Origin of the sequence: Pseudomonas sp. S04 (assembly GCF_009834545.1) — a bacterium.
Classification (GTDB): domain Bacteria; phylum Pseudomonadota; class Gammaproteobacteria; order Pseudomonadales; family Pseudomonadaceae; genus Aquipseudomonas.
Map to the genome: position 1 here is coordinate 2,045,399 of NZ_CP019427.1, position 227,870 is coordinate 2,273,268.

Below are 227,870 nucleotides of genomic sequence, written 5' to 3' on the forward strand. Positions count from 1 at the left end.
CGCCGCCTCAATCGCGGCACGTGCCTGCGGGCTGTTCTTCCAGCAGGTGGAGCCGACCACTGCCGACGCCTGGACCACGATTTCGCGGGCATTGGCCTGGCTCAGTTGCAGCAAGGTGGTGAACCCCAGTTGTTCAAGGCGCTGGACCACTGTCGGGCCGACCCCCTTGACGCTTAACAGTGTTTGTTTTTCTTCCGTTGAAAATCCCATAGGGGCTCCTTTTTTGGTGAGCGTTACTGTAGCGCAATGCTCGTTGACGATGGCGTGTGCTTCTGGGATAAACCTGCTGCCCCTGAAAGGACTGCTGCTGCAGTCTGTTGCTGTTCGGCGTAGAGGGCGACCGCGCGCACCAGGTTGCCCGGTTGCAATTGCAGGCGGCGGGCGGTCGACCGATCCACCAGCAGGTTACTGCCATCACGCTGTGCGCGGGCGACGGTGATGCGGCAGTTTTCCAGGCGGCGGTTGTGGATCAGCCACACCGGCGCCTGGTCATCAGGTGAACCGATCAACAGGCTCAGCGGCTGGCTATCGCGCACCGCGCGGATAGTCCCGACCGGGGCTTCGATCACCGGTCCCGCATCAAAGATGTCGACATAACCCTGATGGACGAACCCCTCGGCATCCAGGATCCTGCGGGCCGGCTCGGCGTTTTCATGGGGCTTGCCGATGACGTCCCGGGCCTGTTCGGTGAGCAGGCAGGTGTACAGCGGCTGACGCGGGATCAACTCGGCGATCAACGTTTTGTTGCCCAGCCCCGACAGATGATCGGCATGCCGGAAATCTTGTCGAAAAAAGTGTCGACCCAGGCTGTCCCAGAACGGTGAACACCCTTGCGCGTCGGCGCTGCCACGTAACTCGGCAATCAGTTTGTCGCCGAACAACTGCGGGTACTCGGCGACAAACAGCAGGCGTGCGAGCGACAGCAGTCGGCCGTTGTGGCCCAGGCGATGCGCCGGGTGCAGGAACAACGAGCAGACCTCCGATTGGCCAGTCATGTCATTGTTGAGAAACAGCGTCGGTAACTGTTGTTCGATGCCCAGGCTGGCGGACCGATTGACTGTCAGCCCGACGCGGTAGTTGTACCAGGGCTCGCGCAGGCCTACGGCGCCGCCCAGCGCGCTGACCCCGAGCACTTGCTGGTCGTCGTCCTCGAGCACGAACAGGTAGTCGGCGTCCGCCCGTTCAACCTGACTGGCAAAGGTCCGTTGGGCCCAGCGGATCCGGTGGGCCAGGCGCTCTTCATTGGCCGGCAGGCTGGTGAACCCCGGGCCTGCGCATTGTGCCAAGGCCAGCACGGCCGGCAGGTCGCCGCTGTGTACCGGGCGCACGATCATCGGCCGGTTCCCTGGCCACTCAACACCGGCCTCATAGGGCGACCAATCGCAGCGGGCTGCCGTCAGTCAGATGCAAGGCCGCCAGGGTGGCGGGGTCGAGGGTCACCGGCTCGTCGGCGCTCCAGTCCAGTTCGACCACCATCGCGCGAAAGTCATCCACGGCGTCATTGCAGATCAGGTAGGTGGTCTGGCCCGCGTGCGCGGTGCCTCGGCGGGCGGTCGCCGTGCGGCTGTGGGCAATCGAGCGGATGCTGGGGGTGCGTGCAAACAGCGTCGGGCCGGCGTCGAACAGGTCGACGTAGCTGTTGGTTTCGAAGCCTTCGCGCTCGAGGATGTCGAAGGCTTCCTGGCCCGCGGGATGGACCCGGCCAATGCATGCCTGGGCGTCTGGCGTGAGCATCGGTACATAAATCGGATAATGGGGCATCAGCTCGGCGAGAAAACTGCGGTCCTGCAGCCCACAGAGGCGTTCGGCCTCGACGTAGGACAGGTTGAAAAAGTGCTTGCCCAGGGCATTCCAGAAGGGTGACTCGCCCGCCGCGTCGCTGTAGCCGACGATCTCGGTAATCACCGCTTCGGCAAACCGTTGGGGATGCGCGGCAATGAACATCAGCCGGGCTCGCGAGAGTAGTTCGCAGAAAGCCGTGTGCTGCAGTTCTGCGTCGATGTGCAGGCCGCGCAGCAGGGTGTGGGGGCTGAGGTCCTGGCACAACGACAGCGCCGGTACGCCATGGTGTACGTTCAGTTCCCGGGACGCGCTGATGAAGGGGCGGTTGCGCAGGCTGTAGAACGGTTGCTGGTAGCCGGCGGTGGCGACGATTTCCGCGCAGCCGAGCAAACGCTGGTGCTCCAGGTCGTGCAGGACAAAGCAGTAGTTCTCCCGGCCATTGCTCTGTACCGGGCTGGCAAACGAGCGCTGGGAGTCGCGGATTTTCTGCAGCAGGCAGTGGCTGTCGTCCGGCAAGGACGTGACCCCTACCAGGCTCTCTCGCGCCAGTTGCTGTAACTGGGGCAGATCGGATGGCTCGACTGGGCGTAGGACCAGCATGGATAAACTCCTGTATCAGAACGACCGGGCCACGCTGGCCAGGCTTGACGATCACTGTCGGGTTCCACGCGTTGCAAGTGCGCTGGGTCAACCTCCGTCGACCGCGGGCCATACTAGTTGATCATCCCCAGGTGACGCAGCATTATGCTAGCCGTTCGGCGAGTTTTTCCTGTCACAGCCTGCGAGTGAACCTGCGTGTCGGTAACCCGTTTGACCTTGATTTGCCACGCCCGCACCGTCGCCCAGAAGCGGGCGCGATTGCCTCTGGACGAACCATTGGAAATGGACTGGCAGGCGGCCCGCGGCAGTCGCGCCGGCGCCTTCAAGCGGCCCCCGCTATTACTCGGCGGTGGCGAGACGCGCGTGCGGCAGACCGCTGCGTTGTTCGGCAATGACCTGCGCCATGTGCCGGCGTTGGATGACTGTGATTTCGGTCGTTGGCGCGGCTTGTCCATCGACCACCTGCAACAAAACGAGCCACTGGCGCTGCAGGCCTGGCTCGACGATCCGCATTCGGCACCCCATGGCGGTGAGTCAGTCGCGCAACTGATCCAGCGGGTTGGGTGCTGGCTCGACAGCCTGGGCAGTCACCCCGGGCATTACCTGGCCGTGACTCACCCGTGGGTGATTCGTGCAGCCATGATCCATGTGTTGCAGTGCTCGCCCAGCGCCTTCCAGATGATTGATGTCGAACCCTTGTCCGCCACCGAACTGCGCTTCAACGGCCGCTGGCGCCTGCGCCTGATGGACAGTGGCGCGCCCGTCGAGGAACCCCTGACATGAAGCAGCTCCTGGTGATCGGCATTGGTGCCGGCGACCCTGACTACATCACGATGCAAGCGGTCAAGGCATTGAACCGGGTCGATGTGTTTTTCCTGATGGACAAGGGCCCGAGCAAGGACAGCCTGATCGACCTGCGGCGGGAAATCTGTGCCCGCTATATCAGTCAGCCGGGTTACCGTTTCGTCGAGGCCCACAGTCCACAACGCAGGCCTGATGCTCTCGACTACAGCGCCAGTGTGCAGGCGCTCAATCGCGACAAGCAGCAGACCTTCGAGCGGCTGATCAACGAGCAAATGGCCGACGATGAATGCGCGGCGTTTCTGGTGTGGGGGGATCCGGGTTTGTACGACAGCACCCTGCGTATCCTGCAGGCAATTCTCGACGCTGGTCGCTGCACCTTTGACTACGAGGTGATCCCCGGTATCAGCAGCGTCCAGGCCCTGGCGGCGCGGCACAAAGTGGCGTTGAACCGCATCGGCGGCGCCGTCGAGATCACCACCGGGCGGCGCCTGGCAGCGGGGCAGGTGAGTGCGGCCGACAGTCTGGTGGTGATGCTGGACGCGCAAGATGCCTACCAGCAGGTGGTGGATCAGGAGCAGCAAATCTACTGGGGCGCCTACCTGGGCACCGCGGATGAAATCCTCATCGCCGGTAAACTCAAGGACGTCGCCGACCAGATCGAGCAGGTCAGGCAGGCGGCGCGACTAGCCAACGGCTGGATCATGGACACCTACCTGATCCGCCAGCCCGACTAGCTGCCGTACACCGGCCAGGGCGTCAGTAGACCCAGACCTCGACCCGGCGATTCTTGATCCGGCCTTCGTCGTCACTGTTGGCGGCCACCGGCATCTGCGCACCAAAACCGCGAATGTCGCGCAGCACCACGCCGTTCTTCACCAGTTCACGGCGTACCGCCATGGCCCGCAGTTTCGAGAGCAGGGCGGCGCGTTCCGGATCGGTCTTGGCGTCACCGAATCCCACCAGGCTCACCTGTCTGTCGAGCTTACCGTGCTGCTTGAGGTAGTCGAGTACCCGGGACAGGTCCTGGCGTGCCTTGTTGTCGAGGCTGGCGCTGCCTTCCTCGAAACGAAAGTTGACCGTCAGCCGTTGCGCCTTGGCGGCAAGCGCCTGATAACCCTCGGGCATCTGCCGGCTGGCCGTGACATCCATGGCGTGCACGGTCTGCGCGACAAACCCGTTGGCAGCCACCAGCGCCTGGCCCTGGCGGCTTTGGGCAAAACCTATCAGTGCCGTGGCCCAGGGATTGCGCGCGGTCGGTGGCACATAGAAGTACAGCCGCCGCGACAGTGGATAGTCCTCGGTGGCGATCAGGCTGGTGAGTGGCAGCATGGGCTGCGAGGCACCGTCGACGATCGCCACCGCCTTGGCCTGGCGCACGTAGGGCAGGCCGATGAAACCAATGCCCTGGCGGTCCTGGCTGACGGCGTCGGACAACTGTTCACTGGATTCGAAGCGGCTTGCCGAGCGGGCAAGGGTTTTACCGCGGCCACTGAGTACCAGGTCCTTGAAGGTATCGTAGGTGCCCGACTGATCATCGCGCGCGTAGAGATGAATCGGTCCGCCGACGCCGCCGAGTTCTTCCCAGGTGCGAACCTCGCCGCTGAAAATCCGCGCCAGTTGCTCGGTGTTCAACTGGTTCAACGGGTTGTGCGGGTGCAGGATAATGGCCAGGCCGTCGATGGCGATCACTTGTTCGGCCGTAGGGCTTTTCAAGTCGCCAAGGCCTTCCAGTGCCACCAGTTCGCTGTCCTTGATCGGGCGCGAAGAGGCTGCCAGATCGGCGCTGGTGGTGTGCAGGGCGAGGAAACCGGTGCTGGAGCCGTGGGCGGCGATGTCGATAATCACCCGTTGCCCTTGGGCCGTCTGGCCCACCAGCCGCTGTTCGTTGGGGTTGTCCTGGGGTTCGCTGTGCACCTTGAGCAAACCTTGTTCTTCCATCAACCCCTTGGCCAGTGCCGGCCCCAGAGCCGCCCCAATGGTGTTGGAACCCTGGATACGCAACACCACGCCGTTACCGGGCAGCGGCAATGCGGTGGCGAAGGCCGACGGGGACAACAGGCTGCATAACAGCAGCGGCAACAGGGCACGCAACATGGAGCCGGCACCTTTGGCGGGCAAGGGAGGTGCCGGGACATTAAGACATTCAGGTTACGCAGATGTGACAGGGAGCGGCCTAGCTCAGCTCCAGCCAGATCGGCGCATGGTCCGAAGGTTTTTCCATGCCGCGCAGGTCGTAGTCGACACCGGCGGCCTTGATCCGTGGCAGCAAACCTTGGGACGCCATGATCAAGTCGATGCGCAGGCCACGCTTGGGCTCGTCTTCAAAGCCGCGACTGCGGTAGTCGAACCAGCTGAAGCGGTCGGCAACGTCCGGGTTGAGGTGGCGGAAGCTGTCCACCAGGCCCCAGTTTTTCAGGCGGGCCATCCACTCGCGTTCCTCAGGCAGGAAGCTGCACTTGCCGGTCTTCAGCCAGCGCTTCATGTTGTCCGGGCCGATGCCGATGTCGCAGTCCTCTGGGGAGATGTTGACATCGCCCATCACCACCAGCGCCTGGTTGTTGCTGAACTGAGTTTCCAACAGGTTTTGCAGGTCACTGTAGAACCGCGCCTTGGCCGGGAACTTGGTGGGGTGGTCGCGGCTTTCACCCTGTGGGAAATAGCCGTTCATGATGGTCACCGGCGTCCCGTTGGCGTCGGCGAAGGTGCCCCAGATGAAGCGGCGCTGGGCGTCTTCTTCATCGCTGGCAAACCCCTTGTGGATCGCCAAGGGTTCCTGGCGCGAAAGCATGGCGACGCCGTAGTGACCTTTCTGCCCGTGGTAATACACGTGGTAGCCCAGCGCCTGGACTTCGGCGAGCGGGAACTGGTCGTCGTGGACCTTGGTTTCCTGCAGGCCGATGACGTCTGGCTGGTGCTTCTCGATCAGTGCCGCCAATTGATGGGGGCGGGCGCGCAGGCCGTTGATGTTGAACGAGACGATCTTCATGGTCGGCAGTCCTGGCAAAACTGCGATGCTAGCTGACATGTAGGATCGGAGCCAGCGTGGCAGTAGTTCCTATGCGCTGCTAATGTCTGTGGGCGTGGGAACGATCACAGCAGTGCCGGGCTCGTACTTACAAGAGCGGGGTCATTTGCGCCGCGCCAAGGGGAGATAAACCTCATGCCTGAAACATCGACCGCCATCGCGGACATCCATCGGCTCGACAGCGGCTACTCGCGTGAAGCGCGCTCATTGCTGTACCAGGCCTATCGCCACGAACCCACCTTCAAGTTTCTGTTTGAGGCCGAGCGCCCCGGCTATGAGCAGCGGGTACGGGCGACGGTGCGCGAACTGGTCAAGCAGCATTTTCTCCAGGATCTGCCCGCCATCGGCCTGCTGGTCAATGACCGCTTGATCGGCATCGCGCTGATCGCGCCGCCGCAGCGGCGCCTGGGCATTACCGAAAGCTGGGCCTGGCGCCTGCGCATGGTGCTCAGCACGGGTTTTCGCTGCACCCGGCGCTATCTGGACTATCACGCGGCCGTGGCTGCCTGCGTGCCATCGGACTCGGTGCACGTGCTGCCGTTGCTGGGGATTCATCCGCAATTCCAGGGTCAGCATTTCGGCGAGCAACTCCTGCAAGCCGTGCACAATTGGTGCGCGGTAGACGAGCATTCCCAGGGGGTGGTGCTCGACACCGGGAATCCGCGTTATCTGGAGTTCTATAAGCGTCAGGGGTATGAGGAGATTGGCGAGGTGGCGGTAGGGCCTGTACTTGAGCACGTGTTTTTCCACGCCAATCCGCAGGTGTTACATAGCGCAACAGCCTAAGGTCGAACTTTTGTTCAGAATGTTCGCTCTATCACGCTCCCAAGCTCGTGATAGCATCCGCGCCTATGAAGTTTCCAGGAAGATTTACCAGTGGCGTGCTCATGCTGATCAGCAGCGCAGCGGCCCTGGCGCAAAGTGAATTGGACGTCAGGATCAAACCGTCCAATGACGAGCTGAAGGCCAACATCGAAGGCTATATCGGCGATCTCGGCGAACGCGATGAAGAAGCCCTGTTGCGCTTCAGTCGCGGTGCCGAGGAGCAGGCGCGCAAGGCCGCCCAGGCCTTGGGTTACTACCAGCCGCAAATCGAAAGCGAAGTCAAAGACGGCAAGTCACCCCGACTGGTGTTGAATATCGACCCCGGCGAGCCGGTACGCCTGCGCTACGTGACTATCCAGATTCTGGGACCAGCCGCGACCCTCAAGTCCTTTCGTGTGCCCCAGAGCGACGTGCTCAAGCCCGGCGCCGTGCTCAATCACGGCCACTATGAAGACGCCAAGCGGCTGATCCAGAACCAGGCCTCGCGCTTCGGCTTTTTCAGTGGTCGCTTTACCAGCCAGAAGCTTTCCGTCGACCCTCGGGCCGGTGTTGCCGACATCGACCTGGTCTATGACAGCGGCCCGCGTTATGCGCTGGGCAAGGTCAGCTTTGCCGGCGATACGCCCTTCGACGAGGACCTGCTGCAACGCATGGTGCCGTTCAAAAGTGGCGCGCCTTATGATTCCGAGTTGATCGCCGAGCTCAACCAGGCCCTGCAATCGTCGGGCTATTTCGAGTCCGTGCGGGTGGATGCCGCGCCGACCACTGCCGCCAACGATGTAATTCCCGTGGCCGTCACCCTCGACACCCGTAAACCCCGGACCATGGGCCTGGGCCTGGGTTATTCGACGGACGTCGGGCCGCGAGCCAAGGCCAACTGGACACGCCACTGGGTCAATCCCGAAGGCCACAGCTATGGCTGGGAGGCCGAGCTCTCGGCGCCACGGCAGAACGTCGGCCTGTGGTACGACGTGCCGCTGGACCCGCCGTTGACCGACAAGTTGCGGTTTGCCGGGGGCTATCAAAATGAAGAACTGGCCAACACCGACAGCTTGAGCAAACTGCTGACCCTGGGGCCGGAATGGCACAGCAAGTTGCCCAGCGGCTGGCAACGGGTGATCTCGTTGAAATGGCAGCACGAGGAGTATCGCCTGGGCGATGACTCGGGGATCAGTAACCTGTTGATGCCGGGCGTGAGTTATTCCTACCTGCGCAGTGACAACCGGATCGATCCGCACAACGGTTATCGCCTGCAATTTGACAGCAAGGTGGCCAAGGAAGGGCTGGGCTCGGACAACAACCTGTTATACGGCACCGCCCTGGCCAAGGGCCTGACCACGGTGCTGGACAACCACCGATTCCTCGCGCGTGCACAGATCGGGGGTTCGGCCACCAATGGCTACAAATCGATTCCGCCATCGCTGCGCTTCTTTGCCGGTGGTGACCAGAGCGTGCGCGGTTATGACTACCAGAGCCTGTCGCCGGAAAACTCCGACGGCGACCGCGTAGGCGGACGCTACATGGTCTCCGGCAGCCTGGAGTACCAATACTCGGTTGCCGAAAAATGGCGAGTCGCAACCTTCGTCGACCAAGGCAACTCGTTCAACGACTTCGAACTGCCGAGTCTCAAGACTGGGGTCGGCATGGGTGTGCGCTGGGTTTCGCCAGTCGGCCCGATCCGTCTCGACCTGGCCCATGCGCTGGATGACCCCGGCGGTATTCGTCTGCATTTTTCCATGGGGCCTGAGCTGTGAAGCGTGGTTTGAAAATAGCGTTGCTGGCCGTGCTGTCACTGGTGGTCCTGGTGCTGCTGGCGGTGGTGAGCCTGTTGGGAACCCAAGCCGGCAGCCGCTGGGCACTGAGTCAGGTGCCGGGTTTGAGCGTGGAGAATTTCCAGGGCCGCCTGGCCGGCCAGTGGAGTGCCGATCATGTGCTGTGGCAGCAGGGCCAGGACCGGGTTGAGCTGATCAAGCCACTGCTGGCCTGGTCGCCGTTGTGCCTGACGCGCATGACCCTGTGCATCGAGCAATTGCACGCCGAGCAGGTGGTCCTGCAGTTTGCGCCGAGTACCGAGCCAAGCAGCGGGCCGATCAGCTTGCCGGAGTTGAAACTGCCGCTGGCGATCGAGCTGGGCGAGGTGCGAATCGGCAGCCTGCTGCTGGACGGCAGCGAGCAACTCAAGGACCTGCAACTGGTAGCGTACTGGACGGCGCAAGGGTTGCAGATCGACGCGTTGCGTCTGCAGCGCGATGACCTGCACCTGGAACTGACCGGGCTGCTGCAACCGACCGGCAACTGGCCGCTGAGTGCCAGCGGCAATCTGACTATGCCGATGCCCGGCAACACGCCCTTGGCACTGACGCTGAAGGTCAATGGCAACCTGCTGCAAACCCTCAACCTCGAGGCCGACAGCAGCGGTTACCTGCAAGGCCGTCTGACCGGCGAGCTGCAGCCGCTGGCCGACAACCTGCCGGCCAAGGTGCGCATTACCGCCGATGGTTTCAAGGCCAGTGCCGACCTGCCGGACACCCTGCAACTCAATCAGCTTGAGCTCAGCGGTAGCGGTGACCTGAAAAACGGCTATCAACTGCTGGGCAAGGCCAGCTTGCCGGCCGAGGACGGACCGGTGGCCCTGCTACTGCAAGGCAAGGTCGACGCCAAGGGTGCACAGATCGCCGGGCTGGATCTCAACGCCAACGATCAGCAAAGCCTCAAGCTGACCGGCCAGATCGATTGGTCCGAGGGCCTGGTCGCCGAGGCGAAGATCGACTGGCTGGATTTCCCCTGGCACCGTTTGTATCCGCTGATCGACGAGCCTGAGGTGGCGCTGCGCAGCTTCAACGGTGAGGTGGCGTACCGCGACGGTAACTACCTGGGCAACTTCAAGGCAGCGTTGGACGGTCCGGCCGGGGCCTTCAGCCTGAGCAGCCCGTTCAGTGGCGACCTGACGCAAATCTTCCTGCCGCAACTGCAATTGGTCGCAGGGCAGGGCAAGGCCGCAGGACATTTGAACCTGAAGTTTGCCGACGGCATCGCCTGGGACACCGCGCTTGACCTGTCGGCGCTCAACCCGGCGTACTGGCTGGCGGAGCTGCCGGGCACCCTGGCCGGGCCTTTGCGCAGCAAGGGCGAGATGCGCAATGAACAACTGAGCCTGAGTGCCGACCTTGACCTCAAGGGCAAGCTGCGTGGCCAGCCGGCGGTGTTGCAAGCCAAGGCCGACGGCGCGGGCGAGCGCTGGAACCTCAGTGCCTTGCAGATCCGCCTGGGCGAGAACCGCATCGATGGCAGCGCCAGCCTGCAGCAAACACTCAGCGGCCAACTCGATATCAAGGCCCCGCGTTTGGGCCAGCTGTGGCCGCAGTTGCGCGGTCAACTCAATGGCCGGCTCGACGTCGCAGGCACAGTGCAGGCGCCCCAGGGCAAGCTCGCCCTGCAGGGTGTGCAGTTGGCCCTGGACGACAATCGCCTGAAAAGCCTCAACCTCGACGCCACTCTCGACAGCGCACAACGGGCGCAGATCGACCTCAAGGGCAGCGGCATAACGGTCGGCGATAACCAGTTGGGCACCCTGACGGCCACTGGCACGGGCACCCTCAAGCAGCAGAAGCTGCAACTGGACCTGCAAGGCCCATTGCTGAAATTGGCGCTGGGCCTGGACGGCAACCTGGACCAAGGCAACTGGCGTGGACGCCTGGCCAGCGGCGACATTCAGGCCGGCGGCCAGGACTGGCAACTGCAGGGGCCGGCGAAAATCGAACGCCTGGCCGATGGCAAGCTGACCTTCGGCGCCCACTGCTGGACGTCTGGCCCCGCCAGTTTGTGTGGCGAGGATCAGCGCCTGATGCCCGAGCCGAAACTGCGCTATCACCTCAAGCAATTCCCCATCGACAGCCTGGCGCAATGGCTGCCCAAGGATTTCGCCTGGCAGGGCAAGCTCAACGCCGACGTGCAACTGGACCTGCCGGCCAGCGGGCCGAAAGGCCAGGTGCTGGTGGACGCGAGCGGCGGCACTTTGCGCATGAAGGAAAAGGACCAGTGGCTGGATTTCCCTTACCAGACACTGAAACTCACCAGCACCCTGAACCCCAAGCGTATCGACACCCAACTGAATTTTGTCGGCGGCAAGCTGGGTGAGCTGATGGTGCAGGCGCAGATCAACCCGCTGCCTAAAAACAAACCCCTGAGCGGCTCGTTCCGCCTCAGTGGGCTGGACCTCTCGGTGGCGCGGCCGTTTGTGCCAATGGTCGAGAAACTGGCCGGCCGCCTGAACGGCAGCGGCACCTTGTCCGGTGGGCTATTGGCGCCCAAGGTCAACGGTAACCTGACCTTGAGCGAGGGTGAGATTTCCGGGCCACAACTGCCGACGCGGTTCGAGGCCCTGCAGTTGCAGGCGCAGATTGCCGGCGAAAGCGTGCAGCTCAACGGTGGCTGGAAAAGCGGCAAGAGCGGGCAGGGCAGCCTCACGGGCCAGGTGGACTGGGGGCAGGCCCTGGTGGTCGACCTCAGCCTGCGGGGCAGCCAACTGCCGGTGAGCGTCGAACCCTACGCGGCCCTGGAAGTGGCGCCGGACCTGAAGATCTCGATCAAGGACGACAAGCTGGCGATCACCGGCAAGGTGCTGGTGCCCAAGGGCGAGATCACAGTGCGCGAGTTGCCACCATCGACGGTCAAGGTCTCCGATGACACGGTGATCGTCGGGCACCAGACCGAAGAGGGCAAGGCACCTATGGCCATGGCCATGGATGTCGAAGTGATAGTCGGCGAAGACCGGCTCAGCTTTGCCGGTTTTGGCCTGACCGCCAACCTCAAGGGGCACGTGCATATCGGCGACAACCTCGACACCCGGGGCGAATTGTGGCTCAACGACGGGCGTTACCGCGCCTACGGCCAGCGCCTGACTGTACGCCGTGCACGGCTGCTGTTCGCCGGGCCCATTGACCAGCCGTACCTGGACATCGAAGCGATTCGCCAGACCGACGACATCATTGCCGGTATCCGCCTGAGCGGCAGCGCCGAGCAGCCGACTACGCAGATTTTCTCGGAGCCGGCGATGAGCCAGGAGCAAGCATTGTCCTACCTGGTGCTCGGCCGTCCGCTGAGCACCAACGGTGAAGACAACAACATGCTTGCGCAAGCGGCGCTGGGCCTGGGGTTGATGGGCAGCTCGGACCTCACCGGGAGCTTGGCGAAGAACCTTGGCATCGATGATTTCCAGCTCGACACCGAGGGCAGCGGCACCGCCACCAGTGTGGTCGCCAGTGGTGACATTACCGAGAAGCTCAGCCTGCGTTATGGCGTTGGTGTGTTTGAGCCGGCCAACACCATTGCCTTGCGCTACAAGCTGAGCAAAAAGGTCTATCTGGAAGCCGCCAGCGGGATCGCCAGTTCGTTGGACATCTTCTATAAGCGGGATTTCTGAGGGCTCGGCCTTGTTGAGCTGAAAGGAGCTGTTATCGTTTGGTCTTGGTCTTGTGGGTATATCCGTTGCTGCGGTAATGGCGGCTTAAGGTTTCGCCCTTACGGCGAGGCACTTTTGTCAAACGACACAAAAGTACCCAAAAAGTCTTGCCCCAGCGTTCGGCCCCTCGCTAAGGCTCGGGGTCCCTTCGCTACGGTATCCATCCGGGGGCATCGCCTACGGTTTGCTTCGCTGCACCTCCTCTCGATGCATGCGGCTTCGCCGCACGGCGCTACGCGCCTCCCCCCTGATGGACACCTTCGCTCAGCCTGCCGAAGGGGCGGGTGGATCAAGATCAAAAGCCAGAGCACGGCGACCTGACAGTCGGCCTGAGTGGTAAGAGCGGACGAGGCGGCCTACCGGCCGGCCTGTTTGCCCTGGTGTCGCGTTCCCTTGTGGGAGCGGGCTTGCCCGCGATGACGATCTCCGCCAAACCACAGATCTCGGCAATCCCCCAATCCCCGCCGCCCTTCAACGCACCGATTTCCCTTATTTAAACCTTTACTCATCCTGCCGACGGTGCAGGTGGATCAAGCGTCAAAGTCGGCCTGGTTTTTTCTGGTGTCGTATTCCCTGTGGGAGAGCCGGGCGGCGCTTCGCTTGTTCGCGATAGCGGTCCGGCGACTGCCTATTTTATAAATTGCAAAGCTTGCTAACTATTTCCTTTGACATTCACTGCCTAGGCAGTAATATCTCGACACATATTCACTGCCTAGGCAGCCAATAGGTCGTCAGATGAAACATTTTTCCCCGGAAAACTTTCGCAATTGCCACCTCGGTCTCCTGCTGGGGCGCGCCGCCTTGCTCAAGGATCGGATCATCGACACCCACATGGAACCCCACGGCATTACCGCCGCGCAGTTCAAGGTGTTGATCATCATGGCCCAGTACGGCGTCGACACCCCGGCCGAGTTGTGCCGCCATCTGTCCCTGGATAGCGGTTCGATGACCCGCATGCTCGACCGTCTGGAGCACAAAGGCCTGCTGGTCCGCCAACGCTGTGCAGATGACCGGCGCCTGGTGCGCCTGGGCCTGACCGAGGAAGGCCAGGTGCTGGCCGACAAGTTGCCGGGCATTGGCGTCAACGCGATGAACCAGTTGGCCGGCGCCCTCGACTCCGAGGAGTTGCAGACCCTGGAAGCCATCCTCAAGAAAATTTTGCTGGCCGCCGGTGATCCCATCACCGTGCTGCGGGTAGGTGACCAATGAGCGATAAAACCCTGGGTTCCCGACTGGCCCTGGTGCTGATGGCCATGAGCCTGGCCGGGTGTGCCAACTACAGCGGCCTGACCACCGAAGGTGTGAGCCTTGATGCAAAAGCCCTGCAGGCCGGGCAATCCCTCAACGGTGTGACGCTGTCGGCGGCGGCCTGGCCGAAAAACGACTGGTGGCAGAGCCTGGGCGATCCGCAATTGGACGGGTTGATCCGCGAAGCCCTGCGTGACAGCCCGGATATGCAGATCGCCAGCGCCCGGGCCCATCAGGCCAGTGCCGCTGCCGGTGCGGCGAATGCTGCGCGCATGCCGACCCTGGATGCCAGCACCGGTATCCGCCGCGAGCGGTTGGCCCAGTATCAGGACCCGACCTTGCAGGGTGACTCCTACGACACCATGCGCAGCCTCGGCGCGACCTTCAATTACACCTTCGATCTGTGGGGCGGCCAGCGTGACGCCTGGGAGGCTGCGTTGGGCCAGGCCCGGGCCGCCGAGGTCGATCGCCAGGCGGCACAGTTGACCCTGGCCGCCGACGTTGCCCGCGCCTACAGCGACCTGGGCCAGGCCCATATCGTCCACGACCTGGCCACTGAAGACCTCAAGCGCACCCGGCAATTGCTGACCCTGAGCCAGCGGCGCCTCAGCGCCGGCATCGACAGCCAGTATCAGTACCAGCAGAACCAGAGCCTGGAGGCGAGCTCCGAGGCTTCGCTGATCGATGCCGAGAAAAACCTGCAGAGCGCCAAAATCGCCCTCGCAGTGTTGCTCGGCAAAGGCCCGGATCGGGGTAACGAAATCACCCGGCCGCACATTCTGCAAGCCAGCGCCGTGGCCTTGCCCTCGGTGTTGCCAGCCGAACTGCTGGGCCGCCGCCCGGACCTGGTCGCGGCGCGCTGGCGAGTCGAGGCGGCGAGCGAGAGTATTGATGCCGGCAAGACCACTTTCTACCCCAACCTCAACCTGAGCGCCGCGGCCGGGGTCGAGTCGTTGCTGGGCAACGCGATGTTTGGTTCGACCAGCCGCTTCTTCAACGTCGCCCCGACGATTTCCCTGCCGATTTTCGACGGTGGTCGCCTGCGCGCCGACCTCGATGCCAAGGATGCCGACTACGACCTGGCGGTGGCGCAGTACAACAAAAGCCTGGTCAAGGCGCTGGGGGAAGTCAGCGACAGCCTGTCCCAGTTGCGTGACGTCGGTCGGCAGATCGTCGCCCAGCAACACGCCACCGACATTGCCCAGGACTCCTACAACACCGTGCTGGAGCGCTATGGCTCCGGCGTCGGCAACTACCTGGACGTGCTCAGCATCGAGCAGCAACTGCTCGGCGCCGAGCGTCAGTTGGCGAACCTCAATGCCGAACAGATCGATCTGTCGATCCAACTGATGCAGGCCCTGGGTGGCGGCTTTCATGGCGACAGCCTGGCTGCGGCCGGCCCATCCCCGGCGCCTGCCACGCGCAATCAATAATTCAAGGTACTAGTCATGGCCAACGTGCAGAACACCCCGACTCCTGAAACCGCCCAAGACACGGGCAATCCCGGTAAACGCAAGTTCATGCTGCTGGTGCTGACACTGCTGGTGGTCCTGGGCTGCCTCGGCGTCTGGGGCTGGCATCACCTCTACGGGCGCTGGAACGAAAGCACCGATGACGCCTATGTGAACGGCAACGTGGTGGCAATTACCCCGCTGGTCACCGGCACCGTGGTCAGCATCGGCGCGGACGAGGGCGACCTGGTCCAGGAAGGCCAGGTGCTCGTCAACTTCGACCCCAACGACGCCGAAGTCGGCCTGCAAAGTGCCCAGGCCAACCTGGCGCGCACGGTGCGCCAGGTACGTGGCCTGTACAGCAATGTCGATGGCATGAAAGCCCAGGTCAATGCGCAGAAGGCGGAAGTGCAGAAGGCCCAGGAAAACTACAGCCGACGCAAAAGTCTCGCCGCCGGCGGGGCGATTTCCCAGGAAGAACTGTCCCATGCCCGGGATGACCTGACCTCGGCGCAAAACGCCCTGGCCAATGCCCAGCAACAATTCCAGACCAGCAGCGCGTTGGTGGACGACACCGTGGTGTCCTCCCATCCGGACGTGCAGGCGGCTGCCGCGCAATTGCGCCAGGCCTACCTGACGAAGGCCCGCAGCACCCTGATCGCCCCGGTCACCGGCTACGTGGCCAAGCGCACCGTGCAACTGGGGCAACGGGTGCAGCCGGGCACGGCCTTGATGGCGGTGATCCCCCTCGACCAGTTGTGGATCGACGCCAATTTCAAGGAAACCCAGCTGCGCGACATGCGCATCGGCCAAGCGGTGGACATCGAAGCCGACCTCTATGGCAGCGATGTGAAGTACAGCGGCACCATCGACAGCCTCGGTGCAGGCACCGGCAGTGCGTTTGCCTTGTTGCCGGCGCAGAACGCCACCGGTAACTGGATCAAGATCGTGCAGCGAGTGCCGGTACGCATCCACATCAACGCCGAGCAACTAGCCAAGCATCCGTTGCGCGTCGGCCTGTCGACCCTGGTCAAGGTCGACCTGCGCGACCAGAGCGGCCCGGTGCTGGCGCAGCAACCGCCGCAAAAGGCTTCGTTCAGTACTTCCATCTATGAGCGCCAGTTGGCCGACGCCGACGCGCTGATCAGTCGCCTGATCCACGACAACAGTTCAGTGGCGAGTAAAACTGCTCAACGCTGATTTCGCCAATCCGACCGCTGCGCCGCCTCCAGGGCGCAGCGCCTGCCTCGATTCAAAGGATTCGCGATGAGCAATAACGCGTCTTTCACCCCGCCCAGCCTGCTGCTCGCGACCATCGGCCTGTCGCTGGCGACCTTCATGCAGGTGCTCGACACCACCATCGCCAACGTGGCGTTGCCGACGATTTCCGGCAACTTGGGCGTGAGCTCGGAGCAGGGCACCTGGGTGATTACCTCGTTTGCCGTGAGCAACGCGATTGCCTTGCCGCTGACCGGCTGGCTGAGCCGGCGCTTTGGCGAGGTCAAGTTGTTCCTGTGGGCGACCATCCTGTTCGTGCTGGCCTCGTTCCTGTGCGGTATTTCCACCTCGATGCCGGAGTTGATCGGCTTTCGTGTGCTGCAAGGGCTGGTGGCCGGTCCTCTGTACCCGATGACCCAGACCTTGCTGATCGCAGTCTATCCGCCGGCCAGGCGCGGCATGGCCCTGGCGTTGCTGGCGATGGTCACGGTGGTGGCGCCGATTGCCGGGCCGATCCTCGGGGGCTGGATCACCGACAGCTACAGCTGGCCGTGGATCTTTTTCATCAACGTGCCCATCGGGATCTTCGCAGTGATGGTGGTCCGCCAGCAGCTCAAGGCCCGTCCTGTGGTCACCAGTCACCAGCCGATGGACTACGTGGGGTTGATCAGCCTGATCGTCGGCGTGGGGGCATTGCAGATCATCCTCGACAAGGGCAATGACCTGGACTGGTTCGAGTCGAATTTCATCCTGATTGGCGCGGCCATTTCGGTGATTGCCCTGGCGGTGTTCGTGATCTGGGAAATGACTGACAAGCACCCGGTGGTCAATCTGCGGCTGTTTGCCCATCGCAACTTTCGCATTGGCACCATTGTGCTGGTCTTGGGCTACGCCGGGTTCTTCGGCATCAACTTGATCCTGCCGCAGTGGCTGCAGACCCAAATGGGCTATACCGCGACCTGGGCCGGCCTGGCGGTGGCACCGATCGGTATCCTGCCGGTGCTGATGTCGCCATTTGTCGGCAAGTACGCGCACAAGTTCGACCTGCGCCTGTTGGCCGGACTGGCGTTCCTGGCGATTGGCCTGAGCTGCTTCATGCGCGCCGGGTTCACCAATGAGGTGGACTTCCAGCACGTAGCGCTGGTGCAGCTGTTCATGGGCATTGGCGTGGCGCTGTTCTTCATGCCGACCCTGAGTATCCTGATGTCGGACCTGCCACCCCAGCAGATCGCCGACGGCGCCGGACTGGCGACCTTCCTGCGGACCCTGGGCGGCAGCTTCGCGGCCTCTCTGACCACCTGGATCTGGATCCGCCGGGCCGACCAGCATCACGCCTACCTGAGTGAACACCTGAGCACCTTCGACCCGGCCACCCGCGAGGCCCTCAATACCCTGGGGGGCGCCGGCACCCCGGCTTACGCCCAGCTCGACCAGGTCCTGACCAGCCAGGCCTACATGCTGTCCACCGTGGACTACTTCACGCTGCTGGGCTGGGGGTTTGTCGGTTTGATCCTGCTGGTATGGCTGGCCAAACCGCCGTTTTCAGCGAAGGCCGGACCCGAAGCGAGTGGGCATTGAACGGCGTCTGGCAAAGTGCAGCGCCGGGCGCAGCACTTTGCCAGGGGGAGGGGATCAGTAGTGGTAGCGGCACATCACGATCTGTAACTCGTCGCCCTCCATGGCGTATACGAGACGGTGTTCGGCCGTGATCCTGCGGGACCAGAATCCGCTCAGGTTATGCTTGAGCGGTTCGGGTTTGCCTGGTCCGCTAAAGGGCTCTCGCTGAGTCGCCTTGATCAACAGGTTGATCCGCTTCAGCCCGGCTTTGTCGTTCTGCTGAAACCAGAGGTAGTCCTCCCAGGCTTGAGGGGTGAACACAATCGTCATTCTTCAATGAGCTGCCTGGTCTTGGCTTTGCCCGCTCGCAAACTGTTGATCGATTTGATCAGGCGTTCGGCATTGGCCGGGGTGCGCAGCAGATAGGCGGTTTCTTCCAGGGCGTTATATTCGGCCAGCGACATCATCACCACGGGCTCACCTTTCTGTCGTGTTACCAGTAGGGGCGCGCGATCCTCGTTGACTCTGTCCATGGTTTCTGCCAGGTGAGCCCTGGCGTTTGTGTAGTTGATGGTTTCCATCCTGTGATCCTCACGTGATGGAAAAACCGTACAGAAATGCGTACATGTTGGCAAGGGAATACCTATAGAGGGTTGGAAAGAATTCAGGGCTTGGTTAAGTGACCTCAATTAAGCGCTTTCTGCTCTTTCACCGTCTCCAGGATGCGTCCTTGAAAAATGTCGGCTCGATCTGATTAAAGCCGGATAAAACTCGAAAACATCCTCAGGCCCGGCGCACTTCGTTGGTGCTGCCGGGTGGTTTTCCTACAGATGATCTATAGCTCAGTCGATCAGGCGCTTCTGGAAGAAGTAGCGCTTGCTCCCCGGCGGATAGTCGACAATCCGTCCGACTTCGGTGAAGCCCAGTTTGCTGTAGAACCCAGGCGCCTGGAATTCGAAGGTGTCGAGGTACATGCCGATGCAGCCTTTGTCCCGGGCCAGTTGCTCGGCCATGTGCATCAGCCGGGCGCCTATGCCCTGGCCACGTAGCTGTTCCTGCACGGACAGCAGGTCGATGAACAGCCATTGGTAGAACATTTTCCCGTAGAGCCCACCGAGGATCGCTTCGCTGTGTTCATCGCGCACCAGCAAGGCGATTTCCTGATAGTGGCCGTCACCGGCATGGGCAATGTTGTGGGCGCGCAGCGGGTCGAGAATGGCCTGGCGTTCTGCGGGTTGCGGGTCTTGGGTTACTTCGATGCGCACGGGCATGGTCGACGTCCTTGTGTCGGGGAAGGGGGATGCAGGCGCAGCCTAGCGTGTGGAACGGGTTGTAGGAAAGTCGCTGGGGCGTTTACGTTCAAAAAAAAAGCCCGCATGGGGGGATGCGGGCTGAATGTTCCTTGGATGTGCGTGCTGACTATAAGGGGCCAACTGGGCGGGCAGGGTGAAGAAATTTTCATCTGCCCGACCGTTCGTCCGCTGGCCAGCACCTTGGCGGGCTGGCCCTCTCAAAGCGGTATGGCTCGTGCGTCGGCCTCTCGACCGTTCACCCGCTGGTGTCCACGACGAGAAGCGGCGGGTGTAAGTTGAGTGCGGGCTTATCGACTTCAATGGAGGTGGCTATGAGTATGCCCATGCTAAATAAAATGCACATGAACGGTTATGAACTGGTGAGCGTCAACAGCGGCCCCTGGCGGGTCTGCACGCAGCGCGACCGGATCGGCACCTTTGCCACCCGGGAAGAGGCGCTGGCATTTGCCGCCTCACTGCCGGGCTACAAACCCCGCACGGCACCGACTGCCAACCGCTAGGCACGCGCTGGCTCGCGATGGACCTCAAGCAACCCGCAGGCGTGTTCAATCCCCCGCGGCGTGCTGCAGTCCATCGCGAACCGGTGCGCTGTTGCACCATCATGATTTGCGCCGGTCAGGGCCGGTCGGGTTGCCGGTGTCGAGCAGTCGGCGCTCTATCAGCACGTTCTGCAGGGCCTGACGGTCGGTGGGAGCCAGTTGATGCTGGCGTTCCTTGAGCTCCAGCAGAATCGGGTTGGACCAGGTGCGATAGGTCCGCTCGGCCTGTTGAATCGGGTTCATCTTCGTCTCCCAGACAAGATGGTGCACGAGTAGGGCTGCAGGGCATACCGCGCACAGGCTAGTCGAGAAACCCGCTACTCGCCAGGCGCGGGCGGGTCAGCCATTACCCTTTTCATCGCCGCCCCTGAGGACCTTGCCGATGGGTGTGATCAACCCCGGATGATGGTTACGCACGTTGCCCACGGCACTGTCGACCTTGAACCATTCAAAGGCCTCGGCAGGCTCCGCTTCGTGCAGCACCATCTGCTCGGCACGTTCCTTGGGCATCCCCAGGTTGAGCCATTCCCGGGCCAGTTCCGGCGACAGCACCAGCGGGCGCCGGTCATGCAGGTCGACCAGGCCGCCCACGCTGTCGGCGGTGATGATCACAAAGCCGTCATCGGCTCGCGGCTCGCGCCCACCCGCCGGGTATTGGCCAATGGCAGCGCAAAGGATCGGCGCCCGGTCGCGGCGCCGGATCAGGTACGGCTGTTTGTTCGGACCGCCTTCGTAGACCCACTCGAACCAGTTGTCGATGGGGGTGATGGCGCGATGCGGCCAGATCGCCCGGAAGAACGCGCCGTGGGCCACTTTTTCTACCCGGGCGTTGATTGGCAAGGCGTGGTCGGTGGACCAATGGGGTCGCCATCCCCAACGCACGCGATCGGCGTGCAGGGTTTCTCCCTCGAGATGAATCAGGGCGACCTGGGTGGTCGGCGCGACGTTGTACTGCGCCAGTGCATCGTCGCCCAGGGTGTTGACCAGGGCGTTGGGCATGCCGAGGGCTGCGACAAAGTCGTGAATGCCGCGGTACTGTGAAAGTCTTCCGCACATTGGAAAGCCCTCCGCTGGAGCTTTGAGCTTAGTCCAAGGGCGAGCGCAGGGTTTTGGCCTGGGTTACAGATCTCCAACAATCAATCTGTTTATCCCGCCCCCGGCGCCTTTCTACAATGGCGCACGATCTTCAGGAGATGGGCAGATGAGTGTGCGCACGCGAATGGCCACGGTGGAGGATGTCGAAAGCCTGTTCGAGATTCGCACTTCAGTGGCGCAGAACCACTTGAGCCGGGAGCAGATGGACGCGCTGGGTATAACCGCGCAAGTGTTGAATTCGGCGATCAAGGAGGGGCCTTGTGTGTGGATCGCAGAGGTCGATGAACGGCCGGTGGCGTTTTCCATGATTGACCGGGACGAAGGCGAGGTGTTTGCCATGTTTGTCCGCCCGGCCTATGAAAATAGAGGCCTGGGGCGCCTGTTGATGGCCGCCGCCGAAGCCGAACTGTTCCGGGCCCATGAGCGCATTTTCCTGGTGACCGATGGCCGTCAGGAAATCCGCGCCAATGGCTTTTATCAGCGCCTGGGCTGGACGGTGGTGGCCAGGGTGGATGCCCGGGATGTGCGTTATGAAAAACGCCGGCCACTGGCCTGACACCGGCGGGCTCATGCGGAGCGGCGCAAATGACTGGCGGTGTTGTCCAGGGCCAGGTTGACCTGGAGCCACTCAAAATCTGCACAGGGCAGGCAATGGTGCCTGGCGATTTCTTCGGCGCGCTGGGGCGAGAGCATCGGGTCAAGCCATTCGTTGGCATGGTCCGCTGCCAGCACCAGTGGCCTGCGGTGGTGAATGCGGGTTATGCGCGTGTCACCAGCGGTGGTCAGGATCACAAAGCCGCCCCCCTGGTGCGGTGCATCTCCACGATGGATGTGGGCCAGTGCGGCAAAGAACATCGGCTGACGACTTCGCAGGCGCATGAAATACAGGTGCGGGGTATGCGGCGCTTGCGCATCATCCACCCACTCGTACCAGCCATCGCTGGGCACTACGGCCCGGCCATTGGGCCAGAGCAACCTGAAATCGGTCTGCGTCGAAACGGTTTCCACCGGCATCTGCACTGAATCAGGTTGCTTGCCGCGTGCCCCAAAAGGCGCCCAACCCCAACGCACGGCATCAATATGAAGCCCGTCCTCGCAACCGTGCAGGACCTGCGCGCACTTGGCTGGCGCGACGTTGAATGGCCGCAGCGACTGGTTCTGGTAGCCGGTAGGCACCGCGCCTTTGGGGTTTAACGCTGCGATGAAGGCCGCCATGCCCTCGTGCTGAACAAAATGACCACACATAGTTCACCTGCCCGTCGGATGCTAGCTGCCCGAAGTAGACCCGCTGTTTTCCCGATCTTGCCCGGGTCGTGGGTCATAACGATTACAGTCACTGCAAATCCAGGGCCAATCTTCACCAGCGGGGTAAGTTAGGTGCAACGCACCTCTGTAGGAGCGCGGCTTGCCCGCGATGGCGGACGAAGGTTCGCCATCGCGGGCAAGCCTTGCTCCTACAAGCCCCGTCCTATTTAGACCCAGCGCCGATCTGCCAGACATACGGCGGTTCAGTGCCGTTGATTTCCCAGTCGCCGATGATCCGTTCCTTGTAGATCAGCGGGTTGTGCGAGGCGGCGGTGCGCGCGTTGCGCCAGTGTCGATCGAAGGCCTTGGTGGTGCTGGTGGCCGAGGCGCTGAGGGCGTTGAACAGGTCGCTGGTGGCGCGCAGCACCAGGTCGGCGATGACCACCTGGGCCTGGGCCGACTCCAGTTCGGCGGCGATGTTGGCGGCGCGTTCAGCGACCGGGTCCTGGGCGAAGCGGCTTTCGTACGCCAACTGCAAGGCCGTCGCCGCGCGCAGGGTGGTGGCGTGGGCGGCGTAGACCTGCGCCGAAGCCTTGCCCAGCACTTGCTGCACCTGGACATCCTGGCTGACGTGGCTGGCGTTGCCGGTGCTGAAGACGCGTTTGCGGGTGCGCACTTCTTCGCTGATGTCGAGCACGGCGGCGCGCCCGGCACCGGTCTGGACCGCCAGCAGCACCAGTTGATAAAAGGCCGTCTGGTATTTGAAGCGGGTGGCGAAGTCCAACAGATTCTCGGGCTCCACCACGGCGTTGACGAACACTGAGGTGCCGCTGCCGGTGGTGCGCTGGCCAAAACCGTCCCAATCGTCGCTCTGGCTGATGCCCGGCTGTTGCACACGCACGGCGGCGATCACGTCGGCACCGTTGTCATCGCGCTGGGCGTAGAGGTCGATCCAGTCGGCAAAGATGCTGCCGGTGCTGTAGTACTTGGTGCCGCTGACCACCCACTGCTCACCCAGGCGCGAGACGCGGGTGCCGACCTCGCCGATCTTCACGCTGCCGACTTCGGTCCAGGCGTTGCCGACCAGCTCACCCTGGACAAAACGTTCGAACCAGAGGTCCTGCGGCGTGTCGGCCTGGGCGTTGAGGCGGTCCTCGACAAACGCGAAGTGCCCGCGCAACGCCTGGGGCAGGTTGGAGTCGGCGGCGGCCAGCTCGATCAGCAGTTCGAACAATTGCGGCAGGGTCGCCCCCGCGCCACCGTACTGCACGGGTACGCGCACGGCACCAAAGCCGGCTTCCTTGAGCCACTGCACAGGCTCAAAGGGCAGGCTGCGACTGTGCTCGCGCTGCAGGGCGCCGGCAGCGATGCGCGCGAAGATCGGCCGGAAGCGCTCGGCCAGGGCCTGGTAGTCGGCGCCACTGGCAAGGGGCAGGTGCTGCTGCTGGATGGTCATGGGGCAGTTCCTTAATCGAAGGCAAGAGAAGCAACAACGCAGTGCAGCTGTTGCGTCCTGCTGCCAGTGCACAGGTCGTGCCTGGCGTGGCAAACCCCGCGATAACAGGGGATTCGGCGGGATTCCCGCTGCTCACGGCTGTCGCCTGGCGGGCAACTTGCTGAAGTGCTGACCGCCCGGCAACAACGACCAGGGCGCATCGCGGCGCAGGGCTTCGCACGCCAGTGTTGTGCGCGCAACAGTTGATCAACAGCCTGTGCGCTGGGCGACACTTGGCTTTCGCAGAAAATACACATAACTATTTGATTAATAATGGTTAATTCAGGTGGCACGGTTGCTGCTCTAGTCCTGTTGCAGGTGCCACGGTGGCCTCTGCCAGCAGGAGTACATGCAATGAGCCAGGACAACATCAAGTTTGCCTACTGGGTGCCCAATGTCAGCGGCGGGCTGGTGGTCAGCAAGATCGAACAGCGCACCAGCTGGGATATCGACTACAACCGCAAGCTGGCGCAAATTGCCGAACAGGCCGGCTTCGAATACGCCTTGTCGCAGATCCGCTTCACCGCCGGTTATGGCGCGGAAAACCAGCACGAATCGGTGACCATCAGTCACGCGCTGTTGGCCGCTACCGAAAAGCTCAAGGTCATCGCCGCGATCCTGCCGGGTCCCTGGAGTCCGGTGTTGGCGGCCAAACAGTTGGCGACCATCGACCAGTTCACCAATGGCCGGGTGGCGGTCAATATTGTCTCGGGCTGGTTCAAGGGCGAGTTCCGCGCGATCGGCGAGCCGTGGCTGGACCATGATGAGCGCTATCGTCGTTCCGAAGAGTTCATCCGGGCGCTGAAGGGCATCTGGACCGAGGACAACTTCAGTTTTCACGGTGATTTCTACCGCTTCCACAACTACACGCTCAAACCCAAGCCGTTGCAGCAACCGCACCCGGAAATTTTCCAGGGGGGCAGCTCGCGCGCGGCGCGGGACATGGCTTCGCGTGTCTCCGACTGGTACTTCACCAACGGCAACACGGTGGAAGGGATCAAGGCCCAGGTCGACGATATCCGCGCGAAGGCGGCGATAAATGGCCACTCGGTGAAAATCGGCGTGAATGCCTTTGTCATCGCCCGTGAAACCGAAGCGCAGGCGCGCGCGGTATTGCAGGAAATCATCGCCAAGGCCGACCCGGAAGCGGTCAACGGTTTTGGTGGCGAGGCGAAAAATGCCGGTGCCTCCAGCCCCGAAGGCGAGGGTAACTGGGCCAAGTCGACCTTCGAAGACTTGGTGCAGTACAACGATGGCTTCAAGACCAATCTGATCGGTACGCCACAGCAGATTGCCGAGCGGATCGTCGCCCTCAAGGCCGTGGGCGTGGACCTGGTACTCAGTGGTTTCCTGCACTTTCACGAAGAGGTGGAGTACTTCGGTCGCAAGGTGTTGCCGCTGGTGCGTGAGCTGGAGCGCGAGGCGCTCGCGACCCAGTCCGCGGCATTGGCGTAAAGGGCACCAGGGTCGACATTGTTTTGCCTGAATGAGCGCAGTGGCCTGGCTCAGATCGACAGGTTGGCGACTTTCACCGCCTGGCCATCCTGGGTCGGGCGGCGCTTGTTGACCACCAATTCACCGACCTTGATCAGCATGGCTCGGGTGATGTTGCGACTCAGCCCCAGCAGGCTCGCGGTGTGCACCTGGTTGTAGTGGCTGAACTGATAGGCCGCGCGCAGCAACGCGTGCTCGACCCGTTCGTGAAGGGCGCCGCTTTCTTCCTCGAACAGGCGCTGGAAGGCTTGCTGCAACAAAGCGTCGGCGCTGTCGTCGGTGGCGCTGCTGCTGGCGTCCTGGCGCTCGATACGCAAGTTGGACAGGTGCAGGTCGTGGACGCGGATCAGGTGATTGCGGCAGATCAGCAGGGTGTGGTGAATGACGTTTTCCAGCTCGCGGATATTGCCCGGCCAGGAGTAGCCCACCAGCTTCTGCTCGGCCTCGCTGTCCAGCGCCACTTCGCCGTAGCCCAGGCGGCGGCTGTATTCGGCGATGAAGTGACGGATCAGCGGCAGAATATCCCCGGGCCGCTCGCGCAGTGGACTCAGCTCCAGGCTGACCACGTTCAGCCGGTAGTACAGGTCCTCGCGAAAGTGTCCGGCGTTGATGGCTTTTTCCAGCTGCACGTTGGTTGCTGCCAGCACCCGCACATCGATCGGGATGCTTTTACGCGAACCCAGGCGCACCACTTCACGCTCCTGCAGCACCCGCAGCAACTTGACCTGGATCGGCATCGGCAAATCGCCGATCTCGTCGAGGAACAGGGTGCCGCCGTTGGCCTCCTCGAACCAGCCGGCCTTGGCGCTGAGGGCACCGGTGAAGGCGCCTTTTTCATGACCGAACAGTTCGGCTTCCACCAGGCTTTCGGAGAACGCGCCGCAGTTGACCGCGATAAACGGCTTGTTGCGCCGGGCGCTGAGGTTGTGCAGGTGACGGGCCACCAGTTCCTTGCCGGTCCCGGTTTCGCCGATGATCAACACGCTGGCATCACTGGGGGCGACTTGTTGCAGGTGCGCCAGCAGTGCCTGTGATTTGGGGTCTTCGAACACTTGCGCGGTGGCGCGTATCGAGGTGGCCAGGGCAGGAGAGGGCGGCAGCGTGAGTAGTTGCATGGTCGGGCCTATGAGTAAAAGGTCGGAGTGGGCAGGGCCGTGTTGAGCGCCCAGTCACCCAGTTCGTGGAGCTTGTAGTCCACGGGGTCGTGCAGGGTCTGGGTGCGCAGGTTGCGCCAATGCCGGTCCAGGCGCAGCGCGGCGTGGGTGGCACGGGCGCCGGTGACTTCGAACAGGCGGCTAGCCAGGTCCAGGCCAGTGCGGGTGGCGGCGACCTTGGCCGTAGCGATGGCCAGCGCCAGTTGGCCACGCTCCTCGGCGTCGAGCCGTTGTTCTTTGCTCCAGGCCTGGTCGAGCAAGGCGTTGGCGCGCTCGGTGAGCAGGCGCACGCTCTGGAGCCCGACCCAGAACTCGCCGTAATGGCGCAGCACATAGGGGTCCTGGTTGGCCTGCTCGACGCTGGCCTTGAACCAGGGGCGGGTTTCCTTGAGGGTGTAGTTGCGCGCCTCTTCGAAGGCACCTTCGGCGATGCCGAGGAAGATATTGGTGAAGGTCAGTTGGGCAATCAGCGGGCGCAGGCAGGCAAAGGGTGTGCTCAGCGGCCCGGGATCGAGCAGCAGTTCGTTTTCTTCCACGCGCACCCGTTCAAAGGTGGCGCTGCCGCTGTCGGTCTGGCGTTGGCCGATGTTGTCCCAGTCACCATGCAAGGTGATACCGGTGCGATGACTGGGGATGGCGGCGATCAACAGCTTGCCCTGGGTGGACTCATGCAGCGCCGAGGCAATCAGCATTTCCGAATCGGCGGAGCCGGAGCAGAAACTCTTGCGCCCGGAGAACTCGCGGTAGCCAGCAAACTGTTTGGATAGGGTGCGGGTGTCCAGCGGGTTCAGGGCATTGCCCCAGAACCAGTTGTTGCGCGCGGTCTGCTCGAACCACGGCTGCCATTGTTCGGGCCGCGAAAACAGGCGCACCGTGGCCAGCATCAGGTGTTGGAAGCCGAATACATGGGCGATCGAACTGTCGACCCTGGCGAACTCGCGGACCACCTCCAGGGTGTCGCTCCAACTGGCGCCCAGGCCGCCGTACTGCGGGTCGATTTTCATCGCCAGCAGGCCGCTGCGGCGCAACGCATCGCGCTCGGCCTTCGGTGTGCCACCCACTTGGTCGCGTTCGGCGGCGGTGCGGGAAAACTCGGCCGCGAGGGTGCGGGCGATCTGCAGCGGGGTTTGCAGTCGAGATCGATTGATGGCGGTCACGAGCGGCTCCTCAGGCTGTCTTGCGCAGGTCGGCGGCATGGGCGCTGAACAGCGGCGCAGCCCGTTCCACGGCCAGGCGGATGCGGGTGTTCAGCGCTTCACTGGTGATCTGGTAGTCACTGAAATCAGCCTGCGAGGCATACACGCCCAAGGGCAGGGTCACGGACTGGAAGAAGCTGAACAGCGGGCGTAACTGGTGATCGATTACCAGCGCATGCCGATCGCTGCCACCCGTGGCCGCGAGCAATACCGGGGTGTCGATCAGTGCATCGTGGCCAATCAGGTCGAACAGGTGCTTGAACTGGCCCGGGTACGAACCACGGTAGACCGGCGCCGCCACCACCAGCAGGTCCGCCGATTCGATGGCTTGCAACTCGAACTCGACGGTTTCCGGCAGCTCCTGACGGGACAGGGCGCTGCCCAGCGGACGGACAATGTCGCCCAGTTCGATGATGCGGCTGTCGATGGGCAGGTAGCGAGCCAGCTCCGCAACAATGGCCTGGACCAGCACCAGGGTGCGCGAAGGGCGAAAGGTACCACCGGAAACGGCGACGACTTTTAGTGGGGTGCTCATGGGCTGTGTTCCTGTGCGAGTAGGGGATGTACAGCCGTCAGAGCAAGAGTCGTTCCATGGTTTGAATAATCATATAAATCAAACGCTTATGGTGTTTTTACAGGGCAACTGCTGTTGCTTGGGCAGCGAACTGTTGGGCGACTGTTGCCCTGGCAACAGCGGGGATCGCTGTTGCTGGGACAACATTGCGCAGCTCGTGGGGGGAATGTAGATGATCTAAAAAACACTCAATAAATACTTTTTAGTTATTAGCTTAAAGCCCGCATTGGCCCTTTTCGGACCGCGATTGATCGAGTACGGGCTTAGCTTGGGGTATCTCAATGAAGCACTCTGCGACTCTCGCCAATCCTTATTCGATCCAGGGCTCGGTTCAGCGCGTCCAATGCATCCAGAAGGGCTTTCGCCTCAGCCTCCCTGCCATCGCCCCAAAGACGTTCGGCCATTTTGTTCAGGGCCTGGATAGATCGCTCAATGTCAGCAGCGGTTGTTGTCACTTTGCTTTCCGGTGGTTTGTTTGGCATTCAGGAACCCTTGCAGGGCATCGCGTTGCAGCAGATCGCGTCGGACTGTCCAGCTCAATACGTCAGCCAAAAAGGGCACGCTGCCATTGCTGCTCACCGATGATGGCGATAGGGGAGCCGGCCTCTCTGAGTTCGACCGCTTTGATTATCTTTGTCCCATAGGTGCTATGGCGCCACTGGTCATTGCCAATACTGCCAACCACCAGGTAATGAATTTTCTTGCTGACCCCGCCGCCAATGATGCCGCCACGCTCCTCCATCAGGACCTGACAGTCTTTACGCGGTCCATAGGCCATGATTCCGGTGAAAACAAACACACTGCCGTCCCAGGTGATAGCGGGTTCAGGGTGATTGAAGGGGAGGTCATTGGGCGGGGTGAAGGTGTGATCGCCAGCCTTGGGTTTTTCGCTGCTCAGGCCAGAAAACCCTTGCAGCAGACCGATTAGCTCAAGGGATTCGTCTGCATCCAGCACCCCGTCCAGGAGCATATTGGCGAGGCGTGAATAAAGCAGGTTGATGACCGGATCATCAAGGTGGGCCAGATTCGTCTCCAGCCAATCCCTGAGGAACAGCCCTTCGGCGGTCGATACGACGCCGTCGGCGGCGAGGCCTGCTGCCAAGCCAACGAGTGCATCCGCTGAACGCCTGTCGATCCGCGAGCGATGGAAGTACTTGCTTCGCTCGAATTCGCCGTGAATGTCGGTCATCTGAATTCCTTGTCGTGATGTGGTGCAGCGAGAGCTTTAAGTATCCACCGGGCCAGATGGCTGCATCAACCCGGCCGGATTTGTTTCTAATAGCATGTTACGCGCTTCAGTTTGTTGTCATGAATCAGGGCGATTGGGATGGGTGTTCGATTGGCAGGACGCCAGGGAGATGACCGGGAATCAACAATGATTTCTGGCTGTTCCATCAGGGAAAATCAGCGCAGGGGTGACAGGAAAGCCAAACCCAAGAAACGACAAAGCCCTGAATAATCAGGGCTTTGTCGTATAAATGTGGCGGAAGCGTAGAGATTCGAACTCTAGGATAGTTGCCCATCGACGGTTTTCAAGACCGTTGCCTTAAACCACTCGGCCACGCTTCCAAACTGCTTTGCGGGCGCCATAATACCCGAATGAAACACACTGTCAAACTCTCTGCATAGCTAGTTACAGAGCGTCTGTTATGATCTTTGCGACTGAACGTTTCAAACCTACAGGAGTGTCGCCATGCGCGAACAGGATTACGCAGTTAATAACAGCGTGCAGGCTGAGCAGCTAGAGGTTAGCCGCGTCCTGCGCAACACGTACGGCTTGCTCGCCCTTACCCTGGCCTTCAGCGGTGTGATGGCGTTCGTGGCGCAGCAGATGCGGGTCGGTTATCCGAACATCTTTGTGGTGCTGATCGGCTTCTATGGCCTGTTCTTCCTCACCAACAAACTTCGTGATTCGGCCTGGGGCCTGGTGTCGGCTTTTGCCCTGACCGGTTTCATGGGCTTTCTGCTCGGCCCGATCCTTAACCGTTACCTGGGCATGCAGGGCGGCGCTGAAGTAGTCAGCTCGGCCTTCGCCATGACTGCTCTGGTGTTCGGCGGCCTGTCGGCCTATGTGCTTATTACCCGCAAGGACATGAGCTTCCTCGGTGGTTTCATCACAGCAGGTTTCTTCGTCCTGCTGGGCGCGGTGCTGGCGAGCATGTTCTTCCAGATCAGCGGCCTGCAACTGGCGATCAGCGCTGGCTTCGTGCTGTTCTCCTCGGTCTGCATCCTGTTCCAGACCAGCGCCATCATCCATGGCGGCGAGCGTAACTACATCATGGCGACCATCAGCCTGTATGTATCGATCTACAACCTGTTCGTCAGCTTGTTGCAGCTGTTCGGCATCATGAGCCGCGATGACTGATCGACGCTCCTGATACTAAAAAACCCGCTTCGGCGGGTTTTTTTTGCCTGGCATTCGGCCGGGCTTCACTCGGTGACGATGATGCTGCCGTCGGCCTGCTGCCGGTAGATGGTGTATGGCAGCAGGGCGGTGTCCAGCACGCCGGAAATCAGCGCATCGATCAACACTATGATGGTGCCGTTGTCGTGTTTTTGCGCGTCGATGCCTTCCTTCAGCGGTGCGTAGAGAGTGCAGAAGTCATAAGTCACCCCGCTGTAGATTCGGGGTACGGCGCCGCAGTAACTTTTCTGTTCCTTGAGGCTGGCTGCCGCCGCTTCGTCGCTGCGCACCACCGTCTGTACCGTTCCGCAGCCTGACAGCAGCATCGTTGCCAGGAGCACGCCGTGAATTTTCATGCCGCCAATCCTTCGCCGGAAAAATTGCACTCTACGCCGTTGTGCGTCGGACCACACTCACGCCATCGGCGGCAGGCGGCGTTTGACCGGGGTTTTCTTGACGATCGCGGTGTTGGTCTCGGCGTAGCTGTTGAGGCGGTCGAGCAGGGTGTCGAGCTGTTCCATCGAGCGCACGTGCAGGCGCGCGATGAAGCAGTCGTCGCCGGTGACCTTGTCACATTCGGTGAACTCGGGGATGGCCTGGATCTGTCGTTCGACATGCTGCAACTGGCCGGGCAGTGGGCGGATGCGCACGATGGCTTGCAACTGGTAGCCAAAACTCTTGGGGTCGATTTCGACGGTGTAGCCGGTGAGTACGCCGCGCTCTTCGAGGCGGCGCAGGCGCTCGGCGACGCTGGGTGAGGACAGGCCGCTGATCTGCGCCAGGGCCTTGAGCGAGCGCCGGGAGTCCTGCATCAGGGCGCTGATCAGCAGTTGATCAATGTCGTCAGTCATCTGAAGCCTCTTAGGCAATAACTCAAAATTGCCTTGATAAAAAAGGTGAATCCGCAGTTTAGCCTGCATTTGGCCATGGAGGCGGCAGATACCTCAGCGCCATACTTTGCGCTCACAACGAGGAACCTGATCATGGACAACACCCTTCGCCGCGGCTCGCTGGAAATGACCGCCGCCATGCTGATTTCCGGAACCATCGGCTGGTTCGTGCTGGTCAGCGGCCAGCCTGTACTGGATGTGGTGTTCTGGCGCTGCGTGTTCGGCGCCGCGACCCTGTTGCTGATTTGCGCGATGTTCGGTTTTTTGCGTCCGGGCCTGCTGAGTCGCACCACCTTCCTGTTGGCCGTACTCAGCGGGGTGGCGATTGTCGGTAACTGGGTGCTGCTGTTTGCTTCCTACTCGCGGGCTTCGATTGCCATCGGCACGGCGGTGTACAACGTGCAGCCGTTCATGCTGGTGGGGCTGGCGGCGTTGTTCCTCGGCGAGAAGATCAGCATACAAAAGCTGTCCTGGCTGGGGCTGTCGTTTCTCGGGATGCTGGCGATCGTCAGTGCCCATGGCGAGCAGGGCGCGGGCGGCGATCAGTACCTGCTGGGGATTGCCCTGGCGTTGGGCGCGGCGCTGCTGTACGCCTTTGCTGCGCTGATCATCAAGCGCCTGACCGGCACGCCGCCGCACTTGATTGCGCTGATCCAGGTCTGCACCGGCGTGCTGTTGCTGGCGCCCTGGGCCAATTGGTCGGCGTTGCCACAACACTCGACGGCCTGGGCCAGCCTGCTGACCCTGGGCATTGTCCACACCGGGGTGATGTACGTGCTGTTGTACGGCGCAATTCAGAAACTGCCGACCGCGTTGACCGGAGCGCTGTCGTTCATCTACCCGATCGCTGCCATTCTGGTCGACTGGCTGGCTTTTGGTCATCGCCTGGAGCTGCTGCAATGGATCGGAGTGGCGGCGATTCTGCTGGCGGCTGCCGGCATGCAACAAGGTTGGGGCAGCGCCACTCGCAAAGCCGTGACCTCCTGAGCGCTTCTCAGATCTTCCAGTGGGGTGCCGACTTGACCAGGCGCTGGCGCATCTCGTTGAGGTTGTTTGCCAGTTGCCGGGTCAACAACCGGTAGCCGTCCAGAGCGCTGTACACCGGCGCCTCCATCGCGTTTTGCAGCAGCGGCTCACTGCTGTTGCGTTCAAGGCGCTCGGTGGCGCCCGATTGCAGGGCGCGCGCCATGCCGATCAGCAGGCGGCGAATCTCGCGATGCTCGGCTTTGAGCGCCAGTTGCATCTGCGCCATGGCGTGTTCATCGCGGGTGTCGGGGCGGGTGTTGGCGAGGATTTCCAGGGTGCTGATGCACAGCCGCAAGTTGCGTTGCAGGGCGTCCAGTTCGGTCATGGAGATGCGTACTTCCTTGGACACCGAGGGCATCAGCGAGCGCAGTTGCACCATCACGCCGTTCAAGCGCCCGAGGAGTTTGAGGTAGTGGTCGTCGGTTACCGACTGCCCGCTGATGATCCGGCTGTAGATGCTTGCGCAGTCACGCAGTGCCCCAGCCAGTTTGTAACGCCAGGAGTACACCGCATACAGCGGCAGGGCGAAGGAAAATGCCAGGGCCAGGACGATGCCGATGAGGATATCCACGGTACGCCACAGTCCATCGGTGACATGGTTGTCGCCGTGGCCGGCGACGATGAACACGGTGATCGCCGACAGCAGCGCGGTATAACCGCCCTTGCCAATGGCGTGGTAGGAGAAGAAGCCGCAGACCACCGACATGCCGAAGTAGGTCAGCCACGGCAGGCCAAGCCAGGCCTGCTGTAGCACCAGCAGCAACCCCACGGCGGCCCCGATCAATGTGCCATAGGCGCGCTCGGCGGCTTTTTTACCGATGTTGCCGTGGTGTTGCAGGCCACCGATCACCACCAGCATGGTGACGGACGCCCATTCGCCATGGGGCAGGTTGATCCCCGTGGTCAGCAGGATGGTCGCCAGCAGACCCAGCGAGACCCGGATGGCGTGGATCACCCGGGCGTTGCGGTAGCGCCGGTACGGGTCCAGCAAGGGCCGTAGCAGGCGCCGCAACAAGGGTGGCAGGCGCAGTGAGCGAAAGGCGGTCATCGGGTTGCCGGGGTGTCCTTGAGTCGTGTGCTAGAAAATGTAGTCGGTCGTCAGGAAGCTCGACTCCCGGCCGCGGATGATGTCGCTGATCAAGGTTTTGTTGCTCTCCTGGAACTTGGTCGCCACCAGGGTACGAATCGAGAACGTACGCAAGGCGTCGTGTACCGACAGCGTGCCTTCAGCCGAATTCTTCCTTCCGTTGAACGGGAAGGTGTCCGGGCCACGCTGGCACTGGGCGTTGATGTTAATGCGGCCGACCTGATTGGCAAAGGTGTCCACCAGGCGTCCCACTTCGGCGGCGTTGGTGCCGAATACGCTCAGCTGTTGACCGAAGTCTGACTCCAAGACGTAGTCGATCACCGTATCCAGATCACGATAAGGCACGATAGGTACCACCGGGCCGAACTGCTCTTCCTGATAGACGCGCATGTCGGTGGTCACCGGGTACAGCACCGCCGGGTAGAAGAACGAACCACGGGCCTGGCCGCCGTTGGCGTTGATCACCTTGGCGCCTTTGCGTACGGCGTCATCCACCAGGCCGCGCAGGTAGTCGACCTTGCCCGACTCCGGCAGTGGCGTCAGTGCCACGCCGTTTTCCCAGGGCATGCCGGGCTTGAGGGTGGCGAGCTTGTGGTTGAATTTCTCGATGAAGCGGTCGACCACCTCTTCATGCACAAACAGGATTTTCAACGCGGTGCAGCGCTGGCCGTTGAACGACAGCGAGCCGGTGACGGCTTCGTTGACCGCGTTGTCCAGATCAACCTCGGGCAGCACGATGCCAGGGTTCTTGGCATCCAGCCCCAGGGCGGCACGCAAGCGGTGGGGCTTGGGGTGCAGCTTCTTCAGGTCGCTGGCGGCCTTGTTGGTGCCGATAAAGGCAAAGATGTCGATCTTGCCGCTGGCCATCAGCGCGCTGACGGTCTCGCGGCCACTGCCGTAGATCACGTTGATCACTCCGGCCGGGAAGCTGTCGCGGAAGGCTTCCAGCAGCGGGCGAATCAGCAGCACTCCCAGTTTGGCGGGCTTGAACACCACGGTATTGCCCATGATCAACGCCGGGATCAGGGTGGTGAAGGTCTCGTTGAGCGGGTAGTTGTAAGGCCCCATGCACAGGGCGACGCCCAGCGGTACGCGGCGGATCTGGCCGAGGGTGTCCTGCTCCAGTTCAAAGCGGCTGGAGCGACGGTCCAGCTCCTTGAGGGCGTTGATGGTGTCGACGATGTAGTCGCAGGTGCGGTCGAACTCTTTTTCCGAGTCCTTGAGGTTCTTGCCGATTTCCCACATCAACAGCTTGACCACGGCCGCGCGCTGTTCGCGCATGCGCCCCAGGAACGCCTCCACATGCTGGATCCGCTCGGCCACGCGCATCGTCGGCCAACTGCCCTGGCCCCGGTCGTAGGCGCGCACGGCGGCGTCGAGGGCGGTGAGGGCGGTTTCGGCATCGAGCAGCGGGGTGCTGCCGAGAATGACTTGTTCGTCGACCCCGTCGACGTCCAGGTACACCGGGCTGCGAACCACCGCCAGTGGGCCGTTCCACGTGCGCAGGGTGCCCTCCACCAGGTACTCGCGTTGCTCGATCGGTTCACCAGGGCGGTACGGCTCGGGGATGTCGGCGAGAGCAGGAAACAGTGTGCCGAGAATGTTTTGTGTGCTCATGAAACTACCCCGTACTGGATGTGGGCACGCTGGCTGAGGACCTGGGGTCGGCAGACGGCGTGCAGGCAAAATATCGCTCTATGGGTTATACGCCTAGCAAGCTGCTGGTGATCAATCCACTTCGTGCGCACTCGAACGCAGGCTTCGCCAGCTGTTACAAGGTCGGCTACCTTCCCGCTAAAGTGCATTCTAGAGCGGTTTTGCTGTAAACGTCTGGCCCAAGAGTAGTCGATTTGGCGCGCCGCGGGTGTAACAAACCGTCACGCCTTGGTCGGGGGCAGCTCGACGCGCATGGCCTCGAAAGCCCCCTTGTTGACCCCCAATGCCCTCAACCTCAGACAGCGACTGCCTTAGTGTTCAGTGGCCGGTCTTTACAACAAAAAATGCGCCAGACCGCGGCGCAGAACAAGTGAGGAAACTTATGTGGGCACTGATTCGAGCCGAGTGGCGGTTTTCCTGGCGTGGGGCGGCGCTGGTGCTGGTGCTCGGGGTGCTGGGTGGCTGCGGCGAGGAGCCAAAGAGCGCACCTGATCGCGTGGCCGCAGCCGCGAGCATGCCCGTCGATGCCGGGTTGGCGCGCACCTACGACACCAGTTGCAAGTTGTGCCACGCCAACCCGGCCTCGGGCGCGCCGCTGACCGGCGACCAGGTAGCGTGGCAGCCGCGCCTGCAACAAGGCGTGGACAGCCTGCTGGATCACACCATCAACGGCCACAACGGCATGCCCCCGATGGGCATGTGCATGCAATGCAGCGAAGCCGATTTCCTGGCGCTGATCAGCTTCATGTCCGGCCAACACCTCCAATAAAAAGCACAAGGTGGGATTGATGACGATGGACCTCACACGACGCCAGCTTCTGCAGCGGGCCAGCCTGGTCGGCGCCCTGACGGCCTTGAGCAGCAACCCGGTGCTGGCACAGCTGGTGCGCGCGCCACGCCTGATTCCCTGGCGCAACTGGTCGGGTGCCCAGAGCTGCCTGCCCGAGGCTCGCCTGGCGCCGAAGGATCTGGATGAACTGGTGCAGGTGATCGGCCGCGCCCCGGGCAAGATTCGCCCGGTGGGTTCGGCGCACTCGTTCAGCGCCCTGGTGCCCACCGATGGCACCTTGTTGTCGCTGAGCAACTTCAGCGGCCTGCTCAGTCATGATCCACAGACCCTGCAGGCCGAATTTGGCGCCGGCACGCCGATGTCGCGCATGGGCCTGGCCTTGAAGGAAGTCGGCCAGGGCCTGAGCAACATGGCCGATATCGACTACCAGACCCTGGCAGGTGCGATCTCCACCTCGACCCATGGCACCGGCAAGCAGTTTCCCTCCTATTCCGCCTACGTCGCCGGTTTGCAACTGGTCACGGCCACGGGGGAGGTGCTTGACTGCGACAGCAGCCACAACCCGCAGGTATTCAACGCGGCGCGGGTGTCGCTGGGGGCATTGGGGGTGGTCAGCAAGATCCGCATGCAAAATCGCCCCGCCTACCGCCTGCGCGAACACCAGTGGATCGCCAAGACCGAAGAGCTGCTGGAGGACGTGGAAAAACACACCCGTGACAACCAGCACTGGGAAATGCTGGTGGTCACCCATTCGGACTACGCCTTGTCGATGGCCCTCAACGAAACCACCGATCCTGTGACCCCGCCGATCAGTGCCGAGGAGGAGGGGGGCAATGAATTCGTCAACCTCATCGAGAAGTTCGACAAGTACGTCAGTGATTTCCCTGATGCCCGTCGTACCTTGCTCAATAGTCTGCGGCACATTGCCAACTTTGATGATCGGGTCGGTGACTCCTTCGACATCTATGCCAATGTGCGCACGGTACGTTTCAACGAAATGGAGTACTCGGTGCCGGCCGAACATGGCCCGGCCTGCCTGCGCGAGATCATCAAGCTGATCACGGACAAGGACCTGCGCACCTGGTTTCCCATCGAGTACCGCTACGTCAAAGCGGATGACATCCCCCTGAGCATGTTCGAGGGGCGCGACAGTTGTTCGATCTCGGTGCATCAGCATTACCAGATGGACCATCACAACTTCTTCGCGGCCATCGAGCCGATTTTCTGGAAGTACGCCGGCCGCCCGCATTGGGGCAAGTTGCACAGTTTGAACGCGCGTAACCTGCAAGCGCTGTACCCGCGCTGGCAGGAGTTTCGTGAGGTTCGCGATGCGCTAGACCCTGGCGGCAAGTTCCTCAACGCGCATTTGTCATCGATCCTGGGAGTCAGTGGATGAGCATCGATCGACGCAATTTCCTCACTGGGGCCGCAGGGCTTGGTGTGTTGCTGTTGGGCGTGGGTGCGTTGCTGCGCCCCGGCGACCGGGGCAGCGCCTATTCCGAGTACTTCAGGGCCCTGAATCAGCAGTTGAAGGAGCACGGCCCGATGCGCCCGGTGCTGCTGATCGATCTGGATCGCCTGGACCACAACATCGATGTGGTGATGCAGTCGGTCAAGCGCGGTGGCAAGCACCTGCGCCTCGTGGAGAAATCCCTGCCGTCACCGGGGCTGTTGGCCTACATCTGCAAGCGCGCGGGAACCCAGCGACTGATGTCGTTTCATCAGCCGTTTCTCAATCATGATGCACTGGTTTTCCCCGAGTCCGACATCCTCTTGGGCAAGCCGCTGCCGGTGCGTTCGGCCGAGCTGTTCTATCAAGCCCACAAAGGCGCGTTCGATCCGGCGCGGCAGTTGCAATGGTTGCTCGATACTCCGGAGCATCTGCAACAGTACCTGGCATTGGCCCGGGGATTGGGTACCCAATTGCGGGTGAACATCGAGCTGGATGTCGGCCTGCATCGCGGCGGCGTGGCAGACACGGCCACCCTGGGGCAGATGCTGGGGCTGATCCGTGCCAACGCGCAGCACCTGCAGTTTGCCGGGTTCATGGGCTACGACCCCTTTGTCGGCATGGGGGTGCCGGGCATCCTCGGCAGTGCCGATGAGCTGTTTGCCAAGGTCATGACTCAGTACAACGGCTACGTCGACTTCACTCGGCAACAGTTTGCCGACCTCTGGCGCCCGGACCTGACGCTCAATACCGCGGGCAGTCCCAGCTATCGCATGCATCAGCAGGAGTCGCTGAGCAGCGAGGTGTCGGTGGGTACGGCCATGCTCAAGCCAACCCATTACGATTTGCCCTCGCTGGTCGAGCACCTGCCGGCCACCTGGATCGCGACCCCGGTATTGAAACGCACGGGGGCGGTGCAGATTCCTGCGCTCGACGGCAAGTCCAGGCTGTTGTCGTGGTGGGACATCAACCAGCGTGAGACCTACTTCATCTATGGCGGTAACTGGATGGCCGAGTTCGAATCGCCGGCCGGGTTGCAGAGCAACGGGCTGTACGGGCGCAGTTCAAATCAGGAAATGGTCAATGGCTCGCAGGCGGTGGGCCTGGCAGTAGATGACCAGGTGTTCCTGCGACCAACCCAGACCGAGTCGGTGTTGCTGCAGTTTGGCGATTTGCTGGCGGTGCGTGGCGGCAAGATCGTCGAGACCTGGCCGGTATATTCCTGAACGCCTGGGCGCAGCTGTAATGCTGCGCCCGTAGAGCGGGATCAGAAGTCGAATTTATCGCGCAGGCCGTAGTACCACGCACCCAGTGCGGCGAACGGGGTGCGCAGCAACTGGCCGCCGGGGAAGGGGTAGTGCGGCAGGTCGGCGAAGGCATCGAACCGCTCGGCCTGGCCACGCAAGGCCTCGGCCAGCACTTTGCCGGCCAGGTGGGTGTAGGTGACGCCGTGGCCGCTGCATCCCTGGGAATAGTAGATGTTGTCGCCCAGGCGCCCGACCTGAGGTAGGCGCGACAAGGTCAGGAGGAAATTACCGGTCCAGGCGTAGTCGATCTTTACGTCCTTGAGTTGGGGGAAGGCCTTGAGCATTTTCGGCCGGATGATCGCCTCGATATTCGCCGGATCCCGCGCGCCATAGACCACGCCGCCGCCGAAAATCAGGCGCTTGTCCCCCGAGAGGCGGTAGTAGTCGAGCAGGTAGTTGCAGTCTTCGACGCAGTAGTCCTGGGGCAGCAGGCTGTTGGCCAGGGCTTCGCCCAAGGGTTCGGTGGTGATCACTTGGGTGCCGCAGGGCATCGATTTGGCGGCGAGTTCCGGGACCAGGTTGCCCAGGTAGGCATTGCCGGCAACGATGATGAACTTGGCTCGCACCTTGCCCGTCGGCGTGTGCACTACCGGGTTGGCACCGCGCTCGATACGCACCGCCGGCGATTGCTCATAAATCGAGCCGCCCAGGGATTCGACGGCAGCGGCTTCGCCCAGCGCCAGGTTGAGCGGGTGGATGTGGCCGCCGCTCATGTCGAGCATGCCGCCCACATACTGCTCGCAGGCCACGACTTCGCGGATGCGGGTCTTGTCGAGCAGTTCGAGCTGGCTGTGGCCGTAGCGCTCCCACAAACGTTTCTGCGCCTCCAGGTGACCCATCTGTTTGCCGGTGATGGCGGCAAACACACCGCCATCCTTGAGGTCGCACTGGATCTGGTACCTGGCGACACGGTCACGAATGATCCGCCCACCTTCAAAAGCCATTTGCCCCAGCAATTGCGCCTGCTTGGGGCCGACACTGCGTTCGATCACATCGATGTCGCGACTATAGCTGTTGACGATCTGTCCGCCATTGCGACCCGAGGCGCCAAAACCGACCTTGGCAGCCTCCAGCACCGTCACCCGAAACCCGCTCTCCAGCAGGAACAGCGCGCTGGACAACCCGGTGTAGCCCGCGCCAATCACGCAGACGTCGGTTTCTACCTCATCTTGCAGCGCAGGGCGCGCCGGCACAGGGTTGGCAGACGCAGCGTAATAGGATTGCGGATAAGGAGTGTTCGCCATCCCGAAGCCTCTGTTTAATATATTTTACGAATGCAGCGATCCTACCTGAGTTAAAAATCCACTGCCAGCGGGCGCAAACCCCGGTTTGCCGCAGCAAAATTAAATATTTTGCATATTCATAGGGTTAGGTGAAAAAAAGGTGTTGACACCCCTGCGCAATTCCGTAGAATGCCGCCTCACAGCAGGCACGTAGCTCAGTTGGTTAGAGCACCACCTTGACATGGTGGGGGTCGTTGGTTCGAGTCCAATCGCGCCTACCAAACAAAATCCGCTCTGCTGGGCGGTCTAGAAGGGCTCACCGAAAGGTGGGCCCTTTTTTGTTGGCTGCGATTTGCAAACCTTTTGCAAAACTCCCACCTCAGAACGCCAATTTTGCCAGCAGCGCACTCATCATACTGGCCAGCCTTTTTGACCGATCACCGACCAGTTAATCGGGCAGCACAGCAACGCCGAGCCGGAGTCAGCAGGCTACGAACACCGTTTGCTCTAAATGCGCTGATGCGCCAGGTCAGTAGTGGCTGAAGCCGCGAAGGCTGCAGTGGCAACGCAAACCACGGTACCCACACCAATACCGGTTGTCGCGGGCAGACTTGCCACTGCTGTGCAAACGTCTGCTCTGACTACGAATGAGCGGACCACGCTGCCGAATTGTTCGGCGCAGCTACAATCGCTGATTATGACCATTAAGCGCTCCCCGAACACCACCGCGTTTAACTCTGACCTGATTTGAGTGGGCCTTGCCGATGTCCATCCGCAGCCACTTGAAGGTTGGACAGCGGCGTAGTTGACGGCAATTGGTCGTTTGCCGAGCCTGTCGTCATGCTGCCGACCGAGGCAGAGTTTAAGGCCCAGGTCTTGATTCAGCGTGATGAGCGTATGGCGGCGGTCAATGATGTGACGATTGGAATGTCTGACGCCTTCGTGGGTGGATTACTTGATGAGGATGGCACGAAAAAGTTCAAGGCCTATGCGGCTTATAAATTGGCCTTGAACAAGATCGACAGACAGGCGAGCTTTCCTGAAGAAGTAATCTGGCCGGAATACCCAGCTACTTGACGCTTTCCAGGTTTTCCTCCTGAGCTGAGTAGCGCGCTTCCGAGGATGTTGCTGCGTACTTTTTCTTCAGGGTGAAAAATGGTTTCTCGATAATGCCGTAAGTCAGCATAGAGAAGACCACGATCGCAGGAACCGTTAGAAAGGCGGTCTGAACAAGGACATCAGCCAGCCCGCCGGGCGTCTGTCCAATACGAATGAAGTGAGTGTTGGTGAATGGAATAATTATGTAGTGCATGCAATACATCGAGAAGCTGAGTTGCCCCAAGCGGGCCAGACTGACATCGATAGACTCAGGGATGCTAAGTCGCGCATGCGAATAGCTGACGATTAGAGTCGCCCACATCACTGCTTCGATGGATGGCCAGAATGCCATTATCCAAGACTGATCAATTCCAATTAGGCCTTGCTGCCCGCAAAAAATACTCATCACGACTGCGGCGCCTGCTATCGCAGCAATCAGCCACGCAGTTGATATCTTGCTATCAGCCAAATATCGCTTGGTCAAAAAGGCAGCAACCATGCCTATTGCGAACTGATCAATGCGGCCGAGCAATGTTATGTAGGCCACATTAGTTACCGAGCCCATCTTCATCCATATGAGGTACTTGAAAAATATGGTAAGCGCGAGAAGTCCTAGAATATACCTCGGCCCAAATCTATCTAAGAACAAAACAAGAAATGGGAAAATTAAGTAGAACTGAAACTCTACGGCGATTGTCCATAGGTGCCCGAATAATGGAAGCTTTACGTCCTGTAGTGTATTGACAAAAGGAAAAAACAAGCTGAGAGCTTGCGTGAACGAGTAGTCAAGTCTCCACCCGCATAGCATTATCAAGACACATAAAATGTATAGCGGATAAATTCTCAGAATTCTATTTTTTATGAAGTCAAGGTAGTTTATTTTTTTTCCTGAGGCGATTTTAGTGAGTAGGTAGCCGCTGAGAACCATAAACAGCCCCACGCCCATGTGTCCTTGCTCGACCAATCCTAGAAGGGGATTATAGGTGCTGTGGCCGAGGCCGAAGTTGTCGGTAAAGCAATGATAGAAAATCACCATCGCTGCCGCCAAAAATCGCAGGTGATCAAGCCGCGAGTCATATTTAAGATTTTTCGATCCGACGGGCCGATCCACTACTATCGAGAGAGCGCCTTCAGCACGAAGAATATGGTGGGTGATGAGTATCGTAAAACTCAGAGTTATAAGAAATGCAGCAGCAACGAAAGGCGCGAAAATGCCTTTGGATTTAAGCAGTAGCTCATTGCTGGGAATTAATAGTTTGGCTTCAGACTGACTGTATAGATTGACTATATTTTGGGTGGCTCCACTCGTTATAGCGATATGCCCAGACCAATCTGTCTTTACAAGCTCTAGGCCTTGGCTTTCAGGTGGAACTTTTAAGGTAAGCGGACCATATGGAGGAATATAGGAAACTAGCCTGTTGCCACGGGCCTCCCATCCAGCGGGTACTGTGTCATCCATATAAGGAGGTCTTTCAATCCAGACCTCCGCGCCTTTTGAATCGGCAGATTTTATTCCTGTTGCTTGCAATGTGACCGTTGAAGCTTGGCTTCCGAACAGAGCCACGACCACAAACGGTAGTAACTTTGAAGTAAGCAGGTATGCAATAGGTAGCGATATGAAGAGTGCCCACAAGCTGCGTTCTCCGACAGGAATATTTTTTTGCACGATAGGTGTCCAGTCCGCTGAGGTTTCTCGGCGTATATAGTAGCACTGGACCACTAGGTTTTTGCTTGGCGATAGGTAATACCCATCACTGCGCAGCAGTTGCTGCAAATCCCCCCAGCGCCGGCCCAGTTGCCGGATTTTTGTGCCTGGAAAAAGTATGACTGTTACCGATAGAGGCCGCGATAACCTCGCGCACACGCTGTGGGGGAGACTCGCGGCGAATCGTTGCCGGCCAGATCGCCGTTGTTTGGACGACCCGCAGCCGCGTTAACGGCGGCAAGGCCAAGTCGTGTTAGGGGAGGGCTATGCCGGTGTATGCCTGAAGGTCTGGCAGTTCAGTTGCTCTAACAAGAACGACCCGAACTACACCTATCTGAGCGATGCGAAGCCGATTGCGCTCCGCGAGGTTGCCGAGGTGCACATAGTCGCTGATCAGGTGATGGCTGGCAAAGTGCCCGATCTGACTGGCGGTAGGCGCTCTCCTACGCGACCACCATGCCGAAGGCTCCTGTGTGGGCGGCGAAGACCAAGCGGACATAGAAGCTCGGTCGGCACGTTTTTTTCAAGGATGTGCGGTGATTCCTTTGGTGTGGCGCATAGGTAGAGCACTTCTGTTGGCCACGCTACTGATGACCGGGAGTGGGACGGCTACCGGGGGCTGGCACGCGAACAGTTACAGCATGCAGTTGACAGAACTGGCAAGACTGCACAAAGGGTGACCTGGCTTCCATCAGTAACCAAACCCACCAAGAGGCTTTGGCCAATGCACAAAAAGACCAGGCTCGCCTGCGCTATCGCCTTACCAATTCTGTTTTCGGCTGTCAGCCCTCACCGATACCTCGGATTCAGCCAGTGGCTGTTAAGTGCCAGTCGGCACCGGATCCGTCGGCATGGTTCATGGAGTACCGTGTGTCGGACTTGATCCAGTGCATGCTCAAAGAGTTATTAGAATTGCCGACGCCGGCAACCAGCTACTGATAGTGCATGGCCGCATGCCAGGCTTACGTAAGAGGTGTCTCGCTGATGGTAGAAAGGGCTAATGAACGGTCTCTCGTCGGTGAGTTCGCGAATTCGGAGGTTGAGTTGGCCATCAGCTCCCATTTGCTTTTCGTATCTCTATATCAGTGGAACTACGGTTTGAACCCGCAGCTCTGACTTTGCTCTGGTCAACTCGGCTCGTAATTGGTCCCGCTGCTTGGATACGACAGCATCTATTTGCACCAGATCGAAGATGCCTTCGTGAGCGTTGCGCAGTTGCAGGGTCAGTTCCTGAGCCTCGGTCTTGGTCACGCGCAGGAAGTGCCGACGGGTCTCTAGCTCAGTCGGGCAACCAAGCCAGTCACTGGTGTTTTCTATGTCGAGGGGGCACGATCATACCTTTGTCCCGTCCTGAATAAGGTTTACACCTATTTCAGGACTAGACACTGGGCAAGAACTTTTCCATCGTGATGTTCCATGCCGCGCGTGACGGCAGAGTGTGGGGCGGAATTAGAGTTGCTTCCATTTGAAAGAGAGCTCTGTGGCGGGACAAACTATTGTCGATATACGCGCCGCAATTATTGCTGATCAAGCAGCCTTGAGGGTGTTGCAGAACACTGTGCGGAAGCTTTGTCCGTAAATGTAAATGAGGCGTGTTTGCGGTTATCTAAGTCAGAGGCTTACAGCCTAAAAATCTCAGTAGAGCGCCGCGCCTGTTATGATAATACCGTTCGAGTTGCTGGTTTTGTAGATTCTAACCAGTCCCTTATCGCTGGCGCCGCCCGAATAGCATATTTCTATTTCTCTATTTAGTTCCGGCTCGAAAATTTCAATCCCGCGACAGCCTCTCCTGCCGCCTGAAGATTTTTTGTATTCTGCAGTGTAAGTGCTTCGATTTCCATCGGGAAGATAGATTAAAAGCGAAAGCGGAATATTCAATATCAGTAAATATGCTATGAAGAGTGTTAGTGGAAGGGATGTAATTACTTTTATGGTTCTTATAAGTTCTCCAGTGAGTAGATTTGCTTTGAATAAGAAAATCCCCAGTGAAGTTATAGATGCTAATATTAATGAAGATATAATGTAAAGATTTTGAAGGCTTGTTTTGAAAAATATCACATTGTAAATGTGGCTTTTCCATGTGAAAAATAATGAAATAGTGAGCATGCCCCCAAAAATCAGTGGTGCTAAATAAAAATACGAATTCTTGTTCATTTTTCTCTGGGCTCTATCTTGAATGCCAAATTTATAACGGTTACCGATGCCGGCGGTAGTGGAGTGATCGCGCTCGCGAGGAAAAGTAAGACGAGGGGGCTAGTCACTCTGACTGGTAAAGCGCGCAGCACATCACAACCATCCCGATGTCAGCCTTGTCAGTACGGAAGGGTATTTCGCCCAGTACCTGAAATCCGCAACTTTCATAAAAACGCTGGGCATGGCTGTTGGACTTCAGCACATCTAGCCATAGGGCGCTTTCCTTGCGGGTTTTTGCTGACTGCTGAATGAACTGCAGAAGCTGTTTGCCGTAGCCTTTGCCCGCCTGAGACTTGAGGAAGTAAATCTTCTGCAGTTCAGCACCAATTTCGCCAGACACAGGGATCGATCTGGACCAGTTGACCTTTGAAAAACCTATGGCTCGACCTTCCTCGTCGAATACCAGGAGCCAGTTGTGGTGGGTGGGTGCTTCGATGGATTTCTCAAGTTCGCAGATTGAGAAGTCCTCGTTGAGGAAGTGCTGCATTCCTGCGGCGGTCCACAGGTCAGAAAAGTGCTCGCGGTACGTCTCGATACCGAGGTTGCGAAGTACGTGGATGTCTTCCCTGGTGGCTTCTCGAATGGTGATCACTGCCTGCTTCCTGCATTGGGTTGATACTGATCAATACCGGGAGAGGCAGACGAATACAAGAGCCAGCGACTTCAGTACTAATCCTTTCTACCCAAGCCCATTCTCTTTGGTCTTGAGCGACCACTTCACATTGGACGCCCGTCTTGGTGGCTGCAATTCTGCGCTTCAGCCCGCAGAGGCTGCCCTCAAGGAAAAGGAGTCCGCCATGCTCGGTCACTACGCGCAATACAGTCAGCACTACATCACCACCTTGATGATCGTCACCACGCTGTTTTTTGCCCTGCCGATCTTTATCGCGCCCATTGCCTGGGCTCGGGCGATGCGTTGGACGATTCCCGAACACCGGCACCTGGCGATCTATTTTGGCCGCTGCCTGGGGGCGTTTATCCTGGTGGTGGAAGTGGCGATGTTGCGTTCTGCAACTACCGGCACCAGTTTCAGCTATGCGTTTGACATGCTGTTTGTGGTGTTCACGCTGATGTTTGTGGTGCATGTGTATGGTGCGGTGAAGCGTATCCAGCCCATTACCGAAACCCTGGAGATTGGTTTCTGGATGATCCTGTTAGTGCTCAATACGCTGTTTTATCCGGCAACGTCGATCACCCTGTAGGGCTCAAGCCTGGGCTGTTACGGTTCCCTTCGCGTCGCGCAATACTCGACAATCAGTCCCGAAATCGCGGCCACTATCGGTTGATCCGCTTCAGGCGCGGCAAACAGCCGGAACTGCGCATCAGGCAAGTCCGGCAAGCCATGCTCGGCCCCCAGCGCCACCAACCCCTGGCCCAATTGACTGGCCGCCATCGGTGCCAGCGCAAAACCTGCCAACACCGCAGCTCGCAATCCGGCAGTGCTGGTGCAGGACATTGCCGTACGTTGGGGGATGCCCGCCTGGGCCAAGCGTGTCAGCGCCACCTCGCGATAAGGGCACGGCTCTGGGAAGAGCGCCAGGGGCAGGGGGCTGGGTAGCGAGGTCACAGGCTGCGCCGGACCTGCCCACACCAGGGGTTCTTGCCACAGCAGTTGGCCCGGCTCGTCGGTTTCGCAGACCGAGCCGATCACCAGTTCCAGATGGCCTTGCTTCATCTGGTTAAGCAAGGTGCCGGGGATGCCCACCTGGATGTCGATTTCCAGGCCCGGGTACTGCGCGGCGAAAGCTTGCAGCGTGCGCAACAGTCGCGCCTCGACAAAATCCTCGGACAGCCCGATTCGCAGTCGCCCGTGAAAGGGTGTGCGAGTCAGCTCCGCCCAGGCGTCCCGGTTCAGCGCGAGGATCGTGCGGGCATAGCCGATCAGGCGTTCGCCGTCGGGCGTCAATTGCTGGGAGCGGGTGGTGCGTTTGAGCAGCGGTTTGCCGATCTGCTCTTCCAGGCGTCGCAAATGACCGCTGACCGCGGACTGGGTCAGGCTTAGTTTGTCGGCGGCGCGGCTGAAGCCGGCTTCATCGACCACAGTGACAAAAGTCTTGAGTAGCAGGATGTCGAACATAGTTGTATTCGTGATCAATTGAGCAATTAATTACGATTTATATTTCAAGTGGCGCTATGTTGCAATGCCCTCCAGATTCCCATCCTTGAGGTCATCCATGGCTAGGCTTGTACATATTGAGTGTTCGCCCCGTAAACAGCGTTCGGCATCCCTGCAGGTTGCCCGCAGTTTCATCGCGCGTTATCAGGAGCATCACCCGGACACCGAAATCGTCACCCTCGACCTGTGGGCCATGGCACTCCCGGAGTTTGACCAGCATGCCATGGACGCCAAGTACGCCGGGCTCGCGGGCACAGCCTTGACGCCCGCGCAGCAAGTCGCCTGGAGCACCTTGAGGGCGTTGGCCGAGCCGCTGCATCGTGCAGACCTGCTGGTGCTGTCCGTGCCGTTGTGGAATTTCAGTATCCCTTACAAGCTCAAGCACTTCATCGACCTGGTGTCGCAGAAAGACCTGTTGTTCGGGTTCGACCCCGAGCGTGGCCTGTATGGCTTGCTGCATAACAAGAAGGCCGTGGTGGTCTACGCCCGCGGCCTGGATTTTTCGTCGCAGTCGAGCACGCCGGCACAGTACTTCGACTTCCAGGAGCCTTACGTGGCGGCTTGGCTGCAATTTATCGGGATCAGTGATTCCCACGCAGTGATTATCGAGAAAACCATCTTGGGCGAGGCGCAGGATTTACCGGCTCGCGAGGCTGCGACTGAGCAGGTCAGGCGTTTGGCGGACAGCCTTTGTCACAGTTAAGGGGCACTGACGTCAGGTGGGGTAGGCGTTCGGCGTTGAGTCGCTGGCATGCGGCCTCGGCCTCCAGGCGGCTGGGGTAGGTGTGTTGCAAGCGCAGCTTGTCCCGGTTGTCGTAGAGGTTAAATCCTGTGGGGGATGCCTTGCAGTAGGAGCGTTTGCCTGTGCGCAAGGAATGGGTCTGGGCAGGAATCGCCGGCACTACAACAAATCTTGGAACCATGCTCGCCTCCTCTGACCCGCGTGAACGTGAGTCTAAGCAATAGCGGCAACTTGCCACTAGATCAAGGTCGTGGGCTGAAATTCCGATGGGCAACCGTTTTTACCGAAGGTTTACCTGTTCGCTGCTGGAAGGCAGCGGCTCGTATTCGTGATGATGCAGATGGCGGTACCAGCCACAGGCGGCCATGCCGAGCGTGATGACAACCAGGGTGGAAAATGCGGTGGCAGCGTAGATGATCACAAGTGTTGCAAATCCTTGCAGGGGTGGTCCGGCAAGCGTAGTTCCATTACGCCATCTCAGAATGTAGGACAAGTCGTTTTGTTCGGAGGATTTTATTTTTGGTGTTGATTTTAATCGGGCTGCGATTAGCGCCTGGCAAGCGAAGTCCGACGCGATGAACTACTACTGACGCAGCTGTTTTTTCCGTCCTGAAAGGGGAGTCAAACCCATGGCTGTTCACTGGTTGCTTGCGGCGGTTCATCTGTTGGCCTATGGCCTCGCGTTGTGGGCGGTGCTGGCCCGTGCCACGGCTTTTCGACGAGTGACGGCCGATGGCGGCGGGGCCCGCAGCGTGTTGCTGGCCGACAACTTCTGGGGCGTTTCGGCGATCGTCCTGTTGCTGACGGGAGGGCTGCGGGCCTTTGGCGGCTATGAAAAGGGCACGGACTACTATCTGCATCAGCCGTTGTTCCATCTGAAAATGAGTTTGTTCATCATCATTTTGCTGCTGGAAATTGCGCCCATGCTGGCGTTGATCAAATGGCGGATCGCATTGGGCCGGCAGGCTCCGATCGATGTCGGGCGCACAGCGCTGTTTGCCCGTATCTGTCATGTCGAGGCGTTGTTGATTGTGCTGATGGTGGTAGCGGCCACGGGCATGGCGCGCGCAGTGACGTTCGGCTGACGGCTTGGGCGGGCGTCGGTTTCGACGGGAGAAAAGAGAATCGGCTGACAGCGTCGTCTGGGGAGATCCCGTTAGTATCGACGTTGTTGGTGAGGCGCAGAATCTTTAGCCAGCCATTACTCTAAAAAGCAGGCTGGCTACTGATTGCTGTTCAGGCTCAGGTTTGCGGTTTTTCCGGGGCAGTCAGGCCTGCCTGGATGCGCTGGTAGATTTCTTCTCGATGCACCGCAACGTCTTTCGGGGCATTGATGCCGATTCTGACCTGCTGGCCGCTAACGCCCAGAATGGTGATGGTAATGTCGTCACCGATGTTTATGCTTTCACCGACTTTGCGGGTGAGTATCAGCATGATCTTCTCCTTGATAGCTTTGTAGGGCACCTGACACACGTGCAGATGTCGGTAATACGTATAGATTAGTGCGAAGTGTCACGGTTTGGGTGCTTCTTTCTGACGCGTAGACGCTGCATTAATTCCCGGGGTGCGACTATACAGAGGCTGCAATCATCATTCTCGTTGTTTTATCCCCTGTTTGCTTGGGTTGAGAGGCTTTTTTGAGTGATAAGATCTGCGCCTTTGGTATTCAGGGGGAAAAGCTGTGCGCAAATTGATGTGGGTGATCGCGGTGTTGGCGCTGGCCGGGTGCGGTGAGCAGGCCGGGCAAGGGCCGAAGAAGCCCCAGGCGGCGGTTGTGGCCAGTCCGGCAGAGGTCGCTGTACCGCAGTGGGATGTGTTGGTGCAAGGTTCGACTCCGCAGGCTGTCAGCGATCTGACCGGGTGGTTGATCGAGCATAGCTTTGTTTCCTACGTCGTCACGCAAGACGGCAAACAACGTGTGCTGGTAGGGCCATTCAATTCCAAGGCTGAGGCTGAGTCACGCCAGGCCCAGGTGGCCGCCGCCCTGGTCAAGGCGAAGAAACAGAACATCGAGACCCTGGTCATCGAGCACAACAGCCTCAAGTAATGCCTGCCTAAAGGGTGAGCGACGTTATCCGTCTATAGGGGATAACGACTCATCACCCTCAGGGAGGTCCCCATGGCCCGCGCTGCCCCTTACACAGTGTTCGACGCCGTCCTGCAACGAAAGCAGGAGCTGAGCCCGCATCTGATGCGCGTGACGCTGGCCGGCCCCATGGTGACCGGCATGGCCACCTGGGCGCCGGACCAGCGGGTAAAGCTGTTTTTCCCGGCTGCCGATGGCAGCCTTGCCAGGCTGGCCCATGATGCGGACTGGCACACCGGCTACCGTTCCCTGCCTCTGGCGCAACGCCCGGCGATGCGCACCTACACCATTCGCCACCTGCGTCCTGCGCAGGGTGAGGTGGATATCGACTTTGTCCTGCATGGCGAAACAGGTCCGGCTTCACGCTGGGCACTGCATGCCCAGCCGGGCGCGAACCTACAGATCGTGGCACCTGACCGGCGTTTCAGCGCCGAGCAAACCGGTGGTTTTGAATGGAAGCCGCCCATGGAGCTGGGACAACTGCTGCTGATGGCCGATGCCACCGCACTGCCAGCGGCACTGGGCATCCTTGAAGAGTTGGCCGGGCAACACGCGCCGCCCGCGACTCAGGCGTTTTTCGAAGTGCAGACCGCCGCTGACCGGTTGCCGGTGCCCCAGTGGCCGGGGCTCGAGGTGCAATGGCTGATTCGTGATGAGCGTGCGTCTGGCGCTGCGGGCATGCTGATGGTTGAGGCCGTGCAGAGCGCCCAACTACCGGATTTCAATTCAGCAGTTGGCGACTCTGGGGCATTGCCCGACATCGATATCGACCAGGAGATTCTCTGGGAAACCGGTTCCGCCCAGGGTGCTGCTTTTTATGCCTGGATCGCTGGGGAGAGTGCTGCTGTGATGAGTGTGCGCAAGTACCTGGTCGGTGAGCGGCAGATTCCTCGGCAAATGCTCAACCTCATGGGGTACTGGCGTTACAACAAGGCTGGAAGCTAGCTCGTCAGGGGCCCGGGGCGCTATACCCCGGGCCTTGTCTTAACTGCAGAGCTTCATGTCTACCGGGCCGACAAACTCGTTGGCGCGACCCATGACGCAAGCCACCTTCTGGTTACGCTGGCGCTCCCAGACTTGCACCGGGTAGGTCTTGTTCCAGGCCTCGTACAATTGTCGATCCTGCTTGGACAGGCGCAAGCCGTACTGCTTGCTCATGTAGAAGTAGGTGCGGGCGATCATGCCGCGGATGGAGGGGCGCGGCATGACCTTCTTGGCCTTGAAGTCGACCTGGGTCAGGCACGAACCATATTGCCCGCTTTTTACCGGCAGCCAGCCGAAACTGAAATTGCTGCGGTCGCCGTTGACCTCGCCGATGCTGGGCACCAGGTTGTGCAAGTCGGCCTCGGCGCGCTGGTAGGTCGGATCATGGCGGGTACAGTTCTGCCGCCCACCTTCCTGCCAGCACTGACGCAGATGGCCGATCTGCCAGGCCGGCACTATGTGTTCCCATTCAATACGTGCCGCGCGGTTGGCGTTTTTCCGTGGCACGTAGCCACAGGCCGCGAGGTCGACCCGATTGCCGGTGTACTTACAGCCGCAGTAGAACTCGGTGGACTGCGGCGCGTAGAGCGTCCAGGCGATCTTTTTCGCTTCGTTAAACGTACGTGGCGCCTGCGCGTGTGCGCTGGCCGCCACCAGGAGTAGCAGCAAAGCAAAACAACGAACCATCATCGACTCAATCTTCCTTCGGCACTACCCAGAAAATCTGCACGCCACCGTCGTCGCGGTGGGCGAGGGTGACGTTGTCGTTCTCGGCGATTTCCTCAAGCAGGCGTTCCCACTCATCAACCGGCTCATCGGGGAGACGGAAGATCAGTGCAGCCTTGGCTTTTTGTGCGTTCGGCGAATTGATGATTTTTTGAATGCGTAGACCCATGCGTTCGTAAGAACCAGGTGGGTTGCTGTTTGCTTGGGAAGTGGCCACGGGATAGTCCTTATTAAGCTGTACGTGCATACAGTATTTAACTGTAAGCATTTTCGCAACTGCTTAAAATTCAAGAAGATCTCTCAGACCACAGGTTTTGCGTTTTAGTGTGCGTCGGCAGTTTTTTTTTGCAGTGCTGGCGCCAGGGTTGGCGCTGACTCGCCCGGGCGGGCGAGTCAGGAGGGCAAGCGTGCAACCCGGGCGGGTCGCACGCACTCAATCAGTATTCCCAGAACATCCGTTGCAGCTCTTTGCTGTCGGATGTCTTGGTCAGGGCAACCATGGCCAGGATCCGGGCTTTTTGCGGGTTCAGGTCATGCGCCACGACCCAGTCGTATTTGTCGTCTGGCTGCTCTGCGTTGCGCAGGACAAAACCGCCGGCATTGACGTGGGAAGAACGAATGATCTGCACGCCATCCTTGCGCAGGGCTTGCAGGGACGGCACGACGCGCGAAGATACCGAGCCATTGCCGGTGCCGGCGTGGATGATCGCCTTGGCGCCGGATTGAGCCAGGGCCTTGTACGCGGTGTCGCTGACGTTGCCGTAGGAGTAGGCGATCTCTACGTCAGGCAGGCTCTTGATGGTCTTGATATCGAATTCCGAATCCATGGTGTGGCGCTTGGCCGGCAGGCGGAACCAGTAGGATTTGCCTTCGACGACCATGCCCAGCGGGCCCCATGGGCTCTTGAACGCTTCAGTCTTGATGTTGACCATTTTGCTGACATCACGACCCGACTGGATCTCGTCGTTCATGGTCACCAGCACGCCCTTGCCGCGTGCGTCCTTGCTGCCGGCTACCGCGACGGCGTTGTACAGGTTGAGCATGCCGTCTGCCGACATGGCAGTGCCTGGGCGCATCGAGCCGACCACGACGATTGGCTTGTCGGTTTTTTCCACCAGGTTGAGGAAGTAGGCGGTTTCTTCCAGGGTGTCGGTGCCGTGGGTGATGACGATGCCGTCGACGTCCTTGCTGTCAGCCAGCTCGGCCACGCGGCGGCCCAGTTGCAGCAGGTTTTCATTGGTGATGCTCTCGGAGGCGATTTGCATCACTTGCTCACCACGAACATTGGCCACTTGGCTCAGCTCGGGTACGCCGGCGATCAGTTGCTCGATCCCGACTTTGGCGGCCTGGTAGGTCGCGCTGTTGGCGGCACTGGCGCCAGCGCCGGCAATGGTGCCGCCGGTAGCGAGGATCACCACATTCGCCAGTTTTTGCTGGTTGGCGACTTCTTTTGCCTGCAGGGCTGTCGGCAGAAGCAGCAGGAGGGCCAAGGCGCCCGGAACAAGGGTGTTGAAGGCAGATTTCATTATTTTCTCTCTAATAGTGATGACGGTGCTGATGCAGGTTCATCTAGATTCCCCCAGGCCGATCTGTATGCCGGGGGTAGGGGGTTAGAGCAGGATTTGTACCAGCCGTGAAGAAGACTCAATAAACTTATAAGTAATTGATTTATAACGATTAAATATAGATTATTGAGGGCAATGTAACGAGGCGTGTCCGGAATTCCGACGAAATCTGCGAACGGCGTTCGGTTGTCCGAAAAGTCCTACTGAGTTTGGGTAATCTTCCTACGTCACTGGCAATGAAGGGCTCTCAAGAAAACGCTGCGCCGGCCGATGTTCCTTGAAGGATCATTTTTCCAAGGAGCTCAGATGACCATTGCAATCGGTTCAACCCCTGGCCTGACGGTTCGTGTCAGCGACAAACCCCTGGTGATTGTCCAGACGTCCGACAAGGCACTGGCAAACGCCTCGGGCGAAGTGCTGCCGGTCGAGGAGGAGGGCACTGGCAAACCAGTGGTCAGCTCCAGGCAACAGGCCGAGCCAAGTCCGTCCTCCGCAGAGTCCGGTGGCAATGTCCTGGTGCAAGCCCTGCAAAAGCGCATGAAGGAATTGCAGGCGTTGTTGCAAAAGCAACAGGAGCAGTTGGCTGCTGCCCAGGCTGCGTCCAACCAGGCGCCTGAAGCCAAGGCGACGATGGTCGCGGGCATTCAAGGGCAGATTGCCTCAACCAGCGCAGCCCTGATGCAAACCGCGGCGGCCCTGGCCAAGGAGCTGGGCAAAGGTTCGTCCGGCGGATTGGTCAACACCACCGCTTGAGTGTCCAGGCCTTGGCCAGTCGTTGACAAATAGCGGCAGGGTTCGCATAGTTCGGTCTACGCAAACGTTTGCGCAGCGGTGCCTGTGAAGAACAGCAATGGCTGTGGTGCTGCGGGCGATGCACGCGTTGCTCACAATAATCATAAGATCGGAGTGAACCCATGAAGCTGCCATTCGCTGGACGTCTTCTTGCTGTCGCTATGCTGGCTGCCGCCGCCACCGCTGTGCCCCTCTCTTCGGCTTTCGCCGACACCCCTGAAAAACCCAAGGTCGCCCTGGTCATGAAATCCCTGGCCAACGAGTTCTTCCTGACCATGGAAGATGGTGCCAAGGCCTACCAGAAACAACACCCTGGCGATTTTGATCTGGTCTCCAACGGAATCAAGGACGAAACCGACACCGCTAACCAGATTCGTATTGTCGAGCAGATGATCGTTTCCAAGGTCAATGCGCTGGTGATTGCGCCCGCCGACTCCAAGGCGATGGTGCCGGTGATCAAGAAGGCCGTCGACGCCGGTATCACCGTGATCAACATTGATAACCAGCTCGACCCGGATGTGCTCAAGAGCAAGAACATCAGCGTGCCTTTTGTCGGTCCGGACAACCGCAAGGGCGCACGCCTGGTTGGGGAATACCTGGCCAAGCAACTCAAGGCCGGTGACGAAGTCGGCATCATCGAAGGGGTTTCCACCACCACCAACGCCCAGGCACGGACCGCGGGCTTCAAGGATGCGATGGAGGCGGCGCAGATCAAGGTGGTGTCTCTGCAATCCGGTGATTGGGAGATCAACAAGGGCAATCAGGTTGCCTCCTCGATGCTCAGCGAATACCCACAGATCAAGGCCCTGCTGGCCGGTAACGACAGCATGGCGGTAGGCGCCGTTTCCGCAGTGCGAGCAGCCGGCAAGGCGGGCAAGGTGCAAGTGGTGGGTTATGACAACATCAATGCCATCAAACCGATGCTCAAGGACGGTCGTGTCCTGGCCACCGCCGACCAGTTCGCAGCGAAACAGGCGGTGTTTGGCATCGAAACCGCGCTGAAGATCCTCAAGGGCGAAAAGGTCGACAGTGGCCCACAAGGCGTGATCGAAACGCCGGTTGAACTGGTCACCCAATAACCCGTCTGGCATCACAATGGCGCTCGCCCGTGCGGGCGAGCGCATGGAGAGTTTGTTATGTCAGTGAGTGCCTCGAGCGCGGTCCTTGCGGTCAGCGGTATCGGCAAGACGTATGCGCACCCGGTGTTGGCCGGCATTGACCTGACGCTGATGCGCGGCGAAGTGCTGGCGCTGACCGGTGAGAACGGTGCCGGCAAAAGCACGCTGTCGAAGATTATCGGCGGCCTGGTCACCCCGACTACCGGGCATATGCAGTTCCAGGGCCAGGAGTATAGCCCGGGCAGTCGTGCCCAGGCCGAAGCCTTGGGGATCCGCATGGTTATGCAGGAACTCAACCTGCTACCGACCTTGTCGGTGGCGGAAAACCTGTTTCTCGACAACCTGCCCAGCTACGGCGGCTGGATCAGTCGCAAGCGCCTGCGCAGTGCGGCGATCGAGGCCATGGCGCAGGTCGGCCTCGATGCAATCGACCCGGACACGCTGGTGGGGGAGTTGGGCATTGGTCATCAGCAAATGGTCGAAATTGCCCGCAACCTGATCGGCGACTGCCATGTGCTGATTCTCGACGAGCCGACAGCCATGCTGACGGCCCGTGAAGTCGAGATGCTGTTTGAACAGATCAGTCGCCTGCAAGCCCGGGGCGTGGCGATCATTTATATCTCCCATCGGCTCGAAGAGCTGGCACGGGTGGCCCAGCGCATTGCGGTGTTGCGCGACGGCCAACTGGTCTGCGTCGAGCTGATGGCCAACTACAACAGCGAGCAACTGGTCAACCTGATGGTCGGTCGCGAGCTGGGTGAGCACATTGACCTGGGGCCTCGGCAGATGGGTGCCGCGGCGCTCACCGTCAATGGCTTGAGTCGGGCGGACAAGGTGCTGGATGTGTCTTTCACGGTGCGCGCCGGGGAAATCTTCGGGATCTCCGGCTTGATCGGAGCCGGGCGTACCGAGCTGCTGCGCCTGATTTTCGGCGCCGACGCGGCGGACAGCGGTACGGTGGCCCTGGGCTCTCCTGCGCAGGTGGTGAGCATCCGCTCGCCGGCCGATGCGGTGGGCCACGGGATCGCGCTGATCACCGAGGACCGCAAGGGCGAGGGCCTGCTGCTGACGCAGTCGATCAGTGCCAACATCGCCTTGGGCAACATGCCGGAGATTTCCAGGGGCGGGATCGTCAACCCGGGCGCAGAGACCGCGCTGGCGCAACGGCAGATCGATGCCATGCGCATTCGCAGTTCCAGCCCGACCCAACTGGTGGGCGAGCTGTCCGGCGGTAACCAGCAGAAGGTGGTGATCGGCCGCTGGCTCGAGCGCGAGTGTACGGTGTTGATGTTCGATGAGCCGACTCGCGGTATCGACGTCGGGGCCAAGTTTGATATCTACGCCTTGCTCGGCGACCTGACGCGTCAAGGCAAGGCGCTGGTGGTGGTTTCCAGCGACCTGCGAGAACTGATGCTGATTTGTGACCGTATCGGCGTGTTGTCGGCGGGGCGGCTGGTCGAGACCTTCGAGCGCGACAGCTGGAGCCAGGATGATTTGCTTGCCGCCGCTTTTGCCGGCTACCAAAAACGTGATGCGTTGCTCAACGAAGCAGCGCCTAGGGATCTTCCATGAAAACTGCAGTGTCCGCTGGCAAACGTAGTGGCAACTTTTACGGCCTGGGTACCTATCTGGGCCTGGCAGGTGCCTTGCTGGCGATGATTGCGCTGTTCTCGGCATTGAGCAGTCATTTCCTGTCGTACGACACCTTCAGCACCCTGGCCAACCAGATTCCCGACTTGATGGTGTTGGCGGTCGGCATGACGTTCGTGCTGATCATCGGCGGGATCGACCTGTCGGTGGGCTCGGTGCTGGCCCTGGCGGCATCCACGGTCAGCGTGGCGATCCTCGGCTGGGGCTGGAGTGTCCTGCCGGCAGCGCTGCTGGGCATGGCCGCTGCGGCACTGGCCGGGACCATTACCGGCTCGATCACCGTGGCCTGGCGCATTCCCTCGTTCATCGTGTCGCTGGGGGTGCTGGAAATGGCCCGCGGCGTGGCCTACCAGATGACCGGCTCGCGTACTGCCTACATCGGCGATGCCTTCGCCTGGCTGTCCAATCCAATAGCCTTTGGTATCTCGCCGTCGTTCATCATCGCCCTGCTGATCATCTTCATCGCCCAGGCGGTGCTGACACGTACCGTGTTTGGGCGCTACCTGATTGGCATCGGCACCAACGAAGAGGCGGTGCGCCTGGCGGGGATCAATCCCAAGCCGTACAAGATTCTGGTGTTCAGCCTGATGGGGTTGCTGGCTGGAGTCGCGGCGCTGTTCCAGATCTCGCGCCTGGAGGCGGCTGACCCGAATGCCGGTTCCGGCCTGGAGCTGCAAGTCATCGCGGCCGTGGTGATCGGCGGGACCAGCCTGATGGGCGGGCGCGGTTCGGTGATCAGTACCTTCTTCGGCGTGCTGATCATTTCCGTACTGGCAGCAGGGCTCGCGCAGATTGGCGCCACTGAACCGACCAAGCGCATCATTACCGGTGCCGTGATCGTGATCGCGGTGGTGCTCGACACCTATCGCAGCCAACGCGCCCGGCGCCGGAGCTAAGCATGGCAACGATCAAGGATGTAGCGGCGCTCGCGGGGATTTCCTACACCACGGTGTCGCATGTACTGAACAAGACCCGTCCGGTGAGCGAGGAGGTCAGGCTGAAAGTCGAGGCGGCGATCCAGCGCCTGGACTACGTGCCCAGCGCCGTGGCTCGCTCGCTTAAGGCCAAGACCACCGCGACCATCGGCCTGTTGGTGCCCAACAGCCTCAACCCGTACTTCGCGGAATTGGCCCGGGGCATCGAGGACTACTGCGAGCGTAATGGCTACTGCGTGATTCTGTGCAATTCCGACGATAACCCGGACAAGCAGCGCAGCTACCTGCGGGTGCTTCTGGAAAAGCGCATCGACGGCCTGATCGTCGCCTCCGCCGGTGGTGACAGCGGGCTGGCCCAGGGCCTGGCGGGCGTGCGTACGCCGATGGTAATTGTCGACCGCGGGTTGGAAGGGCTGGATGCGGACCTGGTGCGCATCGATCACGAGTACGGAGCCTACCTGGCAACCCAGCACCTGCTGCAATTGGGCCATCGTGACATCGCCAGCATCGGCGGTCCGGCGCACACCAGCGTGGCCCAGATGCGCCTGGCCGGTTTCTGCCGGGCGCTGAAAGAGGCGGGGGTGCAGGTGCCGACCGAGCGCATGCTCGAAAGCGACTTCACCAGCACCGGCGGTTACAACGCGGCGGCTACGTTGCTGGCGAGCAACCCCCCGACGGCGATATTCGCCGGCAACGACATGATGGGCATCGGCGTGCTGCGCGCGGCTGCTGAACGCAACATCCGGGTGCCGAGCGAGCTGTCGGTGATCGGTTTTGACGACATTCAAATGAGCCGCTACGTCTACCCGGCGCTGACCACGGTCGGCCAGTCGATCCTGCAACTGGGAGAAATGGCGGCGCAAGTGCTGTTGCGCCGGATCGCGGCCCCCCAATTGGCGACCGATCAGCAGATCGTGACGCCCAGCATTGTCCTGCGAGAGTCGACTGCGCCGTTGTCCGGCGTCTTCGACTCTTTGCGCTGAAGCGACTTGATGAGTATCGATACATGCCAGCGAAAGTAGTGGTTGTAGGTAGTTTGAACATGGACCTGGTGACCCGTGCGCCGCGCTTGCCCCGTGGCGGCGAAACCTTGATCGGGCAGTCGTTCGCCACGGTCTCGGGCGGCAAGGGCGCCAACCAGGCGGTGGCCGCGGCACGCCTGGGCGCGCAGGTGGCGATGGTCGGCTGTGTTGGCAGCGATGCCTATGGCAGGGAGCTGAGCGAGGCTTTGCTGGCCGAGCAGATTGATTGCCAGGCGCTCAGCACTGTCGAGGGTAGCAGTGGCGTGGCGCTGATTGTGGTCGACGACCTCAGTCAGAACGCAATCGTGATAGTAGCCGGTGCCAATAGCGCGTTGACGCCGCCCGTGGTCGATCAGTTTGACGCGGTCCTGCAGGCGGCCGATGTGCTGATCTGTCAGCTGGAAGTGCCGTATGACACGGTGGGGCACGTGCTGCGCCGTGGTCGTGAACTGGGCAAGACGGTGATCCTCAATCCGGCACCTGCCAGCGGTGCGCTGCCGGCGGAGTGGTACGCGAGCATCGACTACCTGATTCCCAACGAGAGCGAAGCCGCGGCGCTTAGCGGGCTGCCCGTGGATTCTCTGCAGACGGCCAAGGCTGCGGCGACCCAGTTGATCGCCATGGGGGCCGGCAAGGTCATCATCACCCTCGGCGCCGAGGGTTCGTTGTTTGCCAATGGCCAGGGTTTTCAGCACTTCCCGGCACCGCGGGTAAAGGCGCTCGACACCACGGCAGCTGGCGACACGTTTGTTGGTGGTTTTGCCGCGGCATTGGCCAGCGGCAAAAGCGAAGCCGAGGCCATTGGTTTTGGTCAGGTGGCGGCTGCGCTGTCGGTGACCCGTGCCGGCGCGCAACCTTCGATTCCTCGCCTGTCCGACGTTCAAGGATTTGTCGCGCCATGAAAAAGACCCCACTGCTCAACGTCGCCCTGTCGCGGCTGATCGCCTCGCTGGGACATGGCGACATGCTGGTGATCGGCGATGCCGGTCTGCCGGTGCCGCCCGGTGTCGAATTGATCGACCTGGCCCTGACCCAGGGCATTCCTGATTTTGTCAGCACCTTGAAGGTGGTGCTCAGCGAGATGCAGGTCGAAAGCCACGTGCTGGCCGAAGAAATCCTGCTCAAGCAGCCGCTGGCACTGCCGGTGCTCGAGGCGTTGACGGCCGAGGGAGCGATCGGCGAGCGGCGCTTGCTCAGTCACGAAGAATTCAAGCAACTCAGCCGCCGGGCACGGGCGATTGTGCGCACCGGCGAATGCCAGCCGTACAGCAACATCGTGCTGGTGGCCGGGGTGACGTTCTGAACCTGATCCGTTTCATTCACGCACAAGGAGTGCGCCATGCACCGCTATGCTCAACAGATTCATCATGTGCTCAGGAGCCTGCTGCTTTTGTCCCTGCTTACCGCTATAGCTTCTCACGCGGCACCCCGGATTGACCTGATCATCGACACCGACCCGGGTGCCGACGATGTGGTGGCGCTGCTGTTTGCCCTGGCATCGCCCGAGGAGCTGAACATTCGCGCCCTGACCACCGTTGCCGGTAACGTGCGCCTGGACAAGACCTCGCGCAACGCGCGGCTGGCCCGGGAGTGGGCAGGGCGCGAAGAGGTGCCGGTGTATGCCGGCGCGCCGAAGCCGCTGCTGCGCACGCCGATCTATGCCGAGGACATTCATGGCAAGGAAGGCTTGTCGGGGGTGGCGGTGCATGAGCCCAAGGCCGGGCTGACCGAAGGCCATGCGGTCAACTACCTGATCGACACCCTGCGTGCCGCCAAGCCCCACAGCATTACCATCGCCATGCTGGGGCCGCAGACCAACCTGGCACTGGCACTGATCCAGGCTCCGGACATCACGCAGGGCATCAAGGAAGTGGTGGTGATGGGGGGTGCCCACTTCAATGGCGGCAACATCACCCCGGTGGCCGAGTTCAACCTGTTCGCCGACCCGCAGGCGGCCGAGGTGGTGCAAAAGAGCGGCGTGAAGCTGACCTACCTGCCGCTGGACGTGACCCACAAGATCCTCACCAGCGAGGCGCGCCTGCGGCAGATTGCCGCGCTGAACAATAAGGCCAGCAAGCTGGTGGGCGATATTCTCAATGAATACGTCAAGGGCGACATGGAGCATTACGGCATGACAGGCGGCCCGGTGCATGACGCTACCGTGATCGCCTACCTGCTCAAGCCTGAGCTGTTCAGTGGGCGCGCCGTGAATGTCGTGGTCGACAGCCGCGAAGGCCCGACCTTCGGCCAGACCATCGTCGACTGGTATGACGGCCTCAAGGCGCCAAAAAATGCCTTCTGGGTGGAAAGCGGCGATGCCCAGGGCTTCTTCGACCTGCTGACCGAGCGCCTGGCGCGCCTGAAATAAGGCTTGTCCCCGTGGGTGCCAGCCTGCGGGGGTTACTCGCGCTCCAAGGCGCTACTGCCCTTGTGCTCGGAAGGGTACTTCTCGAAAATCTGGGCGATGAAGGTGTGGGCCGCGTCGGCCCCCAGTTCCTTGACCAGTAGATCGATACTGATGATTGCAAGCTCTTCCGGACTGCCAGGGCTATAGGAGCTATGACCCTGTGGCCATTTGGCTTTGATGTCGGCGTCGATACTTACGGTGGTCATGATGGCGCTCGTGAAGTCGGAAAAGTCTGAGAGAGGAGTTAACCATTTTGCCGCGCATTTGGCACTCCGACTTAGGCATCAAAGGAGGGCTATGCGACACTTGGTCTTTGATCACTGTCCAAGGACCCTGCTGTGCAGATTGATTTGAACACCCCGGGCGGCTTGAGCCTGGAGGCGGTACGCCAGTTGCTCGCGGCTGCCAGCGACGATGAGCACACCCAATTGCGGGTGACCAAGGGCGGTATCGCCTACATTTCCTCGGGCGTTGTCGGCGGCAGCGAGATCGACGGCCTGCTGTTTCGCCTGGAGACCTGGGCCAAGGGCTCGGGTTACGTCGGACGAATCGCCGCCAGCGATGAAGTGTGGGTCATGCAGATCTTCAACGCGCTGAAGGAGAACTGGCCCAATCCGCCCTACGACTACATCGACGTCTATTGAGACCTGTTCATATTCAGTGACGATTGTGCGCTGAACAGCGCGCGATGGCTCGGGCAAACTTGCGCGCTCGACGCGTTTGAGGGCAAGGTGATGGCCGCAACCATGAACCAAACGTCTCAATGGTGGTCGGTTGTCGCACGAATTCAGCTTAATTATTGTAAGGAGGCTTCATGCCTTGGAAGCTCGCGTCATTGGGTACTGTGCTGGCCGCGGTCATGTTGGCCGGTTGCAGCAGCACCACCGAGTCGGCAAAAGACCCCGTAGTGGCAGGGGCGGGCAGCGGTCGCTGTGAGGCCAAAGCCGCCGAATTCACCATCGGCAAGAAAGCTTCGCCACAATTGCTCGAAGAGGCTCGCACCCGTTCCGGCTCACAGAGCGCGCGGATCCTGCGGCCAAACGACATGATCACCCTGGAATACCGTTCCGATCGCTTGAACCTGAACACCGATGCTGGCCTGGTAATTACCCGGGTCAATTGCGGCTGACAGCGCAGCGGCTGGAATAACGCCCATAAAAAACCCCGTCACATGGACGGGGTTTTTTTAGTGCGCCGGGAAATTACTCTGGGCGAACTTGTGCAGCTTGCATACCCTTTTGGCCTTTCTCAGCCACGAAGGAAACGGTTTGGCCTTCTTTCAGGCTTTTGAAACCGTCGCTTTCGATAGCTTTGAAGTGTACGAACAGGTCGTCACCGCCACCTTGAGGAGTGATGAAGCCGAAGCCTTTTTCATCGTTGAACCATTTAACGGTGCCGGTTTGGCGATTAGACATGGTGTATCTCCAAGAAACATATATTTTCAGTAGTACTGTGCTGCTCAGGCCAACTGGGCACACCGGGGTATCATAGTCGAAATGTTCGACTTGGACCCCCCCCAGCAGCACGGTTTGCTCTGCCGTTGTGCTTTCTTTCTCGCTGAAATTGCCTGAAAGCCCCGGTTTACAAGGGTTTCAGCCAAAAATAAAAGCGATAAAAAAAGCTGTAAAACCTGCATAAATTGTTGGTTCTGGCAGTTTTTTCGCCGTTTCAGGCCACTTTTCGGGGTAAAAACACCCCCTCGAAACGCTGTTTACTGGGCCTTGCAGGCGGCAATTGCGACTTGCGCCTTTTTCACCAGTTCAGGTGAAGGCGGGGTCTGCTTGCTCATCAGTTGAGTGATTTCCTGGGTGGTGAACTTCTTGTTCAACTCGTCGGCACCGCAGGCGCAGTGTTTCTTCGCGTTTGCCTCGCCGATGGTTTGGGCGGCAGCCGGGGTGCAATCCTTCATGAAGGCATCACGCGCGCCTGCAGGCCAGGCTGCTTGGGCGCTAAGCGGAAGCAGCATGGCCAATGGCGCGGCAAGGGCAAAAAGACGGTTAAGGCGCATGACGGGAACTCCTGTGGGTCAGTAAGGTGTCGCGATTCTCAGGGCATTTGAGGGGGGTCGTACATCTCAAGTTCACTTGTGGCGGCAAATCCGCGCAAATCCGCGGCAACGCAACAAGCGCGCGGCGATGACCGTTCATCTGTGCTAGCATCCCACGCTTGGGAATTTTCAGGCCCTGGACGATGTATTCGCCAGGCGCGGTTGATACCCGAAGAACCCTGATTTGATCTCCAGTCACTCTGGTTCGGTTCCCGGTTGGCCGCAAGGCTCCTGCCGCTGTAAGGCAGGCGTTCATCATTGGATGGCCTGGACTGAATCGCGTACTGGCTGCTCATCCCAACCCACGTGACCTTTGGTAGGGGTCACCACTAGGAGAGGAGGCGCCATGCCCACTATTACTCTTCCCGACGGCAGTCAACGTTCGTTCGATCATCCGGTATCCGTAGCTGAAGTCGCGGCATCCATTGGTGCTGGCCTGGCCAAGGCCACCCTGGCCGGCAAGGTCAACGGCAAGCTGGTCGACGCCTGTGATGTCATCGACAGCGACGCCACCCTGCAAATCATCACGCCCAAAGATGAAGAGGGGCTGGAGATTATTCGCCACTCTTGCGCGCACCTGATTGGCCACGCGGTCAAGCAGCTGTACCCGACGGCGAAAATGGTGATCGGTCCGGTCATCGACGAAGGCTTCTATTACGATATCGCCTACGAGCGTCCTTTCACCCCGGACGACCTGGCGGCCATCGAACAGCGTATGCACCAGCTGATCGAGAAAGATTACGACGTAATCAAGAAAGTCACCCCGCGTGCCGGTGTGATCGACGTGTTCACCCAGCGTGGCGAAGACTACAAGCTGCGCCTGGTCGAGGACATGCCGAACGAGCAGGCCATGGGCCTGTACTATCACGAAGAATATGTCGACATGTGCCGCGGCCCGCACGTGCCGAACACCCGCTTCCTGAAGTCCTTCAAGCTGACCAAGCTGTCCGGCGCCTACTGGCGCGGTGATGCCAAGAACGAGCAGTTGCAGCGCGTCTACGGCACTGCCTGGGCTGACAAGAAGCAACTGGCAGCCTACATCCAGCGCATCGAAGAAGCCGAGAAGCGCGACCACCGCAAGATCGGCAAGCGCTTGAACCTGTTCCATCTCCAGGAAGAAGCACCGGGTATGGTGTTCTGGCACCCGAACGGCTGGACCCTGTACCAGGTGCTCGAGCAGTACATGCGCCAGGTGCAGCGCGACAACGGCTACCTGGAGATCAAGACTCCGCAGGTCGTTGACCGTAGCTTGTGGGAGAAATCCGGGCACTGGGCCAACTACGCCGACAACATGTTCACCACCCAGTCGGAAAACCGCGACTACGCCATCAAGCCAATGAACTGCCCATGCCACGTGCAGGTGTTCAACCAGGGCCTGAAGAGCTACCGCGAGTTGCCGATGCGCCTGGCCGAGTTCGGTGCCTGCCACCGGAACGAGCCATCGGGTGCGCTGCACGGCATCATGCGGGTGCGCGGCTTCACTCAGGACGACGCCCATATCTTCTGCACCGAAGAGCAGATGCAGGCCGAGTCCGCTGCGTTCATCAAGCTGACCATGGACGTTTATCGCGATTTCGGCTTCACCGAAGTCGAAATGAAGCTGTCCACTCGTCCGGAAAAACGCGTCGGTTCCGACGAGCTGTGGGATCGCGCCGAGTCGGCACTGGCCGCAGCGCTAGACAGCGCGGGCCTTGCGTACGATCTGCAGCCGGGTGAGGGTGCGTTCTACGGTCCGAAAATCGAGTTCTCGCTAAAAGATTGCCTCGGTCGCGTCTGGCAATGTGGTACCTTGCAGCTCGATTTTAACCTGCCGATCCGTCTGGGAGCCGAATACGTCTCCGAAGACAACAGTCGCAAGCACCCGGTCATGTTGCACCGGGCGATCCTGGGTTCCTTCGAGCGATTTGTCGGGATTCTGATCGAGCATTACGAGGGCGCGTTCCCTGCGTGGCTGGCTCCGACCCAGGCAGTGATCATGAATATCACTGATAAACAGGCAGATTTTGCCGCTGAAGTTGAAAAAACTCTCAATCAAAGCGGTTTTCGTGCCAAGTCCGACTTGAGAAATGAAAAGATCGGCTTTAAAATCCGCGAGCATACTTTGCTCAAGGTTCCCTATCTCTTGGTTATCGGAGATCGGGAAGTCGAGATGCAGACTGTCGCTGTGCGTACTCGTGAAGGTGCTGACCTGGGCTCGATGCCCGTCGCCCAGTTCGCTGAGTTTCTCGCGCAAGCGGTTTCCCGGCGTGGTCGCCCAGATTCGGAGTAATTATTATTAAGCGTGAAATGAGACAAGATAAACGAGCTGCACCGAAAGCCCCGATCAACGAGAATATCTCGGCACGCGAGGTTCGGTTAATTGGGGCTGAGGGCGAGCAGCTTGGGATTGTGTCAATTGAAGACGCGCTTCTTAAGGCTGAAGAAGCCAAGCTCGATTTGGTGGAAATTTCCGCCGATGCAGTACCTCCTGTCTGCAAGCTGATGGACTACGGCAAGTCGATCTTCGAAAAGAAGAAGCAGATTGCTGCGGCCAAGAAAAACCAGAAGCAGATCCAGGTTAAAGAAATCAAGTTTCGTCCAGGGACGGAGGAAGGGGATTACCAGGTAAAACTGCGCAACCTGGTACGTTTCCTGAGTGATGGGGACAGGGCCAAGGTATCCTTGCGATTCCGCGGCCGTGAGATGGCCCACCAGGAGCTGGGGATGGAACTCCTCAAGCGAGTTGAAGGTGACTTGCTCGAGTACGGTTCGGTCGAACAGCATCCTAAGATGGAAGGACGCCAACTGATCATGGTCATCGCCCCGAAAAAGAAGAAGTAATCATCAGGGCACGGCAGGCCTTCTGATTATGTTTATCAACTGAATGCGGAGTATCCGAACATGCCAAAAATGAAAACGAAAAGTGGTGCTGCTAAGCGGTTTCTGAAAACTGCTAACGGTATCAAGCACAAGCACGCTTTCAAGAGCCACATCCTGACTAAAATGTCGACCAAGCGTAAGCGTCAACTGCGCGGTAGCAGCTTGCTGCATCCGTCTGACGTGGCAAAAGTCGAGCGCATGCTGCGCCTTCGTTAATTTTAGTCAAGAATAGAGGAAGTAACTCATGGCTCGTGTAAAGCGTGGCGTCATTGCCCGTAAGCGTCACAAAAAAATTCTGAAACTTGCTAAAGGCTACTACGGCGCGCGTTCACGCGTATTCCGTGTTGCCAAGCAAGCGGTAATCAAGGCTGGCCAATACGCCTACCGTGACCGTCGTCAGAAAAAACGTCAGTTCCGCGCTCTGTGGATCGCTCGTATCAATGCTGGTGCTCGTGTTAACGGTCTGTCCTACAGCCGTTTCATCGCTGGCCTGAAAAAAGCGTCCATCGAAATCGACCGTAAGGTTCTGGCTGAACTGGCCGTGAACGAAAAAGCGGTGTTTGCTGCGATTGTCGAGAAAGCTAAAGCCACCTTGGCTTAAGTACCCCCGACAGTCACCCTGGGTTACTCCTGTAGCCCAAGGTGGTAAACGTCATAAATAGGGGAAGAGCCTTCAAGCTCTTCCCCTATTTTGTATCTGGAGTCTGTACATGGAAAACCTGGATGCGCTCGTCTCTCAAGCACTAGAGGCTGTGCAAAGCGCTGAAGATATCAATGCCCTGGAGCAAATCCGGGTTCACTACCTTGGCAAGAAGGGCGAGTTGACTCAGGTGATGAAGACCCTGGGGAATTTGCCGGCAGAAGAGCGTCCGCAAGTCGGCGCCCTGATCAACGTTGCCAAGGAGCGTGTCACAGAGGTTCTCAATGCGCGCAAGGTGCTGTTTGAAGCCGCCGACCTGGCTGCCAAACTGTCCGCCGAGTCCATTGACGTGACCCTGCCTGGCCGCGGCCAGACCTCAGGCGGTCTGCATCCGGTTACCCGGACTCTGGAACGTATCGAACAGTTCTTCACCCATATTGGCTACGGCATTGCCGAAGGCCCTGAGGTCGAAGACGACTATCACAACTTCGAGGCGCTCAACATCCCAGGCCACCACCCGGCCCGGTCGATGCACGACACCTTCTATTTCAACGCCAACATGCTGTTGCGCACCCATACCTCGCCGGTACAGGTCCGCACCATGGAGTCGAAACAGCCGCCGATCCGCATCGTCTGCCCAGGCCGTGTGTACCGTAGCGACTCGGATATCACCCACTCGCCGATGTTCCACCAGGTCGAAGGCCTGCTGGTCGATCGCGATATCAACTTCGCCGACCTCAAAGGCACCATCGAAGAGTTCCTGCGGGTGTTCTTCGAAAAAGAACTGGCCGTGCGTTTCCGTCCTTCGTACTTCCCGTTCACCGAGCCATCCGCTGAAGTCGACATGGAATGCGTGATGTGCAGCGGTAAAGGCTGCCGCGTCTGCAAGCAGACCGGCTGGCTGGAAGTGATGGGCTGCGGCATGGTGCACCCGAACGTGCTGCGCATGTCCGGCATTGATCCGGAAGAGTTCTCAGGCTTTGCCTTCGGCATGGGCGTGGAGCGTCTGGCCATGCTGCGTTACGGCGTGAACGACTTGCGTCTGTTCTTCGACAACGACTTGCGGTTCCTTGCGCAATTTCGCTAGTCGTAACGAATTTTTAGGAGAGCAGGATGAAATTCAGTGAACAATGGCTGCGCGGCTGGGTAAGCCCGCAGGTAAGTCGCGACGAGCTGGTTGCTCGTCTGTCGATGGCCGGTCTTGAGGTCGATAGCGTTACCCCGGCCGCCGGTGTGTTTAATGGCGTCGTAGTGGGCGAGGTGCTGAGCACCGAGCAACACCCGGACGCTGACAAGCTGCGCGTGTGCCAGGTCAGCAACGGTGCCGAAACCTTCCAGGTCGTGTGCGGAGCGCCGAACGTGCGCCCGGGCCTGAAGATTCCGTTCGCCATGATCGGTGCCGAACTGCCAGGTGACTTCAAGATCAAGAAAGCCAAGCTGCGTGGCGTCGAGTCCAACGGCATGTTGTGCTCGCAAGCCGAACTGCAGGTGGGCGAGGGCAATGACGGCCTGATGGAACTGCCGGCCGATGCGCCGGTAGGCGAAGACTTCCGGGTTTACCTGGGCCTGGAAGACGCCAGCATCGAGGTCGACCTGACCCCGAACCGCGGCGACTGCCTGTCCCTGGCTGGCCTGGCCCGTGAAGTGGGCGCGCTGTACGCCGCTGCGGTAACCCGTCCAGTGGTGGCTGCCGTGCCTGCCGTGCACGACGAAGTGCGCTCGGTAGAAGTGCTGGCACCCGCCGCCTGCCCGCGTTACCTGGGCCGGGTAATCCGTAACGTCGACCTGTCCAAGCCAACGCCGCTGTGGATGGTCGAGCGTCTGCGCCGCGCCGATGTGCGCAGCATCGATGCCGCCGTCGACATCACCAACTACGTGATGCTCGAGCTCGGCCAACCGCTGCATGCCTTCGATCTTGCCGAAATCAACGGCGGCATCCGCGTGCGCATGGCTGAAGAAGGCGAAAAACTGGTCCTGCTCGACGGTCAGGAAGTCAGCCTGCGCGCCGACACCCTGGTCATCGCCGACCATACCCGTGCCCTGGCAATCGCCGGTGTGATGGGTGGCGAGCACAGTGGCGTATCCGCCACGACGCGGGACATTTTCCTGGAAAGCGCGTTCTTCGACCAAATCGCGGTTGCTGGCAAGGCCCGTTCCTACGGCCTGCACACCGATGCCTCGCACCGCTACGAGCGCGGCGTGGACTGGCAACTGGCCCGTGAAGCCATGGAGCGCGCCACTGGCCTGCTGCTGGACATCACCGGCGGCGATGCCGGCCCGATCATCGAGACCGTCAACGCGCAGTACCTGCCGTCAATCGCGCCGATCACCCTGCGTGCCCAGCGCATCACCCAGATGCTCGGCATGGAAATGGATCCGGTCGAAGTCGAGCGGCTGCTCAGCGCCCTGGGCCTGACTATCGCGGCGGACGGGGCAGGGCAGTGGCGCGTTGAAGTGCCAAGCCATCGCTTCGATATCAGCCTGGAAGTCGACCTGATCGAAGAGCTGGCCCGCCTGTACGGCTACAACCGCCTGCCGGTCCGTTACCCGCAAGCGCGCCTGGCACCACAAGCCAAGGCCGAAGCTCGTAGCGACCTGCCTGAGTTGCGTCGTCTGCTGGTTGCCCGTGGTTACCAGGAAGCGATCACCTACAGCTTCATCGATCCGAAACAGTTTGAACTGTTCAATCCGGGCGTTGAACCGCTGCTGCTGGCCAACCCGATCTCCAACGACATGGCAGCCATGCGCTCGTCTTTGTGGCCTGGTCTGGTCAAAGCCCTGCAGCACAACCTGAACCGTCAGCAGGATCGCGTACGCCTGTTCGAAAGCGGCCTGCGTTTTGTCGGTCAGCTGGAAGGCCTGAAGCAAGAGCCGATGCTCGCCGGTGTAGTCTGCGGTAGCCGTCTGCCGGAAGGCTGGGCACAGGGCCGCGACGTGGTGGATTTCTTCGACGTCAAGGCAGACGTGGAAGCAGTGCTGGGCTTCGCCGGTGCGCTGGACTCGTTCACCTTCTCCCCGGGCAGCCACCCGGCATTGCACCCGGGTCAGACCGCGCGCATCGAGCGTGAAGGTCGCGAAGTCGGTTTCATCGGCGCGCTGCACCCCGAACTGTCGAAAACCCTCGGTCTCGACCGTCCGGTGTTCGTCTTCGAGCTGGTATTGGGCGAAGTGGCCTTGGGCAAAATGCCTAAATTCCACGAGTTATCGCGCTTTCCTGAAGTACGCCGTGACCTCGCGTTGCTGGCCGACGCAGGCGTTGCCGCCAGTGCCGTCATGGATGTAATCCGTGAAAATGCAGGCGAATGGCTGACAGACCTCAGGCTCTTTGACGTTTATCAGGGTAAAGGCATTGATCCTCATAGAAAAAGCCTTGCAGTTGGCTTGACCTGGCAGCATCCATCGCGCACTCTTAATGACGATGAGGTGAATACCACGACGCAAAACATCCTCACCTCGCTCGAACAAAGGTTGAACGCCACGTTAAGGAAGTGACGTATGGGGGCTCTGACGAAAGCTGAAATGGCGGAACGTCTGTATGAAGAGCTGGGCCTGAACAAACGGGAGGCCAAGGAATTGGTCGAACTGTTTTTTGAAGAAATCAGGCACGCTCTTGAAGACAACGAACAGGTGAAGTTGTCCGGTTTCGGCAACTTCGACCTTCGGGACAAACGCCAGCGGCCTGGCCGCAATCCGAAAACGGGAGAAGAAATCCCGATCACGGCTCGCCGTGTGGTCACCTTTCGTCCAGGGCAGAAGTTGAAGGCCCGAGTTGAGGCTTATGCTGGAACCAAGTCATAACGACGAGCTTCCCGTCATCCCAGGCAAACGCTACTTCACCATTGGTGAAGTCAGCGAGTTATGTGCGGTAAAACCGCACGTACTGCGCTATTGGGAGCAGGAGTTTCCTCAACTCAACCCCGTCAAACGCCGCGGAAACCGCCGGTATTATCAGCGCCAAGACGTGCTGATGATCCGGCAGATCCGTGCGTTGCTTTATGACCAGGGGTTCACCATCGGCGGCGCACGCTTGCGTTTGTCCGGCGATGAAGCCAAAGACGACACCACCCAGTACAAACAGATGATCCGCCAGATGATCTCCGAGCTCGAAGATGTACTGGTGGTCCTCAAGAAATAAAATTCTGCTTTTAAATACTTCCAGTTTTCAAGAGCTTGCGTTATATTCTTGAGCGTTCGTCGAGAACAGCAACAGGTAACACGCCTAGTCGGGGCGTAGCGCAGTCCGGTAGCGCACTAGCATGGGGTGCTAGGGGTCGAGTGTTCGAATCACTCCGTCCCGACCATATTTTTCAATGACTTAGCCCAATCTGAAAAGGTTGGGCTTTTTCATGTCTCGAAAAATACTCCCACATTTACTCCCACGGATATCTTGGATCTCGGTAGATATGCCACTTGAGAGGCGTTCGACTCTCGTTTCCCCGGGCAGCTCGTATCAGTGCAAGAGTCAGAAGGCGCGAGTAGGTTTGTTAAAGGGTTGCCGATTTGCAGATCGGTTGCGGTTGATGCTGAGTCGCGCCGCAAAGCGTGGTAAGCCGGAAGCCTGTAAATACAGTTAAGGTCGCTCTCTCCAAAGAACGTTTTGACTGGGCTTCAGCAAGGTGGTTTTAGCTCAAAAAACGAGTTATGCCCCATTTTCCTCCCTCATTCGCGCCGAGTGTGCGAGTGATCGCGAATGGCGATTTCTGACGGACTCAAGTATGGCAGTGGCTGGTATTCAGTACGCCTCCTTATACGGGCGAGCAACCCGTCTATGGCAAATCTTTGGTCGTTCGGAAGACGATATGGAGATGAGTGGATATCCTAAGTGCGGTCGGTGTGAGTCTGAAGCGTGTCGAGCTTACTCAGCGATGCCTGTGAATTTATCTCACCGATAAAAAAGATCGGTCTAGGGCAATAAAGAAGACAAACCGGCGCTACCATGATGGCAAAGTGTCATTGTTCTATTCGAGGATAGTCAGGTACGACGATTGACGATCCATAGCCAATACGCGTGCGCAATAGATGGCAGCTTGCGTGTACATGTCCCCGTTCGGCTTTATGAGCTAACGCTTAAGCACCACCTACTGGATCAGTTAGGAGGTTTTTCCCATTTGCTCCTTGAAGTGCTCGATACGATGTCCTTTCGTAGGATCGAATGGATGCTGGAACTTATAGGGCAACCTAATCTAGGTTCGATAAACCACTACACGCCAGCGAAGAGTTGTGAACTCCAAGACTGCGATCCACCTAACGCGAGGTGCTACGTTTGAAGGATTTATTGGCAGTCGATGAGTCAGAGGCGTCGGAAATTACGACTGATGCCAAGACGGCTAACCGACCTGCGCGTAACCAAGGAAAGGCACCCATCCTTCTACCCTCAGCAGAAGCCGAATACGTACCACCTGATTTCAGCGGGAGCCGGCGAACCAGGATTGGCTCGAGTTTCATTGAGCAGTTTGTTGCAGGACATGATGCAAGTGACGTCCTGCGCGAGCTTGTCCAAAACGAATATGACGGCGGCGGAGCTTCACTGACGCTAAACTTCGGAGGCCATTCGCTTGAGGTGGTCGGTACCGGACGAAATATAGAGCGCAATGGGTGGGAGCGGCTCTCTGTGATTGTCGGTACGGGCAATGTGCTGGGCAGCCGGCAAGAAGAGGTCGTGGCGCCGAAAGCAAATGGTATCGGCTCCAAGAATTTCGGATTACGTTCGTTGTTTCGTTTTGGCGATCAAATACACGTACGATCAGGCGGGCAGGTCGCATTGCTTGATCTTCAAACACAAGAAACAGGCCGTGAACGAGACCCGGTGTCGTCCCGGCGGAGGGGTGTTCGCGTTCACGTGCCTTATAGGCTTAAGTCGACAGAGCTGCTGGAGGCGTTTAGCGTCGAAAGAGAGGCGCATGCCCTCGATATGATGGCTGCAGGCATGCCGGACACGCTAGTCAAACTAGCACTTGCTGGAAAAAAAAGCGGACTGCGTGAGGTCATTATTCGATCGGTCCGCACTGGTCGCGTGCTTTATTGGAAACAAGACGCCAAACGCGAGCGCTCCTTTGCTGCGCGCGTCACTATGACGAAGAGGGCAGGTGCGCTCGTCGATCAAGATGGCAAGCGAATCCAGTTCCAGGAGGAGGAGTTTTTGCGGACGGTCGAAATTCCTGAAAGGTTTTCAGGACGATCTTTTCCGGCATATTACAGACAACCTGGCGGAAAGTTACGTATCGCGGTGTCGGTCCCGATCATTCGCCGGCGAATCGATCTCCGGCAGTTTGGTCACTTCTATTATCCATTGAAAGCACCCTCGTCCGTCACTGGTTGTGCCGTCAGTATCAGTGCTCCATTCGAACTCAACACGGATCGAAGCGGGATAAACGACCACGTCTGGAACGACTGGCTTATCGACCAAGCCGTCGAGCTGACACTTGATCTTCTCAAAACTGATTGGTTCGACAGATATGGCGCGGACGCATTCAAGGCACTCGTTAGCAACGGCAACCCCAGCTCGACGCGCTTTTCAAATGAAATAGCTCAGCGCCTTGCGACGGACGCTTGCTGGCCTACAGGGGATGCATCCAATCCTCACTTCGCCCGCGCGACTGAGATCGTGCTTCCTACGGATCCCGAGCTGCAAGGTTTTCTCAGTGCTAATCGCTATCTGGTCCCTAAGCTTTCGGGCGACGAGGCGTTGTCCAGCTTGGCGGTAGAATGCGGTGCCAAGCAATTCACAATTTCTTCGTTAGTAAGGCTGCGATGTGCAGGTGATGATTTAAAGGGTCTTGAGACCAAAATTGGCAACGACGCGAATTACTCCTTCACGAACTATCTTGGTGCCATGACCGGCATAGACATGCAGAAACGCCAAGCTTTGGCGTTGTCGGCTTATCCGCGACGATTGAGTAAGCTGAATAAAGCCGACTTGGGTAATACTGCTTCGACTTTGAATGCTGTTGGTGAACTCTTACCCGCTGTTCGACTGATGATCGTAAGCCCAGATCTTTGGATTGATTGCCCGGAACCTGTGGCCAACCGGCTCCATCCAGAACTCATTCAATGCAAATCAATTTCAAGTCACTGCCGTACATTCGACGAAGAGCAATGGCTGATTGACGCCGCTGGCCGCTCCGCCTCCGCAGTAGGCGATGACCGGGAGCGAGAAACGCTCTACCGGAAGTTACTGACCAGCGAGAAGCCGATTAGCCGTCTCGTTCTATCAGCATTACGCAACAATCCTATTGTCAAGAATCAGCGTGGTCAGTGGGTAGCGCCGTCCACCATGGTGTACCTCAAAAAGCCCTTGGCAACGCAGCTCGATGCGGCGATAGATGCCCCATCGAAGGAGATGGTTAAGGCGTCAGGATTGATCGCGCGCTTGCGGATTCGTAGTTCGCTAAGTGGCTCGGATCTCGTCCGTTACGCTCGATTGGTTGCCGAGCGTCCTGAGATAGCTGAACGATTTGAAAAGCTGCTTACCGAAAATTTCAATTTGCTCATTCCTGCGGTCGTAGATGAACTGCAGGTAATCCCCTGTCTGATGTCGCGATCAGGGCAGCCTACGGCTCCTTGCATGCTTCACCTCGACACGAGGGCCAATCGTTTATGCATCGATGACGACCACCGAATTGTCGGGGGGAGTCATGATCTGCTGTATCGTAAGCTGAAACTCTCAGTCGCACCAAGTTCGGAGATTTTGGTCGATATTCTCAATCGCCGTATGCAAGAGGGACGGGCTCCTAATCGGCCTGATTTGATATATCCGGCGCTTGTGGAGGCCATTAAGCGCGAGCGGCGCAACAAATCTGAATTTCTTAATATGCGGATTTGTTGGGTTCACGACGGCTTCTACCCGCCCTCCGAAATCCTAGTTGGTTCCAGGACGGCAACCCCGCTAGGCGAGGTGTTCCCTCTCTACAAACATTCCGACGCAGTCGGAGATGCATATTTTGCGCTTGGCGCTGCGAGTCAGCCTAATGATGCGCATTGGTCGCGCTTCTTCCGAAATGTGGCAGCCGCATGGGCAACTGACACCCACTTAACATCGGATAGACGGGCCATCCTACTAGAGGCTTACCGCCTACGTAGGAGCTTTGGCTTACCCTCAGGGCTTGAGGACGTTCGCTGCTTGATCGACGATCGAGCGCGACTCTTCACTCTTGGTGAGCTGCGTTCTGGAAAACTCCTCGAACCAGATTTTCCAGCACTCGAACAAGCACTTCGAAATGCCGACAGTGCCACCGGAGTCGTTGACAGAACCGAACACGTGCGCTCATTTTTTGCAGGTCTCGGCATTCGTCCACTGTCAGCAATCGCTGGTACAAGTGAGGCTGTACTCGGTTCTTCGTGTCGACCACCACTTTGGTTCAAGCCTAAACAGGCCGAGCGCGTCATCGCCATTCTGCATAGACCGCTTCTTGCGCGCGCACTGTTTGAAGTTGCCTATCGAAATCGGCATGGTCATTCAGGTTTCCAGCCAGCGTCACTTTCCATGATCAAAAGGGACCTCCTCAGTATTCGTGACATTGCTTTTTTTTCGAGTATGGAGCGTCGCTACAGCGTGGCTGGGACGAGCGTTGTCGTTCCTGCTCAGGTAGCGGTCAGTGCTGGGCAGGTCTGTGTCATTCCGCCAAAGACCAAAAGTAGATTTCAACTATTGCTTGCTGAAGCGCTTGCAGAAATCGCTGGCGCTACCAGCGTGGCGACGATGCGCAGCATCGCCAACGCATTTCTTCCGCTTCTTCTTTGTGGAACGCTTGAGGAGTTAAGAGAGTATCTAGAGCAGATGGGGCTTTCCAATAGCTTCCGATCGATCGCGGATGATGAGGAGGCCAACGAGCTCGAAGACGATGACGATGACGAAAGTGATGAGGATTTTGAGGAGCTTGCATTGCGTCAGGTCTTCGACAATCTCAACACCTCTGGTTCGACTAGCAGCGACGCGGTCCAGCCCGTTGATACAGCTACGCCGCGCATAATTAACGCTCCGCCTGCGCTTCCACCTGCGGCACCTACTTTCGCTTTGCCGAATCTCGAAGATGTCTTACTAACGGTCGCGCCGACCCAAGGAGTAGAAATCGAACTACGCGGAGGAGGGGGAGGTGGTGGCGGTGGAACCACGAATGTCTGGCTACCGCCCACGGCTGCGGAGAATGAACGGGCTAGTCGCGTGGGGCAACGTGGTGAGGAACTGGTCTATCGCATGGAGCTTCAGAAAGTACGAGATATGGGCTATGCGAAACCTGAGCTGTACGTCGTATGGACATCGCAAGACGATCCGGGTGCCGACCATGACATCCGCTCCATTGACATCAACGGGGAGCCGCGGTGGATTGAAGTGAAATCGACTACAGGTGTGGATGGCAGATTTGACTGGCCTCGCAGAGAGTTTGAAAAGGCACTGCGTGAGCGGGAGCGTTATGAGTTGTGGCGCGTTTATCGCGTCGCCGCTAAGGAACCCGTGGCAAAGTGCTTCACCAACCCATCGCGCATGCTTGGGGCGCGACAGATTACGCTTGAGCTCGGCAGTTTGCGCGCCAATATCGAGAAGTTGGTTGAGTCGTTCTAGGGCAATCGCATCATGACTCGCTGAATTCTTGCCCTTACGCCGCTACTGAACTCCGGTTGTGGTCTCTGATAAGAGTGACTGGCGAGATTTCGGAAAAATTACAAAAATACGAAGGCTACGCTCCAGATATCCCACCTTTACGATCTCTTAGGTTGGTAATTCTGATGTGTAGTGCTGAGGGCTGAGATTCATTGCAGCTAAAGCTGACATTTCATCCTGGCTGATCTACATTCTAGCCGTCCATCTGACTCAGGCGATCTTCATGCTGACTGGCTCCAATCACCTGTATGCAGCTTGCTATGCAGCATTGCCTATTATGAGGATGCGCAGGGCTTCAACTTGTCTGCGCGCGGGAAGACTGGGGCGTATCTCAGCCTGGGGAACCTCTGGCTCTGACTATCTAGTGATAGCGTGCGCGCCGAAGACATGCAACGTAATTTCAGGGGGTGACACGATTTGGATCTTTACTAAGCGTAATGTAATATCGCTGATGGAAACTGTTTCGGATGAGTTCTGGAAACGTTAACTTGTAATAGCGAAAATCCTAGCTGCCGCAAATTATTAGAAGGTATGGATACATGCAGGATAAGGCTCAAGATGGCACCGGTTTTTTTGACTCGGCGGTGATAAAAGTATCGGCGGTCATATTAGCTGTGGCAGTAATTTGTGCCGGAAGTGTCATTGTAATTTATAAAAAGCATTTTGCTGGCGACTATTTAGTCGATCATGCTGCATGGGGGCAGTTTGGTGATTTCTTTGGAGGGACCTTAAATCCGATACTCGCGATGCTGTCTTTGTTTGCGATATTAGGCGCTTTAATTATCCAGTCCCGAGAACTTTCTCATTCTACCTCTGCTCTGAAGGAACAAAGTGCTCATTTAAATGTTCAGGCGTTTGAAAATACCTTCTTTTCCATGGTCCTTCTTTATAATGAAAATGTCAAAACTTTAGATCTGGAAGATACTGAGAAAAAAGAGGATTATAATCAGGGGCGGGGAGCGTTTCGTATATTGCTGCGAAGACTCAAGATCAATTATGAGAACGTAAAGAAATATCATTCCACTGGTAGGGATGAGCGCGAAATAATTGCGCAGGCCTATAAGGTTTTTAGTGCTGATAACGATAGGTTTATTGGGCACTACGTGGGATCTCTAAAAAGCATTATTGATTTCATAGAGGTGCGAAGCCCTAGCAATCCGTTGCAATACTACTCGATTGTTAATGCGCAGTTATCCGCAAATGAACGGCTTCTTATTTTTTACCATTCGCTGAATTGTGGTGGATCGTTAGCATTAGATAATTTAAATAAATATAACTTTTTTGGAGATATTTCAAAGCAGTTGTATTTTGATGCAGATCTTCATTCTTCTTTGGTAGTTAATCCCATTTAGTTGAGTTTTTAATTATGAATCCAAGTCAGCAATTGGCCACGAAGTCTACGAGCGTTAGTGAACTTATAAAGTCTACCTATTTTGTGGTACCTCCTAATCAGCGCGAATACAGATGGGGTTTTGAACAGCTCGAGAAGCTGTGGGATGACTTGATTACTGCTGTCAAGGAGCAAGGGCCTGGTGGTAATGCAATTGGTCACTTTTTAGGTGCGATTGTGGTGATTGGTCAAGAGCAGTCTCACGATAGCGCGAGATGGGAGATAATTGATGGGCAACAGCGGTTGACTACCATCACAATTCTTTCGGAGTGTTTGCGATCTTATACTTCCGAGATAATGGATCAAAAGATTCGCTTGAAGCTTGAGCATGTTTTGCTTGATTGTGTTGTGGCGCCAAATGCCGGTTTTGTTCCCCGCCTAAAGTTGAATAGGGAAGATGATTTTTACTGCAATAGTTTATTCGAAAACCCTTCGGTCGAATCTAAGCGAGAGTATTGGGATAGAGCGGGTGATAAAAAATCCGAGGTTCAGGCCAATATTATTAGGGCGTTCGATTTTTTCTACAGCTCTATAGAAGAAGAGTTGAAAGGCAAAGATTCAGAGGAGAGGCAATCTCGGATAAGAGATCTGGTAGAGACTTTGACCGAGTTTTTTTATGTTTTGGTAGTTCGTACTGCTAATTTATCATTGGCATATCGCTTGTTTGAGACATTAAACGAGCGGGGGTTAGATTTGTCTCAAGCTGATCTTATTAAAAATGTCTTGTTGGAGCATGCAGTGTCCTCCGGCGGAAATGTAGTGGAAAGCGTTACAAGATTGTGGGATGTCTTTATAGATAATTCGGAAAGTCAGCCTGATAATAAGAAGCTAGATTTGCCTCAGTTAATTCAATTTTCTTTTACGTATCGTCATGAGCGGGTTAAAAAGGAGATGATATTTGAAGAGGTTTCTAAGGTGCTTTCGTCAACTACAATACGGGCACTCGATTTTGCACAAGAGTTTAGTAAGGACTCCTTGAATTGGCGGCAGTTCCTACTTGGTGATTTAAAAGGGTGGGATGTCGAGTTAGAAGATTTGAGGTACGCAATTGTAGATCCATTATGGAAGTCGCACTGCGCTTCTTTCATCATGGCAATAATGGATAAGCACGGCGAAAATGTCGTCGCTCTTAAGAAGTATCTAGTTCTTGCTGAGAACTACTTGTTTAGACAGGGGCTTATTGCAAAAGACTCTGTGGGTTCGTTGCAAGAGTTTTTTGGAGAGGCATCCGCGATGGTAAGAGCGGATTTGTCACTCGCAGAAGTGTCGAATTATTTCTCGAGAAAAAGTTCGGATGAGCGGTTCGTGGAGAATTTCTCAAGAGCTGCTGTGAGCAATATTAGGCAAGCATTTTACATAATTTGGAAAATAGAAAATTACATCAAACCAGTTTTGGATACGAGGCCGCGTAACAATAATGCTTCCCAGAGAGTAGAGTTTATAATGCCAAAGAAGCCAGGGGTGGAGTGGCTGGGAGTGCAAGAAAAAGAAGGTTATAGTGGATACTTAAATAGAATTGGCAATCTTCTTATGCTTCCTCATGATGTCAATCAGACAGTGAAGAACAAGGCTCTGTCTGTAAAATTTGAGAATGATGATAATTTGGACTATTTGCGAAGTGGCTTAAGCTTGCCAGTCAGTGTGGCGAAAAATACTCACAGTTGGCTGGAGAAAGGGGAGTGGACTTTTGAAAGTATTGCCAAGCGACAATTGTATCTTGCTGAAACCTATGCAAAAAATGTTTGGCCTCTAAAGTTTGAGGAGTGATATTTTCTTTCAATGATTGTGGTGTAGCCCTATGTTCTCCTGTTATGGTAATGGACATAGGGCAATCGATTAGTATTAGTTAAATACAGCGGAGCAGTGCAATCGCCGCTGTTGATAAAAGTTTGGTCCAGTCTACTGACTGGGGTGACAGATGCGCGGACAGCTTGAGTTGAGGCAACCAGGATGCCATCTTCTTCGGTGTAGACCCTGTAAGTTATCGTAGTGGGGAAATCGCCGCAAACTACATCGCAGTGGTTCTACACTGTGCGCTTACCCACGGCTCTTCAGGCCATTCCTCGATTCTATTTGGCGTTCCAAACTAAGTCGTCACGCGTCTTCCGAAATGGCGTATCGTTTCGTTAGCAACGAGTGCGGTTGTAACAAGCTCGTTTTAGTGCCTTTTTTTTTCTTCGCCTGTTACTCTGACGTTGGAACTTTAGATTCGTAAACGAAAGGACGCCAAGGATGAATATTAAGCCCGTTCATGCTGCTGTAGGAGATGTTTTTGGAGATAAGACGGTTTTCTCCGTCCCTAAATATCAGAGAGGCTATGCTTGGGATTCTGATTCCGTTCAAGATTTCATTGCTGATGTGGATGTATGTTATCGCTCGCGTGTAGGTGGAGCGCATCGTGAGCATTTCCTTGGCGGTATTCTTAGCATTAAAAGTGATATTGAGGGGGTTGCTAATGCTGTCCATTATCAGCTAGTTGATGGTCAGCAGCGAATAACGACAATTGTGTTGTTCGGGTATGCTCTGATGGACGTCTTTAGTGAACTCGCGGGTTTTCTTGATGATCTCGAACTCAGGAAAAGGGTTGAGCACTATGTAAAAAATCTCAAGATATCATTTGTTACTCACGAGCAGGTGGTTAATCGAGTTGTCACAAGTGCCAATGTTCTGACCTTGTCTAAGAAAGATGAGGGTTATTTTCGAGGTTTATTGGCAGGAAACGAACCAGATTGTGAAATTGACTCGCATGAAAAGTTATTATCCGCGATGGGTAAAGTTGTTGCGTATTTGAAAGAAGTACAAAATCAATGTGGCGATTTTGCCGCTAAAGTTGACGCTCTCGAGCAGGTGCATGATGTATTGCTCAGCGATTTTTCAATGCTTCATATGGTCGCGGAGAACAAACCAGATGCATATAGATTATTCCAGGTAATTAACGATCGGGGCGTTTCGCTGACAGATGGAGATTTGCTAAGGGTTAAGACCTTGGAGCTTTTGGAAGATTATGGTGATGAGCAGTTAGCGGCTGAACAAATTTGGGACGATATACTGTCGGACAAGCCAAATAAAACGTATGATTTTTTACAATGGATATATGAGTCTCATGCATATAGACGAGCTAGGTCTGGTGCACTCGCTGATGTATATATGGAGGCATTTTTCGAAGGGTTGGCACCAGGCGGAGTAAAAAAGAAAGATGCAAAATATATCATCGCGCAGCTAAAAGTTATTCATGCAGATGTGGAGCGCTGCAGAGCTTTTACAAAGGGTGAGTGGATATTTGCAGATCAAAGGCCTGTGACCCCCTGGGATAGAGCCCGGTTGGCAAGCTTGGTCGTTCATTTAGGGCACACTCTCAGTGTTCCTCTATTGCTGGCTGCAAGTGAACTGGGTCATGTTAAGTTCAGAGATATTGTTTTAATGCTTGAGCGAGCATTTTTCAGGTATAAAATTATTTGCAATGAGCATGTAACTCCGCTAAAGGGGCTTTATTATTCAGAATGTGAAGTCATACGTACTCAAGGTACTGCGTATAGCGTAAATTCACTAAGGCAGAAGCTAGGGGGCTTGCTTGAGCAGCGTGCACCATTACATAACTTTATCAATGGTTTGATGTCGTTGCATTATCAAAGCAAAACAGGAGGCAATAAAAACATAAAGCATTTTCTGATGATGCTTGATTCCTATTACGCTTGGTACGAGAGTGGGGCGGTAGGCGTGCCCAAATGCCTTGAAGGACATAGATTGTTGGATTTTGGGGAGACATCTATTGAACATGTATATCCAAAAAATGCAAAAGCAGCAGATATCGATATAGAGATGGAGCCTAGAAAAAATTCCATTGGCAATCTAACTATTCTTGATCCGGAGATAAACTCAATGGCCGATAACGATAATTTTACGGCTAAACGAGGTGTCTTCAAATCCTCGTCGATTGCGTTAAATCAAAAAATCGGCAAGAAGCTCAAGTGGAATTTGAAAGCTTCTGTTGAGTATGAAAGGAATGTACTGGAAATGGCGCGCCATATCTTCGTTGTGTAGTGTGAATCGTGCCGGCGGTGCTTGTAAGTTATCAAGTGCGTCCTGTTCCGTCGGCGTCAAATTACTAAGGCTAAAGGGAATATGGATCCTATCGTTAGTTTTAAGATCGACCCTAAAAGCATCGGAATAATGGTGAGGCTTGCCTCACCTGTGAGTATGTGGCCATTGCGATGGGTGATAAACCGCATCGCTGGTCAAGATTGTTGATTATTTACTAATCAGTAGCGCTACGTCTTTGAGCGAGCGTATATGCCCCATTTTATGAAGACCTACCTCGATCAGCGACGCTACATGCCTGACGGGATCCCAGTCCAAATCACTTTGATGTGTGAATTGCCTGAGCAGCGCTTCGTAAATATCCAAGTGCTCACCAAATAGCGTGGGGGCATTGAACTCCTGTCCTTCTAAATCCGATACGCTGGCATTGCCTAGGCCATTTTCATCGGCCAGAGCAAGGGCGATTGCGTACCGGCTTAAGATATTAGGCGTTAGACCAGTCTTAGATTTAAGATATTTTAGTTTCGCGGTTGACGAACTTGAAATCTTGAATTTATGCGGGAATGTATTCATGCGTTATTAACCCACCGCCAGAAATATCCTTCCTCGGCTTGAGTAGATCGAGTTTCTGGGTCGTATACCAGGTGATAGGAGTGAGAAATACTTCCCTGAAGTCCCTCATAAAATGCGTAATCAATTTCTGTATCTGTCGAGAGAATAATTACTTGATGGCTTGTTTTAGGGAAATAATTCTCCACGAGTTTTTTACGATGAACAGAATCGAGGCGACCAAGCGGCGTGTCGATTACTACTGGCAGGCTTCGCCCCGACGTTCGCGCTAACGCCTCTAGAACAGAGATTGCGAATATCTGCTTCTCACCTGCTGACAGCTCATCCTTACGTAACGACACACCCTCATCGTCAATAAGAACGACCTCGAAGGAGCTAGGATCAATCTGGATACTGAGGTTTCGATCTTCTTTGCGCGCGAGACCGTTGAATGATATGAAAAACTGCGACTCAAGTTCTTTGAGCTTTTCAATTCGAGCACGTGCAGAGAACTCTCTTAAAACTTCTCTGGCATTTTGTGCAAGGCCGGTTAGACGCTCTGCTTCTTGGGTTTCGGCAATTTCTGTATATAGTTCATCTAATTGGCGTGCTGCAGTGGACAATTGATTGAGAAGTGTCTTCGCTTCCTCAACTATCAAAGATCTTTGTTCTTCTAGAACGGACAAGCGCCCTTGTAGCTGCCCTTGTTCGTTAAACAGTGGCATTAGCACTTTTTCTTCTGGGGCTCGAGCAATATTTTCTTTAGCAGATTCGATTCCGGTATCAGTGTCCTGAAGCTTTGCCACTAGACCAGCGGCTCGTTGTTGGAGCGCTCCCATTTCATTCATCAGGCGGTGAGTGATGCTAGATCGCTGGGTGTCCGAGAGCTCATGTACTGGCGATAGGCTTCGATCGCTATTACCGAGTTCTGAACCGAATGTCCTAAGGAAAATATCTTGAAGGGCAGGTCTCTGCTCCTTGCTGATTTTTAGCGTCGATTCGAGCTCTGTCAGAAAATTGATTTTCTGACGCTCCAAATATTCAGAAAGAACCTGCACTTTTTCCGCGCGCTGCTCAGAGTCCAGTTGTACGAGGAGTTTTTCGTTCAATTTCCGCGTAATTGCAAACGGCAGTAAGCCACTCAGCATCTCATGCAAAGTATGCTCTATGGCTTTTTTCTCACTCGCCAGTGAGTCAAGACTAGCTATTTCTTCCTCTCTTGTAGCGCTCCAGGCACCGCCGCGCGCATTAATACTTGCCTCAATGTTGGCCAGGTTTTTGTTTGCCTCGACGGTATTGACACGCATATGGACGAGTTTTTCGCGTGTATCAGCGAGCTGCTTCTTTAGATCCTCGTAAGTTCGTTCTGCTTCAGCTATTTTTTGCTTGCGATCTTCAGATGCTTTTTTTACTGAGCGGCCTCTGATGATCACGGATAGGTCAGAATGCAGCCTGTCGATGAGGTCCAAGCCTAAAAGCTTGTTGATCGACTCTCGTAGAGCGTCCCCGGATGTTTCTTCAGCGAGGCTTGCGATTTTTTCGCCGTCAAAGAAGAACAGCTCGGATACGCCAATCGGGATCAGCTCGTTAAGAAAAGCTTGTGCCTGATCATATGAAAGCTCGGTCAGGTGTTTGCCGTCCCTGGAAATTATAAGGCCTTCTTTGATCTTGCCGCCACGATCAATAAACCAATCCCGGGTCAATTGATAGCTCGAGATGAGCCCATATTGCGCATAGCGGAAGGTAAGTTCGACAGCCGCCCGTGTAGGTTTGGCAATGCTGTTGTGTGCTCTATGGATGCAGTCACGAAGATATTGGTGATAGTCGACAACTGTTGCGCCTGAGCCCAGTACGCCTTTGCCATACAAAGCAAGCTTTAGCGCGCTTAGAATGGTTGTCTTACCGCCGCCATTTAAACCGCCGAACAAAACGATAGGCGCGTTTTTGCCTCTTTTGATCTTAGGAACCAGATCAAAGTTGTGGGCTCCGCTAAAAACTCGGAAATCTAGTACTGAAAGGGAGTCTATAATCATTGCAGCAAGCCATCTAGTTCGGCTTTCAGAGATTCGAAAGCGGTCTTATACGTGTCGTTAACTGTAGGTACGGCGCGACGTTCCAGCGCTTCATCCAGCCCCCCCCAGTCTTGCTCCAGGATTTTTTGCAGCTCTTCCAGAATTCCTTTCCGACGTGAGAGGCCAGAAAATGATAATTCGGTATCGATCAGCTTCATGATCAGGACCGCCGGCACTCCGTGCTCCTGCTCCAATGCGTTCAGGATGGCCGCATCGGGCTCAGTGAAGGCGCCGGCGTCATTCTTTATCCACTCAACTGTATCTGCGGGGTAGACCTCGGCGTAAATTTTAGGAAGTGAATCAACCCAGTCCGGCTCATTCGGGTCTTTCAGCCATTGCTGGCGGATTACTTGCAGTTCATCGCGGCCGATCAGTTCGATATCACGATCCGTCTCACGAATACCTTTCTCAATTTCCAGAAGCAGCTTCAGCCACTCTTTGCGATATTTCATCCAATACGGGCCAGGCACGTGTTTGGTTGCAGCATTTGTGTCGTCGTCTATAGCCCCTCTCGCGAAGGTCACTTTTCCGGTACGACGTTTGTAGTTACGGTATTCAGTTTTGTTTTCGGGGAGTGAGCTGGCATGTAGCTGGTTGCGGAACTGCAGCAGCGGCAGCATCCAATCCTCGCCGCTGTTTACGAGGCCCTCGATTGCTTTGTCATGAGTCACCACGGTGCACGTCCAGCAGCCGAAGCGTGAATTGCCACAGGATGGTGTATTGGTGTCGATTACCAGTGGGCACTCGCCAGCGTTGGAGTCTTTGTACAGCTCAAACAACACTCGATTGGAGCCACCCCAAGGCCTGGCAGCACTCATGAGATATTCCCAGACATCGTCAGCGTGCCATAGCTCAATGGGCATATAGGTATAGGCATTTGGCAGGGTGGTATGCCGGCCCAAAGCAGATCCATCGATTTTGTGGCGCGTGATCACCTGCGCACGCGTGTTGCTTTCTTCGCGTCTCGAGCCGAGTACCACCACGACTTCGCCGAAACGGGCTACCTTGTCTTTGATAAATTCGCTAACTGGATCGATTTTCATCCGCTCTGTGCACCAGCGAAACGCCTTGGTCGGTGCTGGGTAGCCCTTACCTAGGAGGTTGGCCCAGAACGTTTCTCCAACTTTAGGGGTGACAGAATGGGCTGTCATCGGAATCTGATCTTGAACGGCTTGAGCGTTCACAGAATCAAGTACCTGGCGGATCATGTCGACTACTACAGGGGTTTCTACTCGAGTGTCGGAGGAGACGACGTACACGTGCTTGTGGCGTTCTTCAGGCGGCAACATCTTCAGGGCATAGTATGTGAGCGACAGGATGACGGTAGAGTCCTTGCCGCCGCTGAAACCCACTACCCATGGGCGATTATCGGCCTTGTAGATGCTTTGAAGCTCACGGACAGCATCCGCTAGCGGTCTTCCAGAAATGATCGCTTCTTGAACGAAATCATCGTGCGATGGATAGAGGAATTGATCATTACTCATTATTGAGGAAACCTGTTTTCTAACTCGCGTTCAACCGTGGATAGCGGGACGCCAAGTTTTTTCTTGATAAGACTTGCTGTGAGCGCCACGTTCGTTGTGGCTTTAGAGATCCGGCCGTGAACCATGGCGCGACCTTCCCATTCCGGGTTTGCTCGAGACCAATCGATGCTCCGGAGCTGGCTGATGGTATTTTTCCATTCAGACTCCTTACGGATTATCAGTTCAGCTCCGACAAGTCCCATTGCTTGCAGCAGCACGCCGTGGGCGTGAATGTAATTGTCCCGTAATTCGGACGTCGACAGCTCTTTGTTTTTTGCTCTGATCCAATCAGGCATCTGCAAGGACACCTCTTCCCAGAACGATTTTGCGAGCTCCCGCTCATTCTGCGCAATGAGATCGCCTTTCCCTTTTTTCAATAAGACGCGGGAGGCGTTTTTTATAGCGCTTAGGGTGAATAGCTTGGAGCTGCGGGGAGAGAGGCTAGATTTCTCCAGCTCTGTCATCCTGGAGAAAATTTCGACGTTTTTGGCCAGGTACCTGGCCAGATCGGAAATTTGGTCTCGATGATCGTAAAGCGTGCTTATTGAATTACTCGGTCTCACAGCATGCTTGTTGAGATCAGCAAACATTTGTTGACTACGATTCAGCCCCTCATCAATGAAGAAAAGCACGGGGATGTTGTCGTAGCCAAGTTCTGGATTTTCGCGGATAGCTTGCTCAATGGCTGCCCGACGGTGCTGACCGTCGTTGATTAGAATTTGAGCATCCATTGGTATGGTTAGCGTACCGATGCTTTGCTCTAGGCCAGTATCGGAAGCAGGATTGAATTGGACTACCCCATCAACAGAAGCGGTGATTGCAGAGAGGGTGTAGTCGTCGCGATTGTCAAGCAAATATGCGGAAATCTCAGGAACCCTAGCCAAGTTCAACGTTCGCTGTGCGCGCAAATCCGCAGGCACATTTTCCTCGTTGAAAATGAAAATCTTTGGCACAAGGCGCATCGGGCACATCGCTATGTAGCAAGGCCTACCGGCTTGAATGCCTCGGACGCAGGGGAAGGAATGAATATAGGTCGTCATGTGTTCGCATGTCTTTTCTCTGCAGGTACGTTATTTTGCATATTTTTAACATACACGCAAGGCGGGATGTCGCGATGGTACGGTCCAGCAGCTTGCTTGTGAGTTGAGGTCAATAGGGCGACGGGTTAAACAGCGGAGCCTGCGCGTGGTAGACGTCAAGTTTTTGAGTGCGGAACAGAATGACAGTATGGATACCTGTATCTGGGTGGCAGTTAATCTGCATTTCTCACATGCTTGAAGAGATCGCTGATGCGCTGCGTTGGGCACACCGACGCTTCGGGAGGAGCGTGTCATGGATAGATCTGCAGCTAGATTGTAAGTGACAAAAATATAGAGTCTGGGAGGCAATCCTTGCATGGGCAGTGCCCAAGAAAAGAGTTGGACGGCTCCCTATGTGAGGTCGTTAGCCATCATCAAGCGCAAGAAACGGGTTGTTTGGTGGTATCGATTCTAAAAGTGATGTCGGCTCCGCAATCAGATATCCCTTCAAAGTTGTTTTCTTCCTGGGGCCTTGCACTTTGCATGCCCAGATGTTCAAACCATCAGCGCGCTTTCGGTGGACCTTCAGCTTCTCAAATTGCTTCTGCACCCAGCGCCATTCTTCGATCTCTTGACAGGTGCCATGAGACACACCAGGAAACTCCTGCGCATAGCGTTGAAAGAGGCCAGGGGTCACGAGAAATACAGTGCCGTCCACCGTGTGAACCTTCGCCTTGCTGTCATTGATGACCAGCTTGTGGCTCGAGATGCTTTCTTTGACCCAATTCAGAAATGCCTGACCTGGGCCATCCAGCGAGGTATTTGAGATTTCGAGAGTGCTTGCTGACGATTCGTCGCTGACCTCAGGCTCTTCCAGCTCGAACATATCCAATAGCGTGCCGAGATAGTCAGCGTCTTCCATCGCCATGGGATCTTTCAGCGAAGAGCTTTGACGCGATCCTGTACTGACAGCCTCTGACGCTGCTGGTGATGCCGGAGCGTCGGTCGGATGGTCATCGACTGTCACGCTCACCGTCCCGCTGAAAGCTTCGGGACGTTCTTCGTTCCTCCAGATCAACGCCGGCTGAAGGCGCAGAAAGGTAAAGCTCTGCTCCCAGTCTCCCTGCGTCACCAGCGCGGTCCAGATGGCTTTGCCTTCCGGGGTGGACTCGGCCAGCCCATGCGACTGGAGTTCATCGAACACCGCGATGTTGGATGAGGGAATACCCTCGATCGACTGCGACAGCAGATAGGCTCGCAGCTTGTCCGTGACCGTCTTGCTGACCAGCCACAGCGCGTCTTGGGTCAACCAACCCGCGGCGCCCGGCTGGTTGAGTTTCAGCTCGTGCTGAACCAGATGACGCAGTCCGCTGACCAAATGGTGTTGCAACGAATGAACCGGTGCTTGCAGCGCCTTGCTAGGGTTACCTCCGATATTCTGCGCGGTGGAGACACGGTCGGCCTGAATGACCAACTCACCGAGCACGCCGGCACGTTCGTACTGGCCGGCCAGGACATACAGCAAGCTGCCCCAGAGCGACGGAAAGCCACTGAGCCAATCGAGGATCGGGCGGTCGAGAATCTGGGTGTAGAGCAAACCTGCGGCGGCGCCGTGCAGGTGGTAGTCGCGACCTTTGAGGTAGCGAAAACGGTAGGGCTGATCCAGCGGGCCCTGCCAAGGATGCCAAACACGGCCATCCTGGCGTTCGACCTGCAGGTCCACGGCGATCTTGCCGATGTCATGCAGCAGGGCGCCATAAGCAATACCCGCCGACCAGGCATCGGTCTGGGCGGCTTGGTCTTCGGGCGCGGCGCCGGTGGGAAGCAGATATGACTGACGCAGTTTCAAACTGCAAGCGACCAGCTCTAACCCATGGTCGAGCATGCCGCCAAGATAAGCATGATGGTGCGTCTCGCTGGCTGGAAGCTGCTGGACCAGTTCGGCGTAGCGATGGATCGGATTTAAATAGAGCTGGCTGAACTGCGGATGGGAGAGGGCGGTGTACTGCCAGATGCGATCGAGCAACCGTCGACGGTGCTCGGCTGCTAATAAGCTCTGGGACGACTCGATGGGCAGGTAACCTTCGGCAACTTTTACGGTGGGTGGCGGAGGTGGCTTTTGCCTTTTGTGGCGAAACAGATTGAGCATCGTGGCCTCCCGGGAAATGGCAGGATCAGTGGCCTTTTAGCCTTTTCGGATAGGGCTCTTACCCTTGACTCCCCATTCCCTTCCAACCCTTCCCCATCCTTTTGGCTCGTGTCCCTTTGTGCGGCAATTGGGATATTGATACTGCTAGACATCGTTTTGTTAGGGTGCTGGTACGAGAAAGAAAAGAGTCGGTACACTGCGGTGCATATTTTTTGGGTCTTGCCATGAACCTCACTGACGCTACGCTCGTGCTGCTGCTCGCGGCACGTATCCATGGGACCGACGAAGCCGTCAGGGCCTCGGCGAAGAGCGTGGTCAAGAAGTTGCCGCGCAGTAAGCGCGATTTGATCTACAAGGTGATCGACAGCCGGAGTCCGCTCGAGCTGGTGGATTTTCTGGCGCAGAACCTGGATGCGGAATGACAGGCTGGGGGTGTGTGCCCATCTCTGATTCTTTTCATCAGTGCCCCGCGGCATGGGGATTTTTCTGGGCGCAGAAAAAAGGGCCCGACTCGCGTTGGGCCCTGTGATGCGATTGCAGCGGTGAGGTAACCATCAAACTCCATCGTTCATGTATCGTGAGTCATCCATTGCCATCTGCTTCAGTTGCTGCTCCAGGTTGAGTACATACTCCGAGGCGCTTCGGGCCTGACCACTGGCGCGAAAGATCGCGCGTTTGTCAGCCTTGAGCAGGCCGAGCCAGGAGTCGATGTAGCCCTCGTGCCGCAGCTCCCCCTGTATACCGGCGTAGGCACATAAAAAAGCAGCGCCCATCTCGGCGATCAACTCCTCAAACGCATAGCCTGGCGAGCCGAACGGACAGGCTGACGTCACGCCTTCGCGCTGTAACCGAGCGTGATGCCCGGTCCAGTGCGTCAGCTCGTGAAGTGCGGTGGCGTAGTATCCACGTTCATCGTGAAATTGCGCTTTTGTCGGCAGTTGGATGAGACCCCTGATCGGGTGGTAAAAGGCTTCGTCGGCAGATCGATGAACGATCTGTGCCCCCGAACTTAACAGCAGATTTTCCGCAGCACTGTTGGGCTGGAAGGGATCACTCTGTTCCGTCTCGAGCAGGGTGTCATTGAGCATTTCGAGCCCCTCCGTTTGCTCGATGTTGAACAGAAAATGTGTCCTGAGAATGCCAAAGTGAGCGACCTTGGGTTGACCGTTCTCATCGAGGACCGGTTGGCCTGACTCGGTCTGTTCCTCGCGCTCCATCGGCTTGTAGAGCACCGCCAGGGTGCTGTGCTCACCCTTACGGATGTGTCCACCGGCCTTTCTGGCTTGGTTGAACGTCAGCCAACGATCTTGACTGAACCCCTGCAACCTAGCCTCGGCCCAGAGCAGCGGTAAATTGATGCCCGAATACGGACGTCGCGTGATGGCATTGATGGGGTAGGGTTGATGACCGATGTAAGCTGATCCACTTGAGGACCAGGGTTTGATCCAGGGAGCAACGCCTTGGTCTAACGCGGTAACGATCTTGTCAGTTACGTCTTGGTAGATATCGCGCATGGCAATTTCCTCGAAAGAAAAACGAAGGAACGCCTTGCCCGCCGGGGGAGGGTTCCCCGGTGGGTGATGGTTGGATTGATGCAGGTCTTGCATGCCGTCCGAATGTGGAGGTGGGCGCCGCCCATTGCGCTTAGCGCTGGTGTTCTCCTGCAAGCGCTATCAGCAAGGCGGCAGGCTGACCCGGTTCTTGGAGTAGGCTCAGACTCAATTGCAGCAACGGGTCTTGGTCTAAGCGATCGGTTGGTTCAATGTGGATTACCTCGAACAGCACATAGGGCTTTTGTGGATAGGCCAGGTGTGCTTCGAAGGCTGCGCGCAATACGTGGCTCAACCGATCGATCTGCAGCTTCTCAGCGTGATCGGAACGCTCGAGCTGTACTGCGCGTTGCCATGCGCCAGGTGTGAACACGATGGGCAAACGAAGGGTGTTCAGTGTTTCCGGTGTAAGTGAGTCGGGCATGGTATGTCTCCGTTGAAAACGCGAAGAAACCTGTCCCGTGCGGGAAAAGATTTCCCCGCAGTGGGTTGAAGAAAATCAAGAGGGTTTTCCTGACGAGCAGAGCTCGAAAGGCGCTCAGGAGAGCAGTAGGCGTTCATCACCGTAGAAACGGTCACCGTGCGAGCTACCGAACGCTAATCGCACTTGGGGAGAGCCATCATCGAAGTGACGTAGCCTTGAAGGTTCTGGCTACCTGGGAAAGTGCTGTCGATAACAGCGATCCGTACCTTGTATTTAACCGGACGATTTGTATGGGTCAATGACTGTAGAGACGCTGTTTCACGGAGCTTGTCTTCTGTCTTCCAGTGAAGATTTTTCGGCTGGGGCAAACTGATAAACGGTCAGGCACGGGCCGATTTCAGTAGTACGCTATTACTCTTGTCTCAACCATGAAAACGCTCAGAAGAGGGCGAGACCATGCCGATTCAGCAACCTGTTCAGAGTTCACGTGCCCACTGCTGGGCCTATACCTGTGGCATGTCGATAAAGCGCGGGTATCGCAAGTTGAAAGCGTTTGAGTCCCGCGTGGCTGAGCGTGCGGTGACGGCAGGTATGCCTGCAGGTAAATTACTTGTTCGCGGGAGTTTTCTGATTGCTCAGTTGGCGCTGCTCGGAGCATTACTTTTTGTTAGTTTCTGGTTGTTTGTGCTGATGTGCACATTCGTCGCATTCGCAGCTATCCCAGTTCAAGATTCAGACACTCCAGGTATTGATGATCTCGATGATCCAATGCATAGAACATCTTGGCCTGAGCGGTACGATAAATGGGGTTCACTGAAGTAACCTCGTGGTTATTTTGAGCCCCATTTACCCGAAACAACTCTTGCACCGCTCATCAACTGAGAGGTCCCGTTAGCGCTCGCTGTCTGTGCAGCCTGGGTTCCCCTGCTGAGCATTCCTTCTACGCCGGAACCTACGCTATATCCGGCCCAACTCATTGCTGCTAGAAAGACCATTGGCAGCACGATGAACATCGCCCCCATCACATACTCAATTACCTGCGCCGTGACCGTCCCATCCATAAACCCGGATGTGGGTAGCGATAACAACACTTGATTGGACGCCGAAACTTGGTTGTACAAGGTATCGAGCATGCTGGAGTCGACCCAGCGGGCCAGTTCCCACCAGAAACTCAGCATGTGCAGCGTGAACAGCGCGAACGTCACCGTCATGACGGTCTTCAGCTGATAGGTACTGACCAGCAGGATCAGCGGCAAGCTGATGATGACGCCCATGATGAGGAAGGCCTGCACCATTGGCAGAGCGGCGCGTAGCGCATTCATCGCTGGGAAGTTGCTGAAGGAGCCGAGGGCCAACCCGGTATTGGTGGCGAGGTTATTGAGCCCCTGATTGATTGAGCCGCCACGAGCGCTAGAGCCATAGTCCTGGTACACCTGTCCAGGTGACATGGACATCGTTTGCTGGCGCGGGCTGATCAGTTCGCGCAGGGTGGCATCTTCGATCTCGTTGCTCGAACGGCCAGTCAACCAACCTTTCAGCTGAGTCAGCAGCGAGGGATCAACCTGCTGGATCAACCGCTCGCGCAAGCCAACACCGCTGTCGCTCCACCACTGCTTGCAAGTGGGGTAGCCCGCGCCATTCTCCAGGCGCGGCAAGGAAACATCGCGGCTTTCGTCATACGGCCAACTGATTCGCGGTGTGCGTGAACGATCCGTGTCGTAGTAGCCGGGCGTGTCGAGAAGATAGCTTGAGCCGATCCAGGACGCGTCGTGACTTTGTTCCTTGTCCAGTTGCGGGCGATTGGTAAACAACCGAGAACGGGAATAGCCATAACAGTCGCGGGTGAAGTCGGCGACTTCCTGCAGCAGTACCTGGCTGTTGATACGCGAGCTGTCGATCTCCATGCGCATCTGCCGAATATCCGGTGCGCAGGGAATGGAGGCGGTGGCTGCGGCGGTTACCCCTTTGCTCAAGGCATGCACTAGAAACCACCAGGTCGGTACGTTGGCGGAGCGTTCGCCGATGGTATTGAAGGTCGTCCCCCAGGCGGTTTCCGCTGGCTTGGCCACACTTACGCCGCAGCGCTGACTCGCCGCATCATCGAGCGTCATTGACGAGAGGCTCAACGGAAAGACCGGCGCGCAGCCGAACAACACAACGATGTAGGCCAGCCACAACCGGTTTTCGATCCGCGGCACCGAGAGCTGTCCCTTGTTACCTTCATCCGCACCTTGCTGACGGGCCGATAGCCATTCTTGCAGGATGATTGCACCAAAGGGCGCGGCGAACAGTCCGGTGTCGGACAGGACGCTCCAGAGGCCGTTGTTGATGATCCAGGCCAGTAGGGAGAGGTAAAACTCCAGGTAGCTGTTGGTGCTCATGAGCATGGTGGTGACCTCACAGTCGGGTGAGTTCGACGCAGGTAATGAGCACGAGCCCTAATGTCCCGATGCGTTTCACGCGCAGTCGATCCTGTGGTCGATGTCGGTAGCGCCGAAGCAGACCCCACCAGAGCGCGAAGAGGGCGCCGTAGAGCAGGGCACGCCACCCCCGCAGATAGGGTCGTACGGATTCGAATACCTGCTGCCAGGCCTCGAAACTACCCAACGCAATGCGGCCGATCCAGGCGACCAATGCGGCGGTGAGGATCATCGCCGCGGCAATTCCCAGACCTGAAAGCAGAGTGAACAGCCGTGAGCGTTTCATGGCTTCACTTGCGCCTGGCGTCGGCGTCATTGAGTCGGCGGGGCTCGGGATCACCTTGTTCGACGGTGCGTGATGCGTCGGCACCCCCTGCATGCCGATCGAGCACCAAGCTGGCGGTATTGGTGGCCAGCATCTGCCGGACCTGCAGTTCGGTCTGCAGCAGACGAATTTCGCGCTCCAGAGCGTCGATGTTTTTCGTCAAGGCGGTTTGGGCCGGTTCGGCGGAAGCGATGTTCGGTTCGTGGCTGCCCGCCAGCAGAGTGCGCAGTAGCAATAGCGCCTTGTCGAGCACGCTGGACAGGGCTGTCTCACTGGCCAGGCGCCGTGTCAGTAGATCCTGGTCGGGATCGTCGCGCAGCGCTTCGATCACACCCCGGGTCACCGGCAGCATCGGGCTGGAGGCTTTCACCAGGTTGTCAGGGGTAGGCGGCAGCGAGCCAGACAGCAGCTCTTGCAAGGCCTTGAGGCGCTCGTTATAGGCCTCCTGGATCAGTGGCGTCAATCCGCTGCCAGCGGTCGCACGCAGGGTTTCGCAGCTATCGCAGGTCGAGACTTCGCTCTCGCCCAACACGCGAACGGCCCATTCGGATTCCTCTTGCGGCGAGGCCCAAGTCTGGCAGATAGCCCCACCCAGGCAGTCGTTGCTACTGATCGACGCACCGTCATCCACCGACCGGTTATGCAGCAGGTTATAGCCTGCGCGGACCACGTCGGCGGTCACCCGAATGGGCGTCTGTCCGTTACCTCCGGCCTTCGAACCGCCGACCCAGGACACTCCATTGTTGCCGTTACGCGCCTCGGTGTTTTTCACTGCGGCCACCGCATCACCGCCGGTTTGCTCCAGATTACCCTGCATTTCCTGGTTCTTAGCCAGCGCGCCCCAGCCGGCCTGACCGACCTTGTCCGCCATCTTCTCGGCCATGGCCTGGCAGGTCAGCTTGGAGCGGTCGAAGTCGATACGCCCCTGCATCACCCCGTTACTCAGCAACTCATAGAGACCGGGGTTGGCGCGCTGGATGATCAACGCCGGCAGTGACATCACCGCTTGGGTCGCGTTCTGCACGATGCTGCCCATAATCTGCTGGAAACCTTCGGTGGCACCGTTTAGCTGGTTTTGCAGGGTGTTGGTGAGGCTCATGTTTCCGCACATCATGTTCGCTCGCCAGGACCCGCCGACACCGAGACCACTGGGTCGGTAGAGCGAGCTCGGTGAGCCCACTGCCGAGCCGCCACCAATGGTGTACATCACTCGGTCATCGAGCACTTCGCCTTGAGTGCCCAGGCGGTAATCGCCCTCGGCGGCGTGGGCATGCGTGGCCATGGCGAGCAGCCCGTAGATCAACAAATTTGCCAGACCAAACCATGATTGCGCACGAAGTCGACTCATGACGCACCGCCTTCGAAGTCGATGCTGAACAGGAAGGTCTGCCCCTCGCGTTTACAGCAGCTATAAGGACGCCACAGCGACCAGGCATAGCCGCCATCCGCGCTCTGGACCGGATCGCTGGGGAAGATGGCGCACGTGGGCTGAACCTGGGGGTAGAGCAACTGCCATTTGTGGGTTGAGGTGTCGTTTTCAATAATCGGGCCCGGCGGCCAGTAACCGTCGCGTTTGGCCGGCGTGAGTGGTACATACACATGCGGTTGCCCGTTACGGGTGATGACATCGCCGGCCCGTTGCGCCATGACTGCGGCGGCTTTGAAGTCGTCAGGCTGTACCAGAAAACCCTGCCGGGGATAAACGTTGCCCCACATGTTTCCCGAGGCCTGACTACCGATTTCACGGAGCCCCGGCATGAGCGACTCGGGGTAGAAACCTTCCGGGATGCCATCGCGCCAGGCCAGTGAGTCCAGGGTACTCAGGAAGTAAGGCATGAATGCAGTTGCGCCGCTGGCGCAGGCGTAGCCTGATTGCGAAGCCAGTTGCGTGGCGATCCTGCCACCGGGGTGGCCGATACCGTCGACGTTCTTGAAGCGGGGCAGGTTGTCGCGGCGGGTGTTCGGGGTGATCAGGTTGCCGCCACCCTCCGCGCCGCTGATGGGAGCGGAGAGGGCAGCCATCTCGGTCCAGGGGTTGTTGCCGGTGTTGGCGTAGCTCGAGACCACCAGTTCAGGAATGAAATGACGAACCTTGGTCGAGGTTTTGACTGTGCAGCCGAAGGGGGTGCAGAACAGCCAGAAACAAATGCCGACGACCCTGTAGTCGAGGCAGTTTTGCGAAAGCACGGAGGACGTGATGCTGGCGGTGTCCAGCGCCACGCTTGGGCCGCACGCCAGCAGGATACTCAGCGCCAGGGGCCGTAGCTTTGTGGGCGAGATTGACGAGCAGGCAACAGGCATGATCCAGGCTCTCGGTGTATGGCCTGGGCAGGTTCGATTACAGACTGAAGACTGTCAGTGGAAATTATGAAGGCGGATCTATCGGATTTGTGAGCCGTGAGACTATTATTTGACGTGAAGGGCGCTGCGCAGAGTATCGGGTTCTGCAAGTAGCTGATCTGTGGTGATTTCGAGAATATTGGCGAGTTTGCACAGGACCATCAGCGACGGATTGCCCGTGCATCGTTCGATTTGACTGACGTAGGTGCGATCCACCTCGGCCATGAGCGCCAACTGCTCTTGGGTAAGGTTTTTCACGCGTCGCATCAAGCGGATGTTTTCCGCCAGCTGCAGACGAAGCTGTTCGTAGTCTTGAGTCATGCGCGCAAATTGCGCCTTGAGGGACTCTCAATCCACGGGATATAGTCTACATTGGCATATCTAGGCTATTTGATGCTCATGCCTGTTATCGAGCTTTCATTTGGCTTCGTTAGGATTTTCGAGGCTGTACTCCGCGTCTAACAATAAATCAGACATCTAGGGTGTGTATGGACGAAAACTACATTTCAATTCCTGCGGCGGATGGTTGCCCAAGTCTTCTGACACCATGGAGCAACGAGTTTGCCTCGATGATCGAACGTGGCGTGCAATGTGCTCAGGCTTGGCTTGATACGCCCGGCGAGATTCCCCTGTGGTGGGAGCTGGCACAAACCCGCAAGACCTTTCCTGTCGGTGACTGCCAGGATGCCTTCGAAGCCGGATTCTTGTTGAGGATTCAGCAGCGGCTCCGGGGCGTACCGCAATAACCGATCACTCGCTTTAGAGCGAAAGGCCTGAATAGATTCCCCTATGCGGGTTCTATTCCTCGCGCTCTATCGATCCGTTGAGCTACCCGATACGCCGCTTCCAACTCAGAGCAGCCATTCTCCTGCATCAGTGTCCAGCGCTCGGCTTTTTCCTCGGGCTCCGTCATGGCCAGGGCGAGATAAAGACTTGGCGGCACGGCCCGAAACAGCGTTTCGAGCTTCTTCGATAGCACGACCCCCTCAGTGTATTTTCCCGGCTCCTTGCTGGCGGAGAGCAACAAGGCTTTCTGTGCCGGCGTGAGTTTCTTGAACCGTGCGATTTCTTCGATTTCCGCGGGCGGCATGTTCAAACAAATCCACCACTCGATCATGTTGAGCATGGTCTGCGCGGCAGTGGGGAAGTCGGCAAGGTTCTGCGTGGCGAGCCAGAACCAGGCGCCAAGCTTGCGCCACATCTTCGTGCCCTTGACCACGAACGGTGCCAGCAACGGGTTCTTGGTGATGATATGGCCCTCGTCGGTGACCATGATGATCGGTCGGCCCAGGTACTGATCGCGCTCGGCGAGATTGTTCACGGTGTTCATCAGGCTGATGTAGCTGATGGACATCTGGGCTTCGTAACCTTCACGAGCATAGGTGGCCAGGTCGACAATGGTCACATCGCTCTCGGGCCAAGGCGTGCCCTCGCGATCGAACAGTTCACCCTCGAAACCCTGGCAAAACAGGTCGATGGACTCGCCCATTTCCTGGGCACGCTCGCGACGCTTCTCCGGCAAGTGCGGGTCTGCGGCGACGCGCAGCAAGGCGTCGCGCACGTCGCGGGTCAGCACCTGACGGCCCGCGGTGACGCAGGTTTGCGCCGCATAGAGAATGCACTCGCGGATCAAGCTGCGATCGGCTCGACTAAGGCGGGCTTCTTCCTTGGCCTCGCCGCCGGTGATCATCAGTCGGGCGGTGATTTCCAGTTCGCCGAGAACATCGCGCTGGTCCTCGCGACTGGCTACCGCCTCATCGTCCAGCTCATCGATCGACAGAGTTGCCACCTGATCCGGCTGCTCAACCAGACGCCAGGCATCGACAAAGGGCGCGAGGCTGACCGGGGCGCCAGGTTTCAATTGGACCTTGTTGACCGAGAGACCTTGTGTCGCGAAGTAGTCACCCTGCAAACCAAACGAATTACCGGCCTCGACGATAAACACGCGAGGGCGGTACACGGCCATGATTTGCATCAGCAGGGTGACCAGGGTGGCTGACTTGCCGGCACCAGTCGGGCCGAACAACAGCAGATGACCGTTCATGGCCCGGTCCAGTCGTGATAACGGGTCGAAGCTCAACGGCGAACCACCACGATTGAACAGGGTGATACCTGGGTGATCGGTACCTGTGCTGCGGCCCCAGACTGGAACCAGGTTCGCCAGGTGCTGGGCGAACATCAGGCGCGTGTACCAGTTGCGTGTGTCGCGGGCCGGGTTGTACGCCATCGGTAACCAACGCAGGTAACTGTTGCAGGCGGCAACTTCATCGCCTTCGCGTACCGGTTGCAGCCCCACACCCAGCAGCGCGTTGGCCAGGCTGACCGAGCGCAGGTGCAATTGCTGCTCATCGTGACCGCGCACGTAGAACGCCAGCGTGCCGCGGTACAGCTTGTGCTGGCGACCGATGATCGCGCGAGCCTCTTCGACATCCTGACGGGTCTGGGTCGAGGCCAGGTTTTCACCGATGGCTTTGCGCGCCAGGCGGTTTAACTGGTCCTCGAGCACATCCTGCGGTTTGACCACCAAGGTCAAACTCATCACCGTGCCTTCGGGTACCTGATCGAACAGGGCATTCACCGCGTCGCCCTTGTGGGTTTCGCCGGTTAGCTGACCAATCAGCGGTGCGCGTCGTAGCTTGTCCACGACCATCACCCGATGGGGCTGATCGTCGAAGTACCAGAGTCCACGCTGTACATCCGAACGCGGCTCATTGAAAAATAGGCGCTCGGCAAAGTCATGATCGAAGGGCAGCTCCAGCGACTCACCATCGCTCGGCTCCGGATAGGCCACGCGGCGGTAGAAATCCTCGGGCGCTTCATCAGTGAGCGTGGGTGCCGGATTGAACCACGGCACTAACCAGGCATACAGACCTCGGCCATCGACTCGCGTTGTTTGCACCCCGCATGCCTGCAACGAAGCCGCAATACGTTCGCAAGCCTGATGCAGGGATTGCACCGGGGTGAGTCCTGTCTCCTCAGCGTCAGACTCAAGCCAGCGATAGACCACCAGTCGCACCCGACGGTTATTGCCGCGCCAGGGCAGGCGCGTCACCACCTTATCCTCAAACAGACCACCGGGCTTGGCGATGGCCTTCAGATGACGGCGGCTGAGCTCCAAATACGCCTCGGTGAAGACCGTGCCTCGCGCGCTGTCCTGGATATAATCGGTGAGCCGGGTCAGGTAGGGGGTGAAGTCGTTGTCGTCCTGACAGAAAAACTGCGCCACCCACGGCGCTTGGTCCCGCTCGTCAAAGCTATCCTGCAGGGCATCCTCGAGGGCATCGCGGGCGGCCATCAACCAATCGGGTTCGCGCCCTTCGGTGCCGATGGGCAGCAACTCGAACACCGCGCCCACCGAGCGATTGTCATCGAGCAAAAAACACTGCTTGGTGTCGAGGTATTCGACCCACGGCAGGTGATCGGTGAAGCTGGGGTTGTGCGCATAGAGCGCGGCTTCATCGGCCAAGGTGGCGCGAGGGCGCAATGGGTGGCGCCAGGCTTTCCGCGCAGGAGTGCGGTTGCCCGCATCGCTGGTACGCACTACAAGTCTTCCTGACGTTCACCCGGTAACGCGTACTGCACCCGTTGGTAGAACGGAAATACGGTCGAGTAACCCGGAACTGGTGCCTGCTCGGTACCACTCAAATGCGGATACACGTACAGCACCAGATCGGGGCTGGGCAGGCGAGGGAACAGGTTGCGGATCTCATTCGCCGCTGTGCGCGTGTACGGTTCCTGGAGAGCCGCGGAGACATCTGCCTGAGCCAGCGGGCGGCGTAACTGCTGCCGAGCATCCAGCAGTTGCTGCTGAGTGCCTTGCGAACCAGCACCGTTCCAGATTTCCAGCATGGTTTGCTCGCCATGGGGCAGCAGCGTCTCCTTGTCGGTGGAGCACCCCGCCAGACCCCAGCAGAGCAAACTAATCCAGGTAAGGCAGAGAAGCTTGGTCTTTTTCATGGCGAACGCTCCGGCCCTTGGGCTCGTAGTCGATGGTGATCTCATGGTCGAGGTGCAGTGCGACTTGGGCGGCCGGTGGCACGTACACGGCCGCAAAGGCCTCGCCATACAATTTGTTGATCCACTCGCGGATGTCGCTGACCCCACCGCTGAGAATTGCATTCAGCGCGCTATTGCCATTGCTGCTGGTGACTCCGAGCGTACTTCCGCCCGAACTGATCACGCTGCTATTGCTCTGCTCATCTCCGAGCAAGGCAGCGACACCGGCGCCAGCCGCCGTGACCAGACTCTGGCTACCGAGGTACTGCTGGGCGTTCGAGCGGCGCTCACCGGCAATGCACGGGATGCCATACGGATCGGACAGGTAACCGAGTCCACCACGGATCTTGTCGGTGTTCGAACTCTGGGTGGTGGAGGCGTTGCGGCTGGCTACTGCCTTCGGCTGAGGCACCGTGCGGATGGTGCCGTCTGTGAATACGAAAGTGATCGACTCGACCTGTCCGCGTACGCAGGACAGGGTCCAGTCACCGGACGCCGTGCCGCTCATTACGGCCCCCGCAACGTCCGGCAGGTCGATGCCGTTGGCGGTTAGGTTCTCGGGGCCGACCAGCACCTTGAAGGGATAGGGATCATTCACGGTGCCGTCCACCGGGACTCGGCCGATCAGCGCGGTCATGGCGACCGAGCCCATCAGCGTGGCGTTTTCAGGAATGGTGTAGACCGGCTTCGCGCCTTCGGTACGATCAAGGGATCGCGTCAGGCCACGCTCACCCTGGGTGACCGCCCGTAGCTGTTTCTGGCTGCGATCAATGGCGTTATCTTTCAAGTCTTCCAGTGAGTTGAAGGCGGTAGGCAGACTCAGTGCGGAGGAAGTCTTGGTTTTGCCTCGGGCGTTGGTGGACGGAGCATCCGAGGGTTCAATCCACTGCAGCGCATCAACAGCAGGATGCAGGCCTTCGAACTGCGCGCCATCGCCCGGCTCAAGCCCCAGTCCGATCGGCATGTCCTTGCCTTTGCCGGTCAGCCCCGACAATTGGTTCTGCAATTGCGTCAGCAGACCGCGAGCCTGGTGACTGTCTTGTTCCGCTTTGAGTCTGGCCTCGTTGGCTTGTCGGCGGCCTTCGTCGACCTGCTGGGTCACACTACCTAGCGCTGTCTGGATACGCGAATCAACACTGTTTTCCCGCTCCCGCAGGCGGTTGTTCTCCGTTTGCAACGAATCGTTGTGTTTCTTCAAACCGAGCATGTCGCTGCGCATGGCTTTCACCTGGCCGACCAGGGTGGCGACCGTGTCGCGTGGGGTATCGCCCGCAATGCCGAGCGACTTGGCTTGCTCGACGGATAACTGAAGGTTGCCCTGATCAACCGGGTTCTCTGGAGAGGGCGTGCTACTCCCCGCGACCCAGCTTTTCAGAATAATCAACACCACGCCCAGCAGTGCAGCCGGCACCAGCCATTTGAGCAAGGCGTTAGCTTTCATCGTCAGCACCTCGTGCAATGGGCGGGAGCGGCACGGCGTGTTCGAGGCCGGCACCGCGAGTGACGAGGTAGGCGATCGTGGTGTCTTCAGCACTGCCGACCGGTCCGAGGAAAGCATGCTGGAAAGCCGCGGCGAACAGCGTGGCCTGCAGCCGACGCGGATCGAGTTGCACCCTCGCTGAACCACGATTGCGCAACTTCACCGCCGTCACCCAGTAATCACCGAGTCGCCAGGCGGCGATGGGTGTGCTGGACACGTTTTCGGTCGGCAGCAGGGTCGGCAGTTCGGTGCGCAGCTTGAGCGGGACGCGGCGTACACCGGGCAGGGACTCCACGGTGCGCAGCGGCGCGTACAGGCTTTGCGCGGCGTAGCGTGTCAACGCGACCGGGATCGGCGTACGTGCTGGAACAGGTACGGCGCTGGTTTCAGCCTCCGTAGCCTGCATCTGAACATTCTTGAGAATGCGCACGGGCTCCAGCGGTTGATCGCCAGGCGTGGCCGCGATATCCAGGAGGATGATCTCGCCCGTCGCGACCGATTGCAGTTGCAGTCGGGTCGGGGCAATGGCTTCCGATGCGCGCAGGTACAGCGTGCCGCCGGTTGATTGCACGCGCAGCTTACCCGTCAGGGTTGAGGGCACGCCGACTCGAACATCCTCATCGACAAAGACCACTCGTTCCTGATTGATCACCAGCGGAACCGCGAGGGGGAGGCGTTCCCAGCGGATCAGTTCGACGGCTTGTGCTGCTCCCCATAGCATCAGTACGACGGTGAGTCCCAGGGTAGACATCCGCTTCATGGTTCACCTCCAGGCAGGGAGATTTTTTGCGGAGTGCCCTGATAGCAATCCAGTGCCAGCCCCCACTTGTTGCGCTCGGGATCCAGGTCAAAACGCACCACGCGCAATGGATAGCGCACCACCACCCGTTTCACCGGTTCAGCGGCGTAATATTCATCGGCGTTGAGGTCGAGCTTGACCAGCCAGCTGTCACGGTCGAGTTGCTTGACCCGGAGTTCAGGATCCTCGCTGTAGCCTCGGCCCAGAATTTCGTAGACGCCACGCACTCGCTGACGCAGTTCGCCTGCGGCCTTGCGGTACTCATAATCACCGTCGAGGAAGGCCTTGCAGGCGGGTGTCAGGTAGGACTGCAAGCCATAGATGGCGCGACGATAATCCTTCTCGCCATCCGAGGGCCAGCGGTTGAGCTGGCCAAAGATGTACAGTGCAAAGGCATAGACATTCTCTGAGGGGATATCCCACCACTTGCGCGTGCTGCCCGAGCGCAGATCTGGGGGTACATGCACGGTCAGATCGGTCGGTGCCGAACGCCAGCCGTACCAGAGCCCGGCACAGACCAGGGCAAGGATCATTACCGCCAGACGCAGGCTGAAGATATGGGCCCGTTGGGCATCGACCTTGTTTCGAAATCGGCTCATGGCTGCCACCGGGACAGGGCAGGGCGCAGTCGACGCGAACGGCGAACCGTCCAGGCGCCGGAGTGGAGAATCAAACTTCCGCGCCCCAAGTGCCAACGGCTGGCGAGTACCCATTCGAGTTTGCGGTACAACCAGGTCTCGGGGCGAGCCCGTTTGGCCCGGCGCAGTAGCGTGCCACCGGCAAATAGCACCAGCGCCATGCATGCGATCATGCCGGTCGGCGCTACGGCAATGGAAGCGGTGGCAATCGCTAGAGGAACGCCCAGCAGTAGGCCAATGACGGCGCCGGTGCCGAGTGCTACCCACATCTCATCATTGGTCAACCCGCGCAATACGGCGGGATCACGATTGAGTCGCTCTGGGAGAAAGACCAAGGTGCCGTCGGCCAGGCGTTCGATAGTGTCGTTCATGCCAACCTCACAGAATCGCGGCCGCCTTGGTCAAAAACCAGATGATGATCACCACCAACAGGGCACCGATGCCGACTACAGCACCCAAGTCCTTCCAGGTCTTGCGCTGGTTCTGCACGTCGGCATAGACGGTCAGCGAATGCCAGGCCACACCGAGAAAGGCGAGCAGGGCGATCAGCAGACCCAGCAGGATGCCGCCGTCGTAGGCGTAGTTTTTGATCGTCTCGATCAAACCAGATCCTTCGCCACGCGAAGGGGCTTCCATGGTCGGGAGTTCGGCAAAAGCCAGGCTTGGACCGAGCACCAGCAACAGACCGATCAAGCGCAGGTTCGCACGATCACGCAGGTTGTTTTTCAGGGGGACAAGGCACTTGAGCATGACGGCGATCTCCTGGTTTAGGAAAGGGTGAAGAACATCAGAACCAACAACGCGAGCAACACGCGTGCAGTGCTGCCACCGAAGAAGCCGAAGCGCACACTGCCTGTCGCCCATCCCCGGTAAGCCGTCCACATCACCCAGGTACACCAAAGCAAAGCCAGGACGAGAACCAGGGACAGCCACAGTGTCGAACTGCTTTGCGCCGAAAAGCCGGAGGCGTTTTGAAAAGCGGAGCTCTGAGCGTCAGTCATGCTCATGGCGACGGCTCCGCGGGCAGTGCGTCCAGACGGTAATCGCCGACCAATTCAGTAGCATCGCGGGGTTGAGCGCGAGAGGGGGACATATAGCCCTGCACCCCCTGGCGAATACGTTGGATGTCCTTAGACAGACGGAGATAGTCGAAGCGATAGCGCTCGACTGGTTCAGCCGTGCTGGCTGCCTCAGCTCGTGTCGCAAGGCGTTCGATGGTGTCGAGTTGCCGCTGGATAAGGCTGAGTTGATCCTGCTCATGAGCCGAGGCGGCATAGCTGCTGCCGTGAACGATAGCCAGCGAGAGTAGTAAGCAGCGAAAGACGGTAATCGGCATGATGCTGTCCCATATGGAGCTGGGAGCAGAATCAAGTCAAAGGTCGAATTATTCCGTAAGAAACCTGAGGTCTAATGAATCGCTTTTTCTGGGGAGGTACTGGAGATGTTTACTTACAGCTATGTGGTCCTTCGATCTTTGATGGAGAGAGTGGTTGAGGCTCTAGGGAAATTCCACTCTCGATGAGTTTCGTTGGTGACGGTATCCGTTTCGTAAGGACACCCAGCAAGGCTGCCTCGGAGTAGAACGGATGGCCGAAATCCTCGCTGCCGACTCGTTTGTCTGTCACAAAAAACGGACGTGCAGTGCGCCGGGCACATGCTGAATAATGGCCAAGATAACGCCTTTGTGCCGCTCGCTGGACAGTTACGGATTCCTTTTATACTGACGGGTAGTAAGTAGATTTTGATAGCAAAACGGCCTGCATCGAACACCACAAGAATTGATATGGAAAGTGATATGGCTATCTCTGACGAACATAAGAGGCTGACGGCGCTGTGAGCGAACTGGTTCCGCAAAAGAGTCTTTGGCGTTATTGCCACGGAGCTGACTTGCGATCGACACCACATGTAGTGGTCCAGAGGAAGAGACCATGCCATTCCCAAAGATCCACCAGCACAGTTCACACGTACCTACTGGTCCGATCATGCCGGACTACGTTCGCGAGCAGTAGGAACAGCGCCATATCGAATGGCTTGCTCATGTTCGACTACCAATGTAAGTCGATAACAGGTCGATACGGCCGAGTCCCAACTCGTAGCTGATTTGCACTCGGGCATCCTGATCTAGGCGTCGGTCGAGTTGGTAGCAACGGCCACCGTTGATGGGCGCGAGATGATGAGTGATCTGCTCATAGCGCTCGCACGCATAGGCGACCCGAAGTTCGTGGAAGCCTTTGAGGTTGTGCGAGTGGAGGATCTCTCGTGCGGGGCGGACGATTTGCCGTTGTAAATCGACATAGCGTTCGTTCGGTGCAAGCAGGTTGCGGCTACCGTTGGGCGAAACCTGTTCGGCAAATTTCAGCGCTTCATGAATAGGATCATTTACCGTGATCCAACGAAGCGCCGACGCACGTGAGCGGCCACCTTGGATGCCATCTCGGATGTTGATTTTGCCGCAGTGTTCGGTCTCATGTTTTAGGCGCGGTAGATCGGCCAAAATGGCCTCGCGCAAGCGCATGCCGGTGGCTCGCGCCAACTGAACGATAGCCGCCGCGCGCGGCATTTGGTGTTCGCAGAGCGCGTCAACGATCCGCGTCACCTGCTCATGGTCTTGGCCTTGCGGCGTCGAGCGACGAACACTGGTACGCCGCATTCCCAAGGCCTTACTCGGGCTCGGCACCGCCACAGACTGATCGCCGCGAAGCGCCGCCATAGTCCGGTTCACGCTGGACAACCGGTTTTGTGCGGTGGCGATGCCGATAGCACCTTGTTCAACTTGTTGGCGCAGATGCCCTGCGTAGTCCAGCAAGGTCTGCCGATCTATCTGTCGCGCATCGTTAAACCCCGGCCCATCCTCCGAACGACACCAGCGGACAAACGCCTGCCAGCGATCACTGTGCGCCTTGACCGTGGCGTAATGCCCGCCGCCAAAAAGATCGCGCAAGGCTTGCGGTCCGGCATAACTCAGTTGTCGGCCATAGCCAAAATTGCGCCCATCTCGTCTACCAACCAATGCCATGATCAAACTCCTCTCGAAGCCAAACACCTGTGAGGGTTGTCCACTAACGCGGGACTGGCGGCTCCTTACGACCGGGAGCTTGGGCCTCTCATGAGCTAACCTCCTGAACACTTCCGCGGATAAGCATTTGTGTCGCACTCAGAGATATTTTTTGAATGTCGCCGTCGTGATGGCCATGGCGACCCCGAGCATCACGGCGCAAGGCAGAAGTACCGCCATTGGGTTGAGCGAAAAGGGTAGGGACAGGTAAAGGATCCAGGGCACGATCAGCAGTGGGATGACCGCTCGCTTGGCCCGATGATAGACAAAGCTGCTTTCGCGCCCAGCGCCGAATTTACGCAGGTCGCGGCGCATCAAACCATCGATGAAGCCGGTGAGCATGGCCAGCAAAAGCAGGGGGGTCGCCAAGACCAGAATGGTCAGACGCACCACGAAAGTGAAAGTGACATACACCGCCGCCAGTACAAAATCCTCGATGCTCACATACAGCTGATTGAGCTCGCTCCAGAAGCCGTTGTCCTGGCTCGACGCCCGCGCCTGCTGGGCGAAATCCGTAAAACCGGTCTTGACCAGTAACCACTGCTGGAGGAAAGCCAGCCACTGGACAATCGTCTGTCCAGGCTGTTGGATAATCAGTGAGGATGTGAAGTGCTCACTGAGCCAGCCCAGTTCGCGACTCAGCATCGCCTGACTGTGTCGCCAGCCTTGATCACCCCAGAACAGCAGCAGACCGGCCCACTCGATCAGAATCGAGAACAGCAACGAGGCGATCAGCAAACCGATGACGTGCAGGACCAGGTTAATCGCCGAGACGATTAGCCCTGGGCGCTGGATGGGTTGCGGTGGAGGGTTCTGAGCTGAAGTCATCCTTCTTGACTCCGCGAGATGCACAGCAGGGCCGACGGCGTCATGGGGCCTCCTGAGCAGGAACACTTGCATCCACCGCTGAAGAAGTGCGTGGAGGCGTAACCCGATCTGGATCGAAGTCGAGCGTCGGGCCGCCGCCACTTGCACTCCACCAGTGACCCGCCTGTTCGTTGTAGCTGGTGCGCATCCGCTGGGTGAGCTCCTGCAGATCCTTGGGCATCGCATCGTCGGGAGAGGGCCTGGGCAGTGGCATACGGACTTTCCAGAGCTGCCCGCCCACCTGGAAGGAGAACATTTGCCCCTTGGGCAAGCTGACGATGTGAGCCGGCTCGATCAGGGGCACGCAGGTGCTGCTGACCCGATCTTGGGAGGACGAAGTGAAGTCCGTGTTGGCCTCCGGGTCGGAGGTATCGGTGGCCCCCGAGACCAGGGTTTTCGTCAGCACGTTGATCTTGGGCAATTGTTGGGTGAGCAGTTCCGCGGTGGCGGTTTCGCGCACCCGGAGCATCTGCAGGGTGTTGAAGTTACCGATGACCTGGCCGGCTTTGGCCCGGTTGCCGATGCGTGCCTCAATATCGCTGAGGGTTTGGGTGTAAGCCGTGACTTGGATACCGGCACCGCCGCCCTTGTTGATCAGCGGAATGAATTCATCGCCCATCAACTCGTTGAACTCATCGGCGTGCAGGTTGATCGGTAGCTTGTCGGCGCTGCTGCCAGCGGTAGGCAAGCCATGGTCGATGCCATGCTTGTAGATGTGTCCGGCGACCGAGACCAGATCGGCGAACATGGAGTTGCCCACGGCAGCGGCGACCTCGGCATCGGTCAGTGCATCGAGGCCGACGTAGACGATGCCGCGCTTACGGATGATCTGTATCCAATCGAAGATCGGTCGTGGGTCATTCAGGTCGGTGTAGTTGGGGGCCAGCAGTTGGGAGGTCTTGCCGGTGGTGAGTTTCTCCAGCAGCGGCAGTAGGGAGGCAACGATTTTGTCGAAGTAAGTACGGTCATATCGCACCGCCGAACGCAGTCCATCCATTACCGGATCAAATACCCGCTTCACCGCTAGGTACTGCTCGATCGCCACCACGCGCTTTTCGCGCCCGATCATATGCCGGGGAATGTTTTTCTCGGTGAGTTTGCCTTCAAGCTGGACGATCACTTCCCACGCCTTCGGGTCAGTTTTGGCGAAAAACTGCTGGGCGTATTCGATGAACAGTGCGTCGATGTTGACCACATGCCGTTGGATCTGCAGGTAGTCTGGACGTCGGCCTAGCTCGATCAGCGCTCGGGCGATGATGTTGACGAAACGCCAGGCGAACTCGCGAAAAGCCGCAGAGTTACCTTCACCGCTAAGCTGCCCGGCGATGCGTGACGCCACTTCCGAGATACGACCGAAACGTCCCACGGCGTTGTAGCGGGCCGAGATTTCTGGCCAGCCCAGATGGAAGACATAAAACTCCTTCTCCCTACCGGCACGTTTGGCTTCGACGTACATGCGCTTGAGCAGGTCGGCATCGCCCTTCGGATCGAAGACAATCACTACCTCGTGTTCAACGCGGTGTATGTCCTGGGTGATGTACACCTCGGCGAGTCGCGTTTTGCCGACACGGGTCGTGCCCAGCACCAGGGTGTGTCCGACCCGTTCGCCCAGCGGCAGGCTGACTTCCGTTTCGTTGGGTTCGACCCCATGCAACAGCGGCGAACCACCGACCGGGGGCAAAGGGCGCAACGGATTGAAGGCGCTGTCCCAGGCCGTGACACGCGCCAGTGACGAGAGCGGAAACGGTGCATGCTCCAGGCGGCGTTCGAGTTCACGTGCCAGCCGGTAACAGGTCGGTTGGTCGACATAGTGGGCGACCGCCGGATCCTGGGCTTCGACCAGGCGCTGGGTGTGCAGGCGGGTCCAGCGAAAGCCGCGCCCCATAAACAAACGCTTACGGCTGACTGGAATCTGTCGGCTGGTCAGTTCGTAGCGGGGCAGCCGACGGATATTGCGCCGATAACGCAGCACCTCCCAGGCTTGTCGCAGCCGGATTAGGCCGAACAGGGCATAGGCCAGCGCCGCAACCAGACCGATCTCGGGTGACAGGGCCACAGCCCAGGGCGAGTACACGCACAACACCGCGGCAGCGATGCAGATCGCTACGGTGTACAGCTCCACCGCTGGCCGGAGCTTGGACTCCATCGCATGCTCGGCCATGACCTGGACTCACTGTTCCAGTGAGGTGGCAGTGATCAAGACGGGATAGTGCTCAATCTGCAGGCGGGTGGCGATGTCGTTGCCGTTGACCGGCAGGATGGTAATGCCCGGAGCGGCTGCTCGAATCCGGGCCAGGGCTTCATTATCGGCCACTTCGACGGCGAGGCCAGCCGCGCCCATTTCCTGCAGTTCAGCAGCGCGTTGACGCAGCCAAGTCAGCGACTGGGGATCGTCACCGACCAGGAAAAATGGCCGCAAACCAGGCATGCTCAGGGCGCGAGGCGTGATTTTGCCGGGGCTCAACTGAGAGCTGCGGACGGGTAGTATCCAGGCTTCATCGGCAAACGTGGACAGGTCCGCATGCATGGCCCGATCAGGCTGGATCTTATTGTTTATTAGCGGCCTGGCAACCTGAAAATGGGGGCGGGTGAAGTCGCTAGGCTGATCCCCGGCTACGGTCAACTCCGGCTGCGCGAAAGGTGCCAAGAGCAAGATGAAGTAGCATGTAAGTGGCATTCGCTTCATGTTGGTGTGTCCTGTTTGAAGGCAATCAGCAGTCGTTCGAGTTGCCGGGAAAAACCTGCGCGGTAACGTGCGGCTGGCGCTCCTCCCGCCGGGCGGTGATAGCGTCCGGCAGCCAAAACCCAATCACCGGTGGTAGCGTGATGCTCCTGCAACAGCTCGGCGGTCACCGCGAGATTTCGGTAGGGATCAAGGGCTTCGCAAGGGCTGGAAAAACGTTGTCCGTGATAACCCAGGTTGGTTTGCCCGAGACCGGCATCGACCCGCTTGGCGTCATGTCGGGCGAGTGCCTGAAGCAAGGCGTGACAGGCGGCCTGGCGAGTGGCGAAGCGGTAGGGTGTTCCGGCGATGTTCAGGGTCCAAGGCCAGGGCAGCAGTCGACCACGGACGCGGGTACCACTCTCCTGCAGGGCAATCGCGAACAGCACCGTAGAAGGGATGTCGGCGTCATGCGCCGCCAGTTGGTAGGCAGGAGGCGGAAGTTCGTCAGCCTGGACGGCGAGCATTGTCAGCATGAGCGCAATACCACTCAGTCGAGACGTTGCCATTGTCCATTCACCTGTTGAAATGTGGCGGGCAACGACCCCGAGGCACCCAGGCTGAACCAGCGACCACGGTCATGGTTCAGGGTGATTTGCCGGCGTTGAACCTTGGCCGGCTCGATGTCGGCTTGCCGAGCCCAGCTACGGACGCGTTCATCCTCGCCTTGGCTGCCCACTAGGTAGATATCGAACACCGTGTCGCTGCTTTGCAGACGCTGCGCTTCGGCGGTGCACGCTGGGCAGTGGTCCTCCACAAATAGAGCCTGGCGCGACGCGGCCGCTGAGCTGGTAGGGGGCGGGGATGCCATGCCCTGGATCGGCAGCAGCCCGGGAAACAGCTTGGCCCAGGCTGCGGTGTAAGCGTTTTGGTAGGCCAACTCGCGCTCGGCGCGTTTGGCTTCCAGCGCCACCTGTAATTCGGCATAGCGCTGGCGCTCTTGGTCGGTCTGGGCCTCAACCCCAAGTGCGGTCAACGGATCGAGGTTCGGGCTCCAGAAACCGCGTGGACCGGCTTGGATCTGTTCGAAGCGCGTCCACTCCTGCTCCGTCAGCCCCCAGCTTGCCGCCTGTTCAGAGTCAGAGCGCCCCAGGGGAGCGGACTGCGTGTCCTGGATCCGTGACTGTGTCGCGACGGGGTTGCCCACCGCAGCGCCCATGGCCAGTAGCGAAGCGAGACAGACAACGGTGGGCAGTAGCGCTCTGTTCATGATCACTACTCAAGGGAGGTGCACGGTCTGATCTGGCTGAGCGGCCACCGCGAAGATGGCTGAGTTCGGCTCCAGTATTTTCAGGCGCCAAGCCCCTTGCTGCTCACCGCTATGTAGCAGCCGGACATCCGTGAGCGAGCGACTGTCATGAGGTGCGACCGCCAGAAAGCGCTCACCCCCGCGGGACTCGACACTCAATACTGAAAACGGTGGCGAGAGCGGGTTGGGTTTGGGGCGAGCGGTCTTTTTCGGTTTGGTCGCAGAAGGCGTCGGCGGTGGAGGGAATGGCTTGGTCCTGAGGTCCAGGAGCTGCTGCTCGACCTGTTCAATGCGTGCGCGCAGCGCTGTCAGGTCTGCCTGGGTGGCGCGGGCTGCGAGACCATCACGCAGTTCCTGTATCTCTTGCGCCCACTGATCCAACATCGGATCGAGGGTATTGGCCTGTTGCTCACCAGTATCGACCATCTGCTTCAGGTCTTTCAGCGCGTACTGCAGCTTCTCCTGGGCGTCCTTGAGGGCGCTTGAATCATGTTGCAGGGTGTCCAGGGTTTGTCGGTATTGCGTGTTCGTGCTCTGCAGTTCGGCCACGCGTTGATACTGGTTATACAAACCACCGCTCAGGCCGGCGACCGCCAAGCAAAGCAGCCCAATAATGAGGGTTTGAAACGTCGAGGCTCTCATGGGCGTGCCTCCAACAGATGGGGCGAGACGGGTGTGATCAGCGCGACGCCGGCCTCCGTTTTCTGCTGTTCGAAGCAGACCGAACGGCTGACTTCGTCGGTCGTGAGTTGCCAGGCGGGGCCAGCCAGCACTTGCAGCGCGCGGCGCAAAGAGATCGGGCCGAGCCGGTAATGGGCTGCGGGCAGGGGCCGAGTAAACAGCACCCTCACGGACGCGGTAACGGGGCAGAGCGAATAGCCTGAACGCTGCAATACGTACTGCAATGCATCCAGCACAGAAGGGTTCAGGCTGGACGGGATGCTCACGTCAATGATTTGGGCAAGAAGATCGCGTTGTTCCGTGGTGGGCTCGGTGCTGACCAGCGTGTAGCGGCCATAACGAAGCTCTGCCGGATGGCTTTCTTCGGCTATGCCCCTCGAGTGCTGGGCCCGATTGGAGCCACTGTCGATCTCTGGATTGGTCGGCAAAGGGTTGGGGATTTGCGCGGTGCAGGCGCTCAACAAACCCAGCAGGCAGACAGGTGTGAAAAAACGCTCCATGGAAGAAACCTCATGTCAGATTCAGTGCAGAACCTGACATGAGGTGAAGGAGCGATTCCGTGAGAAAGTTGATTCAAGGTGGGTCGTGTTAACGCTGAACACGTTGCTATTCATCGAAAATGGCGAGCCCAACCAAGACGGCAGCGTCGGGGTCGAAGATCAACAATCGCACATCCGCCAATGCCGCCAAATACAGTACGTTGACCAAAGTTTCCGGTGTGCCTGCGTCGAGTTGTTCTTGTCTCAAGCTCGAATAACGATTGCCCTCAATGTTCAGCAAGTTCTCGTCCGTCCATGGCGTGCCGATCAGTTTGCAACCGATACCGCAGCAATCTGGCAGCGTAAAAAGCTCGAACAAGAGGCCGGTTTGCCTCGGAACGAAGTGACTGACCCACTCCTGCAGATAAAGCACCGCTTCTTCGGGAAGGTGCGCGGTACTGATTTCCCAGACTCGACTGTAGTGTCCTGTTTCGAAGCTCAAGTGATGGACCATGGCTTGGGCCTTTTCCAGGGAGTACAGATCACCGAGGTGATGCCGCTCGTTGAGCATTTCGCCCATCACAGCGTAGATCACTTGGCGCACTAGCCCGCTGGACTGACAGCGTTCATCCAAATTAACCGGAATGGAGTGGCCTTCGCTGATCACGGCGAAATCGTCATTGAACAGGCAGGGGAACAGTTCCAGCTCGTCGTCGGACAGATGGGCTTGTGCATCATGCACTGGTCGAAAGCAGGGAGGGCAGTCGTCTTCGTAGGTGATCAGTAGCAGCCGTTCGATATGAAGGTTGTCGTAACTGCGAGCAAATGGGTTTGAGGCCGCCAGCAGGGCTGCAGCTTGGTATGTGGGGTTCATGAAGGTTCTCCAGAATGAAAATGAACAAGGCGCCCGAAGACGCCTGTGAGGGTTAAAGCCAGCCATGTTCGGCAAGGGAGAGAGGACGACCTTCACCGACGATGAAGTGATCCAGTACGCGCACTTCGACCAAGGCCAAGGCCTCCTTCAACCGTGCGGTCAAGATGCGATCCGCCTGGCTGGGTTCCGTACAACCTGAGGGGTGGTTGTGAACAAAAATGGCGGCCGCGGCGTTATGCGCTAGGGAGCGCTTAACGACTTGGCGGGGGTAAACGCTGGCACCATCAATGCTGCCGTGAAAGAGGACTTCGAACGCCAACACCCGGTGTTTGGCATCGAGAAATATCACACCGAAGACTTCATGCTCTTGTTGCACAAGGTGCAGTTTTAGGTATGAAGCCACGGCGTCAGGCGACGTCAGGTTAGGGCCGCGGGCGAACAGCCGACGATCCAGAATATGCAGTGCTTCGTCGATCACCTGGTTTTCTTGGACAATGCGATCAGCCTCGAAATCCGAGGTCTCAATCAGTGTGAGCTGGGTGCTCATGGTGGTACCTCCGAAGGGAACAATCAGGGGTACACGCCCGAGGGGAGTGGTGTCCCCGAGGTGGGTGTGGAGTCGCGGGCGTTAGCAGATGGCGCGCTGTTTACAGTCGCGTGAATCGGTGGCGTTGACCGTGTAGGGGCGAACTACAACCGTCGCAGGGCAATGGGGAAAAAGCTTTTATTCCCCAGCCAGTTTCGGGATCGAAGTCGGCACTGATGGGCATTAACCGAACCAGTTCTCGATGGATGCCGGCGATGCGTTTCTCAATTTCATCCGTCGTGTAATAGAGCGATAACGTGCTGTAGTCCTCGTAAGCAGTAGCAAACAGGCAGTCGTCGCAAAGCCAGAAGGATTCCATGTCGTTCTCCTGTGCTATTGAAGAAAAGGCGCTCGAGGGAGCGCCTTTATGTGGAACATCGTTGACTGTTCAGGCGGACTGAACGGTACGGGTGGCATGACGGCGGGCCGTGTGGGGAGTGGGTAAAGATTCAGGTTCGACCTGAGCCTCTGTTGGTTCGTCGGTCCCCTCAGCTTCGGCCTCAGCCGATGTTGGAGATGGCTCACTGGTGGGCGCTTGCTCAGCAGGTGCTGTTGCTTCCTGCCTGGCGGGCGCTTTGTATTCGAACGTGCCGTTGACCTTGATCCAGTCGATGAACAGCAAACGACCTTTCAGACTGGCGCCTGGTTGGCCTTGTTTATCGCCTTTCTCGTAGAGAAACGGATCAATCCATAGATCGCCGATACGGAACGACAGCAAGACCTTTTTCTCGGCGTTGACAGCGTCCATGTAGAGACGAATCAAACGTTCAGCTTCGCCTCCAGCGACCTTGCAGTCGAAGCGGGTGTACTCCACGGCATCGGTGGCACCGTGCAGGGCGGCGATATCGCAGGCCATGAAGGGTTGGCCGCGGCGGACTTGTACTTCACGAACACGGTTGAGGTAACCGATACCGGTGGTGTGCAGATTGAAGTAAGTGGTCGCTTCTTGGGATTGGTTGGCGTGGGCCATGGTGGTTCTCCTGTTTCAAGGGAAAACGGCGACGCACAGGCCCTGACGGGGAAGTGAGCCCCCGTCAGGGTGGGTAAGGTGAAGTCGAGCGATGAACGACTCGCCACCGGCAAGCCGATGACGATCAGAACGATGCGTCTGGGGAATAGCTGTGCAGCAGAAAACCGTCTGAGGTGGTGATCCGCAGGCATGGGGTAGTGGGCATTCATCACCGCTGAAGCGGTAACCGCGCGAGCTTCCGAACGCTGATCGCACTTGGGTAAACCACCACGAACGTGGCGTAGCCTTGAAGGTTCTGGCTACCTGGGCTGGGCTGTCAACGACAGCGAACCACGCCCTTGGTATAAGCCTGTCATAGGGGAGCGTCAAGACGCTGCAACCGGATTTTTTAAGGCCGGAATACAATGGCAGTCACTGGATTGAAGAAAGTGAAGAGCGGGCCTGGCGGGGTGCCAGGCGAGGAACAGAAAAGCCACCTTTGGCGGTCTTACGCAGTCGACAAGCTCCTCGCAAAACTTGGTTTAACTGCGCCATGATTCGCCAACCGACCCTTGTCGTGGCCTGGGTCGGAAGCTGCTGGCACGCATCCGCGCACAAAGGGTGCCCAGTGTTTCCCCGGCGGGCTCCGGGACTGAATACGATCGTCGAAGCGGATGACCGCTATTGCCTGGCAGAGGCAACAGTGGTCATCCGCCACCACAATCAGGTCGAGCACAAAATGGGAGTGAAATTCCGCAGAAGAGAAGGCTCCGAACTCTAGGAGTCCGACCGAGCTGCCCGGAGCGAATCGGTCTTGGGTCGCCGTTGGCGGTGATCCTGAGGCACTACAGCAGAGAGGGTGGGACGACGTCAAGACAGAGGGCGTCCCTCAGAGCCCCCTATATCGAATGCGAGCGAAGGAGCTCACTTGTTGGCGAGATGAGCGGCTAATTGTTCGACGGTTGCCAAGATATAGGCACGGTCGCTTTCTTTCAGTCCACTCAGCAGACCTGCGATCATCTGGCCCTGGTCATTGGGACGATTGCTCGACTCCGTCAGCAGTTCATCCATTCGGCAGTCGAAAATGTCCGCCAACTGCATCAGCTTGACCACGGAAAGCTCCACTACACCCCGCTCCAGGCGCGATATGGCTTCACTGCCGATCCCCATGCGCTCAGCCACCTCTTCCTGGGTCAGATTACGCTCGGTCCGGTGTTTCGCGATCATGCGCCCGATTTGGGCTTGGGTTGGATGTTTATGTGCCAAGTGATGAGTTCTCCAGTTCAACCCGAATGGTTGAGCAAAGACCTATTGACATGAACATCCTTAGCGGTTGAGTATCGACTTTTTGGGTTGCTATATTGGCTGAAATCGCTGTGTAATGCGACGTGGGTTCTATTCCTCCAGGAATCAGAGTCCAGGGTGGCCCGTGAGAATGAATGGTCTGATAGGGCCAAGCTGAGGAATGGTTGAGCATGGAAGAGCAGAGCGAGAACGTCATGGATCTGATCTGGGATCGAACACTGGAGCTGTTCATCAAGATTCATGATTGCCCTGATAACCACGAACACTTCGACAGCCTTGTCCGTTGGCTCAACGAAAATCCTGCTCACCTGAAAGCGTTCAACGAACTAGGGCAGATATGGATTTCGACAGGCATCGCCTTGGCGCGTGAAATCGGACAACCACTCAGCGACTTAGAGAGGGATCAGCCGCCGTTGATGATGCACTGACCAGTACATCGCCTCCAATATTCATGTTGATCTTCAATGGCGCGTCATGGGCGACACGAATCTTTTCTGATGGGCACAGTGCCTTTGCAGTCTGGGTAGTGGGAGCACGACCAAAATGGCCCTGATTTCCCCTTTCGTCTGAGTGTTGAGGCATTGCATATGGGGCAGGCTGGACCGGCTTCGACAGGTACCGCCAAGGTGAGCGTTCCGCAGTGTTCGACCAATTGCGCAATCCAAGTCGCCTGCTTGGCGACGAACGCATCCAGGGTCAGACGTCCCACTTCGATTTCGTCCAGAGCCTGTTCCCAGATCGCGGTCATACCCGGATCCGCGACTGCAGCAGGTACCGCCTCGATCAGGGTATGGGCCGCTGCGGAGGCCATCAAGGCGCGTTTTTTCTTCAGCAAATAACCGCGATCAATCAACCCCTTGATGATACCGGCTCGCGTGGCTTCGGTGCCGATACCGGTGGTGTCCCGAAGTTTTTGTTTCAGGCGTGGGTCGTTGACCAGCTTGGCCACATTTTTCATGGCCTTGATCAGATCGCCCTCAGTGAGTGGTTTGGGAGCGGCAGTGCGCATGGACTTGAGTTCGACGTCGTCCACTGCGCACTGAGTACCTTGTTGTAAGTCTGGTAAGACTTGAGACTTTTGACTGGGCGCATCGTCCTCGGTGTTGTCGGAGAGCAAGCCTTTCCAGCCCTGGACCAGGATCTGTTTGCCAACAGCGGTCAATCGTTCTTCGCCACACTTCAGTTCGACCTGGGTCCGATCAAACTCATGATGCGGAAGAAATTGCGCGAGGTAGTGGCTACGAATCAGTTCGTAGACTTGGCGTTCTTGTTCGGACATCCGCGCCAGGTTCGCCGGCTCGATGGTGGGGATGATGCCGTGATGCGCTGTGACCTTGGCATCGTTCCACGCACGGGAGTGCAGTAATCGATCGAGTCCTCCCAGTGCGGGCAGCAGTGCAGGATCTGTTTCGAACAGGGCATCGAATACCGCGGGTACCTCGTCGAACATACTCTCAGGCAAATATCGGCAATCGCTGCGCGGGTAGGTGGTGGCTTTGTGGGTTTCATACAGAGCCTGGGCGATGTTCAGGGTTTCCTGAACGCCGAGTCCCAGCTTGCGTGAGCAGACTTCTTGCAGTGTGCTCAGGTCTAAGGGCAGGGGTGGCGGTTCTCGGGAATGCTCAGTCTGCAGCGAGAGTACTGTGGCGGTCTTACTGCTAGAGATCGCTTGGACCGCGTGACGGGCAAGCGCCTGCTGCAGGCAACGACCGGCCTCATCTCGTCCTGAGCTTGGTGGTAACCACGATGCGATGAATGGTTGTCCCATTGAGGACAGGTGCACATCCACGTCCCAGTAGGGTACCGAGACGAAGCTGGCAATCGCGCGATCCCGATCGACTACCAGACGTAAAGTGGGTGTCTGGACGCGTCCAACCGACAATACTCCGTCATAGCCCGCCCGCCGTCCGAGGAGGGTAAACAAGCGACTAAGGTTCATACCGATCAGCCAGTCGGCGCGGCTGCGGGCGAGGGCTGAATGATAGAGCGGGAAGGTCTCCTGGCCGGACTTCAGCGAGGACAATGCTTTGCGAATCGACGCCTCGTTGAGTGCGGATAACCAGAGGCGCTGAACGGGGCCTCGATACTTGCAGAGCTCCAGTAACTCGCGGGCAATCATTTCACCTTCGCGATCGGCGTCGGTGGCGATGACGACGGTGGTAGCTTCGTTGAGCAGCTGTTTGATGATTTTGAACTGCGCGACAGTCTTGGGTTTGACCTCAACCCTCCACTGCGTAGGGAGGATCGGTAGATGATCCAACGACCAGGTTTTGTACTGATCGCCATAGGCTTCAGGTGGGGCCGTTTCCAGCAGGTGACCGATACACCAGGTGACGGTTGAATCGGTGCCGATCAGGCAACCATCACCGCGTCGAGTGGCTCCGAGAACCTTGGCGATGTCACGACCTTGGGAAGGTTTCTCGCAGAGGAAGAGACGCATGGAACTACTCCGGATTGAGTTCGGAGCAGCGTTGTTGGAAACAGCCGTTGCGAGATATGAGAAACCTGAATGGCAGGTTCCTCATATTAGTCGGTGAGGACGGGCATAAATGGTCCGAGGCCGCTAGCCGATTGCAGCGTGGACGATAGTGTGGATCTTCACGAGCAGCGAGTAATAACAACCAGCAACTTCGCGCAAAGGCGCAATTTTTATGCCTGAAGTCAGTCCGTAGATGGCTGTCCTCTGCGCTTTCGGGGTTTGGACGTAGCTGAACTGGCCTGCTCTGTATTTTGCCCGACGTGCGTCGCAGATGCCGCCGGTTCACTGGAGCGTTCCCGCATGACCACACTGTGCACCCGGTGAGGCAGGATGCCGACTCGACGGGCCTCGATCTTGAAGGTCACCCGCGCATTGTCATCGCTGTCCTCCCACTCATCGCGCACGGTGCGGCCTTCGACCAATACGCGCATACCTTTCCGATACAGCGTGCTCCAGTGTTCAGCCTCGCGGTGCCAGAGCTCAACCGGCGCCCAATAGCCGCCTCGATCTTCATAGCTGCCATCGCGTGGCACGGGGTTGTCGAAGTACACATTCAGCCTTAGCAAACGCCGTGGCTCGTCATTACCTGACGGAAATTCCTGGAACTCTGGCGCACTGCCGATATTGCCTTCGCCGACGAAAAAAGTACTCATCGTGATACCTCCACTGCGGTTGTGAACTGGCGCAGCAGCCGTTCGGCACTGTCCATTTTGATCGCACAGGTCGTGGCCTGGCGGTAGAGCGAATGCACCACACTCATCTGTAGATTCAGTGCGATGCGATTGCATTCGAAACGGCGCAATCCCTCGCGTACTACCTGCGTCAGGGCTTTGTTGGAGATCTGGCGTTCCCAGACCGCCACCCCCATACGGGTGAAGTCACGGGTGCGCCAACGCAAAAAGGTGCTGCCAGCGCTGGTGTTCTGCAGCACCAATCGGATACCCAGCAGTGAGTAAGGGGGCTGTCCGGCTTGCTGCACCACAGCCTCCATCAAGTCACATAACTGCGCCTCGATTTCCCTCGCCATCTGCGCCAGCTGCTCCAACTCCCCCTTACCCTTAAAAGGTTTTAAAAGGCCTTTTAGGGAGGCCGCGTGTTCGAGCTGCCGATAAGCATCCGGTGTCAACGCTTCGAAGGGCATTGGTTGAATCGGGATCATGGGATTCATGCTTCGTCCTCCGACTCATCCACTGTCGCAGATGGCTCTCCGGCTTCCTCTGCCAACGCGTCAGCATCATCCACTGCTACCGCACCACGACGAATGATTGGCGGCGCGAACTGGGAGCGACGAATACCTTCAAGGATGTCCATCGGGGGCAAACCCAGTTTCTCAATGGCCGCAATGGCACGGGCGTTGTTCGCCGCCATGTCGTCGCGGGTGACGCCAGCATGCCGATAGCGTTGCGCTTGGCCGAACAGGCTGCGCAGCAGATGGGCACCGTCGTCGATCCAGGCTTCCATGTCTCTGCGACCGATCAGGGCGGTGTGATGGGCCAATAGGGTACGACGCACCAGGGTGTCGTAATCGGTCAGCAGGTAGACCGCCAGAAAACCCAGCTGGCTGCCGATATACAACGGCAAGGTCACGGGGTGGATATTGAGGTTGTCGCCCATATCGATCTGCGTCGGCAGGTCTTGTCTGATCCGATCCAGCTGTTGGGTCAGTTCCAGCATTCCGATCTTGGCTTGCGTCAGTTTTTCTTCGAGTTGCACGATGGCCCAGTCGGCATAGGGATCATCCTGGGCCGCGGTTTGTTTGATCAGGTTGGTGGCACTGATGTAACCGGCCATGCCCATGATCGAGTGGACGCCTTCGCGTGCGGTCCGACCTTGCCAGATACGGGCAGCGTGGTGAGTGTGCAGGGTCAGGGTAATGCTGCTGCGCAATGAACCCAGATTGAGTTGATAGTGATCGGCCACGGTGATGTCCTCGCATTCGCTTGGAGGGGAACGTTGCGACAGATGAGAGGTAAAGACAGCCAAAAAGCTGAATGCGGTCTGTTCGGTTTGGTTTAAGAGTGCTAACTATGTAGACGTCAGTAGATTTGATGCCAGTGGCATCAAATCTATTGACGTCCACCGCGTTTGCCACGCAGTTGGCGTAGCTCATTCAGGCACGCTAGTGCGAGGGCGGATGCGGGTTCGCCCTGTTGTCGAGTTGATCGCGAGGTGGCCGGTAGGGGCGGTTCTGCAATGGGTAAAGGTTCTGCCTGACCTGCCCAAGGACGAAAATCGCCTTTCAGCGCACGCTGGATTAGACCCATCAGATAGGCCGCTGGCTTGCGGATTCCACCGGCCGCACAGCGTGCCCCCGCTTCGTTGAGCACCGCCTGCCGATCCGCTGGTTTAAGTTTGTTCAACGCCACGGTGACGGCCTGATGCTCGCTTGGGCTCAGGTGCAGTGGGGTGGGCCAGAGCAGGTTATCCACCGCCGGGGTCGCGCGCGGTACAGTACAAATACTTTCTTTTAATACAGTACAGGCGGCGTTCGGATTCCGAACGGTGCCGGAAACGCTGGTGTTCAAGCCTGGTTCGGATTCCGAACGAAGGTCTGCACGATTCCGAACGCGGTGATCGCCACCCCGTTCGGAGTCGCGTAACGCGTCAGCGGTTGCCCGATCCAATCCTTGCTGTGTCCAATGTTCGCCCCAACTGTCGAGCCGCGTCGGTAACCGATCCCGATCGATATTCGTGTCCTGGCGGACCTCCTCCACTACGTGCTGGGCGACAATACGCACCGCTTTGGTGGCATGAGCGAGGGCATGTCCGACCAGCTCCAGGTAATCCTGATCCAGTTCCATGGCCTCTGCGGGGGTTAACGGCTCATCGTGTAGAACATACAGAGAACCTTGATGACGTCCGCTGATCTGATCGCGGGCGCGACTCACCAAGCTGAGCCAGCGGGTCAGTCTGAGCATCGTCAAGACGCGGGCGATGGTTTCACGGGAAGCTGATGCACCGTAGGGCACGCTCGAAAGGTACGGCTGCAAATCTTCATAGCGCGGCGTGACCACGCCCTGGCCTTGCAACATGAGTCGAAATACTTGCCAGGCATTACGTTCCAACGGCGTCAACCGACTATCCAGCAGCAGTCGACGCGGCACGACTTCGTGTGATTGACCACTGAACAGAAAACCAGCTTGCAGAGCCTGGTAAGAGGGCTGTTCAGTGGTAGGGCGTGCTGGCCAGCGTTCACTCAGCTGTTGGGTGCATTGCTGCAGGACACGCTGCCAGCGACTGGAAGGGGCGGTGTTCATATTTCGTTGCTGTAATGGTCGATCTGCTGCCACACGATGGTCAAGCTGATCTGTTGTTCTTCGGCCAGCATCATCATGGCGTCGAGCTGATCCTCGGTACCGTCCTGCGCGCGTAGCTGGCACCATCGCTGCCAGAGCGCATGTTCCTGGGCTTCGCTCAAATGCTGAGGACGGCCCTTACGGGTTTCTATCTTGAGCAGGCGTCGACGCAGGGCGGTTTCCGAATGCGCCAAGCCGAAGCAGCGATACATGATGGTGCTGCTGGCGCCCAGCTTGAGCGCTCGATTGATCAGCCGTTCGTTCTGCTCGTCGCGTTCGGCTTGCTCGATCAACCGATGTAGCACCGGCGAGTCAATCTTGACCTCAACCCAAGGTACGGTGGCATGGGCCAGGCGCGACAGCGTGGTGGGCGGTAAGGATTGCAACAGGTAGATGTCGTCCTCACCCAAGCCGAGTGCTTTGCAGCGTTGCAGGTTACCCAGGCGCAACTCGTGAAGGACCTGGGTCAGCATGGCCTGGTTGAGCACATTGAAGGATAAGCTCATGGCAATTCCTTCTGTGAGTTGACTTCATGGGGAAGCGTTAAGTCGATCAGGCGACGGGCTAGGCGGATCAGGCGATACAGTTTGATGAGCAAGCCGTCGGGCAGTCGCTCCAGTCCCACATCCACGGCGGGACGATCTGTCAGCGGGAGTTGGTAGACCCCCAACAACAACTGGCCGAACAGGGCTGAGGGCAGTTGCTTGCGGTCCTCCCAGTTAACGTCGTCTTGAGCGCGTAGCAGGGCCAGGAGCAGTAGGTGAACGCCGGTCGCGCGAGGCGCTGCAAGATCAAGTGGCTCGATGTTGAGGGCAAAACCCAAGCCATGCGTCTGATCGATGATGCTCTCGGGATGTCCGGCATAGGTCGCCATTTCCCGCGCCAGTCCGGCAATGGCTAAACGCAGTTCTTCGGGGCTATCCAGTGTGGGTGCGATGATCCAGATGTCGTCGATCGCGCATGCCTCGACGGTCGGTGCTGTATCGATTGAGATCTCGCGCTCGATCTGTTCACGAATCTGTTGAACACGTGACGGAGGGCTGACCTCTGAAACGACATTCGTTTCGTGCGGTGTTAGCCGTTCCTCTCGCGCTGTTTCGGTCAGGGACTTGGTCTCAGTTGATTTGGGATGAGGATCGGAGGAGAGAGGTTCTGCCGCGGCTTCATTAACGCTCGGCAGAGGGGTGTTCTCTGAGGGCGTGGTGATGACAATGCCAGGCGTCGAGATGACTCGTTGGGTATCGCTCAGCTCCAGGGCCAACATACGGTAGGACTGTCCGAGTAAACGGCTCATGCGTTCAAGCAGTTCATCCTGGAGCTGCTCAAGATCGAATGACTCGGGGTCGGTGTCAAAGTCGCCCAGGGTATCGAGCCAAAACTCGGCGAACGCAACAGTGACGGTTGGATAATGGTTCCAGGTTCGTTCGGCCTGGCTACGCAGACCGATTAGTCGTTCGATCTGTGGTTTACCCAATCCGGCATACAGGGTTTGTGGAATGGCGGGCAGTACGTGTTCAAGGGTGTCCAACATACGGCTGATGTGTGATTGCGAAATCGGATAGCCTCCAGCGGCAAGACGTCGTGCCAGCTCACGTTGTGATAGCACAGCTCCCTCTCGTTCGAGCATGGCTTTGAGTTTGGCTACCGCCAGAGCCCGTTCGATGAACGTGAGTTGGCCATGTAGATCGCTTTCAGCCAGATGGCCGAGTAGGGCGGTGATTTCATTGCTCCAAGGCCGGAACAGGCAATGAATGCGAAAGAAGCGCTCGTCGCGGGTTTCCTGCCACAGCTCGCCGAGAATCGCCAATCGCGTATTACCGCCGTTGCGGATGATGAAATAGGTTTCTCCGGGGCGGCGGGTAATCGGTGGCGGTTGATCCAGCCCGCGTTCACGGATCGAAGCTTTGATATCGTCGTATAGAGGATTACGGATGAAGCGCGGGTTGTGTTCGTACGGCCGCAACTGCTCCAGCGTCACCAACATAGGCGTGTCAGCAAGTGGGTCGGACAGCCGCTCCAGTTCTGAAGCTCGAGGAAAATGGTCCTGATGCAGCTTGTCGGTGACTTCCTCCTGACTGAGCTTTTTCATCTGAATAACCTCAGTTAACGGCGGTTGTGCAAATGATCACCGACCTCGAACTTGACGATCTCGGCAGTCCCTGAACCTTCGAAGTGTCGGGAAAGTTCTGCGAGGAACCAGTTCATGGCCGAGCGCCCACCCTGCAGGCGAAAGACCACAGTGCAGTACTCCTCACAAGGTCGGTGGTGGGGTTGAATGGAGGGTGGAACGATGATGGGCAGTTGATCCAACATCAGAAGACTCCTAGCCAAACATGGTTGGTCTCAAGGTCGATCAAACTCAATGACGGGGTGAGAAATGCCAGTTGGGTGATTTGTCTCATTGAACATCCGCGCATCTGTTCACCGTAGATATCGCCTCGCGCCATTCCGGAGACAACTCAATGGCCAGCGCTTGCATAGTTTCCAATGCTGGTGGCGAGCGTCGTTCGCGTGACCGGCGCGTCTCGATTCGGTGGACTGGTAGGCCGAGGGAGGCGGCATTGAGATACGCCACTCGGTCTGGAACTATGGTTTCTAGAACCGAGATGTTGGTAGCCCCAGCGAAGGTCTCGCGCAGGTCTCGGATGATCATTCGCGTGTCTACTCGGATGCTATTTACCTGGTTCAGCAGCAGTCGCAACGGTGGCGGCGTAATACCCAGGTGACGAAATGATTCGAGATCACTGAACAGCCTCAAAGTGCCGCGGCGTAGTTCGCGGGCGGCTAGCATTTCCGGTGTGATGGGGGAGAGGGCGATATCGCAGGCGAGGATGGCCATCTCTACTAGCACGCTACGTGCGCCTTGGGTGTCGATCAAAAGCAGGTCATAACGGGGGCGAAAATCGTCGAGCAAATTGCGCAGCCGTAATCTCCCGTCAGGGGCGTGCAGCAGTAATGTACTCAACTGGCCCTGAGCGTCGTTGGAGATGATGAGGTCGAGCCCTGCAATCACGGTCCTGGAAATAATCTGTGCAGGCGTTGTTAACTTGAGTGCAATGAGCTCGTGAGCGCCAGCAATAGCTTTCTGGCTCAAGGCGTAATAGCTGGAGAGGGTGGGTTGGCTATCCAGATCGAGCAGTAGAACACGTAGACCAGCATCCGCCAGCAGACCGCCGAGATTGGCGGATACTGTGGTTTTGCCTACGCCACCTTTCGTTGAAACCACCGATAGCACATGCATGGCATCAGACCTGTTGGCCTAAGCGCTCAACGACCCACTGCTCGATTTCTAGCGAGTCCCAGCCAACCGCACGCAACCCTATGCGTTTGGCTTGAGGGAATTTACCTTCCTTCATCAGGTTATAGATGTGTGCACGCTTGAAGCCGGTTTTACGCTCCACCTCCTCACGCCGCATGATGTGACGTTCGAGCGGCGGTTGGAGCAAGTCTGCAATAGGTGAAAGCTGATTGAACATGATGGTCACTCCTGGCGTCGATTGGCGCGTAGTGGGAAGTGACCTGAATTGAATAGCAGAAACGGTAGAGAGTCATTGCACTGCAATTGGGATGATTGCGGTGCAATGGGACTCAGCGCTTCGAGAGACTTCGTTTGGCAGCAGCGAATTTTTCATCCAAGGTGCGCTTGGAAATGCCAGACAGGTTTTTATGGTGAGCGGTCAGCGCGTCGACAATGGCAGCTTGGGATCTGAAAACTGAATGAGGTTTTCCCGAGGGGGAGTGATCTAGGAAAAGGCTGACCATTGCACCGATGATGTGGAGGTACGCGGTTTCGCTCCGGTCGCTAACCTTACTATTGGTCTTGAGCAGGTGATGTATGTTCTCCTTTTCCAATCCGATACTTTCAAGTTCATTTAACAGTTGCTGATAGGCTGTTTCTATATTTTTTAACTGTAGTTGCAAGGCGTCCCGATCACATTGTAAGGTTAAATATGCACCTATACTTATAGTATTCTGCTGCTTGAGTGAACCTTCAAAAAGAAACGCCGGTCGCTGGTCAGGATAGTATCGCGACATCCAGAACCTAAGATCAGTATGGCGCACGGTTATTTGGTTGCAGTCAATGGGTGTTCCAGTTGCGACTGGCACGCCGAAGCAACCGTAGGCGAGTTCTCCATGTTGAATCCCATCCAAAATTTTTTCGGTATTTGCATGCAAACATGGCCACTGTGGGAAGGCGATTTTGAGCATGGTGGTGCAATGCCGCCCTGCCTCAAGAATTTCCCTCTCGAAGGCCATTAAGTTACACCAACGTAAGGCCGCATCAATGGGCCGATAAAAAATCTTCGCGTTGGGATGGCAGCTTCGAGTTGCGTACATAACAGTTTCTCCTCCTTGAAATCCGTTGCTCCTGAAGAGTTTATTTTTGAGTGTTTTCTTGAAAAATTTAGGCTTACTAAATTTAGGGGGCATCCAAACGAGCTTTGATGGAACCAACGGCTTTAACTGCTGAGCGAGCTTAATTCAGATCGGCTGAAAAAAAATGACAAAAAGTTGATGATTTCCGCCAATTTTTGCTGATTGACCGTTGGAGGCTCATACGTAGTTGATAATTTCTCTGCTGTCAAGCGATCAACCTATATTTTCATGCTCTGAAAGTGAGTTGAAGCAGTTGAACACCTAGAGCAGTTTTCAATCGTCATAACGGTCTTACTGCGTCCGTTTTCGCTCAGCAGCTAATAACAGCCTGACGCCGGAAGAGTTTGATATACAACCCGTTTCCTCGTTTGGCGAGGCTGCAGGTGCCAACGTTTTAGGCGGGTATTAGGGAAATATTATCGGCGTATACTAGCCGATCGAGAAATCTAATAGTGAGGAAACCTTTTAAGGAGTCATCCAACGGCTAATATTTCTTGCATGACTGACGGCGGATCGGATCAAAGGCGGCGGGATTGGAGACTGAATATTTTTACATTTGGGACGAGAAAACTTGACTCTCACTGGTTCGCTACTTTCATACGACGAGAGTAATAAGAAAGTCCGAATTGCTGGGCGTGATAAAAGTCTGGAGACCTATTCAGTACAAACTCCAGATGAACGTAAATGTTCCCTGTAGGCCGGTGCTGCGGGCAAAACTGTATTAGCCTTCTGCGTTCTACGCGTGGTCGCGTCTCTAAATCTTGAAAGGATAATTGATACAGCATTTACTTCTTCGTAGTTGCAAAAAGAAGATCTGGAATGGAAGAGGTTGGGCTCCTGTTGATAGGGGCACGTATTGGGAGGCTTTGGCTTGGCAGTTCTCTTTTTCGTAGACGGAAAAATTCGAGGTTTAATTTCAGTGAGAACTTCTAAGTACCGTAAAAGTGAACGAGACCTATCGACACTGGTGCGTGAGGCTACTGGAAAGATAGAACGTCTTTCTTCTTCGGGTATTAGAACAATCAAGTTTCTTTGTTTGGATTCAAGAATTCGCCAGCATTAGGTTTATTTCAGCTTGCTTTAAAGAAAAACACGATATTTTATAAGCGTAAGAAAGAATTTATTATTAGGCTCCTAATAATTTAGATTCATTCGTCGTGCTTAGAGTGTGTTCGGTCTTTTCGCTGCGTGTTCGGCTTTTTCTTGTTGACAGTTGGAGGAGGGGCTGATCAGTTTGGCTGAAATCGTCAACGTTTTGTCTCTTTTTATTTTGAGCGTTCAGTTACAGTATTTTCGTAAGTGGATGCGCTGCTTGACGCATTAGTTTGTTGGCTGTGGGGAATGTCTAAAAAGGTTTTGGTTATAGGGTGTCGTCGTTATTTTTTTTGACGGGTTCGGAGTTGACTATATGTCGGGCGCCATAAAAAGTGTCATGGAGTTTGAGGAGGAAATGGATGGCACTTTTAATTCTGCAGTTATAGGTTTTCTTGATCTCCTGGAATATCACCACCAGAGCTCTGCAAAGTGGGGGTTGAGGGGGCAGGAGTTACAAATGGTTGGCTGATTGAGTGTTGCTGGATTGATAAAAAGTTCAAGGATGATCATGTTCAACTAATACAATTACAGGGGCTTATGAACCATGGACCAGTCACTCAAACTCTTGCGGTATCCACTCGCGGCCCTTGCCGTGCTGGTGATGAGCGCTTGCGGTAAAGCCCCGGAAACCGCCGCCAGCATGCAGGCCGCCAAAGTCAGCGTGGCCAAGGTGCTGGAACAACCGGTGAATGAATGGGACGAATTCACCGGGCGCCTCGAAGCCCCGGAAACCGTTGAAATCCGACCACGGGTTTCCGGTCAGATCGATCAAGTGGCCTTCACCGAAGGCGCCCTGGTGAAAAAGGGCGATTTGTTGTTCCAGATCGACCCACGTCCATTCCAGGCTGAAGTGCGCCGCCTTGAAGCCCTAGTCGCCCAAGGCCGAGCCAACGCCACCCGCAGTGAAAACGAAGCCCAGCGCGGTGAGCGTCTGCGCACCAGCAACGCGATCTCCGCCGAACTGGCTGACTCGCGTACCAGTGCGTCCCAGGAAGCCCGCGCCGCCGTTGGCGCAGTCCAGGCGCAACTGGACCTGGCCAAACTCAACCTGAGCTTCACCCGCGTCACCTCGCCGATCAGTGGCCGCGTCAGCCGTGCGGAAATCACCGCCGGCAACTTGGTCACCGCCGATACCACGGCCCTGACCAGCGTGGTTTCCACCGACAAGGTCTACGCCTACTTCGATGCCGACGAGCGTGTGTTCCTCAAATACACCCAGCTCGCGCGCCAAGGCCAACGCGGTGCTACCACCCCGGTGTACCTCGGCCTGTCCAATGAAGACGGCAACCCGCACTTGGGCCAGATGAACTTTGTCGACAACCAGGTCAACCCGAAAACCGGCACCATCCGCGGCCGTGCGGTGTTCGACAACAGCGACGGCACCTACACCCCAGGTCTCTATGCTCGCCTGAAGCTAGTGGGCAGCGGCACCTACTCCGCCGTGCTGATCAACGACGAAGCCGTGGGTACCGATCTGGGCAAGAAGTTCGTGCTGGTGATGGATGCCGACAACAACTCCGTGTACCGCTCCGTCGAACTGGGGCCGAAGATCGAAGGTTTGCGCATCGTGCGCAGCGGCCTTAACAAGGGCGACACCATTATCGTCAAAGGCTTGCAGCGGGTGCGTCCAGGTTCGCCGGTCACCCCTGAAGTCATCCCCATGGCCAGCAAAGAAGCCCTTGCCGCTCTGGCACTACAACGACAAGCACTGGAAGCCAACAACTTGCCTCAGGTCAAATCCGCCAAAAGTGCGCCTGGTACAGCAGCGATACTGACCAACACTGCGACTCCACGCGGCTAAGAGACTACAACTCCGATGAATTTCTCCCAAATCTTCATTTCACGGCCGATTTTCGCCGCGGTGCTTTCGCTGCTGATTTTGATCGCCGGCGCAATTTCGCTGTTCCAACTGCCGATCAGCGAATACCCGGAAGTGGTTCCGCCCACCGTGGTGGTACGCGCCAACTTCCCTGGGGCCAACCCCAAAGTCATTGGTGAAACCGTGGCGGCTCCGCTGGAGCAGGCCATCACCGGCGTTGAGAACATGCTGTACATGTCCTCACAGTCGACCGCCGACGGCAAGCTGACCCTGACCATCACCTTCGCCCTGGGCACCGACCTGGACAACGCTCAGGTGCAGGTACAAAACCGTGTAACACGGACCCAGCCGAAACTGCCTGAGGAAGTGAGTCGCATCGGTATCACTGTGGACAAGGCCTCCCCGAACCTGACCATGGTGGTGCACTTGACCTCGCCGGACAAACGCTACGACATGCTCTACCTGTCCAACTACGCGATTCTCAACATCAAGGATGAGTTGGCCCGCCTTAGCGGTGTGGGTGATGTGCAGTTGTTCGGCATGGGCGACTACTCCCTGCGCGTCTGGTTGGACCCGAACAAGATCGCGTCGCGTAACCTGACCGCTACCGATGTGGTGACCGCCATTCGCGAGCAGAACCGTCAAGTGGCCGCTGGTGCCTTGGGCGCCCAACCAGCCCCGAACGCGACCGCCTTCCAGTTGTCGGTCAATACCCAGGGCCGTCTGGTCACTGAAGAAGAGTTCGAGAATGTCATCATTCGTTCCGGCGATAACGGTGAAATCACTCGGCTGAAGGACATTGCGCGGGTCGAGCTGGGCTCCAGCCAATACGCGTTGCGCTCCTTGCTTAACAACCAGCCGGCGGTGGGATTGCCGATCTTCCAGCGTCCTGGCTCCAATGCGATCCAGATATCAAACGACGTTCGTGAAAAAATGGCTGAGTTGAAGAAAAACTTTCCGCAAGGTATGGATTTCGCCATCGCCTACGATCCAACCGTCTTCGTGCGTGGCTCTATCGAGGCGGTGGTCCACACTCTGTTTGAAGCCTTGATTCTAGTGGTGCTGGTGGTGATCCTTTTTCTGCAAACCTGGCGCGCCTCGATCATTCCGTTGGTGGCCGTGCCGGTGTCGCTGATTGGTACCTTTGCGGTCATGCACATGTTCGGTTTCTCGCTTAACGCGCTGTCATTGTTCGGTTTGGTACTCGCTATCGGTATCGTGGTGGACGACGCCATCGTGGTGGTGGAGAACGTTGAGCGCAACATTGAGCTGGGCCTGGAGCCCCTCCCGGCCACTCAAAAGGCCATGAGCGAAGTCACTGGTCCGATCATTGCCACGGCACTGGTGCTGTGTGCGGTGTTCATTCCAGCGGCCTTTATAAGCGGCTTGACCGGGCAGTTTTACAAACAGTTCGCCCTGACCATTGCGATTTCCACGGTGATTTCGGCGTTCAACTCGCTGACCTTGTCCCCTGCTCTGGCCGCCGTGTTGCTGCGTAGCCATAACACGCCGAAGGATCGTGTCTCAAAAGCGCTCGACAAACTGTTTGGTGGCTGGTTATTCCGTCCGTTCAATCGCTTTTTCGAGAAAGCCAGCCATGGCTACGTCGGCGCCGTGGCGCGTGTAATCCGCAGCAGCGGTATTGCCTTGGTGCTGTACGCGGGGCTGATGGTCCTAACCTTCTTTGGTTTTTCCAACACCCCGACCGGTTTCGTACCTGGCCAGGACAAGCAATACCTCGTGGCCTTCGCTCAACTGCCGGATGCGGCGAGCCTTGATCGCACCGAAGACGTGATCAAGCGCATGTCCGACATTGCCTTGAAACAGCCGGGAGTGGAAAGCACCGCAGCGCTCCCAGGCTTGTCGATCAACGGCTTCACCAACAGCACGAACAACGGTGTGATATTTGTCACCTTGAAGCCGTTCGACGAGCGTAAAGACCCAAGCATGTCCGCCGGCGCGATTGCCGGTGCGTTGAACGGAAAATTCGGCGAAATCCAGGAAGCCTACATGGCGATCTTCCCGCCGCCGCCGGTACAGGGCCTGGGCACCATTGGCGGGTTCCGCCTGCAGATCGAAGACCGGGGCAACCTGGGCTACGACGAGCTGTACAAAGAAACCATGAACATCATCAACAAAAGCCACGGCGTGCCGGAACTGGCTGGGCTGTTCACCAGCTACACGGTGAACGTGCCTCAGGTCGATGCCGCCATCGACCGCGAAAAAGCCATGACCCACGGCGTGGCCGTCAGCGACATCTTCGACACCCTGCAGATCTACCTAGGTTCGCTGTATGCCAACGACTTCAACCGCTTCGGTCGCACCTATCAGGTCAACGTCCAGGCCGAGCAGCAGTTCCGCCTTGAACCGGACCAGATCGGCCAGCTCAAAGTGCGCAACAACAAAGGCGAAATGATCCCGCTGGCGACCTTCATCAAGGTCAGCGACACCGCGGGCCCGGACCGCGTGATGCACTACAACGGCTTTATCACAGCTGAAATCAACGGCGCCGCCGCGCCCGGCTACAGCTCTGGCCAGGCCGAAAAAGCCATCGAGAAACTGCTCAAGGAGGAACTGCCCAACGGCATGACCTACGAGTGGACCGACCTGACCTACCAGCAGATTCTCTCGGGCAATACCGCGCTGTTCGTGTTCCCGCTCTGCGTATTGCTGGCGTTCCTGGTGCTCGCCGCCCAGTACGAAAGCTGGAGCCTGCCACTGGCGGTGATCCTGATCGTGCCGATGACCCTGCTCTCGGCCATTACCGGGGTGATCCTGTCGGGGGGTGACAACAACATCTTCACCCAGATCGGCTTGATCGTACTGGTGGGCCTGGCGTGTAAGAACGCGATTCTGATCGTCGAGTTTGCCAAGGACAAACAAGAGGAAGGCCTCGACCCGCTGGCTGCGGTGCTGGAAGCCTGCCGCCTGCGTCTGCGGCCGATCCTGATGACCTCGTTTGCCTTCATCATGGGTGTGGTGCCCCTGGTGTTCTCCAGCGGTGCCGGTGCTGAAATGCGACACGCCATGGGTGTCGCGGTGTTCTCCGGGATGCTCGGGGTGACCTTCTTCGGCCTGCTGCTGACCCCGGTGTTCTACGTCCTGATCCGCAACTATGTGCAACGCGGTGAGGCTCGCAAAGCCGCTCGCGCCCCGAAGTTGGAGGCGCAACAATGAGCCTGAAAGTCTTCCTCCCGAGTCTGTTGGCCGTGGCGCTTAGCGCCTGCGCCGTGGGCCCGGACTACAAGCCCCAGAACCTGGAGGCGGTCCATATCACGGCCGCCACCGATGGCGCCGTCGGGCAAAAGAATTTTGACCAGGCACGCTTTGAAGGCATCTGGTGGCAGCAATTTGAGGACCCGATCCTCAACCAACTGGTGACCCAGTCCTTGCAGGGCAACCGCGAACTGCAGGTCGCCTTTGCCCGGCTGCGGGCGGCCCGGGCAATTCACGATGACGCCAGCAATGACGCCATGCCCACCATCACCAGCCGCGCCAGCAGTGACCAGGCCAAGGGCCAGATCCCAGGGCAAAGCACCCAGCGCGTGAAAAGTGAACGTTACGACCTGGGCCTGGACATGGCCTGGGAGCTGGACCTGTTTGGGCGTATCCAGCGCAACCTAGAAGCCAGCGATGCCGACCAGCAGGCTGCCGATGCCGACCTCTACCAACTGCAAGTCAGCCTGATTGCCGAACTGGTGGACGCCTACGGCCAACTGCGCGGCGCCCAACTGCGGGAAAAAATCGCCCTGGCAAACCTGAACAACCAGCAGGAGTCACGCAAGATCACCGAAAGCCTGCGTGATGCCGGGGTCGGCGATCAACTCGACGTGGTGCGCGCCGATGCGCGCCTGGCCTCGGTTGAAGCCAGTGTGCCGCAACTGCAAGCCGAACAGGCACGTCAGCGCAACCGCATTGCTACCCTGCTCGGCGAACGCCCGGACACACTCACGGTGGACCTGAGCCCGGCGCAATTGCCTGCAATTGCCAAGGCCTTACCGATTGGTGACCCGGGCGAACTGCTGCAACGGCGCCCGGACATTTTGAGCGCCGAACGCAAACTGGCCGCCGCCACTGCGCGCATCGGCGTGGCCAAGGCCGACCTGTTCCCTCGGGTCAGTCTCAGCGGCTTCCTCGGCTTTACCGCCGGGCGCGGTTCGCAGATCGGTTCCTCGGCTGCCAACGCCTGGGCGCTGGGGCCAAGCATCACTTGGGCCGCGTTTGACCTGGGCAGCGTGCGGGCCCGCTTGCGCGGCGCCGATGCTGAGGCGGATGGCGCCCTGGCGACCTACGAACAGCAAGTGCTGCTGGCCCTGGAAGAGTCAGAAAACGCCTTCAGCGACTACGGCAAACGCCAGCAACGGCTGATCTCGTTGATTCGCCAAAGTGAATCAAGCCGCGCCGCCGCCGACCTGGCCGACATTCGCTACCGCGAAGGCAGGGTGGATTTCCTGGTGCTGCTCGACGCCCAGCGCGAACGCCTGGCGGCTGAAGACTCCCAGGCCCAGGCCGAAGTCGATCTGTACCGCGGCATTGTCGCGATCTACAAGGCGCTGGGTGGCGGATGGTCACCGGAAACAGTCGCCAGCAAGTAACCAACAGAGCTCCTTTGGTTGGCCGCATCCAACCAATGTTTTGCCCCGTGCCCTATTCGGTAGCGGGGCTTTTTTTGGTTCTTCACGGAATCCCGAGAAACACAGAAACAAGAACGCCGATTTGATTGATGATGTTCGTGCGAGCAAACACATCTAAAAAACCGGCGTTCTTATGCACGATATTAATACGTTCGTTCCTTTTCGGGAGGGCTTTTCTGTTGTCACGATCAAGCCTGATGGCGACGCGATTCAGAACGACCTGATTCCCCACGCCACCCGTTTCCCTTCCTGTAGCGGCGGCCAAAAACGCTGTTCAATCACGCCTGAGTATTGCGAGCGAACTGTCCCGGATTTACCAATTCTCGGGCGGACGCTGCGCCTCAGCCTGTTACTCAGGCGTGTTGGCTGTCGTGACTGCGGTAAACGTATGGAGGCCGTCAGTTGGCTGGACCGCTATGCCCGCATGACGCGGCGTTTGGCCGAGGCGGTCATTCAAGCCTGCGAGCGCCTTCCCACACTGCACGTCGCTCAACTGTTTCGGCTGCACTGGGGCACCGTTCGGTTGCTGTAGCGTCGAGCCTTGCAAGCGGCGTTGAGCGTTTTGCCAAAGGCGACCGCGACGTCTGGTGATGGACGAATTCGCCCTGTTCAAAGGTCATCGTTACGCCAGCGTGGTCCTGGATGCGGATGCACGACGCGTGCTGTGGGGCGGTGAAGGCCGCAGCCGAGCAGTGGTCAGGCCTTTCTTCGAGCAACTGGGGCAAGAGGGTTGCGCTCGAATAGAAGCGGTGGCGATGGACATGAACACCGCTTTTGACCTGGAGGTTCGTCAGCAATGTCCTAACGCGCGAGTGGCCTACGATCTGTTCCATGTGGTGGCCAAAAATATGGCCGAGAGGTGATTGATCGGGTTCGCGTCGACGAGGCTAACCGGTTGCGTCACGACAAGCCTGCCCGCAAGGTCATCAAGGAGGCGCGATGGCTGTTGCTGCGCAATCCGCAGAACTGGAAAACGCCGAAACAACAGGTCCGACTGGAGGGTCTGCTGGCGGCTAACCAAGCGTTGATGACGGTCTATTTGATGAAGGCTGAACTCAAAACACTCTGGACGCCGAGTACTGCATGCGGTTGGCGATCGGCCTTGAAGCAATGGCTGCGCCATGCGCACGAAAGCGAAATACCAGCTCTGGTCCAGTTCGCCAAATGGCTAAAGGGTTACTGGCGGGGACTGGTGAGCCGGGTTCGTTGGCCGATGCACACCGTTCAGTTGGAAGGAATAAACAATCGAATAAAGGTCATCAAGCAGATGGCGTACGGTTACCGGGATAGCGAATTCTTTTGCATGAAGATTAAGAGCGTCTTTCCCGGTAATCCTTGAAGAACCTGATATTAGGGGGGGAGGCCACATCACGACTACTTTTTGCAGCGCACGCGCAGGCTTGAGCGGATGGACTGCTTGGCCACCAAACTGGGCAGTTCAGAGGCGGCTTCAAGCGCCACACTTACTTCGACATCCAGTCGATCACTGCCTTGTAATCCTCAGCAGTGCAGTTCATGCACAGGCCACGCGCCGGCATGGCGTTGAACCCTTCGGTCACATGCTTGACCAGTACATCATTGCCTTGCTCCAGGCGCTGTTTCCAGGCCACCTTATCGCCTTTTTTCGGCGCCATAGGCAGTTGGCCGCTGTGACACATCGTGCAGGAGCGATTGAAGACCGCCTCAGGATCCTGTGCAGCATGGGCAGTAGAAAATGCGAATACCAAGGCCGCAGCCAATATTTTTTTCACGGTTGACCTCAACGAGTATTTTTATAATAAGAAAGCTCGCACTCGAAGTGGCGCATGCCCTCCGTGGCGTATGAAACGTGCTGCCGCTTGCTCTCACGGCAGCCGCGATCCAAGTCTATTGAGAGGCTTTGAACAGCCAAAGTGCGACGTTCTGCCGCAGCGTGTGGATGGGGCTTGAATACCATTGAGTTTGGGCGGCGATGCTTTTATATGTGGCAGATTGTCGCAGCCTCGCCCGTCATCGGCTGCGTGCTAAATTTTAGGATGACGCGATGATTTCTCTTGGCAGGGTTAGAGTCTTGTTATCAAACGCCTGTGCCCTGAAAAGGGATAGGCGTTTTTTTGTGGTGCGCCAGGCATGGCGCATCGCGCCTTGACTGGGCTGTTGGCGCTCGCCTCTGCGAGTAGTTCCACAGCCCAGAATTCTGAAGTGCGTGCGCGACTCATTGATTGCGCTGTGCAAGCATGTCTACGTGGTGAGTCCTGATGTCCAAACCGGGAAACCCAGCGCCAGGTGCGCTGCAAGCTTTAATCAGAAGACTGCATTTTTATATTGGTTTTTTAGTCGGTCCGTTTTTGCTGGTGGCAGCGGTCAGCGGCGTGCTGTATGCCCTCACACCGCAAATCGAAAGCCGCCTTTACGACCATGCTCTTCATACCGAGTCCCAAGGGCCGTCCTTGAGCCTCGCGCAAATAGTCCAGTCAGCTCAGGTAGTGGTGGGGCCTTCAGTGGCGGTGACAGCGGTGCGCCCTGCCCCTGCTCAGGGCGATACTGCGCGCGTGTTAGTTGCGATGCCTGAGCTGGGGCCTTCCGAATACCGTGCGATATTCGTTGATCCCGTCAGTGGGCAGGTGCGTGGCGACATGAAGGTGTATGGCACCAGTGGCGTGCTGCCACTGCGGACCTGGATCGATCAGTTCCATCGTGGGCTGATGCTGGGTGATATCGGCCGCATTTATAGCGAACTGGCAGCCTCCTGGTTGTGGGTCGCCGCACTAGGCGGTTTGCTGCTGTGGTTCGCACAACACCGCAAAAAGATGCCTGCAACGAGGCCAGCGAAAAAAGGCCTGCGTCAGCTTCATGCAACGCTTGGACTTTGCCTGCTGCTGGGGCTGCTGTTCTTCTCGGCGACCGGGTTGACCTGGTCCCAGTGGGCGGGCGACAACATCGGCATACTGAGAGCCTACTGGGGTTGGTCCACTCCCAGCGTGTCTACCACGCTGGGGCAGACTCACGCGACGAACAGGCCGTCGGATGAACATGCAGGACACCACATGGCCGGCGTGACGATGCTCACATCGACCCTGGACCTCTCTCTGTTTGATACGGTGCTGGCCAAGGCGCACGCTGAGGGGATTGATGCCGCCCGAGTCGAAATACGCCCGTCCTCGGCACCGGACAAAGCCTGGACCGTCACCGAGATTGACCGCCGTTGGCCAACCCAGGTCGACGCCGTGGCGATTGACGCAGCCACCCTGGCCGTCGTCGACAAGGTTGTGTTTGCCCAGTACCCACTGGCAGCCAAGCTGACCCGCTGGGGCATCGATGCCCACATGGGCGTGTTGTTCGGGCTGGCGAATCAGTTGGTGTTGATTGTGTTCGCCACTGGGCTGGTGGTGCTGGTCGTCATGGGTTACCTGATGTGGTGGCGCCGTCGGCCTACACGAGCACTGAGCGGGGGGAGGGCTGCCACGCTGCTCAGCGCTTGGCGTACGTTGAGCAGCGGCGCGCAAGTCGCGGTAGTCAGCGTCGCGCTGTTGCTGGGTGTCGCACTGCCTGTATTGGGTTCCAGCCTGTTGGTGCTGGTCGCTTGGGATGCATGGCTGACCGTCATGCGCAGCCCGGTCGCGCTTGCTGAAGACAAGGTCTGACCGCACCGTGATCGCCTGATGGGAAACCGCCGCCGGATTGGAGCATGGCTGAGTCTGTTCGCCATGTTGAGATCTATATCGGTTCGCTGAAGAAGGCAATGATCCAGATGGCTGTAGATTTCACGAGGAGTGCAGAAACACTTGCTGGTATGACGAAAGGTTGAATCTCCAAGACTTACTGCGCGTTCCATTTCAGGGGCGCGCCGTGAGCATTCATTCACGGCGAATGTTATGAGTCAGCGTCCAGTGAACACACGTTTGCTTTCTGGCATTCGAGAGTATGGTGCCGGTCTGTGTTGAGTAGGCATTACTCCGTTCAATGTTAGGGTGCCGATGCCACCATCGAATGGCTATCTCTTCACCGCGACTACTCTGACTCAAGCGTTACAAATTTACCGGATGCGTTAAATTTTTAGGTCAGTCTTCGCATCAACTCCAGCTTTCCAGGCTGAAGACCATGAACATCAGACCCAAGGAATCAAAACGATCACTGCAATGGGAAGTGCTAGTGCTGCAAGCAAAGTTTGACTGGCAATTATCCCCGCCATGAGAGGTGCGTCTCCACCTAGCTGTCTCGCCATGATGTAGGACGACGAGGCTGTAGGCAGTGCCTGGAAGAGCAATGCCGCTATTGCTGCTTTGCCGTCTAATCCAAACACATGACATGCGCACAGCGTGGTTAGTGGCATGATCATGAACTTGACCACCGATGAATATGCGACGGGCCGAATCCAGCTGCGCACAGAGCCCAACTCAAGTGCTGCCCCTACACACAGTAAGCCCAGTGGTAAGGATGCCTGCCCTAAAGCCTTAATCATCGGCTCAATGCCGGCAGGCAGGCCCAATCCTAGTGCCTGAAGCAGTATCCCTCCGAAACAGGCGAGTACCAGTGGGTTCAGTGCCAACTGCTTGGCAACATTGCCCGCAGACATCCTGCCACCTGTGCCGTAACGCGCGAACACCAGTACGCACAGAATGTTCACGGTCGGCACTATGGCCGCATTGGCTACGGCAGCCAGAGCGATGCCCTGAGCACCGAACAAGCCGGCCACCACTGAGACGCCCACGTAGTTATTAAAACGCACCCCTCCCTGGAAGACGGAAGTGAACGCTGCGTCGTTACCCTTAATGATCCCACGGGCGCCGACCATCAGCAGTGCGACCATGATCGTCGAGAGTACAAGCGCCATGATCATCCCTTGGACTGGCACGTTGTCCAATTTGGCGGTCGCCAGACCATGCAAAAATAGCGCGGGTAGGAGAACGTAGTAGCCTAGGCGCTCTGCCTGTGCCCAGAAACTGTCTTCTAGAAACCGACTGCGCTTGAGCCAGGCGCCCATGGCAATCAGCAGGACAATAGGCGCGAGGGCAATCAAAAGTTCGGCAGTCACGAGTACGCCTCGAGCGCACGAACCAACCGTTTACACCCTTCAACTAGCGTAGCTTCGTCCGTAGCAAAAGAAAGCCGAAGGTGGCCAGGCAGCCCAAAAGCACTTCCGGGAACCGTTGCGACGCCGACTTCGAGCAGATCAAGCGCGAGAGTTTGATCGTCTACACCCGTTTTGATCTGAGGAAGTAAATAAAATGCACCCTCTGGGCACGATACCTCCAGTTTATCGCTCGACCGGAGGACATGAAGTGCAGCATCTCGGCGCTGACGATAGATCGCATTGCGCTCAGCAAGAAAGTTTCGTGGCCCTTCAAGTGCTGCGACCGCAGCGAGTTGGCTCAAGGTGCTGGTCTGCGTGCAGTTTTGAGATTGTACGGTAGTGATCGCCGAAATCAGCGACCTCGAGCCGCACCCCCAACCTACACGCCAACCTGTCATAGCATAGGCTTTAGATACGCCATCGACGATGAGGATACGTTCTGCCAGGTCTGGCGCTACCGATGCCAATGTCAGATAAGGGTCTTGGGTGAATCGAATTTCCGCGTAGATATCGTCTGACAGCACCATCACATCTGGGTAATGGCGCAGAACTTCAGCCATCGCTTGCAACTCGGTCTCAGAGTACAAAGAGCCGGAAGGATTACCAGGTGCATTGAGAACTACCCACTTTGGCAATTTAGCCAGGCGCAGACCTGCTGCCAAGTGCTCCGCTGTCAATCTGAATCCTTCCGAAGCGGTAGTCGGAAGAATGATCGGTTGCGCACCGCACATCTTGATCATGGCGGGATAGCTGGCCCAGTAAGGGGCGGGGACAATAACGTCATTACCGGGCTTAAGGGTCGCTTGGAAGGCGTTAAAGATGATCTGTTTTGCGCCACACCCAACCGCGATTTGATCATCACCGAAATCTAATCCTCGGTCTTCACGTGCCCGCATACGGATAGCCTTGCGAAGCGGCTCAATACCGTTTGATGGGGAGTAGGTTAGACGGGCGCCTAGCGCTAGGTGCGCTGCATCCAGCACGTGCTCAGGCGCATTGAAATCAGGTTCGCCAAGCGTTAAGTCAATAACATCCCGCCCCTCAGCGCGCATGGTGGTAGCGCGTTTGGCCATGAGTAGAATGGGTGACTGGAAAGCACTGGTTGGAGTTTCGTTGCCGTGCATGATGCCCTTCGAAATGCGATTGGATGGGCACTACGATAAGGAATCGATACCTAAAGTAAAAACGATATAAAATTCATGTTTCGACAAGTTTTACTCATTAGTCGTTACATGGGGGCGTGCTTTTTGACAGCCTCCGCCAGGGCCGCTGCCAGCCGACCTAATGGCCTTTCTTCTTGCTCCAAAAGCACAACACAACGCGTTTTTTGCGGTGATCCGAATGGCTGGACTTCCAGGTGTTTGAGTTGTTCGAGGTTCTGGCTGGAAAGTGGAACCACTGACACCCCCAGACCACTGGCAACCATCTGGATGATCGCATCCTGACTGTCTAACTCCATACTGGTTTGCACGCGAAGGCGCAGCCGACGAAGCTCCCGGTCAATGGTACGCCCGGCCCATGCCCTGCGGTCAAAGCGGATAAACGGTAGTTGCTGAAGTAGCTGTCTAAAATCTAAACCTGCGCATGAGCCCGGAGCAATGATCCAAAAGCCTTCTTCGTAGAGTGTTGTACTAACCAAACCGTAAGGGTGCGGTTTCACAGGTTCTGTGGTGAGTGCGACATCCAACTCACCAGCCTCTACGCGCGTGGCCAATTCGGCAGACATGCCTGAGGCTACGTTTATGCGTAGATGTGGGTGCTCGGCAGCTAGCGCGGCCAGGGCCAAAGGCAACGCACTGGCCAGTGCAGTCTGGATGGCACCAATTTTCAGTCGACCCCGCAGCTCGTGATCACCTCCAATGTCCGAAGCAATGCTGTCGTAAAGTGCAACGATCTCGCGCGCCCGCTCCACCGCTAAGTGGCCTGCGTCGGTTAATACGGGCAATCGACGCGAGCGGTCAAACAACGAAGCGTTGAACTCCTCTTCAAGTGACTTTATGTGCAGGCTCACTGCTGATTGTGTGAGATGAACTGTGTCTGCGGCTCGCGCAAATGAACCGTGCTGAGCGATAGCAATTAAGGTACGAAGCGCGCGTAATGACATAGTGATCTCTCATGTGTTGCGGCCGGCAAGCACACCTCAGCGGCAGGAGCTCGTTGGTAAGCTTATTGGAGCGTTCCAAGCATGGCTGTTCGTTTTGCTACATTGTCCAGCAGGTATCATCCAGCCACCCAGCAAGTTTGCGTCCATGTGAGGTATGGGATTGAGGGCCACGTCACGAATGATGATCTGATCTGCTAGCAGTCATTCTCCTTGATCAGCGACCTGTTGTCGCATAGCACGGCAATAAGGCCAGCGTGACACCGCCAAGTACGACGGCTGATATCATCAATAGGTACAGCGATATCGGCTCGTTCAAAATTCGTACGCCTGCCAACAACACAATGATTGGAACGCTTAACTGAAGAGTGGCGGCTTGCTGGGAACTGATATGTCTGACGATGCGGTACCACAGCGTAGAGCCAAAACCTGATGTCAACACACCCGATGCAAGCGCGTACATCACTCCGGGAAATCTCATGTGAAGGCCACCTCCGAACACGGTTGCTGGAGCCAGTAAAGCAGAAAGGTGAGGCATCTCGCAAAATTGTCAGCGGTTTCCGCGAGTGGATTCACGGCTGATTTTCCGAACACTGAATAGGCGCCCTACGCCACGCCGGAAATCGTCATTAGCAATGCGGCTACCCAAGGGAGATGAACTGGCGCTTGGTAGCAACAACACGAACAACCCGCAGGCTGCCACCAGCATTCCGATTACCACGTTCTTCTGGAAGTGTTCACCTTGAGTCCAGGATAAAGTAAACATTGTGACTTGCACCGCGCCGAACAAAATCAGAAGCAGAAACAAGCCGTCGCTGGCTAACAGTATCGCCGTGAACGACTCGGTATCGATTTGACCCTCCATTAATGCCTGCCGACAAAAAATTGAATTTGGCGTAAATGCCATTGAACATAAGTCACTGAATATCCAGCATGGGCGGTTAGAACGGCCTCGATCAGCGTTTGTATTTATGATTATTGCCAAAAACCATGTAAATAGCAAAATTTTACCGTACTGGGTAGGTGATTACGCAGTAGCACTGAAAATATTGATTAAGTTCTATGCTTGTCCAAATTTGAGCTCGTTTAGAACAACGATCTTCTATGCTGATCGGGTCTATGTTCAGCGCTCCGAAGCGTGATGAGTTGTCACGCCACGATTCATCAGCAGTCGTTCATAGGGAGCGTTTTTTGCGTTGAATACCCTGCGTTAGTAAGCGGACGCTCAACATTCCTTTACAAGGTTTTTACGTTATTCGGTTTCGATGGCAGCTTCTTCCCCAATGCTTCTTGGCCTGCCTAAGAGCAGCAGCCAGAGTGAACCCCGGCAGCAGGTTCGAACAGTTACTCAACAATCGGGCAGTCTGGAGTGCTTGAAACGAATGGCCTGAGCGGTTAATCAATTAACTTATTTTTTATCACGCTCAGCTTTGCTTATGCGCGTAACTGATGATGGCCTCAGCCGTTTTGTTCCATTTGAAGGGTTTGGCTGAATGCTCGTTATGAGCTTCGATAAATTGACGGATAGCTGTTGTCAAATCGGCCGCGCTGGTGAAGGCGCCCCCTGTACAGCGCTCGTCTTTCCACTTGTGCAAACCAGCCCTCCACGGCGTTCAGCCAGGATGCGCTGGTCGGGATGAAGTGCAATTTGAAGCGTGGATGCTTTTCCAGCCACTACTTGATGAAGGCAGTTTTATAAGTTGAGCTGTTATCCAGAAGCGCATGCAAGTCCATTCCAGTTGGTGTGTTGCGATCGATCTGGTGCAGAGAGGCCAGAAACTCCTTGGCGCGATGGCGCTGGGTAATCCGTCCGATGACTTAGCCGGTCATGCTGTCGAGGGCTGCGTACAAGCTCGCTGTCCCATGACGCTTATAGTCGTACGTGCGGCGTTCGATCTGACCTGGGCGCAGCGGCAACATCGGCTGAGTACGATCCAAAGCTTGGATCTCAGTTTTCTCGTCAACCGACAGCACCAGCGCGTTATCCGGCGGGTTCAAATAGAGCCCAGCCACGTCGACCGACTTTGTCCGAGAAATGGGGATCATTGCTGATTTTGAGGATCTTCAGACGATGGGGTTTGAGGTCGGAAGCCGCCCAAAGCTGTCGAACCTGCCACGTGCTGACCCCAGCATATTTGGCCATCAAGCGAACGCTCCAATGTGTGGCCTTTTTAGGGACGCGCTTGGTCGTCAGCCTGAGAATTTCGTTGATTTTTTTCCGGCTACAAGCTTGAGTGGTTGACCGCTGCGCGGCAGATTCTCCAGCCCCTCAATTCCGGCTTCCAGATAGCGCTTTCGCCACTTAAATACCGTCGGCCGTGTGACCTGCACCTGGTCGATGACGGCCTTGGGTGTCATTCCATCACCCAACAGAAGTAGGATGCGAGTCTGTTCAACAAGGGCCTTCCCCAGGGTACTCATCCTCATCCAATCTTGCAGGGTAATGAGATCAGAAGGCGTTAAAGCGAAGGGAGAAGCTGGCCGAGGCATATGTATAACCAATCCATGACATTCGGCGCTTAGGATATCGTCGCTTGTAGGAAAATAAATTAACCGCTAAGGACACTAGAGTTTTAGCACATGGGTATGGCTACATTGAAGCAGGCACAGTGGACGACTATCTTTCGCTCGGCGTCATCGGTCGCATCGATGCAATGTATTCAGAGCGCGGCAGTATTTAAAGTAAGACTCCATCTAGGTGATTTTATTTTTGTGTAAGTAAAGTGGCTGCCACGCAAAGTGACTTAGGCCGCTATTGATTTTTTACAATGCGCCACATCTACTCTGTGGGTATTTTGCTCAAGCGCTGGTCGAGTAATTCAAGGGCTTGTTGTTGGATTTCTCCTTGTTGTCGTATTTCGGCGACGATTTCCTGTGCACGCTTATTGTTTGTCCACAAGGGTGTTAATGAGAGTTTGATGTTGGACTCAACAGTTCCCAAGTAATGCCCATCTGGTGTATAGAACTCCAGTGAAAGAAATGACTCCGGTTCCGAAGAGCGGTTGTTAATAAGTCGCGTTTTTATATCTAATATTGCAATGAGTGGCGAGTTGTTGCGTGAAGCTTGTTCAATTGATTGGTTGTTACGCACTTCGCCGAAGCGTTTTTTAAGTGACTGGGTGACGCCGTTTAAACTCAAGGCAGGATCTGAAGTCTCTACATATGCTTGGCGTATGGAGTCCATGTAAAAACGCGCGGTCCAGCTATTTTTATAATGGTTATTGTAGGTAATCAACTGTTTGATCGTTTCAGTTGCTGAATCAGAGATGATAAGGGCAATGGGGCTGGACGGCAATTTTGTTGGGGTCGAAAATTTATTGCCAGTTTCTTCGTGATGTTGTGTTTTTGCACAGCCTGAAATAACCAAAAACAAGATTGCCGATAACATCGGCTTTAGTAGGTTGAGTGGCTTTTTTGAACATTGAACGCGAGGATAGTTGTATGAGGTACACATGTCAGTACTCAAATATTGATATGGGGTGAAATGGTTGAAAGATGCATCTATTTGCGAGTTGTGGCCCGGAGACCCTTTTTCACGGTTACGCTGAGGCAGCGCAGCTTAATGCGGTGGTATTTGAAAACTCTTCGAAAGATAGTCTGGAACACCTGGATGCTAGGAGTTTGAGCAGAACCTGCAGTGACTTGGAGGAGAAATGAGCCAGCATGGAGGCCGCATCATACCAAACAAACTCTATCAACCACTCGCGGGAGCTTGGGTTTTTTTTAAATTTGCAGCCAACACAACGAGGAGAATTCTTTTTAATATTATTCAAGAGCAACAGTATTTCAAGATGTAGGCTCTCATCCATTTGAGTTTCAAGCTCGATGATGCTGCGTACTAATTTTGCCATGGTGAAGTTCTCTGAGGAATTACTCGCGCAGAATGAGTGTTGAGTGTCTAACTAGATTAATGATATGACATGAGATCAACTCGGAATCTATTGCGAGTTGTATGAAGACTTCACTCGTTGGGTGTGTATTTTTCAGGCTGTAAAATAACTATAAAATAATCTGGGTTCTTAGGAATGCCAAATCGTTGATCATTTCCGCCATTTTTGACGATTTTTATGTTTGGCCTATTCTTTGCTATGCGTAACGGTTTCGCTACTACTGATCAGTCGGCCTTCAAGGTTTTGACCTCAGAGCCTGCGACAATCTGCCTCAGTCATCGAGTTAGGCGTTGGTGCACCCTGTCATACGGGTGAATGCTTTTTGGTGTGGCAAGTTGTCGCAGTGCAGAACGTCGATAGGTGAGTGCTACCTTTGTGCATGACATGCGATTTCTCTTGGCAGGGTTAAAGCGGTGTCATCAGGCGCCAAGGCTTGAAAAAACCTTGGCGCTTGTTCTTATGTTCGAAGTTCATGATTTGGGCTAGGTGCGCAGACTAATACCACCTGAACTGTGCGTCTTACCTTACTGTGGTGACGTCTTGCCTTATGAAAATCGCGCGCAATGAACGCTCTCTCGTCGCATGGATTCTCTATGGATGCGTCCTGTTCAGCGCGTTCACCTGCGCCATCAGTCATGGTCAGATGGCCGGGTTGCAACTCGCTGGCCTTGATGGCCCGTCTTGTTCCATGGGTGGCAACTTCGACGCGGATGCTCAGTTTGATGATTCCGGCCTAGTCACGCCGATCATCGCCACGGACTCCATTTGCGTGCTGGTTAGCCTGTTCAGTGCCATTATTCTCGCCGCGTTTTTTTGTCTATGGGGCTTACTTGTTACCGACCAGACACGGCCTCTTCCCAACGTGCAACTCTCGCGACTAAATCGGTATTGCTGGCCTGCGGCAAATCCTCGCGCATCCCCTTGGGACTTCCCTCGCTCTGAAATTACCCGTCCAGTTTGGCTGTTATGCCAAGCAGCGTGCGGATTTATCGAATAAAAAGTCTGGAAGTTCTCTATGTTTCGCATGACTACTCTGACGCTGCTCGTCGGTAGCAGCACCCTTGCGTGGGCGCAAGATGACGCCCTGAAACTGCCTGCCGTCAACATATCCGCTGTTGCTGCCGAGTCCAAAGAGGCAACCGCTCTTAGTCTGGACAAGACCATCGACAGCGGTTCGCGCCTCAACCTGAGTGCACGCGAGAACCCCGCATCAGTTAGCGTGGCCGACCGTCAGACAATGGAGCGCATTGGGGCGCGTAACTTTCAGGACGCGGCCAATGCGTTGCCTGGGGTGAATGCTTCTGCACCCCCCGGCTGGGGAGGTTATGTAGCCTATCGAGGTTTCAACGGTGGGCAGATCGGCCAGCTATTTAACGGTATCAATCTGCAATCTGGCGGCGCGGTCCGTCCTGTCGGCGCTTGGATCTATGATCGAGTAGAGCTGCTAGGCGGGCCCTCGTCCTTTCTCAATGGCAGCGGGGCAGTGGGCGGCAGCCTGAACTTCATTACAAGGCTGGCCAGCCGCGATAAGGATAGTGTCGAGGGGCGGATGAGCTATTCGCGTTATGACACCTGGGAAACTGCGATTGGCGTTAATCAAGCCCTCAACCAGGGAGATGGGCCTCGGCACTATGCGCGCCTGGACTACAGCCGCACTCACACCAATGGCTACATCGATCGTCAGGAGAACGGAGCCGGTAATCTCGCGTTTTCGCTGTTGAGCGACGTCAACGACCAGCTATCCCACACACTCGCCATTGAGTATCTGGAAGAGCAGGAAGACAGTCCGTATTGGGGGTCGCCGGTGTTGCAACCGCTGACTGGCAAGCTGCATATCGATAAACACAACCGCTTCAACAATTACAACGTTGATGATGGGCGTTACGAACAACGTACTCGCTGGCTGCGCTCAATCACCAACTACCGTCTGGATGATGCCACCCAACTGCGCAATACCTACTATCACTACGATGGCCAGCGCGATTATCGAAACCTGGAGGTGTATCGCTACAATAGCGACAACACTGCCGTGTCTCGTTCTGGCGCCTACCGCCAGCGACATGACCAAGAGGTAAACGGTAATCGCCTGGAATTGACGCATACAGGTGAGTTGTTCGGTCAGGCCAGTGACTGGGCCTTCGGCTTGGAATACAGCCGCAATAAACAGTTCATCTATCCGCTGTCTATCAATAGCCAGTTCGGGGCGGCGGTAGATCCGAATGGCTTCGATCCAGGTAACTTTCTCGACATTCCAGGCATGAATACCCCCCGTACCAAGAGCCGTAGTACCTGGACGGACACTTCGTCGACATTTGTGGAAAACCGCACGCGGCTGACCGATCGCCTGGCGCTGGTTACTGCGTTGCGCTACGACCATATCGATTTTGAAGTGATTGATCATACGGCTCGAAATACGCTGAATCGCCGGTGGGACGCCTTCACCGGTCGGGCCGGATTAGTCTATGACGTGAGCGATACCGCCAGCGTCTACACCCAATACAGCACGTCCGCCGAGCCGCCAGGCGGAACACTGACCAGCGCCAGCATCGGCCAAGTCGGTATCTTTGACTTGAGCACAAGCCGACAGGTCGAGGTGGGTAGCAAACTCGACTTTCTCGAGGGGCGTGGATCGGCCACGGCAGCGGCCTATCGGATCGTGCGCAAGAACATCTCCGTACCATCTTCCACCCTGCAGAACACCACGGAGCAGGCCGGTCAACAGACCTCCACCGGTATCGAGTTGGCGGCATCGTTCAAGGTAACGCCGCAGTTACTGGCTGCCGGCAACTACGCCTGGGTGCGTGCCGAATACGACGAGTTCAATGAAACCGTTGGCGGGGTGGTGCATTCACGCAAAGGCAAGAACCCGGTGAACATTCCGGACCGTGTCGCGAACTTCTGGCTGACCTACGATTTGACTCCGGCGTGGCAAGTCGGGGCTGATGCGCGCTACGTCTCTTCGGTCTACGCCAACACGGCCAACACCATGTGGGTGCCGTCTTACACCGTTTACGGACTGTCCATCAAGCACGACCTTGACGCTCATACCGAGCTGAGCGCGCGCCTGCGCAACCTCACCGATGAGACCTACGCGCGCTTCATTCATCAGACCAACACCCAGTATTACCTGGGTGAGCCACGCAGCCTGGAAGTGGCTGTGCAGTGGCGTTACTGATGCTGTAACAACGCTGGGTGAGCGTTAACGCTACCCCACTTAGCCAACCCGGTAGGCGTCTATTTCAGGTACCGCCTGCCTAACTGAATAGGTAACCCCATGTTCCTGAAAAAATTCTTGCTGGCGTTCTCGCTCCTGTCTCTAGGGCACATTGCTCATGCACACGAGTTTCAGTCCGGCGACATTACAATTGTTCATCCGTGGTCACGTGAACTCCCTGCGGTGGCACCAACAGCTGCTGCGTATTTCGTTCTCAAAAATCAGGGTAGCGAAGCTGATCGCCTGCTTTCTGCAACTACTCGTGTCGCTGGCAGAGCAGAGTTGCACGAGCATGTACATGCGGGTGGTGCGATGAAGATGCAGCAGGTAATGAGCGTAGAGATTCCTGCTGGCGGTGAGGTGAAATTCGAGCCCATGGGCTATCACGTGATGCTGCTCAATCTGAAACAGCAAGCCAAAGCCGGTGAGCACTTTCCTCTTACATTGATATTCGAAAAGGCCGGTGCGCTAGAAGTCGACGTCGTCGTACAGAAGGACGCCCCTACGGAGCATCAACCTGACCATAGCCATAGCGAAGGCCACCAGCACTGACACTCAGGGTGGCAGGGGGGGCTTTTGGTGTGCCGCGCAGCCCCCTCGTTGTAACGCGCAAGAATATGTGCGTCGCGTGGAGACATGCCCTGAACGCATATTTTATAGCATTCTCACTAACGAGCTCGCATCGAGTTCTGATTGCAATTTCTGGAGTGGAAATGCGTCGTTTGCTGATGTTGGTGACCACTGTATGTGCAGTGGGCTCAGGACTTTTCTATTGGGTTATGAAGACAGAACTGTTGGATGAGTCGGCGCTGGCGAGCGCCGGTATTGTGCTGCTGCCCAGCCCGCATGTGCTACCAGATGTGCGATTGGCAACGGTAGATGGCCAGGCTTTCGACTCAGAATTCTTCGCCGGAAAGTGGACATTGGTACTTTTCGGCTACACCTTTTGCCCAGACATTTGCCCTACTGCCCTCAGTGAATTGCGGCAGGTGTATCTCGCTCTGCCGCCTGATGCGCGCAAGCTCATGGGGGTAACAATGGTCAGCGTGGATCCGCACCGAGATACACCCGAGCGTACCCAGCAGTACGTGAGTTTTTTCGACCCAAGCTTCACTGGCATGACCGGCAATCTTGCAGCGGTGCAGCAAGCCTCCAATGACATTGGTCTGCCATTTGTGCCAGGGGACATTGATCAGCTTGACTACACAGTCGTACATACCGGAAACCTTGCGCTGATAGATCCAGCAGGCAGGCAGGTCGGTTTTGTCAGAGGGCCGCTCAGGGTGAAGGAGCTGATTCGGATTCTGCCTGGGCTTTTCGCTCATAGCGTTTCGGAGTGATGCCTAATGTAAGCGTCAGGTGTGGGAGTGATTTAAAAGGGCGCGCGGAGAGGGCGCCTACTCCGTCATTGGACCCGGAGCAGAACTGACCGCCCATGCCGTTGAGTCTGGGTCGGTCATCTGCAAATACTGCAAATGGACTGAACAGGATGCAGGCGTAGAGCACCCAGGCGCTCAGCGAGCGGTGAGTGTGGACTACTTCAATAGCAACTCGTCAATGCATCTTGCTATGTTCCGGGGCGCCCAAGGCTCGGGCCGGGGCCTCGACCTGGATCGACTGCTTTTCACCCTTGGCGTCTTCGACGGTCAGGGTCAGCGGTACCTTGTCGCCTTCCTTAACCTGAGCCACCAAATCGATCAGCATCACATGGTAACCGTGAGGGCTCAGGCTGACCGCTTTGCCTGCCGGCAGATCCACCGACTCCACTTGTTGCATACTCATCACATCGTTTTTCATGCTCGACTCATGAATTTGTACGATCTTGGCCACTGGCGAGGTCGCGCTGATCAGCTTGCTGTCGCTAGTGGCGGTGAGCGTTATGAACGCCCCGGTCGCTTACTGACCGGCTACCGTTGCCCGAACCCAGGGCTCGCTGATCTTGACCTGGGTTTGCGCCGCGGCCTGTCCTGTTAGCGTCAGCAGTGACACGCTCAGAAACAGCTGTTTAAGGCGTTGGTTGTTGTTTTTTTTTGCAGGATTAGGGTTCATGAACGAACCTCCATGACAGTGAGTAAATCTTCCGCACATTCCTGTGCGGTCAGTGAAGCGGACAAACTCAAGCGCAGTCTGCCCAGGGAGTCATAGACATAACTGGTGGCAGTATGAGACAGGGTGTAGGTGTCTCCACTTGGGATTTTTTCATAAAACACACCGAACTCTTTAGCCGTGGCCGCAGTTTGCTCCAAGGTCCCATAGAGCGCCTGGAAGCTGGGGTCGAAGGCTTTGACGTATGCATCCAAGACCTTGGGCGTATCCCGTTCGGGATCCAGGGTGATGAAGATCACTTGCAGCCGGTCACCGTCACGGCCCATCAGTTTCTTGATTTTTACCGCCCTGGCCAAGGCGGTAGGGCAGACCGCCGGGCACTGGGTGAAGCCGAAGAAGATCATCACCACCACGCCTCTATAGTTGGTGAGCATCCGTGTTTCACCTTGTGGATCCTTGAGCTTGAAAGAGCGGCCCATGATCGTGTTGCTGAGATCCTTTGCGTATTTGAAGGACGGCTTGTTGCTGTCACATCCCGTCAACAGGCCCAGTCCAAGCACGCTCAGGCTGCCAAGTACTGCGCGCCGTGAAAATACCGATTTCATGGGGGCATCCTTTCTACAAAGAGTTCAAGAAACTGATCAGTGCTTCGCGTTGCGCCTGGTCAAACTGCAGTACAGCGTTACGCGAGCCTCTTGCTTCCCCGCCGTGCCAGATGATGGCTTCCATCAGATTTCGCGCGCGCCCGTCATGCAGGTACAAGGTATGCCCGCTGACTTGTTGCGTCAGACCGATGCCCCATAAAGGCGGCGTACGCCACTCATTGCCGTCAGCCAGGTATTCGCCACGTCCGTCGCCCAACTCATCGCCCATGTCGTGCAATAACAGGTCGGTGTAAGGGTAGATTTTCTGTTGGCTCAACTCGGGTTCTGCCGCCTCTGCAGTGACATAGGAGGGCACGTGGCAGGTCGCGCATCCGGCTTGGTGAAACAGGGCTTTGCCCCTCAGTATTTGCGGCGTATCCACGTCTCGGCGCATCGGCACCGCGAGGTTACGTGTATAGAACAGGATGCTGGCCAAGATGCTATCGCTGACCTCAGGGGTGCCACCGTTCAGGGCTTGCTGGCAGGCGACCTGATACTTCGTGCAGTCGTCCTGGTTCAAAACACGGCTGGTCAGCCCCATGTCGCCGGCAAAGGCATGGGCATTCTGCTGGTTGAGATTGGGTTGGCCGGCCTTCCAGCCAAAGCGCCCGATGACGGTTTTACCCTGGACGTCATCCCACACCAGGTTGACCTTGCCGCTGACGCGTCGTGAGCTTTCGGCTTGCTGCACTGCATTGGCGCGGATGTCGTTGTCGCTAATAGCCTCCAGCAAGCCCAGACCGATCATCGGTGGGGCGATGCGGGCTGAGAGTTGGGTCTCTGGATGCATCGGGCCATAGCCGAGCGAGTCGATGTGCATGTCTGGTTTACGCAGGCTAATCGGGCTGCGGTCGGAAAAAACCATGGGGATCTCGGTGTATTCGACCCGCACGCTACCTTCAGGCAAGTAGCCTGCTATCGCGGCATCCTGCAGTTGCCCGCCGTAGGTGGGCTCTGGCACCACGCCACCACGCTGTAACTGGTAGGCGTCCGTGGCGCTGGGCTTGATCGAGAGCCGGACCAACATCGATACCGCGGGGCCGTTGGCACCGGTCGGTGGGTGGCCGCGTCCATCCTTGATGTGGCAGCTCTGACAGGTGTCGGTATTGAACAGCGGGCCCAGGCCGTCACGTGCGTTCTGTTGCGTGGACGCAACCTTCCAGGGATTGCGGAAAAAGCCGTTACCGACAAAAAAATCCATTCGCCTAAGGGGCGACAGGTTGGCAGAGGGCATGGAAAACCCATTACTGTCTGTTTTGTCAACACTGGTCGAACCGCCAGAGAGCTTTTCACCAGGCTCCGGGGTGGCGAACTCCTCTGACGGCTGGCAGCCGCTTAGGGCGATCCACAATGCACACGCCAGCAGGCCACCGCTGGAGGCACGCCAGGGTTTTTGAGTGGTTGGCGAGGCTGTTGGGAAAGTATGCCAAAGGTGCCTTTTGAGCATTGCTTAAGACCGGGCCGCAGGAAGGGCCGTAAGTCTAACGACGCTATTTATTCTTAATAACCTGCGACATTCTGGCACACCTGTGATGTGCCGCTCGCGAGCGTTGGCTCTGTTGTCGGGGTGTGGCAGGTTGTCGCAGGATGGGTTGCCCTGATAGGGCGCCGCCCCTGATGGCCGATGCTTTGTGTAGCAGTTTACGCGACCCTAATCGCGCTTCAATCCACGTGCTGTTCGGTGTTAGAGTCGTCGCCATGAAACTGACCCGCTCAGACCGCTCGCTCATTGCATGGACGTTATATTTTTGCGTCCTGTTCAATGTGTTCGCCTGCGGGTTGGCTCATGGGCAGATGATGGGCCTGGAGCTCAATGGTGTAGGCGGGCAGTTCTGCTCGTCCCTAGGCAGCCCTGCACCGGCATCGAAAACGGATCTCACCGATCTGTCCGTCAGTGGTTGGTCAGGTAGTTTTTCCTGTCCGATCTGCTCGGCCTTGACCTTAAGCATTGCCTTGCTGTTTTGTCTTGGCTGGTTACTGCGCATTGGCCAAGTACGCCGGCCTGACCGCGAACAACGCTGCAAAGCCCCCCCTCGTTATTCCTGGCCCTCTGCCAACCCTCGTGCATCCCCTCTGATCTGACCTATGTAAACGGTTAGCTGTAATTAGCTAAACACCGCTTGTTTGCTGCCGCCCGTTTTTTACTCTTACTATGCAGGTGTGAGCGGGCAGTCGCTATTCAATAGTGATTATTCAGAGCGTTGCCGTATGCCTTTCTTGTGTTGCCTGCTGACAGTGCGCCTTGGCGCAATGTGTTATCTGAGCGGGCTGGCCTGATGCGCTGGGGTGGAATGAGTCGCGCCAGCCATCAGAATGCCTGGGTCGCAGCGTTCTTGGCGATTGTACTCAAACTCATGGCGCTGCCGATGGCCAGCGCCTTTGGCACTCTGAGCCTGGAGCAGTTGCTGACGGGCAGCTTTTGCTCGTCGGGTGGCGTGCAGCAAGTCTCGCTCACGCTGGAAAAAAAAGAGCCATCGCTCTCCGCCAAGGCGGATCAAGCCCATTGCTGTTGTTCCCAGTCCGTCGGTGCAGTACCGATTCCGGCGCAAGCGCTCGCGGTGCCAGAATTTATCGCCGCGTTCGTGTTGCGGCCGACCGAACCCTTGCGCTGGCTCTCGCCCCGAAGCCGCTGGCCATCGATCAACCCTAGAGCCTCTCCAGCACCTTATGTATGACCGCGTTTATCTAAGCCCTCTCTTGCCGGTGGTAACGCAGGCATCGTCGATGCATTCCGGGGGGCTCCACGGTTAAAGGTGACATTGGAGAAGCACAAAAATGGCTCATGTATGTGAAAGTCTGAATCGCCTGTTAATGCCAGGTTTTGCAGCGCCTGATGACTTAAAACGCAATTCGACACGAACAGCGAAACCGATTAGCTGGAGGTCACTATGCGCGTGCTAGCCGTTCCATCCGGTGTGTCTCGATTGCTTAGCAAATCTTCGCGGCTACGCACTCAGGGCGAGCTTTTACTGCCCTTTCCGGATTACCCCGGCAACGCGCGCAGCTTCGTGCACCTCGATACCAGGCTGCTGCCTTACTGGCATACCTTGTTCGATGTGTGCCCGGGCTTACTCAAGCTCGATCCGCCCGACGGCCTGAATATATTTCGCGGTTTCATGACCTGGGCCTATCGCAATCACCCACCGCTGAACTGGACCTATTACCTGAGCGTGTGTCGCTGGCTGCTGGGCTCCAAGTATCAGGCACGGATTAATGAGGAGCATATCGAGGCCTTTATGAGTGCTGCCGCGGCACGCTGGGTCAACAGCGATGACAGCCAGGCACGAGGGTTGGTACTGGCCTGGCAAGACTCGCCTGAGAGGGTGTTCGATTGGAAGTTGGCGCCGCGTCTTGTGGCCGGGTATGAATCTGATCTGGAGGAGCTTCCGCCAGTACCTTGGGACTTTGCCTGGTGCCCTTTAACCGGAAAAGGCGGTGTCGGGTTTCGCCGGTGGTTGCCGATTCCGTGATGGAACGTACCCTGGGAATCCGTCCGCCGAGACTGGTGATCTGCGACAAAACACCACGTCTGATCAGGCCTTTATACAAGCGCCGCCAGGCGCGTGGATCGGACCGAAAAGAGAGGTTTGTGCGTCCGTTTGTCGCAGTTGTTGCCTGCAGGCTGCCCACATAAAGTGTGCGGGCTTTGAGCGGAGGCAGACACTTCCACGGTAGCTCGAGGCTTCGCAATTTAACCAGTGCACGTTCTGGTTGCTCCGCCCTCTGCCCAGGGGGCTTTTTTTTATCTGAAAAACCAGGTCATCACTCCAGGGTTAACCCTGGCTCTTATGAAATGACCGGCTTGCCTTGTGCGCATCACAGGGGCAGGTGATTGGGTCCAGCAGACAGGGGATACATGATGTTCAAGGATTCACTGAGCAAGGAAATCACCGCCATCTTGGTGATCAAGCTGTTCATAATTTTACTCATCAAGTTCATCTGGTTTGCGCACCCCACACTTCCAGCCCTCGATACCCAACCCATCGTTGAGCGTGTGTTGGGCTCTGGTGAAAAACCATCTGAAGGAGAGCCGAGATGATCTCGGAAAGCGTTGTTGATCTATCGCGCTTGCAATTTGCAATGACCGCGCTCTATCACTTTCTATTTGTGCCGCTGACGCTGGGGTTGTCAGTGATCCTGGCAATTATGGAGTCGGTCTACGTAATGACCGGAAAAGAAGTCTACAAAGACATGGTTAAGTTCTGGGGCAAGTTGTTTGGTATCAACTTTGCCCTCGGCGTGACCACTGGCCTGACTATGGAGTTTCAGTTCGGCACTAACTGGGCGTATTACTCACATTACGTCGGGGATATTTTCGGAGCGCCACTCGCTATTGAGGGCTTGATGGCGTTCTTTCTCGAGTCGACGTTTATCGGCTTGTTTTTCTTCGGCTGGGATCGGCTGTCGCGACGTCAACACCTGGCGGTAACTTGGTTGGTGGCACTGGGCTCAAATCTATCGGCGTTGTGGATTCTGATTGCCAACGGTTGGATGCAAAACCCAGTGGGGGCCGAATTCAACATTGAAACCATGCGCATGGAGTTAGTGAGTTTCAGCGCACTGCTGTTCAACCCTGTGGCCCAGGTCAAGTTTGTACACACCGTGGCTTCGGGTTATGTCACGGGCGCTGTGTTCGTGTTGGCCATCTCTAGCTTTTATTTGCTGAAAAAGCGCGATCAGGGTTTTGCCCGGCGTTCATTTGCCATTGCATCGGCGTTTGGCCTAGCGGCTATTGCATCGGTGATAGTGCTCGGCGATGAGTCTGGTTACGAGATCGGTGATGTGCAAAAAACCAAGCTGGCGGCCATTGAAGCCGAATGGCACACCGAACCTGCACCGGCAGCGTTCACCTTGTTCGGGCTACCCAACCGCGAAACCATGCAAACAGACTACGCGGTAAAAGTACCGTATCTGTTGGGGCTGATTGCTACCCGCTCGCTGGATAAACATGTCACCGGTATCAGCGATTTGTTGGTGCAGCACGAGGTGCGGATTCGTAACGGCATGATCGCTTACGGATTGTTGGAACAAGTTCGTGGTGGCGACAAGTCAGCAACCACCTTGGCTGCGTTTGATGCGGTCAAGCAGGACCTGGGTTACGGCCTGCTGCTGAAGAAATACACCACCCGTGTGGTGGATGCCAATGCTGAACAGATTCGGCAGGCAGCGCAGGACACCATCCCTAATGTGTTCAGCCTGTTCTGGAGTTTTCGCCTGATGGTTCTCTCTGGCGTGCTGATGCTGGGCCTGTTTGTCTGCGCGTTCTGGACCTCGGCGCGCAAAAACGAAGAGCGCAAACCCTGGTTGCTGAAGTGGGCCCTGTGGAGTCTGCCGCTGCCATGGGTAGCGACTCAGACCGGCTGGTTTGTGGCTGAGCACGGTCGGCAACCCTGGTCGATTGCCGAAGTGCTGCCGACCCATTTGTCCGCCTCCAGCGTGCCCAGTTCGGATGTCTGGGGCTCGCTGCTGGCGCTGGTGGCGTTCTACAGCGTGCTGCTGGTTATCGAAATGTATCTGATGATCAAGTTTGCCCGGCTTGGCCCAAGTAGTTTGCACACGGGGCGCTACCACTTTGAACAGACGCTGATCCCACAGCCGGCCCACGCTTGAGGAAATAAGCATGTTTGATTACGAAACACTGAAGCTGATCTGGTGGGTACTGATAGGCGTGCTGCTGATCGGCTTTGCCCTCACCGACGGTTTTGATCTGGGCGCTGCCGCACTCATGCCCTATGTGGGCAGGAGCGACGACGAGCGGCGCGTAGTTATCAATACCATTGCACCGCATTGGGATGGCAACCAGGTGTGGTTCGTCACGGCAGGCGGGGCGTTGTTCGCCGCTTGGCCCATGGTGTACGCCACCGCATTTTCTGGTTTTTACTGGGCGTTGCTGTTGGTGTTGTTCGCTCTTTTCGTACGGCCCGTGGGGTTCGATTACCGCAGCAAGCTACAAAACCCCCGCTGGCGCGCCAGTTGGGATTGGGCCCTGTGTACAGGGGCGATCGTGCCTTCGCTGGTGTTCGGCGTGGCGTTTGGCAACCTGTTTCTGGGGGTGCCGTTTCACTTCGATGGCGACTTGCGGTTAACGTTCCAAGGCAATTTCTGGCATTTACTCAGCCCCTTTGCGTTGCTCTGCGGAGTGGTCAGCCTGAGCATGTTGTGCCTGCATGGCGGTACTTGGTTAATGATGCGTACCGAGGAGGCTTTGGCGCAGCGGGCCCGACGGGCCGTGCAATGGGTGTTGCTGGTTTATGTGGCGAGCTTTATCGCGGCCGGCATCTGGCTAGCTGTTGGCAATATTGAGGGGTTTGCCATTCGCTCAGCGTTTGATCCGGGAGCGGTTCTCAATCCCCTGGGGAAAACCGTTGAACAGAGCAATCATGGTTGGTTGGTCAATTATTCGCGGTATCCGTTGACTCAACTGGCGCCTGTTATTTCTTTGCTGGGCGCTGCGTTGGCCTTTGTTGCCGCGGCGGCGCGTCGTTCCGGGCTTGCCTTTCTCGGCTCCGCCCTGGTAGTGGTCGGCACCCTGTGCACCGCCGGTTTTGCCCTGTTCCCGTTTATCCTGCCGTCCAGCCTGGATCTAACTTCGAGCCTGACGGTATGGGATGCGGTGTCGAGTCAAAAAACACTGGGCATCATGTTGGTGGCCGCGAGCATTTTTGTGCCCTTGATCCTCTGCTACACGCTGTGGGGTTACTTCAAAATGTGGGGCACCCTCAACGCTGATCACATCAAAGCCAATGAACATGGCCTTTACTGAGCCGCAGAGGAGACGACTGTTATGTGGTATTTCGCTTGGATTCTCGGTGTATTGCTGGCCTGCAGCGTGGGAATCATCAACGCATTGTGGTTGGAAAACTACATGGACTTGGACGCGGAGCCCGAGGCCGATGCCTGACCTGAACGGATGGACACAGCATGGCGCCTGCCGGGTTGTGTCCTTGGCGCTGGCGGCGCCGATGGGGCTGTTACTGCTGATTCATCCGGGCTCTATGGTCGGGCCCGATGGGCGTTACAGCCATGGCGTGCTTATGCTGGTGATGCTGGGGATTTGCACGGGGTTTGTGCACGGCGTAGGTTTCAGCGTCACGTCGCATTGGGCGCGCTGGCTGACCTATCCGCTACTAAGTTGGTTCTTGTTGGTCGGGGGCTACCTGATGCTGCTGCAGGTGCAATAGCTGACCGCAGCTTCCTGCCTCAACCGCCTCACACGCCTGCCCGGGGTTAATCTGCAACCGTAGGGCAGGTCTTCAGGTGAGTAGGGTAGGTGGCGTTAATGGCCCCAAATCTGGGTCGATTCAGTCAGTTGCTCCGAGAGTGGTTTTCATGCAAATATCTCGATCAATGGATAGGCTTGGCCTCCAGAGCGGTAAACAACAACATTCCGGCCAGCATCGCCAACATGAACACGATTGCTTGCCAGCGGCCTGCCAGAAGTATGACCATCGCAGGGCCAGGGCAAATGCCTGCCAATCCCCAGCCCGTGCCAAACAGCAGGTTGCCGCCAATCAAGCGCGGGTCCAACTTACGTTGGGTTGGTAACTGTATTGTTCTTTCCAGCAACGAACGAGATTGTTGGCGTGCCCAGGTAAACGGGCCTATGGCAACGGCAATCGCACCTATCATGACTAGCCCCAGTGAGGGGTCCCAGGTGCCAGACAAATCCAGGAATGCCAGTACTTTTCCTGGGTTGACCATGCCAGCCAAAAGCAGGCCAACGCCGAACAGCAGGCCAGCGATGAAGGAAGATACTTTGATCATGTTCATCCCTCCAGCACATGACGCAGGACGTACACCGTCATGAAGCCGCTGAGCATGAAACACGCAGTGGCAACCATTGAGCGCGGCGAAAGGCGCGATATACCGCAGACTCCATGTCCACTCGTACATCCTGAACCATACCGTGTTCCCATCCCGACCAATACGCCGGCGACGATGAGTTCGAACCCTCCACCTTGGAACTCGATTAGTGGCAACGTGACAAACAGGCCCCATAGCAGTGGCGCGGCGAGCAGGCCAAAAAGAAACAATGCCTTCTCACTCTTTCCTTCGCTATGACGTTGCAGAAGGCTGCCAATCAGACCGCTGATGCCTGCGATCCGCCCATTGGCGACCGCCCACAGGCCGGCTGCCAGGCCAATCAAAGCGCCGCCGGCAAGGGATGACCAAGGTGTGAAGTGAATCCAGTCAATTGTCATTAGGTTGTTCCGCGCAAGACTGTTGATGCGGGTTTTGGAGCCTTATTAGGGCAGCAGGGTTGGTGATGCGAGGTATGCTCCCACTCGCGCAGACAAAACTGGTACAGGACGATCAAACGATCCGGATTGGTGAAGACCTTTCAAGAATCGGCTGGTGGTATAAAAAACAAGCGCCCTGAAGCAGTAGGGGCGCTTGTTCGGCTCACTCTCGGTGCGTTATCACACCTTCTGCCTAAGGCCCTTGGCGATGTGTCTAATCGCCTGAACATTCAGATGAAGCACAAACTGAGTCTCATGAGCTTATGCCGAGAGGTACTCGTCTACCGCTTTAACGGTGGCGTAGCCGAACTCAAATGCTGCCATCATCGTCGCATGCGCATAAGCTGCGGGCACGGTCACGCCGCCAAAGGTAAGATCCAGGGTGGCGCAAGCGTCATGCAGTACGGTTACTGGATAGCCCATGTCTGCTGCAGCGCGTACCACCGCGTCGATGCACATGTGGCTCATTGCACCTATGACGACGATTTCTTGGACATTCAAAGTATCCAACTGCTGTTTGAGATCAGTATCTCTGAATGCGTTGATGTGTTTTTTTACAATCACGGGTTCTTGAGCATCAGAGGCGACAGCTGCCTGAGTTTCTGCTCCGGTAGTTCCCTTGGCGAAGAATGGAGCCCCCTCATCATCGGATTCATGCCGTATGTGAAAAACTGGAATACCTTCATTTCGCGCGTGACTGATCACCCGGCTAGCATTCGCCACAGCCGCTTCGATGCCGGTCAAAGGCAATTTGCCAGTGGGCAGGTATTCGTTTTGCAGATCAACTACTACAAGACCTTGTTTCATGATCGATCTCCAATTAACTTATCAAAGTGATGCTGTCCTGAAGGCTGAAACGGCTTTTGGGTCAGCAAGCTGTCTTCTGCCATGGCGCAGGGGGGGTTGAATCAGAATTCCAGTGAGGCGCCGTCTTCTGGAATATCGACGCGAGTCTCTATACCTTGCTTCTTGACATAGGTGCGCAACTCTTCACGTGTCAGGGACATGTGATTGACTGCGTCCATGTGTACCGCGACGATTTTCGCGTTTTTCGCGGCCTGTGAAGCGCGTAGAACGTCTTCCTCACCCATGATGATTGCACCCTCGAACCCGTTCACTTTTGCTTTCCCTGCGTTGAGCACGATGACTTCAGGGTGATATTTCTCAATGGTCTGGTCTACTTCTTTACGCCAAATAGTGTCACCGGCAAGGTAGAGGGTCTTGTAGCCTGGAGCCTGAAACACAACGCCCATGGCTTCGCCCAGAAGCTTTGCGAGCGGGGGCGCAGCATACATTTCGTCTGTGCCATGCTGACCACCGGCTTTGGTGATTTTGACGCCACCGAATTCAGCTTCATCCGTCAGCACGCGCACATTTTTAAAACCTTGGGAGCGAATCAGCTGCGCATCCTCTTCGTGCTGAGTGAACAAAGGGATGTCTTTAGGTAGCGCTTTTTGTGCGGCATCGTCCCAATGGTCAAGATGGGTGTGAGTGACGATGACTGCGTCGACCCCTGCGATCACTTTAGTGGGCGACTCAGTTAGATCGACCAGGGGATTACGCAGGTTGCTACGGTAAGTATTTTCAAACCCTGGGTAGGTTCCCTTTTCGGCCAGCATCGGGTCGATCAGGAAGGTCGTGCCGCCGTAGGAGATTTTCACCGTTGCGTTACGAACTTGCTGCAAGTCTACTTTATGGGAGGCGTCCGCTGCGTTGGGGGTGTTTGAACCCGCACATGCTGATGTGGCTGCCATAGTGCAAGCAATGCTGAGGGCAAAAGGAAGAGTTCTAAATTTCATCGGATTAATCCAGCTGATAGATCGAGGACTCTATTCTTGCCGAATGCTCTGGGGCCTGACAGTGGCCTGAATGACATATTTCGATATAATTGGGCCAAGCGGCCAGGGGGTTTAAGGGATGTGGAGGAGGGTGATGTATGCCTTTCTTCGGTGAGTTCGTACGCCTGAGCGATCGACCATAATCCCAGTAGGCGATAGATATGAGCCAAAACAGGGCTAATCCGAGGTTGCCTGATGCCATCCATACGCGTTGCTGTTCTAGCTTTTAACGGCGTAAGCCTGTTCCATCTTTCTGTGCCGGGTGTGGTGCTGGGTGCGGTTCAATCCGCACCAAGTGAACCTCAATACGAGGTCAGTTACTGCGCAGAAGTACCGGGAATGGTGAATAGCGACCAAGGCATCGGGCTTGCGGTAACTCAAGGTCTGGAGCTGATGGAGGTGTCTGACGTAATCATCATTCCCGCGTGGGGCGATCAATCGGTCGCTGCATCTGCACGACTCGTGAGCGCTTTGCAAGTCGCCAATGCCCAAGGCAAGCTCATCGTTGGCTTATGTTTAGGCGCATTTGTGCTCGGAGATGCCGGGCTACTTGATGGGAAAGAAGCAACCACTCACTGGTCGGCTCGTGATGAGTTCGCGCGACGTTTTCCTGAGGTTCGCTTCAGGCCCGAGGTGCTCTATGTCAGTGCCGACAATATTATGACCTCTGCAGGAACCGTGGCGGCAATCGATTGTTGCCTGCATCTGATCCGCCAACGACTCGGTGCGGATGTGGCGAATCGCACCGCGAAGGTGCTGGTGACCCCCCCACATAGGCAGGGAGGCCAGGCGCAGTACGTTGAGCGTCCTGTGCCGCAGCTGTCCAGCGAGACTCATTTATCTGAAGTACTGGCGTGGGCTCGAATGAACCTGAGCAATGACCTGTCGCTCGACGTGCTGGCGGACATGGCGAAAATGAGTAGACGCACGTTTACTCGGCGCTTCAGGGAAGCAACTGGCAGTACCGTCTCAAAATGGTTGAACGCAGAGCGCGTTGTCAGAGCACAAGAACTGCTGGAAACGACGGACTTACCTATCGAATGTGTTGCCGATGAGGCAGGTTTTGGAACGCCCTTATCGCTAAGGCAACAGTTCGGCATTCATCTCGGTACGTCACCTTCTGAGTATCGACGAACGTTTTTTCGCGAAATGAATCCGGGTCGGGAGGTGAACACGAGTAAATGAGGTATCGACTGCTTATCGTTGTGAGTTAAACCGTGCACGATATTCCTTGGGGGTAACAGCGAATTTTTTTATGAAACTCCTTATGAAAGTCGACTCATTGCCCAGTCCGCAGCTTTGGGCTACTTTTTTGAGCGGGCTGTTGGATGTGGCGAGTAAATGCCGTGCGGCTTCCAGGCGGAGCAGTTCAACCGTCTTGCTGGGAGTTTTCCCAGTGTTTTCACTGTATTTGCGTGTGAATGTTCTCTCGCTCATGTTCATGAAATTCGCTAGCGCAGGAATCGACAGGTCAGCATTAAGGTTGTTGTTTATCCAAGCGTGAAGATCTGAAAACTGGCTACTTTTTGATTGCAACGTCAAGGATGAACTGAATTGATTTTGATCTCCAGGACGCTTTAAAAATACTATCAGATGACGTGCGATTTCCAGTGCAGCAGAGTGTCCGAGGTCTTCTTCAACTATTGACAGCGCCAAGTCAATTCCAGAAGTGACACCGGCCGACGTCCATATGTTTCCATCATTAATAAATATAGGGCCGCGCCTGATCTTAATTAAGGGGAAGTTATGCTCAAGCTCATCATATGAAGACCAATGTGTAGTGGCTTCTCGATCATCTAGCTTTCCGGCAGCCGCTAGTGCGAACACCCCCGTACAAACTGAAACCAAGCGGGTAGCTTTGTCAGCATGGTTTACAAAATGTGAAAAAAACTTCGGATCCTTGCAAAACTTATGAATGCCGGGCCCGCCGGGCACGATCAAGGTATGCGCTGATAGCGTTTCCGGTTGTAACGTTTCGGCACTAACTGAAAAGCTTGAAAGAATTTCATTAGTCGGGTTTAACGCATGAATAGAGATCGAATACGGCTTCTGATCAGGGGGCGAAAGATGATTAGCTGCGATAAACACATCCAATGGGCCAGCCAAATCCAATAGGCTTACCTGAGGGTATGTAATAAATTGTATGGATTTAGCAAGCATATCTCGATTATCCCTAAAGACCATTGGCTGAGATTCTGATCATTTTGGCTGAGATCGTCAATGTTTTGTCGTTTCGTATTTAGCATTTCGGTTATCTTACTTTCTTAAACTCATAGCGAGTAGCGCAAGTCAGAATGTTCAGTATTGGCTTAGGTGCAAGTGCTGCCTCAGTAGAATTTTTTATGGGCCTTGTCGTCTTTTCTGCTCTCCTGTATGGAGTTGACGTTATGTCAGGTCTTATAAGAAACGTGATGGAATTCGAAACCAGAATGGACCTTTTTCTTAAGGCTGAAATATCGGTATTGCTCAGCTTGATAGAGTACCAATCTCGTGGTTGTGCAAGATGTTAGTTGAGAAAGGCTGAGGGATTCAATGGCTGAATGGTCGAGTGCAATTGGCCGGATGAAGAATCAATGCGCACTCATTTTCAATCGGCGCCATCGCAAGACTTGATATGGGTTATAGCGTGCAGATCGCGCAGCATTAGATTTCAGTCATGGTTGGCGCTGTTGCCGGGGCCTATCAAGCCCCGGCAGGTGGTTTGATCAAAAATCCACGCTAACGCCTGTATATACCGCACGCCCATCACCTGGTGAGTGGAGAGAGGCTCGAGCTCCGTCCGGGTCGTACCAGGCATATTCGTAGTAACGGTTGGTGAGGTTTTTCAATTGCAGGTCAACGCTAACGGCCTCAGTCACTTGGTACGTAGCGCCGAGGTTCATCAGAACATAGCCGCCGTAAGTACCCTTGGTGTTCTCACGTTCCAGGTAATAGCTGGTCTGGCCGTTCATCCATGCCGTCAACTGCAGCGCCGGGGTAACCTTGTGGCTCACACCTGCGGTGTACAGATGATGTGGGATATGGTCGATTTCCTGGCCTTTACTGTTGGGCAGAGACGAGCTTGGCTGGAGTATTTTCGAATACTGCCAGGAGTAGGCCAGCCAAATATCTGTGCGTTCATCTGGGCGTAGGTTCAACTGCAGGTCATAACCCCAGCGCCGGGTTTCGCCGACGTTATCCGACTCGCCACTGGGGTCGTTTAGGCGCCGACTGACTTCACCGCTCGCTTCTTGTTGCCAGTAGGCTACACGGCCGTCGACCCAGTCCGTCGGTGTGAACTTAATTCCCGTTTCCCAACCTTCGTTGATGGACGGTGCAAGGTCCGTATCCCTCGGTGGAATCTTATAGGCCGCAGCACCGGTACCCACCTGGAACGTGCGCCCCCAGTTTGCGTAGATGCTGGCCACGTCCCACGGGGAATACACCACGCTGAGCTTGGGTTGTTTGATTAACCCATAGTCATTGATGTCGTAGTCTAGGCCAGTCATTTCATTCGTGAAATCGCCCTGGATCTTGTCGACGCGATACGCCGGGATGATTTTGAGCGATTCAAACGGTTTGATCTCTGCCTGGGCGTAAGCGCCGTAGGTGTCGAAATCAAATTGCTGGTCACGGGTTTGAGCTTGGCGTGCGCGGTCCTTGGTTCGGTAACGTTCGCTTTGGTTTTGTTGGCGTTGGATGTCTGCGCCACCTTCCAAAGCGAAGTTGTACAGCCAGCTCACTTCGGGGCGCCAAGTCAGGGAGGTGAGAGCGCCATATTGGGTTTCGTAAGCGTCACGCTCCTGTTGAGAACTGGTGCGCCAGTATTGCGTCCAGCGCCGGTCATCAAAGGTGTTGAGGTAGGTTTTTGCAGACCAAGCGAGTGTCTCGGACACTTCGGTATCGAAGTGCACGCTGACCTGGTTCATCCGCCGAGTGCCTTTGTCGGTGGCGTTATAGCTGTTGGTCATGGATGGGTGGTGGCGAGCATCCTCTTCACTGAGATAACCAGGCTCCTGCGCCTCGGTTTCATAGTGACGCGCGATCAGGCCGATGCGATAGCTGTTGTCGTCCGGGGTATAGAACCATTTTCCGGACATCGAAAATTTGTCAGCCTCGGAGTGATCGCGGTAACCGCCGGATTTTTGGTAGGCGAAGAAGTAGTTCTGCGTCCAGTTGCTGCTTTCGATGCCGGCGGCGAGCTGAGTTTCCCGCGTGTTGTAGCTGCCATAGCGAATTCGCGCCTTGCGGTAATCACCCCCTGTACGTGTGAGCATATTGACATTGCCGGCGATATTGTTAAGGCCATAGCGGGCATCGCTGGTACCGCGTACCACCTCGATACTGTCCAGCTCCATCGGAAAAATCATGTCCATAAACGGCATATTGCCGTCATTGCTGTTGCTGGGAATGCCATCGATCAACAACTTGACCGCGTTAACTTCGCCTTCACCATTAAAACCGCGAAAGGAAATTTTGCCCGAGGTGGTGCCTTGATTGAATTCGGTGAGCATCACCCCGGGAGCCCGACTGAACAGTTCCCAGCTGTAGTTGACCGGCATTTTTTCCAGCATGTCCGCGCCAAGAATATCCACTGAGCTGAGCACACTGCTGGTGCTCAGCGGACCACTGCCCGCGCTGTTGCCCTGCACTGTCACGGTACCCAGGGTCAGTATCGAGTCTTCTGATTTTTTGGCTTCAGCCAATGCTGAGGGCAATGGATTGAGGGAGAAAAGACTAACCGACAGTAGGGGCCATATAGAGATAGAGCGGGACATGGGTTTACGCTTTGCGCTAGGCAAAATTAGGGGAGAAGGCATGACATACATTTCCTGAAACCGAAACACTTTAAGGACGTTTAACCAGCCACCCCAGTTACGTGAGATTTTCGTTAGCTCACGTACAAGGCAACTCGCTTATTAGAATGCTTTTAGGTATTAAGAATTATTATGTTCAAGACTAAGTTAAATATAGTTCAAAAAAGTCTGCCAAGTGGATAACTATTTTGACATCCAGTTAATCACGGCTTGATAATCTTTCGCGCTGCAATCCATGCAAAGGCCTCGCGGCGGCATAGCACCAAAGCCTTCTGTCACGTGTTTCACAAGTGTGTCCATGCCTTTATCCAAGCGTGGTTTCCAGGCAGTCTGATCGCCTTTTTTCGGAGCCATGGCTAATTGGCCACTGTGGCACATCATACAACTACGCTTGAATATGGCCTCGGGTTCCTGAGCGGCTTCTACAGAGCCAAGTAGAAAAAAACAGGCAGCAGCGACAATCTTTTTCATGATTCACCTATTATTTTTTATGTTTAGGTGTTGGCGGAACTAGCCGAACTTATCCATGACACCATTTCCCAAGTAGCATAATGAGCGCGCAGTTAGGCACCAAGTGCGACAGGTTGACGCGGTCTGTAGGTAGAGGCGGGCGACCATCTTCAAATAAAAGCGTCAGGTGTGAGGGTGGTAGGCTGAACTTATCCGGGCGAGCGCATGGGCGTGTCAAACTGTCGCAGTTTCGGCGTTGGAACTCAGGGCTATAGAGTCTGGTCGTCTGCCTCTGGACGCACCACTGACCGAAAAGACGCCCCTCATGATCAGCTCGTTAGGTTTCATTCGCCTTCACCCTCTGCGACATTTCGTCTGCCTTGCCGCAGGTTTTTGCTTGCATAGCGGCGCCTACGCGCAACCTGATGCAGTATCTGATCCTTCGCTTCGGTCGTTGAGCTGGACCTTGGAGCCGATCAACGTTTCCGGTACTGGTGAGAGCTATAGCGCGCCCAGTTCTGCTTCGGCCACACGGACTGAAACTCCCTTGATCGAAGTTCCGCAATCTGTGCAAGTCGTTACTCGTGCGATGCTCAGGGAGCAGGGCAGTCATTCGCTTGCCGACGCTCTGGTAAACGTCTCGGGTGTAAGGGCAACCAAGCCTCAAGAGGCGCTGTTCACGCAGCCTATCGTGCGCGGTTTTCCGGCGGAGATTTACGGGCTGCCGGCCTTCGGCGGCACTGCGGCGAGCATTGACCCGACGAGTCTCATCGGTACCGAGCGTATTGAGGTGCTTAAAGGCCTACATCTGTACTATACGGCGGGGGAATTGGTGCGCCGTTAGGTGGCTTGATCAACGTCATATCCAAACGCCCAGAGCCTGAGCCAAGCGCTTTGCTCTCGATTCGCGCCGGCAGTTTTGGCACGATAAGTCCTGCAATTGATCTGAATACACCAATCGGGGACAAGGTCGCGGCGCGAATATCAGCCGACTATCAGGAAAACGACAGCTGGATTGACCACGTCAATGGCCACCAGTGGTCCATACAGCCGAGCATCGCGTTTCAGCTATCAGAAGAAACCGAGCTGTATTGCGCGGCCAATATGAGGATCGCAGCGAGCTCGAATTTTCCGGCCTGCCAGCCGCCCAGGCATTGAGTGGTCAGATTGATCGCAACGCGTTCCCAGGCTCGACCAGAGGGCAGCCTCAGACCACCATCGAGAATCGACCACCACCGCCGAACTCAAGCATGAGTTTAGCGACGACACGCGAATGACCGTCACCGCCCAGTATTACGAAGGCAAAATGCGCGACAACGGCGCCTTCATATTTCCTGAGCTTCTTGGGGCGAACCCTGCGACACCCACGGTGTACCCAATATTCAAGCTTTACCTGCCAACAAACATCCGGGAGAGCACGCTGGATACCAACCTGGGCTCCAGATTCGAAGCGTTGGGTGGCACCCACGAACTGTTGGTGGGCGCCAGCTATGACCGTACCGACTTCACCTCAGGTGTTTCCAATGCCGAGCTGATCGGCGAGCTTGACCTGGCCAGTCCCAGTTATGGGCTTTCTTACGGAGCGACGCCAGAAACGATTGTGACCCAGACCAACCGCTACGAGACGAAAGCCCTCTATCTTCAGGATCAGGCGGCCTATGGCGGCTTCCACCTGTTGGGGTCATTGCGTCTCACCCAGCTCAACCTTAAGCAACAAGAGCAGGGCGTTGATACCTCCTATCACCGTGTGACACCACGGCTGGGAATCACCTATGACCTGACCCAGAGCCTTGCACTCTTTGCCGCATATTCCACCGGTTTCAGGGGGGCGTTCAACTTCAACGGCCGGGAGACACCTAAGCCTGAGCTTTCTCGCAACTATGAGGCTGGCGTCAAACTGGCCTTCAAAGATCTTGGCCTAACCGGCACTCTCGCAGCGTTCGAGCAGTGACGCCGCAACGTTTCCACCCCTGATCCCGATCCTACAAACGCGATCTTGGGGTATTCAGTACAGAGCGGTGAGCAACGCGCTCGCGGTGTAGAAGCAGACCTGGTTTGGGAGCCGACTCAGGCCCTTTCATTGCTGGCCAACTACGCCTACACCCAGGCTGACGTGACAGACGACAATTCGATTCCGGTGGGTGACGGATTGCCGCGCGTGCCTTGGCACAGCGGTCGCTTTGCCGCTCGCTATCGGATACTTGATGGTACCGCCAAGGGGCTGGGATTTGGTGCCGGCGTCACTGCGCTCAGTGCGCGTGAGCTAACCCTGCCGAATACCGTCTCTGTGCCGGGGTACGCGCTGCTTGATGCACAGGCCTCCTACGATTTCGACCGTTACACGCTCTCAGTCTCGGCGGTCAATTTGACGGGTCGCACGGTCTTCGAGACCTATCAATACCTGGGGTCTCCAGTGGAATTGCCCACCCAGCCGCGTTCAGCTTATTTGACGCTGACTGCCAGCTTTTAAGGAATTCATTATGATCGATAACCAGCGTCGTAACCTGGTCATTGGTGCGCTCCTCGCACCCTTGGCTGCCAGCATCACCATCAGAGCATCGGCTGCCGAAAAGTCCATGCATGACCACAACATGCCTGATATGGGCCCCGACATGGCCAATATGCCTTGGATGGGAGAAGAGCAAATCGCAATGCTGGTTTACCCATGCATGACGGTGATGGATCTTGTCGGGCCGCACTGCATGTTTGGTTCCCTCATGGGGGCCAGATTTACATTGTCGCTAAATCTCTGGATCCAGTAACCAGGGTTGACCGTTATACCGACCGATACTTTCGAAACCTGCCCTCGCGATTTGACTGTGTTGTTTACTCCGGGTGGCACGGATGACACCTTGGCAGCGGCTTCGGACGCCGAGACACTGGCCTTCATGGCTGATCGCGGCTCAGGTGCGAAATACGTGACCAGTGTCTGTTCTGGCTCGCTGATCCTTGGTGCGGCGGGGCTGCTAAAGGGCTTTAAGGCAACTTCGCACTGGTCGTGCCGGGATGCTCTGGCCGGGTTTGGTGCAATTCCAACCGAAGCGCGTGTTGTACGCGACCGTAACAGGATTACGGGTGCTGGGGTGACGGCGGGGCTGGATTTTGGCCTGAGCATGGTTGCTGAGCTGCGCGATCAGACCTATGCCGAGTGTGCTCAACTGATGAGCGAATATGACCCAGATCCATCGTTCAACGCGGGTTCTATGAAAACTGCTCCAGCGTATGTAAAGACTGCCATGGTCGACCTGGTTGCAGATTTCACGAAAAAAGCGGATGTACTTGCGGGCCTCACGAAGGGCTGAAGTCCACAGACTCAAAGCGCTCCATCGCATGGGCGCGCCGTCGGCGTTCATTTCACAGCAAATGTTTCGCGACGAGTCGGTACTTCAGTAAGCTTCCACGCGCAGACCAACTGGAGTTGGATTCCGGACGTAAAGGCTCAAACAATTCGTGCCAGCAATGTCGTGGCGTGCCTGATACCTTTTTCACGGAAAATACTGCCGAGGTTGAGCCCTTCGGCATGGATAAAGGTGATGTCGTGTATTCCAATAAACAACAGGATCTGACGTAGGTACGGCTCTTGGTGATCCGAACTGTCATCAGCATGAATTCCGCCTCGGGCAGTTAGGACGAAGGCGCGCTTGCCGATTAATAAACCTTGAGGGCGTTCGGGAGTGTATTTAAACGTCACGCCAGCACGGATCACATGGTCTAGCCAAGCTTTAAGCGTGCTGGGGATAGTGAAGTTATACATCGGTGAGGCTATAACTAACACGTCGGCGGCCATGAGTTCGTTGGTCAGTTCGTTGGATCGTTCCAAGCAGACCTGCTCTTTTTCGCTGCGCTGTTCGGCAGGCTTCATCCAGCCACCGATCAAGTTTGCGTCCATGTGGGGTATAGGATTGAGGGCCACGTCACGAATGATGATCTGATCTGTTGGATGGGCAGTTTGCCACTGGTTGATAAATTGTTGGGTCAGTTGACGAGATACTGATTTCTGTTGGCGGGCGCTGCTTTCGATGATTAGAACACAGGACATGATTTTTTATTCTCTATCGGCTTGAGTCGATACGGTCGAGATTAATCCCTTTCACATTCTAGAAAAGCGCAAAAAACCGCTGTTACTTATCTATAAAATCGTTTAATAGCTGTACAGGCTGAGCGGATCAAAGAGCCATTCACCTGGCGATTAGCGACCTCTAGCCCAAGAGCTCGGCAACAATGCTAGCGCGACACCACCCAGTACGGCCCCTGATGTCATCAATAGGTGCAGCGATATCGGCTCGCTCAGAATCAGTACGCCCGCCAGCGAAGCAATTATCGGAACGCTTAATTGAAGAGCCTCGCTCAACGGTGCAACGCATCGTAGGCGCGCTCGAAGAGCAGGGAATGATTCGTACTGAAGGCGCTGGAGGAATCAGTCTTGGCGCGGGTTTGTTGAGGCTTGTCGCGAATGCACCTGTCGACCGCATGACTATCGTTCGCCCTTGGCTGCGTAAGCTGGCCAAGTTCGGTTTATCGCTCAACGCCTCGAAAACACGACTGATTGAGTTCGGTCGTTTTGCTGCGAGAAATCGTAGGAAGCGAGATTTAGGTAAACCGCAGGCCTTTGACTTCCTGGGCTTCACACACTGTTGTAGTACCAACAGAAACGGTGGCTTTCAAATACTGCGACTGATGGTCAAGAAGCGAATGCGTGCGACACTGCTGGCCATTCGGGATGAGCTGAAACGTCGACGTCATGAACCCATCCGGGTTCAAGGGCGATGGCTCACTCGGGTGGTGAGCGGTTACTTCAATTACCACGTGGTGCCGGGAAACCTGATACGTCTGGGTGGTTTTCGTTCGGCGGTCTGCCGTCTATGGCGGCAAGCCCTCAAACGTCGTAGCCAGCGTAATCGGCTTCAATGGTCACGCTATGGACGCCTTGCTGACTTCTACATACCTAGACCCAGAAATGCACATCCTTACCCTGAGGATCGCTTCGCGTCACATACCCGAGGCAGGAGCCGTATGCGGTAGTTCCGCACGTACGGATCTGTGCGGGGGGCGGCAGGTAACTGCCGTCCCTACCGCGACCTACGAGCTCACACCTTTGGGCAATGAATTACGAAGTGTTTTGGAAGCAATGGCTGCCTGGGGGGATTCAGTGCCCGAAAAATCAATTGAATGTAATGAGACTTTTGGGTAGCCGCAGAGGCATGCGGGTGTGGATTGCTGGCTGACAGAGTAAGCGTAGCCCGTCAGATAGATATCCATCGGCCCGAGAAGTGTGGAATGTGTGGTGCAGTAGCGGTGAGTCGGGCGAGAACATTTAAGATGTGATCGGCGCTCAGACTTCCCGACTCAAGCACCAGTTCTACCGCTACCAGCACCGGGTCAAGAGGGCGATGGGCACGGCAGCGAGCACCTGCGTCATGATTCGATCACCGTTGCTGTGACGTCTCAGGCCCCGTTTGAGAAGCCGCAACGGATTGGGCAGATCGGCAAACGGTGCGCCATTGCGCAGTGCACCCGGCTTGCGTTCGATGAGTGGGATGTAATGCTGCCAGTCAAAACTGACCTGATCTCGATCAAAGAGGTGCTCGTGGCTGGCAATCATTGCGTCATCGGCGATGACCACGATCCGGGATGGGTAAAGACGGCTGCTGACCCACTGGCCGCCTCGTTCACAAGGCATCGAATAGCGATTTCGCGCCACGCTGATCAGGCAGGTGCTGGAGACCCGTACGGTGCGCTCGACGTAGCCATCAAAGGCCGTCGGCATCGGCATCATTTCGACCTGCTTCAGCTCCAAAACTTCCGCCACCGTAAGTCCGTTGTACTGCGGATGCAGCAGCTCGATCCAGAGCGCACGACAGCGTTGGCCGAGCCAGGCATTCAGTTCCTCGAAGGTGTGGAACATGCAGTTTTGAGTGTCAAGCCAAATGCGTCGTCGACTGTCTTGAACGTTCTTCTCGACAATGCCCTTTTCCCAGCCAGAGGCTACGTTGCAGAAATCCGGATCGAACAGGTAGTGCGCACACATCACGGAAAACCGGGCATTGACCGTGCGGCCCTTGCCTTTATTGACCTTGTAGACAGCCGTTTTCATGTTGTCGTAGATTCCGCGACGCGGCACGCCACCTAACGCTCCGAACGAGCGTGTATGTGCATCGAATAGCATCTCGTGACCCTGGCTAGGGTACGCAACCAACCAGCATGCGCGACTGGCGCACAGCTTCATGTGGGAGACCTGGATGCGTCGAAACAGGCCTCCGATCAGCAGCCCTTCTTCGCTCCAGTCCAATTGAAAAGCTCCACCGAGCGCAAACGTCAGCGGTACAAAAGCGCGTAAAGACTTGCCTTGTTCACCTCGCCACGAGCGTGCAAACGCCGTGAGCTGGCTGTAGCCGCCGTCATAACCCTCGGCCTTGATCTGCTGGAAAAGTGCTTTGGCGCTTCTGCGATTGTGCTTTGCCCGGAACGAATCGGCTTTCAGCGCCTGTTCCAGCGTCTCGCGGAAAGGGCTGAGTTTGCTGAAGGTTGCGCACCGCTGGTACGCCGGCTGAGTAGCTTCGGGCGCTCTGACCCATTTTCGGATGGTGTTTCTCGACAGCCCGGTACGCTTGGCTATCTGGTGCAGCGAGAGCTTGTCGCGGAAGTACATCCGCCGGATTTTTCCCAACATTTCCATGCTGATTCACACCCTGTGTTCTCCTGCTCGGAAAGTGAGCAGAAGCAGTTGAACACCTGGGTCAGTTTTCAGTCGGCAGAACAGCCTTTACTGGGTCAGTTTTCGGTCAGCGGCAACACACCAGATCTAGCTTGGCAACGTACAGGTCAATGACGCGAACGAGGTGATCCTCGGGGATCAACTCTTCCAACGAGACCGGGAATAGGCTGTAACCGTCCGGTCAAGTCATCTACCCAGCCCTGCAAAGCGAAGACATGGTGTGCACTTAAATTAAGTGGACACCAGTTCTAGCCCTTTTAAGCGGGTATTTCATGCAGCCAACACGCCGTTCCTATTCCAAATCCTTCAAAGCCCAGATCATTCAAGAGTGCGCCCAACCGGGCGCTTCGATTGCCAGCGTCGCGCTCGGTCATAGCCTCAACGCAAACCTCGTCCACAAATGGATTCGGCTGCAAGCGCAGAAAATCCCGGCGCCGCCACCTGCATTTATTCCGTTAGCCATGCCGCTGGCCGGGGCGAACTCCCATCCAGCATCATCGAATATCTGCGTTGAAATACAGCACCCGCGCGGCATCATCAAAGTGAACTGGCCCACTGAAAGTGCTGCCGCCTGCGCGACTTTTCTTCGAGATATTCTGCGATGATTCGCATCGACTCTATCTGGCTCGCCACCGAACCGATGGACATGCGCGCAGGCACCGAAACGGCGCTAGCCAAGGTGATCGCGGTGTTCGGTGCGGCGCAGCCGCACTGCGCTTATTTGTTCGCCAACCGCCGCGCCAATCGCATGAAAGTGCTGGTGCATGACGGCTTCGGAATATGGCTGGCGGCGCGCCGGTTAAACCAAGGCAAGTTCCACTGGCCTGGCATTCGCCATGGTTCTGAGATGGAACTGGATGCCGAGCAACTTCAAGCATTGGTGCTGGGGCTGCCATGGCAACGCGCAGGTTCTGGAGGCTCGATCATACTGCTTTAACGGCTGCCATTAGCCTATCGGTCTATCGTCGCGAAACGCCTGCTCTGGCAAAGTCCGGCGTATGACTTCTTCGCCCAATCTCGACCAACTGTCTCCCACTCAACTGCGCGTCCTCGCAGTGCAGTTGCTCTCGCAAGTCAACAAATATGGGCAAGAAAATCAACCGTGATCAAACAGTCATTGAGAAACTGACCCATGAGATCGCCCAGCTCAAGCGTTTGAAGTTTGCCAAGCGCAGCGAGCAGATGAATCCTGAACAGGCCAGCCTGCTAGATGACCTGATCGATACTGATATCGCGGCGATTGAGGCCGAGCTTCAGGCGTTGCAAATAGCACCAACGGCGACCGAGGAAAAGCAAAAGCCCAAGCGCACGGCATTGCCGGCAGAATTTCCGCGAACGTTGATCCATCACGAACCGGACAACACTCACTGCCCATGCGGCTGCGCCCTCAAGCGCATCGGTGAGGACGTTAGCGAGAAGCTGGACTACACGCCCGGCGTGTTCACCGTCGAGCGCCATGTCCGTGGCAAGTGGGTCTGCGATAACTGCGAAACGCTGATCCAGGCACCGGTTCCGGCGCAGGTCATTGATAAGGGCATCCCGACTTCGGGCCTGCTCGCACAGGTCATGATCGCCAAGTTTGCTGACCATCTGCCGCTTTACCGTCAGGAATCGATCTTCGGTCGAGCGGGCCTGGCGATTCCACGTTCAACCTTGGCTCAATGGGTTGGCGTGACCGGAGTTCAGTTGCAGCCGCTGGTCGATGCGCTGCGCGAAGTAGTGCTTGGGCAACAAGTCATCCACGCAGATGAAACACCGGTGCAGATGCTCATGCCGGGAACAAAGAAAACCCATCGCTCCTATGTGTGGGCCTACGCTACCAGCCAGTTCTCGGATGTGGCAGCGGTGGTTTATGACTTCAGCTCCAGTCGCGCCGGAGAGCATGCTCGCAACTTCCTTCAGGACTGGAAGGGCAAGTTGGTCTGCGACGATTTTGGCGGCTACAAGGCCAGCTTTGAACTCGGCGTGACAGAGATCGGCTGCATGGCCCATACACGGCGCAAGTTCTTCGAACTGCACGCTACGAATAAAAGCACGCTCGCCGAGCAAGCCCTGCGCTATATCCAGTTGTTGTACGAAATCGAAAGAGAAGTCAGAGACCTGGAGCCGGATTTACGGCGCCGAATACGGCAAGAAAAAGCCGTACCGGTGATGGATAGGCTGCATGCCTGGATGATCGCGCAGCGTGATCTTGTGCCCGAAGGTTCGGCCATCAGCAGAGCACTCGATTACAGCCTTAAACGCTGGGCAGCGCTGTCGCGCTACCTCGATGACGGGGCGGTTCCCATTGATAATAATTGGGCGGAGAACCAGATCCGGCCATGGGCTCTTGGGCGCAAGAACTGGCTCTTCGCCGGGTCGCTACGCAGCGGAAAACGGGCTGCGGCGATCATGAGCTTGATCCAGTCAGCGCGGCTGAATGGCCATGATCCGTACGCCTATCTAAAGGATGTTCTCATGCGCCTGCCGACGCAGCGCGCGAGTGAGATTAACAAGCTGCTGCCGCACATGTGGGCGCCTGTTTAATCGCGCAGGGTGTCTGCCCTGGCATCTACATTTTGCGCCACACCAAAGCAGGAATTGCTCGGATGTAAATTAGTTCGCTGACCAACTCAATCAGCGTTTGAGTAATGACTGCTGCCGCAGCGAGCCCTCTGATTCCCTCGGGCAAGGCCAATGCCAATGGCAGAACCACTAATGAGTTTCGTGTCGAGCTGCTGAAAGCGACTGATCTTGCCGTGCTGGCCGGTAACTTAAACGCCCGAGCCACCAGCGCACCTACCACTGGTGCCAAGAGCATGAAACCAATGTAGGCGGGAATAACAGGCAGCAGCTTGTCCATGTCTCTGACCACCGTTGAAATCTGAGAGCCGATCACTACGACCAATACAGCCGCCATAGCCGGTACAGGCATCCAGGCCCATGCGTTGTTCCAGCTTTCAACGATGCGTGATCTCTTTGCCCCGGCAGCTGTTGCTACCGCTAAGACCAAAGGCAAAGCGATCAGCATCACAAAGGCCTCAACAAATGGGCCTATAGAAATGACCACTGCTGAGTCGTTACCCAGCATGAAGGTCAGGTACACCGGCAGCAGCACAAGCTGCATCAAAAGAAGCAATGGGGTGGCCGCCAGAGTGAGTTTGGAGTCGCCTTTACCGATGTGGGTAAAAACCACCACATAGTCGATACAAGGCGTCAGCAAGACCAACAGGGCACCCACCAAAATCGCCGGGTGATTGGTTATCCCCATCGTCAATGCCCAAACCAGCAAGGGGATGGCCACGAAGTTGGCTGTGAGCAGCGCCGCCATGAAACGCTTATTTGCGAGGCCATTACGGAGATCCAAGAACGGGATCTGTAGAAACATGGCGTACATCAGCACTGCGATGGTGGGTGTCACCGTCGACCCTAATGCTTCAGACGCATTGGGGGCGAGCAGGCCTCCGAGGGCCGCGACAATGACCGCGATGAAGTAAATGGGAATCTGGTTCGTCTCTAGCTGTTCTCTGTCCACAAAATGCCCTTCAAGCGCGTGAAATTATTTTCTGAAGACAGGTTAATATCTGTAGCTACTACAGGTTCAAGAAAATGCTTGGAGAGTTTGCATGTCAGGAATCGGGGCGCTGTCGAAATCAACGGGTTGCCACATTGAAACGATTCGCTACTACGAGAAAATAGGCCTTCTACCTCCCGCCCTGCGGTCGACTGGGCGGCATCGAATCTATACTGAAAAGCATCGATCAAGACTCGTCTTCATCCGGCAGAATCGTGAATTGGGTTTCCCGCTCGAAGATATCCGAGAACTCATCGCGCTCGCAGCAGATGCTGATCGTCCGTGCGCTGACGCGCTTTCGGTGGTCAAAAAGCACCTAGCGGAAGTAGAGTCGAAGGTAGCAAAGCTTCAGCAAATCCGGGTAGAGCTGCTCTCAATGGCAGGTATGTGTGAGTCAACATGCCTAGGTTCAAACACTCCAGACTGCACGATTGTTGAGTCACTTTTTGAACCTGCTGCTGGGGTTCGCTCTGGTTGCTGCTCCTAGACGAGTCAAGAGCATAGGGGGAGCAAGCTGCCATCGAAACCGAATAGCGCGATAGCCTCGACAGGGTGTTTCGAGCGTCTGTCTACACCAAACGGGCTGGTACAAGATGTGTTCGGCAGACGCTTACAATAGGCTGGTCTGGCGGCGGGACTCACCTTGGATGTAGGCCATAACGAAAAATGCTCCGTATCTTTCGATACGGAGCATTTTCTTGGAGCGCTGCGCAGATTGCTAGGTTTTCACACAGTCTGATAAGGGCCTTTTTCTAGGAGGGCTGTAGCCAGGTAGATGCGATCATGAGAGCGATCCATTAGGGCCAAATTCATTGGATCGTGCTCTTTCAGTTTACTACACGCAGAATCTCTCCTTTCGAGAACGAGTCAGCGTTCTCACCTAGCTGAGAGAGAATTCGTTGTCTTGCTTCCTTGCTTCCCCACGCGCAGTGAGGTGTCAAAATCAAGCGCGGTATATCAGCCAGCAAAGGATGTTCAGCTGTTGGGGGTTCGACTGTGAGAACGTCAGTAGCTGCACCGCCAAGATGACCTCGTCGTAAAGCGTCGGCAAGGGCTTGCTCATCAATGAGTCCGCCACGGCCAGTATTCACAACGAACGCACCAGGTTTCATTAGCGCTAACTCTGTTGCGCCAATTAGGTTGCGGGTTTGCTCGTTGAGCGGGCAGTGTAATGTGAGAGCATCAATACGCGGAAGCAACTCAGCTAACGGATGACGGTCAGATTGTTCTGGCCGATTGGGAAGTTGACCAATCAGAACGGTCATTCCAAAAGCTTCTGCAAGGCGAGCCACAGCTTTGCCTAGTTCGCCGTATCCGATTAAGCCCAGAGTTTTTCCCTCCAGTTCAATAATTGGGAAGTCGAGAATGCAGAATTGACGGGCTTCCTGCCATTTTCCAGCAACTACTGCCGAGTGATAGCGAGGCAGATTGGTGGCCAAAGCGAGCAGAAACATCATGGTATGTTGGGCTACTGAGGGTGTACCGTATCCTTGGCAATTACAAACAGTGATCCCGCGAGCTTGTGCCGCGTTTAAATCGATGTGGTTGGTACCAGTTGAACCAGCGAGTATTAGTTTCAACTGAGGATTAGCAATCATCACCGTTTCGTCGATCACGACTTTTACGCTGATAGCCACTTCAGCGCCTTCGAGACGTTCGACGGTCGTAGACGGTTCAGTAAACTCATAAAGCTGCAGTTCGGTAAACGCAGCGCGTAATGATGTCGAATCAAGGTCTCCGAGGTCGATGGATCTATAGTCAAGAAAAACAGCACGCATCAATTTCACCTCATATGTAAATTTTTTGATTGAAAGCATTCACGTAGGCTGCCGGCCGTTTGCTGAGCGCTTGTCGCTGAGTACCAAGCCAATTCCACCTAATACTGCTAGGGAAGTAAGTGCTAGGCGTAGAGTGAGGTGTTCACCCAAAATTAATATTCCTGCAATGGACGCCAAGACAGGGACACTCAATTGGACAGTTGCTGCTCGAAAAGAGGACAACGAGCGAATCGCTGCGTACCAAATCGCATAGCCAACACCAGAAGCAATCGTCCCCGATGCCATGGCGCAAAGTACCCCATAAGCATCCACTGAAAACTTATCAATGAAAGGGATCGATGCCAGAAGCATTATTGGAATGGCTCGTAGAAAATTACCAGCCGTTGCAGCGAGTGGATCATTTGATTGCTTACCGATTAAGGAATATCCGGCCCACGCGATACCAGATAAAAGCATAATCCCAGCACTAGCAAGTGGTGGTGCGCTCGCGCCAGGTAGTAACAATGCTATAAGACCACCTAGAGCAAGCAGTAGCCCCACAAGCGCTAAGCCTTGCATCCTTTCCCCTTTGCAATAACCGTAAAGAAACATTGTTAACTGCACTGCGCCAAAAAGTAAAAGAGCACCTGTGCCAGTTTCTAAGTTCACATATGCGTAAGAGAAAGCAAATGCGTATACGAATAGACTAAATGCCCCAAGCCATGTTCCGGAGGAAGTGCGTGGAGTGCCTTTGATTACTAGAAGCCCCCAAAGAACGATGGCTCCGCTCAAAAGACGAATTAATGTGAAAGAAGTAGGATCGATTTCTGTGTGACGCAGTGCAAGTCGGCACAATACCGAGTTGGCTGCAAATGCAAGCATTGCTACAGCAGTGAGAGAAACTACGGTTTTGGCCTTATTGGCGGCCGATACTTCTAGTGTGCTCTGTCTCACTTGCAGTTCTCCAAAATTATCTGGGTGTAGCGCTTCAGGTTTAGCAAGCATTTTTAATCTGAGCGTTATGTTTGTTTGTATTAGATTTAAATGGCATCTCATTAATATGGATATGTTGTATTAAATAAAACGCTACCATTCGGTTGGTAGGTGTGCAACAGAAATATTATCCTCTTGCTTTCATCGTATCGATTCCTGAGGGCCATGCTTGGTGCCGCTCGGAATCCAGGATCCCTAGCTATGGGCTTTGTTCGATCGCTCTTGATCAAAAAAACCGACCGATCGGTACAGGTAGTATTGACCGATCGGTACAGGAGGGCTATAAATTTTTTGCACCCGGCTGGCTCGGCTGGGAGTGAAGCCTCTACTCAGGGCTTCAGCTGTTGTTCGTTGACTGTCGAGGAAAATAAGAATGAATCAGACCGCAACCCAACCGGCTGTACTTTGGCGTCCCACTGCAGAAACCATTGAGAACGCGCAGATCACAAGATTTGCGCGGTCGATAGGGATGGAACCGCTACCTTACGAACGGCTTCATCGTCATTCGATTTCCAAGCCTGGAGACTTCTGGGAAGCATTTTGGAATTTCAGCGGCATGGTCGGGGAGGGTGGTGGCCCAGCACTGACCCCAAGTATCTCTGCGCCAATGACGGACGCAGAGTTTTTCCCAGCGCGTCGTCTCAATTTTGCGGAAAACATGCTGGTAGGAGGGGCGGAAACTCTCGCTGTAATCGAGGCCAATGAGGGTGGTATCACCAACAAGGTGACCTTAGGTGAGCTGCGGATACGTGTTGCACGAGCCCAATTGGGTCTCAAAAACCTAGGGTTGGAGAGTGGCGATCGCGTTGCGGGAATGCTACCAAACGATCTGAACGCTTTGGTAATGCTACTGGCTGTAACATCTCTAGGCGCGGTCTGGTCATCGTGTTCTCCAGAGTTTGGGTACGCTGGAGTGATCGACCGCTTCGGCCAGATTTCGCCGAAGCTGTTTGTAGTAGCCAGTGACTATCTTTACAACGGCCGGCGCCACGATATCGCCGGTAAGTCCGCAGACATTGCGCGCTGCCTCCCGGGCCTTCAGCAGATCATTGTGATCGGTGATGCCGAGGTGGTGGATGCGCAATTTCCAGTCCATCGTTTTGCCGATATCTGCAACAACGACGCCTCTGAGCCAAGTTACGATCGTGTTCCTTTCAATCACCCGCTCTACATCGTGTTTACCTCGGGTACTACAGGTTTGCCGAAGTGCATCGTGCACCGCACAGGAGGCACTCTGCTAAACCTGCGCAAGGAGCACATGTTGCACTGCGATATCAAACCAGGTGATTGCATGCTTTATTACACGAACACCGCCTGGATGATGTACCACTGGCTCATTACCGCTCGTGCGAGTGGCGCCACTATTGTTCTCTACGATGGTTCCCCTATCCCCAAAGTGGATGGGCAACTCGATCACGGTGCTTTGTGGCGTGTTGCTGAAAAAGTGGGTGCAACCCATTTTGGGATTAGCCCCAAGTACCTAACTCTCCTGCAGCAAGATAGCTATAAGCCTCGTCAGAAGCATGATCTGAAGTCACTTCGGATGATCGTTTCATCTGGTGCACCGTTGACCGCCGAAAACTCGGAATGGGTGTATCGGGAAGTTAAGGATGATCTATGCCTTGCTTCGATTTCTGGTGGTACTGAGATTCTCGGTTGCTTCGGTATCAGTAACCCCACGCTGCCTGTGCGAGCAGGGGAGATTCAGGTAATGGCACTCGGCATGGCAGTGAACGTGCTTGATGAGCGAAACGCTCCTGTTTGGGGGCGTAAGGGTGACTTGGTCTGCACTGAGCCATTTCCGTCTATGCCTCTCGAGTTTCTAGGAGAGAACGGTCGGCAACGATACTTGGACACATACTTCGCTGATCGGAGCGAAATCTGGACGCATGGCGATCTTGCGGAAATCACCGAGACGGGCGGGCTGATTATTTCTGGTCGGACGGATACGACGCTCAAACCAGGCGGCGTGCGTATTGGGACAGGTGAGATTTACCGTGTTATCGACACCATTTCGGCCATCGAAGATTCGCTAGTGATCGGCTATCCAGTCTATGACGATATGGAGATTTGGCTGTTCGTCGTAACGAAGCAGGGCATTGAATTAGACGAAGATTTAGAACGGATCATTGCTAGGACTCTTAAGCTCAGCGCATCTCCTCGGCACGTGCCCCGCCGGATTTTTTCGGTACCTGAGGTTCCTTATACCTTGAGCGGTAAGAAGGTTGAAAAGGCAGTGCTTCAGTTCATCACGGGTTGTGAGGTGAAGAACAAAGGTTCTTTGATGAACCCTGATTGTTTAAGCGCATTCCTGGTTGCAGTTAACGAGCGAGCGCCACAGATGTCGGGAGTGGCGCCGTGAGAGGGTGGGACGCTGCCATTGTGGGGATCGCGGAGTTGAAGCCTGTAAGACGGACGGAGGGGTTGACCACGCTCGGAATGATTTTCGACGTTGCCGCACTCGCTGTACGAGACGCTGGACTGCGCCCACAGGACATTGATGGTCTTCTCGTTGGGCCTCAAGTAGGAGAGACCCCCCAACATATTCCAGCGACAGTGGCTGAGTATTTGGGTTTGAAGCCTGCTATGGCCGGTGTGGTGGATCTTGGCGGCGCATCCGCTGCGGGCATGGTGTGGCGAGCTGCCGCTGCCATTGCATCCGGTATGTGTCATACGGTGCTCTGCGTTCTTGCGAATACCTTGGAGACCGCATTGCGCTCTCCAAATCGAAACCCGATTCGTGAAATGGACGTGCCTTATGGGGCTTCTGGAGCAAACGTTGCCTACGCGTTGATTGCACAGCGACATATGCAGCAATTCGGAACCACCTCTCGTCAATTAGCTAAGGCAGTTGTAGATCAGCGGCACAATGCACAGCTGAATCCCCAGGCCATTTTTCATGGTGTGCCATTGACTGTGGAAGAGGTACTCGCGTCTCCGCTGGTGGCTGATCCCTTGCATCTTCTTGAGGTGGTCATGCCTTGTGGTGGTGGTGCGGCCTTTATCGTAACCAGTGCGGCTCGAGCTCGCGAGATGACTCATCCCCCAGTCTTTCTCGCGGGAGCCGGAGAAAAAGTAACGCATCGTGCTATTGCATTTGCACCAGACCTCACAATGAGCCCGTTGAAGAGCGCGATAGAGCAAGCGTATAGCCAAGCGGGAGTCGGCCCGAAACAGATAGATGTCCTCTCGTTCTATGACTGCTACAGCATCATGTTGGCGATTACCGCTGAAGATGCCGGGTTCTGTAAGAAAGGGCATGGAGGATCATGGTTGGCCGAAAACGACCTCACATGGGAAGGGAATTTTCCACTTAATACTCACGGCGGACAGTTGTCGTGTGGTCAAGCGGATCTAGCGGGAGGCATGTCGCATATCGTTGAGGCTGTAAGGAAGTTGCGGCAAGACGTGGATGGAAGACAAGTGAAGAACGAACGCCGAATGGGCTCTGGTTACTGGAAATGGGGCAACCATGAGCGAAGCAACAGCTCTCATTTTGAGGCGTGGAGATCATTCATGAGTACCGTCTTAAGATCCATAAATAAGCCTGAACCGATTCCCACTTCAATTTCTCAGTATTTTTGGGAGCGAGCGCGACAGCAGGAACTGGTAATTCAGAAGTGCCAAGCATGTGGTACTTCGGTCTTCTACCCCAGAAATCGCTGCCCTGTATGTTGGGAGAATAGTCTTGAATGGATTAGTTCACGCGGGAAAGGTGTTCTTGCGTCATTCACGATTGTGCGCAGACCTGGGCATAAGGCCTTCCAATCGGAGGTGCCTTATACGGTTGCTCTTGTTGATTTGGACGAGGGCCCGCGATTGTTGACGAATCTAGTGGGAGAGTTCGTTCAGAGTGAGCTAAAAATCGGTTCGGCAGTTGAAGTGGCTTGGGTAAAAGAAGGAAATTACACCTACCCAAAGTTCTACTTATCTAACCCGTTTGGGTCTGGAGTATAACCATGAGTGATCATACAACCCCTGTGCTTTTGGATGGCCTGAGAACTCCATTTGGCAAATATAAAGGAGCCCTTTCCGGCTATAGCGCGCGAGACCTAAACGCGATTGTGATTAAAGCACTGCTTGCGAAAGTGCCTGAGTTAATGCAATCCGATGGCGTCCTACTTGGACAAGTACTCCAAGCCACTCAAGGGCAAAACCCTGCAAGGCTCGCTGCAAGCGATGCTGGCCTGCCGCTGACCATACCGGCTGCAACTTTTAACAGCGTGTGCCTCGCTGGATTGTCCACGGTTGCGGATGCGACGAGACGAATCCATCTCGGGGAAGGGCGTGCCTACATCGTCGGAGGCGGAGATTCGATGAGTCGCGCCCCGCATGCCGCTCTTATGCGCACTGGGATTGTCAGACCAGGCTCCATGGAAATGATCGATGTCATGATACGCGATGGCTTGTGGTGTTCTATTTCCAATGAAGGTGTGGGAGAGATCTCAGAGCGTGCTAATCGGGAGTTACGAGTATCGAGGGAAGCGCAGGACGAAATTGCTGTACGTTCACATCAGCTAGCTGCGCAGGCCTATCAACAGGGATTGTTTGGTACTGAAGTCATCTCTGTACAGTTGAAAAATGAGGCGTTTAGCAGCGATGAAGGCGTAAGAGGTGAGAGCAGCCTGGATAAAGTTTCTAAACTGTTACCAGCATTCAACGAATTTGGCACGATCACAGCCGGCAATGCATCGCAAATGTCCGATGGTGCATCAATTGGAGCAGTGACATCTTTGGCATTCGCCAAGGAAATTGGCAGAGCACCACTGGCAAAAATAATCTCCTTTGCCGAGGTGGCAGGCCCGGATACATCCCTCCATCTCAAGCCAGCTTATGCCATAGAGCTTGCTCTAAAAAAAGCGGGGCTGAAAGTTTCAGACATCGACCTGTTTGAGATTAATGAAGCGTTTGCCGCAGTAGTCGCGACAACCTGTACACATCTAAAAGTTCCCTTAGATATAACCAATGTTAATGGCGGTGCCATCGCAATCGGTCACCCGTTGGGTGGAACAGGTTTTCGGTTGTTACTGACATTAGCCAAAGAGTTGCAAAGGCGCAACGCCCGTTATGGGGTTGCATCAATGTGTGGTGGTGGTGGACAAGGTTTTGCAGTCATCATTGAGAGGATTTAAAGAATGAGCGAGAACAACAAAAAACAACCTAATGGCTGGGTTGATACCCGATTCGGTATGCCGTCGGTAGGCTCCACAGCAGAGAGAAGCAAAAATGTAACACTCGCTGATATTGAGCTCTTTAGCGCTATGACAGGCGACCGCAACCCACTTCATACCGATAAGAAGGCCGCAGAGTCCTCGCGCTTCGGCGGACTTATTGTGCAAGGTGGTGTTACCAGCGGGATGTTGAATGCGGTAGTAGCGGAGGACCTTCCTGGGCCAGGTACGGTGTTTTTGAGCGTTGAATGGAAGTTTATCAAGGCTACCTATGTCGGCGACACGATCACAGCGTGCGTGAAAGTTCTAGAGCTCCGTGAGGATAAACCCATCTGCACTTTAGAAACAGTTGTCAAGAATCAACACGGAGAGGTCTGCCTTGAAGGTAAGGCTGTGACTTACACTGCTTCGCTAACACCAGTTGAGTAGCTATTGAATTTGACAATTGGTTAATTAACGTTCTCGCGCTTGCGATATTGACGCGCAATTCATAGTTGCGAGCGTGAGAGTTTTTTTCGTTGATGTAGGAGGCTGCAACGGATTTAGTTTTTGCGATACTTCGTTTTAGTAGTTGTAGTGTTGCAGATAAATTATTAGCTTTTTGGACTACCCAGCTCACAACAATAAAAAGGTGCCTCCATGCTAAATAGTATTGTTTCATTTTTCACCGAGCTTATGCGTCGTTTCCTTCCAGACCCGTTTGTCTTTGCAATCGGCCTCACCCTATTAACAATGCTACTTTCTTATGTGGTTGAAGGCCTGGCGCCGATCCATATTTTAGAAAGTTGGGGGGAGGGGTTCTGGAGTCTTTTGGCATTCACGACTCAAATGGCAGTAATTCTTGTAATGGGATACGTAGTTGCTACGGCTCCATTTGTAGATCGAATGCTAGATAAACTGGTCAGCCGTATTAAGTCACCTCGCGCTGCGGTGGTGGTTGCAACGGTTGTGGGCGGCGTTGGTTGCTACCTCAACTGGGGTTTTGGACTTGTAATCGGAGGACTTGTAGCACGAAAGCTGGCAATGAGTATTAAAGGAGTACATTATCCTCTCATAATCGCGGCAGCCTATAGTGGATTTACGTTGTATGGATTTGGGTTTTCCGCGACTATCCCGGTTCTAATTTCAACAAAAGGGCATCAACTGCAGGAGCAGATGGGTGTTATAAGCTTGAGTGAAACAATTTTTTCGTTACCAATGATGCTCACTGCATTGATTGTTCTAATTACCATGCCTATCCTAAACGCTTGGTTACATCCGAAAAACCCCGATGATATCGTAGAGATTGATCCGGCATGTTTTGAGGATAAAACCCACAAATCTGAAACTCATCACCTTCTTGCGGAAAATACCTTTGCAACACGATTGAATAATAGCAAAATTCTAAGCTATGTAATTGGTGCTCTCGGCATCGCCTATTTGGTCATGTTTGTGTACAAGGGCGGAAGTTTCGATTTAAATAAAATCAATTTTTTACTTTTGTTCCTTGGGGTATTGCTTCTCAGGACTCCCGCAGAGTATATGAGTAAGCTGAATGAAGGGGTGAAAACTGTATCTGGGATTATTTTGCAATTTCCGTTTTATGCGGGAATCATTGCAATGATGCACGCGTCAGGATTAGTCGATACCATTTCTGCAGCATTCATAAGCATTTCTACAACCCAGAGCTTACCTTTTTGGGGGGTTATAAGCTCATTTATCATTAATTTCTTCGCACCTTCAGCGGGTGGGCACTGGGCGATCCAAGGGCCATTCATGGTCGAGGCTGCTCGGGAACTGAGCACCTCGCAAGCTCAAACAGCCATGTCGGTTATGTTGGGTAATGCATGGAACGATTTAATCCAACCCTTCTGGATATTGCCTGCTCTCGCCATGTCTCGCTTGAAACTTAAGGATATCATGGGCTACACAGTGGTGATTATGTTGTGGGTGGGAGCTATTTACATCTCATCAGTTTTGATCTGGTCTTATATGTCACATTGATCATTAGAGAATGGCGTGCATTGAGCCGAATAGACCTCAATGTGCGCCTTCCAGGACGACGGGCACCAAAGGCTGCAAGAAGGGGTGTTTCTACAGTTGTGCAAAATCTTCTGCAATTGCCCCGCGGCGTTACAGGATTTTTCGTCGTTGACGCTGAGTGATCTCAAGGCACCCTGCCTGTGGTATAACAAGTGTACCGACCGGTCGAGGTGCTGATCGTGCTGAATTTCATCAGTCGGCCGGGAAGACTCGTTTGACAGATCTCGGCAGGCCAGGCTCTGACGAGGAAATTGTTAGCAGAAGGAAATTTGCATGGCAGAGGCTAAAATTGCTGAAAAATCATCCGTCGTCGAAAGTGGCACGAAAGAGCGCATTCTGCGTATAGCGGCCGAGCTGTTTTCTACTCGTGGCTACCATGCGACTGGAATGGCTGAGCTTGAAAAAGCGACTGGTTTAGGTCGAGGCGCGCTGTACCATCATATAGGGAGTAAAGAAGAGCTACTGTTCGAAATCACGAGCCGCTACCTAAGGGTGTTGATCGCGGCAGGTGTTCCGTTGAGCGAAACTGACCTCCCAGCAGAGGAGAAATTTAGGCGCTTCTCTTCGATAGTCATGCAAGCGATTGTCAATCACCTGGCTGAAATGACCGTATGCTTCCGTGAAGTTCATTCGGTTACTGGTGAGCGCCAAATGGAGTTGCTTGACCTTCATCGCCGATATGAGCAGATATGGTCAGCGATATTGAAGTCTGGCGTTCAGGAAGGTGTATTCGGTACTGCGGATTCTTTAGCTGTAAAAGGGATCCTTGGTATCCACCACTACAGCTACCTTTGGATAAAGCCTGGTGGCCCGCGTACGCCAGAAGCGATATCAGATTTTTTCTGCCAGATGCTGCTTCCTGGTTTGAAGTATCAGTAGCAATAAGCCGAAGGGCGTTGCCGATAAGACGCCCGTATGACATTCCGCCGGAGCCCGACCCCATCGCGCAGTGAAAAAAAACTGCGATCCTGATGACCAAAGCGTCTTGGCTCGTGCCAAGCGCTAGATTCAAGTCCACTTGCAAATCAGGTACAGGCCCGCCAATTACCATTCAATGGGCGGGAAATGGCGCGAGCTATCAATGGCCTGTGTCTCGTAGGGATTCTGTGAGACGTTGTCCGTGAACTGTCACATGCTCTGAAGCCAGCTGCTCCGAGAGTGCCGCGTCGCCACTGATAATGGCATCTACGAGCGCTTTATGTTCCGGGTAGATCGACGCAGCGCTTCCGACCATACGATTGGTACTGAGGATGTAGAGAAGTACGGTATCGATGATCAGAGCGTACTGCTGTAAGAGCCTTCTGTGATTTGCGATGCTGACAATAGTCTTGTGCACAGCCAGATCTGCCTCAGCAATTGCCCTCCAATCATTCCGTTGCGTGGCAAGCTTAAGCGTCTTCAACGCTGCGGTTAGCGCTTTCTTGCCTTCGCTATCAATGTTCTCCGCAGCTAGTCGAGCCGCTAGTCCCTCCAGGCAACTGCGTAACGTGTACAGCTCTCTTGCATCATCCGATGAGAGGGAAAAAACCTCCCAGCCTGTATAGGCGTGCTGCACCACAAGCCCTTCGCCTGATAGGCGCTGCAATGCTGCCCGAACAGTTGATCTCGACAGCCCGACTTGAGCTGCAAGCCCAATCTCAGTGAGTCGAGAGCCTAGGGCAAGCTGGCCGGATATGATCGCGTCGCGGATGCAGTCCGCAGCCTTACGGTCTAGGCTGCGGCGGTCGATATTCTCGCCCGCTATAGATAGGAGGTTTTTCTGGGTCATGCCCACATACTGAAGCGGTAAAAATCCACTGTCAACAGTTAACAATCAGACAGAGGAACTCCAGAAGGGTAGGCAGCGAACCGCTGATGATTGGCTGTTGACCGGTTGGAGCAATGGGGATAGATTCGCCATTGTCGATTGTTAACAATTAATCTAAGACAATTAACAGAGTGGAGAGAAAAATGCGTATTGAGCACGTTGAAACGATCGCATGCGATGCAGGATGGCGGAATTACCACTACCTGAAGATCGTGACTGACAATGGCATCGTTGGCTGGGCCGAGTACGATGAGGCTTTCGGGCCTTCCGGGCTGACAGCCGTGATTGAGAAAATTGCACCGCGCCTAATCGGTAAGCCAGTGAATGGTCACGAATCAGTTATTGGGCCGATAGCTGCCACCCTGCGACCAGCACCGCACGGCCTAAGTGCAGAGGCATTAGGCGCGATCGAAAATGCCTTGCTGGACATCAAGGGGAAAGCGCTAGGTGTTCCTTGCCACGAAATCCTTGGCGGCAAGCACCGGGACACCATCCCGGTTTACTGGTCACACTGTGCTACATGGCGAATCAACCATCCGAAATTCTACAGTCCGGTGATTACTGATCTAGAAGGCGTGAAACGGGCGGGGCAGGATGCGCGTGAGCTCGGTGTTCCTGCTGTGAAAACGAACCTTTTTTTGAATGACGAAGCAGGTATGCGCCAATGGATGCCTGGTTTCGCGGCGCCCTACGATCCCTCACTAAATGTGGACAAGAAACTTGTAAGAAGTGTGCGCGCTCATCTGGATGCTCTGAAAGAAGGCGCAGGCCCCGATACTGAACTGATGATTGATTTGAATTTCAACTTCAAAACTGAGGGTTTTGTTAAAATCATTCAAGAGCTACGTGACTATGATTTTCTCTGGATAGAGCTTGATAGCTACAATCCACAAGCACTTGCATATATTCGAGAACGTAGCCACTCACCGATCGCAGCATGTGAAACTCTTTTCGGAGTTCGCCAGTATCTGCCTTATCTCCAGAGTCAGTCTGTGGACGTTGCGATCATCGATGCTGTCTGGAACGGAGTTTGGCAGTCTATGAAGATTGCTAATGTTGCAGACGCCTTTGATGTGAACGTGGCACCTCACAATTTCTACAGTCACCAAGCAACAATGATGAACATCCATTTTGCCGCCGCAGTACCAAACCTTCGTATCATGGAACATGATATTGACCGGCTAGCTTGGGATAAAGATCTATTTACCTATGTTCCTGAAATCAAAAATGGTTCGATTGTCGTCCCTGATACGCCCGGTTGGGGATGCGATCCGATTGAGGAGAAAATGAAAAATCACCCACCACGTGTATTTAAGGGTTACTTAGGTTTGTAAATTTCTATATTTCACTTGAGGAGCGGGGGGGGGAGTCCCTCCCGATTCTTTAATCGACGGGAGAATAAAAATGACAACCTCTCAAGGTAATGCGTTAAAAAAAGTTTTTGCTGCATTGAGTGAAGGCTCCTCCTTTCTTCTAACTGATCCTGCGCAGGAGAAAGGTAATGAATAAGGGCGATTTTAAAGACTGCCAAACTGTGAATATTCGTGAAAATGAATATGAGAAGCGAAGAATCTACAAGAAAATCACACTGAGATTAATTCCGTTTCTTTTCATATGCTATGTTTTTGCTTATTTGGATCGGGTAAATATTGGCTTTGCAGCATTGCATATCAAGCAAGATCTCGGGTTTTCCGAAGCGGTATATGGGCTTGGTGCAGGAATGTTTTTTGTTGGCTACTTTCTATTCGAGGTTCCGAGTAATCTAATATTAGAGAAGGTCGGTGCACGATTGACTCTGATGCGTATCATGATTGTTTGGGGGCTGATATCAGGTAGTTTTGCATTCATTCAAACCCCGATGCAGTTCTACATTGCCAGGTTTCTACTCGGTGCATTTGAGGCTGGTTTCTTTCCAGGAATCGTACTCTATTTGACTTTTTGGTACCCGGCAGCTATGCGCGGACGGATTATCGCGATGTTTATGTCAGCGATCGCTGTAGCGGGGATCATCGGCGGGCCAATTTCCGGCTGGTTGTTGTCAAATATGGATGGCGTTTATGGCTGGAAAGGTTGGCAATGGATGTTTGTGGTAGAGGCCATTCCAACGGTACTACTAGGTCTGGCTGTCTATTTTGCACTCGCAAACCGTCCTAGTGAAGCTAAATGGCTTTCAGAGCAAGAGAAATACGCCGTCATTCATGCCTTAGAGGAAGAGAATTCTGCCGATGGTCAAAAGACGCATCACTTCAAGCAGGCCTTGAGCGATCCCCGTCTATATATCTTGGGAGCTGTTTATTTTTCAATATCAGCCAGTCTGTATGTTATTAGCTTCTGGCTTCCTACTTTAATACGCGAGCATGGCGTATCCGACTCTGTAGAAATTGGAATGCTAACAGCTATCCCTTATTTAGTAGGTGTCTGTGGCATGATTTTAATTAGTAAGCACTCTGATAAGAAGCAGGAACGACGCTGGCATGTCGCGCTTTGTATGCTCGGTGGATGCATCGGCCTTCTGGTTACTGGTTTATTCGGTGAGAGCTTAATAGTTTCAATGCTTGCTCTAACGCTGGCAGCGACCTGTATTCTTACAACGATGCCGGTTTTCTGGACAATTCCTACGTCTTATATGTCCGGTTCTGCAGCAGCGGGAGGCATCGCTGCTATCAATTCAATAGGGCTGCTCGGAGGTTTTACCAGTCCCGCTCTTATTGGCTGGATCAAAACGTCTACAGGATCTATTGATTATGGGCTCTACATATTCGCCGGAGTGTTAATTTTAGGGGCTGTAGTGTTACTCAAGGGGATACCTGCTTCTTTATTGAAGGGCCGAAATACAGAGGTAAAGAAACTTAATCCTATTACTGTTTGAGATGCTGACAAGCAAATAGGATAATAGTTATTTTAGAAAGGGTGCTAAGGCAGTCGTCGCAGTTGTAAGCGGCGGCGATTGCTTTCAGTACATGAGTAGCGGTTTACTGGCTAGGCTGTTCTGAGTTTCGTGCATTGATCATGCAAGTTTGAATTTCAACCAACTCTTTTCACCTTGGTTGGGATCAGTCCTCGCAATGATCTGCAATACCATGATTCAGCTGGCGCCCCAGCGCTCCGGCAAAAGACAACGCAAAAGCTATACCTCGGCGCACATCAGGTTCAGAAGACATACGCAGCATTGCCATCAAGGAAGGGGGGTCTTTCAATTCACTAACGCGATCACCGGCCACCCGCGCTGCATTACCTGTCATCCAGGCAGCTGCGGTCACTTCTTCAAAGACATTTGTTAGCTTTGGCTTTTTTTAATCGAAGGTATACCAACGATTTTCCTGGGAATTGGTGTGTATTTTAACTTGATGATCGGATTGAGGACGCTAAGTGGCTACGGCCTATGAGAAACCATTCTTCTTTTAGAATTGGCTAAAGATGAATTGAAGAACTCAATAGTCAAGTCGGATGGCATAAAGGGGGTCATAAAAAGCAAGACTGTTTGGCTGTTTGGCTGTTTGGCTGTTTGGCTGTTTGGCTGTTTGGCTGTTTGGCTGTTTGGCTTGATCTATTTCTCTTTTCAAGGAGGAGTATATGCCATTGGATTCTGGTTGCCGATTGTTGTCCAGTCCGGTAACTGGGGAGGTATGTTGATGGTTGGCATTATAACTGCCATTCCTGACGCGGCCGCTACGCTATTTTTGATTTTCATGTGTAAGTCGGCCGACGTTAATAACGAGCGTCGCTGGCACTTAGCTTTTCCAATGATCATGAGTGCTGTTGGGTTGATAATGGCTACCAATTCCGGAGGCTCATCTTTGTTACTTTTATTTGGGCTTGCAATAGCGACTATGGGTGCGTTTACCGCTCTGCTTATGTTCTGGCCGCTCTCCAGCTCTTATCTCAGCGGATCCGGTGCTGTGGCGGGAGTTGCCATCATCAATTCTGTGGGGCAGATTGTAGGTTTTGCTAGCCCATGTTTTTCGGGTGGATCAAGGATACAACGCACTCGACGTATTTGGCATGGTACTCGTTGTCATTGCTTACGCTCGTCGGCGCTATCGTGATGCTGCTAATGTCCAGGCAAAGAAAAACACAGTAACCCGACAATTTTACGCCAGCTTCCACTATGTAAAGCTGGCGATTGTTGCCCTGCGGCGCAGTTTGTTTAGTCGCCAAATCGCAATCTATTCGGGGTAAAGGCCCTTGTGTCGGCAGTATTCGCCCAGGTCGGTTTAAGATAAACCGGCCGTCTTAAGGACGACGACGAACTTGGTTTCGGCTGACCAGTTCTCGGATGGTTGCTTGGTGTCGGACACTACATTCCCTTCGACTCTGGCCTGCTTACGCCAGTTGGACAGTGACATTCGCTGACCCCTTCGCACCGGGAAACCTCTGCCATCGTAAGGCTCAACGGGGGGAGCAACATCTTCAGCAATCCAGCTCTACGTTCTGGTGAATAGTACGACACGCGTAGTATCTTTCCGCCCCCGATATGCTTTTTCAGGAAAATCGGTGAGGCGACAACTATCCTGACGTGCGACACGAAGTCGCTTGTAGAAGTCGTTCCCGCTTCAACTGAGGGAACCACCAATGTCACTTGGTGAATCTAGGAGTCTGAATAAAGAGCGACTCTGACAATGCAACGAAGCACCGCAAGGTACGGGGTATCAATCGCGAGAGGCGTACTCTTCTGGCAGCCATACGCCGGTGAAGTGCTAGATAGTCGGGATGGTGAACACATGTGAATCTGCGCTAAAGGTCGTTAAGTTGAACAAGCGGAAATGGCTATTGCGCTTGACCAAAACGGTAACGGAGGTGGGAAGAACCCTTGTCAGGTGGGCCTTCGTGACCCAGACACCTCCCGGCCCATAGCAGGCACCTAACCCGACGTACTTCTGCAAGTGGAACGTGGGAACCCCGTATCGTTCCCCTCGGGGACAGCAGGCCGCAAGGTCTGCCAATGGCGGTGCGGGAACAGGATTGAGGACAAAGCGAACGCCGCCCTGTAATGGGACGGATAGGGATTGCAACATCATCCCACGCGAAAGCGGGCAGACTTCCTCATGGTCTCCCTTCACAAGAAAATTTGTAGAACCATTTAAACGGGAGGAGAGCAAATGAATGCAGCAACACTGGCGTGTGCACCTTCCGGCGTGGCATGGGACGGCATTAATTGGGCCGATGTCCAGCGCCATGTAAGACGGCTGCAAACGCGTATTGTGAAGGCCACCCAGGCCGGCAGGCACAACAAGGCGAAAGCCTTGCAATGGCTGCTGACCCACTCGTTTTGTGGCAAGGCATTAGCCGTCAAGCGAGTGACTGAAAACAAAGGCAAGAATACCCCCGGCGTGGACAAGGTGACGTGGAAAACGCCGAGGGCAAAGACCAACGCGATTGCGTCGTTGAAGCGGCGAGGTTACTCGCCTCTTCCGCTTCGGAGAGTGATGATTCCGAAAAAAAATGGCAAGACGAGGCCGCTCGGCATACCCGTGATGAAGTGCAGGGCTATGCAAGCGTTGCATTTGCTGGCCCTGGAACCGATCGCGGAAACCACCGCCGACCTGAATTCTTATGGGTTCAGGCCGGAACGCTCAACTGCCGATGCCGGTGAACAATGCTTCACTTGTTTGGCGCAAAAGGCGAGCGCGCAGTGGGTGCTGGAGGCCGATATTCAAGGCTGTTTCGACAAAATCAGTCACGACTGGATGATCCCCAATATCTCAACGGATAAGGTGGTTTTAAATAAGTGGCTCAAGGCGGGATTCGTGTATCAAAACAAACTCTTTCCCACCGACTCCGGCGCCCCGCAAGGGGGCATAATATCGCCAGTGTTGGCAAACATGACATTGGATGGCCTCGAACTGATGCTCTCGGAAAAATTCCCGAAAGCGAAGAGAACAGGCCGGAAAATGAACATGGTGCGTTACGCGGATGACTTCATTATTACTGGTAATTCGAAAGAGTGGCTGGAACACGAGGTCAAGCCCGCAGTGGTTGAATTTCTGGCAGAGCGTGGGCTAGTCCTGTCACCTGAAAAAACCAAAGTAACACACATCAAGGATGGGTTTGACTTCCTCGGATGGAGCATCCGCAAGTACAACGGCAAGCTGTTGATGAAACCGTCGAAAGCGAACGTCAAAGCACATCTTGGCAAAATCCGTGAAGTTATAAAGGCCAACAGGCAGGCTAAACAGATTGACCTGATAAATCTGCTCAACCCCGTGTTACGAGGGTGGGCGAATTACCACCGTCATGTAGTCGCCAAGAAAACCTTTAATCGAATCGACGCCTACGTATGGTCAATGCTATGGCGATGGGCGGTAAGAAGACACCCGAATAAAGGAGCCCGCTGGGTCAAGGATCGCTACTTCAAGACCAGAGGCTCCCGAACGTGGGTGTTTGCCGCAACAGAAGAAAGAGAAGATGGAACGAAAAGGGAGCGCAGCCTGCTTTCAGAGGCGGATACGCTAATACAGCGGCATATCAAGATCAAAGCAAGCGCAAACCCGCATGACCCACAGTGGGAGCAGTATTTCGAGTCCCGATGGGGTAAAAAAATGCTGAGCTCATCGAAAGGTCGCGGGAAGCTTTACCGCGTCTGGCGCAGGCAAGATGGCATGTGCTCTACCTGTCAGAAACCGATCACAAAGAACACCCCTTGGGATGTTCGCAGTATTGTAAAACGGACTGACGGCGGATCAGATGCAGCAAGCAACCTGCAAATGCACCATCTCAATTGCCCTAGAAATCAGTTACACGCCAAAAACGAAATTGGGTAACCGGGTGTCGAAAGATGCCTTAGTGGAGGCTTGAGCCGTGTGCGTTGAAAGGCGCATGCACGGTTCTTAGGGGGCTGGACGCGGGTAACCGCGTCTGGCTACCCAACACCGGGAGGTAAGCAATATAGTGTTGGTTTTAGAAAAGTGAATACTTTCAGAGTTTGTTAAGCACCCCATCGGTTGAACTACTGATGCTTTCAGAGCTGTCCCCAAAATAACGTGTCACCACATCGATGAATCGCATAAGAGACGATGAGCGGTTGTCAGCCCGCCAGACAAGCTCCCAATGCTGGGTCATTTTTAAATCTGGGATTTCCATGAACGCGACTGTGGTCGGTGCGATACGTTTGACGGACTCAGGCAATACCGTGCAGCCCATGCCAGCTGAAACCAGTGTGAGCATCGCTGCAGCATCCACTCCCAGAATTGACGCATTGGGAATAAAGCCTGCATCGTAGAAACAGTGAATCAGCTTGTCATGCCAGGCCGGTGCCTCATTCCGGAGGAGCCATACGAAGTCTAGGTCGTTGAGATCCCTTAGCGACTGCGGCCGACCTTTTTCCCATTGCCACGCTGCCGGATACGCCAAAAGCATCTTCTCCGAGAAAATATGGATTCCCCTGAATAAGGGATCGTCGGTAGGCCTGACCAAAAGAACGCCAACATCCAGACGCCCACTGGACAGCAATGCGGTTTGCTCGGCCGATAGCAGGTGGCGCAATGTGATGGACACACCGGGCACTTCTTCCCTGTACTTACGAAGCATCTCTGCGGTCATAGGCGCCAGCGTCTGTACCACAGGCAGAGCAACCGAAAGGTGTCCTATCTCGCCACGACCGGCACGCTTGGCACGCTCCCTCGCCGCTTCTGCATCGTCGACAAGGCGGCGCGCATCAGTCAGCAATATCTCCCCGGCATCGGTTAGGACGACACCACGCGTCGTTCGATGAAACAGGGGAGTTCCCAGACCTTCTTCGAGCGCATGGATTTGACGCGTGAGCGCTGGCTGCGCGATGTGCACTTTAATTGCGGCAGCGCTGATGCTTCCCTGCTCTGCAACAGCAATGAAATAGCGCAGTTGTCGTAAATCCAAGGGATACCTCTGCGGCATGTCCTGTATCAGTAAATAGCATTATACGGTATGGCAGTCGATGAATACGATTTGATGACAGCGCTGGAATCACTCGGCCACATCAACATTCGTAAAGGCTGTCAAGAAATGCCCCAAAAAATCATCGATCAAATTCGCTCCCAAGCTGCCGACTACGAGGCGCTTCGGCGTGACCTCCATGCCCACCCCGAACTGGGTTTTGATGAACACCGCACCGTCGAAGTCATCTGTGCGGCGCTGGATCATTTGTCCATTCCGTACCAGACGGGTATCGGTAGAACTGGGATTGTCGGCGTCATTCCGGGTCGCGCAACGTCGAGCGGCCGTGCAATTGGTTTGCGAGCCGATATGGATGCGCTGCCAGTGCGGGAGTGCACCAAACTCGACTACGCGTCGACGAGAGAAGGCAGGATGCACGCTTGCGGGCACGACGGACACGTCACCATGCTTCTGGCCGCAGCGGACTATCTACAAAAAACGCGCGACTACGACGGCACTGTCTATTTGATCTTCCAACCGGGCGAGGAAGGCTATAACGGTGGACTTGAAATGGTTAACGATGGACTCTTCGAGAGGTTTCCCATCGAACAAGTCTATGCACTGCACAACTGGCCAACCCTCCCGCTGGGCACCATTGCAGTGCCGATCGGCGCCGTCATGGCAGCCTCCGACATCATCACCATCAAGATTCAGGGACGAGGTGGTCATGGCGGCGTGGCGCCCCAGTACACCGTAGACCCCGTCCTAATCGCTGGTGCAATCATCAGCGCTGTTCACTCCATCGTTGGCAGGAATCTCAATCCGCTGGACACCGGTGTCATCAGCCTGTGCGGAATATCGGGTGGCAGTCTTGAGGCGTTCAATGTCATTCCCGACGAGGTCGTCATTTCTGGCACGGTTAGGTCATTGCGCGCCGAAGTTCAGGAGACTATCGAGTCACGGCTTCGGGAGATCGTCGAGGGGGTTGCCCGCAGCTTTGGCGGGAGCGCCACTCTGGAGTATCGAAAAGGCGTCCCTGCCACGATCAACTCCGAAGCGGAAGCTCTTCTCGCGCGGCAAGCAGCAATCGATGTCGTAGGGGTCGAGCATGTTGTCCAGCAACCGGTGCCAAGCCTAGGAGGGGAAGATTTCTCTTTCATGCTTGCCGAACGGCCCGGCGCCTACATTCATCTGGGCACCGGCGACGGCAAACATTGCCACGGACTTCACAGCGCGTACTACGACTTTAACGATGCAGCCACACCAATCGGAAGTGCATTGCTCGCGCGCATCGCTGAATTAAGCATGCCTTTGCATGCGTGAAAACGACCTCCTTTAAACTCGTGAGAGGCAACCCCATGAATAGCATACAAAAACAAGAGAAACCGCGCTGGGTGCAACTGTCCGCAGCCATCATCGGTAACGCCCTCGAATGGTACGACTTCGGTGTCTTTGCCTTCCTAGCGGTCATCATCTCCCAGGTGTTCTTCCCGACCGCCGGGGAATACACCGGCCTGCTTCTCACGCTGGCGACATTTGGCGTGGGTTTCCTCATGCGTCCGCTGGGCGGGATTGCGATTGGCCTCTATGCCGACAGGCGCGGTAGAAAAGCCGCCTTGCAGTTGATCATTGCCTTGATGACGGTGTCGTTATTGTTGATGGTCTTCACTCCCTCGTATAACACCATTGGTATCGCCGCGCCGCTGCTGATCGTCTTTGCCAGGCTGCTCCAGGGTCTAGCGACCGGTGGGGAATTCGCGTCTGCAACAGCCTATCTGGTCGAGGCGGCGCCTGAAGGTAAAAAAGGGATATACGGCGCTTGGCAGATGTTCGGACAGGGCTTAGCGAATCTCTGCGGCGCACTGACCGGTTTCCTGCTCACATCTATCTTCACACAACAAGAACTGCTCGATGGCATGTGGCGCATCCCCTTCGTGATCGGCTTACTGATTGCGCCTTTGGGTTGGTGGATACGTCGGCACCTGGAGGAGCCCGAAGAGTCTTTGCAAGCAATGGCCCTAGGTGAAAAGACGCGTCTGCGCACCATCTTCGCTCGGCACCCAAGAGCCATCTTGGCCACCTTGGCCCTCACAACCTGCGCTACAACCGCTGCCTACATCTTCATCATTTACATGCCGACCTTCGTGGTTCGCCAGTTTCATATTCCTCTGCATGATGCATTCATGGCACAGGCAATCGGGCTGTTGGCATTTATCGTTGCCGTTCCCGTAACGGGGGCTTTGTCCGATAGATACGGCCGCAAGCCGGTCATGTTGGCGTTCCTTGCGCCATATGCTTTGCTCATTTACCCCTTGTTTTCATGGGTGCAGGCGACGCCGACCCTGTCCACTTTACTCGTCGTGTATGTCACGCTCAGTGTCTTCCTTGGTGGATTTTTTGGGCCGTTCTCGACAGCGTTAGGCGAGCAGTTCCCGACTGCTGTGCGATCTTCCGGACTGGCGATTTGCTACAACATAGCCGTCATGGTGTTCGGTGGTTTTGCACAGTTCACCGTCACTTGGCTTATCGAGTCGACCGGTGTGACGCTTGCCCCAGTGTTTTATACGCTGGCTGGCAGTGTACTGGGATTGATTGGATGCCTGCTGCTCATCGCACCCACGCAGATTCGAAGTGGCCGAACCCCACTGAAAACCCGAACCTTGACGGGGGCCCGCAGTGTATAACTTCAATGAGCATATTGATCGCAGCGCATCCAATTCCATGAAGTGGTCGCATGGGCGCCAGTTCCTAACTGCGGAGCAGTACGCCGCCGATCCGCTGCCGATGTGGATCGCTGACATGGATTTTCGGGTGGCTCCTCCGATTCTCGATGCTTTGCAACGCGAACTGGACATGGGGGTGTTGGGTTACGGTGGTACGCCTGAGTCATACCGCGAAGCCGTCGTTTACTGGCAGATGCGACGCTTTGGGTTCAGGGTGGAACCGGAGTGGATCACCCAGTCGCCGGGTGTCATTGCGGCACTAAACGTGGCTATCCAGGCGTTCTCGCAGCCGGGCGACTATGTACTCGTGCAAACCCCAGTTTATTTTCACATCCACTCGGATGTTGTAATCAATGGTCGACGTTTGTTGCATGCGCCGCTGGTTGAGGAAGACGGCCGCTACCGATTCGACCCGGCGGTGTTCGAGGCGGCGATCCGCCCAGGAACAAAGTTATTCATCCTGTGCAACCCGCACAACCCGACAGGAAACGTATGGACGCGCGAAGAACTGCTCACGATGGCAGAGATTTGCGAACGTAACAACATTCTGGTGATCTCGGATGAAGTGCATCAGGATTTGATCTTTAGCGAGGACGCACGGCATATCCCCTTTGCGATGTTGAACGATGCAGCTGCTCATAATTCAATCGTGTGTACGGCACCCAGCAAGACCTTCAATATAGCTGGGCTGTCCTGCGCCAACATCCTGATCCCTAACGATCAACTGCGCCGAGCTTATCAAGCACAAAGTGAGCGCAACGGTTCGTTCCTGATCAATACAATGGGAACCGCCGCATGCGAGGCGGCCTATCGCCATGGCGAGCCATGGATGAACGCAATGCTGGCTTACGTGCGAGGCAACCAGCAATACTTTGCCCGTCGCGTCAAGGAGCTCCATCTCCCCTTGACAGTGACACCTTCGGACGCCCTGTACCTGGCGTGGATCGATTTTCGTGCGCTCGGGATGCGCTCCATCGAACTGCAAGACTTCCTGCTGCGTCAAGCGCGGCTTTGGCTTGACCAAGGTACCAAGTTCGGTGTTGAGGGTGAGGGCTTTATGCGTATAAATCTCGCATGTCCTCGGAGCTTCGTTGATGAGGCTTTGACACGACTTGCTGCCGTTTGCTGAACGCGGCTGGACTCATCCGCTCTTGGGGTCTCTGGTTGCGCCGGCATCGAAGCCACCGGCAGTCGACACGAAAGAGCCCCGGGAGCGCGTATGTTCTTCGCCTGTGTAGATTCAGTGCTCGCCGGCTATGCGCCGTAGCGGATCGTGCTGAGCCGTCCTGTAGTTACGGCAGCGCCAGTAGCTTGGACAGCTACAGGAAAATCAGCGACGTCAGTTGACACGGTGTGAAACAAGCGACCGAGTCTGGATGTGCGACCCAGACGCTTCGGTCGTTGATTCTTGCTTTTCTGAATAGACATTGTCTTGGGGGCTGCGTTGGTGCTCAGGCTGCTAATCGACTGGGTTAAGTTCTAATAAGTCTACTGGCAGTTAGTGTTGCTTCTGAATTTAAAAAACAAAAATATTGGAGTGCCGTAGTGAATCGAAAAAAATTGTCCACAACTTTTGCTTTGGCCTGTGTGGCGCTAAGCAATCATGCATTTGCCGATATCCTAAGTGATAGTAAAGCCACCTTGGGAATGAGGAACTTTTACTTCAATAACGACAACCGTGACGGCACCGCTGCCCCTTCGAAAACCGAAGAGTGGGCGCAGGGTTTCATGCTGGATTACAAGTCAGGTTATACAGGCGGTACGGTTGGATTTGGTGTTGATGCCCTGGGAATGTTGGGCGTTACACTGGACAGCGGCAAAGGGCGGAACGTCGGCAGCACCATGATTCCTTCTGACAGTGACAACCGTGCTGTCGATGAATGGAGTCGGCTAGGGCTGACGGGCAAAGTCAAAATGTCGAAGAGTGAACTGCGCTATGGCACCTTGATTCCGAAGCTTCCGATTTTAGTCGCCAACGACGGGCGCGTCCTACCACAAACCTTCGAAGGCGGTCAGATCACTTCAGACGAATTCAAAGATTTGACTTTGATTGGTGGTCGGATCGAACACGCGACGGGCCGTGGTTCGACCGATCAAACGGGACTTTCAGTGGTCGGCGGCACGCGAGAAAGCAACAAGTTTGACTTTGCTGGGGGCGATTGGAAGGTTACCAAAGACCTGACTGCTCAGTACTACTACGCTAACCTCGATAACTATTACACCCAGCAGTTTTTCGGACTGATTCACACGTTTGCGCTCTCGGACAATCAATCCCTGAAAACCGACCTGCGTTACTTCAAAACAGACTCGTCAGGTGAAAATAGCTCCGGTACATCGGGTTACAGAATCAGTGGCTACACCAAAAATGGTGATGGCGTGATTGATAACCGCACCTGGAGTGCTGCATTAATTTACACCAAGGGTGGGTACGCTTTAACTGCGGGGTATCAAAGCGTTTCGGATGGCAGCAATTTTACTCAACTCAATCAGGGGAGTTTGGTAGATAAAGGCGCTGTTGGTTCAAGTCTGTACCTGTACACAGATCGTCTGCTGCAAAGCTTCAACCGTGCTGGGGAAAAGACAGCATTCGGACAGTACGCTTACGACTTCGCGGCTTTGGGCATCCCTGGTCTGAAGGCGTCGATTATATATCTATCAGGCGATAATATTAAGACTACATCCGGTAATGACCAGAAAGAATGGGAAAGAGACATTATTCTGGACTACGTCGTTCAATCCGGGGCGCTAAAAAACGTCGGGTTCGGCTGGCGGAATGCTAAATCTAATAGTGAGGCGGCTCGTAACCAGGATCAAAATAGACTGATCGTGAGCTACAGTATTCCTCTGCTGTAGCGAACTGACACTCCCTAATTGCGTGCTTTTTTCGAGGTTTTCAATTCAGTTTTTCCTCAATGCTTTCGCTTCGTCAGCGCTTTTTTCATTTTTTATCCAATGCAGTTACTAAGTGCATCTTAACCGTCCGGCGAAGTCACCTAGAAGCCAGTTCCGGAGGTTAATTTTTGTTGATTTTATCTGGGCTTAACATAGCGAATATGGGAATCGTCATGCTGCTGATGTCCAGGCAAAGAAAAGCACAGTGACCCTTCAATTTACGTCAGCTTCTACTGTGTAGAAACTGACGTATTTTTTTGCCCGCCAGTGCAGTTTATTTACTTACAATCCTTATAGCAGGCGGTTACTTTCACGTCTGGTCTATCATCTACGTAGAATGCGTCTCGATTTGGCATTTTGACCTTTGTCAGGGTGTCTGCATTAACCGTGGCGTTCACTTCCAGCAACTCGTTTTTGTTCAAAATATAACCAACCACCGAGTACACCTGATCATTACTCAACGATTGAGGTTGTTGGAACGGCATAGCGCGCCTGACGTAGTCGAATAATGTTGTCGCGTAGGGCCAATAACTGCCGACGGTTTTCATCGGTTTCTGAGAGGTAAGGGTGCCTTTCCCGCCCATTAGCGCTGGCCCCATTCCGCCCTCGAGGTTGACGCCATGACAGGCAAGACAGGTTGTTTGATAAATCTTCTCTCCCTCTATGACAGTTCCTTGACCGGAGGGCAGGTTCTTACCATCGGGGGCAACGTCTATATTCCAACTTGCGATTTGTGCCTCTGTCACGGGATGTCCCAAGCCATGTTTTTGGTCAGCAGCCGCACTGGCAGCGACGCAAATACTTAATACCCCCAATTTCATGGTTATGAATTTATGACCGGCCATTTGTCACCTCCCCATTGGAGTTGATTCGCCAAGGCTGGGTAGCATTGTTGTGATAGAAAGAGACCTCTCCTCGCACTTTCTTCAGTTGCTCAAGGCTTGGTTGAACGTATCCCGTCTCATCAATAGCGCGGCTCATGATGACCATTTCCGCTCCTGACCACTCAAAAGGGGCGCGGAACGCCGTCAAAGATTTGTTGAGTACAGGTTCTTGGAGTTTCGCTTCGTACCAGTTACGCCCGCCGTCGATGGATACATCAACTCGCGTGATTTTTCCGTTTCCGCTCCAAGCGATGCCCCGCATTTCATGGAGACCTTTGCGCGTGAGCTTATGAGTGCCTGAAGGGGACGTGATGAGCGACTTGCACTCCATCACAAATGAGAATTTCCTTGAGCGCCCATCTGCCATGAGGTCGGTGTATTTAGCCGTTTCTTCACGGCTATAAGCAGGAGCATCGGTTACATGTAAGCGCCGTAACCACTTAATGTGCGTGTTGCCTTCATAACCTGGTACTAATAATCTCAAGGGGTACCCTTGCTCAGGTCGTAGCCTTTCACCGTTCTGGCTGTACACCACCATTACGTCATCCAGGCATTTCTCGATCGGAATGCTGCGTGTCATGGCTGCCCCATCCGCCCCCTCAGCAATTACCCATTTCGCCTCAGGCTTGAGTCCTGCTTCTTCCAGCAGTGTTTTCAAGGGCACGCCAGTCCATTCCGCGCAGCTCACCAAGCCAGCAACCTCAGCCGCAGTTTTACCCCATGGTGGCAAAAATGAGGGGTTTCCCGAGCATTCGATGAAGTGTATGCGTGAAACAGATGGGAACTGTCTTATCTCATCCACAGTGAAGAGAAGAGCTTCGTTCGTCAGTCCATGGATGACCAACTGGTGATTCGCAGGATCGATCTCTGGCACGCCTGCGTGATTGCGCTCATAGAAAAGGCCATTGGGCGTGATAATTCCGTCTAATTCCTGTAGAGGAGAGGTGCTATACGCCGACATGGGCTCCTTTAGCCCTGGATATAAGCTGCGTACCGCACCAGTCTCAAACTTGGAGGGTTTACCGTAGGCCACAGCGGTTGGGCCTCCTAAAGACTTTGTCCAGGTAGGTACCTCTAACGGCTTGCCGCCAACCGTAGTAGTCAGTGAGGGTTCTACAGCCCGCACAAGGGGTGCAAAAGCTGCTCCGAGGGCCGCTGTTCCTACAATCGTGCTTGTTCTGCTTAGGAAGTCCCTACGGGGCAATGAAGTGGGTATCTCATTTTTATCGTCTGTTGAGTCATTGTTCATTCTTGTTCTCCTGATCAACAAATTTGCCAGCGACCAATGTCTGAATTGTACTGATCGGTCGGTATTGAGTGTTCCAGTGATGACCTAAAAAATCAATCGTCAGAGTGCCAAACGGCACCGCACGTGTCGGATAGTCCGCTTTCCGAGCCGGTCGCTGACTCAGAACCGCAGGCTCGATGACTGCGGCGGCGCCGCAAGGGGTGAGTGCAGTTCAAGGTTGAGCCAACGATGTTCATTTTAATTAACGCTCCTGCTTCTGCTGGGCGTGCGTTATGTGCGGCGAAGCAATCTCACTCTGTTCTACTTCGGAGCTGGTTCGTTCAGGTCTATTAATAGACTACCGTGTAGTCGGTAGGCTAACCGTTGTCACATTCGCCCCCTGAAGGCCACGTGCGAGGGACATGTCTAAAGCAAAAATAGGTAGCGAGACGAAAAATGAGGACTCATCTGGTAACAAAGGGAAGCTCACCAAGAAATCCACCAGGAAGATAGTCTTTCAGAACTGTGTTCCAAAGACATGCTGGTCAGGCGCTTCGGTGACATCGGCGACAAGGGTATGAACCATTTATGCTATCGAACTTAGTTAAGAATTATACATGGAACCCCAGTACGCTGACTGCCAGCATGATAGCGGCGCCCATTCCAACGAATGAGAACGCCTGCTGTAAACGAGGAACGGCCAGCTTATGAGCTAGCTGCCTTCCCGCGATTAATCCTTTAACCGCACCGCCGGCGAACGGCACCCCCGCTTGCCAATACATTACGCTGCTAATCGCCGCCGCAGCCACTCCGCCGATTGAAACCAAGGCAATCACCGCAAGAGACGCAGCGACAATGCTTTTCATTTCCAGGTTGATGTAGGGCGTCAGGGCCGGGATGATGACAAATCCTCCACCGACACCCAGCAAGCCCAACATGAAACCGGTTAACGCCAATACTCGAGCACACGGCAACGTCCAACGTAACCGGCCCTTTGCCGGATTAAGTACGCAGGGTAAAACCTCGCGTCGCGGAGCTGAACCGCCATTACGGATTTCCCGACTTGCATAGCGCAACATGCGCACGCTTGTGTACATCAGCACCAACGAAAAGACGAGTGCGAGAGGCTTGTTAGGAATGCGCTGCGCCATGTGTAAGCCTAACGGCGCAGCCACGATTCAAATCGACGATATGATAGTTGTTGCTTTATATCCTTGGCTCATCGAAAATTTCCCAATGTCTGGGCGCTAGGTGACGTGATCGATACCACAAAAAAACCATGGCGGCCACACGCGAACAAGCTCCTGTCGTAGCACAACGTCTTGGTTAACCTGGGAATGAAGCTGTATCAAGCTGTGTTTAACGGCTATGGTTCCTGCCCTCTGACGGTTGAGCGTGGAAAAGTTTTCTTGGCGGAGTTTCTCTATGGCGGAAAACTAGCGCCCTAAGTGCTTAATGTGTTCGAGGGGGCACGAGCAGATTTAGCCAATGAGTTGGGGGTTAGTGAGAAGGCTTTATCGTCGGATTCAGGTTATAGACGGAGATAAATGAGTCTTATCGATGAGGAGTGTCGAAGGTGTTGAACTTGAGATGCCGCGATCGGGCGGCAAAGTAAGCACAGCCCAATTAAGAGCTGTGCATTTAGTCAGTTTACTTTAATTGGCCGCGTAATATGTTGAAATTCGCAAAGCCTTGTTCTAAGTCTTCGATCAGATCAGATGGGTCTTCAAGACCAATATGCAGCCGCACAAGGTGCCCGTCAACCTCCCAGGACGTTGCACTTCTAACAGGGTTGGGATCTGCAATCATCGCCAAGCTTTCAAAGCCTCCCCAAGAGTAGCCAATTGAAAACAATGAAAGGCTATCCAAGAGTGCATCTGCGGCTGCTTGTGTGGAAGGTTTGGTAACGAAGGAGAGTAAGCCTGACGCACCTTTAAAATCCCTTTTCCATAATTGGTGCTGAGGGTGAGACTCTAATGCAGGATAATAAACCGCTTCCACTTCCTCGCGTGTCTCCAGCCACTTGGCGACCATCATAGCGTTTTTGTAATGACGCTCCAGTCGAACATCTAGCGTCCTCATACCTCGGAGCGCCAGGGTTACGTCATCCGGACTCGCAAACAATCCCATGTTGAAGTGGTATCGTTTGAGGCTATCCCACGCACGCTTGGAGGCTGATACAGTGCCAAGAACCGCATCGGAGTGGCCGACGATATATTTCGTGGCTGCCATGACGGACAGATCGACACCAAGTTCCAGTGACGGAAAGTAAAGCGGGGTACCCCAAGTGTTGTCTGCAATAACCAGGATGTTGTGATCATGAGCAACCTTGGCTATTGCAGGAATGTCCTGTATTTCCAGAGTCAAGGAGCCAGGTGATTCTGTATAGATTGCTTTAGTGTTTGGCTTGAGGAAGTCTACGATTTCGGCACCTATTGTCGGGTCGTAAAATGAGACCTCGATTCCAAGGCGTCGACCCACCTGCTCACAAAAAGCCCTTATCGGCGAATATACGTTGTCGGCAATTAGTAGGTGATCTCCTGCCCCCACCACCGACAGTATGGCAGTCGTACAAGCCGAGAGCCCTGAAGGACAAAGAACTGTGCCTTCCGCCCCCTCCAACTGCTGGAGGGCCAGAGTCAATGCCTCCGTCGAAGGGTTATTCCACCGGCCGTACGCATATTTTTGGCGTCCCTCACGCATGGATTCGGACGTAGGAAAAGCCACCGTGGAGCCCCGGTAAACCGGTGTATTCACGAAGCCATGATGCTGATTGGGCTCGATAGAAGCGTGGGCGAGTAGGGTCTGCACGGTTTTATATTTTTTCATACTGGCTTCCGTTTCTTGCGTAGTGGAGGGCTCGTCGCGTGTTTTTCCGCGCGTCGCCGAGATTAAAATCCTATTTTTCTTAAAAGTCTACTACTAGGTTGGCATGTGAAAAAAGCCGTTTAAAAACAGTTCGTTGCGCGAATCATATAAAAATATGTTGCAAGGCTACCAAGTGGATGGTAGGTTTTCAGTGCCTAGAGATTTCGCTCTTGGTCGACCGAATAGCGGTGCTTATGGGAGCTAGGACATTCCTGGAGTGATGCCTAATGTCCGTAATAGCATTGGGCACGGCGCTCTCTTTATGACTTCTCTTTGGGACTGGGAAGAAAGATTTAAGTTTGCAAGAGATAAAAAAAACAACTGCAAATTAATCGTTTTGGTGAAGTATGAAAAAGCAAAAGGTACAGCCCGTTTTAGCAGTTCAGTGTGATAGCGAATTGAAAGAAAAGTCGAACTGGCTTGATTCTCATGAGAGTGGCTACTCAAAACATCTTAAAAAACGTCATGTGCAGATGATGGCATTAGGTGGAGCTATCGGCACTGGTTTGTTCTTGGGAGCAGGGGCAAGGCTTCAAATTGCCGGGCCTGCACTTGCAGTAGTGTATTTGGTGTGTGGGGTTTTTGCTTTTTTCATATTGAGAGCGTTGGGCGAGTTAGTGATGCACCGTCCTAGCAGCGGGAGTTTTGTATCTTATACTAGAGAGTTTATGGGGGAACGCGCCTCTTTTGTAGCGGGATGGATGTATTTCTTGGTTTGGGCATTAACAGGCGTAGTGGACATCACAGCTATTGCAATATACATGAAATACTGGAGCGTTTTTTCGGATGTCCCACAGTGGATATTCGCGCTTAGCGCTTTGGGTGTGGTGACATTGATGAATATGGTCGGTGTCAAGTGGTTTGGGGAAATGGAGTTTTGGTTTGCTGTTATTAAGGTGGCAGCTATCAGTATTTTCTTGGTGGTCGGCTCGTTCTTCTTTGCTACTGGCCACGAGGTGGCAGGGCACATCCCGGGTCTGCATTTGATCTCTGATAATGGGGGCATTTTCCCTCATGGCCTTCTGCCGGCAATCATTATCGTGCAAGGTGTAATTTTTGCTTATGCGAGTATTGAGTTGGTAGGAACCGCTGCTGGTGAGACGGCAGATGCTAAAAGTGTCATTCCCAAAGCAATTAATGGCGTGGTTTGGAGGATAGGGCTTTTTTATGTGGGCTCAGTATTCTTGCTAGTCACTGTATTGCCGTGGACGGCCTACAGCGCTAATGTCAGCCCTTTTGTAACTTTCTTTGAAGCGTTGGGAATTCCTGGCATTGGCTCCGTTATGAATATTGTGGTAATGACTGCGGCGCTCTCTAGTCTAAACTCTGGTTTGTACGCAACTGGGCGAGTATTGAGATCGCTAGCTATGGGGGGCTCTGCTCCAAAGATGTTTAAACGTATGAGCACCCAAGGTGTTCCCTATATGGGGATCTTGGTTACTATGGGGATCAACGTATTTGGCGTACTATTGAATTTTCTAATTCCGTCCCAGCTATTTGAGCTTCTGCTTAATCTAGTATCTCTGGGGATTCTTTCCACATGGGCATTCATTGTACTTTCTCAAATAATGTACCGCCGTGCGGTAAAGAGAGGTGAAGCCGATATGGTCTCATTTAGAATGCCAGGCGCTCCGTTTACCTCTTGGTTGACCTTGGGTTTCTTGCTCGTAGTGCTGGTACTATTGGGTTTCGATTATCCTAATGGGACATATACTGTTCTATCTATACCGTTAGTCGCTGGAGCATTAATGCTGGGTTGGGCGAAGGCCGTCCGTTCCAAAGCCGTGCGCTCGGAAGAGATTGAGGATGGCTCGAATCGTGTAGGAGTCTAGCTAAATGGCGATGAGAGCACGGTTTATGACGTGCTCTCATCGCTTTGAGTTGAACCGTTTCTGTGATGCAGTTAATATGCATGTATCAAAAATTCAAGGTAAGATTTATGAGTACTCGTTCTGACCTTTTAACCACTGCCGAGCTATTGCTACGCACCAAAGGGTACGCTGCATTTAGCTATGCCGATTTGGCTGACGAAATTGGTATAAAAAAGGCGAGTATTCATCATCACTTCCCTACAAAAGAAGGGCTTGGAATTGCCGTTATTGAGAGTTATCTTTTTAGATTTGAGAAGAACCTAGAATTGATAAATGAAGAAAATTCCGATACGGTAGTTCGGTTGAACGAGTTTTGTAAGTTGTTCGTTGATAGCTCAAAAAATGGAATGTTACCCCTATGTGGTGCGCTCGCTGCTGAGCTTTCTGCTCTGCCGGACAGTCTTAAGGAGCTGACTAGGAAATTTTTTGAAATCCATCTTGCATGGTTGGAGAGTAATCTCGTATTGGGTCAGTCCGAAAACGTTATAAAGGCGGATGTCAATCCCAAGGCGGTTTCACGGGCGATATTGAGCTTGCTTGAGGGCAGCAGTTTTGTGTCTTGGGCGCTGAGTGAGACAGTTTTTGACCAGTCTGGGTTCGATTTGATATTGAACGGTATTATCGTTTCGTAATCACGGTTTAGACCAGCTTACCGACATTTCAGTAGTGAACATTTTCTGAACACGTTGTATTTGCCCATCCTATTAGGTGGGCTTCTCATTTCTACCTTTCGCAGTCTGCTTCAGCAACTGGTCCAATCCTGCAGAATAAAATTTCTGTGCATATACGCCTTTCCTGGTGTATCTCCGTCTGTCCGTTCGGACAAGCGGTACTTCGCTATGAGCTACGTTTAGCAGGGGTTGAGAAGTGATTCATCAGTTAATACGTGGGCTGGATAACGAGATCAAAGAAAATCCTCTTGCAAACAAGCCATCCAGTTGGTAGGGTGATTGTGTAGAATATTCATCCAACCGCAAAAATGCGTTCCATAGAGGACTTTTTAATGACAAATAATCTGAATGGTATTGACGTGGCCGCTCTGCAGCAGTTTGCTCAAGGTGTTGCTGAGGATGCGAGCAAGCGTCACGCGAGCTTCAACGTCAAGACCCAGTGGAAAGGCCAGACTCGCTCTGTGGCGAAAGTCAGCCGCTACAGCTTGGCCGGTGAAACCTACCCCCGTGATTTCGAAATCGTCGCCGATGAGCCTAATGAACTGTTAGGTCAGAATTCCGCCCCAAACCCTCAAGAGCTGCTGATGGCGGCGCTGAACGCCTGTATGTCGGTAGGTTATGCGGCCAACGCCGCCATGATGGGTATCAAGATCCACAGTCTGGAAATTGAGACGGACGGTACCCTTGACCTGCGTGGTTTCTTGGGCCTCGATGATAGCGTCAACCCAGGGTACGACGAAGTGAGCGTCATGATTCGCCTGCACACCGACGCACCTCGTGAGCGCGTGGAAGAACTGCATAAAAATGTGATTAAGACGTCGGTCAACTACGCAAACTTCTCGAAAGCCATCCGTATGGTGCCGACCCTCGAGGTTCGTGAGGACTGATAATCATCGGGCCTCGCATCTTTAAAGCCTTAAGAGCGCCAGTGGGCAAAGCACTACTGGCGTTGCAACTTTTGGCCTAATAATTCGATGGAGTACGAAATGAGCAGTTTTTTCAACAAAAAAACTGCTTGTCGGCGGTGGCACCAGTGGTATGGGTGCTCAATTGGGAGTGTCGGCTCTATCAGTGCACATGCTGCATTCGCTGGTTCCTCTGCCTACTCCATGGTGAAGGTACGTTTGGATGCGCTGACACGCAATCTGGCTATTGAATTGGCTCACTCGGGTATCCGCGTCAACGCCGTCTCATAAGGGATCGTTCACACCTCGATCTATGAAGGGTTCATGGACAAAGAGGCGATTCCAGGAGCGGTGAAGTCGCTGAACGATTTCCGCCCAGGGCGAGTCGGTGTTCCGGCAGATTCTACCAACACCATTGTGTTCTTGCTGTCGGGTAAAGCGTCTTGGGTGACCGGCGCTATCTGGGACGTGGATGCTGGAATCATGGCCGTTCGTGCCTAACTTCAGCTAATGCTGTTTGATGGCAATCGCCTAAGTCGACTTCCGTTCCATCACCAAAAGTGCTGGGAAGTGCAATGGTTAGAACGATTACCAAAGGCCATTTACTCGGCCCAACTGGCAGCATCTAGCCAGCTTCTGGTGTAGCGCGGCTGAAACCTGGCCGCTGGAGATTTCAGTGTCGATTACTACTAGAGTAGCGCTGCTAAAAGTCGCAGAAAACCAGATGAGGTCTAGAGGATACTCAGCATTTAGTTATGCTGATTTGGCCGCGAAGATTGGCATTAGAAAAGCCAGTATTCATCATCACTTCCCTACCAAAGAGCGTCTCGGTCAGGCGTTAATCAAGCACTCTATCAGCCGCTTCCAGTCTACCTTAAGGTTAATCGAAGATGCTGATCAGGATCCGCTAGTGCGACTTCGAGCGTTTTACTGCCTGTTCAGCATTAGTGTGAGTGAAGAGCTTCTACCGTTGTGTGGCGCGCTGGCAGAAGAAATGGTTGGGCTACGATTATGCTTACTAGAGGCTTTCTCGAGGCACAACTTGAATGGCTGGAGAAAGCCATCAGCGAGGCAGCTCTGAAAAAACGCGTGGTTAGCCTATGCCACCTGAAGACTACGTGTTCATGCTGTTGAGCGCGTTAGAAGGTGTAAGTCTCATTGAATGGACAATAGGCAGATCAGTTGAGCGCTTGGTAGGGTTTAACTATTTGATTAAGTGGCTAGAGCGATCAGTTTTGAAGTGGTGTCATATACTAAAATATTCTGGTCGCTACCATATAGGTTGATTTTAGATCAGTCTCTTGGCTTCTGCTCAATAGGTAGCAATGTCTTCAATTTCTTTCAATGTCGAGTGATTTATGAGCTGCGTTTCTAAAAAATTTGTAGTTGATATTTGGTCTGATTACGTCTGTCCTTGGTGCTGGGTGGCGAAGCGTCGTTTCGAAAATGCGCTTGCAAGCTTCCCGTACAAAGACAGTGTTCAAGTCAATGTAAGAGCGTATCGTCTTGCCCCGAACCATGTTGCTGAGCCTATGGTTGGAGCCCTAAAACGTAAATTGGGTAGTCCGGTCTCTGCTGTAACTATGATGAGTGCGGTGAAGCAATATGGCCAATCTTCGGGACTTGATTATCGTTTCGAAACCATGCTGTTTGGTGATACTGCGGATGCGCACGTATTAGTCAAAGCAGTCGAAGATGAAACCCTGAAAAAATACTTGGTGGAAGCGCTCTATGAGCAAAGTACCACTCAGGGTAAATCGCTCTTTGACAGGAAAAGTTTAGAGGCGATAGCAAAGTCTGTAGGGGTATCTGATGAGTCAGTTGTACTCGCGTGGTCATCCCAAGATCTGCGCTTTCAGATGCAACAGGACGAGCGCGCGGCGGCCCAATTCGGCTCAGGCGTTCCTTTTTTTGTTTTCAACAATTCGTTTTCAGTTTCGGGAGCTCAGCCCCAAGAGGCTTTTCTCCAAGCATTGAATCAAATGTATTTGGAATCAACGGGTGAGGATGAGTCGTTCAGTGGTCAAGTCTGTGGTCTTGATGGATGTAATTGATGCTAGAGACTTCGCAGCACCTGTGGTGCTGCTATCTCTAAACTTGAAGTAGCGTTGTGGATGAGGTGCAAATGAGCCGTATCGTAGACTTGAGAGCCGAACAGTTCGCCAGATTTGTTGCAAAAGGCAGCAGCGTCGTACTGTTTTCGGCGTCTTGGTGCAAGCCATGCCAGGTAATGAAGCCGGTCTTTCACGACCTCGCAGGCAAGCTGTATTCTCGCGCTGCCTTCGGGAAAATTGATGTGGCGGTTTCGCCGACGATTTCCCAGATGTACGGCATACGATCAGTGCCATCCTTGGTGATTTTTCACGAAGGGCGGTTACGTTTGGTTCTGGCCGGCTCTCGATCGCTTGCCGCTTTGAAGATAGCAATCTTGGCTGGTTTAAAGGACGTTTTGTAGGTCGATTTGAATGGCTTTAATTCTTTCGATTTTCGCTGGCTATTTTTCTTCTCCGCCTTGGCTCGACTTTGCTCCGGCCAGCTATTGATCAGATAAGCTGTATCTTCATTGAAGATTTCCGTTAGTAGGGCGTTGGCCCGTTTGTAGGCGTCGTGCTAGAACTCGGTCTCATCCGAGGGCTGCGTGACCATTTCCTCAGCATCTCCAGATTCAGGCGACGGAATCGATCCGCGCGCTCACGGGCTTCATGGTGCCCGACGCCCAGTTTTTCCAGCGCTTTACTTCCAAGGGACAAAGCGCTCTCAAAAGTCTCCCGCTCGACTGCCTCCATGCCTATTTGGCGTAGGGCAATGATGTTACCCATATCGCGAGCGCACCTTACCTTCAGGGCAGGAAAATGCTCTTGGGCCAGCCGAGTCAGAGTTAGGTTCAGATCTGTGCGGGGCCGGCAGGTAACTGCCGTCCCTACCGCGACCACTTTAACGAAGTAGCTCTGGACAACATGCGAAAACGCGCAGGGCTCTGTATGGCCCAGTCTTTCTGCCAGTATCACAAGTGGTAGCTCGGCGTCAGCTAGGCCTTCCAATGCTTCGCTCATACGCGTTCTTTCCAGCAGTTGTCGGAAGGATGAACCGCGTTCGACCAATCGAAGCTGAAGGGGGCGCATGCTCAGAAGTGTGCGCCGTAGATCAGCAACTTCTTCGGGACGCAGCCGAGGTTCACATAGGTGCCGCCCATGCAGCGGCAGCCACTTTCGCGTCAAAACCGGCCGCAAAGCGAGTAGCCCGTACACCACCGGAACCGGCGCTAATGATATAAAGGTCAAAATCGCAGGTGATTTTCATTCTCCTCAACAGGCCATCAGCACAACGAGCGGTTGGCTAATGGCGTGCGGGACAGCCTGTAGGGCTTGAGAAACTTCTTGCAGTTGATTGGCGGGGCGGGAAGGCTAGGCTTCCAATTTTACTGATATTTCCGCACTGCCGTGTATTAAGACTTGTCGAATGCATCCAAAACGTGAGTGCTGTAAACCAATGCAGCACCAGCGTTCATGTTGATCGCTACGCCCAAAGCTTCTGAGACCTCTTCAGTTGTTACACCTAGCTTTTTGGCCTCAGCAGCGTGGAAAGCAATGCAGCCGTCACAGCGGGTGGTCACCGCTACAGCGAGCGAAATCAGTTCACGAGTTTTGGCGTCAAGATGGTTTGTTTTTGCTCCGGCATTGCCCAACGAAGTCACACCTTTCATGGTCTCCGGTGACAGGCCATTGAGTTGCACCAAGCGGGTGGTGATGTCTTTACGAGTTTGCTTCCAATCTTGCATGGGATACTCACTTGGGCGCGATGCCCTATTAGGTTGCGGAAAGAGTTGTGAACTCGATGCAAAGCCTACCATCCAGTTGGTAGGATTTGCAAGGACTCACTAAAGCGACTTGCGCAGATGAAAGGGGAGTTCCCACGAGTAGGAATGGGAGTCCAAAAAATAGGCGTTATGACGATTCCATGGCGACCTTCGGGACTGCCATAAACTATGATCCAGAACGAATACGCCAATTCCATCGAAAGAGGCAATGTCCAGCAGTGGGTGCCGTGTAGAGCCATTTTCCTATAGCCGATGTTTCGAGCCAGTGGGGCCCGGCTAGTAGTTAGGTTTTTCTATGGGGTACAGATGCTGTTACCTACCAGGCTCATCACCTTCCGGAAATATTGGTCAAGCTTAGTATTGCTTTCACGCCGCACAACTCTTCATGACCTCATACGTCGAGGCCTTCCTTTCGCGTAGAGCTTCTGCTGGTTTACCGAGTAATCGAAGCCGGCAGACCACTGGCTATTCATGCTGAACAAGGTGTCGTTGTGACGCAATTCGAAGCGGTTACCGTCGACCCGTTGTTCATGCCGTTGCAGATAGGCAGTCAATTGCAACGATCGCGCCTTTGAAAGTAGAGAGCACAGGCTGGAGGGAGTATCGACGCAGATCATTCATCACTTCATTGTTTTGGTCGGTTGTCATAAAGTCGCCCCGATAGAATGCTCGACCATGAGCGGCACCAAAAAAACGCCTTCGCAATTTCTTGAGAAGGCGTTTGGCTAGCGAATAATCAGTAGCTTTTGTAAGGCAGAAATTTACCCGAAAGAACTACATTCACCCGATCGCCCTTGGGATCGTTCTGGCGTTGAATATCCATGCTGAAGTCTATGGCGCTCATGATGCCGTCGCCAAATTCCTCATGGATGAGTTCTTTGATGGTGGTGCCGTAGACATTGACCAATTCGTACCAGCGGTAGATCAACGGATCTGCAGGTACGGAAGTGGGCAGAGATCCTTTGTAGGGCACGATCTGCAACCACGCTACCGCTTCATCAGGGAGGCCCAGTATTTTGCCGACGGTTTCAGCCTGAGCTTTATCGAAAGTCATCTGACCCAGGCAAGCTGCTGTAGTCCATTCTTTGGACATGCCCACGGCCTCGGCAATCTGACTCCACTTGAGGCCTTTACCAACTTTCGCCGAAACAATCAGTTTCGTGACTTCTTCGCGAGATGTGATCATCAGGATTTTCTCTGGATAAGTGGGTTTAGTCAGCCAGCGCGATGCTGAACGAGATCGGGTTGCGCATAGTGTTTGCTACTGGAGAATAGAAGTTTGCGTGCTTGACGATTTCGTTTAGCTCTTCGCGAGTAGCATCGCCCTCAATCAATACCTTTACGCGGATGTCCTGGAAGCCCATTTGCGCGGGTTCCTTTTCTGAACCGCCAGCACCCCAGGCAGCAGGGTTACCGATATCCCCCTCCATGAAAATTTCCAGCTTGGTCAGCTTGATTTGCTTCCAGGTAGCGACTGCGGTGATGCCCACAGCCAAGCAGCCGCCCAGACCCGACAACACGATTTCACCCGGAGCAGGTGCAGTGTCCTCGCCGAACAGGTGCAGAGGTTCGTCGACGACGACTGCCTCATGCTGGCCGACGTAGCTTAGGCTGCGGTACATGCCCTGCATGACAGTATGGACTTTGTTGGTACCTTGGTTGGATGGGTTGTTGCGACCTTTTTCAGCGAAAGCCATCAGACCATCACGATCAATTGGACGCAGGTAGGCTTTGACGGTAGTTGATTCGGACATATTGACTCCTCGGGGTAGGCGCGCAGCAGCTGGGCTGCCTTATGGATAGCAGATGATTAGCAAGTTAGATGCCAACTTTATAAATAAAAAATAAGCTAATAGAATCAAAAAATTAGCTTAATAACGACTCATGGTTGTAGAGAGACAAGGTCGACATTTTGTTGACATTGTTTACAAAATGGGTGTTTTTTTCGCGATAACTCTGTCAGGGCGTCGGTCAGAATGCGGGGAAAACAGCCATTTTTTTTGCCGAACCAGCGACCTGGGCTTGAGGTTACGATGATGAAGCTGTTTTATCGGGTGCTTAACAACATCAGCAAAAAGCGGACAATTCCGATCCGGGACTGAAAAAGCTTTTTTAAATCGCTAAAGTTCCCGTTTGAAGATCAGCTATTGTCGGTTTAATAGAAATTCTGCTTCCACAAAATCCGGGACAACCTTCAAGGAGCTCAGTAACAATCATGAAAGACGCCACCATCGCGCTGCACCACGGTTTCAAGTCGGATCCGACCACCAAGGCCGTCGCCGTGCCGATCTATCAGAACGTCGCCTTCGAATTCGATAACGCCCAGCACGGCGCCGACCTGTTCAACCTGGACGTGCCCGGCAATATCTACACGCGGATCATGAACCCTACCAACGATGTGCTGGAGCAACGGATGGCCGCCCTCGAAGGTGGTATAGCTGCCCTGGCCGTCTCGGCTGGCAGCGCTGCGATCCACTATGCGATCCAGACCCTGACCCGAGCCGGTGACAATATTGTCACCACTCCGCAACTCTACGGCGGCACCTACACCCTGTTTGCCCATCTGCTGCCAAGCTTTGGCGTCGATGTGCGCTTCGCCCGCAACGACTCCGCCGAGGCCATCGCCGAACTGATCGATGACAACACCAAGCTGGTATACTGCGAAAGCATTGGCAATCCGGCGGGTAACATCATCGACCTCGAAGCCCTGGCCCAGGTCGCTCACGCCCGTGGCGTGCCATTGATGGTCGACAACACCGTGGCCACGCCAATCCTGTGCAAGCCGATCCAGTTCGGCGCCGACATTGTCGTGCACTCGGTGACCAAATATATCGGCGGCCACGGCAACTCCCTGGGCGGAGCGATCGTCGACAGCGGCACTTTCCCCTGGGCCCAATACCCGGAAAAATTTCCCGGCCTCAACCAACCCGAGCCGGCATATCACGGTGTGGTCTACACCGAGAAGTTCGGCCCCGCCGCCTTCATCGCGCGAGCGCGCACAGTGCCATTGCGCAACACAGGCGCGGCACTGGCACCCATGAACGCGTTCCTGCTGCTTCAAGGCTTAGAAACGCTCGCGCTGCGCATGGAGCGTCACACTGACAATGCCCTGAAAGTTGCGCAATTTCTGCAGAGCCATGCTGAAGTGGAATGGGTCAGCTACGCCGGCCTCTCCGACCATCCTCATCACGCATTGGCGCAAAAATACATGCAGGGTAAACCGTCGGCGATTCTGTCGTTTGGTTTGAAGGGCGGTTATGACGCAGGCGTGCGCTTCTATGATGCTCTGCAAATCTTCAAGCGACTGGTCAATATCGGTGACGCTAAGTCTCTTGCCTGCCATCCGGCTTCCACTACCCATCGGCAAATGAACAAGCAGGAACAAGCGAAGGCTGGGGTGAAGCCAGAAATGATTCGTCTGTCGGTAGGCATCGAGGCGATTGAAGACCTGATCGACGATTTGCAGCAGGCGCTGGGTTCGACTCCGGCCTGATGTCAGGCAGTTGCCCAGCGCTACACGCGGAACAACTGAATGCGGTTCGGGGCAAAACTTGAGGATGGAAAGCGGAGAGAAAAGCGGGGCTTGAGAGAGCCCCTGACGCTCTCTTGGTCAAGCTTCAGACGGATGCCACTGCCGTGAGAACGCTATGCATGAACGTTAGTCCTCGTCCAGAGGGATTCGCAGGTAGCGTTTGCCATTCTCGGCTGGCTCCGGGAGCATACCTGCCCTGATGTTTACCTGGAGTGACGGCAACAACAGGTTGGGCATAGCCAGAGTTGCGTCTCGTGCCTCCCGCACTTGCACGAATGTGGCGATATCTGTGCCTTCGCGAACATGGATGTTCTGGAGGCGTTGGTCGTGAACGGTAACCACACTTTTCCGCTCTCGTCCTTCTGGCGGATAGTCATGGCACAGATAGAGTTGAGTGTCCGCTGGCAGTGAGAGAATTCGTTGGGCTGACGTGAAGAGTTGTTCTGCGTCGCCGCCCGGGAAGTCGCATCTGGCGGTTCCCAAGTCTGGTGCGAACAGTGTGTCTCCAACGAAGACGGCCTGGTTGTTCACAACATAGGCGACATCGGCAGGCGTGTGGCCTGGCACATACATTGCGATCGCTGTCATGCCGGCTATTTCGAAGTGTTCATCGTCCTTGAAGAAATAATCGAACAGCCCGTCGGCCTCGTAATATTCAGGCTCAAAGTTGTAGATCTTTCCGAAGACAGCTTGCACGGTTTTTACTTTCTCGCTCGCCGCTATCTTTCCTCCTGTCTTGCTGCGGATATACGCCGAAGATGACAAGTGATCGGCATGCATATGGGTTTCCAGCAGCCATTGGACTTCCAGGCCTTGGCTGACTATGAAAGCGAGGATTCCATCGGCACCTTTTGTGTCGGTTTTACCTGACCTGAAGTCATACCCCAGCACTGGGTCGATGACCGCGCACTCCTTCTGACCTTCTCTGTAGACGACATAGCTGAAGGTGCCTGTCACCGTATCGGTAAAAGTCTTGACCAGCATTTGCATGCAGTGACCTCTCAGCGAAGATATGGCATCAATGTCTTTACCAGCAACATCACGCCCACTGCGCACACCAGCAAAGAAAACCCTATTTGCAGCAGGCTGCCCGATACTTTTGGCGCCAGTGTGCGGCCGATCAGCATTCCAGCCACGGCGGCCCCAATAAAGCGCCATGCCGTGGGCTCTATGACCCCGCCTGTTATCAGGAATACGCTTACCGTGCCGGCTGAAATGAAGGCGATAACGGCCAAGGCCGTAGCGACAGTCCCGTGCATGCCGAGATTGCTGAATTGCCGAACGCCGGGCACGATTATGAAACCGCCACCCAGGCCCAGCATTCCGCTAAATAACCCGGAGATGCCACCGATTGATGACAGGCTTGCGAAGCACCGGTTAGTCCACCTGAACCGACCCGTAGAGGGGTTCACCAGGCATTTTGCCGAGAGCAGGTTTGAGCCTTGCCTGGTTTCAGGTTTACAGGGGGAAACTGCCTGATTGAACATTCTGGCTGAAATGAATAAAAGCACCGTGCAAAAGATAATCATCAACGTCGTTATGGAGAGGTTTTTCGCCAGCCATAAGCCAATCGGGGCGCATAAAGTGCCAGCTACGGCCATCACCCCTGCGGCCTTGTACCTCACCAACCCTCTGCGTAAACCATCCAGACAGCCAATGAAGGCCGCGCTACCGACGGCAATGAGTGCGACAGGTTTAGCCTGGGGAAGGGTGTAACCCAGCCCAATCATCAACGCTGGTACAGCCAGAACTCCGCCTCCGCCTGTCATGCCGAGTGCAAGACCGACGCCTGCACCATACAAAAAATCGAGAATCATACCCATCTTCTTTTATCGGGGTGCGAGGAGCAGCAAGGCGAGTTAAATTCCCCTTGCCGGGTTTTGGCGCAGCATGGGGAATGAGGTTGGCCATCGTTAAGTGATCAGTTAACTATTCTTATTTTGGGTTTCTGAGCTTTAGAGGGGTCGGGAGGGGGCGTGCTTTCCTCCAGGCCTGGGCGAACAATCAATGGCTCACTGTTCTGTGCAGAACCGCACTGCTGGATCTCTTTGGAGCGACGAACCAGGAAGTCGACCAGGTGATTTCGAATCCGGTAGAACTGAGGGTCATGATGGATAGTCTCTCGGCTACGCTCGCGCGGTAGCGTATTGATGACTATCTCTGCGACCTTGGCGTGAGGGCCGTTGCTCATCAGCATGATCTTGTCGGCCAGCAGGATGGACTCGTCTACATCGTGGGTGATCATGAAGACGGTCTGTTTTGTTGCCCCGCAGATCTTCAACAGTTCATCCTGAATCACCCCTCGGGTCAGCGCGTCCAACGCGCCGAAAGGTTCATCCATCAACAACATTTTAGGTTCGACGGAAAATGCTCTGGCGATGCCTACACGCTGCTTCATGCCGCCAGAGAGTTCACTGGGTTTCTTTTTCGCAGCGGATTTAAGCCCGACAAGATCAAGGAATTTCGCTGCATGCTCCAGGACTTGTTTGCGGTTCCATTCGGGATGGCGAGAGCGAACGGCGAAGGCGATGTTGTCCTCCACGGTCAACCAAGGGAGGAGCGCATGGCTCTGGAACACTACGCCTCGATCAAGGCTGGGGCCTGAAATCTCTTTCCCTCCCATGATTACACCGCCGCTGGTGGCTTCTTCCAGGCCGGCAATGACATTGAGAATGGTGCTCTTGCCGCAGCCGGAATGCCCGATGATGCAGACAAATTCGCCCTTCTGAATGCCGAAATTGATGTTCTCGAATACCGGAGGCAGATCGGCACGATATTGCTTGGTCAGGCCTTCGACCTTAATGAAAGGCGCGTTACTGGATTCATTATTCAGCATAAGTGACCTTCCTTTGCAGGCGAGCAAACATGAGATCAAGGAGCATGCCGATCACACCAATCATTAAAACGGCGAAGATGACGTTGCCCAGTGAAAGGTTGTTCCATTGATTCCAGACGAAATAGCCAATCCCTGTCCCACCGATCAGCATTTCCGCAGCGACGATAACCAGCCAGGCGATACCCATGGAAATGCGCATGCCGGTGATGATCGTCGGCGCTGCGGCAGGGAGGATCACCAGAAAGGCTTTGCGCAGCGGGCTCACCTCAAGCACACGGGCGACGTTGAGCCAGTCCCTTCTTACACCTGCCACGCCGAATGCGGTATTGATCAGCATCGGCCAGACCGAACAGATGAAAATGACAAAAATCGCTGACGTGGTCGAATCCTTGATGGTGTAAAGCGCAATCGGCATCCAGGCCAGTGGTGAAATGGGCTTGAGCACCTGGATGAATGGATCCAGGGCGCGATACAGCAATGGCGACATTCCAATGAGGAATCCCAGAGGTATCGCTACCAGAGCGGCGAGGAAATAACCTGCACCAACACGTGCGAGCGAGTACGCCAACTGGATGCCGATCCCCTTGTCATTGGGCCCGCGATCATAGAAAGGGTCGCTCAGGTTTTTGTAAGCCAGCGCGGCAAACTGAGCGGGTGTCGGAACGCCATTTGCGCTGCTCGAAGCGCCATCTGCAGACTTGCCCATCAGCATCGCGTATTCAGCGTCGTGCGCGATCTTCAGGTCTTGCTTGTTGGGCTGAGTTGCAAACTGCCACACCATCATCATGAACAGCAATATGCACACTGACAGCATTGCTGCCTTCAACTTGATTGTCGATTTCATAATCGCTCCTCAACTGCGCTTGATAGCAAAGCTGTTCAAATATTCAGTGGCCTTCGTGGGGTCGAACTCCTTGCCCATGATCGAGAACTTCTTGTACCCGTTGATCGGAGCCGCATCGGCTTCAGCCAGCGACAGGTTGGCCATTTGCTTTCTGGCATCCGTCATCAAGAACACTTTTTCAGCCAGGTCGTTAAAGTTCATCTCGCCTTTGATGTAGCCCCAGCGCTTCATCTGCACCAGCATCCAGGTGGCCATCGAGTACCAAGGCATTGGATCGAAGCCGGCGCGTCCTGGTTGATTCTGCACCGTCCCGAGACCATCGGCGTAACGTCCGGTAAGCGCTTGACGGATCACGATTTCAGGCTGGTTCAGGTAGTTCGGTGTCGAGATTGCCTGAGAGATGGTCTGCAGGTTTGCAGGGTCTCTCGCGGCGGTCGAAGACTTCAGAATCGCTCTGTACAGCGCGGCAAAGGTATTGGGGTTTTCTTCGATAAAGGCCTGCGACGACCCGAACGAACAGCAAGGGTGGCCATCCCAGATATCCTTGGAGAGAATGTGGATGAAGCCGATTTCGTCATACACCGCGCGCTGATTGAAGGGGTCTGGGCCAAGAAAACCATCGATGTTGCCGGCCCTCAGGTTGGCGATCATTTCTGCGGGCGGCGTGACGCGAAGCTGAACGTCTTGATCAGGGTCCAGTCCATGCTCGGCCAGGTAATAGCGAAGCAAATAGTTATGCATCGAGAATTCGAACGGAATGGCGAACTTGAAGCCTTTCCAGTTTCTCGGATCGCGATTGTCCTTATGCTTGAGCGCGAGGGTAATCGCCTGGCCGTTAACGTTCTGGATTGTGGCAACCCGCATGGGCTGCGGGCTAGAGCCGAGCCCCATGGAGATGGCCAGTGGCATCGGGGCGAGGAAATGTGAGGCATCCAGCTCGCGGTTGAGCATGTGGTCTCGAACCAGCGCCCACCCTGCGGTCTTTTGAAGGCTGACTTGAAGGCCCTGTTCGCTATAGAAGCCCATGGGGTCAGCCATGATCAACGGGGTCGCGCAGTTGATCGGGATAAAACCGATTTTGAGGTTTTTCTTCTCAAGAGGGCCGCGTTCATCAGCCATGGCCTGAAGCGACGGTAGCGGCAGAACCGATGCGATCGCCGCCATTGCGGTACTGATACCCACCGCCTTGAGAAATTGTCGACGAGTGTGCTCGTTCGGGAACAGTGCCTTGACCGCAGCCGCTTCGATAAAGTCATGGGACAACGCTTCTTCGTCCCGGACGTGATCGGCCTGGCTTGCATGGGCTCCGCAACTGCATCCACCCAGGTTTGACTCACTTGAGTAGGGGGTAAAAATATTAGTTTTGCTCATCCCGACGCCCTCACGAAATTCCATTGATTACGCAGCTTTATTGCTGCCTACGCGCAGCAAGGAGCCAGGCTGGCCATTTACAATTTGATGCATCACCAGGTAATTGACGTCTTCTTCCAGAACGATCCACTCACCTTCCGGGCGAGGCGATCCGTGGATTTCAATGGGAAGTGAGCGGGTCTTGAGTCGGATAACGGGCTGTGCGTGGACGTAAGCGGCGCCGGGTATGCCAAGCGCCTCATGAGCAATTGCCCGGGCCTGCTTGGCGATAGGTTCGATGAAGCGGCACGCCATGCCATCCAGACTCACACAGTCTCCCAGGGCAAAAACATCGGGAGAGCTGGTCCGCAGCGTTGCGGGATTAACCTTGATGCCTCGTTCAAACTCCAGTCCGGCAATCCGCGCCAGCCGGTTTTCGGTTGCCAGGCCGATAGCCGCGACGATGTGATCCACTTCAATGACGACGCCACAGGTCGTGGTGATGCTTTTCACGCCAGCGCCCAGGTCTGTGATTTTTGCAACCTGAACACCGCCGATGTAATCGATTCCGCACTTCAGTTGGCTGGCTTTCAGTCGTTCTGCGGCTTGAGTTGGCAGCAGTCCGCCAAGGGGGAGGGTTTGGCGGTCGATCAGCGTCACTTCGTGGCCGGCTTTGGCAAAGTCCTCTGCCATTTCGCACCCGATCATCCCTGCGCCGACGATGGCTACACGTTGTGGGGCTCGTGCCAGTTGAATCTGGAGCCCGCTCCAACCCGCGAGGTCGTTGACGCGCCAGCACAGGTGCGCAGGGAATTCTGGTGGAAGGATCGGTTTTGCGCCTTGGGCCAAAATGAGTTTGGTGTACTGAAGGGCGCCACGCGTCGTGCGAAGCTGATGCGAGCCCGTCGCCAACCCCACCACAAATGTTTCGGTATAAAGCTTCACGCCTAAACGCTTGGCTGCATCGTTGGCGGATTCTCGAACGATTGCATCAGCCGTGATCCCTCGGCTCAGCGCTACAGACAGTTCTGGCTTGTGGTAAAGATTGCCGACGCAGGCACTAATGAGGGTGATGGGGATTTCAGCATCCAGCGTACGGATGGCTTCGACGGCGGCCCAGCCAGCCAGGCCCGCACCAACGACCACAATTCCAGGCGCTTGCGTCGGGCCAACGGGCGCGCAGGATGGAGCGGCTTCGCGTTGGACAAAAGGCTCAAAGTCGACCTTGGTGACACCGCAAAGCGGGCATTCCCAGTCATCCGGAATGTCCTCGAACCGCGTGCCGGGAACGAGGCCGCTATCCGGGTCCCCTTGTTCTTCGTCGTAAATCAGACCGCAGGCGCGGCAGATGAACTGCTTCCAGGTATCGACTAAAGCGCTCATTTCGGCATTTCCTCTTTCATCAGTCGTGCCATTTCCCATCGCAAATGTTTGATGGCCGGGGTGACGATGGCCACGAAATGGGCTTCGCGAATACGGCGTTGCGGCGCCGCACTTTTCAGGTACCCACGAGCCCCCTGATGCAGCAGCGCCGACTGCGTGGCACGCAGGGCAAGCTCGGCGCCTTGAGCGCGTGCATCAAGTACTTCGATGAAGAAGTCCTTGCTGTCGTCGTAGGGCGTCAGGGCAAGCCGGGCCACCCGCGAGTTCAACTCATCGAGTTCGGCTTGCAACTGATCCTGACGGTCATGCAAAAAGTGGTTTACGTGGCCCAGAACGGGCTCCACTTCACGAATCGAATCGATGCTGCCATCAACCAGTCCGGTGGCCATGCCCGCCTGTAGAAGTACGAAGGCGGAGCGGATTTTGGCAATGAAGGGTTTGGCGGGATCGGCAATCAGGTTGTCCTCGCCGACAAAGTAATCCTGCAGTTGAACGCGCCAGGTACTCGTACCTTCCATGCCTGAGAAATCGGGGCATGTTCCCAAGTCGACAGTGTCGTCTATATCGAGCAAAAACATGATTTCGTGGGAGGTGCTGCCATCGGCATTTTCGACCTTTGCGATGGCGCCGCAATACTGGCCCTTGGCGATGTGACTGACCCATGGAAGCGTTCCGGAAACCTTGTAGCCTCCCGGCACCTTTCGAGCCCGGAACACCATGCTCTCGATACCGGCAAAGGTTTTCATCGGATTTGAAAGCGCGGTGCCGCCGAACGTCTTGCCCTTGGCGTGAGCGTCCAGCCGGGCAAGCAGCGCAGGGTTGCCGGATTGCTCCATGTACAGGCCGCAGACGTCGTGACACCACATCAGAAAGCCGGTAGACCCACATGAGCGAGTGACTTCGTTCATCGCCGTCAGTGCAAGGTCAAAACGGTTGCCGTAGCGGTTCAAGTGGATGCCCAAGGCACCGCTGGCACCCAGATCGCCCATCACGTCGAGCGGATAGTAGCCATCATGATCAATGGTGTTCGCGAGCTTGGCCAATGGGCCGCGAGAAATCTGCTGAACCTGCTCCATGAGGGTGGGTTCGGCGCCAGGCGTCAGTTGTGAAAAACGAGGTGCGACGTTCACAGAGCGGCCTCCTGCAGATTAACGCTCATGCAGACACCGCGGCGTTTGATGGATTCGCTGTTCTCGCAAGAGAGGTTCTGGTTCATGAGGGGCTTCTCCATTTCCTGTCCCTTCCTTTGAAGGGCATTGATAGAGAGTCAATTGCAGGGGGCGTGCCAAAAACGCTTAAACATCAAAAAGTCATATATTTCATATGGTTATGAATGTATTCATAGGGTATGGATCGCGAAGGGCGGCCAGAGTGATCGATGCCGTGAACAAAATGTAAGCATTGTTAACATTCTGTTGTTTTTTAATGGGCTACTCCAGGCCCATTTTCTTGATGCGGTAATTGAATTGACGAGAGGTCAATCCAAGGAGCTGGGCCGCCCTGGATTTATTACCGCCTGCCTGGGCCAAGGCCCTGGTAAGCGTTTCGGCGGAATGTGACTCAGCCGATACGTAGGGTCGAATGGCATAACTGAAAGGAATCGCTGGCTCGCGAGCGTACTCGGGTGTTGATCGTCCACCTGAAAGCGCCAGATTCTCTTCTGTGCTGGCGCTGAAAAATGGTTTCAAGTCTTCAGCACTCATCGACGATTTTTGCGCCAGAAGAACGATTCTCTCAATCATGTTCGAGAGCTCACGGATGTTGCCGGGCCAGTGGTGATCTTCCAGCAACTGGATGGCATCAGCCTTCAGGTTGATGTTGCGCTGATTGACCTGGTTGACCTTGTTCAAGAAGTGCATGGCCAGAACAGGGATATCGCTGCGCCGACTTGCAAGGGATGGAAGATGGATAGGGATCACGTTCAGGCGGTAGTAGAGGTCCTGCCTGAACTGGCCGCGGCCGACTTCGGTCGCAAGATCACGGTTGGTCGCGGCGACCAGTCGAACGTTGATTTTGATCTCGGATTTCCCGCCAAGCCGGGTGATGATGCCCTCCTGCAATGTTCGCAGTAGTTTGGTCTGCATCTGCAGTGGCATCTCGCCGATTTCGTCCAGAAATATGGTGCCGTCATTGGCTTGCTCGAACCAACCCGCACGCATCGCTGCGGCTCCAGTAAAGGCACCTTTTTCGTGGCCGAACAATTCAGACTCGAAGAGACTTTCAGGGATGGCGGCGCAGTTGACCTTGATGAAGGGCTTGTCACGTCGTGGGCTGGCCAAATGCAGGGCCCTGGCAAAAAGCTCCTTTCCTGTACCTGATTCACCAAGCAGCAGGACACTGGCCGTTGCGTCAGAGACACGCTCCAGCTCAGAAATCGCACGTAGCAATTCGGGAGCGTTTCCGACAATGCCGTAGCGAGTGGCGTCCGCATGAAGCGCTTTGGTCAGCAGATCGTTCTGCATGGAAAGTGCGCGGGTTTTTTCTTCAATGTAGCTTTGCAAATGCAGTGATTGCCCCACCAGTGTCGTGAGGATACGAAGAATAGTGATGTCGTCAGCGAGCGGTCTGGATCTCAGGCGGATTCGATGGCAGGCGAGGGCACCGACAGTTTTATGGCCTATCAAGACCGGTAGAGCGAGGAAGGCAACCTGTCCCTCAGGCAGATTTTCCCTGGCCACCACACGACCCAGAAATACAGGATCGTTGTCGATATCCTGGACAATGATCATTTGTCCGGTCGCCAGCACTCGACCTGTAATGCCTTCATTAAAGGCGTACTTCCCACGACTCATTTCATCCCGGGTGAGGCCGTACGCATGTTTGATGCTGCCCGATCTTTCCCCTTCATTGATGAGCACGATGCGGCCACGGTTCAACCCCAAAAGCTGGGAAAGCAAATGCAGGACCTCCTTGAAAACCAGTTCGGGGCTGAAGTTTTTGCCAGCAATGGCCATCACCTGCTGAAGCAACAACATCTCTTGGGCGCGCCAATAAGCCGGAGTCTCGCCACTGCCCGCTTCACTTTTCACATCGTCTGCCATCAGAGTCTCCCGTTCGAGCAATAGAGAGGAGTATGCACAGATCATGCCCGCAAATGAAGGCGAGTAGGTGGCGTGCAGTTTGCCAAGTTGTCCTTGGCTCTAACTGTTCACTTCGTTTTCACTGCATGAGAATTTACATGACTCAGACTCTTCAGAGACTGTCCTCGACCTTATCATTCAGTGGTCAGATTTTATTTGCTGATCTGCCAGATATTCATCTTTTGGGATTCAGAAGCATCCTCTGTACTCGACCGGGCCGGGAGGGCGGCGCGGAACAGCCAACACACTTTAAAGGGCATATTAAGTAGCCTTAAAAAACGTGGTAGGGCTGCCGTGGCCGGGCAGACCCTGATGCAGATGTCAGAGTGTCCACTGGCGTACTTGGAGCATGCGGTGTTGACGATGGCGCAGGCGTCGAGAGAGATCGTTACATCAGCCGCCGTGCTCCGTCTTATGACGAAAGGTTGCAATTGACCTGGCTCCAGGCAATCACAGCCATTAAAAAAGCGGCCCTTTGGCACAACATCGTTTCTCGGCGGTGCTATTTTTCACTATATTGGCCGCCAGATCTGGTGAGTGACGCAACATCCACCGCCTTCAGTGCGAGTAGTCCTAATGAGTAAAAAACCAGACGACGCAGGGCTTGTTAAAGCAGGTTCGGGAACCCGTGCAGTGTGGGGCGGGGAGCAAGTCAGGCATCCCTACAATGCCACTCAAACGCCCATCGTGGTCAGCGCCGCCTATGGTTATGACGACATCGACGTCTGGTACGACGTAGTGTTGGGTAAGGCGCCAGGTTTTATTTACAGCCGCATGAGCAACCCGATGGTCGAGATTCTCGAGGCAAAAATTTGCGAGCTAGAGCTGGCCGAATCCGGCGTGGCGTTCAGCAGCGGGATGGCGGCGATCCGCCGCGGTGCAAGCCCTGTCAGGGGACATAACCCACGCGGTGGCAACGGTCCAACAATTGGCAACGGAGAGCGAAAATATCAGCGCAATCCTGGGGGTGGTCCGTGGAATTGCCGAGCAGACCAATTTGCTTGCCCTGAATGCGGCTATTGAAGCCGCCAGGGCAGGGGAGCAGGGTCGAGGTTTTGCTGTGGTCGCGGACGAGGTCAGGAGCCTGGCACGCAAAACGCAAAATGCCACCGGAGAAAATCAGAGGCTTATCCAGCAATTGCAACGAGGCACGCAGGAGGCGGTCGATGCCATGCAGGTCAGTCAGGCGAAGGCTTGCGACAGCTTGCAGCAATCGGCACAGATCAGTCAGGCGTTGGACCGGATTGTCGATGCGGTTTCGGTGATTACCGAGATGAACATGCAGATCGCCAGCGCGGTCGAGCAGCAATCAGCGGTGGCCGATGAGATCCAGCAGAGCATCGCGAATATCGATGCAGTGGCCACGGCGGTGACACAAGGGATGGATCAAGCATCAGAAGCCAACACGCGATTGAACAGACTCGCCGACCACCAGCGGGATTTGGTGTGCCGATTCCATACGCAGTGAAGGACG

The 227,870-nt window shown here is 55.8% G+C and carries 214 protein-coding genes, 3 tRNA genes and 13 pseudogenes (1 of these 230 cut by a window edge); 104 read left to right on the forward strand and 126 right to left on the reverse strand.

What is annotated here, in order from left to right; translation table 11 throughout:
* The 3 genes in view from PspS04_RS09155 to PspS04_RS09165 are tightly spaced (at most 31 nt apart) and all read right to left on the reverse strand, a layout consistent with a single transcriptional unit that may run on beyond the window.
* A protein-coding gene (locus PspS04_RS09155; RefSeq protein WP_095169303.1) for a Pathogenicity locus crosses the window boundary here: on the reverse strand, positions 1-210 show its 5' portion. It extends 42 nt beyond the left edge of the window; the window shows 210 of its 252 coding nt (coding positions 1-210); the start codon lies at positions 208-210; the stop codon falls past the left edge of the window.
* A gap of 23 nt (positions 211-233) precedes the next feature.
* A complete protein-coding gene (gene astA, locus PspS04_RS09160) occupies positions 234-1,334 on the reverse strand; it encodes an arginine N-succinyltransferase (RefSeq protein WP_159994723.1) in 1,101 nt (366 codons plus the stop codon).
* A gap of 31 nt (positions 1,335-1,365) precedes the next feature.
* Positions 1,366-2,382 carry an arginine N-succinyltransferase gene (locus PspS04_RS09165; RefSeq protein ID WP_159994725.1) on the reverse strand — a complete coding sequence of 339 codons (1,017 nt, stop codon included), beginning with the start codon at positions 2,380-2,382 and terminating at the stop codon, positions 1,366-1,368.
* Positions 2,383-2,577: 195 nt separating this feature from the next.
* Here PspS04_RS09165 and PspS04_RS09170 point away from each other — a divergent pair, with 195 nt between their 5' ends.
* On the forward strand, positions 2,578-3,165 hold the full coding sequence (locus tag PspS04_RS09170; protein ID WP_159994727.1) for a histidine phosphatase family protein: 588 nt from the start codon (positions 2,578-2,580) through the stop codon (positions 3,163-3,165).
* Positions 3,162-3,920 (forward strand): precorrin-6A synthase (deacetylating), encoded by a 759-nt coding sequence (gene cobF, locus PspS04_RS09175; protein ID WP_159994729.1) that lies wholly within the window; start codon positions 3,162-3,164, stop codon positions 3,918-3,920. Before PspS04_RS09170 ends, cobF begins: the two co-directional genes overlap by 4 nt.
* Positions 3,921-3,942: 22 nt before the next feature.
* Here cobF and PspS04_RS09180 read toward each other — a convergent pair whose 3' ends face one another.
* Both PspS04_RS09180 and xthA read right to left on the reverse strand, forming a co-directional pair.
* Entirely contained in the window at positions 3,943-5,280 is a 1,338-nt protein-coding gene (locus PspS04_RS09180; protein ID WP_159994731.1) for a substrate-binding domain-containing protein, read from the reverse strand.
* Positions 5,281-5,359: 79 nt separating this feature from the next.
* On the reverse strand, positions 5,360-6,172 hold the full coding sequence (xthA, locus tag PspS04_RS09185; RefSeq protein ID WP_159994733.1) for an exodeoxyribonuclease III: 813 nt from the start codon (positions 6,170-6,172) through the stop codon (positions 5,360-5,362).
* 174 nt (positions 6,173-6,346) lie between these two features.
* On the opposite strand from xthA, the gene PspS04_RS09190 reads away from it, so the two are divergent.
* The 7 genes from PspS04_RS09190 to PspS04_RS09220 all read left to right on the forward strand — a co-directional run bounded on the left by PspS04_RS09190 (position 6,347) and on the right by PspS04_RS09220 (position 17,992).
* A complete protein-coding gene (locus tag PspS04_RS09190; protein ID WP_095169296.1) occupies positions 6,347-6,997 on the forward strand; it encodes a GNAT family N-acetyltransferase in 651 nt (216 codons plus the stop codon).
* A gap of 65 nt (positions 6,998-7,062) precedes the next feature.
* The gene (locus PspS04_RS09195) at positions 7,063-8,790 is read left to right on the forward strand and encodes an autotransporter assembly complex protein TamA (protein WP_159994736.1); all 1,728 of its coding nucleotides are present in this window, start codon (positions 7,063-7,065) and stop codon (positions 8,788-8,790) included.
* Positions 8,787-12,458: a translocation/assembly module TamB domain-containing protein gene (locus PspS04_RS09200; RefSeq protein WP_159994738.1), complete on the forward strand. Its 3,672-nt coding sequence runs from the start codon at positions 8,787-8,789 to the stop codon at positions 12,456-12,458. Before PspS04_RS09195 ends, PspS04_RS09200 begins: the two co-directional genes overlap by 4 nt.
* 774 nt (positions 12,459-13,232) lie before the next feature.
* Entirely contained in the window at positions 13,233-13,706 is a 474-nt protein-coding gene (locus PspS04_RS09205; protein WP_095169293.1) for a MarR family winged helix-turn-helix transcriptional regulator, read from the forward strand.
* Positions 13,703-15,178, forward strand: a complete 1,476-nt coding sequence (locus tag PspS04_RS09210) for an efflux transporter outer membrane subunit (RefSeq protein ID WP_159994740.1) — start codon at positions 13,703-13,705, stop codon at positions 15,176-15,178. Before PspS04_RS09205 ends, PspS04_RS09210 begins: the two co-directional genes overlap by 4 nt.
* A 15-nt stretch (positions 15,179-15,193) precedes the next feature.
* Positions 15,194-16,396, forward strand: coding sequence for an HlyD family efflux transporter periplasmic adaptor subunit (locus PspS04_RS09215; RefSeq protein ID WP_159994742.1), 1,203 nt, complete (start codon positions 15,194-15,196; stop codon positions 16,394-16,396).
* A gap of 66 nt (positions 16,397-16,462) precedes the next feature.
* Positions 16,463-17,992 (forward strand): DHA2 family efflux MFS transporter permease subunit, encoded by a 1,530-nt coding sequence (locus PspS04_RS09220; protein ID WP_095169290.1) that lies wholly within the window; start codon positions 16,463-16,465, stop codon positions 17,990-17,992.
* 54 nt (positions 17,993-18,046) lie between these two features.
* Here the strand turns inward: PspS04_RS09220 and PspS04_RS09225 are convergent, their stop codons facing one another.
* The 3 genes from PspS04_RS09225 to PspS04_RS09235 form a co-directional block, all read right to left on the reverse strand.
* Entirely contained in the window at positions 18,047-18,301 is a 255-nt protein-coding gene (locus PspS04_RS09225; RefSeq protein ID WP_159994744.1) for a Txe/YoeB family addiction module toxin, read from the reverse strand.
* Positions 18,298-18,552 (reverse strand): type II toxin-antitoxin system prevent-host-death family antitoxin, encoded by a 255-nt coding sequence (locus PspS04_RS09230; protein WP_159994746.1) that lies wholly within the window; start codon positions 18,550-18,552, stop codon positions 18,298-18,300. The genes PspS04_RS09225 and PspS04_RS09230 overlap by 4 nt, the downstream gene beginning before the upstream one ends.
* 261 nt (positions 18,553-18,813) lie before the next feature.
* Entirely contained in the window at positions 18,814-19,242 is a 429-nt protein-coding gene (locus PspS04_RS09235; RefSeq protein WP_159994748.1) for a GNAT family N-acetyltransferase, read from the reverse strand.
* A 353-nt stretch (positions 19,243-19,595) separates the two neighbouring features.
* Between PspS04_RS09235 and PspS04_RS09240 the strand changes: the two genes are divergently transcribed.
* Positions 19,596-19,784 (forward strand): SPOR domain-containing protein, encoded by a 189-nt coding sequence (locus tag PspS04_RS09240; protein ID WP_159994750.1) that lies wholly within the window; start codon positions 19,596-19,598, stop codon positions 19,782-19,784.
* 99 nt (positions 19,785-19,883) lie between these two features.
* Here PspS04_RS09240 and PspS04_RS09245 read toward each other — a convergent pair whose 3' ends face one another.
* Positions 19,884-20,066: a hypothetical protein gene (locus tag PspS04_RS09245; protein WP_095169287.1), complete on the reverse strand. Its 183-nt coding sequence runs from the start codon at positions 20,064-20,066 to the stop codon at positions 19,884-19,886.
* Between the two features lie 96 nt (positions 20,067-20,162).
* The gene (locus PspS04_RS09250; RefSeq protein WP_159994752.1) at positions 20,163-20,879 is read right to left on the reverse strand and encodes an SOS response-associated peptidase family protein; all 717 of its coding nucleotides are present in this window, start codon (positions 20,877-20,879) and stop codon (positions 20,163-20,165) included.
* A 145-nt stretch (positions 20,880-21,024) separates the two neighbouring features.
* On the opposite strand from PspS04_RS09250, the gene PspS04_RS09255 reads away from it, so the two are divergent.
* Positions 21,025-21,474 carry a GNAT family N-acetyltransferase gene (locus tag PspS04_RS09255; RefSeq protein ID WP_095169285.1) on the forward strand — a complete coding sequence of 150 codons (450 nt, stop codon included), beginning with the start codon at positions 21,025-21,027 and terminating at the stop codon, positions 21,472-21,474.
* Positions 21,475-21,485: 11 nt separating this feature from the next.
* On the opposite strand, the gene PspS04_RS09260 is transcribed toward PspS04_RS09255, so the two are convergent.
* Both PspS04_RS09260 and PspS04_RS09265 read right to left on the reverse strand, forming a co-directional pair.
* Positions 21,486-22,163, reverse strand: coding sequence for an SOS response-associated peptidase family protein (locus tag PspS04_RS09260; RefSeq protein ID WP_095169284.1), 678 nt, complete (start codon positions 22,161-22,163; stop codon positions 21,486-21,488).
* A 223-nt stretch (positions 22,164-22,386) separates the two neighbouring features.
* Positions 22,387-23,619 (reverse strand): acyl-CoA dehydrogenase family protein, encoded by a 1,233-nt coding sequence (locus PspS04_RS09265; protein WP_095169283.1) that lies wholly within the window; start codon positions 23,617-23,619, stop codon positions 22,387-22,389.
* Between the two features lie 393 nt (positions 23,620-24,012).
* Here PspS04_RS09265 and sfnG point away from each other — a divergent pair, with 393 nt between their 5' ends.
* On the forward strand, positions 24,013-25,113 hold the full coding sequence (gene sfnG / locus PspS04_RS09270; RefSeq protein ID WP_159994754.1) for a dimethylsulfone monooxygenase SfnG: 1,101 nt from the start codon (positions 24,013-24,015) through the stop codon (positions 25,111-25,113).
* A gap of 50 nt (positions 25,114-25,163) precedes the next feature.
* Here the strand turns inward: sfnG and PspS04_RS09275 are convergent, their stop codons facing one another.
* The 6 genes from PspS04_RS09275 to PspS04_RS09300 form a co-directional block, all read right to left on the reverse strand.
* Positions 25,164-26,267, reverse strand: coding sequence for a sigma-54 interaction domain-containing protein (locus PspS04_RS09275; RefSeq protein ID WP_095169281.1), 1,104 nt, complete (start codon positions 26,265-26,267; stop codon positions 25,164-25,166).
* A gap of 8 nt (positions 26,268-26,275) precedes the next feature.
* Positions 26,276-27,463 (reverse strand): acyl-CoA dehydrogenase family protein, encoded by a 1,188-nt coding sequence (locus PspS04_RS09280; protein ID WP_159994756.1) that lies wholly within the window; start codon positions 27,461-27,463, stop codon positions 26,276-26,278.
* Between the two features lie 10 nt (positions 27,464-27,473).
* Positions 27,474-28,037 (reverse strand): FMN reductase, encoded by a 564-nt coding sequence (gene msuE, locus PspS04_RS09285; RefSeq protein ID WP_095169279.1) that lies wholly within the window; start codon positions 28,035-28,037, stop codon positions 27,474-27,476.
* Positions 28,038-28,354: 317 nt separating this feature from the next.
* The gene (locus tag PspS04_RS27650) at positions 28,355-28,558 is read right to left on the reverse strand and encodes a hypothetical protein (protein WP_095169278.1); all 204 of its coding nucleotides are present in this window, start codon (positions 28,556-28,558) and stop codon (positions 28,355-28,357) included.
* Positions 28,559-28,620: 62 nt separating this feature from the next.
* Positions 28,621-29,265 (reverse strand): NAD-dependent DNA ligase, encoded by a 645-nt coding sequence (locus PspS04_RS09295; RefSeq protein WP_159994758.1) that lies wholly within the window; start codon positions 29,263-29,265, stop codon positions 28,621-28,623.
* A gap of 292 nt (positions 29,266-29,557) precedes the next feature.
* A tRNA-Ser gene (locus PspS04_RS09300) sits at positions 29,558-29,645 on the reverse strand.
* A 124-nt stretch (positions 29,646-29,769) separates the two neighbouring features.
* Here PspS04_RS09300 and PspS04_RS09305 point away from each other — a divergent pair.
* Positions 29,770-30,441: a Bax inhibitor-1/YccA family protein gene (locus PspS04_RS09305; RefSeq protein ID WP_095169276.1), complete on the forward strand. Its 672-nt coding sequence runs from the start codon at positions 29,770-29,772 to the stop codon at positions 30,439-30,441.
* Positions 30,442-30,506: 65 nt separating this feature from the next.
* Here the strand turns inward: PspS04_RS09305 and PspS04_RS09310 are convergent, their stop codons facing one another.
* Positions 30,507-30,836, reverse strand: coding sequence for a YceK/YidQ family lipoprotein (locus tag PspS04_RS09310; RefSeq protein WP_159994760.1), 330 nt, complete (start codon positions 30,834-30,836; stop codon positions 30,507-30,509).
* A 57-nt stretch (positions 30,837-30,893) separates the two neighbouring features.
* Entirely contained in the window at positions 30,894-31,331 is a 438-nt protein-coding gene (locus PspS04_RS09315; RefSeq protein ID WP_095169274.1) for an Lrp/AsnC family transcriptional regulator, read from the reverse strand.
* 132 nt (positions 31,332-31,463) lie between these two features.
* Here PspS04_RS09315 and PspS04_RS09320 point away from each other — a divergent pair, with 132 nt between their 5' ends.
* Positions 31,464-32,357 (forward strand): DMT family transporter, encoded by an 894-nt coding sequence (locus PspS04_RS09320; protein WP_095169273.1) that lies wholly within the window; start codon positions 31,464-31,466, stop codon positions 32,355-32,357.
* A 7-nt stretch (positions 32,358-32,364) separates the two neighbouring features.
* On the opposite strand, the gene PspS04_RS09325 is transcribed toward PspS04_RS09320, so the two are convergent.
* Both PspS04_RS09325 and PspS04_RS09330 read right to left on the reverse strand, forming a co-directional pair.
* Positions 32,365-33,444, reverse strand: a complete 1,080-nt coding sequence (locus tag PspS04_RS09325; protein ID WP_174244571.1) for an FUSC family protein — start codon at positions 33,442-33,444, stop codon at positions 32,365-32,367.
* Positions 33,445-33,474: 30 nt separating this feature from the next.
* A complete protein-coding gene (locus PspS04_RS09330) occupies positions 33,475-35,100 on the reverse strand; it encodes an NADP-dependent glyceraldehyde-3-phosphate dehydrogenase (protein WP_159994762.1) in 1,626 nt (541 codons plus the stop codon).
* Positions 35,101-35,521: 421 nt separating this feature from the next.
* On the opposite strand from PspS04_RS09330, the gene PspS04_RS09335 reads away from it, so the two are divergent.
* The 3 genes from PspS04_RS09335 (at position 35,522) to PspS04_RS09345 (ending at position 38,605) form a co-directional block, all read left to right on the forward strand.
* Positions 35,522-35,908: a c-type cytochrome gene (locus tag PspS04_RS09335; protein ID WP_159994764.1), complete on the forward strand. Its 387-nt coding sequence runs from the start codon at positions 35,522-35,524 to the stop codon at positions 35,906-35,908.
* A gap of 85 nt (positions 35,909-35,993) precedes the next feature.
* Positions 35,994-37,325: a D-arabinono-1,4-lactone oxidase gene (locus tag PspS04_RS09340; RefSeq protein WP_162530225.1), complete on the forward strand. Its 1,332-nt coding sequence runs from the start codon at positions 35,994-35,996 to the stop codon at positions 37,323-37,325.
* A gap of 71 nt (positions 37,326-37,396) precedes the next feature.
* Positions 37,397-38,605 (forward strand): DSD1 family PLP-dependent enzyme, encoded by a 1,209-nt coding sequence (locus PspS04_RS09345; RefSeq protein WP_162530226.1) that lies wholly within the window; start codon positions 37,397-37,399, stop codon positions 38,603-38,605.
* Positions 38,606-38,646: 41 nt separating this feature from the next.
* Here the strand turns inward: PspS04_RS09345 and PspS04_RS09350 are convergent, their stop codons facing one another.
* Positions 38,647-39,930 carry an NAD(P)/FAD-dependent oxidoreductase gene (locus PspS04_RS09350; RefSeq protein ID WP_159994770.1) on the reverse strand — a complete coding sequence of 428 codons (1,284 nt, stop codon included), beginning with the start codon at positions 39,928-39,930 and terminating at the stop codon, positions 38,647-38,649.
* 183 nt (positions 39,931-40,113) lie between these two features.
* Between PspS04_RS09350 and PspS04_RS09355 the strand changes: the two genes are divergently transcribed.
* A tRNA-Val gene (locus PspS04_RS09355) sits at positions 40,114-40,190 on the forward strand.
* Between the two features lie 559 nt (positions 40,191-40,749).
* On the forward strand, positions 40,750-40,986 hold the full coding sequence (locus PspS04_RS09360) for a phage tail assembly chaperone (RefSeq protein ID WP_159994772.1): 237 nt from the start codon (positions 40,750-40,752) through the stop codon (positions 40,984-40,986).
* Here the strand turns inward: PspS04_RS09360 and PspS04_RS09365 are convergent.
* The 3 genes from PspS04_RS09365 to PspS04_RS09375 all read right to left on the reverse strand — a co-directional run bounded on the left by PspS04_RS09365 (position 40,979) and on the right by PspS04_RS09375 (position 45,497).
* Positions 40,979-42,673, reverse strand: a complete 1,695-nt coding sequence (locus tag PspS04_RS09365; RefSeq protein WP_159994774.1) for an acyltransferase family protein — start codon at positions 42,671-42,673, stop codon at positions 40,979-40,981. The genes PspS04_RS09360 and PspS04_RS09365 overlap by 8 nt on opposite strands.
* 1,674 nt (positions 42,674-44,347) lie before the next feature.
* Entirely contained in the window at positions 44,348-44,866 is a 519-nt protein-coding gene (locus PspS04_RS09370; protein ID WP_159994776.1) for a hypothetical protein, read from the reverse strand.
* 103 nt (positions 44,867-44,969) lie between these two features.
* Positions 44,970-45,497, reverse strand: coding sequence for a GNAT family N-acetyltransferase (locus PspS04_RS09375; RefSeq protein WP_159994778.1), 528 nt, complete (start codon positions 45,495-45,497; stop codon positions 44,970-44,972).
* A 205-nt stretch (positions 45,498-45,702) separates the two neighbouring features.
* Here PspS04_RS09375 and PspS04_RS09380 point away from each other — a divergent pair, with 205 nt between their 5' ends.
* The gene (locus PspS04_RS09380; RefSeq protein WP_159994780.1) at positions 45,703-46,107 is read left to right on the forward strand and encodes a hypothetical protein; all 405 of its coding nucleotides are present in this window, start codon (positions 45,703-45,705) and stop codon (positions 46,105-46,107) included.
* A gap of 17 nt (positions 46,108-46,124) precedes the next feature.
* Here the strand turns inward: PspS04_RS09380 and PspS04_RS09385 are convergent, their stop codons facing one another.
* On the reverse strand, positions 46,125-46,982 hold the full coding sequence (locus PspS04_RS09385; RefSeq protein ID WP_159994782.1) for a LysR substrate-binding domain-containing protein: 858 nt from the start codon (positions 46,980-46,982) through the stop codon (positions 46,125-46,127).
* A 97-nt stretch (positions 46,983-47,079) separates the two neighbouring features.
* Between PspS04_RS09385 and PspS04_RS09390 the strand changes: the two genes are divergently transcribed.
* Entirely contained in the window at positions 47,080-47,724 is a 645-nt protein-coding gene (locus PspS04_RS09390) for an FMN-dependent NADH-azoreductase (RefSeq protein ID WP_159994784.1), read from the forward strand.
* Positions 47,725-48,043: 319 nt separating this feature from the next.
* On the opposite strand, the gene PspS04_RS09395 is transcribed toward PspS04_RS09390, so the two are convergent.
* Positions 48,044-48,184: a hypothetical protein gene (locus PspS04_RS09395; RefSeq protein ID WP_159987304.1), complete on the reverse strand. Its 141-nt coding sequence runs from the start codon at positions 48,182-48,184 to the stop codon at positions 48,044-48,046.
* Positions 48,185-48,392: 208 nt separating this feature from the next.
* Between PspS04_RS09395 and PspS04_RS09400 the strand changes: the two genes are divergently transcribed.
* Positions 48,393-48,848: a DUF2214 family protein gene (locus PspS04_RS09400; protein ID WP_159994786.1), complete on the forward strand. Its 456-nt coding sequence runs from the start codon at positions 48,393-48,395 to the stop codon at positions 48,846-48,848.
* Between the two features lie 157 nt (positions 48,849-49,005).
* Here PspS04_RS09400 and csrA read toward each other — a convergent pair whose 3' ends face one another.
* The gene (gene csrA / locus PspS04_RS09405; RefSeq protein WP_008057174.1) at positions 49,006-49,197 is read right to left on the reverse strand and encodes a carbon storage regulator CsrA; all 192 of its coding nucleotides are present in this window, start codon (positions 49,195-49,197) and stop codon (positions 49,006-49,008) included.
* A gap of 247 nt (positions 49,198-49,444) precedes the next feature.
* Here csrA and PspS04_RS09410 point away from each other — a divergent pair, with 247 nt between their 5' ends.
* Positions 49,445-49,810 (forward strand): SPOR domain-containing protein, encoded by a 366-nt coding sequence (locus PspS04_RS09410; protein ID WP_159994788.1) that lies wholly within the window; start codon positions 49,445-49,447, stop codon positions 49,808-49,810.
* Between the two features lie 72 nt (positions 49,811-49,882).
* Positions 49,883-50,794, forward strand: a complete 912-nt coding sequence (locus tag PspS04_RS09415; RefSeq protein WP_095169260.1) for a siderophore-interacting protein — start codon at positions 49,883-49,885, stop codon at positions 50,792-50,794.
* A 39-nt stretch (positions 50,795-50,833) separates the two neighbouring features.
* Here the strand turns inward: PspS04_RS09415 and PspS04_RS09420 are convergent, their stop codons facing one another.
* The 3 genes from PspS04_RS09420 to PspS04_RS09430 form a co-directional block, all read right to left on the reverse strand.
* Positions 50,834-51,523, reverse strand: a complete 690-nt coding sequence (locus tag PspS04_RS09420; RefSeq protein ID WP_095169259.1) for an endonuclease — start codon at positions 51,521-51,523, stop codon at positions 50,834-50,836.
* A gap of 4 nt (positions 51,524-51,527) precedes the next feature.
* A complete protein-coding gene (locus tag PspS04_RS09425) occupies positions 51,528-51,806 on the reverse strand; it encodes a DUF1654 domain-containing protein (RefSeq protein ID WP_095169258.1) in 279 nt (92 codons plus the stop codon).
* Positions 51,807-51,996: 190 nt separating this feature from the next.
* Positions 51,997-53,085 (reverse strand): asparaginase, encoded by a 1,089-nt coding sequence (locus tag PspS04_RS09430; protein ID WP_095169257.1) that lies wholly within the window; start codon positions 53,083-53,085, stop codon positions 51,997-51,999.
* A 345-nt stretch (positions 53,086-53,430) separates the two neighbouring features.
* Here PspS04_RS09430 and PspS04_RS09435 point away from each other — a divergent pair, with 345 nt between their 5' ends.
* The 8 genes from PspS04_RS09435 (at position 53,431) to PspS04_RS09470 (ending at position 61,009) form a co-directional block, all read left to right on the forward strand.
* Entirely contained in the window at positions 53,431-53,877 is a 447-nt protein-coding gene (locus PspS04_RS09435) for a hypothetical protein (protein WP_159994790.1), read from the forward strand.
* Positions 53,878-54,038: 161 nt separating this feature from the next.
* Positions 54,039-54,995, forward strand: coding sequence for a sugar ABC transporter substrate-binding protein (locus PspS04_RS09440; RefSeq protein ID WP_095169255.1), 957 nt, complete (start codon positions 54,039-54,041; stop codon positions 54,993-54,995).
* A 57-nt stretch (positions 54,996-55,052) separates the two neighbouring features.
* Positions 55,053-56,606, forward strand: coding sequence for a sugar ABC transporter ATP-binding protein (locus tag PspS04_RS09445; protein WP_159994792.1), 1,554 nt, complete (start codon positions 55,053-55,055; stop codon positions 56,604-56,606).
* Positions 56,603-57,580 carry an ABC transporter permease gene (locus PspS04_RS09450; protein ID WP_095169253.1) on the forward strand — a complete coding sequence of 326 codons (978 nt, stop codon included), beginning with the start codon at positions 56,603-56,605 and terminating at the stop codon, positions 57,578-57,580. Before PspS04_RS09445 ends, PspS04_RS09450 begins: the two co-directional genes overlap by 4 nt.
* A gap of 2 nt (positions 57,581-57,582) precedes the next feature.
* Complete coding sequence (locus PspS04_RS09455) at positions 57,583-58,602, forward strand: LacI family DNA-binding transcriptional regulator (protein ID WP_095169252.1); 1,020 nt, start codon at positions 57,583-57,585, stop codon at positions 58,600-58,602.
* Between the two features lie 23 nt (positions 58,603-58,625).
* Complete coding sequence (rbsK, locus tag PspS04_RS09460) at positions 58,626-59,543, forward strand: ribokinase (protein ID WP_159994794.1); 918 nt, start codon at positions 58,626-58,628, stop codon at positions 59,541-59,543.
* Entirely contained in the window at positions 59,540-59,944 is a 405-nt protein-coding gene (gene rbsD / locus PspS04_RS09465; RefSeq protein ID WP_095169250.1) for a D-ribose pyranase, read from the forward strand. Before rbsK ends, rbsD begins: the two co-directional genes overlap by 4 nt.
* A gap of 36 nt (positions 59,945-59,980) precedes the next feature.
* Positions 59,981-61,009 (forward strand): nucleoside hydrolase, encoded by a 1,029-nt coding sequence (locus PspS04_RS09470; protein ID WP_159994796.1) that lies wholly within the window; start codon positions 59,981-59,983, stop codon positions 61,007-61,009.
* Between the two features lie 32 nt (positions 61,010-61,041).
* On the opposite strand, the gene PspS04_RS09475 is transcribed toward PspS04_RS09470, so the two are convergent.
* Positions 61,042-61,254, reverse strand: coding sequence for a hypothetical protein (locus PspS04_RS09475; protein WP_095169248.1), 213 nt, complete (start codon positions 61,252-61,254; stop codon positions 61,042-61,044).
* Positions 61,255-61,386: 132 nt separating this feature from the next.
* On the opposite strand from PspS04_RS09475, the gene PspS04_RS09480 reads away from it, so the two are divergent.
* Entirely contained in the window at positions 61,387-61,692 is a 306-nt protein-coding gene (locus PspS04_RS09480; RefSeq protein WP_095169247.1) for a hypothetical protein, read from the forward strand.
* Between the two features lie 170 nt (positions 61,693-61,862).
* Positions 61,863-62,177, forward strand: a complete 315-nt coding sequence (locus PspS04_RS09485; RefSeq protein WP_095169246.1) for an I78 family peptidase inhibitor — start codon at positions 61,863-61,865, stop codon at positions 62,175-62,177.
* A 73-nt stretch (positions 62,178-62,250) separates the two neighbouring features.
* Here PspS04_RS09485 and PspS04_RS09490 read toward each other — a convergent pair whose 3' ends face one another.
* Positions 62,251-62,463, reverse strand: coding sequence for a cold-shock protein (locus PspS04_RS09490; RefSeq protein ID WP_003179963.1), 213 nt, complete (start codon positions 62,461-62,463; stop codon positions 62,251-62,253).
* Between the two features lie 296 nt (positions 62,464-62,759).
* Entirely contained in the window at positions 62,760-63,056 is a 297-nt protein-coding gene (locus PspS04_RS09495; protein WP_159994798.1) for a hypothetical protein, read from the reverse strand.
* A gap of 385 nt (positions 63,057-63,441) precedes the next feature.
* Here PspS04_RS09495 and thrS point away from each other — a divergent pair, with 385 nt between their 5' ends.
* From thrS to PspS04_RS09560, 13 genes are all read left to right on the forward strand, one after another.
* Entirely contained in the window at positions 63,442-65,364 is a 1,923-nt protein-coding gene (gene thrS, locus PspS04_RS09500; protein ID WP_095169244.1) for a threonine--tRNA ligase, read from the forward strand.
* Entirely contained in the window at positions 65,364-65,915 is a 552-nt protein-coding gene (gene infC / locus PspS04_RS09505; protein ID WP_172435341.1) for a translation initiation factor IF-3, read from the forward strand. Before thrS ends, infC begins: the two co-directional genes overlap by 1 nt.
* A 60-nt stretch (positions 65,916-65,975) precedes the next feature.
* Positions 65,976-66,170, forward strand: a complete 195-nt coding sequence (rpmI, locus tag PspS04_RS09510) for a 50S ribosomal protein L35 (RefSeq protein WP_002553160.1) — start codon at positions 65,976-65,978, stop codon at positions 66,168-66,170.
* Positions 66,171-66,198: 28 nt separating this feature from the next.
* Complete coding sequence (rplT, locus tag PspS04_RS09515; RefSeq protein ID WP_003174975.1) at positions 66,199-66,555, forward strand: 50S ribosomal protein L20; 357 nt, start codon at positions 66,199-66,201, stop codon at positions 66,553-66,555.
* Positions 66,556-66,664: 109 nt separating this feature from the next.
* A complete protein-coding gene (gene pheS, locus PspS04_RS09520; protein ID WP_095169243.1) occupies positions 66,665-67,681 on the forward strand; it encodes a phenylalanine--tRNA ligase subunit alpha in 1,017 nt (338 codons plus the stop codon).
* A gap of 26 nt (positions 67,682-67,707) precedes the next feature.
* Positions 67,708-70,086 carry a phenylalanine--tRNA ligase subunit beta gene (pheT, locus tag PspS04_RS09525; protein WP_159994800.1) on the forward strand — a complete coding sequence of 793 codons (2,379 nt, stop codon included), beginning with the start codon at positions 67,708-67,710 and terminating at the stop codon, positions 70,084-70,086.
* A gap of 3 nt (positions 70,087-70,089) precedes the next feature.
* On the forward strand, positions 70,090-70,392 hold the full coding sequence (ihfA, locus tag PspS04_RS09530) for an integration host factor subunit alpha (protein WP_002553164.1): 303 nt from the start codon (positions 70,090-70,092) through the stop codon (positions 70,390-70,392).
* Positions 70,373-70,729, forward strand: coding sequence for a MerR family transcriptional regulator (locus PspS04_RS09535; RefSeq protein WP_027620568.1), 357 nt, complete (start codon positions 70,373-70,375; stop codon positions 70,727-70,729). Before ihfA ends, PspS04_RS09535 begins: the two co-directional genes overlap by 20 nt.
* Positions 70,730-70,818: 89 nt before the next feature.
* Positions 70,819-70,895: transfer RNA gene (locus tag PspS04_RS09540), tRNA-Pro, on the forward strand.
* 962 nt (positions 70,896-71,857) lie between these two features.
* Positions 71,858-76,153 (forward strand): DUF3883 domain-containing protein, encoded by a 4,296-nt coding sequence (locus tag PspS04_RS09545; protein ID WP_159994802.1) that lies wholly within the window; start codon positions 71,858-71,860, stop codon positions 76,151-76,153.
* 578 nt (positions 76,154-76,731) lie between these two features.
* Positions 76,732-77,544 carry a putative phage abortive infection protein gene (locus tag PspS04_RS09550; protein WP_159994804.1) on the forward strand — a complete coding sequence of 271 codons (813 nt, stop codon included), beginning with the start codon at positions 76,732-76,734 and terminating at the stop codon, positions 77,542-77,544.
* A 14-nt stretch (positions 77,545-77,558) separates the two neighbouring features.
* The gene (locus PspS04_RS09555; protein ID WP_159994806.1) at positions 77,559-79,349 is read left to right on the forward strand and encodes a DUF262 domain-containing protein; all 1,791 of its coding nucleotides are present in this window, start codon (positions 77,559-77,561) and stop codon (positions 79,347-79,349) included.
* 465 nt (positions 79,350-79,814) lie between these two features.
* Positions 79,815-81,623 carry a DUF262 domain-containing protein gene (locus PspS04_RS09560; RefSeq protein ID WP_159994808.1) on the forward strand — a complete coding sequence of 603 codons (1,809 nt, stop codon included), beginning with the start codon at positions 79,815-79,817 and terminating at the stop codon, positions 81,621-81,623.
* Positions 81,624-81,830: 207 nt separating this feature from the next.
* Here PspS04_RS09560 and PspS04_RS09565 read toward each other — a convergent pair whose 3' ends face one another.
* The 5 genes from PspS04_RS09565 to mobH form a co-directional block, all read right to left on the reverse strand.
* Positions 81,831-82,193, reverse strand: a complete 363-nt coding sequence (locus tag PspS04_RS09565) for a DndE family protein (RefSeq protein ID WP_159994810.1) — start codon at positions 82,191-82,193, stop codon at positions 81,831-81,833.
* The gene (gene dndD, locus PspS04_RS09570; RefSeq protein WP_159994812.1) at positions 82,190-84,202 is read right to left on the reverse strand and encodes a DNA sulfur modification protein DndD; all 2,013 of its coding nucleotides are present in this window, start codon (positions 84,200-84,202) and stop codon (positions 82,190-82,192) included. The genes PspS04_RS09565 and dndD overlap by 4 nt, the downstream gene beginning before the upstream one ends.
* Positions 84,199-85,725: a DNA phosphorothioation system sulfurtransferase DndC gene (gene dndC, locus PspS04_RS09575; RefSeq protein ID WP_159994814.1), complete on the reverse strand. Its 1,527-nt coding sequence runs from the start codon at positions 85,723-85,725 to the stop codon at positions 84,199-84,201. Before dndC ends, dndD begins: the two co-directional genes overlap by 4 nt.
* Entirely contained in the window at positions 85,725-86,804 is a 1,080-nt protein-coding gene (gene dndB, locus PspS04_RS09580) for a DNA sulfur modification protein DndB (RefSeq protein ID WP_064594905.1), read from the reverse strand. The genes dndC and dndB overlap by 1 nt, the downstream gene beginning before the upstream one ends.
* A gap of 403 nt (positions 86,805-87,207) precedes the next feature.
* Positions 87,208-88,932, reverse strand: coding sequence for a MobH family relaxase (mobH, locus tag PspS04_RS09585; protein WP_159994816.1), 1,725 nt, complete (start codon positions 88,930-88,932; stop codon positions 87,208-87,210).
* A 224-nt stretch (positions 88,933-89,156) separates the two neighbouring features.
* Between mobH and PspS04_RS09590 the strand changes: the two genes are divergently transcribed.
* Positions 89,157-89,354 carry a DUF7740 domain-containing protein gene (locus PspS04_RS09590; RefSeq protein ID WP_007901093.1) on the forward strand — a complete coding sequence of 66 codons (198 nt, stop codon included), beginning with the start codon at positions 89,157-89,159 and terminating at the stop codon, positions 89,352-89,354.
* A gap of 132 nt (positions 89,355-89,486) precedes the next feature.
* Here the strand turns inward: PspS04_RS09590 and PspS04_RS09595 are convergent, their stop codons facing one another.
* Together PspS04_RS09595 and PspS04_RS09600 are read right to left on the reverse strand one after the other, a co-directional pair.
* A complete protein-coding gene (locus PspS04_RS09595) occupies positions 89,487-90,446 on the reverse strand; it encodes an ArdC family protein (protein WP_159994818.1) in 960 nt (319 codons plus the stop codon).
* Positions 90,447-90,576: 130 nt separating this feature from the next.
* On the reverse strand, positions 90,577-90,906 hold the full coding sequence (locus tag PspS04_RS09600; RefSeq protein WP_159994820.1) for a hypothetical protein: 330 nt from the start codon (positions 90,904-90,906) through the stop codon (positions 90,577-90,579).
* 456 nt (positions 90,907-91,362) lie between these two features.
* Here PspS04_RS09600 and PspS04_RS09605 point away from each other — a divergent pair, with 456 nt between their 5' ends.
* Positions 91,363-91,728 carry a DUF3742 family protein gene (locus PspS04_RS09605; protein ID WP_159994822.1) on the forward strand — a complete coding sequence of 122 codons (366 nt, stop codon included), beginning with the start codon at positions 91,363-91,365 and terminating at the stop codon, positions 91,726-91,728.
* Between the two features lie 8 nt (positions 91,729-91,736).
* Here PspS04_RS09605 and PspS04_RS09610 read toward each other — a convergent pair whose 3' ends face one another.
* The 5 genes from PspS04_RS09610 to PspS04_RS09630 all read right to left on the reverse strand — a co-directional run bounded on the left by PspS04_RS09610 (position 91,737) and on the right by PspS04_RS09630 (position 96,312).
* Positions 91,737-93,293 carry a conjugal transfer protein TraG N-terminal domain-containing protein gene (locus PspS04_RS09610; protein ID WP_159994824.1) on the reverse strand — a complete coding sequence of 519 codons (1,557 nt, stop codon included), beginning with the start codon at positions 93,291-93,293 and terminating at the stop codon, positions 91,737-91,739.
* 10 nt (positions 93,294-93,303) lie between these two features.
* Positions 93,304-93,612 (reverse strand): hypothetical protein, encoded by a 309-nt coding sequence (locus tag PspS04_RS09615; protein WP_074844868.1) that lies wholly within the window; start codon positions 93,610-93,612, stop codon positions 93,304-93,306.
* Between the two features lie 4 nt (positions 93,613-93,616).
* On the reverse strand, positions 93,617-94,999 hold the full coding sequence (locus PspS04_RS09620) for an integrating conjugative element protein (RefSeq protein WP_074844871.1): 1,383 nt from the start codon (positions 94,997-94,999) through the stop codon (positions 93,617-93,619).
* The gene (locus PspS04_RS09625) at positions 94,996-95,952 is read right to left on the reverse strand and encodes a TIGR03756 family integrating conjugative element protein (RefSeq protein ID WP_159994826.1); all 957 of its coding nucleotides are present in this window, start codon (positions 95,950-95,952) and stop codon (positions 94,996-94,998) included. Before PspS04_RS09625 ends, PspS04_RS09620 begins: the two co-directional genes overlap by 4 nt.
* Positions 95,953-96,057: 105 nt before the next feature.
* On the reverse strand, positions 96,058-96,312 hold the full coding sequence (locus PspS04_RS09630; protein ID WP_159994828.1) for a helix-turn-helix domain-containing protein: 255 nt from the start codon (positions 96,310-96,312) through the stop codon (positions 96,058-96,060).
* Between the two features lie 167 nt (positions 96,313-96,479).
* On the opposite strand from PspS04_RS09630, the gene PspS04_RS09635 reads away from it, so the two are divergent.
* A complete protein-coding gene (locus tag PspS04_RS09635; protein WP_034128270.1) occupies positions 96,480-96,737 on the forward strand; it encodes a LasR-specific antiactivator QslA in 258 nt (85 codons plus the stop codon).
* 41 nt (positions 96,738-96,778) lie between these two features.
* Here PspS04_RS09635 and PspS04_RS09640 read toward each other — a convergent pair whose 3' ends face one another.
* The 22 genes from PspS04_RS09640 to PspS04_RS09745 form a co-directional block, all read right to left on the reverse strand.
* Positions 96,779-99,532 (reverse strand): conjugative transfer ATPase, encoded by a 2,754-nt coding sequence (locus PspS04_RS09640; protein WP_159994830.1) that lies wholly within the window; start codon positions 99,530-99,532, stop codon positions 96,779-96,781.
* Positions 99,532-99,948 (reverse strand): TIGR03751 family conjugal transfer lipoprotein, encoded by a 417-nt coding sequence (locus PspS04_RS09645; protein ID WP_159994832.1) that lies wholly within the window; start codon positions 99,946-99,948, stop codon positions 99,532-99,534. The genes PspS04_RS09640 and PspS04_RS09645 overlap by 1 nt, the downstream gene beginning before the upstream one ends.
* Positions 99,911-101,428 carry a TIGR03752 family integrating conjugative element protein gene (locus PspS04_RS09650; protein ID WP_159994834.1) on the reverse strand — a complete coding sequence of 506 codons (1,518 nt, stop codon included), beginning with the start codon at positions 101,426-101,428 and terminating at the stop codon, positions 99,911-99,913. The genes PspS04_RS09645 and PspS04_RS09650 overlap by 38 nt, the downstream gene beginning before the upstream one ends.
* Positions 101,418-102,227 (reverse strand): TIGR03749 family integrating conjugative element protein, encoded by an 810-nt coding sequence (locus PspS04_RS09655; RefSeq protein ID WP_159994836.1) that lies wholly within the window; start codon positions 102,225-102,227, stop codon positions 101,418-101,420. Before PspS04_RS09655 ends, PspS04_RS09650 begins: the two co-directional genes overlap by 11 nt.
* Positions 102,224-102,865 (reverse strand): PFL_4703 family integrating conjugative element protein, encoded by a 642-nt coding sequence (locus tag PspS04_RS09660; RefSeq protein ID WP_069551354.1) that lies wholly within the window; start codon positions 102,863-102,865, stop codon positions 102,224-102,226. Before PspS04_RS09660 ends, PspS04_RS09655 begins: the two co-directional genes overlap by 4 nt.
* The gene (locus PspS04_RS09665) at positions 102,862-103,275 is read right to left on the reverse strand and encodes a TIGR03750 family conjugal transfer protein (protein ID WP_159994838.1); all 414 of its coding nucleotides are present in this window, start codon (positions 103,273-103,275) and stop codon (positions 102,862-102,864) included. The genes PspS04_RS09660 and PspS04_RS09665 overlap by 4 nt, the downstream gene beginning before the upstream one ends.
* A 7-nt stretch (positions 103,276-103,282) precedes the next feature.
* Positions 103,283-103,654, reverse strand: a complete 372-nt coding sequence (locus PspS04_RS09670) for a TIGR03745 family integrating conjugative element membrane protein (protein ID WP_069551356.1) — start codon at positions 103,652-103,654, stop codon at positions 103,283-103,285.
* 17 nt (positions 103,655-103,671) lie between these two features.
* Entirely contained in the window at positions 103,672-103,911 is a 240-nt protein-coding gene (locus PspS04_RS09675) for a TIGR03758 family integrating conjugative element protein (protein WP_069551357.1), read from the reverse strand.
* Positions 103,908-104,240: an integrative conjugative element protein, RAQPRD family gene (locus PspS04_RS09680; protein ID WP_159994840.1), complete on the reverse strand. Its 333-nt coding sequence runs from the start codon at positions 104,238-104,240 to the stop codon at positions 103,908-103,910. Before PspS04_RS09680 ends, PspS04_RS09675 begins: the two co-directional genes overlap by 4 nt.
* A gap of 699 nt (positions 104,241-104,939) precedes the next feature.
* On the reverse strand, positions 104,940-105,920 hold the full coding sequence (locus tag PspS04_RS09685) for an integrase domain-containing protein (RefSeq protein WP_159994842.1): 981 nt from the start codon (positions 105,918-105,920) through the stop codon (positions 104,940-104,942).
* Positions 105,921-106,058: 138 nt separating this feature from the next.
* Positions 106,059-106,787, reverse strand: a complete 729-nt coding sequence (locus PspS04_RS09690) for a TIGR03747 family integrating conjugative element membrane protein (RefSeq protein ID WP_159998768.1) — start codon at positions 106,785-106,787, stop codon at positions 106,059-106,061.
* A 40-nt stretch (positions 106,788-106,827) separates the two neighbouring features.
* A complete protein-coding gene (traD, locus tag PspS04_RS09695; protein WP_159994844.1) occupies positions 106,828-108,987 on the reverse strand; it encodes a type IV conjugative transfer system coupling protein TraD in 2,160 nt (719 codons plus the stop codon).
* A 9-nt stretch (positions 108,988-108,996) separates the two neighbouring features.
* Entirely contained in the window at positions 108,997-109,512 is a 516-nt protein-coding gene (locus PspS04_RS09700; RefSeq protein ID WP_159994846.1) for an integrating conjugative element protein, read from the reverse strand.
* The gene (locus PspS04_RS09705; protein WP_159994848.1) at positions 109,509-110,057 is read right to left on the reverse strand and encodes a lytic transglycosylase; all 549 of its coding nucleotides are present in this window, start codon (positions 110,055-110,057) and stop codon (positions 109,509-109,511) included. Before PspS04_RS09705 ends, PspS04_RS09700 begins: the two co-directional genes overlap by 4 nt.
* Positions 110,039-110,758: a TIGR03759 family integrating conjugative element protein gene (locus tag PspS04_RS09710; RefSeq protein ID WP_159994850.1), complete on the reverse strand. Its 720-nt coding sequence runs from the start codon at positions 110,756-110,758 to the stop codon at positions 110,039-110,041. Before PspS04_RS09710 ends, PspS04_RS09705 begins: the two co-directional genes overlap by 19 nt.
* Positions 110,759-110,767: 9 nt before the next feature.
* The gene (locus tag PspS04_RS09715; RefSeq protein WP_159994852.1) at positions 110,768-111,439 is read right to left on the reverse strand and encodes a chemotaxis protein; all 672 of its coding nucleotides are present in this window, start codon (positions 111,437-111,439) and stop codon (positions 110,768-110,770) included.
* Entirely contained in the window at positions 111,436-111,978 is a 543-nt protein-coding gene (gene pilL2 / locus PspS04_RS09720) for a PFGI-1 class ICE element type IV pilus protein PilL2 (protein ID WP_159994854.1), read from the reverse strand. Before pilL2 ends, PspS04_RS09715 begins: the two co-directional genes overlap by 4 nt.
* Before the next feature lie 106 nt (positions 111,979-112,084).
* A complete protein-coding gene (locus tag PspS04_RS09725; RefSeq protein ID WP_159994856.1) occupies positions 112,085-112,831 on the reverse strand; it encodes a DUF5983 family protein in 747 nt (248 codons plus the stop codon).
* Between the two features lie 52 nt (positions 112,832-112,883).
* Positions 112,884-113,378: a RadC family protein gene (gene radC, locus PspS04_RS09730; RefSeq protein ID WP_159994858.1), complete on the reverse strand. Its 495-nt coding sequence runs from the start codon at positions 113,376-113,378 to the stop codon at positions 112,884-112,886.
* A gap of 100 nt (positions 113,379-113,478) precedes the next feature.
* Entirely contained in the window at positions 113,479-113,736 is a 258-nt protein-coding gene (locus tag PspS04_RS09735) for a hypothetical protein (RefSeq protein ID WP_093432336.1), read from the reverse strand.
* A gap of 69 nt (positions 113,737-113,805) precedes the next feature.
* Positions 113,806-114,387: an STY4534 family ICE replication protein gene (locus PspS04_RS09740; protein WP_159994860.1), complete on the reverse strand. Its 582-nt coding sequence runs from the start codon at positions 114,385-114,387 to the stop codon at positions 113,806-113,808.
* Positions 114,388-115,290: 903 nt separating this feature from the next.
* A complete protein-coding gene (locus tag PspS04_RS09745; RefSeq protein ID WP_029290882.1) occupies positions 115,291-115,632 on the reverse strand; it encodes a helix-turn-helix domain-containing protein in 342 nt (113 codons plus the stop codon).
* Between the two features lie 209 nt (positions 115,633-115,841).
* Between PspS04_RS09745 and PspS04_RS09750 the strand changes: the two genes are divergently transcribed.
* On the forward strand, positions 115,842-116,099 hold the full coding sequence (locus PspS04_RS09750) for a hypothetical protein (protein WP_159994862.1): 258 nt from the start codon (positions 115,842-115,844) through the stop codon (positions 116,097-116,099).
* Between the two features lie 44 nt (positions 116,100-116,143).
* On the opposite strand, the gene PspS04_RS09755 is transcribed toward PspS04_RS09750, so the two are convergent.
* The 11 genes from PspS04_RS09755 to PspS04_RS09805 all read right to left on the reverse strand — a co-directional run bounded on the left by PspS04_RS09755 (position 116,144) and on the right by PspS04_RS09805 (position 125,784).
* Positions 116,144-118,111 (reverse strand): DNA topoisomerase III, encoded by a 1,968-nt coding sequence (locus PspS04_RS09755; protein WP_159994864.1) that lies wholly within the window; start codon positions 118,109-118,111, stop codon positions 116,144-116,146.
* Positions 118,112-118,332: 221 nt separating this feature from the next.
* Positions 118,333-118,803 carry a single-stranded DNA-binding protein gene (locus tag PspS04_RS09760; RefSeq protein WP_159994866.1) on the reverse strand — a complete coding sequence of 157 codons (471 nt, stop codon included), beginning with the start codon at positions 118,801-118,803 and terminating at the stop codon, positions 118,333-118,335.
* On the reverse strand, positions 118,800-119,318 hold the full coding sequence (locus PspS04_RS09765; protein WP_029290889.1) for a DUF3158 family protein: 519 nt from the start codon (positions 119,316-119,318) through the stop codon (positions 118,800-118,802). Before PspS04_RS09765 ends, PspS04_RS09760 begins: the two co-directional genes overlap by 4 nt.
* The gene (locus tag PspS04_RS09770; RefSeq protein ID WP_029290892.1) at positions 119,315-120,070 is read right to left on the reverse strand and encodes a PFL_4669 family integrating conjugative element protein; all 756 of its coding nucleotides are present in this window, start codon (positions 120,068-120,070) and stop codon (positions 119,315-119,317) included. Before PspS04_RS09770 ends, PspS04_RS09765 begins: the two co-directional genes overlap by 4 nt.
* A 146-nt stretch (positions 120,071-120,216) precedes the next feature.
* A complete protein-coding gene (locus tag PspS04_RS09775) occupies positions 120,217-121,407 on the reverse strand; it encodes an STY4528 family pathogenicity island replication protein (protein ID WP_029290894.1) in 1,191 nt (396 codons plus the stop codon).
* On the reverse strand, positions 121,404-121,952 hold the full coding sequence (locus tag PspS04_RS09780) for a DUF2857 domain-containing protein (protein WP_159994868.1): 549 nt from the start codon (positions 121,950-121,952) through the stop codon (positions 121,404-121,406). The genes PspS04_RS09775 and PspS04_RS09780 overlap by 4 nt, the downstream gene beginning before the upstream one ends.
* Positions 121,949-123,535, reverse strand: coding sequence for a ParB family protein (locus tag PspS04_RS09785; RefSeq protein WP_159994870.1), 1,587 nt, complete (start codon positions 123,533-123,535; stop codon positions 121,949-121,951). Before PspS04_RS09785 ends, PspS04_RS09780 begins: the two co-directional genes overlap by 4 nt.
* Positions 123,536-123,549: 14 nt before the next feature.
* Positions 123,550-123,759 (reverse strand): hypothetical protein, encoded by a 210-nt coding sequence (locus PspS04_RS09790; RefSeq protein WP_029290900.1) that lies wholly within the window; start codon positions 123,757-123,759, stop codon positions 123,550-123,552.
* A gap of 85 nt (positions 123,760-123,844) precedes the next feature.
* Positions 123,845-124,687: a ParA family protein gene (locus PspS04_RS09795; protein WP_159994872.1), complete on the reverse strand. Its 843-nt coding sequence runs from the start codon at positions 124,685-124,687 to the stop codon at positions 123,845-123,847.
* Between the two features lie 4 nt (positions 124,688-124,691).
* Entirely contained in the window at positions 124,692-124,922 is a 231-nt protein-coding gene (locus PspS04_RS09800; RefSeq protein WP_159994874.1) for an AlpA family transcriptional regulator, read from the reverse strand.
* 112 nt (positions 124,923-125,034) lie between these two features.
* Complete coding sequence (locus PspS04_RS09805) at positions 125,035-125,784, reverse strand: hypothetical protein (RefSeq protein ID WP_159994876.1); 750 nt, start codon at positions 125,782-125,784, stop codon at positions 125,035-125,037.
* A 1,678-nt stretch (positions 125,785-127,462) separates the two neighbouring features.
* Between PspS04_RS09805 and mexE the strand changes: the two genes are divergently transcribed.
* The 4 genes and pseudogenes from mexE to PspS04_RS28070 all read left to right on the forward strand — a co-directional run bounded on the left by mexE (position 127,463) and on the right by PspS04_RS28070 (position 134,710).
* The gene (mexE, locus tag PspS04_RS09810) at positions 127,463-128,719 is read left to right on the forward strand and encodes a multidrug efflux RND transporter periplasmic adaptor subunit MexE (protein ID WP_159994878.1); all 1,257 of its coding nucleotides are present in this window, start codon (positions 127,463-127,465) and stop codon (positions 128,717-128,719) included.
* Positions 128,720-128,734: 15 nt separating this feature from the next.
* Entirely contained in the window at positions 128,735-131,914 is a 3,180-nt protein-coding gene (locus PspS04_RS09815; RefSeq protein WP_159994880.1) for an efflux RND transporter permease subunit, read from the forward strand.
* Complete coding sequence (locus tag PspS04_RS09820; RefSeq protein ID WP_159994882.1) at positions 131,911-133,332, forward strand: efflux transporter outer membrane subunit; 1,422 nt, start codon at positions 131,911-131,913, stop codon at positions 133,330-133,332. Before PspS04_RS09815 ends, PspS04_RS09820 begins: the two co-directional genes overlap by 4 nt.
* Before the next feature lie 172 nt (positions 133,333-133,504).
* A pseudogene (locus PspS04_RS28070) lies at positions 133,505-134,710 on the forward strand (ISL3 family transposase).
* Between the two features lie 124 nt (positions 134,711-134,834).
* Here the strand turns inward: PspS04_RS28070 and PspS04_RS09830 are convergent.
* A complete protein-coding gene (locus PspS04_RS09830) occupies positions 134,835-135,122 on the reverse strand; it encodes a c-type cytochrome (protein WP_159994884.1) in 288 nt (95 codons plus the stop codon).
* 486 nt (positions 135,123-135,608) lie between these two features.
* Here PspS04_RS09830 and PspS04_RS09835 point away from each other — a divergent pair, with 486 nt between their 5' ends.
* Positions 135,609-136,994: a PepSY-associated TM helix domain-containing protein gene (locus tag PspS04_RS09835; RefSeq protein WP_159994886.1), complete on the forward strand. Its 1,386-nt coding sequence runs from the start codon at positions 135,609-135,611 to the stop codon at positions 136,992-136,994.
* A gap of 464 nt (positions 136,995-137,458) precedes the next feature.
* Here PspS04_RS09835 and PspS04_RS09840 read toward each other — a convergent pair whose 3' ends face one another.
* From PspS04_RS09840 to PspS04_RS09870, 9 genes and pseudogenes are all read right to left on the reverse strand, one after another.
* Positions 137,459-138,385 (reverse strand): AEC family transporter, encoded by a 927-nt coding sequence (locus tag PspS04_RS09840; protein WP_159994888.1) that lies wholly within the window; start codon positions 138,383-138,385, stop codon positions 137,459-137,461.
* On the reverse strand, positions 138,382-139,548 hold the full coding sequence (locus PspS04_RS09845) for a pyridoxal phosphate-dependent aminotransferase (RefSeq protein ID WP_153474626.1): 1,167 nt from the start codon (positions 139,546-139,548) through the stop codon (positions 138,382-138,384). The genes PspS04_RS09840 and PspS04_RS09845 overlap by 4 nt, the downstream gene beginning before the upstream one ends.
* Positions 139,549-139,652: 104 nt before the next feature.
* Entirely contained in the window at positions 139,653-140,528 is an 876-nt protein-coding gene (locus PspS04_RS09850; RefSeq protein ID WP_112196182.1) for a LysR family transcriptional regulator, read from the reverse strand.
* A 43-nt stretch (positions 140,529-140,571) separates the two neighbouring features.
* Positions 140,572-140,720, reverse strand: a pseudogene (locus PspS04_RS27670) (FMN-dependent NADH-azoreductase); the annotation flags it as partial.
* A 22-nt stretch (positions 140,721-140,742) separates the two neighbouring features.
* Entirely contained in the window at positions 140,743-141,063 is a 321-nt protein-coding gene (locus PspS04_RS27675; protein ID WP_257792321.1) for a DMT family transporter, read from the reverse strand.
* A 12-nt stretch (positions 141,064-141,075) separates the two neighbouring features.
* Complete coding sequence (locus PspS04_RS27680; RefSeq protein WP_237234971.1) at positions 141,076-141,432, reverse strand: hypothetical protein; 357 nt, start codon at positions 141,430-141,432, stop codon at positions 141,076-141,078.
* Positions 141,433-141,920: 488 nt separating this feature from the next.
* Positions 141,921-143,015 (reverse strand): annotated as a pseudogene (locus tag PspS04_RS09860) (IS630 family transposase).
* Between the two features lie 289 nt (positions 143,016-143,304).
* On the reverse strand, positions 143,305-143,979 hold the full coding sequence (locus PspS04_RS09865) for a hypothetical protein (protein WP_159994890.1): 675 nt from the start codon (positions 143,977-143,979) through the stop codon (positions 143,305-143,307).
* Between the two features lie 85 nt (positions 143,980-144,064).
* On the reverse strand, positions 144,065-144,376 hold the full coding sequence (locus PspS04_RS09870) for a hypothetical protein (RefSeq protein WP_159994892.1): 312 nt from the start codon (positions 144,374-144,376) through the stop codon (positions 144,065-144,067).
* Between the two features lie 586 nt (positions 144,377-144,962).
* Between PspS04_RS09870 and PspS04_RS09875 the strand changes: the two genes are divergently transcribed.
* The 4 genes from PspS04_RS09875 to PspS04_RS09890 all read left to right on the forward strand — a co-directional run bounded on the left by PspS04_RS09875 (position 144,963) and on the right by PspS04_RS09890 (position 148,969).
* Positions 144,963-145,412 (forward strand): DUF2946 domain-containing protein, encoded by a 450-nt coding sequence (locus PspS04_RS09875; protein WP_159994894.1) that lies wholly within the window; start codon positions 144,963-144,965, stop codon positions 145,410-145,412.
* A gap of 18 nt (positions 145,413-145,430) precedes the next feature.
* On the forward strand, positions 145,431-147,590 hold the full coding sequence (locus PspS04_RS09880) for a TonB-dependent receptor (RefSeq protein ID WP_159994896.1): 2,160 nt from the start codon (positions 145,431-145,433) through the stop codon (positions 147,588-147,590).
* A gap of 99 nt (positions 147,591-147,689) precedes the next feature.
* Positions 147,690-148,181 carry a copper chaperone PCu(A)C gene (locus PspS04_RS09885; protein ID WP_159994898.1) on the forward strand — a complete coding sequence of 164 codons (492 nt, stop codon included), beginning with the start codon at positions 147,690-147,692 and terminating at the stop codon, positions 148,179-148,181.
* A 161-nt stretch (positions 148,182-148,342) separates the two neighbouring features.
* Entirely contained in the window at positions 148,343-148,969 is a 627-nt protein-coding gene (locus PspS04_RS09890) for an SCO family protein (RefSeq protein ID WP_159994900.1), read from the forward strand.
* 214 nt (positions 148,970-149,183) lie between these two features.
* Here PspS04_RS09890 and PspS04_RS09895 read toward each other — a convergent pair.
* The 3 genes and pseudogenes from PspS04_RS09895 to PspS04_RS09905 form a co-directional block, all read right to left on the reverse strand.
* A pseudogene (locus tag PspS04_RS09895) lies at positions 149,184-149,678 on the reverse strand (copper chaperone PCu(A)C).
* On the reverse strand, positions 149,675-150,280 hold the full coding sequence (locus PspS04_RS09900; protein ID WP_159994902.1) for an SCO family protein: 606 nt from the start codon (positions 150,278-150,280) through the stop codon (positions 149,675-149,677). The pseudogene PspS04_RS09895 and the gene PspS04_RS09900 overlap by 4 nt, the downstream one beginning before the upstream one ends.
* Positions 150,281-150,293: 13 nt before the next feature.
* Positions 150,294-151,766 (reverse strand): di-heme oxidoreductase family protein, encoded by a 1,473-nt coding sequence (locus PspS04_RS09905; protein WP_159994904.1) that lies wholly within the window; start codon positions 151,764-151,766, stop codon positions 150,294-150,296.
* Between the two features lie 251 nt (positions 151,767-152,017).
* On the opposite strand from PspS04_RS09905, the gene PspS04_RS09910 reads away from it, so the two are divergent.
* The 8 genes from PspS04_RS09910 to PspS04_RS09940 all read left to right on the forward strand — a co-directional run bounded on the left by PspS04_RS09910 (position 152,018) and on the right by PspS04_RS09940 (position 157,500).
* Complete coding sequence (locus tag PspS04_RS09910; protein WP_159994906.1) at positions 152,018-152,401, forward strand: DUF2946 domain-containing protein; 384 nt, start codon at positions 152,018-152,020, stop codon at positions 152,399-152,401.
* A gap of 209 nt (positions 152,402-152,610) precedes the next feature.
* Positions 152,611-152,994, forward strand: coding sequence for a DUF2946 family protein (locus tag PspS04_RS09915; RefSeq protein WP_237234973.1), 384 nt, complete (start codon positions 152,611-152,613; stop codon positions 152,992-152,994).
* Positions 152,995-153,207: 213 nt separating this feature from the next.
* On the forward strand, positions 153,208-153,789 hold the full coding sequence (locus PspS04_RS09920) for a putative natural product biosynthesis protein (protein WP_029290948.1): 582 nt from the start codon (positions 153,208-153,210) through the stop codon (positions 153,787-153,789).
* Between the two features lie 431 nt (positions 153,790-154,220).
* Positions 154,221-154,358 (forward strand): cytochrome oxidase putative small subunit CydP, encoded by a 138-nt coding sequence (gene cydP, locus PspS04_RS27985; protein WP_335929849.1) that lies wholly within the window; start codon positions 154,221-154,223, stop codon positions 154,356-154,358.
* The gene (locus PspS04_RS09925; RefSeq protein WP_159994910.1) at positions 154,355-155,929 is read left to right on the forward strand and encodes a cytochrome ubiquinol oxidase subunit I; all 1,575 of its coding nucleotides are present in this window, start codon (positions 154,355-154,357) and stop codon (positions 155,927-155,929) included. Before cydP ends, PspS04_RS09925 begins: the two co-directional genes overlap by 4 nt.
* A 10-nt stretch (positions 155,930-155,939) precedes the next feature.
* A complete protein-coding gene (gene cydB, locus PspS04_RS09930; protein WP_159994912.1) occupies positions 155,940-157,082 on the forward strand; it encodes a cytochrome d ubiquinol oxidase subunit II in 1,143 nt (380 codons plus the stop codon).
* Between the two features lie 21 nt (positions 157,083-157,103).
* Positions 157,104-157,220, forward strand: a complete 117-nt coding sequence (gene cydX, locus PspS04_RS09935) for a cytochrome bd-I oxidase subunit CydX (protein ID WP_159994914.1) — start codon at positions 157,104-157,106, stop codon at positions 157,218-157,220.
* Positions 157,213-157,500 (forward strand): cyd operon YbgE family protein, encoded by a 288-nt coding sequence (locus tag PspS04_RS09940; RefSeq protein WP_159994916.1) that lies wholly within the window; start codon positions 157,213-157,215, stop codon positions 157,498-157,500. Before cydX ends, PspS04_RS09940 begins: the two co-directional genes overlap by 8 nt.
* A gap of 163 nt (positions 157,501-157,663) precedes the next feature.
* Here the strand turns inward: PspS04_RS09940 and PspS04_RS09945 are convergent, their stop codons facing one another.
* From PspS04_RS09945 to PspS04_RS09960, 4 genes are all read right to left on the reverse strand, one after another.
* The gene (locus tag PspS04_RS09945) at positions 157,664-158,083 is read right to left on the reverse strand and encodes a DUF6691 family protein (RefSeq protein WP_159994918.1); all 420 of its coding nucleotides are present in this window, start codon (positions 158,081-158,083) and stop codon (positions 157,664-157,666) included.
* 2 nt (positions 158,084-158,085) lie between these two features.
* Entirely contained in the window at positions 158,086-158,520 is a 435-nt protein-coding gene (locus tag PspS04_RS09950; RefSeq protein WP_029290960.1) for a YeeE/YedE family protein, read from the reverse strand.
* Between the two features lie 300 nt (positions 158,521-158,820).
* Positions 158,821-159,366 (reverse strand): cysteine hydrolase family protein, encoded by a 546-nt coding sequence (locus PspS04_RS09955; RefSeq protein ID WP_112196157.1) that lies wholly within the window; start codon positions 159,364-159,366, stop codon positions 158,821-158,823.
* Positions 159,367-159,467: 101 nt separating this feature from the next.
* On the reverse strand, positions 159,468-160,358 hold the full coding sequence (locus PspS04_RS09960) for an MBL fold metallo-hydrolase (protein ID WP_159994920.1): 891 nt from the start codon (positions 160,356-160,358) through the stop codon (positions 159,468-159,470).
* Between the two features lie 234 nt (positions 160,359-160,592).
* On the opposite strand from PspS04_RS09960, the gene PspS04_RS09965 reads away from it, so the two are divergent.
* Positions 160,593-161,582, forward strand: a complete 990-nt coding sequence (locus PspS04_RS09965; protein WP_137204855.1) for a GlxA family transcriptional regulator — start codon at positions 160,593-160,595, stop codon at positions 161,580-161,582.
* 12 nt (positions 161,583-161,594) lie between these two features.
* On the opposite strand, the gene PspS04_RS09970 is transcribed toward PspS04_RS09965, so the two are convergent.
* The 3 genes from PspS04_RS09970 to PspS04_RS09980 all read right to left on the reverse strand — a co-directional run bounded on the left by PspS04_RS09970 (position 161,595) and on the right by PspS04_RS09980 (position 165,664).
* Positions 161,595-162,557: a GlxA family transcriptional regulator gene (locus PspS04_RS09970; protein ID WP_112196154.1), complete on the reverse strand. Its 963-nt coding sequence runs from the start codon at positions 162,555-162,557 to the stop codon at positions 161,595-161,597.
* A gap of 545 nt (positions 162,558-163,102) precedes the next feature.
* Complete coding sequence (locus PspS04_RS09975) at positions 163,103-165,154, reverse strand: TonB-dependent receptor (RefSeq protein ID WP_237234974.1); 2,052 nt, start codon at positions 165,152-165,154, stop codon at positions 163,103-163,105.
* A 222-nt stretch (positions 165,155-165,376) separates the two neighbouring features.
* Complete coding sequence (locus PspS04_RS09980; RefSeq protein ID WP_159994924.1) at positions 165,377-165,664, reverse strand: c-type cytochrome; 288 nt, start codon at positions 165,662-165,664, stop codon at positions 165,377-165,379.
* A 304-nt stretch (positions 165,665-165,968) separates the two neighbouring features.
* Between PspS04_RS09980 and PspS04_RS27685 the strand changes: the two genes are divergently transcribed.
* The 4 genes and pseudogenes from PspS04_RS27685 to PspS04_RS27700 all read left to right on the forward strand — a co-directional run bounded on the left by PspS04_RS27685 (position 165,969) and on the right by PspS04_RS27700 (position 168,945).
* Positions 165,969-166,487, forward strand: coding sequence for a TonB-dependent receptor plug domain-containing protein (locus PspS04_RS27685; protein ID WP_237234975.1), 519 nt, complete (start codon positions 165,969-165,971; stop codon positions 166,485-166,487).
* 375 nt (positions 166,488-166,862) lie between these two features.
* A pseudogene (locus PspS04_RS27690) lies at positions 166,863-168,113 on the forward strand (TonB-dependent siderophore receptor); the annotation flags it as partial.
* Positions 168,114-168,123: 10 nt separating this feature from the next.
* Complete coding sequence (locus PspS04_RS27695) at positions 168,124-168,405, forward strand: hypothetical protein (RefSeq protein WP_237234976.1); 282 nt, start codon at positions 168,124-168,126, stop codon at positions 168,403-168,405.
* 6 nt (positions 168,406-168,411) lie between these two features.
* Positions 168,412-168,945 carry a DJ-1/PfpI family protein gene (locus tag PspS04_RS27700; protein ID WP_237234977.1) on the forward strand — a complete coding sequence of 178 codons (534 nt, stop codon included), beginning with the start codon at positions 168,412-168,414 and terminating at the stop codon, positions 168,943-168,945.
* Between the two features lie 137 nt (positions 168,946-169,082).
* Here PspS04_RS27700 and PspS04_RS09995 read toward each other — a convergent pair whose 3' ends face one another.
* Positions 169,083-169,682, reverse strand: a complete 600-nt coding sequence (locus PspS04_RS09995) for an FMN-dependent NADH-azoreductase (RefSeq protein ID WP_159994926.1) — start codon at positions 169,680-169,682, stop codon at positions 169,083-169,085.
* 350 nt (positions 169,683-170,032) lie between these two features.
* On the opposite strand from PspS04_RS09995, the gene PspS04_RS10000 reads away from it, so the two are divergent.
* The gene (locus PspS04_RS10000) at positions 170,033-170,665 is read left to right on the forward strand and encodes an RNA-directed DNA polymerase (RefSeq protein WP_237234978.1); all 633 of its coding nucleotides are present in this window, start codon (positions 170,033-170,035) and stop codon (positions 170,663-170,665) included.
* 260 nt (positions 170,666-170,925) lie between these two features.
* Here PspS04_RS10000 and istA read toward each other — a convergent pair.
* A pseudogene (istA, locus tag PspS04_RS10005) lies at positions 170,926-172,319 on the reverse strand (IS21 family transposase); the annotation flags it as partial.
* 311 nt (positions 172,320-172,630) lie between these two features.
* Here istA and tnpA point away from each other — a divergent pair.
* The 3 genes and pseudogenes from tnpA to tnpC all read left to right on the forward strand — a co-directional run bounded on the left by tnpA (position 172,631) and on the right by tnpC (position 174,884).
* A complete protein-coding gene (gene tnpA / locus PspS04_RS10010; protein ID WP_054096639.1) occupies positions 172,631-172,963 on the forward strand; it encodes an IS66-like element accessory protein TnpA in 333 nt (110 codons plus the stop codon).
* Positions 172,960-173,295 (forward strand): IS66 family insertion sequence element accessory protein TnpB, encoded by a 336-nt coding sequence (tnpB, locus tag PspS04_RS27710; protein ID WP_042561913.1) that lies wholly within the window; start codon positions 172,960-172,962, stop codon positions 173,293-173,295. The genes tnpA and tnpB overlap by 4 nt, the downstream gene beginning before the upstream one ends.
* Before the next feature lie 61 nt (positions 173,296-173,356).
* A pseudogene (gene tnpC, locus PspS04_RS10020) lies at positions 173,357-174,884 on the forward strand (IS66 family transposase).
* A 25-nt stretch (positions 174,885-174,909) separates the two neighbouring features.
* Here the strand turns inward: tnpC and PspS04_RS10025 are convergent.
* Positions 174,910-175,872, reverse strand: a complete 963-nt coding sequence (locus PspS04_RS10025; protein WP_159994928.1) for an arsenic resistance protein — start codon at positions 175,870-175,872, stop codon at positions 174,910-174,912.
* A 91-nt stretch (positions 175,873-175,963) separates the two neighbouring features.
* Here PspS04_RS10025 and PspS04_RS27905 point away from each other — a divergent pair, with 91 nt between their 5' ends.
* Positions 175,964-176,398, forward strand: coding sequence for a MerR family transcriptional regulator (locus tag PspS04_RS27905; RefSeq protein ID WP_003425026.1), 435 nt, complete (start codon positions 175,964-175,966; stop codon positions 176,396-176,398).
* Between the two features lie 340 nt (positions 176,399-176,738).
* On the opposite strand, the gene PspS04_RS10035 is transcribed toward PspS04_RS27905, so the two are convergent.
* Together PspS04_RS10035 and PspS04_RS10040 are read right to left on the reverse strand one after the other, a co-directional pair.
* A complete protein-coding gene (locus PspS04_RS10035) occupies positions 176,739-177,728 on the reverse strand; it encodes a 2-hydroxyacid dehydrogenase (RefSeq protein WP_237234979.1) in 990 nt (329 codons plus the stop codon).
* The gene (locus PspS04_RS10040) at positions 177,729-178,622 is read right to left on the reverse strand and encodes a DMT family transporter (protein WP_257792325.1); all 894 of its coding nucleotides are present in this window, start codon (positions 178,620-178,622) and stop codon (positions 177,729-177,731) included. It lies immediately after the preceding gene.
* Positions 178,623-179,034: 412 nt separating this feature from the next.
* Between PspS04_RS10040 and PspS04_RS10045 the strand changes: the two genes are divergently transcribed.
* The 6 genes from PspS04_RS10045 to PspS04_RS10075 all read left to right on the forward strand — a co-directional run bounded on the left by PspS04_RS10045 (position 179,035) and on the right by PspS04_RS10075 (position 186,733).
* A complete protein-coding gene (locus PspS04_RS10045; RefSeq protein ID WP_159994932.1) occupies positions 179,035-181,023 on the forward strand; it encodes an acetoacetate--CoA ligase in 1,989 nt (662 codons plus the stop codon).
* A 62-nt stretch (positions 181,024-181,085) separates the two neighbouring features.
* Positions 181,086-182,618, forward strand: coding sequence for a thiolase C-terminal domain-containing protein (locus PspS04_RS10050; RefSeq protein ID WP_237234980.1), 1,533 nt, complete (start codon positions 181,086-181,088; stop codon positions 182,616-182,618).
* Between the two features lie 2 nt (positions 182,619-182,620).
* Positions 182,621-183,793, forward strand: a complete 1,173-nt coding sequence (locus PspS04_RS10060; protein ID WP_159994936.1) for an acetyl-CoA C-acyltransferase — start codon at positions 182,621-182,623, stop codon at positions 183,791-183,793.
* A 3-nt stretch (positions 183,794-183,796) separates the two neighbouring features.
* Positions 183,797-184,261, forward strand: a complete 465-nt coding sequence (locus PspS04_RS10065) for a MaoC family dehydratase (RefSeq protein ID WP_159994938.1) — start codon at positions 183,797-183,799, stop codon at positions 184,259-184,261.
* Between the two features lie 210 nt (positions 184,262-184,471).
* A complete protein-coding gene (locus PspS04_RS10070; protein WP_159994940.1) occupies positions 184,472-185,815 on the forward strand; it encodes a short-chain fatty acid transporter in 1,344 nt (447 codons plus the stop codon).
* Between the two features lie 312 nt (positions 185,816-186,127).
* Complete coding sequence (locus tag PspS04_RS10075) at positions 186,128-186,733, forward strand: TetR/AcrR family transcriptional regulator (RefSeq protein WP_150758336.1); 606 nt, start codon at positions 186,128-186,130, stop codon at positions 186,731-186,733.
* Positions 186,734-186,932: 199 nt separating this feature from the next.
* Here PspS04_RS10075 and PspS04_RS10080 read toward each other — a convergent pair whose 3' ends face one another.
* Entirely contained in the window at positions 186,933-187,622 is a 690-nt protein-coding gene (locus tag PspS04_RS10080; RefSeq protein ID WP_150758335.1) for a GntR family transcriptional regulator, read from the reverse strand.
* Between the two features lie 182 nt (positions 187,623-187,804).
* Here PspS04_RS10080 and PspS04_RS10085 point away from each other — a divergent pair, with 182 nt between their 5' ends.
* Both PspS04_RS10085 and PspS04_RS10090 read left to right on the forward strand, forming a co-directional pair.
* On the forward strand, positions 187,805-188,995 hold the full coding sequence (locus PspS04_RS10085; protein WP_159994942.1) for a mandelate racemase/muconate lactonizing enzyme family protein: 1,191 nt from the start codon (positions 187,805-187,807) through the stop codon (positions 188,993-188,995).
* 167 nt (positions 188,996-189,162) lie between these two features.
* On the forward strand, positions 189,163-190,530 hold the full coding sequence (locus tag PspS04_RS10090; protein WP_159994944.1) for an MFS transporter: 1,368 nt from the start codon (positions 189,163-189,165) through the stop codon (positions 190,528-190,530).
* Between the two features lie 184 nt (positions 190,531-190,714).
* On the opposite strand, the gene PspS04_RS28075 is transcribed toward PspS04_RS10090, so the two are convergent.
* The gene (locus PspS04_RS28075; protein ID WP_150763581.1) at positions 190,715-190,903 is read right to left on the reverse strand and encodes a DUF1641 domain-containing protein; all 189 of its coding nucleotides are present in this window, start codon (positions 190,901-190,903) and stop codon (positions 190,715-190,717) included.
* Between the two features lie 165 nt (positions 190,904-191,068).
* On the opposite strand from PspS04_RS28075, the gene PspS04_RS10100 reads away from it, so the two are divergent.
* Positions 191,069-191,707 carry a hypothetical protein gene (locus PspS04_RS10100; protein ID WP_159994946.1) on the forward strand — a complete coding sequence of 213 codons (639 nt, stop codon included), beginning with the start codon at positions 191,069-191,071 and terminating at the stop codon, positions 191,705-191,707.
* Positions 191,708-191,878: 171 nt separating this feature from the next.
* Here the strand turns inward: PspS04_RS10100 and PspS04_RS10105 are convergent.
* Positions 191,879-192,069: pseudogene (locus PspS04_RS10105) on the reverse strand (IS3 family transposase); the annotation flags it as partial.
* A gap of 691 nt (positions 192,070-192,760) precedes the next feature.
* Between PspS04_RS10105 and ltrA the strand changes: the two are divergent.
* Positions 192,761-194,422 carry a group II intron reverse transcriptase/maturase gene (gene ltrA / locus PspS04_RS10110; RefSeq protein ID WP_159994948.1) on the forward strand — a complete coding sequence of 554 codons (1,662 nt, stop codon included), beginning with the start codon at positions 192,761-192,763 and terminating at the stop codon, positions 194,420-194,422.
* Positions 194,423-194,576: 154 nt separating this feature from the next.
* Here ltrA and PspS04_RS10115 read toward each other — a convergent pair whose 3' ends face one another.
* The gene (locus PspS04_RS10115; protein ID WP_154852086.1) at positions 194,577-195,515 is read right to left on the reverse strand and encodes a LysR family transcriptional regulator; all 939 of its coding nucleotides are present in this window, start codon (positions 195,513-195,515) and stop codon (positions 194,577-194,579) included.
* A gap of 48 nt (positions 195,516-195,563) precedes the next feature.
* Here PspS04_RS10115 and PspS04_RS10120 point away from each other — a divergent pair, with 48 nt between their 5' ends.
* The 4 genes from PspS04_RS10120 to PspS04_RS10135 all read left to right on the forward strand — a co-directional run bounded on the left by PspS04_RS10120 (position 195,564) and on the right by PspS04_RS10135 (position 201,088).
* Positions 195,564-196,835, forward strand: coding sequence for a M20 aminoacylase family protein (locus tag PspS04_RS10120; RefSeq protein WP_202982081.1), 1,272 nt, complete (start codon positions 195,564-195,566; stop codon positions 196,833-196,835).
* A gap of 35 nt (positions 196,836-196,870) precedes the next feature.
* Positions 196,871-198,196 carry an MFS transporter gene (locus PspS04_RS10125; protein WP_150763584.1) on the forward strand — a complete coding sequence of 442 codons (1,326 nt, stop codon included), beginning with the start codon at positions 196,871-196,873 and terminating at the stop codon, positions 198,194-198,196.
* Positions 198,189-199,364, forward strand: a complete 1,176-nt coding sequence (locus PspS04_RS10130; protein ID WP_154852087.1) for a MalY/PatB family protein — start codon at positions 198,189-198,191, stop codon at positions 199,362-199,364. The genes PspS04_RS10125 and PspS04_RS10130 overlap by 8 nt, the downstream gene beginning before the upstream one ends.
* Positions 199,365-199,795: 431 nt before the next feature.
* Positions 199,796-201,088, forward strand: coding sequence for an OprD family porin (locus tag PspS04_RS10135; protein ID WP_442966639.1), 1,293 nt, complete (start codon positions 199,796-199,798; stop codon positions 201,086-201,088).
* Between the two features lie 317 nt (positions 201,089-201,405).
* Here PspS04_RS10135 and PspS04_RS10140 read toward each other — a convergent pair whose 3' ends face one another.
* From PspS04_RS10140 to PspS04_RS10150, 3 genes and pseudogenes are all read right to left on the reverse strand, one after another.
* A complete protein-coding gene (locus PspS04_RS10140) occupies positions 201,406-201,972 on the reverse strand; it encodes a c-type cytochrome (protein WP_150763587.1) in 567 nt (188 codons plus the stop codon).
* Entirely contained in the window at positions 201,959-203,260 is a 1,302-nt protein-coding gene (gene soxC / locus PspS04_RS10145) for a sulfite dehydrogenase (protein WP_150763588.1), read from the reverse strand. Before soxC ends, PspS04_RS10140 begins: the two co-directional genes overlap by 14 nt.
* A gap of 590 nt (positions 203,261-203,850) precedes the next feature.
* A pseudogene (locus PspS04_RS10150) lies at positions 203,851-204,417 on the reverse strand (TSUP family transporter); the annotation flags it as partial.
* A 33-nt stretch (positions 204,418-204,450) separates the two neighbouring features.
* Here PspS04_RS10150 and PspS04_RS27715 point away from each other — a divergent pair.
* A pseudogene (locus PspS04_RS27715) lies at positions 204,451-204,684 on the forward strand (NAD(FAD)-dependent dehydrogenase); the annotation flags it as partial.
* A 205-nt stretch (positions 204,685-204,889) separates the two neighbouring features.
* On the opposite strand, the gene metC reads toward PspS04_RS27715, so the two are convergent.
* A complete protein-coding gene (gene metC, locus PspS04_RS10155; RefSeq protein ID WP_154852089.1) occupies positions 204,890-206,068 on the reverse strand; it encodes a cystathionine beta-lyase in 1,179 nt (392 codons plus the stop codon).
* Positions 206,069-206,454: 386 nt separating this feature from the next.
* On the opposite strand from metC, the gene PspS04_RS10160 reads away from it, so the two are divergent.
* From PspS04_RS10160 to PspS04_RS10190, 8 genes are all read left to right on the forward strand, one after another.
* Positions 206,455-207,939 (forward strand): amino acid permease, encoded by a 1,485-nt coding sequence (locus tag PspS04_RS10160; RefSeq protein ID WP_159994952.1) that lies wholly within the window; start codon positions 206,455-206,457, stop codon positions 207,937-207,939.
* A 107-nt stretch (positions 207,940-208,046) separates the two neighbouring features.
* On the forward strand, positions 208,047-208,610 hold the full coding sequence (locus tag PspS04_RS10165) for a TetR/AcrR family transcriptional regulator (protein WP_159994954.1): 564 nt from the start codon (positions 208,047-208,049) through the stop codon (positions 208,608-208,610).
* A 371-nt stretch (positions 208,611-208,981) separates the two neighbouring features.
* Positions 208,982-209,536 (forward strand): OsmC family protein, encoded by a 555-nt coding sequence (locus PspS04_RS10170; protein WP_159994956.1) that lies wholly within the window; start codon positions 208,982-208,984, stop codon positions 209,534-209,536.
* An 87-nt stretch (positions 209,537-209,623) separates the two neighbouring features.
* Positions 209,624-209,845, forward strand: a complete 222-nt coding sequence (locus PspS04_RS28080) for an SDR family oxidoreductase (protein ID WP_257792322.1) — start codon at positions 209,624-209,626, stop codon at positions 209,843-209,845.
* Positions 209,846-209,878: 33 nt separating this feature from the next.
* On the forward strand, positions 209,879-210,055 hold the full coding sequence (locus tag PspS04_RS28085) for a hypothetical protein (RefSeq protein ID WP_237234982.1): 177 nt from the start codon (positions 209,879-209,881) through the stop codon (positions 210,053-210,055).
* 223 nt (positions 210,056-210,278) lie between these two features.
* A complete protein-coding gene (locus PspS04_RS27730; protein ID WP_237235006.1) occupies positions 210,279-210,635 on the forward strand; it encodes a TetR/AcrR family transcriptional regulator in 357 nt (118 codons plus the stop codon).
* 277 nt (positions 210,636-210,912) lie between these two features.
* Positions 210,913-211,608: a DsbA family oxidoreductase gene (locus tag PspS04_RS10185; protein ID WP_159994958.1), complete on the forward strand. Its 696-nt coding sequence runs from the start codon at positions 210,913-210,915 to the stop codon at positions 211,606-211,608.
* 71 nt (positions 211,609-211,679) lie between these two features.
* Positions 211,680-212,009, forward strand: coding sequence for a thioredoxin family protein (locus PspS04_RS10190; protein ID WP_159994960.1), 330 nt, complete (start codon positions 211,680-211,682; stop codon positions 212,007-212,009).
* A gap of 47 nt (positions 212,010-212,056) precedes the next feature.
* Here the strand turns inward: PspS04_RS10190 and PspS04_RS27735 are convergent.
* The 5 genes and pseudogenes from PspS04_RS27735 to PspS04_RS10215 all read right to left on the reverse strand — a co-directional run.
* Positions 212,057-212,439: pseudogene (locus tag PspS04_RS27735) on the reverse strand (glutathione-regulated potassium-efflux system protein KefC); the annotation flags it as partial.
* A 242-nt stretch (positions 212,440-212,681) separates the two neighbouring features.
* Positions 212,682-212,848, reverse strand: a pseudogene (locus tag PspS04_RS10200) (glutathione-disulfide reductase); the annotation flags it as partial.
* Between the two features lie 151 nt (positions 212,849-212,999).
* Entirely contained in the window at positions 213,000-213,332 is a 333-nt protein-coding gene (locus tag PspS04_RS10205; protein ID WP_137204872.1) for a carboxymuconolactone decarboxylase family protein, read from the reverse strand.
* 775 nt (positions 213,333-214,107) lie between these two features.
* Entirely contained in the window at positions 214,108-214,557 is a 450-nt protein-coding gene (gene cynS, locus PspS04_RS10210) for a cyanase (RefSeq protein WP_159994962.1), read from the reverse strand.
* A 25-nt stretch (positions 214,558-214,582) separates the two neighbouring features.
* A complete protein-coding gene (locus tag PspS04_RS10215) occupies positions 214,583-215,125 on the reverse strand; it encodes an OsmC family protein (protein ID WP_159994964.1) in 543 nt (180 codons plus the stop codon).
* A 461-nt stretch (positions 215,126-215,586) separates the two neighbouring features.
* Between PspS04_RS10215 and PspS04_RS10220 the strand changes: the two genes are divergently transcribed.
* Complete coding sequence (locus PspS04_RS10220; protein WP_159994966.1) at positions 215,587-216,864, forward strand: O-acetylhomoserine aminocarboxypropyltransferase/cysteine synthase family protein; 1,278 nt, start codon at positions 215,587-215,589, stop codon at positions 216,862-216,864.
* Between the two features lie 165 nt (positions 216,865-217,029).
* On the opposite strand, the gene PspS04_RS10225 is transcribed toward PspS04_RS10220, so the two are convergent.
* The 8 genes from PspS04_RS10225 to PspS04_RS10260 all read right to left on the reverse strand — a co-directional run bounded on the left by PspS04_RS10225 (position 217,030) and on the right by PspS04_RS10260 (position 226,357).
* Positions 217,030-217,893, reverse strand: a complete 864-nt coding sequence (locus PspS04_RS10225; RefSeq protein WP_159994968.1) for an MBL fold metallo-hydrolase — start codon at positions 217,891-217,893, stop codon at positions 217,030-217,032.
* Between the two features lie 11 nt (positions 217,894-217,904).
* Positions 217,905-218,720 (reverse strand): sulfite exporter TauE/SafE family protein, encoded by an 816-nt coding sequence (locus PspS04_RS10230; RefSeq protein ID WP_159994970.1) that lies wholly within the window; start codon positions 218,718-218,720, stop codon positions 217,905-217,907.
* Between the two features lie 104 nt (positions 218,721-218,824).
* Positions 218,825-219,739, reverse strand: a complete 915-nt coding sequence (locus tag PspS04_RS10235) for an ABC transporter ATP-binding protein (RefSeq protein WP_159994972.1) — start codon at positions 219,737-219,739, stop codon at positions 218,825-218,827.
* Positions 219,729-220,583 carry a nitrate ABC transporter permease gene (ntrB, locus tag PspS04_RS10240; protein ID WP_159994974.1) on the reverse strand — a complete coding sequence of 285 codons (855 nt, stop codon included), beginning with the start codon at positions 220,581-220,583 and terminating at the stop codon, positions 219,729-219,731. Before ntrB ends, PspS04_RS10235 begins: the two co-directional genes overlap by 11 nt.
* Before the next feature lie 9 nt (positions 220,584-220,592).
* Positions 220,593-221,954, reverse strand: a complete 1,362-nt coding sequence (locus PspS04_RS10245) for an ABC transporter substrate-binding protein (RefSeq protein ID WP_159994976.1) — start codon at positions 221,952-221,954, stop codon at positions 220,593-220,595.
* Between the two features lie 27 nt (positions 221,955-221,981).
* Positions 221,982-223,316: an FAD-dependent oxidoreductase gene (locus PspS04_RS10250; RefSeq protein WP_159994979.1), complete on the reverse strand. Its 1,335-nt coding sequence runs from the start codon at positions 223,314-223,316 to the stop codon at positions 221,982-221,984.
* Positions 223,313-224,446 (reverse strand): acyl-CoA dehydrogenase family protein, encoded by a 1,134-nt coding sequence (locus tag PspS04_RS10255; protein ID WP_159994981.1) that lies wholly within the window; start codon positions 224,444-224,446, stop codon positions 223,313-223,315. Before PspS04_RS10255 ends, PspS04_RS10250 begins: the two co-directional genes overlap by 4 nt.
* Positions 224,447-224,746: 300 nt before the next feature.
* A complete protein-coding gene (locus tag PspS04_RS10260) occupies positions 224,747-226,357 on the reverse strand; it encodes a sigma-54 interaction domain-containing protein (RefSeq protein WP_159994983.1) in 1,611 nt (536 codons plus the stop codon).
* 615 nt (positions 226,358-226,972) lie between these two features.
* Here PspS04_RS10260 and PspS04_RS10265 point away from each other — a divergent pair.
* Positions 226,973-227,266: pseudogene (locus PspS04_RS10265) on the forward strand (PLP-dependent transferase); the annotation flags it as partial.
* Between the two features lie 7 nt (positions 227,267-227,273).
* Positions 227,274-227,864 carry a methyl-accepting chemotaxis protein gene (locus PspS04_RS10270; RefSeq protein WP_159994985.1) on the forward strand — a complete coding sequence of 197 codons (591 nt, stop codon included), beginning with the start codon at positions 227,274-227,276 and terminating at the stop codon, positions 227,862-227,864.
* Positions 227,865-227,870 lie beyond the last annotated feature (6 nt).

Coding starts and splice junctions, on each gene's coding strand:
- PspS04_RS10170 (WP_159994956.1), top strand. CDS start 208,982: ATGACAAATAATCTGAATGGTATTGACGTGGCCGCTCTGCAGCAGTTT.
- PspS04_RS09945 (WP_159994918.1), bottom strand. CDS start 158,083: ATGATCAAAGTATCTTCCTTCATCGCTGGCCTGCTGTTCGGCGTTGGC.
- PspS04_RS09755 (WP_159994864.1), bottom strand. CDS start 118,111: ATGCGTCTCTTCCTCTGCGAGAAACCTTCCCAAGGTCGTGACATCGCC.
- PspS04_RS09230 (WP_159994746.1), bottom strand. CDS start 18,552: ATGGAAACCATCAACTACACAAACGCCAGGGCTCACCTGGCAGAAACC.
- PspS04_RS27685 (WP_237234975.1), top strand. CDS start 165,969: ATGATCAGCTCGTTAGGTTTCATTCGCCTTCACCCTCTGCGACATTTC.
- PspS04_RS10245 (WP_159994976.1), bottom strand. CDS start 221,954: ATGAGCAAAACTAATATTTTTACCCCCTACTCAAGTGAGTCAAACCTG.
- PspS04_RS09495 (WP_159994798.1), bottom strand. CDS start 63,056: ATGCGCCTTAACCGTCTTTTTGCCCTTGCCGCGCCATTGGCCATGCTG.
- metC (WP_154852089.1), bottom strand. CDS start 206,068: ATGAAAAAATATAAAACCGTGCAGACCCTACTCGCCCACGCTTCTATC.
- PspS04_RS10045 (WP_159994932.1), top strand. CDS start 179,035: ATGAATCAGACCGCAACCCAACCGGCTGTACTTTGGCGTCCCACTGCA.
- PspS04_RS09845 (WP_153474626.1), bottom strand. CDS start 139,548: ATGCACGGCAACGAAACTCCAACCAGTGCTTTCCAGTCACCCATTCTA.
- PspS04_RS09905 (WP_159994904.1), bottom strand. CDS start 151,766: ATGCTCAAAAGGCACCTTTGGCATACTTTCCCAACAGCCTCGCCAACC.
- PspS04_RS09315 (WP_095169274.1), bottom strand. CDS start 31,331: ATGACTGACGACATTGATCAACTGCTGATCAGCGCCCTGATGCAGGAC.
- PspS04_RS09620 (WP_074844871.1), bottom strand. CDS start 94,999: ATGAGTCGACTTCGTGCGCAATCATGGTTTGGTCTGGCAAATTTGTTG.
- PspS04_RS10220 (WP_159994966.1), top strand. CDS start 215,587: ATGAAAGACGCCACCATCGCGCTGCACCACGGTTTCAAGTCGGATCCG.
- PspS04_RS09805 (WP_159994876.1), bottom strand. CDS start 125,784: ATGTACGCAACTCGAAGCTGCCATCCCAACGCGAAGATTTTTTATCGG.
- PspS04_RS09450 (WP_095169253.1), top strand. CDS start 56,603: ATGAAAACTGCAGTGTCCGCTGGCAAACGTAGTGGCAACTTTTACGGC.
- PspS04_RS09655 (WP_159994836.1), bottom strand. CDS start 102,227: ATGAAGCGGATGTCTACCCTGGGACTCACCGTCGTACTGATGCTATGG.
- PspS04_RS10230 (WP_159994970.1), bottom strand. CDS start 218,720: ATGATTCTCGATTTTTTGTATGGTGCAGGCGTCGGTCTTGCACTCGGC.
- PspS04_RS09335 (WP_159994764.1), top strand. CDS start 35,522: ATGTGGGCACTGATTCGAGCCGAGTGGCGGTTTTCCTGGCGTGGGGCG.
- PspS04_RS09785 (WP_159994870.1), bottom strand. CDS start 123,535: ATGAAAAAGCTCAGTCAGGAGGAAGTCACCGACAAGCTGCATCAGGAC.
- PspS04_RS09700 (WP_159994846.1), bottom strand. CDS start 109,512: ATGAAGCGAATGCCACTTACATGCTACTTCATCTTGCTCTTGGCACCT.
- PspS04_RS09635 (WP_034128270.1), top strand. CDS start 96,480: ATGGACGAAAACTACATTTCAATTCCTGCGGCGGATGGTTGCCCAAGT.
- PspS04_RS27680 (WP_237234971.1), bottom strand. CDS start 141,432: ATGGCATTTACGCCAAATTCAATTTTTTGTCGGCAGGCATTAATGGAG.
- PspS04_RS09445 (WP_159994792.1), top strand. CDS start 55,053: ATGTCAGTGAGTGCCTCGAGCGCGGTCCTTGCGGTCAGCGGTATCGGC.
- PspS04_RS09475 (WP_095169248.1), bottom strand. CDS start 61,254: ATGACCACCGTAAGTATCGACGCCGACATCAAAGCCAAATGGCCACAG.
- PspS04_RS09660 (WP_069551354.1), bottom strand. CDS start 102,865: ATGAGCCGATTTCGAAACAAGGTCGATGCCCAACGGGCCCATATCTTC.
- PspS04_RS09430 (WP_095169257.1), bottom strand. CDS start 53,085: ATGAAATCTGCCTTCAACACCCTTGTTCCGGGCGCCTTGGCCCTCCTG.
- PspS04_RS09715 (WP_159994852.1), bottom strand. CDS start 111,439: ATGAGAGCCTCGACGTTTCAAACCCTCATTATTGGGCTGCTTTGCTTG.
- PspS04_RS28080 (WP_257792322.1), top strand. CDS start 209,624: ATGGAGTACGAAATGAGCAGTTTTTTCAACAAAAAAACTGCTTGTCGG.
- PspS04_RS10035 (WP_237234979.1), bottom strand. CDS start 177,728: ATGCTTTCAATCAAAAAATTTACATATGAGGTGAAATTGATGCGTGCT.
- PspS04_RS10185 (WP_159994958.1), top strand. CDS start 210,913: ATGAGCTGCGTTTCTAAAAAATTTGTAGTTGATATTTGGTCTGATTAC.
- PspS04_RS09875 (WP_159994894.1), top strand. CDS start 144,963: ATGAAAATCGCGCGCAATGAACGCTCTCTCGTCGCATGGATTCTCTAT.
- PspS04_RS09310 (WP_159994760.1), bottom strand. CDS start 30,836: ATGAAAATTCACGGCGTGCTCCTGGCAACGATGCTGCTGTCAGGCTGC.
- xthA (WP_159994733.1), bottom strand. CDS start 6,172: ATGAAGATCGTCTCGTTCAACATCAACGGCCTGCGCGCCCGCCCCCAT.
- PspS04_RS09835 (WP_159994886.1), top strand. CDS start 135,609: ATGTCCAAACCGGGAAACCCAGCGCCAGGTGCGCTGCAAGCTTTAATC.
- PspS04_RS10065 (WP_159994938.1), top strand. CDS start 183,797: ATGAGCGAGAACAACAAAAAACAACCTAATGGCTGGGTTGATACCCGA.
- PspS04_RS09650 (WP_159994834.1), bottom strand. CDS start 101,428: ATGAAAGCTAACGCCTTGCTCAAATGGCTGGTGCCGGCTGCACTGCTG.
- PspS04_RS10070 (WP_159994940.1), top strand. CDS start 184,472: ATGCTAAATAGTATTGTTTCATTTTTCACCGAGCTTATGCGTCGTTTC.
- PspS04_RS09305 (WP_095169276.1), top strand. CDS start 29,770: ATGCGCGAACAGGATTACGCAGTTAATAACAGCGTGCAGGCTGAGCAG.
- cydX (WP_159994914.1), top strand. CDS start 157,104: ATGTGGTATTTCGCTTGGATTCTCGGTGTATTGCTGGCCTGCAGCGTG.
- dndB (WP_064594905.1), bottom strand. CDS start 86,804: ATGACGACCTATATTCATTCCTTCCCCTGCGTCCGAGGCATTCAAGCC.
- radC (WP_159994858.1), bottom strand. CDS start 113,378: ATGAGCACCCAGCTCACACTGATTGAGACCTCGGATTTCGAGGCTGAT.
- PspS04_RS28075 (WP_150763581.1), bottom strand. CDS start 190,903: ATGACAGGTAATGCAGCGCGGGTGGCCGGTGATCGCGTTAGTGAATTG.
- ntrB (WP_159994974.1), bottom strand. CDS start 220,583: ATGAAATCGACAATCAAGTTGAAGGCAGCAATGCTGTCAGTGTGCATA.
- PspS04_RS09240 (WP_159994750.1), top strand. CDS start 19,596: ATGAGTATGCCCATGCTAAATAAAATGCACATGAACGGTTATGAACTG.
- PspS04_RS09220 (WP_095169290.1), top strand. CDS start 16,463: ATGAGCAATAACGCGTCTTTCACCCCGCCCAGCCTGCTGCTCGCGACC.
- PspS04_RS09425 (WP_095169258.1), bottom strand. CDS start 51,806: ATGCACGTACAGCTTAATAAGGACTATCCCGTGGCCACTTCCCAAGCA.
- PspS04_RS09595 (WP_159994818.1), bottom strand. CDS start 90,446: ATGCGCGATATCTACCAAGACGTAACTGACAAGATCGTTACCGCGTTA.
- PspS04_RS09965 (WP_137204855.1), top strand. CDS start 160,593: ATGCCATCCATACGCGTTGCTGTTCTAGCTTTTAACGGCGTAAGCCTG.
- PspS04_RS09380 (WP_159994780.1), top strand. CDS start 45,703: ATGCTCGGTCACTACGCGCAATACAGTCAGCACTACATCACCACCTTG.
- PspS04_RS09725 (WP_159994856.1), bottom strand. CDS start 112,831: ATGAACCCCACATACCAAGCTGCAGCCCTGCTGGCGGCCTCAAACCCA.
- PspS04_RS09775 (WP_029290894.1), bottom strand. CDS start 121,407: ATGAACACCGCCCCTTCCAGTCGCTGGCAGCGTGTCCTGCAGCAATGC.
- msuE (WP_095169279.1), bottom strand. CDS start 28,037: ATGAGCACCCCACTAAAAGTCGTCGCCGTTTCCGGTGGTACCTTTCGC.
- cynS (WP_159994962.1), bottom strand. CDS start 214,557: ATGATCACATCTCGCGAAGAAGTCACGAAACTGATTGTTTCGGCGAAA.
- PspS04_RS09765 (WP_029290889.1), bottom strand. CDS start 119,318: ATGAATCCCATGATCCCGATTCAACCAATGCCCTTCGAAGCGTTGACA.
- astA (WP_159994723.1), bottom strand. CDS start 1,334: ATGATCGTGCGCCCGGTACACAGCGGCGACCTGCCGGCCGTGCTGGCC.
- PspS04_RS09440 (WP_095169255.1), top strand. CDS start 54,039: ATGAAGCTGCCATTCGCTGGACGTCTTCTTGCTGTCGCTATGCTGGCT.
- tnpB (WP_042561913.1), top strand. CDS start 172,960: ATGATTCGCATCGACTCTATCTGGCTCGCCACCGAACCGATGGACATG.
- PspS04_RS09165 (WP_159994725.1), bottom strand. CDS start 2,382: ATGCTGGTCCTACGCCCAGTCGAGCCATCCGATCTGCCCCAGTTACAG.
- PspS04_RS09800 (WP_159994874.1), bottom strand. CDS start 124,922: ATGTTCAATCAGCTTTCACCTATTGCAGACTTGCTCCAACCGCCGCTC.
- PspS04_RS09740 (WP_159994860.1), bottom strand. CDS start 114,387: ATGGCCCACGCCAACCAATCCCAAGAAGCGACCACTTACTTCAATCTG.
- PspS04_RS09260 (WP_095169284.1), bottom strand. CDS start 22,163: ATGTGTGGTCATTTTGTTCAGCACGAGGGCATGGCGGCCTTCATCGCA.
- PspS04_RS27905 (WP_003425026.1), top strand. CDS start 175,964: ATGTCAGGAATCGGGGCGCTGTCGAAATCAACGGGTTGCCACATTGAA.
- PspS04_RS09675 (WP_069551357.1), bottom strand. CDS start 103,911: ATGAGCATGACTGACGCTCAGAGCTCCGCTTTTCAAAACGCCTCCGGC.
- PspS04_RS09900 (WP_159994902.1), bottom strand. CDS start 150,280: ATGAAATCGGTATTTTCACGGCGCGCAGTACTTGGCAGCCTGAGCGTG.
- PspS04_RS09850 (WP_112196182.1), bottom strand. CDS start 140,528: ATGTCATTACGCGCGCTTCGTACCTTAATTGCTATCGCTCAGCACGGT.
- PspS04_RS09330 (WP_159994762.1), bottom strand. CDS start 35,100: ATGAGCACACAAAACATTCTCGGCACACTGTTTCCTGCTCTCGCCGAC.
- PspS04_RS09680 (WP_159994840.1), bottom strand. CDS start 104,240: ATGCCGATTACCGTCTTTCGCTGCTTACTACTCTCGCTGGCTATCGTT.
- PspS04_RS27695 (WP_237234976.1), top strand. CDS start 168,124: ATGATCGATAACCAGCGTCGTAACCTGGTCATTGGTGCGCTCCTCGCA.
- tnpA (WP_054096639.1), top strand. CDS start 172,631: ATGCAGCCAACACGCCGTTCCTATTCCAAATCCTTCAAAGCCCAGATC.
- PspS04_RS09265 (WP_095169283.1), bottom strand. CDS start 23,619: ATGACCATCCAGCAGCAGCACCTGCCCCTTGCCAGTGGCGCCGACTAC.
- mexE (WP_159994878.1), top strand. CDS start 127,463: ATGGACCAGTCACTCAAACTCTTGCGGTATCCACTCGCGGCCCTTGCC.
- PspS04_RS09760 (WP_159994866.1), bottom strand. CDS start 118,803: ATGAGTACTTTTTTCGTCGGCGAAGGCAATATCGGCAGTGCGCCAGAG.
- PspS04_RS09555 (WP_159994806.1), top strand. CDS start 77,559: ATGAATCCAAGTCAGCAATTGGCCACGAAGTCTACGAGCGTTAGTGAA.
- ihfA (WP_002553164.1), top strand. CDS start 70,090: ATGGGGGCTCTGACGAAAGCTGAAATGGCGGAACGTCTGTATGAAGAG.
- PspS04_RS09385 (WP_159994782.1), bottom strand. CDS start 46,982: ATGTTCGACATCCTGCTACTCAAGACTTTTGTCACTGTGGTCGATGAA.
- PspS04_RS09980 (WP_159994924.1), bottom strand. CDS start 165,664: ATGAAAAAGATTGTCGCTGCTGCCTGTTTTTTTCTACTTGGCTCTGTA.
- PspS04_RS09865 (WP_159994890.1), bottom strand. CDS start 143,979: ATGTGTACCTCATACAACTATCCTCGCGTTCAATGTTCAAAAAAGCCA.
- PspS04_RS10235 (WP_159994972.1), bottom strand. CDS start 219,739: ATGCTGAATAATGAATCCAGTAACGCGCCTTTCATTAAGGTCGAAGGC.
- PspS04_RS09870 (WP_159994892.1), bottom strand. CDS start 144,376: ATGGCAAAATTAGTACGCAGCATCATCGAGCTTGAAACTCAAATGGAT.
- PspS04_RS09955 (WP_112196157.1), bottom strand. CDS start 159,366: ATGAAACAAGGTCTTGTAGTAGTTGATCTGCAAAACGAATACCTGCCC.
- pheT (WP_159994800.1), top strand. CDS start 67,708: ATGAAATTCAGTGAACAATGGCTGCGCGGCTGGGTAAGCCCGCAGGTA.
- PspS04_RS09325 (WP_174244571.1), bottom strand. CDS start 33,444: ATGACCGCCTTTCGCTCACTGCGCCTGCCACCCTTGTTGCGGCGCCTG.
- PspS04_RS10085 (WP_159994942.1), top strand. CDS start 187,805: ATGCGTATTGAGCACGTTGAAACGATCGCATGCGATGCAGGATGGCGG.
- PspS04_RS09560 (WP_159994808.1), top strand. CDS start 79,815: ATGAATATTAAGCCCGTTCATGCTGCTGTAGGAGATGTTTTTGGAGAT.
- PspS04_RS09670 (WP_069551356.1), bottom strand. CDS start 103,654: ATGCTCAAGTGCCTTGTCCCCCTGAAAAACAACCTGCGTGATCGTGCG.
- rbsD (WP_095169250.1), top strand. CDS start 59,540: ATGAAAAAGACCCCACTGCTCAACGTCGCCCTGTCGCGGCTGATCGCC.
- rbsK (WP_159994794.1), top strand. CDS start 58,626: ATGCCAGCGAAAGTAGTGGTTGTAGGTAGTTTGAACATGGACCTGGTG.
- PspS04_RS10075 (WP_150758336.1), top strand. CDS start 186,128: ATGGCAGAGGCTAAAATTGCTGAAAAATCATCCGTCGTCGAAAGTGGC.
- PspS04_RS09780 (WP_159994868.1), bottom strand. CDS start 121,952: ATGAGCTTATCCTTCAATGTGCTCAACCAGGCCATGCTGACCCAGGTC.
- PspS04_RS09195 (WP_159994736.1), top strand. CDS start 7,063: ATGAAGTTTCCAGGAAGATTTACCAGTGGCGTGCTCATGCTGATCAGC.
- PspS04_RS09390 (WP_159994784.1), top strand. CDS start 47,080: ATGGCTAGGCTTGTACATATTGAGTGTTCGCCCCGTAAACAGCGTTCG.
- PspS04_RS09915 (WP_237234973.1), top strand. CDS start 152,611: ATGAGTCGCGCCAGCCATCAGAATGCCTGGGTCGCAGCGTTCTTGGCG.
- PspS04_RS09370 (WP_159994776.1), bottom strand. CDS start 44,866: ATGAACAAGAATTCGTATTTTTATTTAGCACCACTGATTTTTGGGGGC.
- PspS04_RS09275 (WP_095169281.1), bottom strand. CDS start 26,267: ATGCAACTACTCACGCTGCCGCCCTCTCCTGCCCTGGCCACCTCGATA.
- PspS04_RS09750 (WP_159994862.1), top strand. CDS start 115,842: ATGGAAGAGCAGAGCGAGAACGTCATGGATCTGATCTGGGATCGAACA.
- PspS04_RS09605 (WP_159994822.1), top strand. CDS start 91,363: ATGCCGATTCAGCAACCTGTTCAGAGTTCACGTGCCCACTGCTGGGCC.
- PspS04_RS09550 (WP_159994804.1), top strand. CDS start 76,732: ATGCAGGATAAGGCTCAAGATGGCACCGGTTTTTTTGACTCGGCGGTG.
- PspS04_RS09205 (WP_095169293.1), top strand. CDS start 13,233: ATGAAACATTTTTCCCCGGAAAACTTTCGCAATTGCCACCTCGGTCTC.
- PspS04_RS09210 (WP_159994740.1), top strand. CDS start 13,703: ATGAGCGATAAAACCCTGGGTTCCCGACTGGCCCTGGTGCTGATGGCC.
- PspS04_RS09615 (WP_074844868.1), bottom strand. CDS start 93,612: ATGAAACGCTCACGGCTGTTCACTCTGCTTTCAGGTCTGGGAATTGCC.
- PspS04_RS09735 (WP_093432336.1), bottom strand. CDS start 113,736: ATGGAATCCTTCTGGCTTTGCGACGACTGCCTGTTTGCTACTGCTTAC.
- PspS04_RS10080 (WP_150758335.1), bottom strand. CDS start 187,622: ATGACCCAGAAAAACCTCCTATCTATAGCGGGCGAGAATATCGACCGC.
- cydB (WP_159994912.1), top strand. CDS start 155,940: ATGTTTGATTACGAAACACTGAAGCTGATCTGGTGGGTACTGATAGGC.
- rplT (WP_003174975.1), top strand. CDS start 66,199: ATGGCTCGTGTAAAGCGTGGCGTCATTGCCCGTAAGCGTCACAAAAAA.
- PspS04_RS09225 (WP_159994744.1), bottom strand. CDS start 18,301: ATGACGATTGTGTTCACCCCTCAAGCCTGGGAGGACTACCTCTGGTTT.
- PspS04_RS09925 (WP_159994910.1), top strand. CDS start 154,355: ATGATCTCGGAAAGCGTTGTTGATCTATCGCGCTTGCAATTTGCAATG.
- PspS04_RS09215 (WP_159994742.1), top strand. CDS start 15,194: ATGGCCAACGTGCAGAACACCCCGACTCCTGAAACCGCCCAAGACACG.
- PspS04_RS09420 (WP_095169259.1), bottom strand. CDS start 51,523: ATGATGGTTCGTTGTTTTGCTTTGCTGCTACTCCTGGTGGCGGCCAGC.
- PspS04_RS09610 (WP_159994824.1), bottom strand. CDS start 93,293: ATGCTCATGAGCACCAACAGCTACCTGGAGTTTTACCTCTCCCTACTG.
- PspS04_RS09710 (WP_159994850.1), bottom strand. CDS start 110,758: ATGAACAGAGCGCTACTGCCCACCGTTGTCTGTCTCGCTTCGCTACTG.
- PspS04_RS09535 (WP_027620568.1), top strand. CDS start 70,373: ATGCTGGAACCAAGTCATAACGACGAGCTTCCCGTCATCCCAGGCAAA.
- PspS04_RS09795 (WP_159994872.1), bottom strand. CDS start 124,687: ATGCATGTGCTATCGGTGGTTTCAACGAAAGGTGGCGTAGGCAAAACC.
- cobF (WP_159994729.1), top strand. CDS start 3,162: ATGAAGCAGCTCCTGGTGATCGGCATTGGTGCCGGCGACCCTGACTAC.
- PspS04_RS10190 (WP_159994960.1), top strand. CDS start 211,680: ATGAGCCGTATCGTAGACTTGAGAGCCGAACAGTTCGCCAGATTTGTT.
- PspS04_RS09690 (WP_159998768.1), bottom strand. CDS start 106,787: ATGACTTCAGCTCAGAACCCTCCACCGCAACCCATCCAGCGCCCAGGG.
- PspS04_RS09685 (WP_159994842.1), bottom strand. CDS start 105,920: ATGGCATTGGTTGGTAGACGAGATGGGCGCAATTTTGGCTATGGCCGA.
- PspS04_RS28085 (WP_237234982.1), top strand. CDS start 209,879: ATGGACAAAGAGGCGATTCCAGGAGCGGTGAAGTCGCTGAACGATTTC.
- PspS04_RS09250 (WP_159994752.1), bottom strand. CDS start 20,879: ATGTGCGGAAGACTTTCACAGTACCGCGGCATTCACGACTTTGTCGCA.
- pheS (WP_095169243.1), top strand. CDS start 66,665: ATGGAAAACCTGGATGCGCTCGTCTCTCAAGCACTAGAGGCTGTGCAA.
- PspS04_RS09920 (WP_029290948.1), top strand. CDS start 153,208: ATGCGCGTGCTAGCCGTTCCATCCGGTGTGTCTCGATTGCTTAGCAAA.
- PspS04_RS10125 (WP_150763584.1), top strand. CDS start 196,871: ATGAATAGCATACAAAAACAAGAGAAACCGCGCTGGGTGCAACTGTCC.
- PspS04_RS09820 (WP_159994882.1), top strand. CDS start 131,911: ATGAGCCTGAAAGTCTTCCTCCCGAGTCTGTTGGCCGTGGCGCTTAGC.
- thrS (WP_095169244.1), top strand. CDS start 63,442: ATGCCCACTATTACTCTTCCCGACGGCAGTCAACGTTCGTTCGATCAT.
- PspS04_RS09940 (WP_159994916.1), top strand. CDS start 157,213: ATGCCTGACCTGAACGGATGGACACAGCATGGCGCCTGCCGGGTTGTG.
- ltrA (WP_159994948.1), top strand. CDS start 192,761: ATGAATGCAGCAACACTGGCGTGTGCACCTTCCGGCGTGGCATGGGAC.
- PspS04_RS09255 (WP_095169285.1), top strand. CDS start 21,025: ATGAGTGTGCGCACGCGAATGGCCACGGTGGAGGATGTCGAAAGCCTG.
- PspS04_RS09490 (WP_003179963.1), bottom strand. CDS start 62,463: ATGTCTAATCGCCAAACCGGCACCGTTAAATGGTTCAACGATGAAAAA.
- PspS04_RS09665 (WP_159994838.1), bottom strand. CDS start 103,275: ATGAACGACACTATCGAACGCCTGGCCGACGGCACCTTGGTCTTTCTC.
- PspS04_RS09245 (WP_095169287.1), bottom strand. CDS start 20,066: ATGAACCCGATTCAACAGGCCGAGCGGACCTATCGCACCTGGTCCAAC.
- traD (WP_159994844.1), bottom strand. CDS start 108,987: ATGGCCGAGCATGCGATGGAGTCCAAGCTCCGGCCAGCGGTGGAGCTG.
- PspS04_RS27730 (WP_237235006.1), top strand. CDS start 210,279: ATGAGGTCTAGAGGATACTCAGCATTTAGTTATGCTGATTTGGCCGCG.
- PspS04_RS09645 (WP_159994832.1), bottom strand. CDS start 99,948: ATGAAAAAGACCAAGCTTCTCTGCCTTACCTGGATTAGTTTGCTCTGC.
- dndC (WP_159994814.1), bottom strand. CDS start 85,725: ATGAGTAATGATCAATTCCTCTATCCATCGCACGATGATTTCGTTCAA.
- PspS04_RS09590 (WP_007901093.1), top strand. CDS start 89,157: ATGAACCTCACTGACGCTACGCTCGTGCTGCTGCTCGCGGCACGTATC.
- PspS04_RS10000 (WP_237234978.1), top strand. CDS start 170,033: ATGATTCGTACTGAAGGCGCTGGAGGAATCAGTCTTGGCGCGGGTTTG.
- soxC (WP_150763588.1), bottom strand. CDS start 203,260: ATGAACAATGACTCAACAGACGATAAAAATGAGATACCCACTTCATTG.
- PspS04_RS09815 (WP_159994880.1), top strand. CDS start 128,735: ATGAATTTCTCCCAAATCTTCATTTCACGGCCGATTTTCGCCGCGGTG.
- PspS04_RS09565 (WP_159994810.1), bottom strand. CDS start 82,193: ATGAATACATTCCCGCATAAATTCAAGATTTCAAGTTCGTCAACCGCG.
- PspS04_RS09950 (WP_029290960.1), bottom strand. CDS start 158,520: ATGACAATTGACTGGATTCACTTCACACCTTGGTCATCCCTTGCCGGC.
- PspS04_RS09630 (WP_159994828.1), bottom strand. CDS start 96,312: ATGACTCAAGACTACGAACAGCTTCGTCTGCAGCTGGCGGAAAACATC.
- csrA (WP_008057174.1), bottom strand. CDS start 49,197: ATGCTGATACTCACCCGCAAAGTCGGTGAAAGCATAAACATCGGTGAC.
- PspS04_RS10090 (WP_159994944.1), top strand. CDS start 189,163: ATGAATAAGGGCGATTTTAAAGACTGCCAAACTGTGAATATTCGTGAA.
- PspS04_RS09360 (WP_159994772.1), top strand. CDS start 40,750: ATGCTGCCGACCGAGGCAGAGTTTAAGGCCCAGGTCTTGATTCAGCGT.
- PspS04_RS10205 (WP_137204872.1), bottom strand. CDS start 213,332: ATGCAAGATTGGAAGCAAACTCGTAAAGACATCACCACCCGCTTGGTG.
- PspS04_RS09960 (WP_159994920.1), bottom strand. CDS start 160,358: ATGAAATTTAGAACTCTTCCTTTTGCCCTCAGCATTGCTTGCACTATG.
- PspS04_RS10160 (WP_159994952.1), top strand. CDS start 206,455: ATGAAAAAGCAAAAGGTACAGCCCGTTTTAGCAGTTCAGTGTGATAGC.
- PspS04_RS09320 (WP_095169273.1), top strand. CDS start 31,464: ATGGACAACACCCTTCGCCGCGGCTCGCTGGAAATGACCGCCGCCATG.
- PspS04_RS10060 (WP_159994936.1), top strand. CDS start 182,621: ATGAGTGATCATACAACCCCTGTGCTTTTGGATGGCCTGAGAACTCCA.
- PspS04_RS10215 (WP_159994964.1), bottom strand. CDS start 215,125: ATGTCCGAATCAACTACCGTCAAAGCCTACCTGCGTCCAATTGATCGT.
- PspS04_RS09435 (WP_159994790.1), top strand. CDS start 53,431: ATGACCATTGCAATCGGTTCAACCCCTGGCCTGACGGTTCGTGTCAGC.
- PspS04_RS09400 (WP_159994786.1), top strand. CDS start 48,393: ATGGCTGTTCACTGGTTGCTTGCGGCGGTTCATCTGTTGGCCTATGGC.
- PspS04_RS10165 (WP_159994954.1), top strand. CDS start 208,047: ATGAGTACTCGTTCTGACCTTTTAACCACTGCCGAGCTATTGCTACGC.
- PspS04_RS09455 (WP_095169252.1), top strand. CDS start 57,583: ATGGCAACGATCAAGGATGTAGCGGCGCTCGCGGGGATTTCCTACACC.
- PspS04_RS09485 (WP_095169246.1), top strand. CDS start 61,863: ATGCCTTGGAAGCTCGCGTCATTGGGTACTGTGCTGGCCGCGGTCATG.
- PspS04_RS09470 (WP_159994796.1), top strand. CDS start 59,981: ATGCACCGCTATGCTCAACAGATTCATCATGTGCTCAGGAGCCTGCTG.
- rpmI (WP_002553160.1), top strand. CDS start 65,976: ATGCCAAAAATGAAAACGAAAAGTGGTGCTGCTAAGCGGTTTCTGAAA.
- PspS04_RS10120 (WP_202982081.1), top strand. CDS start 195,564: ATGGCAGTCGATGAATACGATTTGATGACAGCGCTGGAATCACTCGGC.
- PspS04_RS27650 (WP_095169278.1), bottom strand. CDS start 28,558: ATGCCAAACAAACCACCGGAAAGCAAAGTGACAACAACCGCTGCTGAC.
- PspS04_RS09885 (WP_159994898.1), top strand. CDS start 147,690: ATGTTCCTGAAAAAATTCTTGCTGGCGTTCTCGCTCCTGTCTCTAGGG.
- PspS04_RS09790 (WP_029290900.1), bottom strand. CDS start 123,759: ATGTTGGATCAACTGCCCATCATCGTTCCACCCTCCATTCAACCCCAC.
- PspS04_RS10225 (WP_159994968.1), bottom strand. CDS start 217,893: ATGCAAATGCTGGTCAAGACTTTTACCGATACGGTGACAGGCACCTTC.
- PspS04_RS27675 (WP_257792321.1), bottom strand. CDS start 141,063: ATGCCTCACCTTTCTGCTTTACTGGCTCCAGCAACCGTGTTCGGAGGT.
- PspS04_RS09350 (WP_159994770.1), bottom strand. CDS start 39,930: ATGGCGAACACTCCTTATCCGCAATCCTATTACGCTGCGTCTGCCAAC.
- PspS04_RS10140 (WP_150763587.1), bottom strand. CDS start 201,972: ATGGCCGGTCATAAATTCATAACCATGAAATTGGGGGTATTAAGTATT.
- PspS04_RS10250 (WP_159994979.1), bottom strand. CDS start 223,316: ATGAGCGCTTTAGTCGATACCTGGAAGCAGTTCATCTGCCGCGCCTGC.
- PspS04_RS09600 (WP_159994820.1), bottom strand. CDS start 90,906: ATGCCCGACTCACTTACACCGGAAACACTGAACACCCTTCGTTTGCCC.
- PspS04_RS09190 (WP_095169296.1), top strand. CDS start 6,347: ATGCCTGAAACATCGACCGCCATCGCGGACATCCATCGGCTCGACAGC.
- pilL2 (WP_159994854.1), bottom strand. CDS start 111,978: ATGGAGCGTTTTTTCACACCTGTCTGCCTGCTGGGTTTGTTGAGCGCC.
- PspS04_RS09995 (WP_159994926.1), bottom strand. CDS start 169,682: ATGTCCTGTGTTCTAATCATCGAAAGCAGCGCCCGCCAACAGAAATCA.
- PspS04_RS09415 (WP_095169260.1), top strand. CDS start 49,883: ATGGCCCGCGCTGCCCCTTACACAGTGTTCGACGCCGTCCTGCAACGA.
- PspS04_RS09180 (WP_159994731.1), bottom strand. CDS start 5,280: ATGTTGCGTGCCCTGTTGCCGCTGCTGTTATGCAGCCTGTTGTCCCCG.
- PspS04_RS09880 (WP_159994896.1), top strand. CDS start 145,431: ATGTTTCGCATGACTACTCTGACGCTGCTCGTCGGTAGCAGCACCCTT.
- PspS04_RS09910 (WP_159994906.1), top strand. CDS start 152,018: ATGAAACTGACCCGCTCAGACCGCTCGCTCATTGCATGGACGTTATAT.
- dndD (WP_159994812.1), bottom strand. CDS start 84,202: ATGATTATAGACTCCCTTTCAGTACTAGATTTCCGAGTTTTTAGCGGA.
- PspS04_RS09295 (WP_159994758.1), bottom strand. CDS start 29,265: ATGACCGACATTCACGGCGAATTCGAGCGAAGCAAGTACTTCCATCGC.
- PspS04_RS09235 (WP_159994748.1), bottom strand. CDS start 19,242: ATGCCCGTGCGCATCGAAGTAACCCAAGACCCGCAACCCGCAGAACGC.
- PspS04_RS09970 (WP_112196154.1), bottom strand. CDS start 162,557: ATGCTTGCTAAATCCATACAATTTATTACATACCCTCAGGTAAGCCTA.
- PspS04_RS09625 (WP_159994826.1), bottom strand. CDS start 95,952: ATGCCTGTTGCCTGCTCGTCAATCTCGCCCACAAAGCTACGGCCCCTG.
- sfnG (WP_159994754.1), top strand. CDS start 24,013: ATGAGCCAGGACAACATCAAGTTTGCCTACTGGGTGCCCAATGTCAGC.
- PspS04_RS09975 (WP_237234974.1), bottom strand. CDS start 165,154: ATGTCCCGCTCTATCTCTATATGGCCCCTACTGTCGGTTAGTCTTTTC.
- PspS04_RS09890 (WP_159994900.1), top strand. CDS start 148,343: ATGCGTCGTTTGCTGATGTTGGTGACCACTGTATGTGCAGTGGGCTCA.
- PspS04_RS10260 (WP_159994983.1), bottom strand. CDS start 226,357: ATGGCAGACGATGTGAAAAGTGAAGCGGGCAGTGGCGAGACTCCGGCT.
- PspS04_RS09705 (WP_159994848.1), bottom strand. CDS start 110,057: ATGGCAACGTCTCGACTGAGTGGTATTGCGCTCATGCTGACAATGCTC.
- mobH (WP_159994816.1), bottom strand. CDS start 88,932: ATGCTCAATCTGTTTCGCCACAAAAGGCAAAAGCCACCTCCGCCACCC.